The organism is Pantoea sp. AG702 (genome assembly GCF_003182295.1).
GTDB lineage: Bacteria > Pseudomonadota > Gammaproteobacteria > Enterobacterales > Enterobacteriaceae > Pantoea > Pantoea ananatis.
In genome coordinates this window covers 55,707-237,231 of the sequence record NZ_QGTU01000006.1, presented here as the reverse complement: position 1 = coordinate 237,231, position 181,525 = coordinate 55,707, and the positions used below count along the sequence as shown (strand labels likewise).

Annotated in this window: 183 protein-coding genes, 1 tRNA gene, 1 other RNA gene and 1 other annotated feature; of the genes, 83 read left to right on the top strand and 102 right to left on the bottom strand. The window is 54.6% G+C overall.

Features of this window, described 5'->3' with window-relative positions:
- Positions 1–94: 94 nt before the first annotated feature.
- The 7 genes from DFO57_RS17055 (at position 95) to DFO57_RS17025 (ending at position 3,363) form a co-directional block, all read left to right on the top strand.
- Positions 95–508 (top strand): hypothetical protein, encoded by a 414-nt coding sequence (locus DFO57_RS17055; protein WP_110015542.1) that lies wholly within the window; start codon positions 95–97, stop codon positions 506–508.
- Positions 501–722 (top strand): hypothetical protein, encoded by a 222-nt coding sequence (locus DFO57_RS17050; RefSeq protein ID WP_110015541.1) that lies wholly within the window; start codon positions 501–503, stop codon positions 720–722. The genes DFO57_RS17055 and DFO57_RS17050 overlap by 8 nt, the downstream gene beginning before the upstream one ends.
- Positions 723–772: 50 nt before the next feature.
- Entirely contained in the window at positions 773–982 is a 210-nt protein-coding gene (locus DFO57_RS17045) for a hypothetical protein (RefSeq protein ID WP_110015540.1), read from the top strand.
- On the top strand, positions 979–1,536 hold the full coding sequence (locus DFO57_RS17040; protein ID WP_110015539.1) for a hypothetical protein: 558 nt from the start codon (positions 979–981) through the stop codon (positions 1,534–1,536). Before DFO57_RS17045 ends, DFO57_RS17040 begins: the two co-directional genes overlap by 4 nt.
- Before the next feature lie 45 nt (positions 1,537–1,581).
- Positions 1,582–1,875, top strand: a complete 294-nt coding sequence (locus DFO57_RS17035; RefSeq protein WP_110015538.1) for a hypothetical protein — start codon at positions 1,582–1,584, stop codon at positions 1,873–1,875.
- Between the two features lie 100 nt (positions 1,876–1,975).
- On the top strand, positions 1,976–2,323 hold the full coding sequence (locus DFO57_RS23095) for a helix-turn-helix domain-containing protein (protein ID WP_073991372.1): 348 nt from the start codon (positions 1,976–1,978) through the stop codon (positions 2,321–2,323).
- A complete protein-coding gene (locus DFO57_RS17025) occupies positions 2,206–3,363 on the top strand; it encodes a tyrosine-type recombinase/integrase (RefSeq protein WP_369974475.1) in 1,158 nt (385 codons plus the stop codon). Before DFO57_RS23095 ends, DFO57_RS17025 begins: the two co-directional genes overlap by 118 nt.
- 15 nt (positions 3,364–3,378) lie before the next feature.
- Here the strand turns inward: DFO57_RS17025 and DFO57_RS17020 are convergent.
- A tRNA-Arg gene (locus tag DFO57_RS17020) sits at positions 3,379–3,455 on the bottom strand.
- Between the two features lie 94 nt (positions 3,456–3,549).
- The gene (locus DFO57_RS17015) at positions 3,550–4,053 is read right to left on the bottom strand and encodes a DUF1198 family protein (RefSeq protein ID WP_028714903.1); all 504 of its coding nucleotides are present in this window, start codon (positions 4,051–4,053) and stop codon (positions 3,550–3,552) included.
- A 174-nt stretch (positions 4,054–4,227) separates the two neighbouring features.
- Here DFO57_RS17015 and folD point away from each other — a divergent pair, with 174 nt between their 5' ends.
- Entirely contained in the window at positions 4,228–5,094 is an 867-nt protein-coding gene (gene folD, locus DFO57_RS17010; RefSeq protein WP_014593113.1) for a bifunctional methylenetetrahydrofolate dehydrogenase/methenyltetrahydrofolate cyclohydrolase FolD, read from the top strand.
- On the top strand, positions 5,094–5,306 hold the full coding sequence (gene ybcJ, locus DFO57_RS17005; protein WP_013024949.1) for a ribosome-associated protein YbcJ: 213 nt from the start codon (positions 5,094–5,096) through the stop codon (positions 5,304–5,306). The genes folD and ybcJ overlap by 1 nt, the downstream gene beginning before the upstream one ends.
- A gap of 28 nt (positions 5,307–5,334) precedes the next feature.
- On the opposite strand, the gene DFO57_RS17000 is transcribed toward ybcJ, so the two are convergent.
- Both DFO57_RS17000 and cysS read right to left on the bottom strand, forming a co-directional pair.
- Positions 5,335–6,441, bottom strand: a complete 1,107-nt coding sequence (locus DFO57_RS17000; protein ID WP_029568510.1) for an AAA family ATPase — start codon at positions 6,439–6,441, stop codon at positions 5,335–5,337.
- A 42-nt stretch (positions 6,442–6,483) separates the two neighbouring features.
- Entirely contained in the window at positions 6,484–7,869 is a 1,386-nt protein-coding gene (gene cysS / locus DFO57_RS16995) for a cysteine--tRNA ligase (RefSeq protein WP_029568509.1), read from the bottom strand.
- 214 nt (positions 7,870–8,083) lie between these two features.
- Here cysS and ppiB point away from each other — a divergent pair, with 214 nt between their 5' ends.
- Both ppiB and lpxH read left to right on the top strand, forming a co-directional pair.
- Positions 8,084–8,578: a peptidylprolyl isomerase B gene (ppiB, locus tag DFO57_RS16990; RefSeq protein WP_014593110.1), complete on the top strand. Its 495-nt coding sequence runs from the start codon at positions 8,084–8,086 to the stop codon at positions 8,576–8,578.
- Positions 8,578–9,294, top strand: coding sequence for a UDP-2,3-diacylglucosamine diphosphatase (gene lpxH / locus DFO57_RS16985; protein WP_029568508.1), 717 nt, complete (start codon positions 8,578–8,580; stop codon positions 9,292–9,294). The genes ppiB and lpxH overlap by 1 nt, the downstream gene beginning before the upstream one ends.
- On the opposite strand, the gene DFO57_RS16980 is transcribed toward lpxH, so the two are convergent.
- Positions 9,270–10,592, bottom strand: coding sequence for a DUF2254 domain-containing protein (locus DFO57_RS16980; protein ID WP_029568507.1), 1,323 nt, complete (start codon positions 10,590–10,592; stop codon positions 9,270–9,272). The genes lpxH and DFO57_RS16980 overlap by 25 nt on opposite strands.
- A gap of 267 nt (positions 10,593–10,859) precedes the next feature.
- Here DFO57_RS16980 and purE point away from each other — a divergent pair, with 267 nt between their 5' ends.
- Positions 10,860–11,369, top strand: a complete 510-nt coding sequence (purE, locus tag DFO57_RS16975) for a 5-(carboxyamino)imidazole ribonucleotide mutase (RefSeq protein ID WP_029568506.1) — start codon at positions 10,860–10,862, stop codon at positions 11,367–11,369.
- Positions 11,366–12,430 (top strand): 5-(carboxyamino)imidazole ribonucleotide synthase, encoded by a 1,065-nt coding sequence (gene purK, locus DFO57_RS16970; protein ID WP_014593106.1) that lies wholly within the window; start codon positions 11,366–11,368, stop codon positions 12,428–12,430. Before purE ends, purK begins: the two co-directional genes overlap by 4 nt.
- 43 nt (positions 12,431–12,473) lie before the next feature.
- Here purK and ybbP read toward each other — a convergent pair whose 3' ends face one another.
- Together ybbP and ybbA are read right to left on the bottom strand one after the other, a co-directional pair.
- Positions 12,474–14,891, bottom strand: a complete 2,418-nt coding sequence (gene ybbP / locus DFO57_RS16965) for a putative ABC transporter permease subunit YbbP (protein WP_078829185.1) — start codon at positions 14,889–14,891, stop codon at positions 12,474–12,476.
- Positions 14,888–15,574 (bottom strand): putative ABC transporter ATP-binding protein YbbA, encoded by a 687-nt coding sequence (gene ybbA / locus DFO57_RS16960; protein WP_013024940.1) that lies wholly within the window; start codon positions 15,572–15,574, stop codon positions 14,888–14,890. The genes ybbP and ybbA overlap by 4 nt, the downstream gene beginning before the upstream one ends.
- Between ybbA and tesA the strand changes: the two genes are divergently transcribed.
- From tesA to DFO57_RS16935, 5 genes are all read left to right on the top strand, one after another.
- Positions 15,542–16,165, top strand: coding sequence for a multifunctional acyl-CoA thioesterase I/protease I/lysophospholipase L1 (gene tesA / locus DFO57_RS16955; protein ID WP_022622644.1), 624 nt, complete (start codon positions 15,542–15,544; stop codon positions 16,163–16,165). The genes ybbA and tesA overlap by 33 nt on opposite strands.
- A gap of 20 nt (positions 16,166–16,185) precedes the next feature.
- Entirely contained in the window at positions 16,186–16,959 is a 774-nt protein-coding gene (locus tag DFO57_RS16950; protein ID WP_078829186.1) for an SDR family oxidoreductase, read from the top strand.
- A gap of 79 nt (positions 16,960–17,038) precedes the next feature.
- Positions 17,039–17,896 (top strand): co-chaperone YbbN, encoded by an 858-nt coding sequence (locus DFO57_RS16945; protein ID WP_078829187.1) that lies wholly within the window; start codon positions 17,039–17,041, stop codon positions 17,894–17,896.
- 58 nt (positions 17,897–17,954) lie between these two features.
- On the top strand, positions 17,955–18,869 hold the full coding sequence (locus DFO57_RS16940) for an SPFH domain-containing protein (protein WP_013024936.1): 915 nt from the start codon (positions 17,955–17,957) through the stop codon (positions 18,867–18,869).
- Complete coding sequence (locus DFO57_RS16935; RefSeq protein ID WP_024471190.1) at positions 18,869–19,327, top strand: NfeD family protein; 459 nt, start codon at positions 18,869–18,871, stop codon at positions 19,325–19,327. Before DFO57_RS16940 ends, DFO57_RS16935 begins: the two co-directional genes overlap by 1 nt.
- On the opposite strand, the gene cueR is transcribed toward DFO57_RS16935, so the two are convergent.
- Positions 19,303–19,719: a Cu(I)-responsive transcriptional regulator gene (cueR, locus tag DFO57_RS16930; RefSeq protein WP_013024934.1), complete on the bottom strand. Its 417-nt coding sequence runs from the start codon at positions 19,717–19,719 to the stop codon at positions 19,303–19,305. The genes DFO57_RS16935 and cueR overlap by 25 nt on opposite strands.
- A 422-nt stretch (positions 19,720–20,141) precedes the next feature.
- On the opposite strand from cueR, the gene DFO57_RS16925 reads away from it, so the two are divergent.
- The 4 genes from DFO57_RS16925 (at position 20,142) to ybaK (ending at position 25,027) form a co-directional block, all read left to right on the top strand.
- Positions 20,142–20,474 carry a hypothetical protein gene (locus tag DFO57_RS16925; RefSeq protein WP_078829189.1) on the top strand — a complete coding sequence of 111 codons (333 nt, stop codon included), beginning with the start codon at positions 20,142–20,144 and terminating at the stop codon, positions 20,472–20,474.
- A gap of 500 nt (positions 20,475–20,974) precedes the next feature.
- The gene (gene copA, locus DFO57_RS16920; RefSeq protein WP_110015536.1) at positions 20,975–23,485 is read left to right on the top strand and encodes a copper-exporting P-type ATPase CopA; all 2,511 of its coding nucleotides are present in this window, start codon (positions 20,975–20,977) and stop codon (positions 23,483–23,485) included.
- Between the two features lie 75 nt (positions 23,486–23,560).
- Positions 23,561–24,364, top strand: coding sequence for a TraB/GumN family protein (locus DFO57_RS16915; RefSeq protein WP_013024931.1), 804 nt, complete (start codon positions 23,561–23,563; stop codon positions 24,362–24,364).
- A 183-nt stretch (positions 24,365–24,547) separates the two neighbouring features.
- Entirely contained in the window at positions 24,548–25,027 is a 480-nt protein-coding gene (ybaK, locus tag DFO57_RS16910) for a Cys-tRNA(Pro)/Cys-tRNA(Cys) deacylase YbaK (protein ID WP_019106627.1), read from the top strand.
- On the opposite strand, the gene DFO57_RS16905 is transcribed toward ybaK, so the two are convergent.
- Positions 25,024–25,893, bottom strand: coding sequence for a LysR family transcriptional regulator (locus tag DFO57_RS16905; RefSeq protein WP_014606418.1), 870 nt, complete (start codon positions 25,891–25,893; stop codon positions 25,024–25,026). The genes ybaK and DFO57_RS16905 overlap by 4 nt on opposite strands.
- Before the next feature lie 87 nt (positions 25,894–25,980).
- Here DFO57_RS16905 and DFO57_RS16900 point away from each other — a divergent pair, with 87 nt between their 5' ends.
- On the top strand, positions 25,981–26,412 hold the full coding sequence (locus tag DFO57_RS16900) for a multidrug/biocide efflux PACE transporter (protein WP_078829191.1): 432 nt from the start codon (positions 25,981–25,983) through the stop codon (positions 26,410–26,412).
- 33 nt (positions 26,413–26,445) lie between these two features.
- Here DFO57_RS16900 and ushA read toward each other — a convergent pair whose 3' ends face one another.
- The gene (gene ushA / locus DFO57_RS16895; RefSeq protein WP_022622651.1) at positions 26,446–28,212 is read right to left on the bottom strand and encodes a bifunctional UDP-sugar hydrolase/5'-nucleotidase UshA; all 1,767 of its coding nucleotides are present in this window, start codon (positions 28,210–28,212) and stop codon (positions 26,446–26,448) included.
- A 762-nt stretch (positions 28,213–28,974) separates the two neighbouring features.
- Here ushA and ybaL point away from each other — a divergent pair.
- On the top strand, positions 28,975–30,672 hold the full coding sequence (gene ybaL / locus DFO57_RS16890) for a YbaL family putative K(+) efflux transporter (protein WP_015700820.1): 1,698 nt from the start codon (positions 28,975–28,977) through the stop codon (positions 30,670–30,672).
- Positions 30,673–30,726: 54 nt separating this feature from the next.
- Here ybaL and DFO57_RS16885 read toward each other — a convergent pair whose 3' ends face one another.
- The 8 genes from DFO57_RS16885 to DFO57_RS16850 all read right to left on the bottom strand — a co-directional run bounded on the left by DFO57_RS16885 (position 30,727) and on the right by DFO57_RS16850 (position 39,372).
- Entirely contained in the window at positions 30,727–32,028 is a 1,302-nt protein-coding gene (locus DFO57_RS16885; RefSeq protein ID WP_029568497.1) for an inosine/guanosine kinase, read from the bottom strand.
- A 235-nt stretch (positions 32,029–32,263) separates the two neighbouring features.
- Complete coding sequence (gene adk, locus DFO57_RS16880; RefSeq protein WP_014606422.1) at positions 32,264–32,908, bottom strand: adenylate kinase; 645 nt, start codon at positions 32,906–32,908, stop codon at positions 32,264–32,266.
- 278 nt (positions 32,909–33,186) lie between these two features.
- Positions 33,187–35,055, bottom strand: coding sequence for a molecular chaperone HtpG (gene htpG / locus DFO57_RS16875; RefSeq protein ID WP_170934917.1), 1,869 nt, complete (start codon positions 35,053–35,055; stop codon positions 33,187–33,189).
- A gap of 104 nt (positions 35,056–35,159) precedes the next feature.
- Positions 35,160–35,765 (bottom strand): recombination mediator RecR, encoded by a 606-nt coding sequence (recR, locus tag DFO57_RS16870; protein WP_014606423.1) that lies wholly within the window; start codon positions 35,763–35,765, stop codon positions 35,160–35,162.
- Positions 35,765–36,094, bottom strand: a complete 330-nt coding sequence (locus DFO57_RS16865) for a YbaB/EbfC family nucleoid-associated protein (RefSeq protein WP_013024920.1) — start codon at positions 36,092–36,094, stop codon at positions 35,765–35,767. The genes recR and DFO57_RS16865 overlap by 1 nt, the downstream gene beginning before the upstream one ends.
- A 56-nt stretch (positions 36,095–36,150) precedes the next feature.
- On the bottom strand, positions 36,151–38,121 hold the full coding sequence (gene dnaX / locus DFO57_RS16860) for a DNA polymerase III subunit gamma/tau (protein WP_014606424.1): 1,971 nt from the start codon (positions 38,119–38,121) through the stop codon (positions 36,151–36,153).
- Positions 36,748–36,809: a sequence feature (DnaX frameshifting element), on the bottom strand. Its footprint overlaps the gene before it by 62 nt.
- A 156-nt stretch (positions 38,122–38,277) precedes the next feature.
- On the bottom strand, positions 38,278–38,829 hold the full coding sequence (gene apt, locus DFO57_RS16855) for an adenine phosphoribosyltransferase (protein WP_014606425.1): 552 nt from the start codon (positions 38,827–38,829) through the stop codon (positions 38,278–38,280).
- 153 nt (positions 38,830–38,982) lie between these two features.
- On the bottom strand, positions 38,983–39,372 hold the full coding sequence (locus tag DFO57_RS16850; protein ID WP_013024916.1) for a DUF454 family protein: 390 nt from the start codon (positions 39,370–39,372) through the stop codon (positions 38,983–38,985).
- Positions 39,373–39,429: 57 nt separating this feature from the next.
- On the opposite strand from DFO57_RS16850, the gene priC reads away from it, so the two are divergent.
- Both priC and rsmS read left to right on the top strand, forming a co-directional pair.
- Positions 39,430–39,960, top strand: coding sequence for a primosomal replication protein PriC (priC, locus tag DFO57_RS16845; protein WP_014593092.1), 531 nt, complete (start codon positions 39,430–39,432; stop codon positions 39,958–39,960).
- Between the two features lie 75 nt (positions 39,961–40,035).
- Positions 40,036–40,191, top strand: coding sequence for a pleiotropic regulatory protein RsmS (gene rsmS / locus DFO57_RS16840; protein ID WP_013024914.1), 156 nt, complete (start codon positions 40,036–40,038; stop codon positions 40,189–40,191).
- Here the strand turns inward: rsmS and acrR are convergent.
- On the bottom strand, positions 40,188–40,826 hold the full coding sequence (acrR, locus tag DFO57_RS16835) for a multidrug efflux transporter transcriptional repressor AcrR (RefSeq protein WP_014593091.1): 639 nt from the start codon (positions 40,824–40,826) through the stop codon (positions 40,188–40,190). The two genes, rsmS and acrR, sit on opposite strands and share 4 nt — an antisense overlap.
- Before the next feature lie 142 nt (positions 40,827–40,968).
- Between acrR and DFO57_RS16830 the strand changes: the two genes are divergently transcribed.
- The 4 genes from DFO57_RS16830 to ykgO all read left to right on the top strand — a co-directional run bounded on the left by DFO57_RS16830 (position 40,969) and on the right by ykgO (position 46,036).
- A complete protein-coding gene (locus DFO57_RS16830; RefSeq protein ID WP_013024912.1) occupies positions 40,969–42,174 on the top strand; it encodes an efflux RND transporter periplasmic adaptor subunit in 1,206 nt (401 codons plus the stop codon).
- 16 nt (positions 42,175–42,190) lie between these two features.
- Positions 42,191–45,340 carry a multidrug efflux RND transporter permease subunit AcrB gene (locus DFO57_RS16825; protein ID WP_029568496.1) on the top strand — a complete coding sequence of 1,050 codons (3,150 nt, stop codon included), beginning with the start codon at positions 42,191–42,193 and terminating at the stop codon, positions 45,338–45,340.
- Positions 45,341–45,629: 289 nt separating this feature from the next.
- Positions 45,630–45,884, top strand: a complete 255-nt coding sequence (locus tag DFO57_RS16820; protein WP_014606427.1) for a type B 50S ribosomal protein L31 — start codon at positions 45,630–45,632, stop codon at positions 45,882–45,884.
- An 11-nt stretch (positions 45,885–45,895) separates the two neighbouring features.
- On the top strand, positions 45,896–46,036 hold the full coding sequence (gene ykgO, locus DFO57_RS16815; protein WP_014606428.1) for a type B 50S ribosomal protein L36: 141 nt from the start codon (positions 45,896–45,898) through the stop codon (positions 46,034–46,036).
- A gap of 59 nt (positions 46,037–46,095) precedes the next feature.
- On the opposite strand, the gene DFO57_RS16810 is transcribed toward ykgO, so the two are convergent.
- Genes DFO57_RS16810 through DFO57_RS16800 form a run of 3 tightly spaced genes read right to left on the bottom strand, consistent with a single transcriptional unit; the run spans position 46,096 to position 48,491 of the window.
- Positions 46,096–46,974, bottom strand: coding sequence for a metal ABC transporter substrate-binding protein (locus DFO57_RS16810; RefSeq protein WP_014593089.1), 879 nt, complete (start codon positions 46,972–46,974; stop codon positions 46,096–46,098).
- Positions 46,975–46,986: 12 nt separating this feature from the next.
- A complete protein-coding gene (locus tag DFO57_RS16805; protein WP_013024907.1) occupies positions 46,987–47,826 on the bottom strand; it encodes a metal ABC transporter permease in 840 nt (279 codons plus the stop codon).
- Complete coding sequence (locus DFO57_RS16800) at positions 47,823–48,491, bottom strand: metal ABC transporter ATP-binding protein (RefSeq protein ID WP_029568495.1); 669 nt, start codon at positions 48,489–48,491, stop codon at positions 47,823–47,825. The genes DFO57_RS16805 and DFO57_RS16800 overlap by 4 nt, the downstream gene beginning before the upstream one ends.
- A 352-nt stretch (positions 48,492–48,843) precedes the next feature.
- On the opposite strand from DFO57_RS16800, the gene DFO57_RS16795 reads away from it, so the two are divergent.
- From DFO57_RS16795 to DFO57_RS16785, 3 genes are all read left to right on the top strand, one after another.
- On the top strand, positions 48,844–49,197 hold the full coding sequence (locus DFO57_RS16795; RefSeq protein WP_013024905.1) for a hypothetical protein: 354 nt from the start codon (positions 48,844–48,846) through the stop codon (positions 49,195–49,197).
- A gap of 146 nt (positions 49,198–49,343) precedes the next feature.
- Positions 49,344–49,721, top strand: a complete 378-nt coding sequence (tomB, locus tag DFO57_RS16790; protein WP_015700827.1) for an Hha toxicity modulator TomB — start codon at positions 49,344–49,346, stop codon at positions 49,719–49,721.
- Positions 49,722–49,745: 24 nt separating this feature from the next.
- On the top strand, positions 49,746–49,961 hold the full coding sequence (locus DFO57_RS16785) for an HHA domain-containing protein (protein WP_013024903.1): 216 nt from the start codon (positions 49,746–49,748) through the stop codon (positions 49,959–49,961).
- Between the two features lie 138 nt (positions 49,962–50,099).
- On the opposite strand, the gene ffs is transcribed toward DFO57_RS16785, so the two are convergent.
- An RNA gene (gene ffs, locus DFO57_RS16780) (signal recognition particle sRNA small type) lies at positions 50,100–50,196 on the bottom strand.
- A 162-nt stretch (positions 50,197–50,358) separates the two neighbouring features.
- Between ffs and DFO57_RS16775 the strand changes: the two genes are divergently transcribed.
- Positions 50,359–50,670 carry an MGMT family protein gene (locus tag DFO57_RS16775; RefSeq protein ID WP_014606432.1) on the top strand — a complete coding sequence of 104 codons (312 nt, stop codon included), beginning with the start codon at positions 50,359–50,361 and terminating at the stop codon, positions 50,668–50,670.
- Positions 50,671–50,718: 48 nt separating this feature from the next.
- Here DFO57_RS16775 and DFO57_RS16770 read toward each other — a convergent pair whose 3' ends face one another.
- On the bottom strand, positions 50,719–51,276 hold the full coding sequence (locus tag DFO57_RS16770) for a YbaY family lipoprotein (protein ID WP_013024901.1): 558 nt from the start codon (positions 51,274–51,276) through the stop codon (positions 50,719–50,721).
- Between the two features lie 192 nt (positions 51,277–51,468).
- Here DFO57_RS16770 and tesB point away from each other — a divergent pair, with 192 nt between their 5' ends.
- Positions 51,469–52,332: an acyl-CoA thioesterase II gene (gene tesB, locus DFO57_RS16765; protein WP_014606434.1), complete on the top strand. Its 864-nt coding sequence runs from the start codon at positions 51,469–51,471 to the stop codon at positions 52,330–52,332.
- A 46-nt stretch (positions 52,333–52,378) separates the two neighbouring features.
- Here tesB and amtB read toward each other — a convergent pair whose 3' ends face one another.
- The 5 genes from amtB to DFO57_RS16740 all read right to left on the bottom strand — a co-directional run bounded on the left by amtB (position 52,379) and on the right by DFO57_RS16740 (position 58,322).
- Positions 52,379–53,668 (bottom strand): ammonium transporter AmtB, encoded by a 1,290-nt coding sequence (amtB, locus tag DFO57_RS16760; RefSeq protein ID WP_014606435.1) that lies wholly within the window; start codon positions 53,666–53,668, stop codon positions 52,379–52,381.
- Between the two features lie 34 nt (positions 53,669–53,702).
- Positions 53,703–54,041, bottom strand: a complete 339-nt coding sequence (gene glnK / locus DFO57_RS16755; RefSeq protein ID WP_013024898.1) for a P-II family nitrogen regulator — start codon at positions 54,039–54,041, stop codon at positions 53,703–53,705.
- 257 nt (positions 54,042–54,298) lie between these two features.
- Complete coding sequence (locus DFO57_RS16750) at positions 54,299–56,074, bottom strand: SmdB family multidrug efflux ABC transporter permease/ATP-binding protein (RefSeq protein WP_022622656.1); 1,776 nt, start codon at positions 56,072–56,074, stop codon at positions 54,299–54,301.
- A complete protein-coding gene (locus DFO57_RS16745) occupies positions 56,067–57,836 on the bottom strand; it encodes a SmdA family multidrug ABC transporter permease/ATP-binding protein (protein ID WP_029568494.1) in 1,770 nt (589 codons plus the stop codon). The genes DFO57_RS16750 and DFO57_RS16745 overlap by 8 nt, the downstream gene beginning before the upstream one ends.
- Before the next feature lie 24 nt (positions 57,837–57,860).
- Entirely contained in the window at positions 57,861–58,322 is a 462-nt protein-coding gene (locus DFO57_RS16740) for an Lrp/AsnC family transcriptional regulator (RefSeq protein ID WP_015700832.1), read from the bottom strand.
- 117 nt (positions 58,323–58,439) lie between these two features.
- Between DFO57_RS16740 and DFO57_RS16735 the strand changes: the two genes are divergently transcribed.
- On the top strand, positions 58,440–59,474 hold the full coding sequence (locus DFO57_RS16735; protein ID WP_024471201.1) for a PLP-dependent cysteine synthase family protein: 1,035 nt from the start codon (positions 58,440–58,442) through the stop codon (positions 59,472–59,474).
- Between the two features lie 126 nt (positions 59,475–59,600).
- Positions 59,601–60,296, top strand: a complete 696-nt coding sequence (queC, locus tag DFO57_RS16730) for a 7-cyano-7-deazaguanine synthase QueC (protein WP_029568493.1) — start codon at positions 59,601–59,603, stop codon at positions 60,294–60,296.
- 58 nt (positions 60,297–60,354) lie between these two features.
- Here the strand turns inward: queC and DFO57_RS16725 are convergent, their stop codons facing one another.
- From DFO57_RS16725 to bolA, 9 genes are all read right to left on the bottom strand, one after another.
- Positions 60,355–60,753, bottom strand: coding sequence for a thioesterase family protein (locus DFO57_RS16725; protein ID WP_014606439.1), 399 nt, complete (start codon positions 60,751–60,753; stop codon positions 60,355–60,357).
- A gap of 98 nt (positions 60,754–60,851) precedes the next feature.
- Complete coding sequence (locus DFO57_RS16720; RefSeq protein WP_013024891.1) at positions 60,852–61,175, bottom strand: helix-hairpin-helix domain-containing protein; 324 nt, start codon at positions 61,173–61,175, stop codon at positions 60,852–60,854.
- 139 nt (positions 61,176–61,314) lie between these two features.
- The gene (gene ppiD / locus DFO57_RS16715) at positions 61,315–63,186 is read right to left on the bottom strand and encodes a peptidylprolyl isomerase (protein WP_015700835.1); all 1,872 of its coding nucleotides are present in this window, start codon (positions 63,184–63,186) and stop codon (positions 61,315–61,317) included.
- A gap of 250 nt (positions 63,187–63,436) precedes the next feature.
- Positions 63,437–63,709 carry a nucleoid-associated protein HU-beta gene (gene hupB / locus DFO57_RS16710; protein ID WP_014606441.1) on the bottom strand — a complete coding sequence of 91 codons (273 nt, stop codon included), beginning with the start codon at positions 63,707–63,709 and terminating at the stop codon, positions 63,437–63,439.
- Between the two features lie 215 nt (positions 63,710–63,924).
- Positions 63,925–66,279: an endopeptidase La gene (lon, locus tag DFO57_RS16705; RefSeq protein WP_013024888.1), complete on the bottom strand. Its 2,355-nt coding sequence runs from the start codon at positions 66,277–66,279 to the stop codon at positions 63,925–63,927.
- Positions 66,280–66,464: 185 nt separating this feature from the next.
- Complete coding sequence (clpX, locus tag DFO57_RS16700) at positions 66,465–67,736, bottom strand: ATP-dependent protease ATP-binding subunit ClpX (protein ID WP_013024887.1); 1,272 nt, start codon at positions 67,734–67,736, stop codon at positions 66,465–66,467.
- Between the two features lie 132 nt (positions 67,737–67,868).
- Positions 67,869–68,492 (bottom strand): ATP-dependent Clp endopeptidase proteolytic subunit ClpP, encoded by a 624-nt coding sequence (gene clpP / locus DFO57_RS16695; protein WP_006117959.1) that lies wholly within the window; start codon positions 68,490–68,492, stop codon positions 67,869–67,871.
- A 334-nt stretch (positions 68,493–68,826) separates the two neighbouring features.
- Positions 68,827–70,131, bottom strand: coding sequence for a trigger factor (tig, locus tag DFO57_RS16690; RefSeq protein ID WP_014593078.1), 1,305 nt, complete (start codon positions 70,129–70,131; stop codon positions 68,827–68,829).
- A 294-nt stretch (positions 70,132–70,425) separates the two neighbouring features.
- Positions 70,426–70,740 (bottom strand): transcriptional regulator BolA, encoded by a 315-nt coding sequence (gene bolA / locus DFO57_RS16685; protein WP_013024884.1) that lies wholly within the window; start codon positions 70,738–70,740, stop codon positions 70,426–70,428.
- A 263-nt stretch (positions 70,741–71,003) separates the two neighbouring features.
- Between bolA and DFO57_RS16680 the strand changes: the two genes are divergently transcribed.
- The 8 genes from DFO57_RS16680 (at position 71,004) to DFO57_RS16645 (ending at position 79,803) form a co-directional block, all read left to right on the top strand.
- Positions 71,004–71,582 (top strand): lipoprotein, encoded by a 579-nt coding sequence (locus DFO57_RS16680; protein ID WP_014606442.1) that lies wholly within the window; start codon positions 71,004–71,006, stop codon positions 71,580–71,582.
- A 46-nt stretch (positions 71,583–71,628) separates the two neighbouring features.
- Positions 71,629–73,116, top strand: coding sequence for a muropeptide MFS transporter AmpG (gene ampG / locus DFO57_RS16675; RefSeq protein WP_013024882.1), 1,488 nt, complete (start codon positions 71,629–71,631; stop codon positions 73,114–73,116).
- Positions 73,117–73,549: 433 nt separating this feature from the next.
- The gene (gene cyoA, locus DFO57_RS16670) at positions 73,550–74,476 is read left to right on the top strand and encodes a cytochrome o ubiquinol oxidase subunit II (protein WP_014606444.1); all 927 of its coding nucleotides are present in this window, start codon (positions 73,550–73,552) and stop codon (positions 74,474–74,476) included.
- A 4-nt stretch (positions 74,477–74,480) separates the two neighbouring features.
- Entirely contained in the window at positions 74,481–76,463 is a 1,983-nt protein-coding gene (gene cyoB, locus DFO57_RS16665) for a cytochrome o ubiquinol oxidase subunit I (protein WP_013024880.1), read from the top strand.
- Positions 76,463–77,077 (top strand): cytochrome o ubiquinol oxidase subunit III, encoded by a 615-nt coding sequence (locus tag DFO57_RS16660; protein ID WP_013024879.1) that lies wholly within the window; start codon positions 76,463–76,465, stop codon positions 77,075–77,077. Before cyoB ends, DFO57_RS16660 begins: the two co-directional genes overlap by 1 nt.
- Positions 77,077–77,406 carry a cytochrome o ubiquinol oxidase subunit IV gene (locus DFO57_RS16655; RefSeq protein WP_013024878.1) on the top strand — a complete coding sequence of 110 codons (330 nt, stop codon included), beginning with the start codon at positions 77,077–77,079 and terminating at the stop codon, positions 77,404–77,406. The genes DFO57_RS16660 and DFO57_RS16655 overlap by 1 nt, the downstream gene beginning before the upstream one ends.
- A gap of 12 nt (positions 77,407–77,418) precedes the next feature.
- Positions 77,419–78,306 (top strand): heme o synthase, encoded by an 888-nt coding sequence (gene cyoE / locus DFO57_RS16650; protein WP_013024877.1) that lies wholly within the window; start codon positions 77,419–77,421, stop codon positions 78,304–78,306.
- Positions 78,307–78,438: 132 nt separating this feature from the next.
- Positions 78,439–79,803, top strand: a complete 1,365-nt coding sequence (locus DFO57_RS16645) for an MFS transporter (protein WP_013024876.1) — start codon at positions 78,439–78,441, stop codon at positions 79,801–79,803.
- 133 nt (positions 79,804–79,936) lie between these two features.
- Here DFO57_RS16645 and adhP read toward each other — a convergent pair whose 3' ends face one another.
- Both adhP and DFO57_RS16635 read right to left on the bottom strand, forming a co-directional pair.
- On the bottom strand, positions 79,937–80,977 hold the full coding sequence (adhP, locus tag DFO57_RS16640; protein ID WP_078829192.1) for an alcohol dehydrogenase AdhP: 1,041 nt from the start codon (positions 80,975–80,977) through the stop codon (positions 79,937–79,939).
- 29 nt (positions 80,978–81,006) lie between these two features.
- The gene (locus DFO57_RS16635; protein WP_013024874.1) at positions 81,007–82,527 is read right to left on the bottom strand and encodes an aldehyde dehydrogenase family protein; all 1,521 of its coding nucleotides are present in this window, start codon (positions 82,525–82,527) and stop codon (positions 81,007–81,009) included.
- A gap of 273 nt (positions 82,528–82,800) precedes the next feature.
- Between DFO57_RS16635 and DFO57_RS16630 the strand changes: the two genes are divergently transcribed.
- On the top strand, positions 82,801–84,576 hold the full coding sequence (locus DFO57_RS16630) for a sigma-54-dependent Fis family transcriptional regulator (protein ID WP_014606446.1): 1,776 nt from the start codon (positions 82,801–82,803) through the stop codon (positions 84,574–84,576).
- A gap of 2 nt (positions 84,577–84,578) precedes the next feature.
- Here DFO57_RS16630 and DFO57_RS16625 read toward each other — a convergent pair whose 3' ends face one another.
- Positions 84,579–85,070: a YajQ family cyclic di-GMP-binding protein gene (locus DFO57_RS16625; RefSeq protein ID WP_014606447.1), complete on the bottom strand. Its 492-nt coding sequence runs from the start codon at positions 85,068–85,070 to the stop codon at positions 84,579–84,581.
- 133 nt (positions 85,071–85,203) lie between these two features.
- Here DFO57_RS16625 and panE point away from each other — a divergent pair, with 133 nt between their 5' ends.
- Together panE and yajL are read left to right on the top strand one after the other, a co-directional pair.
- Positions 85,204–86,124: a 2-dehydropantoate 2-reductase gene (gene panE, locus DFO57_RS16620; protein ID WP_013024871.1), complete on the top strand. Its 921-nt coding sequence runs from the start codon at positions 85,204–85,206 to the stop codon at positions 86,122–86,124.
- Positions 86,078–86,677: a protein deglycase YajL gene (gene yajL / locus DFO57_RS16615; protein WP_110015535.1), complete on the top strand. Its 600-nt coding sequence runs from the start codon at positions 86,078–86,080 to the stop codon at positions 86,675–86,677. The genes panE and yajL overlap by 47 nt, the downstream gene beginning before the upstream one ends.
- A gap of 75 nt (positions 86,678–86,752) precedes the next feature.
- Here yajL and thiI read toward each other — a convergent pair whose 3' ends face one another.
- Complete coding sequence (thiI, locus tag DFO57_RS16610) at positions 86,753–88,201, bottom strand: tRNA uracil 4-sulfurtransferase ThiI (RefSeq protein WP_013024869.1); 1,449 nt, start codon at positions 88,199–88,201, stop codon at positions 86,753–86,755.
- 232 nt (positions 88,202–88,433) lie between these two features.
- Here thiI and xseB point away from each other — a divergent pair, with 232 nt between their 5' ends.
- The 4 genes from xseB to DFO57_RS16590 all read left to right on the top strand — a co-directional run bounded on the left by xseB (position 88,434) and on the right by DFO57_RS16590 (position 92,512).
- Entirely contained in the window at positions 88,434–88,676 is a 243-nt protein-coding gene (gene xseB / locus DFO57_RS16605; RefSeq protein WP_013024868.1) for an exodeoxyribonuclease VII small subunit, read from the top strand.
- Complete coding sequence (gene ispA / locus DFO57_RS16600; RefSeq protein WP_014593071.1) at positions 88,676–89,575, top strand: (2E,6E)-farnesyl diphosphate synthase; 900 nt, start codon at positions 88,676–88,678, stop codon at positions 89,573–89,575. Before xseB ends, ispA begins: the two co-directional genes overlap by 1 nt.
- Positions 89,576–89,594: 19 nt before the next feature.
- Positions 89,595–91,460 (top strand): 1-deoxy-D-xylulose-5-phosphate synthase, encoded by a 1,866-nt coding sequence (gene dxs, locus DFO57_RS16595; protein WP_078829194.1) that lies wholly within the window; start codon positions 89,595–89,597, stop codon positions 91,458–91,460.
- Between the two features lie 77 nt (positions 91,461–91,537).
- Entirely contained in the window at positions 91,538–92,512 is a 975-nt protein-coding gene (locus DFO57_RS16590; RefSeq protein ID WP_028714886.1) for an aldo/keto reductase, read from the top strand.
- Positions 92,513–92,662: 150 nt separating this feature from the next.
- Here the strand turns inward: DFO57_RS16590 and pgpA are convergent, their stop codons facing one another.
- The 6 genes from pgpA to nrdR all read right to left on the bottom strand — a co-directional run bounded on the left by pgpA (position 92,663) and on the right by nrdR (position 96,735).
- Positions 92,663–93,160: a phosphatidylglycerophosphatase A gene (pgpA, locus tag DFO57_RS16585; RefSeq protein ID WP_013024863.1), complete on the bottom strand. Its 498-nt coding sequence runs from the start codon at positions 93,158–93,160 to the stop codon at positions 92,663–92,665.
- Positions 93,147–94,124: a thiamine-phosphate kinase gene (gene thiL, locus DFO57_RS16580; protein WP_014606449.1), complete on the bottom strand. Its 978-nt coding sequence runs from the start codon at positions 94,122–94,124 to the stop codon at positions 93,147–93,149. The genes pgpA and thiL overlap by 14 nt, the downstream gene beginning before the upstream one ends.
- A gap of 54 nt (positions 94,125–94,178) precedes the next feature.
- On the bottom strand, positions 94,179–94,598 hold the full coding sequence (gene nusB, locus DFO57_RS16575; RefSeq protein ID WP_013024861.1) for a transcription antitermination factor NusB: 420 nt from the start codon (positions 94,596–94,598) through the stop codon (positions 94,179–94,181).
- Between the two features lie 19 nt (positions 94,599–94,617).
- On the bottom strand, positions 94,618–95,088 hold the full coding sequence (gene ribE / locus DFO57_RS16570) for a 6,7-dimethyl-8-ribityllumazine synthase (protein WP_014593064.1): 471 nt from the start codon (positions 95,086–95,088) through the stop codon (positions 94,618–94,620).
- Positions 95,089–95,178: 90 nt separating this feature from the next.
- Entirely contained in the window at positions 95,179–96,282 is a 1,104-nt protein-coding gene (gene ribD, locus DFO57_RS16565) for a bifunctional diaminohydroxyphosphoribosylaminopyrimidine deaminase/5-amino-6-(5-phosphoribosylamino)uracil reductase RibD (RefSeq protein WP_014593063.1), read from the bottom strand.
- A gap of 3 nt (positions 96,283–96,285) precedes the next feature.
- Positions 96,286–96,735, bottom strand: a complete 450-nt coding sequence (nrdR, locus tag DFO57_RS16560; protein WP_006117986.1) for a transcriptional regulator NrdR — start codon at positions 96,733–96,735, stop codon at positions 96,286–96,288.
- A gap of 528 nt (positions 96,736–97,263) precedes the next feature.
- Here nrdR and DFO57_RS16555 point away from each other — a divergent pair.
- Complete coding sequence (locus DFO57_RS16555; protein ID WP_014606450.1) at positions 97,264–97,821, top strand: DUF3251 domain-containing protein; 558 nt, start codon at positions 97,264–97,266, stop codon at positions 97,819–97,821.
- Between the two features lie 55 nt (positions 97,822–97,876).
- On the opposite strand, the gene secF is transcribed toward DFO57_RS16555, so the two are convergent.
- The 5 genes from secF to queA are packed head-to-tail and all read right to left on the bottom strand — an operon-like array spanning position 97,877 to position 103,324.
- Positions 97,877–98,845: a protein translocase subunit SecF gene (secF, locus tag DFO57_RS16550; protein WP_110015534.1), complete on the bottom strand. Its 969-nt coding sequence runs from the start codon at positions 98,843–98,845 to the stop codon at positions 97,877–97,879.
- Between the two features lie 10 nt (positions 98,846–98,855).
- Complete coding sequence (gene secD / locus DFO57_RS16545; protein ID WP_013024855.1) at positions 98,856–100,703, bottom strand: protein translocase subunit SecD; 1,848 nt, start codon at positions 100,701–100,703, stop codon at positions 98,856–98,858.
- 25 nt (positions 100,704–100,728) lie between these two features.
- Complete coding sequence (yajC, locus tag DFO57_RS16540; RefSeq protein ID WP_006117993.1) at positions 100,729–101,061, bottom strand: preprotein translocase subunit YajC; 333 nt, start codon at positions 101,059–101,061, stop codon at positions 100,729–100,731.
- Positions 101,061–102,209, bottom strand: a complete 1,149-nt coding sequence (gene tgt, locus DFO57_RS16535; RefSeq protein ID WP_013024854.1) for a tRNA guanosine(34) transglycosylase Tgt — start codon at positions 102,207–102,209, stop codon at positions 101,061–101,063. Before tgt ends, yajC begins: the two co-directional genes overlap by 1 nt.
- A 44-nt stretch (positions 102,210–102,253) precedes the next feature.
- On the bottom strand, positions 102,254–103,324 hold the full coding sequence (gene queA, locus DFO57_RS16530; protein WP_014593059.1) for a tRNA preQ1(34) S-adenosylmethionine ribosyltransferase-isomerase QueA: 1,071 nt from the start codon (positions 103,322–103,324) through the stop codon (positions 102,254–102,256).
- A 101-nt stretch (positions 103,325–103,425) separates the two neighbouring features.
- On the opposite strand from queA, the gene DFO57_RS16525 reads away from it, so the two are divergent.
- The 3 genes from DFO57_RS16525 (at position 103,426) to DFO57_RS16515 (ending at position 106,308) form a co-directional block, all read left to right on the top strand.
- The gene (locus tag DFO57_RS16525) at positions 103,426–104,007 is read left to right on the top strand and encodes an ACP phosphodiesterase (protein ID WP_042676693.1); all 582 of its coding nucleotides are present in this window, start codon (positions 103,426–103,428) and stop codon (positions 104,005–104,007) included.
- A gap of 220 nt (positions 104,008–104,227) precedes the next feature.
- A complete protein-coding gene (locus DFO57_RS16520) occupies positions 104,228–105,040 on the top strand; it encodes an inositol monophosphatase (RefSeq protein ID WP_022622665.1) in 813 nt (270 codons plus the stop codon).
- On the top strand, positions 105,040–106,308 hold the full coding sequence (locus DFO57_RS16515; RefSeq protein WP_078829196.1) for a histidine-type phosphatase: 1,269 nt from the start codon (positions 105,040–105,042) through the stop codon (positions 106,306–106,308). The genes DFO57_RS16520 and DFO57_RS16515 overlap by 1 nt, the downstream gene beginning before the upstream one ends.
- Before the next feature lie 239 nt (positions 106,309–106,547).
- On the opposite strand, the gene proY is transcribed toward DFO57_RS16515, so the two are convergent.
- From proY to phoB, 6 genes are all read right to left on the bottom strand, one after another.
- Complete coding sequence (gene proY / locus DFO57_RS16505) at positions 106,548–107,894, bottom strand: proline-specific permease ProY (protein WP_013024849.1); 1,347 nt, start codon at positions 107,892–107,894, stop codon at positions 106,548–106,550.
- Between the two features lie 70 nt (positions 107,895–107,964).
- Positions 107,965–109,284 (bottom strand): branched-chain amino acid transport system II carrier protein, encoded by a 1,320-nt coding sequence (brnQ, locus tag DFO57_RS16500; protein WP_014593055.1) that lies wholly within the window; start codon positions 109,282–109,284, stop codon positions 107,965–107,967.
- Positions 109,285–109,674: 390 nt separating this feature from the next.
- Entirely contained in the window at positions 109,675–110,778 is a 1,104-nt protein-coding gene (locus tag DFO57_RS16495) for a cobalamin-independent methionine synthase II family protein (RefSeq protein WP_013024847.1), read from the bottom strand.
- A 319-nt stretch (positions 110,779–111,097) separates the two neighbouring features.
- Complete coding sequence (locus tag DFO57_RS16490) at positions 111,098–112,018, bottom strand: PstS family phosphate ABC transporter substrate-binding protein (protein ID WP_064373309.1); 921 nt, start codon at positions 112,016–112,018, stop codon at positions 111,098–111,100.
- Between the two features lie 19 nt (positions 112,019–112,037).
- The gene (phoR, locus tag DFO57_RS16485; protein ID WP_013024845.1) at positions 112,038–113,351 is read right to left on the bottom strand and encodes a phosphate regulon sensor histidine kinase PhoR; all 1,314 of its coding nucleotides are present in this window, start codon (positions 113,349–113,351) and stop codon (positions 112,038–112,040) included.
- Positions 113,352–113,365: 14 nt separating this feature from the next.
- The gene (phoB, locus tag DFO57_RS16480) at positions 113,366–114,055 is read right to left on the bottom strand and encodes a phosphate response regulator transcription factor PhoB (protein ID WP_014606457.1); all 690 of its coding nucleotides are present in this window, start codon (positions 114,053–114,055) and stop codon (positions 113,366–113,368) included.
- A gap of 197 nt (positions 114,056–114,252) precedes the next feature.
- On the opposite strand from phoB, the gene sbcD reads away from it, so the two are divergent.
- From sbcD to DFO57_RS16465, 3 genes are read left to right on the top strand one after another with little or no spacing between them, the layout of a single operon-like run.
- Complete coding sequence (sbcD, locus tag DFO57_RS16475; RefSeq protein WP_015700853.1) at positions 114,253–115,449, top strand: exonuclease subunit SbcD; 1,197 nt, start codon at positions 114,253–114,255, stop codon at positions 115,447–115,449.
- A complete protein-coding gene (locus tag DFO57_RS16470) occupies positions 115,446–119,120 on the top strand; it encodes an AAA family ATPase (protein ID WP_110015533.1) in 3,675 nt (1,224 codons plus the stop codon). Before sbcD ends, DFO57_RS16470 begins: the two co-directional genes overlap by 4 nt.
- A gap of 10 nt (positions 119,121–119,130) precedes the next feature.
- Positions 119,131–119,502, top strand: coding sequence for a cell envelope integrity TolA C-terminal domain-containing protein (locus tag DFO57_RS16465; protein ID WP_014606460.1), 372 nt, complete (start codon positions 119,131–119,133; stop codon positions 119,500–119,502).
- A 55-nt stretch (positions 119,503–119,557) separates the two neighbouring features.
- On the opposite strand, the gene mak is transcribed toward DFO57_RS16465, so the two are convergent.
- Positions 119,558–120,463, bottom strand: coding sequence for a fructokinase (gene mak / locus DFO57_RS16460; protein WP_013024840.1), 906 nt, complete (start codon positions 120,461–120,463; stop codon positions 119,558–119,560).
- A 144-nt stretch (positions 120,464–120,607) separates the two neighbouring features.
- Between mak and rdgC the strand changes: the two genes are divergently transcribed.
- The gene (rdgC, locus tag DFO57_RS16455; RefSeq protein ID WP_078829199.1) at positions 120,608–121,519 is read left to right on the top strand and encodes a recombination-associated protein RdgC; all 912 of its coding nucleotides are present in this window, start codon (positions 120,608–120,610) and stop codon (positions 121,517–121,519) included.
- A 35-nt stretch (positions 121,520–121,554) separates the two neighbouring features.
- Here rdgC and ppnP read toward each other — a convergent pair whose 3' ends face one another.
- The 3 genes from ppnP to aroL form a co-directional block, all read right to left on the bottom strand.
- A complete protein-coding gene (gene ppnP / locus DFO57_RS16450; protein WP_013024838.1) occupies positions 121,555–121,845 on the bottom strand; it encodes a pyrimidine/purine nucleoside phosphorylase in 291 nt (96 codons plus the stop codon).
- 152 nt (positions 121,846–121,997) lie between these two features.
- Positions 121,998–122,189, bottom strand: a complete 192-nt coding sequence (locus DFO57_RS16445; protein WP_014606461.1) for a YaiA family protein — start codon at positions 122,187–122,189, stop codon at positions 121,998–122,000.
- A 111-nt stretch (positions 122,190–122,300) separates the two neighbouring features.
- Entirely contained in the window at positions 122,301–122,825 is a 525-nt protein-coding gene (aroL, locus tag DFO57_RS16440) for a shikimate kinase AroL (protein WP_014593048.1), read from the bottom strand.
- Between the two features lie 282 nt (positions 122,826–123,107).
- On the opposite strand from aroL, the gene DFO57_RS16435 reads away from it, so the two are divergent.
- A complete protein-coding gene (locus DFO57_RS16435) occupies positions 123,108–123,827 on the top strand; it encodes a DUF2076 domain-containing protein (protein ID WP_022622675.1) in 720 nt (239 codons plus the stop codon).
- Position 123,828: 1 nt separating this feature from the next.
- On the opposite strand, the gene DFO57_RS16430 is transcribed toward DFO57_RS16435, so the two are convergent.
- The gene (locus tag DFO57_RS16430; protein ID WP_014593046.1) at positions 123,829–124,278 is read right to left on the bottom strand and encodes a YaiI/YqxD family protein; all 450 of its coding nucleotides are present in this window, start codon (positions 124,276–124,278) and stop codon (positions 123,829–123,831) included.
- Between the two features lie 296 nt (positions 124,279–124,574).
- On the opposite strand from DFO57_RS16430, the gene proC reads away from it, so the two are divergent.
- On the top strand, positions 124,575–125,387 hold the full coding sequence (gene proC, locus DFO57_RS16425; RefSeq protein WP_029569700.1) for a pyrroline-5-carboxylate reductase: 813 nt from the start codon (positions 124,575–124,577) through the stop codon (positions 125,385–125,387).
- A 49-nt stretch (positions 125,388–125,436) separates the two neighbouring features.
- On the opposite strand, the gene DFO57_RS16420 is transcribed toward proC, so the two are convergent.
- The 4 genes from DFO57_RS16420 to DFO57_RS16405 all read right to left on the bottom strand — a co-directional run bounded on the left by DFO57_RS16420 (position 125,437) and on the right by DFO57_RS16405 (position 128,304).
- Positions 125,437–126,969 carry an FAD-dependent oxidoreductase gene (locus tag DFO57_RS16420; protein ID WP_110015532.1) on the bottom strand — a complete coding sequence of 511 codons (1,533 nt, stop codon included), beginning with the start codon at positions 126,967–126,969 and terminating at the stop codon, positions 125,437–125,439.
- 222 nt (positions 126,970–127,191) lie between these two features.
- The gene (locus tag DFO57_RS16415; protein WP_014606464.1) at positions 127,192–127,494 is read right to left on the bottom strand and encodes a PsiF family protein; all 303 of its coding nucleotides are present in this window, start codon (positions 127,492–127,494) and stop codon (positions 127,192–127,194) included.
- A gap of 119 nt (positions 127,495–127,613) precedes the next feature.
- Positions 127,614–127,868, bottom strand: coding sequence for an anti-adapter protein IraP (iraP, locus tag DFO57_RS16410; RefSeq protein ID WP_014593043.1), 255 nt, complete (start codon positions 127,866–127,868; stop codon positions 127,614–127,616).
- Between the two features lie 145 nt (positions 127,869–128,013).
- Positions 128,014–128,304 carry a hypothetical protein gene (locus DFO57_RS16405; RefSeq protein WP_110015531.1) on the bottom strand — a complete coding sequence of 97 codons (291 nt, stop codon included), beginning with the start codon at positions 128,302–128,304 and terminating at the stop codon, positions 128,014–128,016.
- Positions 128,305–128,699: 395 nt separating this feature from the next.
- Here DFO57_RS16405 and DFO57_RS16400 point away from each other — a divergent pair, with 395 nt between their 5' ends.
- On the top strand, positions 128,700–128,951 hold the full coding sequence (locus DFO57_RS16400; RefSeq protein WP_014606466.1) for a biofilm development regulator YmgB/AriR family protein: 252 nt from the start codon (positions 128,700–128,702) through the stop codon (positions 128,949–128,951).
- Positions 128,952–128,963: 12 nt separating this feature from the next.
- Here DFO57_RS16400 and DFO57_RS16395 read toward each other — a convergent pair whose 3' ends face one another.
- Both DFO57_RS16395 and DFO57_RS16390 read right to left on the bottom strand, forming a co-directional pair.
- Positions 128,964–129,284: a hypothetical protein gene (locus DFO57_RS16395; protein WP_015700863.1), complete on the bottom strand. Its 321-nt coding sequence runs from the start codon at positions 129,282–129,284 to the stop codon at positions 128,964–128,966.
- Between the two features lie 208 nt (positions 129,285–129,492).
- Positions 129,493–129,789 (bottom strand): I78 family peptidase inhibitor, encoded by a 297-nt coding sequence (locus tag DFO57_RS16390; protein ID WP_041456002.1) that lies wholly within the window; start codon positions 129,787–129,789, stop codon positions 129,493–129,495.
- A 520-nt stretch (positions 129,790–130,309) separates the two neighbouring features.
- Between DFO57_RS16390 and DFO57_RS16385 the strand changes: the two genes are divergently transcribed.
- Together DFO57_RS16385 and DFO57_RS16380 are read left to right on the top strand one after the other, a co-directional pair.
- Complete coding sequence (locus DFO57_RS16385; protein ID WP_014606469.1) at positions 130,310–130,957, top strand: CPBP family intramembrane glutamic endopeptidase; 648 nt, start codon at positions 130,310–130,312, stop codon at positions 130,955–130,957.
- Between the two features lie 94 nt (positions 130,958–131,051).
- Positions 131,052–132,065, top strand: coding sequence for a LacI family DNA-binding transcriptional regulator (locus tag DFO57_RS16380; protein WP_022622681.1), 1,014 nt, complete (start codon positions 131,052–131,054; stop codon positions 132,063–132,065).
- 25 nt (positions 132,066–132,090) lie between these two features.
- On the opposite strand, the gene DFO57_RS16375 is transcribed toward DFO57_RS16380, so the two are convergent.
- The 4 genes from DFO57_RS16375 to DFO57_RS16360 form a co-directional block, all read right to left on the bottom strand.
- Positions 132,091–133,521 carry a glycoside hydrolase family 1 protein gene (locus DFO57_RS16375; protein WP_042677567.1) on the bottom strand — a complete coding sequence of 477 codons (1,431 nt, stop codon included), beginning with the start codon at positions 133,519–133,521 and terminating at the stop codon, positions 132,091–132,093.
- Positions 133,522–133,534: 13 nt separating this feature from the next.
- On the bottom strand, positions 133,535–133,849 hold the full coding sequence (locus DFO57_RS16370; RefSeq protein ID WP_013024822.1) for a PTS lactose/cellobiose transporter subunit IIA: 315 nt from the start codon (positions 133,847–133,849) through the stop codon (positions 133,535–133,537).
- Between the two features lie 3 nt (positions 133,850–133,852).
- On the bottom strand, positions 133,853–135,157 hold the full coding sequence (locus DFO57_RS16365; protein WP_042677568.1) for a PTS sugar transporter subunit IIC: 1,305 nt from the start codon (positions 135,155–135,157) through the stop codon (positions 133,853–133,855).
- Positions 135,158–135,240: 83 nt separating this feature from the next.
- Positions 135,241–135,549: a PTS sugar transporter subunit IIB gene (locus DFO57_RS16360; RefSeq protein ID WP_015700865.1), complete on the bottom strand. Its 309-nt coding sequence runs from the start codon at positions 135,547–135,549 to the stop codon at positions 135,241–135,243.
- A gap of 411 nt (positions 135,550–135,960) precedes the next feature.
- On the opposite strand from DFO57_RS16360, the gene DFO57_RS16355 reads away from it, so the two are divergent.
- Together DFO57_RS16355 and DFO57_RS16350 are read left to right on the top strand one after the other, a co-directional pair.
- Positions 135,961–136,140 (top strand): hypothetical protein, encoded by a 180-nt coding sequence (locus DFO57_RS16355; protein ID WP_013024819.1) that lies wholly within the window; start codon positions 135,961–135,963, stop codon positions 136,138–136,140.
- Between the two features lie 98 nt (positions 136,141–136,238).
- Positions 136,239–136,469, top strand: a complete 231-nt coding sequence (locus DFO57_RS16350) for a hypothetical protein (protein WP_014606474.1) — start codon at positions 136,239–136,241, stop codon at positions 136,467–136,469.
- A 330-nt stretch (positions 136,470–136,799) separates the two neighbouring features.
- Here DFO57_RS16350 and DFO57_RS16345 read toward each other — a convergent pair whose 3' ends face one another.
- From DFO57_RS16345 to DFO57_RS16325, 5 genes are all read right to left on the bottom strand, one after another.
- Complete coding sequence (locus tag DFO57_RS16345; protein WP_078829202.1) at positions 136,800–137,228, bottom strand: OsmC family protein; 429 nt, start codon at positions 137,226–137,228, stop codon at positions 136,800–136,802.
- A gap of 63 nt (positions 137,229–137,291) precedes the next feature.
- The gene (lldD, locus tag DFO57_RS16340) at positions 137,292–138,464 is read right to left on the bottom strand and encodes an FMN-dependent L-lactate dehydrogenase LldD (protein WP_013024816.1); all 1,173 of its coding nucleotides are present in this window, start codon (positions 138,462–138,464) and stop codon (positions 137,292–137,294) included.
- Positions 138,464–139,249: a transcriptional regulator LldR gene (gene lldR, locus DFO57_RS16335; protein ID WP_014593039.1), complete on the bottom strand. Its 786-nt coding sequence runs from the start codon at positions 139,247–139,249 to the stop codon at positions 138,464–138,466. Before lldR ends, lldD begins: the two co-directional genes overlap by 1 nt.
- Positions 139,246–140,901 carry an L-lactate permease gene (gene lldP, locus DFO57_RS16330; protein WP_078829203.1) on the bottom strand — a complete coding sequence of 552 codons (1,656 nt, stop codon included), beginning with the start codon at positions 140,899–140,901 and terminating at the stop codon, positions 139,246–139,248. Before lldP ends, lldR begins: the two co-directional genes overlap by 4 nt.
- Positions 140,902–141,117: 216 nt before the next feature.
- Complete coding sequence (locus DFO57_RS16325; protein ID WP_014606478.1) at positions 141,118–142,281, bottom strand: cyanate transporter; 1,164 nt, start codon at positions 142,279–142,281, stop codon at positions 141,118–141,120.
- A gap of 86 nt (positions 142,282–142,367) precedes the next feature.
- Between DFO57_RS16325 and DFO57_RS16320 the strand changes: the two genes are divergently transcribed.
- Positions 142,368–143,228, top strand: coding sequence for a LysR family transcriptional regulator (locus DFO57_RS16320; RefSeq protein ID WP_078829204.1), 861 nt, complete (start codon positions 142,368–142,370; stop codon positions 143,226–143,228).
- A 91-nt stretch (positions 143,229–143,319) separates the two neighbouring features.
- Entirely contained in the window at positions 143,320–144,702 is a 1,383-nt protein-coding gene (locus DFO57_RS16315) for an amidohydrolase (RefSeq protein WP_110015530.1), read from the top strand.
- Positions 144,703–144,768: 66 nt separating this feature from the next.
- On the opposite strand, the gene DFO57_RS16310 is transcribed toward DFO57_RS16315, so the two are convergent.
- The gene (locus DFO57_RS16310; protein WP_014606481.1) at positions 144,769–144,987 is read right to left on the bottom strand and encodes a hypothetical protein; all 219 of its coding nucleotides are present in this window, start codon (positions 144,985–144,987) and stop codon (positions 144,769–144,771) included.
- A 407-nt stretch (positions 144,988–145,394) separates the two neighbouring features.
- Between DFO57_RS16310 and dbpA the strand changes: the two genes are divergently transcribed.
- Entirely contained in the window at positions 145,395–146,774 is a 1,380-nt protein-coding gene (gene dbpA, locus DFO57_RS16305) for an ATP-dependent RNA helicase DbpA (RefSeq protein WP_110015529.1), read from the top strand.
- Between the two features lie 32 nt (positions 146,775–146,806).
- Here the strand turns inward: dbpA and DFO57_RS16300 are convergent, their stop codons facing one another.
- Positions 146,807–147,199 carry a YgiW/YdeI family stress tolerance OB fold protein gene (locus tag DFO57_RS16300; protein WP_064373296.1) on the bottom strand — a complete coding sequence of 131 codons (393 nt, stop codon included), beginning with the start codon at positions 147,197–147,199 and terminating at the stop codon, positions 146,807–146,809.
- Positions 147,200–147,359: 160 nt separating this feature from the next.
- Between DFO57_RS16300 and DFO57_RS16295 the strand changes: the two genes are divergently transcribed.
- Positions 147,360–148,322 carry a chemotaxis protein gene (locus DFO57_RS16295; protein WP_013024807.1) on the top strand — a complete coding sequence of 321 codons (963 nt, stop codon included), beginning with the start codon at positions 147,360–147,362 and terminating at the stop codon, positions 148,320–148,322.
- Positions 148,323–148,385: 63 nt separating this feature from the next.
- Positions 148,386–148,514: a hypothetical protein gene (locus DFO57_RS23010; protein ID WP_022622688.1), complete on the top strand. Its 129-nt coding sequence runs from the start codon at positions 148,386–148,388 to the stop codon at positions 148,512–148,514.
- A gap of 102 nt (positions 148,515–148,616) precedes the next feature.
- On the opposite strand, the gene DFO57_RS22930 is transcribed toward DFO57_RS23010, so the two are convergent.
- The 3 genes from DFO57_RS22930 to DFO57_RS16280 all read right to left on the bottom strand — a co-directional run bounded on the left by DFO57_RS22930 (position 148,617) and on the right by DFO57_RS16280 (position 150,054).
- Positions 148,617–148,790: a cold-shock protein gene (locus DFO57_RS22930; protein ID WP_085980249.1), complete on the bottom strand. Its 174-nt coding sequence runs from the start codon at positions 148,788–148,790 to the stop codon at positions 148,617–148,619.
- A gap of 3 nt (positions 148,791–148,793) precedes the next feature.
- On the bottom strand, positions 148,794–149,006 hold the full coding sequence (gene cspA, locus DFO57_RS16285) for an RNA chaperone/antiterminator CspA (protein ID WP_009091867.1): 213 nt from the start codon (positions 149,004–149,006) through the stop codon (positions 148,794–148,796).
- Positions 149,007–149,271: 265 nt separating this feature from the next.
- Positions 149,272–150,054, bottom strand: a complete 783-nt coding sequence (locus DFO57_RS16280) for an NAD(P)H-dependent oxidoreductase (RefSeq protein ID WP_165836177.1) — start codon at positions 150,052–150,054, stop codon at positions 149,272–149,274.
- A gap of 102 nt (positions 150,055–150,156) precedes the next feature.
- Between DFO57_RS16280 and DFO57_RS16275 the strand changes: the two genes are divergently transcribed.
- Positions 150,157–151,038, top strand: coding sequence for a LysR family transcriptional regulator (locus DFO57_RS16275; RefSeq protein WP_110015527.1), 882 nt, complete (start codon positions 150,157–150,159; stop codon positions 151,036–151,038).
- Between the two features lie 64 nt (positions 151,039–151,102).
- Positions 151,103–151,648: an RNA 2'-phosphotransferase gene (locus DFO57_RS16270; protein ID WP_024471983.1), complete on the top strand. Its 546-nt coding sequence runs from the start codon at positions 151,103–151,105 to the stop codon at positions 151,646–151,648.
- Between the two features lie 5 nt (positions 151,649–151,653).
- Here DFO57_RS16270 and DFO57_RS16265 read toward each other — a convergent pair whose 3' ends face one another.
- From DFO57_RS16265 to dhaK, 6 genes are all read right to left on the bottom strand, one after another.
- Positions 151,654–152,046 (bottom strand): hypothetical protein, encoded by a 393-nt coding sequence (locus DFO57_RS16265; RefSeq protein ID WP_078829207.1) that lies wholly within the window; start codon positions 152,044–152,046, stop codon positions 151,654–151,656.
- Positions 152,047–152,382, bottom strand: a complete 336-nt coding sequence (locus tag DFO57_RS16260) for a ParB/Srx family N-terminal domain-containing protein (RefSeq protein ID WP_078829208.1) — start codon at positions 152,380–152,382, stop codon at positions 152,047–152,049.
- 83 nt (positions 152,383–152,465) lie between these two features.
- Positions 152,466–153,515, bottom strand: coding sequence for a VENN motif pre-toxin domain-containing protein (locus DFO57_RS16255; protein ID WP_304596689.1), 1,050 nt, complete (start codon positions 153,513–153,515; stop codon positions 152,466–152,468).
- Between the two features lie 314 nt (positions 153,516–153,829).
- Positions 153,830–155,251 (bottom strand): dihydroxyacetone kinase phosphoryl donor subunit DhaM, encoded by a 1,422-nt coding sequence (dhaM, locus tag DFO57_RS16250; RefSeq protein WP_029568472.1) that lies wholly within the window; start codon positions 155,249–155,251, stop codon positions 153,830–153,832.
- Between the two features lie 10 nt (positions 155,252–155,261).
- Entirely contained in the window at positions 155,262–155,894 is a 633-nt protein-coding gene (dhaL, locus tag DFO57_RS16245; protein ID WP_014606490.1) for a dihydroxyacetone kinase subunit DhaL, read from the bottom strand.
- A gap of 10 nt (positions 155,895–155,904) precedes the next feature.
- Positions 155,905–156,975: a dihydroxyacetone kinase subunit DhaK gene (dhaK, locus tag DFO57_RS16240; RefSeq protein WP_014593024.1), complete on the bottom strand. Its 1,071-nt coding sequence runs from the start codon at positions 156,973–156,975 to the stop codon at positions 155,905–155,907.
- Between the two features lie 587 nt (positions 156,976–157,562).
- Here dhaK and DFO57_RS16235 point away from each other — a divergent pair.
- Positions 157,563–158,660: a glycerol dehydrogenase gene (locus DFO57_RS16235; protein WP_088900373.1), complete on the top strand. Its 1,098-nt coding sequence runs from the start codon at positions 157,563–157,565 to the stop codon at positions 158,658–158,660.
- A gap of 99 nt (positions 158,661–158,759) precedes the next feature.
- On the top strand, positions 158,760–160,676 hold the full coding sequence (gene dhaR / locus DFO57_RS16230) for a dihydroxyacetone kinase operon transcriptional regulator DhaR (protein ID WP_041456004.1): 1,917 nt from the start codon (positions 158,760–158,762) through the stop codon (positions 160,674–160,676).
- Positions 160,677–160,743: 67 nt separating this feature from the next.
- On the opposite strand, the gene lpxO is transcribed toward dhaR, so the two are convergent.
- The 9 genes from lpxO to proB form a co-directional block, all read right to left on the bottom strand.
- Positions 160,744–161,655, bottom strand: coding sequence for a lipid A hydroxylase LpxO (lpxO, locus tag DFO57_RS16225; protein WP_014593021.1), 912 nt, complete (start codon positions 161,653–161,655; stop codon positions 160,744–160,746).
- A gap of 301 nt (positions 161,656–161,956) precedes the next feature.
- Positions 161,957–163,705: a glycosyl hydrolase family 28-related protein gene (locus DFO57_RS16220; protein ID WP_110015526.1), complete on the bottom strand. Its 1,749-nt coding sequence runs from the start codon at positions 163,703–163,705 to the stop codon at positions 161,957–161,959.
- A 199-nt stretch (positions 163,706–163,904) separates the two neighbouring features.
- The gene (locus tag DFO57_RS16215; RefSeq protein WP_013024790.1) at positions 163,905–164,195 is read right to left on the bottom strand and encodes a hypothetical protein; all 291 of its coding nucleotides are present in this window, start codon (positions 164,193–164,195) and stop codon (positions 163,905–163,907) included.
- The gene (locus DFO57_RS16210; protein WP_013024789.1) at positions 164,192–164,539 is read right to left on the bottom strand and encodes a hypothetical protein; all 348 of its coding nucleotides are present in this window, start codon (positions 164,537–164,539) and stop codon (positions 164,192–164,194) included. The genes DFO57_RS16215 and DFO57_RS16210 overlap by 4 nt, the downstream gene beginning before the upstream one ends.
- Positions 164,536–165,003 carry a hypothetical protein gene (locus DFO57_RS16205; RefSeq protein ID WP_013024788.1) on the bottom strand — a complete coding sequence of 156 codons (468 nt, stop codon included), beginning with the start codon at positions 165,001–165,003 and terminating at the stop codon, positions 164,536–164,538. The genes DFO57_RS16210 and DFO57_RS16205 overlap by 4 nt, the downstream gene beginning before the upstream one ends.
- Before the next feature lie 196 nt (positions 165,004–165,199).
- Entirely contained in the window at positions 165,200–165,478 is a 279-nt protein-coding gene (locus DFO57_RS16200; protein ID WP_013024787.1) for a hypothetical protein, read from the bottom strand.
- A 422-nt stretch (positions 165,479–165,900) separates the two neighbouring features.
- Positions 165,901–166,620, bottom strand: a complete 720-nt coding sequence (locus tag DFO57_RS16195; protein WP_029569687.1) for a LexA family transcriptional regulator — start codon at positions 166,618–166,620, stop codon at positions 165,901–165,903.
- 358 nt (positions 166,621–166,978) lie between these two features.
- Positions 166,979–168,232: a glutamate-5-semialdehyde dehydrogenase gene (proA, locus tag DFO57_RS16190; protein WP_064373280.1), complete on the bottom strand. Its 1,254-nt coding sequence runs from the start codon at positions 168,230–168,232 to the stop codon at positions 166,979–166,981.
- Positions 168,233–168,241: 9 nt separating this feature from the next.
- Positions 168,242–169,345 carry a glutamate 5-kinase gene (proB, locus tag DFO57_RS16185; protein WP_014593015.1) on the bottom strand — a complete coding sequence of 368 codons (1,104 nt, stop codon included), beginning with the start codon at positions 169,343–169,345 and terminating at the stop codon, positions 168,242–168,244.
- 351 nt (positions 169,346–169,696) lie between these two features.
- On the opposite strand from proB, the gene ompC reads away from it, so the two are divergent.
- Entirely contained in the window at positions 169,697–170,830 is a 1,134-nt protein-coding gene (gene ompC / locus DFO57_RS16180) for a porin OmpC (RefSeq protein WP_014606495.1), read from the top strand.
- Between the two features lie 218 nt (positions 170,831–171,048).
- Here the strand turns inward: ompC and crl are convergent, their stop codons facing one another.
- From crl to gpt, 3 genes are all read right to left on the bottom strand, one after another.
- Entirely contained in the window at positions 171,049–171,450 is a 402-nt protein-coding gene (gene crl / locus DFO57_RS16175; protein ID WP_015700889.1) for a sigma factor-binding protein Crl, read from the bottom strand.
- Positions 171,451–171,569: 119 nt separating this feature from the next.
- Complete coding sequence (frsA, locus tag DFO57_RS16170) at positions 171,570–172,823, bottom strand: esterase FrsA (protein WP_110015525.1); 1,254 nt, start codon at positions 172,821–172,823, stop codon at positions 171,570–171,572.
- Between the two features lie 115 nt (positions 172,824–172,938).
- Positions 172,939–173,397 carry a xanthine phosphoribosyltransferase gene (gene gpt / locus DFO57_RS16165; RefSeq protein WP_110015524.1) on the bottom strand — a complete coding sequence of 153 codons (459 nt, stop codon included), beginning with the start codon at positions 173,395–173,397 and terminating at the stop codon, positions 172,939–172,941.
- A 252-nt stretch (positions 173,398–173,649) separates the two neighbouring features.
- On the opposite strand from gpt, the gene pepD reads away from it, so the two are divergent.
- The 6 genes from pepD to DFO57_RS16135 all read left to right on the top strand — a co-directional run bounded on the left by pepD (position 173,650) and on the right by DFO57_RS16135 (position 181,286).
- Entirely contained in the window at positions 173,650–175,107 is a 1,458-nt protein-coding gene (gene pepD / locus DFO57_RS16160; protein WP_013024779.1) for a beta-Ala-His dipeptidase, read from the top strand.
- Positions 175,108–175,380: 273 nt separating this feature from the next.
- Complete coding sequence (locus DFO57_RS16155) at positions 175,381–176,373, top strand: ornithine cyclodeaminase family protein (RefSeq protein ID WP_014606500.1); 993 nt, start codon at positions 175,381–175,383, stop codon at positions 176,371–176,373.
- Between the two features lie 27 nt (positions 176,374–176,400).
- Complete coding sequence (locus DFO57_RS16150; protein WP_110015523.1) at positions 176,401–177,372, top strand: threonine/serine dehydratase; 972 nt, start codon at positions 176,401–176,403, stop codon at positions 177,370–177,372.
- A gap of 312 nt (positions 177,373–177,684) precedes the next feature.
- Positions 177,685–179,190: a sugar ABC transporter ATP-binding protein gene (locus tag DFO57_RS16145; protein ID WP_110015543.1), complete on the top strand. Its 1,506-nt coding sequence runs from the start codon at positions 177,685–177,687 to the stop codon at positions 179,188–179,190.
- Positions 179,187–180,188 (top strand): ABC transporter permease, encoded by a 1,002-nt coding sequence (locus DFO57_RS16140; protein ID WP_013024774.1) that lies wholly within the window; start codon positions 179,187–179,189, stop codon positions 180,186–180,188. The genes DFO57_RS16145 and DFO57_RS16140 overlap by 4 nt, the downstream gene beginning before the upstream one ends.
- A 30-nt stretch (positions 180,189–180,218) precedes the next feature.
- Complete coding sequence (locus tag DFO57_RS16135; protein ID WP_014593006.1) at positions 180,219–181,286, top strand: sugar ABC transporter substrate-binding protein; 1,068 nt, start codon at positions 180,219–180,221, stop codon at positions 181,284–181,286.
- Positions 181,287–181,525 lie beyond the last annotated feature (239 nt).

The following is a 181,525-nucleotide window of genomic DNA, read 5'->3' as shown; positions in this document are numbered from 1 at the left end:
TTCGTCGGAAAATCGCTTCTTCATGGGGATGTCCTCATGTGGCTTATGAAGACATTACTAACATCACGGTGTATTAATCAACGGGGAGCAGGTCATGACGGCTGAACCCGTGGCCTACACCGATGCGGAAGAATTAGAAACTCTTCGCAAGGGAACATTTGCGGATATGTTTACGCCGCATGAATCCTATAAAGCAGACCAGTTATGGATTCCACTCTACACCACCCCGCCCGCTCAGCTTTTGCGCCCGGTGGAGTTGCCTGCAAGGGCTACAGCTGAAACATTTGGCGGGCTGTCTCTTGCCAAAGCTTATGGATGGAACGCATGCCTCGCTGAAGTCCAGCGCCTTGACGCCACCGCACAGCCTGTAAGCGATGGCTTGTATCGAATCGCCAATCACATAGCAGGAGCCAAAAACTCATTGCCTCAGGAGTGGCAGGATTGGGCCGAAGAGATTGAGTCTGATTTGCGCAAGCTGGCAGCAGCGTCGGGAGGTCAGGATGATTAGTGATGAGCGATTGGATAGGATTTTAGGGCTTAACGATTGCTACTCGCCGGAAGAAATGAAGGAGATGGCAAAAGAGATTCTGGCTTATCGGCAGGCGTTTAGTGAGCCATATGCGTACGAGGTTAAGGGCATCCTTTGTCACACGCTTGAAGAAGCAGAAATATACGTCGGCAAGCCAGATCCTCTATTCACAAAGCCAACCATCCCCGAATAACCAACCTGCTCCGGCAGGTTTTTTTACGACTTCATTCAGGAGTAACCACTATGTGCGCAGATATTCTCGACGAAGCTGCCGAGCACACGCAGCACATGATTGACCTGGCATTAGCCAACCGCAATAAGCCTCAGATGCAATTCACCGGCACCTGCCATTACTGCGAAGAGAAGGTATTGACCGGATTCTTCTGCTCACCAGAGTGCTGTGAGGATTTTGAGAAGGTTGAACGCGCTAAGCAGCATAGGAGGGTGGCATGAGCTTACTTGAGCTGTTAGTGAAAGAATTGCCAAAACTTGGAGGATGGCCTGGCGACCGAACTGTAGCCTCCAATGGTATCAATGGCACTGTAGTTTTCCATTCTAAAGGCCGAGCGCCATTTCTTATGGGCGGATTGAATTTCAGCGGTATAGGATGCGTTTCATACGAGGAATACGAAGCCGCCCTTGCAGCATCAAAGCAGCCTGAATGGAATGGAGAGGGTCTGCCACTGGTTGGCACTAAGTGTGATTGGCAGGATAAGAACACAAAAGCATGGCTCCCAGTGATTATTGTTTACGCATCCGAATGGGTTACGGTGATTCGAGAGGGTGATAAAAGTGATGCGGTTGAAATAGCAATTGAAAACTACGGCGATGAAGCGCGACGCCAGTTCCGACCAACCCTCAACGAAATGGATATCAAGCGTGAAGAGGCTATTGCTGCAATGAGGAATTTCGCCACGAACTACAATAACACTGCGGTGATTCACGCGATTGAAAAAGTTTACGACTCGATAGCCGCTGGCAAAATCCCTCACATCACCCTGAAGTGACCCCACCCCAATTAACCTTTATCGCGCTCTGCGTGAGGAGTTGTTATGTCTGAATATAAGTGCTGCCGCTGCAAAGCCGAACTTGATGGCTACAGCGCATATGAGTACCGGGGATTTGTTGCCTGCGAGGAGCATTTCGATGAGGTAATCAAGTTGGTAGGTGATAAGCGGGCCGATCTGATTTATAGGGAACAATCCAGGCTGGCTCCGCTAAAAGGAATGGATATTCACCCTAACTCACCAATAGGCCAGGTAAACAGGAAAATCCTGGGAGGAGTAATTGAAACCTCATCAAAGGAAAGCTTTGTAGAGGCCGAATATCGCAAAGGCATTCTGTGAACATCAACATCACCGCCGACCCGGGCGACTTAATCTCAATCGCCCTTCTCATCGCTCTGATTTACGCATTCAAACGCAGCAAGCCACCTGAGGAGTAGATATGGAAAACGACGAGCCATTGACGCTTGCCGAGGCCGCGCTTTACCTGAAAGTTTCAGCAAGAACCGTAAGCAACCTGATTCGCCGCGGAGAGTTGCCGGCGCGCAGAACAGGTGGAGACAGCGGCAAGTACCTGGTACTTCGCTCCGCCTGTATTGATTATGTTCGCAATCCATCACAGAATCGCCCGGCGAGCATGGGTGATGGCACAAACGGAGGTCCATCATGTCAATCACCCTCAGAGGCGGGGTATGGCACTGTCATTTCTTTACCCCGAATGGCAAAAGAGTTAGGCGATCGCTTAACACAGCGGACAAAAAGCAAGCGCAGGAGCTGCACGACCGGTTGAAAGCGGAGGCATGGCGGGTTGAGGAGTTAGGCGACCTGCCTGTCAGGTCTTTCGAAGAGGCCTGCATGCGCTGGCTTGATGAGAAAGAGCACAAGCGAAGCCTGGATGATGACAAGGTAAAGATTGAGTTCTTTCTTTACCATTTCTCAGGACGGGATATTTCCTCTATTACCGGCGAGGAGGTGCAAAAGATTGTTGGCAGGATGATCAACCGCAACCATCGCCGGAAATGGGAAATTCAGCGCGACGCGGCCATAAGGGACAGCAAGCCAGTACCTGAATACAAAGATCGGCCCGTCAGCGTAGGGACCAAAAGCCATTACCTTTCTTTTATGCGCTCACTTCTTCGTGCCGCGGCTAACGAATGGGGATGGATAAAGACAGCGCCGGTTATCAAGACCAAGAAGCCCGTAAGCAAAAGGATTCGCTGGCTGACCAGAGAGGAAGCAAACAGGCTCATCGACTGCATGCCAGACAGCATCAGACCGGTTGTGGTGTTTGCGCTGTCCACCGGGTTACGCCGTTCAAACATTTTGGATCTGGAATGGACTCAGGTTGATATGCAAAGGAAGGTGGCATGGATAAATCCGGAAAACGCCAAAGCGGGCAAGGCTATTGGCGTGGCGCTGAATGATACCGCATGCCGGGTGCTGAAGGAGCAGATAGGAAAGCATTCACGATGGGTTTTTGTTCACACCAAAGAGGCGACCAGGCCAGACGGCACCAGGACGCCATCAGTCAGGAAAATGCGGTGTGATGATAACACGGCGTGGCGGATAGGACTCAAGCGGGCAGGCATTGAGGATTTCCGTTTTCATGACTTACGGCATACCTGGGCAAGCTGGCTGATTCAGGCGGGTGTTCCACTCTCTGCATTGCAGGAAATGGGAGGATGGGAAAGCATCGAAATGGTACGCAGGTATGCACACCTGGCACCTAACCACCTGACCGAACATGCGCGCAAAATTGACTCACTTTTGGGTGATAACGACACAAATACGACACAAGGAGGAAATCAGGTAGGCTTGAAGCTTGCTTAAGTCATTGAAATATATTGGCGCGCCCTACAGGATTCGAACCTGTGACCTACGGCTTAGAAGGCCGGTGCTCTATCCAGCTGAGCTAAGGGCGCGGAGAGGTTGGGTCGAATTATACGGTTGAACGCTGTTACGTCAACGTTTTTGCCGCTGAGGCGCGGCGAGTGCCCAGGTAATAACCAATTTGCGCTAATGACGGTCGCGCCAGGCGCTGAGCGAGACCAGATTGCTTGCTTCTGTCGTTTCCCCTTCCAGCTCAACGCCCTGCTGCGTGACGCGCGCGTTGTATTGCTCGCGAAGCGCATTCAGCTCCTGGCTGTCGGGCTCTAACTGGCGCAAAAAGCCCAGTGCCAGCAACAGTTGCTGTCGGGTAAGCGTGGCAGAGAAACCGGCTCGGGTTAGCACGCTGTGCCAGCGCCAGGTATTTTCATCGCTGCCATCTACAATCAGCACCTGCCAAATCAGCAAAACCGCCGCGCCGTTGTTTAAGTGCGCTTCGTTATCACCCGCGATGTAATCAGTAAACTCTTTCGCCGCCTCTTTACCCATCTGCGACAGCATCGATTCAACATGGACCGGCGGCAGTTGCAGGCGCTTGCTGAGTGCCTGTGCGGCATGGCGTGAACCGGCGGTCAGCAACTGAAATCCTACAACAAATACAACAGCCAGAGTGGCAAGCATTAACCAAATCATCACGTCATCCAGTAAGGTCCCTGTCTGGCATCATAAGCGTTAACCCACACTTTCGTCACGGCGAAATATCGTAAACCACCCTGCTGCAAGAATCTCTACCTGACAGCCGGACGTGCTTCTGACAAAATAGGCGCCATCCCCGACTTAAACTCAACACAGTGGATTTACGCTCTGATGGCAGCAAAAATTATTGACGGTAAAACGATTGCGCAGCAGGTACGGCTTGAGGTTGCAGAAAAAGTGAAGCAACGTCTGGCAGCCGGTAAACGTGCTCCGGGTCTGGCAGTCGTTCTGGTGGGTGAAAACCCTGCATCGCAGATCTACGTCGGCAGTAAGCGTCGTGCCTGTGAAGAAGTGGGCTTTATCTCCCGCTCTTACGATCTGCCCGCCACCACCAGCGAAGCCGAGTTGCTGCAGCTGATCGATAAACTTAACAGCGACAACGAGATTGACGGCATTCTGGTGCAGCTGCCGCTCCCGGCAGGCATTGATAACGTCAAAATCCTGGAGCGCATTACGCCCGATAAAGACGTAGACGGCTTCCATCCCTATAACGTCGGTCGCCTGTGCCAGCGCGCACCTAAGCTGCGCCCTTGTACACCACGCGGCATCGTCACGCTGCTGGAGCGCTACAACATTGATGCCTACGGCCTGAATGCCGTCGTGGTGGGCGCCTCGAACATTGTGGGGCGTCCAATGAGCATGGAGCTGCTGTTAGCGGGCTGCACCACGACCGTAACGCACCGCTTTACTCGCGATCTGCGCCATCACGTTGAGCACGCCGATCTGCTGATCGTCGCGGTAGGCAAGCCCAACTTTATTCCAGGTGACTGGATTAAGCCGGGCGCTATTGTTATCGACGTCGGGATTAACCGTCTGGAAAGCGGCAAAGTCGTCGGTGATGTGGATTTTGATGCCGCTGCTGAGCGTGCCGCTTATATCACGCCCGTTCCCGGCGGCGTTGGGCCGATGACGGTCGCAACCTTAATCGAAAATACCTTACAGGCATGTGAAGAGTTTCACGATGGAGAGCAGGCATAATGGCGACGTTTTCTTTAGGTAAATTCCCACACGTTGATCTCTGCGACCTGCTGAAACTGGAAGGTTGGGTGGAAAGCGGCGCGCAGGCCAAAGTCGTGATTAGTGAAGGTGAAGTGCGGGTGGATGGGGAAGTTGAAACCCGTAAGCGCTGCAAAATCGTTCAGGGGCAAACGGTGGAGTTTGCCGGACAGCGCATCACTGTCGTTGCCTGATCGTCAGGTGCCCTGTGCCCGGGGCACCTTAAATCCTTTCTTCCTCAACTATCCGCGTTTCCCCGTTAATCTGCTCCAGCTCAATGTGATTCACTTCTGCATGCTGCGCGATCAGTGCGGCCAGCTTCGGTGAGTGACTGGTGATCCACAGCTGACTAAACTGGCTGGCTTCAGCAATCAGCGCTGCCAGCGCCGGGAGCAAATCCTCATGCAGGCTGTTCTCGGGTTCGTTGAGCGCCATAAAGGCAGGCGGGCGGGGGCTGAGCAGTGCGACCACGAGGCACAGAAAGCGCAGCGTCCCGTCAGAGAACTCGGCGCTTTCCAGCGGGCGCATAATGCCCTGTCGCCGCATCAGCATCTGGAAACGGCCGTTCTGGACATCCACCTGAAATTCGGTATCAGGGAAGGCTTTCGCTGTCACCTTGTAGAGCAGCTCATGATGACCCCGCTCGACAATGGTTGCCCATGCCGCCGCGAGGTTAGCGCCATCGTGCGCCAGAATGGGCGCGCGCACGCCAATCTGCGGCGCACGAATCGGCGAACCGGGCCAGACGGCAAACTCGTGATAGAAGCGCCACTGGCGCAGACGTTCACGCATCTGAGAAAGCTCAGGATAGCGGTGCGGCTCACCGAGCTGACCAAACAGGGACTCTTCGGGATGCAATACGGCGGGATAGCTTACGCGCTCCCCTTCTACATTATGCAAAAAGGCGGTCTGGTTCGTGCGCTGCATGATGCAGGAAGAGGGACGCCGCTGCTGACCACTCAGCCAGATACGTTCTTCTTTGACCAGCGGATCGAGGTTAAACAGGCTGGTCTCAAGCTTCTGAGGAAACCCCACCGCAAGCTCAAAATCCATGTCGTCCATCAGGACCGAGAGGATGAGTCGGCTGGCATCCTGACGACGAGCGCTGCGATGCAGTTCCCCTGCCCACATGACTTTTTGGATACCGCCCTCTTCTGCCAGCGCTAACGCCAGGCGACCATTGGCGGCCTCGTGCAGCAGGCGCACGGCCTTATACAGGTTGGATTTACCACAGCCATTAGGTCCGCTTACCACGTTCAGTTGCTGAAGCGGCAGGGTCAGATCGCGTACAGAGCGGAAACCGCGAAGGTGAATCTGTTTTATCGTCATAAACAAAAAAGGGCGATGACTCGCCCTCTCCTGTGTTGCCCGTTATTTACGTCGCCAGCTGGAGCCCAGAGGGCCATCTTCGACAATCACGCCAAGCGCGTTCAGCTTGTCGCGGGCTACATCAGCCTGCGCCCAGTCTTTTGCCGCACGTGCGTCGGCACGGGCTTTCACCCAGCGTTCGATTTCTGCCACTTCTTCATCGTTGCCCTGCGCACTGCTTTGCAGAAACACTTCTGGCTCCTGCTGCAGAATGCCCAGCACGTTGGCAATTTCACGTAGCTTTGCCGCCAGCGCATTGGCTGCCGTCATGTCTTCGCCTTTGAGACGGTTCACTTCACGCGCCATGTCGAACAGCACGGAATAGGCTTCCGGAGTGTTAAAATCATCGTCCATCGCCTCGCGGAAACGGGCCTCGAAGGCTTCACCGCCGTGGGCCACCGCGTTGCGATCGGTGTGTCGCAGCGCAGTATAAAGACGTTCCAGCGCCGCACGTGCCTGGTTCAGGTTATCTTCGCCATAGTTAAGCTGGCTACGATAGTGGCCGGACATCAGGAAATAGCGCACGGTTTCGGCATCATAATGCTGCAGTACGTCGCGCACGGTGAAAAAGTTATTCAGCGACTTCGACATCTTCTCACGATCGATCATCACCATGCCTGAATGCATCCAGTAGTTCACATAGGGACCATCATGGGCGCAGGTAGACTGGGCGATTTCGTTTTCGTGATGTGGGAACATCAGGTCAGATCCGCCGCCGTGGATGTCGAAATGCGCGCCAAGCTGTTTGCAGTTCATGGCTGAACACTCAATATGCCAGCCCGGGCGCCCCTGGCCCCACGGTGAAGGCCATGAGGGTTCGTCCGCTTTAGACATCTTCCACAGCACGAAATCCATGGGATTACGCTTCACATCCGCCACTTCAACGCGGGCGCCGGCCTGAAGCTGGTCCAGATCCTGACGCGACAGTGCACCGTAATCCACATCGCTCAGCACATCAAACATGACATCGCCGTTTTCCGCCACATAGGCATGACCGCGGGCAATCAGCTTTTCCACCAGCTCGACGATTTCCGGAATATGGCGCGTCGCGCGCGGTTCCCGATCTGGCGGCAAAATGCCCAGCGCATCAAAATCGCTGTGCATCTCGGCAATCATGCGATTGGTCAGGGTTTCGATGCTCTCGCCGTTCTCGTTGGCACGCTTGATAATTTTGTCGTCGATATCGGTAATGTTGCGCACGTAATTTACGTCAAAACCGACGTAACGCAGATAGCGCGATACCACATCAAACGCCACAAACGTGCGCCCGTGCCCAATGTGACAGAGGTCATACACCGTGATGCCGCAGACATACATGCCGATTTTGCCAGCATGAATAGGGGTAAATTCCTCTTTTTGTCGACTCAGGGTGTTATAAATCTTCAGCATTGGGGTTTCCGTAGTAAGCGTGCGTAACGCACCGTTTTAAGTATCCTGATATTGTGCCGTATTTTTATCTGTCACGCGATGCAAAGCAAGCCAACTGCGCAGCCTGGCTGACGTATTATCGGAAATTATGATATAAGAACGTTCGAGAAAAAGGCGTGTGCACCCTAACCGCGCACCCTATGCTACTGACGACAACCTTTACAGGACGAAAAAAATGGTAACTTTCCAGACTAACCATGGCGATATCGTGATCAAGACCTTCGATGACAAAGCGCCCGCAACCGTAAAGAACTTCCTGGATTACTGCCGTGAAGGTTTCTACGACAACACCATTTTTCACCGTGTGATTAACGGCTTTATGATTCAGGGTGGCGGTTTTGAACCCGGCATGAAGCAGAAAGCCACCAAAGAAGAGATCCGTAACGAAGCCAACAACGGTCTGAAAAACACCAAAGGTACGCTGGCGATGGCGCGGACTTCTGCCCCGCACTCTGCGACCGCACAGTTTTTCATTAACGTGGCTGACAATGACTTCCTGAACTTTCGTGACGAAAGCCTGCAGGGCTGGGGTTACTGTGTGTTTGCAGAAGTGGTTGAAGGTATGGATGTGGTTGAGAAAATCAAAGCCGTTTCAACCGGCCGCAGCGGTATGCATCAGGACGTGCCGAAAGACGACGTTGTGATCCAGAAAGTGACCGTCAGCGAGTAATGCCGCGCACGCTGTTTATCGCAGATCTTCATCTGTGTCAGGAAGAACCGGCGATCACCGCCGGTTTTCTGCATTTTCTACAGCGCGAAGCCCCACACTGCGACGCGCTCTATATTCTCGGCGATCTGTTTGAAACCTGGATAGGCGATGACGATCCCAATCCCCTGCATCAACAGGTTGCTGATGCCCTGCGAGCCGTGCCTGTTCCGGTGTACTTTATTCATGGCAATCGCGATTTCTTAATCGGTCAACGTTTCGCCCGCGCCAGCGGCATGACGCTGTTGCCTGAAGCGCGCGTGCTGACGCTTTACGGCCATCGAGTGCTGATTATGCACGGCGATACGCTGTGTACCGACGATGTGGGTTACCTGCAGTTCCGCGCTAAAGTCCACAACCCCTGGATTCAACGTCTGTTCCTGGCGTTGCCGCTGTTTATTCGCAAACGCATCGCAGAACGTATGCGTGCCAACAGTAAACAGGCCAATCAGCATAAGTCGCTGGAGATTATGGATGTGAATCAACAGGCCGTGATCGATGCCCTGCTTCTGCATAAGGCGCCACTGCTGATTCATGGGCACACGCACCGTCCCGCGATACACGATCTGTCGCTCAATGGCGTAAACGCTCAGCGTGCCGTATTAGGGGCCTGGCACAGTCGGGGATCCATGATTCAACTCGATGCCAGCGGCATTCAGCTGATTGATTTCGACTTCTGACAGGGCGAATCGGTTAGCTTCTCATCCAGGAAGGGATGGGGATAGTCTGCGCCAAATTGTTCACGCCATGTGCGCTCAATTCGTGCTCTGTCCGTCTGGATGATCGCTTCCCGCGCCAGGTATGCCATGGCTTCATGCGCATGACGCAACGCTGCAGCCTGGTACGCATCCGGCCAGGCGACAGACAACATGCCCAGCGCCTTAAGTAACCGTAACTGCACTTCTTTTATCGCCGCGCCGTCTCGCGCGACAGGTGAGAAAAAATCATCGAATAATGCGTCTACTGACAAGGGCGCGACGTGAATGGCGGGATAGATCACCGTTGGCGCCGCACATTCGCGTGCAAAGCAGGAGAGTATTCTGACGGCTCGCCCGATCACATCGATGGCGGTGCCAGGGTCATTAGTCGCAGGCGACAGCGCACGCGAGGCGATTTCTGCCATCACACACAGGCAAAAACGTGGATCTTGGGCGAAAGTGCGAGACGCGGCTATTGTCAGGGCAGACAACATCAGTTTGCGTTGCTCCGCAGGCAGGGCGTGGGTGACATACATGACCGGGCGGGCGGGATGAACAAAAAATCCGGGTTGCGCGACCAGGTAAACATGTACAGGACTGTCTGTGATCGCCTTATGTAGCCTGTCCATATCAATATGCTGAACATAGCCAATAGCGTCCGAATAAACAGCAAACGTGCCCGCAGGTTGACGATCGCTTTCCCGCCAGGGCCTGGCGCCGAAACAAGGGGATTGAGCACGCGCGCTAAAAACATCAAGCGCCATGCGTTCCACACGTGAGGTCGTTTCATCTACGCTGCCAAGCGAGGTGAGATGGTGAATCCAGCGCAGAAGCGTCACCAGAATTAATGCAATGACCACCAGCGTGACCGCAAACAGGATCACTCGCCCCTGTTCACCATAAGCCCCCATATTCAGGGCGATGATGCCGACCAGACTAAACAGGAAAGAGCCAATAAAGGTCGCGAGAACATTTTGTGTTGTACTGTCTTCAACGACCAGTTTCGTGGCGCGCGGCGTAACATGGGTAGTTGCTGAACCAAACGCCGTTACCATCGTACTCAAGGAAAACGTGGTGACCGCCAGCATGCTGGACGCCAGAATATTCAGGATATTGTCCACTGCGTCAGCACCCACCTTTACCGAAACCGAGGGGGGAATTGCAGATTTAAAGACAATGGAGGCCAGGGCGCTGACAACCGCAGCAAGGGCAAATAAAGTTGCCCTGAACCACAGTTTTCTGCCTGCTTGTCTGAAAATAAGTTGCCAGCGTGAAATCATCCTGTTCCTCTTTCTGTCAGTTAACGTCATCCCTTACCAACCGGGTGCAGCGCGGCTTATCATGTCAGTCACCTTGCAACTCTGTTAACTAAAGTTCAGCGTTTCTTGCGCGTCAACGTCAGAGAACAGAATGTCGATAAAACCCTGCCAGCGCGACGTGTAATCCCGACGCAACCGTTTTCCTTGCGCCCTTCTCATGCTATTCTCTTTGCCCTTCAAAACCTGTCCGCCTGGTCAGGTGTGTTTTCATTCACAGGAGTTGACCGCATGTCGTCGAATGCCGCCCCGGCCCGCATCGCTGTTGTTATGGGTTCCAAAAGTGACTGGTCCACCATGCAGTTCGCTGCGGAAATCCTCTCCAGCCTGGACGTGCCCTTCCATGTGGAAGTGGTCTCAGCGCACCGTACCCCGGACAAGCTGTTTAGCTTTGCCGAAACGGCTGCAGATAACGGCTTTCAGGTCATCATTGCCGGTGCCGGTGGCGCGGCGCACCTGCCTGGCATGCTGGCGGCAAAAACCCTGCTGCCGGTGCTGGGCGTGCCGGTGCAGAGCGCAGCGCTGAGCGGCGTTGACAGCCTCTACTCTATTGTGCAAATGCCGCGCGGTATTCCGGTCGGCACGCTGGCAATCGGTAAAGCCGGTGCCGCCAATGCGGCACTGCTGGCCGCGCAGATTCTGGCGATTCACGACGGCGCGCTGTCATCTCGTCTGGCCGCCTGGCGTCAGGCACAGACCGATGAGGTGCTGGATAATCCGGATCCGCGGGAGGACGCATGAAGCCGGTTTGCGTACTGGGTAACGGTCAGCTTGGCCGCATGTTGCGCCAGGCGGGCGAGCCGATGGGCATTGCCGTTCATCCCGTGGGGCTGGATGCCGATCCCGCCGCCCTGCCTATCGCCGAAAGCGTGATTACGGCCGAAATCGAGCGTTGGCCCGAAACCGCTCTGACGCGCGAGCTGGCGAATCATCCGGCCTTTGTGAACCGCGATATTTTTCCGCGTCTGGCCGATCGCCTGACGCAAAAGCAACTGCTGGACGAGCTTAATCTGGCGACTGCGCCCTGGCAGTTGCTGGCGGATAAAAGCGAGTGGCCTGCGGTTTTCTCTCGGCTGGGTGAACTGGCGATTGTTAAACGCCGCACCGGGGGTTACGACGGTCGCGGTCAGTGGCGTTTACGGGCCAGCGAAACGGCCACGTTACCCGACGACTGCTATGGCGAGTGTATCGTCGAACAGGGCATTCACTTTTCAGGTGAAGTGTCGCTGGTCGGCGCGCGCGGCCACGACGGCAGCACCGTGTTTTATCCCCTGACACATAATCTGCACGAAGAAGGCATTCTGCGGACCAGCGTCGCTTTTCCCCAGGCAGATGTGGAACAGCAGCAGCAGGCCGAAGGAATGCTGGGCGCGATCCTTCACGCGCTTGACTACGTTGGCGTGATGGCGATGGAATGTTTTGTGACGCCACAGGGTCTGTTGATTAATGAGCTGGCGCCGCGGGTGCATAACAGTGGACACTGGACGCAGAACGGCGCCTCGATTAGCCAGTTCGAACTGCATCTGCGCGCGATTTTGGGGCTGGCGTTGCCCCAGCCGGTCGTCATTGCGCCCTCGGTCATGATCAACCTGATTGGCACCGATGTGAACCCAGACTGGCTACAGCAGCCGCTTGTCCATCTGCACTGGTATGACAAAGCGGTTCGGCAAGGTCGCAAGGTGGGCCATCTGAACCTGACCGACAGCGATCAGCCCCGACTCAAAGCTGCACTGCATGCGCTGTTGCCCCTGCTGCCGGCTGAATATGCCAGTGGTATTCGCTGGGCCACAGACAAGCTTTAAGACGGACTGACGCCGTGCGCAGCCTTGCCGCGCACGGCGTTTTTTATGCGCCGTCGAACGTCCTGAACAGCGCTTTGCCCTTGAGCAAACGCACGCCCAGCCAGCCTCCGCACAGCGACAACAACAACGCGCCACACAACGGTAACGCCAGCCACAAGGCCCAGTCGGGCTGCCACGGGAAATCGAAGATTTTACGCTGCAGCGCCCAGAGCGCCGCTTCAGCCCCCACTGCGGCCGCAACGCCGGACACCACGCCAATCAGCGCAAACTCACACCACAAGGTCGTCCGCAGCAGTCGCTTGCCTGCACCCAACGTGCGGTACACTACCAGTTCCTGACGGCGCTGACGCATGCCCACCTGAATCTGGGCCATCAGCAGCAATATGCCACAGGCAGTCACCAGCACCACCATAATCTCCAGGGCCTGGCTGACCTGGGTCAGCACCTGTCCGATCTGACGCATGATGCTGCCAATATCCAGCAGGCTCAGGGTCGGGAACTCACGGTTTAGCTGCGCCAGCAGTGTGGGGTTATTGTCCAGCCGAAAGCTGGTGAGCCAGGTCAGCGGCTGGCTGTCGAGCGCACCGGGTGGAAAGATAAAGAAGAAGTTTGGCTTCAGGCTTTCCCAGTCAACCTTGCGCAGACTGGTAATTTTGGCACTGAACTGTTGCGTATCCCCCTCAAACGTTAAGCTGTCTCCCAGCTTCACCCCCAGCCGCTCCGCCAGCTCGGCCTCCATAGACACTTCCCCCACGGCAGGCGGCCAGTTGCCCGCCACCAGCGGATTATGCGCAGGGAGGGCCGCCAGCGAAGTCAGGTTGAGCTCACGGTTAAGGGCATTATCCCGTTCAGGATCGGCGGCTTGGCCGTTCAACTCGCTCAGCCGCATCCGTGCGATGGGATAAAAGGTTTCTGGTTTAATCTGATGCGTCTGCAGGAAATCACGCACCTGCGGCACCTGATCGGCCGTCATGTTAAGCAGGAAAAAGTTCGGGCTGTCTGCGGGTAACTGCTGCTGCCAGCGATCCAGCAGATCGCCTCGCATCACCAGCAGCAGGGCCAGCAACATAAACGACAGTGAGAACGCGGCAAGCTGGCTCAGTGTCATCGCGGGCTGTCGCAGTAGCCGATTAATCGCCAGACGCAGCGCCAGATTTAGCACTGTCAGACGGCGCAGAAGCAGTAACGTGCCCCAGCCAAGCAGCGCCAGTAGCCCCGCCAGCACCACCACGCCCGCCAGCAGCGCCCACAGCATGTTACTGCCGCCCACCAGCGCCGCCAGCAGCCCCACCACCACCACGACCATCGCCGGCAGGTAGATTTTCAGCGGCCAGACGGTGGCGACGGCATCGCGCCGAAATACGCGCAAAGGCTGCGTCGCCAGCAGCAGGCGATAAGGACGCAATCCCACCAGCAGGGAAATGACAAACAGCGACCCTGTGGCCCATAGCCACGGCCACAGGCTCGCATCAGGCAGGGATGCGGGCAGAACGGGTTTAAGCATTCTCATCAACAGGGCTTCGACGCCCAGCCCGACTGCCCCGCCCGCTACGGCCGCCAGCAGCAATACCGCCAGCCACTGTCCAATAATCAGCTTTTGCAGCGCGCCGCGCGTAGCACCCAGCGTTTTCAGCACCGCCACCAGGTCGTAACGACTTCGGCAATAATGGCTCATTGCCACGGCCACGGCAGCGATCGCCAGCATCAGCGTTAACAACGCCGATAACAGCAAAAACTGCTGCGCGCGCTGCATTGAACGGCCCAGCGCATCTTCGGTGTTCTCAATACTGATCCAGCGTTGACCGGTTTTTATTTGCGGCGTTATCCAGCGGTCGTAGTTTTCCAGCTGCTGAGGGGTGCCAGCAAACTTGTAGCGCCAGGTGATGCGACTGCCGGGCTGGATCGCGCCGGTCTTATCGGCATCGGCCAGATTAATCAGTAAACGCGGCGCCATTTCGAACGGATTGAAACCGCCATCCGGCTCCTGTATCACCTCTCCGGCAATACGCAGCGTGGTATCTCCCACATCGAGTTCATCGCCCACGTGGAGGTTAAGCAGCGCCATTAAGCGCGGAGCGGCCAGCGCCGTGCCGGGCTGAGGTTTCAGGCCCGGCGGGCGGGTTTGCAGCTCGCCAAACATCGGGTAGTGGTTATCGACGGCTTTGACCGACGCCAGCTGCGGCGTCTGGCCGGCAAAGGTCATGGTCATAAAGCTCAGCTGACGGCTAACCGATAATCCCACTTGCTGCGCTTTCGCCAGCCAGTCGGGCGGTGCCGCCGTGCTGGTGCGCAGGGTACGATCGCCCGCCATAAAGTCGCGACTCTGCTGACTCAGCCCTTTTTCCATCCGGTCGCTGATTGATCCCAGCGCCAGCACGCAGGCCACCGCCAGAGTGAGTGCCAGCCAGACGATTAACAGTGAGGGCGAACGCCACTCACGCCAGAACCAGCGCCAGATCATTGCTCCTCCCACAGTTTGCCGTCACGCAGACGCAAGCGTCGGTTACAGCGCGCCGCCAGCTGCTCGTCATGGGTAACCAGAATTAACGTCGTGGCAAAATCGCGGTTGAGGGAAAACAGCAGATCGACAATACGCTCGCCGGTTTTACGATCCAGATTCCCCGTGGGCTCATCGGCGAACAGCAGGCCCGGACGACCGCTGAAGGCCCGGGCAAGCGCGACGCGTTGCTGCTCACCACCGGATAACTGCGCGGGCAGATGCAGCAAACGCTCACCCAGGCCTAACTGCGTGAGCAGCTCCCGTGCCTGGTCACGGCTCTGACGGTCGCTCTCACCGCGCAGCAGTGCAGGCAACTGAACATTTTCCAGCGCATTTAACGTTGGCACCAGCATAAAAGACTGGAACACGAATCCTACCTGCTGCGCACGTAATGCCGCCCGCTGCTCTTCATTCATCTGATGCAAAGGCTGGCCCAGCAGATGCACCTCCCCCTGGCTGCCGTCATCCAGACCGGCCAGAATCCCCAACAGCGTGGATTTACCCGATCCTGACTCGCCAATCAGGGCGATTGTTTCAGCTGGTTTGACAACTAACTCAACTCCGGTAAGGATGGTTAACTGATGCTCTCCCTGACCCACGGACTTAGTAAGATGATGAACTTCAAGAATGTTTTCCGCTGGCATTATCCTTTCCTGTTATTGTGCTGTCTGTTGGTGTCCCGTCTTGCTGCGGCCGATACGTTGCTGGTGCTGGGCGACAGCCTGAGTGCAGGCTATCAAATGTCGGCCAGTAAAGCCTGGCCCAGCCTGCTCGATAAAAACTGGCAGCAGCAGCCCAGAGTGATTAATGCCAGTATTAGCGGCGATACCGCCGCACAAGGACTGGCACGCTTACCTGCCCTATTAAAACAGCACCAACCGCAGTGGGTGTTAATCGAATTGGGCGGTAACGACGGCTTACGTGGCTTTCCGCCAAAGGATATTGAGCAAACGTTAAGCACCATCATCGAGCAGGTAAAAACCGCCAGGGCTAAACCGATCCTGATGCAGGTACGTTTACCCGCCAACTACGGCCGCCGTTATACGGATGCGTTCCGCGCGATTTATCCGCAGTTGGCGAAACAGCACGATATTCCTTTACTGCCCTTTTTCATGGAGCAGGTTTATTTAAAACCCGAATGGATGCAGCAGGATGGTATTCATCCCAATCCTGACGCCCAACCCTTTATCGCTGAACTGATGGCGAAAGAACTGGCCCCATTAGTTAAGCAGTAGTTGTGCAAAAAAGGTAACACATGCAAAAAACCATTTTGATCACGGGCTGTTCGAGCGGTATTGGCCTGGTTGCAGCCAATGACCTGCTGGCTCGCGGCTATCACGTTATTGCAACCTGCCGAAAAGCCGACGACGTGGCGCGCATGCAAAGCCTCGGCTTTACGGGGCTGATGCTGGATTTGGACGACGCAGAGAGCGTTGACCGCGCAGCCGATGAGGTGTTGGCGCTGACCGGTAACCGGCTGTTTGCCCTGTTTAATAACGCCGGCTTCGGCACCTATGGTCCGTTAAACACCATCACGCGTCAGCAATTTGAACAGCAATTTTCCAGCAATGTGTTTGGCACCCACCAACTCACTATGCGGCTGCTTCCGGCGTTGAAGGCTTTTGGCAATGCCCGGATCGTGAATACCAGTTCGGTGTTAGGCCTGATTTCCACGCCGGGTCGGGGCGTTTATGCCGCCAGTAAATATGCGCTGGAAGCCTGGAGCGATGCATTACGCATGGAGCTGCACGCAAGCGGCGTGCGCGTCAGCCTCATTGAGCCGGGTCCAATCCAGACCCGATTCACCGATAATGTAACGCAGGGTGAGCAGGATAATCCGGTGCTGAATCCCGGTCTGGCCGCGCGGTTTACGCTGCCGCCTGAGGCCATTTTACCTAAGCTGCGCCATGCGCTCGAAAGCAAACATCCGCGTTTGCGTTATCCGGTGACGCTGGTCGCACACGCGATGGGCCTGTTGAAACGCGCGCTGCCAGGCTGGATACTGGATCGCATAATTCGCAGTCAGTAAAGGTATTGCGCGAATACAGCTTGAAGCAGGGCCAGTCGGCCCCATATTCTTTAAACATTTTCTGCAAAGAGACTTAGTCATGTCACCACACGCTTCGATTATCGACATTAACGAATCCAACCTGCAACAGACCCTTGAGCAGTCAATGCAGATACCGGTGCTGTTCTACTTTTGGTCGGATCGCAGCCAACATTGCCAGGAACTGACGCCGTTGCTGGAGCGACTGGCTCAGGAATACGCAGGCCAGTTTATTCTTGCCAAACTGGATTGTGACAAAGAGCAAAGGGTGGCATCGCAATTTGGGTTACGCTCCATTCCCACCGTCTACCTGTTCCAGAACGGCCAGCCTGTTGACGGTTTCCAGGGGCCACAGCCGGAAGACGCCGTGCGCGCCCTGCTGGAAAAAGTGCTGCCGCGTGAGGAAGAGTTAAAAGCCCAGCAGGCGATGGCGCTGATGCAGGAAGGCAAACCGCTGGACGCATTACCGCTGCTGAAAGAGGCATGGCAGCTCAGTAATAAAGACAGCGAAATTGGTTTTCTGCTGGCGGACGTGCTGATTACCCTGAACCGTAGCGATGAAGCAGAAACGGTACTCAACGCCGTGCCGTTGCAGGATCAGGACACCCGTTATCAAAGCCTGATCGCCCAGATCGATTTACTGAAACAGGCGGCCGATACGCCTGAAATTCAGCAGCTGCAATCACAGCTGGAAAGCGCCCCGGATAACGCTGAACTGGCGACCAAACTGTCACTGCAGCTGCATCAGGTCGGGCGTAATGAAGAAGCGCTGGAACTGCTGTTTAACGTCATTAAACGCGATTTGAACGCCGCTGACGGCCAGGCGCGTAAAATGTTGCAGGAGATCCTGGCGGCATTGGGCACGGGCGATGCGCTTGCCGCACGCTATCGCCGCCAGCTCTATTCCCTGCTTTACTGATGTAAGCAGAAAACGGGCCGAACGATTTGGCCCGTTCATCTGACAACCTGGAGGTTATATGCTCACCGTGATTCCTGTTCTCATCCTGGTCGCCCTGGTCACCGTATGGTCCGGCGTGAAAATCGTTCCGCAAGGCTATCAGTGGACGGTCGAACGCTTTGGCCGCTACACCCGCACGCTTCAGCCCGGCCTGAGTCTGGTTGTTCCCTTTATGGATCGTATCGGTCATAAGATCAATATGATGGAACGGGTGCTGGATATTCCCTCTCAGGAGATCATCTCCAAAGATAACGCCAACGTCACGATTGATGCGGTCTGTTTTGTCCAGGCCATCGATCCGGCGCGGGCCGCCTATGAAGTCAGCAATCTGGAGCTGGCGATTCTTAACCTCACTATGACCAATATGCGCACCGTGTTGGGCAGCATGGAACTGGATGAGATGCTGTCTCAGCGAGACAGCATTAATACCCGCTTACTGCATATCGTTGATGAAGCCACCAATCCCTGGGGCGTAAAAATCACCCGTATTGAAATTCGTGACGTTCGTCCGCCACAGGAGCTGATTGGCGCCATGAACGCCCAGATGAAAGCGGAGCGTACTAAACGAGCCGATATTCTGACGGCGGAAGGTGTGCGGCAGGCGGAAATTCTGCGGGCCGAAGGGGAAAAACAGGCGCAGATTTTAAAAGCGGAAGGGGAACGAACGTCGGCTTTCCTGCAGGCTGAAGCCCGTGAACGTCAGGCGGAAGCGGAAGCCCGCGCCACGAAAATGGTGTCGGAAGCGATAGCCGCCGGCGATATTCAGGCCGTAAATTACTTTGTGGCGCAGAAATACACGGATGCGCTGCAGAAAATTGGTGAGTCCAGTAACAGTAAAGTGGTGATGATGCCGCTGGAAGCCAGCAGCCTGCTGGGTGCGATCGGCGGAATTGGTGAGCTGTTAAAAGAAACCCGCAGCGAGTCGAAACGCTGATGGTGAGTGAGATTGTTGCCCATCCGCACTGGTTCTGGCTGACGCTGGGCGGGCTGCTACTGGCGGCTGAGATGCTCGGCACAAATGGCTACCTGCTCTGGAGCGGGCTCGCAGCCATGCTGGTCGGTATCACAGAATGGGCTTTGCCGCTTAGTTGGACCGCCCAGGGCTCTTTGTTTGCCGCATTAACGCTGGCGAGCGTATTTATCTGGCATCGCGTCATGCGCTATCGCGAGCGCAACCAGCAGCCAAATTCCCTTAATCAGCGCGGCAACCAGATGATCGGCCTGCAGTTGACCCTGGACAGTGCGTTGCAAAACGGTATCGGTCACGTCCGCGTTGGCGACAGCAGCTGGCGCGTTCAGGCAGACCAGAATCTTCCTGCCGGTACGTTGGTTGAAGTGGTAGCAGTGGAAGGTATTACTCTGCGCATTCAGTCACGCTTGCCGCCAACCTGACTGCAGCAGCCTGCCAGGTTATTAATGATCGGGCAGTCCGCGCTGTCATTACCCGGACAGGCCGCCGCCAGCGCCAACAGGCGTGCGCGCATGGCGTGCAGTTCTTCAATATGCGCAGCAATTTCGTCAGCTTTCTGCAGCGTACGCGCCTTAACGTCCGCGCTGTGGCGTTCAGGGTCGTTAAACAGCCCGACCAGCTCGCGGCACTCATCAAGGGTAAAACCCACCTGCCGTGCCTGGCGTAATAAATTTAGCTCATCAAGATGGTGTGAATTGTAATGCCGGTAGCCGTTATCGCCGCGCAGCGGGGGCGTGACTACGCCCTTTTCTTCATAGAAACGAATAGCCTTACTGGTTAGCCCGGTCTTTTTCGCCACGGTACTAATATTCATAACAGTTTTCCTGATCTTCCCCTATACGGGGCGCTTCTAAAAGGCCCAGCCCGTGAGCTGCCGGGCTAAATCAGTGTTTGATTCTACGTCACTCGTGCCCGACTCTGTCGTTTTGCACCCGAGAACAGGTGGAAAACAAGGCATTTCATGTAGGAGATTATAGATCACCCTGCCAGGTAAAAGGGTTCTCGTCCCGGTATCTGAGTCAACGCGGTCGCTGCAGAGGCCTTCGGCTGACTCTTCCGGTTAACCTGAGTAATGCCAAAACGCGCCTGAGTGCAGAACAAACTGGCCAGCCGGTCAATCTGTCATCAACCTCATCAAAAATAAGATGATAGCGCTTGTCAACGCAGAAAATTCCGATAAAATCCCGCCAGTTTGTAACAAATCATTATCATCATTAAAGTATAGGGGATTGGATTATGGCTTTAGTCAGCTGTCCAGAATGTCATAAGGAAGTGAGTGATTCAGCATTACGTTGTCCATCATGTGCCAGGCAGCTCAGAAAGCCGCGTCGCTCTTTTTTTGGCAAAATGGTTAAGTGGACTTTCATTCTGTTTAACATTCTTATGGTGTACTGCTTGTTCGCAGGAATAGGTGGAAGTGGCGACGTTATCAATAACGCGGCTTCCGATGCGGAAAAAGCCGGTGCTGCGCTTGGGGCAGGTTTAGGTTTAATGGCGATCGGCACCCTTTGGGTTATTGGCGACATCATTATCGGGACGCTGGTCTTCTTTACCAGACCCAAAGGGTAATTGACTCATCCTGCGCGCCTGCAAAGGGTTTAGCATGCCTGGCGAAAACCGTTGCACAGCAGGGAACAGCGAAATGTCGATCCCGTTAACGCGGATAGCAGGTAAATCAGTCCCGCTTATCTGACGAAGCACGGAACTGTGTTTATCTTGAGCGACAGGCATGATCGAACAGGATGAAGCCTCGGCAGTAAGCGCAGGGCTGGCCGTCATTTCGTCACCCCTTTTCATCAGCGGGCTTGCACGCCTTTAAGCCGGATGAAAGTCAAAAAAAGCCCTGCTTATCTGGACTGCCGCAAAAGTTGGACAGTTCAGGTTACGCGGGGCTTTCTTCTTGTGGCGTCCTGAGTCATGTCAACGCCAGCAAGCCGGGTACACCACCGGTGAATAAACTTCCTTTATCTGGCCATTCAGGATTTGACCTTCCCCTTGAGGGAAGGTTTAACCTGAATAACAGTCACATCTGAACGATCAACCCCGCACATCTGATAAAGGAGTCAACCATGTCAAACACGATTGTTCTGGCGCTGGACGGATTGTCCTGCGGCCACTGCGTAAAACGCGTCAAAGATGCGCTCGAACAGCGCGACGATGTCGAGCAGGCTGAGGTTACTCAACAGGAAGCCAGCGTGTCAGGCCGTGCAGACGCTACCGCGCTGATCGCTACCGTTGAACAAGCGGGCTATCATGCAACATTAAAAGCTGCGGGTTCCAGCCCAAAGCCTGAGCCGTTGACAGCAGCAGAGCCGCCGCCGGAGGCGCTGACAACGGAGTCTTCTCCTCTTCCGGCAACTGAAAATCAGCCCGCTCACGTGCTGTTAATCGACGGGATGAGCTGCGCCAGCTGTGTCAGCCGGGTTGAGAAAGCCCTTGAGCAGGTAAGTGGTGTGCAACAGGCCCGCGTGAATCTGGCCGAACGCAGCGCGCTGGTGATGGGCAATGTGGCACCCCATCTGCTGGTCGCCGCCGTGGATGCGGCCGGCTATGGGGCGGAAGTGGTCGAAGACGAACAGCAACGCCGTGAAAAGCAGCAGCGCAGCGCCCGACGCGCCATGCGACGTTTTAGCTGGCAGGCGGGACTTGCACTGCTGTTTGGCGTGCCGTTAATGATCTGGGGCATGCTGGGCGACAACATGATGCTCACCGAGGACAATCATACCGCCTGGCTGGTGTTGGGCACGGTTACGCTGTTGGTGATGGTCGCCACGGGCGGTCACTTCTACCGCAGTGCCTGGCGCAGCCTGCTCAACCGCAGCGCGACAATGGATACCTTAGTCTCGCTGGGCACCGCCGCCGCCTGGATCTACTCCTTTAGTGTGGTGATTTGGCCGGCGTTCTTCCCTCTGCAGGCGCGTCATCTCTACTTCGAAGCCAGCGTAATGATTCTCGGCCTGATCAATCTGGGTCATGCGCTTGAACAACGCGCGCGTCAGCGTTCCTCGCGAGCCCTGGAACACCTGCTCGATCTGACGCCGGAACAGGCAAGAGTCGTAACGGAACAGGGTGAAACCTCAATGCCGGTTAGCGCGGTACAGCCCGGCATGATCCTGCGGCTGGTCGCGGGCGATCGCGTGCCGGTCGATGGCGAAGTCCAGGACGGTGAAGCCTGGTGTGATGAGGCCATGCTGACCGGTGAGGCGGTGCCGCAAAGCAAAACGCAGGGCGATCGTCTGTTTGCCGGCACCCTGGTGCAGGACGGGACAGTACGCTTCATTGCCCGCGCGACCGGCGGCAATACGACGCTGGCGCGCATCATTCAGTTAGTCCGTAAAGCCCAGAGCAGTAAGCCAGATGTGGGTCGCCTGGCCGATCGTATTTCTGCCGTGTTTGTGCCGGTGGTGGTGCTTATCGCCCTGATAAGCGCCGCAGTCTGGTATACCGCCGGTCCGGCGCCTCAGATTGCCTACGCGCTGGTGGTGGCCACCACAGTGCTGATTATTGCCTGCCCCTGCGCGCTGGGCCTGGCCACGCCCATGTCGATTATCGCCGGAACCGGCCGCGCCGCCGAATACGGCGTGCTGGTACGCGATGCCGATGCACTGCAGCGCGCCAGCCGTATCGATACGCTGGTGTTTGATAAAACCGGCACGCTGACAAGGGGCACACCGCAGGTGACCGAGGTGATGAGCTGGAACGGCAGCACGCGCGATTCGGTCCTGTCTTCGGCGGCGGCGCTGGAACAGACATCGGGTCACCCACTGGCGAAAGCGATCCTGGCGGAAGCGGGTACCGCAGCAACGCCCGCGATTGCGCAATTTCGTACAATACGCGGCAAAGGCGTAAGCGGCATACTCAATGGCAGACAGCTGTTACTGGGTAATGTCAGTCTGTTACACGATTACGGCGTGGATTGCCAACCGGCGCGGGCTGAAATTGACAGGCTTACCCGGCAAGGGGCAACCCCGGTGTTACTGGCACAGGATGGACAGCTTACCGGTCTGATTGGCTTGCGGGATACGCTGCGCCCCGAAGCGAAAGCAGCACTGCAGCGGCTGCATGAAGCGGGTTACCGACTGGTTATGCTGACCGGGGATCATGAAAATACGGCCCGGGCTGTTGCGCATGAAGTCGGCATTGATGAGGTGATTGCAGGTGTACTGCCCGAAGGTAAAGCCGATGCGATAAGTCAACTACAGCAGCAAGGAAGGCAGGTTGCCATGGTGGGCGATGGTATCAATGATGCTCCTGCACTGGCGCAGGCTGATGTCGGTATTGCGATGGGCGGCGGCAGCGATGTGGCGGTAGAAACCGCAGCGATTACGCTCATGCGGGCCGATCTGCATGGCGTGGTGGATGCCTTAAAGATTGCCTCCGCCACCCTGGGCAATATCCGGCAGAATCTGTTTGGCGCGTTTATTTACAACGTTATCGGTATTCCGCTGGCGGCAGGCGTGCTCTTTCCTTTTACCGGCCTGTTGCTTAGCCCGGTTTTTGCCGGTGCCGCCATGGCGCTGTCGTCAATAACCGTGGTGAGCAATGCTAACCGCCTGTTGCGCTATAAGCCGCGCGTTTAGCAATAACTGCCCTGCTCTGTCTTTCGCAACGGGATCCCGCTAGCATGGTGGCTTTCAAACAGTGAAGGACAGGGAATGACAGCGCGCCTTTTGCAACGTTTACGTAACTGGATTAATCCGCTTTTTCCAGCCAGCTATCGTTGGCCCGCCGTGGATATTCAGTCGGGCGAATGCCGGTTTCATCTGGTGGGTAGCATTCATATGGGCACCCGTGACATGCAGCCCCTGCCGGTCCGGCTGCTACAGCAGTTGCAAAAAGCCGATGCGCTGGTGGTTGAAGCGGATATTACCCAGGGAGGATCGCCATTTGAAAACACGGAAGAGCGTCCGCCACTGATCGCCAGAATGGATGATGATGCGCTGGCGAAGCTTGAAACACTGTGCAACGAAACCGGTCTGTCCCTGAGCCGGTTTGATACGTTACCGGCCTGGCAGATTGCGCTGATGCTACAGGCCCAGCAGGCCCAGCGGCTGGGGTTACGTCCTGATTTCGGTATTGATTATCAGCTGCTACAGGCCGCGCGGGCGATGGATAAACCCGTGATTGAACTGGAAGGTGCGCAGGCGCAAATCACCCTGCTGAAATCCTTGCCCGACGATGGCATGGCGCTGCTGGCGGATACGCTGACCCACTGGCACACCAACGCACGCATGTTGCAAACGATGGTGAGCTGGTGGCTGGAAAGCCCGCCACGCGATCCCCAGATTGCGTTGCCAGCGACATTCAGTCAGACCCTGAACGACACGCTGATTAGCCAGCGTAACAGCCAGTGGTGTGATCATTTACGTCGCCTGCCTTCGGGCCGATATGTCGTCGCGGTCGGCGCTCTGCATTTATATGGCGAGAATAACCTGCCGGGAATGATGCGCGTCAGATAACTCACGGCAAAAAAAAGAGAGCCGACAGTCATATCGGCTCTTCAAAGAGGAATGTGTTAATGATTTTAGTTGTCGCCAACAACAGGATTGCTGGCGCGTGGCAATTCTCGCCTAAAGCACATTATTTCGCCACATTTATTGTTCATTAATACGTAATAAGATTTTTCTGAATATGAGGCAACAATGACGCCCGCGGTAAAACTACTGGAAAAACAAAAGGTCAGCTTCACACTGCATCCTTATGAGCATGACAGTAACGAAACCAGTTTTGGCGACGAAGCGGTTCGTAAGCTCAACCTGGACGCCCGGCAGGTGTATAAAACCCTGCTGGTGGCGTTGAACGGCGAGGCGAAACACCTTGCCGTGGCCGTTACGCCCGTCGCTACTCAGCTCGACCTCAAGAAAGTGGCAAAAGCGTTCAATGTCAAAAAAGCCGAGATGGCCGATCCCATGCTGGCCCAGCGCATCACCGGTTATCTGGTGGGCGGTATCAGCCCGCTGGGCCAAAAAAAGCGCCTGCCTACGGTGATCGACAGCTCGGCAAACGCCTTTGCGACGCTGTTTATTTCCGGCGGTAAGCGCGGGCTGGATATCGAGTTAAGCCCACAGGATCTGTCACGGCTGCTGGAGGCACCCTTAGCGGATATTGCCCGACGCGACTAAGCCGGTTGCAGTGCGCAGAGTTCATCAATCATCCAGCGCCCGGCAGGGCCGGGCGGATTGCGGCGCGACCAGACGACGTCAACCGCGATGCGCTGCGGCCATCCTGGTAAGGGCAACTCCTTTAAAACACCATGTCCAAACTGTTTCACCAGCCAACGGGGTAAAATACTCCAGCCAAAGCCCTGTTCCGCCATCTCCAGCAGCACATAATAGGTTTGAGCAGACCAGGCTCTCCCCTGGAAAGTCGGAGCACGACGATCGGTCCAGGTATTGAGGCGCAGGTGACGAAGAGGTTCGAGCTGACTTTCGCTGATCGTGGTTTCCCGCGCCAGGGGATGATCACGATGCAGATAAACTCCTAATTCAGCATCAACCTGCAGGCGCGCGATCGCAATGTCAGCCGGCAGCGTTGGCTGAGCACGAATCACCCCAATATGCGCACGCCCGGTTTGCAACAGCTCAACGACATCATCATCTTCCGCCGCAATGCCTTCCAGCTCGACATCAGGATAATGCTGATCAAATTGCTTAAGCAGTCGCTGATGGTAATGCGTTTGCCAAAAATCTGAGACTGCGACGCTGAGCCGCGGCTCTGTTCCCTCGGACAAGCGCGTCGCCAGCGCATCCAGTCGCTCGCTGGCGGCGAGGATTTGCTGCACCTGAGGCAGCACGCGTCGCCCCTGCTCGGTGAGCTGTGGCTGGCGGCCGCGCCGGTCAAACAGGGCGAAACCGAGATCGGCTTCCAGATTAACCACAGCCACGCTGACGGTAGACTGGCTTTTTTTTAACGCCCGCGCGGCGGCTGAGAACGAGCCGCTGGCAACGGTCTGGACAAAGGCTTCCAGAGATTCCGGTGAGTAACGCATGAGAACCATCGCTTTTATCGATAGATGATCATTTTATCTTAGCATTTTGTCGTGGGAGAATGCGCAGCCTGAATAAAGGAGATTGAAATGCAAATCCGTTCACTCACAGAACGCATCTTCCATGCCACCCTGTTTGAAGGCCTGGCCATCGTGACGATTGCTCCGCTGGCAGCATGGTTTATGAATAAACCCCTGTTTCAGATGGGAGCGCTGGCGATCGTGCTGTCTACGGTGGCAATGCTATGGAATATGATTTACAACAGCGTGTTTGATCGGTTTTATCCGCCAGGGCAGAAACGTCGCGCCCTGCTTCGAGCGCTGCACGCATTGGGTTTTGAGGGCGGTTTTATCCTGATAGGCCTGCCGCTGGCGGCCTGGATGCTGGAGATTTCACTGTGGCAGGCATTTTTAATTGAAGTCGCGTTTTTTCTGTTCTTTCTGCCCTACACCTTCGTCTACAACCTGGTGTGGGACAAACTGCGTCCACACTGGTTCGGCCGCAAATCCTGCCGCGCCTGAAAAAAAGCAGGGAGGCGTTCTCCCTGCCTGGACTTAATGCAGCGTTGCACTCTCTCCATTCCAGTGCCGGATCCACGTCAGTACCATTTTGGGATAGCGCCGCAACGGCGTCGCGTCTTTCGCTTCATCCTTTGGTGGTGCTGCCTGCTCAGCCTGATAAATAACCGCTTCACGTGGCTGGTAATCGCTGGCGTTCACCGGAGAATGGGCGCTTAGCCAGTCCCGCAGGACCTGCGCATCCACCTTGCCGCTGTTCACATAACCCGGGTGCGTGTCGATGCGCGGATAGCCATCCCCGCCTGCGGCATTAAAACTGTTTGTCGCCATACGATAGGTTTTTTCATCTGCCAGCGGCTGTCCGTTGATCCTGACCTGGCTGACGCTGCTGCCGTTGGCGATCAGACTGACGTTGGCCAACTGGGCAAAACCGCCTGAATCAGGTTTGATGTTTGCCACAACCGCCAGATAGCGTTTGATTTCTGCGCCGGTCAGCGTGACGGAAACGACCTGATTACCGAAGGGTTGTACCTGTAACAGATCGCGCCAGGCAACCGGGCCGGATGTCAGCGAGGTACGGATCCCGCCCCCGCTCATCACGGCGAAGTCAGCCTGCGTTGCGGCCATCTGCGCACGCAGTATTAACTGCCCAATGGCGCTTTGTTTAAACCGCACGGTTTCTTTTTCGCCGGGAAAATCCCCTTTAATGCTTCCCACGTTGACCCGTAGCTTCGCGTCTGCGCGCTTTTGAAAAGGCGTCAGTAGTTTCATCATTGCGGTGTTAGCCGGGATGGCTTCCTGCCAGGTCAGTGAGGATTCACTGCCATCAAGATTTTTGATTTTGTGTTTGAGGTTGACCGGTATCAGCTGGTAGGCCTCCAGCGTCACCTCTCCATTGCGGTAGGTAAAATCGCCGCGCCCTACGTATTTACCCCATTTTTCCGCCTGCATGATCCAGACGCCGTTCTGCCGATCGGGCTCACAGGGTTGGCCTGGCTGATAGTCTTTACGGCTGACATTCTCTTTTTCCATACATACCGCATCGTGAGAATGCCCCCCGACGATCATATTGAGGGTTCCCTTTGGCAGACTGCGGGCCAGCGTCACGTCATCAACACCGTTACTGCCGTGTTGACCGTCGTCATAATGGCCAAGATGGGTTAACGCGACGATAACGTCGGGCTTCTCAGTAGCACGCAGCTCGGCGACGGCCTTTTCGGCCTCGGCAATGGGATCGCGGAATTCGATATCGCTTAACTGCGCAGGATTTGTCAGCCGGGCGGTATCGGGGGTAATCAATCCGAGCACGGCGATTTTTAACCCCATGCGCTGAAATACAGCCCAGGGCTTAAACAGGCGCTTACCACTGCTTTTTTGATAGACGTTGGCGGCCAGGAACGGAAATTTGGCCCATTTTTCCTGCTTACGCAGGACGGCGAGCGGTTTATCGAACTCGTGATTGCCCAGCGTCATGGCGTCGTAGCCAATCAGGTTCATGCCGCGAATGTCGGGTTCCGCGTCCAGCTCATCCGACTCAGGCACGCCGCTGTTAACATCGCCAGCAGACAAGATTAACGCCCCACCGCCTTTGGCCTGAATATCGTAACGCTGCGTATCCATTAGCGTTTTTTGCGCCGCCAGCCCGTATTCACCCTGATCATTAGTCCAAAAATGCCCATGTTGATCGTTGGTATGCAGAATGCTGAAACGGTAACTGCGGTCAGGCACTGCAGCATGGGTAAACAGCGACGATAACATCACGAGCAGTGCCAGACCTGCTCCTGCCCCTCGAAATATCAACACAGCCCTTCTCCTTTGATTGTTATCCGTTTCACCCGCCGGCCATCGGCGCCCTTCTGTGTCGCACAGAAACGGCCGTAACTCAAGATGAATACGGCTCCGTCTGGCCATTATGGCAGGCCAGGCGACCTGACAGGAAACGCCAACCGTCTGATTTATCCGCTCTCTTCTCTCTGACGCGCTGTTAAAAGGCTAAATGTTGACGGGATATGAAGGTGTTGTTCATTAAACCTGCAACATTGTTAACCGCTGCGACATCAACTCGACAAAGTGGGTCTTTGCGCTTTTTCCGGCATGACTGCTGTTTTCAGCTCAACCTGACAGCCAGACTTTTTTCATGAGTGCTGTCAGCTTTGCGCTGTAGCTTCGGCACAATAGTCTGTTTTCACGATGTTTTTACCCGACATCCAGCACAGCGATGGTACCGCTGCTTCAATCTGAAAAAACCGCTATTACGCTTGTGAGGCTGACTGGCCTTAGCAAATCTCACGCTGGTTCCGGTTGGTGACGGTTTATAGCGCATTCGCGCATCATTGGCGTCACGTCTGTGTCATTTAACGGGCGTAAACTTATTCCGTTCTGTTCCTGATGAAGCGTTAAACCAGCCGGTGATAGGGATAAGTGATAAAAACAGCCTTCCGATTGCATTTTTCTCGTATTTGCATAATTTTTTCTGTTAATCCCACAAATTATTCAGCGATCCTTTTCGATATGCATTAGACTCATTTGTTACAAGCGGACACATTTATACCCATGGAGACTGGCATGCATCACACCACACCGTTGATTACGACTATCGTCGGGGCTCTGGTCCTGGCTTTTCTCCTTGGAATGCTGGCAAATCGGTTACGCATTTCGCCGCTAGTGGGTTATTTAGTCGCGGGCGTACTGGCTGGCCCTTTTACGCCGGGGTTTGTGGCTGATACCAATCTGGCACCGGAACTCGCAGAGCTGGGCGTTATCCTGCTGATGTTCGGCGTCGGTCTGCACTTCTCACTCAAGGATCTGATGTCGGTAAAGCGGATAGCCATTCCCGGCGCTATCGCACAGATCGCTGTGGCGACCTTACTGGGAATGCTGATGTCGTGGGCGATGGGCTGGTCCTGGATGACGGGCTTAGTGTTCGGTTTGTGTCTTTCTACCGCCAGTACCGTGGTGTTGCTGCGCGCATTAGAAGAGCGTCAGCTTATTGAAAGCCAGCGCGGCCAGATTGCTATTGGCTGGTTGATTGTTGAAGATTTGGTCATGGTGCTTACGCTGGTCCTGCTGCCCGCGATTGCCGGCATGATGGAACAGGGTAACGCCAGCGCCAGCCTGGTGATATGGGACCTGCTCTGGACCATCGGTAAAGTCGCCGCCTTTATGGTGTTAATGATGGTCGTCGGTCGCCGTGCCGTGCCCTGGATCCTCGCGAAAAGTGCCGCAACGGGTTCACGTGAGCTGTTTACGCTGGCCGTATTAGCCCTGGCGCTGGGCATTGCGTTTGGCGCCGTCGAGTTCTTTGACGTCTCTTTTGCCCTCGGGGCCTTCTTTGCCGGTATGGTGCTGAACGAGTCCGAGTTAAGCCAGCGCGCCGCCCGCGACACGCTGCCGCTGCGTGATGCCTTTGCGGTGCTGTTCTTTGTGTCTGTCGGAATGCTGTTCGACCCGATGATCCTGGTGAAAGAACCGCTGGCGGTGCTGGGGGCGCTGGTGATCGTCGTGATAGGAAAATCTGCCGCGGCGTGGCTTCTGGTCTCGCTGCTGGGTCATTCACGCCGCACCGCGATGACCATTTCGGTCAGCCTGGCGCAAATCGGCGAGTTTGCCTTTATTCTTGCCGGGCTGGGGATCTCCCTGGGGCTGCTGGATGAAGAGGGCCGTAATCTGGTGCTGGCTGCCGCCATTCTTTCTATCATGCTCAACCCGGTGCTGTTTACCCTGCTGGGGCGCTATCTGTCTAAGAACGAAACGATGGAGCAGCAGACGCTCGAAGAGGCGCTGGAAGAAGAAGAACAACAGATTCCAGTGGATATCTGCCATCACGCGGTAATCGTTGGCTATGGTCGCGTCGGCAACCTGCTGTGTGAGCAACTGATGGCGCTCAATATTCCGGTGGTGGTGGTCGAGAGTTCGATTCCTCGCGTCAAAGCACTACGCGATCAGGGCATTCGGGCCGTGCTGGCCAACGCTGCCCGCGCAAACACGCTGGAGTTAGCCCGTGTGGACTGTGCAGCCTGGCTGCTCATCACCATTCCCAACGGATATGAGGTGGGGGAAATCGTTACCGCCGCCCGCCAGAAAAAAGCGGACATCAACATCATTGTGCATGCCCATTATGATGATGAGGTGGAGTACATTCTGGAACGTGGCGCAAACCATGTCGTGATGGGCGAACGCGAGATTGCCGCCAGCATCATTCAGAAACTGCAGGAAAACCTTGAGCAGGATCACACCAGGCTCGCCTGTGAAGGCAACAGCTAATGCCCTGCCCCTCAGCAGCGGCAGCGTTGCTGAGGGGCAGTTTGTGTTTCCGGCTTAACGATCCCAGTAGGACTCTTCCAGGCTGTCTTCCCGCTCGGGCAGGCCGCGCGTCAGTCGGGGAGAATGCTGGTTCAGCACCTGATAGCTTACCCGGTTCGCATATTTGCAAACCTGCGCCAGGGACGAATAGGTGAGATAAGCGCGCGCATGCTTACTGGAATTAGGCACGTTGCGGCGATGATAATTGTTTGCCGTAATATCGTGCAGCAATGCGGCCAGTGCGCCGTCCCCTGCCCCGTTGGTATTCATGATCTTTTCCGGACCGCCCATATAAGGGGCGATGTGAGAAAAAATGCGTAGCGGCTGCTGGCAGTCCTGTTTACGCATCGCCCGGCTAAATTCGTACAGGTTGAACTCCGCAATCGCGCCAGGCAGCAGCGGATGATTCGTTTTGCGCTTGAACGCCTCTTCCGTATAACCCGCCATATACAATCCGGTCGGCCCTGCGGTACACAACACCAGGTCAACCCATTCCAGCGCCATATCCGATGCCAGCAGAGGATCGGCTTCGCCGGTCAGCGCCAGGGCTTCTTCTTCGTTCATTGCCACAATTGAAACGTGATCGCGCAGAAAATCGCGCCAGAACTGCGGGTTGTCGCCGATGACGTGTTTGGTGCCCAGCGTCAGGACCACGGGCACGTTGTGGCGTTTGGCGTATTCAATGGCCTTTAATGTTGCCTCAGGCATGGGCTCGCCCGCCTCGCAGCGGATTAGATAGGAGGTCAGCACCAGCGCAGAGGCGCCCGCAATAACGTCTTCAGGGACGTTTTCCGCCCTGAGCTGATTCATTTGCCCCGGGCTGATAGCAAAGGTGCGGTCGCCCTGATCGCCAATCAGCGTAAAGCAGCGGCCAATCGCACCGTCAACGCCCTGCAGATAGTTCAGGTCCATTCGGCTGGAGGTATTACACAGATAGCGGTAGGCATAACCGCCAATCTGGATATTGTTGCACATCACCCCCAGCAGTACGGAACGATCGTCCGCCAGCACCGAGAAATTATGCAGCGTATTACCAATTGTGCCGCCCGCAAACTGGTGGGTCACCAGTTCGTCACGCATCAGTTCCGCATACAGCGCTTCCGCCACGGCATCGTCGATAACCAGCGAATGGCCAGCGCTCAGGCCGTAGCGAACAAGAAAGGCGTCATCGACTTTGGCTTCGATATCGACCAGCGTCTGATCGATGCCGACCACCCAACTGCCGTCTTCACTATCAAATTGGGAGGACTGTAACAGCGGATCGCGGGCGCTAACGGGGAAGTAATGTTTGGATTTACGTTTGCCGGGAAATTTCATGGTAACTGCCGTGAGAAAAAACAGGCAGAGAAGCATATCACATTCTGTGTCGTGACTTTACTGTCGCAAGTGAACCCACTGCATACTCATCTCAGTATGTTCTGCCATTGTATTTAGCACCAGGCGAACCTCGGCCTTCTGTCCAACAGCATGCAGGAAGAGGAGAGAAACAGACACAGAGGGGGAGTCAACGCGTTGAGGGCAAAAGGGGCCAGCCTGGCCAGCCCCAATCCGCTTAGCCGAGAATCTTAGCCAGCTCTGCGCTCACGTCGGACACGTTGCGCGTACCGTCGATCTTGTGATACGCGGTGTGCCCCGCTTCCGCTTCTTTGCTGTAGTAAGCAATCAGCGGCGCAGTCAGCTGATGGTATTCCACCAGACGTTTGCGCACCGTTTCTTCCTGATCGTCTTTGCGCGTGGTCAGCTCTTCACCGGTCACGTCATCCTTGCCTTCCACTTTCGGTGGATTGAATTTGACGTGGTAGACGCGGCCTGATGGCGCGTGAACACGGCGGCCTACGATACGCTCAACAATCAGCTCGTCCGGTACGGCGAACTCCAGCACGTAGTCCACTTTAATACCGGCTTCTTTCATTGCGTCAGCCTGAGGAATGGTGCGTGGGAAACCATCAAGCAGGAAACCGTTTTTGCAATCTTCCTGGGTGATGCGCTCTTTAACCAGCGCAATGACCAGCTCATCAGTAACCAACTTACCGGCATCCATAATGGCTTTCGCCTGGTTGCCAAGTTCGGTGCCAGCTTTAACCGCTGCACGCAGCATGTCGCCAGTGGAGATCTGCGGAATGCCGTATTTCTCCATGATGAATTGGGCTTGAGTCCCCTTACCTGCGCCCGGAGCTCCGAGCAGAATAATACGCATTGCGTAAATCCCCTTGCGAATCGCATTGATGAATCTGAGAAGCGGAAGAACATACCATTATGACCCGCCCACCACAAGGAAGCGGCGGGTCAGGAAAGTTTAGTGTACTGGCTTTAGCGCGTGATAGCAGTGCGTCAGGTCAGCGAAAGGGCATTTTCGGACTGGCGGCTTATGCTGAATGCATTTCATGGCGTTTGCGCAACAAAACGGCTCGCTGAAATCAGGCGATGCACTTAAGCAAAAAAAACCGGTGGACCTTGCCACCGGTTTTGATTGGCTTACGCCGTCAGTAACTGATTCATACGGCGGATAAACTGGTTAGGATCGTCCAGCGTGCCGCGCTCGGCCAGCAGCGCCTGATCCAGTAACAGCTCTATCCACTCACCGAAGCGGGTTTCATCCTGGGTATCCGCCACGCGTTTCACCAGTTGGTGATCGGGGTTGATTTCAAAGATGTATTTCACTTCCGGCACGTCCTGACCTGCCGCAGCAAACAGTTTGGCCATTTGCGTGGTCATCTCGTTCGCATCCGTGGTCACAATCGCCGGCGTATCGGTCAGGCGGTGCGTCAGACGCACTTCTTTCACGCGCTCACCCAGCAGCGTTTTCACGCGTTCAACAAACGGCTCCAGCGCTTTTTCAGCTTCTTTCTGCTCTTCCGTCTCTTCGTCGGCCAGCTTATCCAGTGCGTCATCGGCTTTGCTGACAGACTGGAAGACTTTACCGTCGAACTCGGTCAGGTAGCTCATCATCCATTCGTCGATGCGATCGGACAACAGCAGCACTTCGATGCCTTTCTTACGGAACAGCTCCAGATGCGGGCTGCTGTTGGCGGCGGCATAGCTGTCGGCCGTGATGTAGTAGATCTTCTCCTGACCTTCTACCATGCGGCTGACGTACTCTTCCAGCGAAACGGTTTGCGCCGCGCCTTCGCTTTGGGTACTGGCAAAGCGCAACAGTTTAGCAATCGCTTCTTTATTCGCGTGATCTTCCGCCGGGCCTTCTTTCAGTACCAGACCGAACTCTTTCCAGAAGGTCTGGTATTTTTCGCTGTCGTCTTTTGCCAATTTCTCCAGCATCTGCAGCACACGCTTGGTCAGCGCGCCACGCAGGCTCTGGGTTACCCGGCTGTCCTGCAGGATTTCACGCGATACGTTAAGCGGCAGATCGTTTGAGTCAATCAGACCGCGCACGAAGCGCAGGTAATTCGGCATGAACTGCTCGGCATCATCCATGATAAACACGCGCTGTACGTACAGTTTCAGGCCATGTTTATGATCGCGGTTCCACATGTCGAACGGCGCACGCGCCGGGATATAAAGCAGGCTGGTGTACTCCTGTTTACCTTCAACACGGTTGTGGCTCCAGATTGCCGGATCGCTGAAATCGTGGGCGATGTGTTTGTAAAACTCGTTGTACTCTTCATCGCTGATGTCAGCTTTGTTGCGCGTCCACAGCGCCTGGGCCTTGTTGATTTTCTCCCAGGTGGTGGTGCCGGTCTCTTCGTCTTTGCTTTCGATTTCTACCGGCAGGGCAATGTGATCGGAGTACTTACTGATAATGTTGCGTACGCGCCAGCTATCAAGGAACTCATCTTCGCCCTCGCGCAGGTGCAGGGTAATTTCGGTACCGCGTTCGGCTTTGCTGATATCCGCGATGGTGTAATCCCCTTCACCCGCGGATTCCCAGAAGACAGCTTCGTCTTCTGCCGCGCCCGCTGCACGGGTGCGCACAGAGACCTTGTCGGCCACGATAAACGCCGAATAGAAGCCTACGCCAAACTGACCGATCAGCTGGCTGTCTTTCGCCTGGTCTGAGCCCAGAGACGCCAGGAAGGATTTGGTGCCTGATTTAGCAATGGTGCCCAGGTTTTCAATCACTTCATCACGACGCATGCCGATACCGTTATCGCTCAGCGTAATGGTACGGTTGTCCTTATCCACAGAGAGACGCACGCGCAGGTCGCCATCGCCTTCATACAGGCTGGCATCAGACAGCGCGCGGAAGCGCAGTTTATCTGCCGCATCCGAAGCATTGGAAATCAGCTCACGCAGGAAAATCTCTTTGTTTGAATAGAGAGAATGGATCATCAGGTGCAGAAGTTGTTTTACCTCTGACTGAAAGCCACGAGTCTCTTGTCCTTTCATGGTCATTGCTACCTCAACAGAATCAGATTTAACGAACGTTGAGGAGGATGTGGGGATAAATGAGAGGTTTTCAAGCCGGTGTCTTTCACAACACCGGCAAGCGTTTAAAATTTAATCTTTTGACGACCGGCCAGGGAGTGGGACAGCGTGGTGCCATCGACCATTTCCAGTTCACCGCCCATCGGAACCCCATGCGCAATACGGCTCGCGTCGACGCCATACTGTCCGCACAATTCAGCGATGTAGTTCGCGGTAGCTTCACCTTCAACCGTGGGATTGGTCGCCAGAATCACTTCGTGAAGCGTTTCTTTTTCCAGCCGTTGTTCCAGTCGGTCAAGACCAATATCGGCTGGACCAATGCCGTCCAGCGGCGAAAGATGCCCCATCAACACGAAATAGCGGCCGGCAAATTGCCCGGTTTGCTCAATAGCATGGATGTCTGCCGGGCTTTCAACCACGCAGATTTGACCATTTTGCTGTCGCCGGGGATTGGCGCAAATGGTGCAAATTTCCTGCTCGGTGAAGGTGCGGCAATCGGCACAGTGGCCGATTTCCGACATCGCCCGGGTCAGAGCCTGCGCCAGCCGCATTCCGCCACTCCGATCGCGCTGTAGCAGTTGAAACGCCATACGCTGGGCCGATTTAGGCCCAACGCCCGGCAAACAGCGCAGCGACTCCATTAAAGACTCTAGCAGGGGGCTGGTTTGCATCAGAACGGCATCTTGAAGCCTGGTGGCAGCTGCATGCCTGAAGAGACAGAGGCCATTTTCTCTTTCTGCACTTCGTCAATGCGACGAGCGGCATCGTTGAATGCGGCGGCAATCAGATCTTCCAGCATGTCTTTGTCGTCCTCAAGCAGGCTCGGATCGACTTCTACCCGGCGGCAGTTGTGAGCACCGTTGATCGTGACTTTGACCATGCCAGCACCTGATTCACCCGTGACTTCCAGGGCGGCAATTTCTTCCTGAACCTGGGCCATTTTGTCTTGCATCTGCTGGGCCTGCTTCATCAGGTTGCCCAATCCGCCTTTACCAAACATAGTTTTCTCTCTCTGCTGAGGCTACAACGCGGTTTATTCAGACCGTTGCAGCGTGTTCAAACGGGTCGAATGCTTTCCTCATCCAAATCGGCATCAAAAAAGCGACGAAGGGTTTGAATGTGGGTGTCACTCAAGATTGACTGACGCGCCTGCGCCAGCTTCTCTTCATAAATGGCCTGACGCCACTCCAGTGGCGTCAATACCGAAGAATTATCGTCTTCAATAACCGACAGTTCAACCTGATGGCCTGCTGCCTGACTTAACGCGGCGCTCAGGGCCTGCTGCGCCGACGCGGAATTCAGGTGGCGCTGACTGGAACGTAAATGCAGGCAAATGCCGTTATCCGTGGTTTCTTTCCATGCATTCAGGGCCAGTTGCTGAACCAGTTTAGGCAGCGGTAAGCCCGCGACCTCTGCCGCCCATGCATCGCGCTGCTGGGCTTCTTCCGCCAGTCGCGCGGCCAGCTCAGGATTTTTCTCATGCTCCAGCGCAGAACGCAAGGCTTTTGGCGTCGCGACCGGCTCAGCGACCTCTGTCACTGGCGTCTGTGCTTTCCAGCGGTAAGCCTCTTTTTTTACCGGTGCCGCAGGCGCGCTGTCTCGGACTCGCTGCTGGCTGCGTTCGGTAACAGAGGCCAGTCGTTCCAGCGCAGAGTTGGCCGGCCGCGCACCTGGCGCTGCCGGCTCACTCTTTTTTGCTTTGTTTGCTCCCTGGCGCAGCAACTGGGTGCGCGCCTGCAGGAGCTGGCTGGTGGAGCTGGACAGTGACGGATCGGGCGAAGCCGGCGGCACGGCCTGCTGACTGACAGCCGGTTCCGGCGCGGCCATTTGCGGCTGCGCCGCGGGCGCCTTTTGAGCGGGCTGGGCAGCGACATTCTGCACCGGTGCCGGTGCCGACTGCGCCGTCAGCGTTGGCCGCGCGATCGGTTCGGCGATGGCTGCCTTGGGATGGAACGCCAGGGCGCGCAGCAATGTCATTTCAATCCCCATGCGGCGATCGGGCGCAAGCGGTAAATCTTTACGCCCCATGAGCAGGGTTTGGTAGTACAGCTGGAGATCGGCCGGTGGCACCGCGCGCGCCAGCTCACGCAGGCGTAGCGCATTGCTCTCTTCATCGTCATTGAGCGACGTGGGCAGGAGCTGCACCATGGCAATCCGGTGCAGCAGGCGCAGCATCTCAACCAACAGCGCTTCCCACTCAACGCCGCGTGAAGCCGCGTGGGCTAGCAGCGTCATCATCTGTTCGCCATTGCCCTCAACCACGGCTTCGAGCAGGCCAAGCGGCTGTTCATCATCAAGCGTTCCGAGCATCGTGCCCACGGTGGCGCTGGTCACGCTGCCCTCGCCCATTGCAATGGCCTGATCGGTAAGGCTTAACGCGTCACGCATGCTGCCATCGGCGGCTCTGGCGAGCAGTTGCAGGGCGCGTGGCTCACGCGCGATCTGCTCCTGCTCTAAAACATGATCCAACTGCTGGCGGATCTGATCGACCTCAAGCGCTTTTAGATGAAACTGCAGGCAGCGCGACAGAATCGTCACCGGCAGTTTTTGCGGATCGGTCGTGGCCAGCAAGAATTTTACATGCGAAGGCGGTTCTTCCAGCGTTTTCAGCAGGGCGTTGAAGCTGTGACGCGACAGCATGTGCACTTCATCGATCAGGTAGACTTTAAACCGGCCGCGCGCGGGCGCGTACTGCACGTTATCGAGCAGATCGCGTGTGTCTTCCACTTTGGTGCGCGAGGCCGCGTCAATCTCAATAAGATCGACAAAGCGCCCCTGCTCAATCTCACGACAGTTGTCGCACTGACCGCAGGGTGTTGCGGTAATACCGGTTTCGCAGTTAAGCCCTTTTGCCAGCAGACGGGCAATCGTGGTTTTCCCTACGCCCCGCGTGCCGGAGAAGAGATAAGCATGATGGATGCGTCCCAGAGACAATCCATTCGCCAGCGCCGTCAGAACATGTTCCTGACCGACAACATCAGCAAACGCCTGTGGACGCCATTTTCGGGCAAGTACCTGATAGCTCATGTGGTTTCGACGAATTTGGATGGAAATGTGAGCGCAGACGCACTGCAACCCCTGTATATGATTGCAGTAGTCTAACAGCTACGCTTTCACCTATCACTCGTTATCTTGAACAGGGAAAGATGTGCGGCCTGCGGAGCACGAGGCCGCAAGCGAGGGTTAGTGGCCGGGAAAATTGACCAGGCTGTAGCTGTCAACGCCCAGCGCCTTGAGACGCGCTTCACCTGCCAGATCGAACAGGTTGATAATAAATGCCGCATCCTTAACTTCGCCGCCTGCACGACGAATCAGTTTGATGGTCGCTTCGAGCGTGCCCCCCGTTGCCAGCAGGTCGTCGACCACCAGCACCACATCGCCTGGCTGAATAGCATCTTTGTGCAATTCCAGTCGGTCGGTACCGTATTCCAGCTCGTAAGCTTCGCTGAAGGTTTCACGTGGCAGTTTGCCCGGCTTGCGCACCGGAACAAAGCCCAGCCCCAGTCCGAGGGCGACAGGTGCCCCGAACAGGAAACCCCGCGCTTCCGTGCCCACCACTTTGGTGATGCCTTTATTGCGATAACGCTCTACCAGCAGCGAGATGGACGCGGCATAGGCTTTTGGGTCTTCCAACAGGCTGGTGACGTCACGGAAAAGAATACCCGGCTTCGGGTAATCAGGAATACTTTTGATACTGTTTTTAATCAGTTCAAGCTGCTGCGCAGTGTCGGTCATAATCTTAAGCCTGGTAAAAAAAAAATTCTGTTCTGTTTTGCGCAGCTTCAATAGCGCCAACACCGGGTTAAAGGCTCAGCGAAGAGGCATGAATAATGGGAAGCTACACACGAAGAGGCCCAAATCTAAGCAAATGGTCGGCTAATTGCAACTTTATCGCGGCGGTAAACGTTCATCCGCTGTTTCTGCCACCACCGGCATGCGCCCGATAAACAGCAGTAGCACAGCCAGCATAATAAGTAACATGACGCGTACCCACCACAGCGGAACCAGCCAGAGAGACACCGCAAAGGTTATTACAATCACGATCATCGCCCGGCTTTTTGCACCGGGGGGCATGCCACGGTGCTGCTGCCAGTGGCGGATATAACGGCCAAAAGGCGATCTCCAGAGCAGCCAGTAGTGGAATCGGGGAGAAGAGCGGGCAAAACACCAGGCCGCCAGTAGCATAAATGGCGTGGTGGGTAATAAAGGTAATACAATACCCAGTATGCCAAGCACAATCGCCAGCCAGCCAAGGGTCAATAATACAATGCGTTGCATAACGATCGCTCAGCGCGTTTCCAGTCACGTAACCTTAGCATACCTGAGTCTCGGGCGATGAGTTACGTCACTGCACACCAACGCCTGCTTAACTGCATGCTTGATTTACGACAGGATATTGCCAGCCATCCTGATGGATACTGCCGTTCCCCCCGCTTTGACAGCCAGCTTTTTACCACCAAAGGCACCCGGCTGGCGGATTATTTGCAGGAGATTGAACACAATTATCAGCGTTTGTGCCAGCCCAACGGTGACGTGGCCCGCAGCCAGTGGCTGGCCAGCCATCTGGTCGATCAGATTGCTGCTCTGCAACGTGAGGCCCGCACCCAACAGTTGCGTAGCCCACAGGAGCGCGCTCAGCCCTCTTCCCGGCAGCGAAAATATCAGGAATACCGCGAGTATGAACGTCGACTGCAGGCTATGATCGACCAGCGTGAACAGCGAATGGCGCTGGCGGAAACGCTGGCCGTGCAGCAGCAGTTGAAGAAAGACCTGGAGGTGCTCGAAGGTCGTATGGCACGCTGTCGACAGGCCATACGTTCGGTGGAGTGGGCAATGTCGCTGGCAAACAGCGCCTTTAACACTTAATGCGCTATCCGTGCTGGAGGGGATTCACGGATGGCACGCTTATCTGGCCCATGATACAACTGCTCAGGAGGAAAGATGTCCCTGGAAACGGCGCCTGAAGAGGTAAAACTGGCCGTCGATCTCATTCAGCTGCTTGAAGAGAATCAGATCGCGGTAGAAACCGTGCTGTCTGCACTGGCCATCGTTCAGCGCGACTTTGAAAGAAAGCGCGACACGCAGCGTAAAGATTAGGCCTTTTTAGCCAGCGTTGGGCTGAAGCGCAGCATATCAATCAGCGCATCAACCAGCACAGGCGCATCGGTAACCAGATCAAACTTATCGGGTGTAAACAGCCAGCTTTCCATCATGCCGTTCACGTAGCCGCGCATAATCAGCGCGGCCTGACGCGTCTGGAAGGTTTCCGGGAGCTGCCCGGCATCAATGCACTGGCGCAAAACGTCTTCTATTTCATTGTAACGCTCCAGCAACAGGCTTTGCTGAATGCTTTTTACCGCCGCCATTTCCCCCACAAACTCGCATTTGTGGAAGATAATTTCCATTAGCGCGCGGCGCTGAGGATCTCTAGCCGTCGCCTGAAAGATATACACCAGCATCGCTCGCAGAATGGAAAGTGGATCACCGGGGTATTTTGTCTGATACTCAAGTTTCACATCATCCAGCCCTGCATCACTGCGAAGCCATATTTCGTTTAACAAATCGGCTTTGTTTTTGAAATGCCAGTAGATTGCCCCCCGTGTTACGCTGGCTGCGGATGCGACATCCGCCAGGGAAGTGGCTGAAACCCCCTCTTTAGAAAAAAGGGCAAGTGCAGCGTCAAGAATTTGATGCCGGGTTTCAAGAGCTTGCGCTTTGGTTTTTCGTGCCATAGGGGACTTTTTTTACAATCGAGTAAGTTTACATACATTTGTGAATGTATGTACCATAGCACGACCTAAACTCTTACGCAGCAATGGGTTCCTGGCTTTGTGATCCATTGATCATTCGATATCGGACTCTAGAGGTTTATTTATGACTAAATTCAGAGGGTTAACGCCTCTGGCGGCCGTCCTGATGCTATCAGGCAGCTTCGTGTTAACAGGATGTGACGGAAATAAATCCGACCAGGCCGCCCAGCAGCAGCAGCCACCTGAGGTGGGTGTTGTTACGGTTAAAAGTGAACCCCTTAAAATTTCGACTGAATTACCCGGCCGCACTTTGGCTTTTCGTATTGCTGAAGTTCGCCCGCAGGTTTCCGGTATCATCCTGAAGCGTAACTTCATTGAAGGCGGAGAGATCAAAGCAGGGGAATCGCTGTATCAGATCGATCCGGCGACCTATCAGGCGTCCTACGACAGTGCTAAAGCCGATTTAGCGAAGGCGGAAGCTAACGCACGCATTGCGCAGCTTACCGTGAATCGCTATAAGCCGCTGCTCGGCACTAAATACATCAGTCAGCAGGATTATGATACGGCTGTGGCCACCGCCGCGCAGAACAATGCCGCGGTTCAGTCAGCCAAAGCCAATGTGGAAACCGCCCGTATTAATCTTGCCTACACCAAAGTCACCTCGCCCATCAGCGGCCGTATCGGTAAGTCTTCCGTAACGGAAGGTGCGCTGGTGCAGAGCGGGCAAACTACGGCGCTGGCAACCGTGCAGCAGCTTGATCCGATGTATGTCGATGTCACCCAGTCGAGTGAAGATTTCCTGCGTTTACGTTCAGAACTCGAATCGGGTCAGCTGAAACAGAACGATGGCAAAGCGAATGTCACCCTGCTGATGCAAAACGGCAAAGACTATGCTCAGCCGGGTACGCTGGAATTTTCCGACGTGACCGTTGACCAGACCACCGGATCCATCACCCTGCGTGCGATCTTCCCGAACCCTGACAAAGCGTTGCTGCCTGGCATGTTTGTCCGTGCTCGTCTGGAGGAAGGCACCAACCCGAACGCCCTTTTAGTGCCACAGCAGGCGGTGAGCCGTACGCCAACCGGCGATGCCTCTGTCATGGTGGTGGGCGCGGATAACAAGGTTGAAGCACGTAAGATTAAAGCGGCCCAGGCTATTGGCGACAAATGGCTGGTGACTGATGGGCTTAAAGCGGGTGAGCGCGTGATCTTTACCGGTCTGCAACGCGCAAAACCAGGTGCGCAGGTTACGCCTAAAGAAGTCACCGATGATGCCAAAGCCGCCAGCGGCGATCCGTCCAAAGCGCAGTCTGCTAAAACATCGTCATAACAGGAGCCGTTGATACATGGCTAAGTTCTTTATCGATCGCCCCATCTTTGCGTGGGTTCTTGCTATTATCGTGATGCTAGCGGGCGCGTTATCGATTCTTAAATTACCGATCGAGCAATATCCCAATGTTGCGCCGCCGGCAATTGAGATTCAGGCCAACTACCCAGGTGCTGACGCCAAAACGCTGCAAGACTCGGTGACTCAGGTCATCGAACAGAACATGAATGGTATTGATGGCCTGATGTATATGTCATCAAGCAGTGACTCATCGGGCGCACTGACGCTGACGATTTCGTTTGAGTCAGGTACCGATGCCGATATCGCCCAGGTTCAGGTGCAGAACAAACTGCAACTGGCCATGCCGTTGCTGCCTCAGGAAGTGCAACAACAGGGGATTCAGGTTAAAAAATCCTCCAGTAGCTTCCTGATGGTCGCCGGTTTTATCAGCGATGACGGCAGTATGAATCAGAACGATATTTCTGATTACGTTGCCTCAAACATCAAAGATCCGATCAGCCGTACGCCTGGCGTCGGTGATACCCAGGTATTCGGGGCACAGTATGCCATGCGTATCTGGATGGATCCCAGCAAGCTTAATAACTATCAGTTAACCCCTGTTGACGTTATCAACGCGCTGAAAACCCAGAACGCCCAGGTCGCTGCCGGTCAGTTAGGCGGCACGCCACCGGTGCCGGGACAGCAGTTGAACGCCTCTATCATTGCACAAACCCGTCTGACCTCGACCAAAGAGTTCGGCAACATTCTGCTTAAGGTGAATGCTGACGGTTCTCAGGTTCGTCTGCGCGATGTGGCTCAGATTGAACTGGGTGGGGAAAACTACGAAATCATCGCACGTTATAACGGTAAACCCGCTTCCGGTATTGGTATCAAACTGGCGACCGGCGCTAACGCCCTGAACACGGCGGAGGCGGTGAAGGCAGAGCTGGCTAAACTGCAGCCCACTTTCCCGGCGGGTATGAAGGTCGTTTACCCTTATGACACGACACCTTTCGTAAAAATCTCGATTTTCGAAGTAGTGAAGACACTGATGGAAGCCATTCTGTTGGTGTTCCTGGTGATGTATCTGTTCCTGCAAAACTTCCGTGCCACGCTGATTCCGACCATCGCCGTGCCTGTTGTTCTGCTGGGTACCTTTGCCATTATCAGCGCCTTTGGCTACTCGATAAACACCCTGACGATGTTTGGGATGGTGCTGGCCATCGGCTTGCTGGTCGATGATGCCATCGTAGTGGTCGAGAACGTCGAACGCGTAATGGCGGAAGAAGGGCTGCCGCCCAAAGAGGCCACCAAGCGATCGATGGAACAGATTCAGGGCGCGCTGGTCGGTATTGCCCTGGTGCTGTCGGCAGTATTCATTCCTATGGCCTTCTTCGGCGGATCTACCGGGGTCATTTACCGTCAGTTCTCTATCACTATTGTTTCAGCGATGGCGCTGTCGGTACTGGTTGCGTTAATTCTGACGCCGGCGCTCTGCGCCACCATGCTCAAGCCGGTGAAAAAAGGCGATCATGGCAAAACCACCGGTTTCTTTGGCTGGTTTAATCGCCTGTTCGACAAGAGCACGCATCACTATGTCGACAGCGTGGGCCATATCGTTCGCGGTACCGGTCGCTATCTGCTGCTTTACCTGCTGATTGTGCTGGGCATGGCGTTTCTGTTCCTGCGCCTCCCCTCTTCCTTCCTGCCGGAAGAAGATCAGGGCCTGTTGCTGGCTCAGGCACAGTTGCCTGCGGGTGCAACCCAGGAACGCACGCAGAAGGTGCTGGATCAGGTTTCTGACTACTTCCTTACAAAAGAGAAGGACTCGGTTAAGTCGGTCTTTACCGTTGCCGGTTTTGGTTTTGCCGGACGGGGCCAGAACACCGGTATCGCCTTCGTCAGCCTCAAACCCTGGGATGAGCGTACCAGCAGCGATATGAAAGTCCCGGCTATCCAGGGACGTGCCATGCAGGCATTAGGGCAAATCAAAGACGGTATGGTCTTTGCGTTTAACCTGCCGGCCATTATTGAATTAGGGAACGCGACAGGCTTTGACTTTGAGCTGATCGATCAGGCAAACCTGGGCCATGACAAGCTAACGCAGGCGCGTAACCAGCTGTTTGGCATGATTGCCCAGCATCCGGATACGCTGGTCGGTGTTCGCCCTAATGGCCTGGAAGATACGCCGCAGTTCAAGCTGGATATCGACCAGGAGAAAGCGCAGGCGTTGGGCGTGTCACTCAGTGACATCAACACCACGCTCGCAGCCTCGTGGGGCGGCTCTTACGTCAATGACTTTATTGACCGCGGTCGTGTGAAGAAAGTGTACGTGATGGGTAAAGCCGACGCGCGTATGCTGCCGGACGACATCAATAAGTGGTTTGTCCGTAACAGCAACGGCGAGATGGTGCCCTTCTCTGCCTTCTCTTCGGCACACTGGCAGTATGGTTCGCCGCGTCTGGAACGCTATAACGGTCTGCCTGCCATGGAGATCCTGGGTCAGGCCGGACCGGGCAAGAGTTCCGGTGAAGCCATGAATCTGATGGAAGAACTGGCCTCTAAACTGCCAACCGGCATCGGTTTTGACTGGACGGGAATGTCCTATCAGGAACGTCTGTCAGGCAACCAGGCACCGGCTCTTTATGCCATTTCACTGATTGTGGTGTTCCTGTGTCTTGCTGCCCTGTATGAAAGCTGGTCCATCCCGTTCTCTGTCATGCTGGTCGTTCCGCTCGGTGTGGTCGGTGCATTACTCTTCACCACCTTACGTGGCCTGAGTAACGACGTTTACTTTGTCGTGGGGTTACTGACAACCGTTGGCCTCTCGGCGAAGAACGCCATCCTGATCGTGGAATTTGCGAAGGATCTGATGGAGAAAGAAGGTAAAGGCCTGGTGGAAGCGACGCTTGAAGCCTGTCGTATGCGTCTGCGTCCGATCCTGATGACCTCGCTGGCCTTTATTCTTGGCGTACTGCCCCTGGCCATCAGCACCGGCGCAGGCTCAGGTGCCCAGAATGCGGTCGGTACGGGCGTAATGGGCGGTATGGTGACCGCCACCGCGCTGGCCATCTTCTTTGTACCGGTATTCTTTGTGGTGGTGCGCCGTCGCTTCGGTAAGAAAGCGGACATCGAAAAGGATCATCCTGTCGATAACCACTCGCATTAATCCGTAAACATAAAGGCCGCGTCAGCGGCCTTTTTTTTTGTCCTCATCGTGCCTTCTCATACCTGACTGCTCACATTCTCTGTCTGCCACGCCGATGGGCCCGATGCCCGCTCAACTCTGACTGCACCTCGCCCTCTCCGCTATGGATTTCTTTTCCGCCTGTCTCACGCGCATCGCCACCGGGCTGTATTGTTACTGCCCCTGTTTTTCCCTGCTTTTTGGAGGGTTGCAATCGAATCGGCTGCGGCGCATAATATTGTTATAGTATAACATTACATTAGTGAGAATCATGAAAGCGAATATTCATCCTACCTATCGTGCAGTGGTGTTCCACGACACTTCTGCTGACGTGTATTTCAAAATCGGTTCCACCATCAAAACCGATCGTACCGTTGAGTTTGAAGGCGAAACCCTGCCTTACGTTACGCTCGACGTCTCGTCGGCATCTCATGTGTTTTATACCGGTAAGCAGAAAGACTTTGCTAAAGAAGGCAGCACTGCCCGCTTCAACCAGCGCTTTGGCCGCTTTCTGGGTCGCCGATAAGAGAGGACATGATGCAGGTATTAAGTTCGCTGCGCTCGGCGAAGAATCGCCATCGGGATTGCAAGGTTGTGCGCCGTAAAGGCCGCATCTATATCATCTGTAAAACGAATCCGCGCTTTAAAGCCGTACAGGGAAGAAAGAAAAAACGTTGATGTGTGTCGTGAACCTTAGCCGGAATGTCGCTCACCCGCCATTCCGGCTTTTTTTATGCTCAGCGCATGCTGTTCAGCATCGCCTCTACGTTATGTTTAAAAGCGGCCTCGTAGGTGGGTGCAGGGCCGGAAGCCGTTGACAGCGCTTCAGGATAAAGCTCTCCCCCCGGCTTCGCGCCCGTGGCGCTGGCAATCTGCTTCACCAGACGAGGATCGGTCTGGTTTTCCATAAAGTACGTTTTAATATGCTGCTGCTTAAGCTGCGTGATCAGGCTGGCGACATCGCTGGCACTGGCTTCCGCTTCCGTTGAGAAACCGACAGGTGCCAGGAACGAGACGCCATAACGTTGCCCAAAATAGCCAAAGGCATCGTGGCTGGTCAGCACTTTGCGTTTTTGCTGCGGGATAGCCGCAAAAGACGTTTTGGCCCAGCTGTCCAGCTTCTGGAGCTGCTGAATATACTTTTCGCCGCGCTTACGGATATCATCGGCATCCTGCGGATCGGCCTTGATTAGCGCATCCATCACGTTTTTGGCATAAATCGTGCCGTTATACATGCTGTTCCACGCATGAGGATCGGTGATGGTTTTGCCATCTTCTTCCATCGTCCGCGTTTCGATGCCCGTTGACGCCACTACGGGTTGACCTTTATAGCCCGAGGCACTCACCAGACGATTCATCCAGCCTTCCAGCCCCAGCCCGCTGACGAAGACCACATCCGCTTTCGCCAGCGCTTCGCTGTCTTGTGGTGTCGGTTCAAAGGTGTGCGGATCGCCATTTGGCCCGACAAGACTCTTCACGTGGACGTGATCGCCACCAATTTGCTTCACAATATCGGCCAGGACGGTAAAACTCGCTACCGCATCGACCGTTTTTGCCATAGAGAATGGACTGATGACTAACGCACCGACTGCCAGACTAATGGGGAATATCTTCATAGCTACCTCTGATTAATGGCGGCGCAAAATCCCACCGCACGGCCCTGTTAAGATGGAGAGAAAGAACAGCATTGCGGCACTCAACACCACCGCCGGTCCTGCCGGCAGTGAAAAGTGCCAGGAAAGCACCAGCCCGGCAAACGCCGACAGCACGGCCATCAGCATGGCCGAGCCCAGCATGATGACGAGGTGACGACTCCAGAAACGGGCGCTGGCGGCGGGCAACATCATCAGCCCCACCGACATCAAGGTTCCCAGTACCTGAAAACCTGCGACCAGGTTGAGCACCACCAGCGTCAGAAAAATACCGTGCACCAGCGGCGCGCTCCATTTGCCCTGTGCGCGCAGAAAGTCGGAATCGAATGCATCAATGACCAGAGGACGGTAAATGACGGCCAGCATCAGCAGCGTAAACGCGGCGATACCACCGACCACCGCCAGCGCAGGATTATCCACTGCCAGCAGGGAGCCAAACAGAACGTGCAGCAGATCAACGCTGGATCCGCGAAGTGAGACGAGCGTGACGCCCAGCGCCAGCGAGCCCAGGTAAAAGCCAGCAAAACTGGCATCTTCTTTGAGCGGCGTGTAACGACTCACGGCACCCGACAGCAGTGCCACCGCCAGGCCGGCAATCAGCCCGCCCACGCCCATCGCAACCAGGGACAAGCCGGAGAGTAAATAGCCGATAGCGGCACCGGGCAGTACGGCATGGGATAAGGCATCCCCAATCAGACTCATGCGGCGCAAAGAGAGAAAAACGCCTAGCGGGGTGGCGCTAAATGCAAGCGCGACACAGGCCACCAGCGCCCGTCGCATAAAGCTGAACTCAATAAACGGCTGAATAATTGTCACGGCGCCACGCTCCGTAAGGGCGCGGCATCGAACACACTGCGGCGGTGAGCACCATCATCCATAGACAAGACATCGCTAAAATAACGCTCAACCAGCGGGCGATCGTGGAGCACCACCATGAGCGTGGTGCCAGCCTGCTGCTGCTGCTGCAAGATGGACATCAGTAGCGTTACCGTCTTGCTGTCAATGCCGTTAAAAGGCTCATCAAGCAACCACAGGCGACTACGTTGCAGCATCAGCCGGGCAAACAGCACACGCTGCAGCTGTCCGCCGGATAAAGTGGCAGGTTGAGCATCGGCATAGTCGCTCATCTGCACCGCCTCCAGGGCCTCGCTAATTTCTTTACGCAAGCGCCGGTTGATTCCGCCAAACCAGCCACAGCGCGGCCAGCAACCTATTGAAACCAGCTCGTACACGGTTAAAGGAAAACGTGTTTCCAGCTCGCTTCGCTGAGGCAGCCAGCCAACTTCCCGGCGCGGAAGATGCAGTTCACACTGCCCCTGCACTGGCGGCAATAAGCCAGCGATGGTTTTAATCAGTGTGGATTTTCCGCTTCCGTTCGCACCAATCAGCGCGGTCATGCTGCCCTGGGGCAACTGGGTGGTCAGAACGGGTGAGACAGATTGCCCCTGATAACCCACCTGTAGATTTCTCAACGCTATCACGGCTGCATTCCCCACCACATCGCTGTTGCCAGAACAGCGATTAACAGGAGAGCCACCACTAACCGTCCTCCGAGTGACATTAACAGTCCACTTTGATTCATCACTGCACCAAAAAATGTTATAACATAACAACTATGATATCCGATGTTGTCGCGTTATCACCACGGCAATGTGTTTCAAAAAATAAACCAGCGCACGATTTGCCATAAAAAGGGCTATAGAGAAGCAGCAACGAATCAACCACTTGCTTAAATTTGCCCTCAACGAGACCTTATTATGTGTGGAGGACTACTTGCAAACCGCCAGAAGAACATCAATGATGGGTTTATAAGTTGTTATTCATGAGCAGACTATGTCAGTAAGAATTGAATGCGATGTCGCGCAGGATGAAACGGATTGCGCAAAATTAGCCACAATTATAGAGCGGAATATTCTCAAAATAACAGATTCACTTGTTGGCGATTTACAGTGGTATTCAGCCAATGCCATCTTAGTGCCAGGCAGTTTACGCGTTATTGCTGTTGAGATGACAGAGACGAATAGATTTAAGTTACTTTACGATTTTCAGTGGAATTTATTTAATCCGTGTCTGGATTTAAATGAAATCGTTACGCAAGATGAACAAGTCAGCTTCCGTATCTGCCCTGCCGCGCTTGTATTTGAGCCGATTGAGAATCAGCGCCCCTCACCTGGCGATGAATTGTAATATTTAGTAATGGAGGTGAGCAGAACTAATGATTCTACACTATTCTTAACTCAGTCCGTTATTTACAAACCCGATAACCACTTCCTGGCCGCTTCACCTAATCGCGCCGCTTTGCGGTAACTTTGCTCGCTACGGAGGGGAAAAAGATGGACGAATACTCACCGAAACGGCATGATATTGCCCAGCTTAAATACTTGTGTGAGAATCTGTTTGACGACAGCATGGCGACATTAACTGACAGTCATCACGGCTGGGTTAATGACCCCACTGCCGAAAGCAATTTACAGCTAAACGATTTGATTGAGCACATCGCCTCTTTCACCATGAATTACAAAATTAAGCACGTTGAAGACGAAGCACTGATTACCCAAATCGATGAATATCTTGATGATACCTTTATGCTGTTTAGCAACTACAGTGTAAATACTCAGGATCTTCAGCGCTGGCAACGCTCAGCGAAACGTTTATTTAATGTGTTTACTGAAGAGTGCGCTTTTCTTCAACAGCCAAGCCATTCATTATAGTACTGACGTGAGAACGGTTTATTTATGAACAAAACCCTAACTAAAACTGATTATTTGATGCGACTGAGGCGCTGTCGTTCTATTGACACGCTAGAACGCGTAATTGAAAAAAATAAGTACGAATTACCCGATGAAGAATTAGCAGTATTTTACTCAGCAGCCGATCACCGCCTGGCTGAACTGACGATGAACAAGCTCTATGACAAAGTCCCGGTGTCAGTCTGGAAATTTGTACGCTAACCTATTTTGTATTACGTTTGATCTGATTTCACCAGCCTGTTTTTGCACAACTCGCCTGCCGGCAATGGAACGGCCCAGGCGAGATTCGCCTGTTTATCATCTGGGAAGAGGGATGTTTACGAGATGAAATGGTGGAGGCCCCGCCAGCTACATCCCGGCACACACGTCACCTGCTGCGGCTGCTTCCTTCCGGACCTGACCGAGTTCACAAGCTAGCATTGCGGGAGAACCAACAGGGCCCCCATTGACTAGCCCTCATTTCGAGAGCGCAGGCATTATCGGGGATGCCCCCGGCAATTGCAAGCCTGGTCGGGATGACCGTTGGTTTCTTGTACGATCGCCGATAATTAACCCTCAATGTGATAAAATTATCGCCTTTTCTCGGGCAGGTAAGTTTATGGACAGCTCTGACAGCTTCAAACAGCGAATCTGGCAAATCGTTGCCGCAATTCCTCCCGGCCGCGTCACGACCTATGGTGACGTCGCCCTGCTGGCGGGCTCGCCCAGAGCAGCGCGCCAGGTCGGTGGCGTCTTAAGCCGCTTACCTGAGGGCAGTACGCTTCCCTGGCACCGGGTGATTAATCGCCACGGTACTATTTCGCTGCAGGGCGATCGGTTATTTCGTCAGCGAGATGCGCTGGAGGCGGAAGGCGTTGAGGTGAGTGACGCCGGTGAGATTGATTTAGACCAATATCGCTGGCGATTTTAAGGCGTCAGGGCGGCGGCAATGCCGCCCTGATAGGGTTGCCCTGAGGCCTTACATGGTCGTCGGTGCCGGGACAGCGGCTGACGGTGTAACCTGCGTCGGTGACGTTGGCGGTACGCTCGTGGCTGCGCCTGGCTGCGTTGGCATCGCCATAGAGGGGACCGGTACTAACACCAGATCGGTTTTTGTTCCGCCCTGATTGATCACCGGTTTAACCTCTTCGGTAATGAAGGCCATCTTGCCATCAACCGTAATGGCAGCGCTTAACAGGATGCGTGCATTAGGCTGAATGTCGGCCGGGTTGAAAGGCAGCACAAAATGGAATGGCGCCTGCTTCCCTTCCGTGCGCACGACGCGCTGGGACAGCACTTTCGACGGAGCATCCGCAACCGATGCATCTGACAGCGTCACGGTCAGTGCAGCATTCGGCGGCAGCGCAATGCGCTGACGAATATAGACGGATCCACTGACGTTAGGCTGAGCAATCGTTGCTGTTTGTCCTGCAACCGCTGACCCTAAAGTCGGGGTTGGAACCGGTTTGCCTTTGTGTGCACAACCCGCGAGAGCCATCGCCATCGCTACGCCACTTAACACATGCCAGAATTTCATTGATGTCGTCTCCTTTTGATCAAAATGATTTTTAGCAGTGAATCTTCATTACAGCGTTTCACTCGCCGTATGTCTTTAATGTTGGCACAAAATCAAAAGTTTGCCTGGTCGGATGAAAGACCGAAAGTCTGATTGACGGAAACTGGTCGGATCTTTCACACTTAGGCAAATACTTATTATCAGGAAAGCGTCATGAGTCAGGCACTCGAAAATCTGCTTAATTTAATCCATCTGGAAAAAATCGAAGAAGGCCTCTTTCGCGGCCAGAGCGAAGATCTTGGCCTTCGTCAGGTCTTTGGCGGTCAGGTAGTGGGACAGGCACTTTTTGCGGCCAAACAGACCGTGCCGGAAGATCGCGTCATTCACTCATTCCACAGCTATTTTCTCCGGCCCGGCGACAGCCAGAAACCGATTATTTACGACGTGGAAAGCCTGCGTGACGGTAAAAGTTTTAGCGCCCGCCGGGTCAGCGCCATTCAAAATGGTCAGCCTATTTTTTATATGACGGCCTCTTTCCAGTCGCCGGAAAGCGGCTTTGAACATCAGAAACCCATGCCGCAGGTGAAAGGGCCTGATAATCTCCCCAACGAGCAGCAGATGGCGCAAAAAATGGCCCATATGCTGCCAGAAAAGCTGCGCGAGAAATTTATCGCCGAGCGTCCGCTGGAAATCCGCCCGGTACAGATCCACAACCCGTTACGAGGCCACGTTGATAAACCGCAGCGTCAGGTGTGGATTCGGGCTAACGGCACCCTGCCCGACGATTTACGCATCCATCAGTATCTACTGGGCTACGCTTCCGACCTTAACTTTTTGCCCGTGGCGCTGCAGCCCCATGGCAAAGGCTTTCTGGAATCCGATATGCAGGTGGCAACGATTGACCACTCTATGTGGTTTCACCGTGAGCTGAATTTTAACGACTGGCTGCTCTACAGCGTGGAGAGCACCTCTGCATCGGGCGCGCGGGGCTTTGTACGCGGTGAGTTTTACAACCAGCAAGGGGAACTGGTGGCGTCAACGGTTCAGGAAGGTGTGATGCGCCAGCGCAGCGAATAGTAAAAAGGGGCGAAATCGCCCCTTTTCTCTTATCGTTACAGATGAATTAATGGTTGTATGCGTTCTCGCCATGGCTGTTGACGTCCAGGCCTTCGCGCTCCTGCTCTTCCGGCACGCGCAACCCTACAATCATATCCGCCAGTTTAAAGCCAATGAAGGCCACCACGGCAGACCAGACGATAGTCACCCCTACGCTGAACAGCTGAACGGCAACCTGATGCCCCATAGTGACGCCTGGTGCATAGCCTACGCCGCCCAGAGAAGAGGACGCGAACACGCCCGTCAGGATACAGCCGATGATGCCACAGACGCCGTGAACGCCGAATACGTCACAAGGATCGTCAACCCGCAGCCATCTTTTCAGCGTTGTTACGCCCCAGATGCCCGCCAGACCACCGGCTAAACCGATAATTAACGCGCCACCGACGCCGACATAACCACAGGCTGGCGTAATGGCAACCAGACCCGCAATAAAACCAGAACAGGCACCTAACAGAGAAGGTTTACCGCGCAGCGCCCACTCGCCGAAGGTCCATGCCAGCACAGCAGCGGCAGTCGCCACAACGGTATTCAGGAAAGCCAGTGCGGCAATTTCGTTAGCTGCCGACGCCGAACCTGCGTTGAAGCCAAACCAGCCGACATACAGAATCGCGGTACCGGTAAAGACCATTGGCAGGTTGTGAGGTTTAAATGCCTCTTTGCCGAAGCCTGCACGTTTGCCCACCAGGTAAGCACCGACCAGTCCGGCAACCGCCGCGTTAATGTGCACAACCGTGCCGCCAGCAAAGTCCAGCGCGCCATCCTGAGCCAGTAAGCCGCCTGCCCAGACCATATGCGCGATAGGCAGATAAGCCAGCGTCAGCCATACCGCCACGAAAATCAGCACGGCTGAGAAACGAATACGTTCCGCAATGGCACCGACGATCAGCCCCACGGTAATACAGGCAAAGGACGCCTGGAAAGCCACATGGATGTATTGATAAAAGCTGCCCATTACCGCTGTCAGCGCAATGTTTTTCAGCATCACCCAGTTGAAGCTGCCAAAGAAAGCATTGCCTTCGCTAAAGGCCAGTGAGTAGCCATAAATCACCCACAGCACACATACCAGCGAAAAGGTGACCGCCACCTGAGTGAGCATAGAGAGCACGTTTTTACCGCGGATCAAGCCGCCGTAAAACAGCGCAATCCCGGGAATTGACATAAACAGCACCAGCGCAGTGCAAATCATCATAAAGGCGTTATCGGCTTTGTCTGCAACGGCAGGCGCAGCAGCCATTGCCAGCGACGGTAACAGTGCCAGGCTGGTGAGGCCCAACTTGGTCAGCATTTTATTCATTTTTTTTCCATCCCATCACATTACTGAGTCTTGTTTACAGTGCGGCTTCGTCGGTTTCGCCGGTACGTATGCGAATCACGCGCTGCAGTTCAGCAACGAAAATCTTGCCGTCGCCAATTTTTCCGGTGTAAGCCGATTTACTGATTACGTCCACCACTTCGTCCAGTTGGTCGTCTGCAATGGCGATATCAATTTTGACCTTGGGCAGAAAGTTCACGCTGTATTCCGCACCACGGTACAGTTCGGCGTGCCCTTTCTGACGTCCAAAACCTTTCACTTCGGAGACGGTCAGTCCCTGAATACCAATGGAGGATAATGCCTCTCGCACATCTTCCAGCTTGAACGGCTTAATTACGACGGTAACCAGCTTCATAGCCTCTCCTTAAGGAATTGAAATAAGTAAGTCTCATGGACACGCAGAGACTTAAGCAAAGGCTGTGCCAGATGTAAGTATTGTGCGAAATCCGTTATCAGGCCGCGACGGAATAAGGCTCAGGAAATGCTGAATATCGGTCTGGGAAAAACTGGGGGATTAATAAACGAAGCGGATGCACTCCTTTGGTGCTGTTACGCTCAAAGGTGTGCATCCTGACGGAACAATGGAGAAAAAGATGCGCAAAAAAGGTGCAATCACCCTGCGCTGACTAACGGTGCTGCCGATTCCAGTTCATCGCCAACCTGTTGCAACTGATACATTTGCCAGTAGCGCCCTTCCTCTGCCAGCAGCTGCTGATGCGTGCCCTGCTCGACAACATGACCACGGTGCAGCACCAGTATGTTGTCTGCTTCGGTAATGGTGGAAAGACGGTGGGCGATAACCACCAGCGTCGTATGCTGACGCAGGGTGCGCAGCGTGTGCTGGATGGCCTGCTCTGTACCGGAATCGATATTTGCGGTGGCTTCATCAAGGATGAGAATCTGCGGCAGTTGTACCAGTACGCGTGCCAGCGCCAGTAATTGCTTTTGCCCCACCGACAGGTTATTCCCCTGTTCGCCCAGTCGGGTATGAATACCTGCAGGCAATGCCCGGGCCAGCGGCGCCAGCTGTACCTGCTCCAGCGCCGTCCACACGGCTTCTTCGCTGATATCCCGACCCAGCCGCACGTTGGCCAGCAGCGTGTCGGCCAGTACGACCGGATCCTGCTGTACCATCGCGATGCTGCGTCGTAGCGCCTCGTGGGAATATTGCCCCAACGGACGATCGTCCAGACGGACTTCACCGCGCGTCACCGGATAGTAGCCCATTAACAGGTTTGCCAGCGTGCTCTTGCCGCTGCCGGTATGACCGACCAGAGCGACAAAGCCGCGTGAAGGCACATCCAGCGAGATGTTGCTTAGCACGTCACGATCATCGCGATAGGCAAAGCTCAGGTTATCCAGCGTAATGCGTCCGGACGCCATGGGTCGATCGCTGTCACCATAGTGCTGCTGGGGCGCATCCATCAGTTCAAAAATACGCTCGCCCGCGACAACCGCCTGCTGCAACATCGACTGCTGCGTAGTGAGTTCGATTAAGGGCTCGTTAAGCCGTCCCAGATAGGTGATAAACGCGTACAGCACCCCGACTTCGAAAACGCCGGGCATTGAGAAACTGAATAACAGCAGCAGCCCGCACAGCACCAGCGCCGAAAACAGGCTTAAAAGCGGCCGTAACAGGAAGCCATCGAGCCGCAGGGTTTCCATGCGCGCCAGATAGTGAGAGCGGCTGGCTTCCCCCATGCGTTCGCCAAAACGTGCCTGCTGGCGGAACTGCTGAATCACGCTCATCCCGCTAATCACTTCGTTAAAACCGTTGTTGATATCGGCCAGATAGCTGCGAACGCGACGCGCTATCGGTGTACTGAAGCGCTGATAAATCAGCATGACGATGAGCACCATAGGGAAAATCAACATCGCCACCAGCGCCATGCGCCAGTCCAGGCTGAACATGGCCACCATCATTGCGCCCACCAGCGCGGCGCTGCGCAGGACCGTCGCGACAACGGTCACATACAGATCCCGGACGACTTCCGTGTCGTTGGTGACCCGGGAAATCAACTGCCCCACCGGCTGGGTATCAAACGCAGCGAGTGGCTGACGCAGCGCCGCGTTCATGGCATCGGTGCGTAAACGCTGCACCACGCCAATCGCGGCCTGGTTAAACAGTAACGCCTGCCCGTAATGCAGGGCGGCGGCCAGCAGCTGCAGCAGAATAAAACTCACGACCAGTCCTGCCACGATGCCCCAGGGCATTTGATGCTTCGCCACCAGATTATCGATGAAATAACTCACGAGAACCGGGCCGGTGACTTCGGCGGCGGCGGCAATCCAGAGCATCAACACGGCCAGCGACAGCGATTTGCGCCACGGTTTACCGTAGCTCAGCAGGCGTTTAAGTGTTGGCCACATACGTTGTGACTTAGCCATGCGGCACTCCTTTTTCCGTTTCATCATCATCCAGTGCGGCTTCCAGTTGCTGATAGCGATACATATCCCGATACCAGCCCGCCGCGTTGGTCAGGGCAGCGTGGTCGCCTCGCTGCGCCACGGTGCCCTGATGCAGCACCAGAATCTCGCTGGCTTCCGTGAGTGCCGACAGGCGGTGGGCGCTGATGATCAACGTGCGCCCTTTGCCCCACAGGCGCAGATTATGCAAAATTTCGTGTTCTGTGCGTCCGTCCACGGCCGACAGCGCATCGTCCAGAACCAGGATCTCCGCATCAAGCAGCAGGGCACGGGCGATTGAAATACGCTGTTTCTGACCGCCGGACAGCATGACTCCGCGCTCCCCGACTTCGGTTTCGTAGCCTTGCGGCAGGCGTAAGATATCGTCATGGACGCAGGCCATTTTTGCCGCCTGCTCAATATCCTCCTGACTGGCATCCGGCCTGCCCAGCGCAATGTTATTGGCCACGCTGTCGGAAAACAGAAACGGCGTCTGGCTGACGACGGCGAGACGGCTGCGCCAGCTGTCCAGCCGCAGCTGTGGCAGCGGGATGGAATGGTAGCAGATATCCCCCTGCTGAATATCGAAGTGACGCTGAATCAAACTCAGCAAGGTCGTTTTACCACTGCCGGTCGGGCCGCACAGGCCCAGCATATCGCCCGGCTTGAGTTGAAATTCAACCTGGCTCAGTATCGCACCTGAACTGGCGGGATAGCTGAATTCGCGAATCGAGACCTGTAACGTTCCGGCCCTGTCAGGCAAGGTTTTATCACCGTCCTCAACGACCGGTGCCTCAGAAAGCAGCGCACGAATTCGGCTCCAGGCAGCACTGCCACGCTCAACAATGTTAAACATCCATGCCAGCGCCAGCATCGGCCAGATCATCAATCCCAGGTACATGACAAAGCTGGTGAGCTGCCCCAGCGTCATTTGATCATGCCACACCAGCCAGCTTCCGCCGCCAATCGCAAGCAGGTTGGCAAAGCCAATCGCGATATAAATGGTGGGATCAAAACGCGCATCCACTCGCGCAACGCGCAGGTTTTTCTCTCCGGTATCACGTGCAATATCGGCGAACTGCGCCGACTGATGTTGCTCCAGCCCAAATGCCTTAATCATTCGGATGCTGGTAAGGCTCTCTTGCGTCTGATCGTTCAGGCTGGAAAAGGCCGCCTGCGCCAGTTTGAAACGGTTATGCAGCTGCTCGCCATAGCGGTGAATGACCAACGCCATGAATGGCATCGGTATTAGCGATATCAGCGTCAGCTGCCAGCTGATTTGTGTACTCATGGCAATTAACACAACGCATCCCATGACCAGAGAATCCACCAGCGTCAGCACGCCTTCACCGGCAGCAAAAACCACCCGATCGACGTCGTTGGTGGCGCGGGCAATGAGATCGCCGGTTCGGTGACGCAGGTAAAACGCCGGCTGCTGACGGCTGAGCTGACGATAAAAATCCTCTCGCAGCTCAACGGCCAGTTGGTAGGATGCGCCAAACAGCAGCACGCGCCAGACATAGCGCAGCAGATAAACCACCACGGCGGTCAGCAGCATAATGCCAATCCACATCAGGATGCGCCGGGCATCCATGTTTTGGTGGGTCACGCCGTCCACAATCACCCCGACAATCCACGGCGGCAGCAACTGCAGAACGGCAATAACGATCAGTAAGGTGACGGCGCCCAGATAACGCCGCCACTCACGGATAAAATACCAACTTAACTGGCTGAATAATCGCACAAGGCTGCTCTCAATCTCAGATACTCAGGGGCCAACAGGCAGGGCTGTCGTGTATTTAATCTCTTCCATCGCGAAGCTGGAGGTCACATCGATCAGGCCTGTTACACCATTAACTAAACGCTTATAAAAGGCATCATAACTTTTCATGTCGGCAACCTGAATACGCAGTAAATAATCGTACTCACCGGCCATACGGTAAAAGCCCATCACTTCCGGCATGCTCTGCACCACCGAGACGAACTCCTGATACCAGGCTTTGCTGTGCTGGGTGGTTTTGACAAACATAAAGGCCGTGAGAGAGAGGCCAAGCTTTTCATTATCCAGCAGAGCGACCCGTCCGCGAATAATGCCGTCTTCTTCCAGCTTTTTAAGGCGCTTCCAACAGGGCGTCGTGGTGAGATTAACCGCATCTGCCAGTACCTGGAGTGAAGTGGTGCAGTCCTGCTGCAGCATAGCCAACAGTTTAAGGTCAATTTTATCTGGCATACGGCCCTCCGGTAGAAATATTTTCTCCATTACCGCCATTTTAACGCAAAACCAGTAAGCTCTTTTTCCTACACGTGCCTTAAAATAATGACTTTCATCCGACCGGAAATGAACGCCATGTCAACATGCTGGGTACGCCACGCGATTAACGAAATTAACGCTGATTTTCAACGCTCAGCGGACACACACTTAATTCGCTTCAGTTTGCCGGATTTTCCGGGCATCAGGTTCTATCTCAAAGATGAAAGCACGCATCCCAGCGGAAGTCTGAAACATCGTCTGGCGCGCTCTCTGTTTCTGTACGCGTTGGCCAACGGTTGGATTAAACAAGATACGCCGGTTATTGAGGCATCTTCGGGCAGTACGGCCGTGTCTGAAGCCTATTTTGCCCGCCTGCTGGGCTTGCCTTTTATTGCCGTCATGCCCGCCAGCACCGCGAAGCGTAAAATTGAGCAGATCACCTTTTACGGCGGTCAGTGTCACTTTGTCAGCGATCCCTGTCAGCTCTATGCAGAATCCGAGCGCCTCGCTCGGGAACTGAACGGCCATTTTATGGATCAGTTTACCTACGCGGAACGGGCCACCGACTGGCGCGGCAACAACAACATTGCTGAAAGCATCTTCCGTCAGATGGCAAACGAACCCTTTCCCGTTCCTCACACCCTGATTATGAGTGCCGGCACTGGCGGTACCTCGGCCACGCTGGGACGCTATATTCGCTATCAGGGATGCGATACGCGATTACTGGTCGTTGATCCGCAGCATTCCGTTTTTTATGACTACTGGCACAACCGTGACGCCACCCTGACCAGCAATCGTGGCAGCATGATTGAAGGCATTGGTCGTCCACGCGTCGAGCCTTCCTTTATGCCCGATGTGATTGACGAAATGCTTCGCGTACCGGATGGCGCATCAATTGCCGCCATGCTGAAGCTGGAAACGCTACTGGGACGCAAACCGGGCCCGTCTACCGGCACCAACTTCTGGGGCATGATGCAGGTGGCAAAACGCTTACGCGATAACCACGAGCAGGGCTCGCTGGTGACACTGCTGTGCGACAGCGGAGAACGTTATCCTGATACTTACTATCAACCTGAGTGGGTTGCCGAGCACATTGGCGATATTACGCCCTGGCAGCGCGAACTGGGCTAGTGCGCTATCAGACCTTGACTAACGGGGTTAAGAAGCGCCAGATCGGGCCAGTTATTGCCCCTGCAGCTGTTCAGCCGCGCGTTCAGGTATTACCATAAGCACCAATTTTTATTATTGGGACGTGCCATGAAACGCGCCGTTGTCGTATTTAGCGGTGGACAAGACTCCACCACCTGCCTGGTTCAGGCCCTACAGCATTACGATGAAGTGCACTGTGTGACCTTCGACTATGGTCAACGTCATCGTGAAGAGATTGACGTGGCCCGGGATCTTTCCTTAAGACTGGGCGCCCGAGCGCACAAGGTACTCGATGTGACCATGCTGAATGAACTGGCCGTCAGCAGCCTGACGCGCGACAGCATTCCGGTTCCCGCTTATGATCCCGAGGCTAGCGGCCTGCCGAGCACTTTTGTACCGGGCCGCAATATTCTGTTTCTGACCCTGGCCTCGGTTTACGCGTATCAGGTTGAAGCGGAAGCCGTCATCACCGGCGTTTGCGAAACCGACTTCTCCGGTTATCCCGACTGTCGCGACGAGTTCGTCAAAGCGCTTAACCACGCGATCGGCCTTGGCATGGCGCGCGATGTTCGTTTTGAAACCCCGTTGATGTGGCTTAATAAAGCCGAAACCTGGGCGCTGGCCGATTACTGGCAGCAGCTTACGTTGATCCGCGAAGAGACGCTCACCTGTTATAACGGCATCAAAGGTGACGGCTGTGGCGAATGTGCCGCCTGTCATCTGCGCTCAAACGGCCTGAATGCTTATCTGCAGGATCGCCCCGGTATTATGGCAGCCATGAAGGCAAAAACCGGTTTGCCGTAACCTCGGGCGCGGCGGCGACAGATAGCCGCCGCCCTGATGACATGAGTTATGACATCAGTTAAGACATCAGTCTTTCCAGTCGCTGCCGCAGTTCGCCTTCCAGCGGGACGGCTTTCTGGGAACGCAGGTCGATGCACACGAAGGTCAGTGCCGCATCTGCAACAACAGTCTCACCACCCGCTAAAAGAACCCGCTGAGAAATGATGCCGCTTTTTCCATTAAGCTGCGTGATGTCGCTGCTGATCTCCAGTACATCGCCCAGCACCGCCGGGCGACGATAATTGATGTTGATGTTGACCACCACAAAGGCCAGTTTCTGCTCAAGCAACCAATTAAAGGCGTCCGCTTCTTCCAGCCATTGCCAGCGCGCTTCTTCTAAAAACTCCAGATAACGAGCATTGTTAACATGCTGATAGACATCCAGATGATAGCCGCGCACTTTTATCGTGGTCTGCATTCCTGTTCTCCTGCTGCTATAGATTAACTGGTTGGACCTGTTCACTTTAGCAGAGTCCGCCCGTAACAGCAGGTTAAGCATCAGAGTTGCGCATCACTTCACAATTTCAGACGCGACAGGTTTCTCTCAACCAGGGCATTGCCAAAGCCGGGCACCTCTTTCAGTTGATCGATAGCCGTAAACGGCCCGTACTCTTCACGATAGCTGACGATAGACTGCGCCTTCTTGAGGCCCACCCCGTTCATCGCCTTTGATAGCTGCTCTGCCGTCGCGTCGTTTATGCTGACCAGCTCCTGCTGCGGCATGGAAACCTGCGCGGCCTGGGTTTCACTTGGGGTTTCTGCCGCTGAAAGAGGCATTTGATACAGCGCGCCACACAGGGCGAGGGAAAGATAAAAGGCGTGTAAGTTGGGTTTAGCCATGCTGTGTTTCTCCTTGTGTTAAACAGCAGGCTCAGGTTGTCACGACAATAACCTGCCCTCAAACGGCAAAGGTTAAAAATGGAAAAGGCCGCATAAGCGGCCTTGGGTTGTTTCAGTCATTATCTGAAATTTGCGAGGATCACTGCATCTGCTGGGCAGCGGCACCGTATTTGATTTTGGCCTCTTTACGCAGATTTTGCAGCAATGCTTCAAAGGCAAGCTGCGCGTTGTTCTGCGTGACGCCTTTGACCATTTCATTAATCTGCGCCTGTGGCATCGTACCGGTGCTGACCTTATCCACCGCCACCAGAACCACATTGCCCTGCATATCTTCGCTGACGCCCCAGGAGGGTTTGTTATCCTCAGGCTGTGGCAGGTTAAAGGCAGCCTGTGCCACCGGATCCTGCGTATTTCGATCAACCGTTTTACTGGCGCTCAGGGTCAGGCCTGCCGCTTTAAGCACATCTTGTTTTCCGGCTTTGAGGTCGGCTAACAGTTTATCGGCCTGGGCTTTAGCCTGCTGCGTCGCTTTGTCGTGTTTCAACGTGTCGATAATCTGTGCTTTAACCTTCTCCAGCGGTTCAACCGCTTCAGGTTTGTGCTCACTGATACGCAACACGAAGGCACGATCGCCATCCACACTGATGATGTCAGAGTTATTACCTGGCGCGCCATTTTGTCCAACAAGCCCGCCGTTGAAAATTGCCTGTTTCACCGCGTCAAAATCGAGATCTTTCGGCACGTCGTCACGGCTAAACCAGCCCGTTTCTGTGGCTTTCATGCCCGACGCCTGCTCCGCGCCCGCAAGAGACTCATTATCATTGCTGGCCGCTTCACTCACCTTCTGCTGCAGCTTATAGAAGGCATCCACTGCTTTTTCCTGCTTGACCTCATCCGCCACCTCACTGCGCACGTCAGCCAGCGGCTTGACCTGCTCAGGGATGATATCGTCGAGGCGCGCGATCAGGAAGCCAACGGAAGACTTGATCACGCCTGACAGCTGGCCTTTCTCTTTCAGTCCGGCATTTTTCAGCTCATCCGGCGTGGTAGAAGGTTCCAGCCAGCCCATATCGCCGCCTTTGCGGGCAGAAATCGGGTCAATGGATTTGGTTTTCGCCAGTTCGGCAAAATCAGCACCGCTTTTCAGCTGAGCCAGAATGGCGTTGGCATCGGCTTCCGTTTTGGTCTGAATGACGCTGTAGCGATCGCGCTGTGGCTGGGTGTAATCCGCTTTATGCTGATCGTACCAGGCCTGAATATCCGCATCGCTGGCGTTTTCCTGCATGCCTGCCGCATCCAGTTTGATATAGCTGACCCGGAACTGTTCAGGCGCCATAAAGCTGTTTTTATGCTGCTGATAATACTGGTTGATCTCGTCATCGTTGACGGTCTGCTTCGCCGCAAGTGCATTCACGTCCAGGGTTGCGGTCTGAATATCGCGCTTCTGCGCCACCAAATCCACCAGCTTGCTGGTTTCATTTTTCAGCATAAAGTCGGTGTTGGCGATGGCGTTGATGAGCTGCTGTGTCGCCAGCTGCTTGCGCAGCGCTTCCGCATACTGGTCGGCAGTAAAGCCCATGTTGCCGATCATCGCGTTATATTTGGCGTTATCAAACTTACCGTTCGTCTGGAAAGCAGCCTGATTGAAAATCGCCTGCTTAACCTGATCGTCACTGATGGCAATGTGCAGATCTTTGATGTAGCTGTCCAGTAAGGCCTGATCGATCAGCTGCGACAGCGCCTGCTGGCGCATCTGCTGCATGTAACCATCGTTACCTGCAAGCTGCGAGAACTGGTCGCCCAGCATCTGCTGCTGGCGGTTACGTTCGCTGTTAAATGCCTGATCTAACTGCGCCCGGCTGATCTCCTGACCGTTCACTTTGGCCGCATAATCATTGTTGCCGCCAATCAGATAGTTGCCAACGCCGGTCAGCACAAAGGAGAGAATGATCAACCCCAAAATAATCTTGAGCACGACATGGTTCGACGCCGCGCGTAAATTGTCCATCATGGTATGACAACACTCCGCTGTAGTGTGAATGTAAAGCCCTGTCGCAATAACGCCCTCTTCCCGGCGCATTACTCAGCTGCAAATCTTGCTGGCAGCAATAATCCTGTTGAGACAAGCCTTGCGACCTTTACTGCCTCTCTGGATATAAAAAAAGGCACATCTTATCGATGTGCCCGTATGTTACATGAGAACGCGTTAACCGTCCTCTAATCCACTCAAGAAAATGTGTTAATGAGTGGTGGCGTTGTCATTAGTTGACAGCGTCTTTCAGTGCTTTACCTGCACGGAAACCCGGTACTTTACCTGCCGGGATAGTGATCTCTTTACCGGTTTGTGGGTTACGGCCTGTGCGCGCTGCGCGCTCACGTACTGAGAAAGTGCCGAATCCCACCAGCGCCACTTCATCTCCGCCTTTCAGCGCATCAGAAACAGAGCCCATAAATGCATCTAACACACGTCCTGCTGCTGCTTTAGAAATATCGGCATCGGCAGCAATTTTATCGATCAGTTGTGACTTATTCACTCTATTCATCCCCTCTTTATTATTTCACATCGTACCCACGCTTCCTGTCGGGTACGAACGCGCAGCAAGTTATATCAAGCCTTATAAGCTGAAACAACGGTAATCCTCTTATAACGATGGTTCAGCAGCCACCTAAATTAGCGGCACAAAAAAAAGCTGGCAAGCACCAATTGGTGTTGCCAGCTCTGCTTTTTAACGGTTTATGCCATTAATCACTATTTTGCGGTAGCGACCTGCATGCCGTAAGGCGCGTTTTCCAGTGCAAGGTTCAATACTTCTTCGATGCGCTTAACCGGATGGATTTCCAAATCGGCAATCACGTTCTGTGGAATTTCTTCCAGATCGCGCTTGTTCTCGTCCGGAATCAGGACCACTTTAATGCCACCACGGTGCGCTGCCAGCAGCTTCTCTTTCAGTCCACCAATCGGCAGCACCTGACCACGCAGCGTGATCTCGCCGGTCATCGCCACATTTGACCGCACCGGGTTACCCGTCAGACAGGACACCAGCGCCGTACACATCGCAATACCGGCACTCGGTCCATCCTTCGGTGTTGCCCCTTCTGGTACGTGCACGTGGATATCACGTTTTTCGTAAAAGTCACCGTTGATACCCAGTTTCTCTGCACGTGCGCGCACGACGGTCAGGGCGGCCTGAATCGACTCCTGCATCACTTCACCCAGTGAACCGGTATAGGTCAGTTTCCCTTTACCCGGTACACAGGCGGTTTCGATTGTCAGCAAATCCCCGCCCACTTCTGTCCAGGCAAGACCGGTTACCTGGCCTACACGGTTTTCGCTGTCCGCACGACCATAGTCAAAACGCTGAACGCCAAGGAAATCCTTGAGGTTCTCACCATTGATGGTGATGTGCTTTTTGGTTTTATCCATCAGCAGCGTCTTCACGGCTTTACGGCACAGTTTGGACAGTTCACGTTCCAGGCTACGTACGCCGGCTTCACGCGTGTAATAACGAATGATGCCCACAATCGCGCTGTCTTCAACGCTGATCTCAGCGGCTTTCAAGGCATTGCGCTCAATCTGCTTCGGCAGCAAATGCTGTTTCGCGATGTTGAGCTTTTCGTCTTCGGTATAACCCGACAGGCGAATCACCTCCATACGATCCAGCAGCGGTGCCGGAATATTCATGGAGTTTGACGTTGCCACGAACATCACATCGGAGAGATCGTAATCCACTTCCAGATAGTGATCGTTAAACGCGATATTCTGTTCCGGATCCAGCACTTCCAGCAATGCGGATGCCGGATCGCCGCGCATATCCGAGGACATTTTGTCGATTTCATCCAACAGGAACAGCGGGTTTTTCACCCCCACTTTCGCCATTTTCTGGATCAACTTGCCCGGCATTGAGCCAATATAGGTGCGGCGGTGACCACGGATTTCCGCTTCATCGCGCACGCCGCCCAAGGCCATACGAACGTATTTACGGCCAGTCGCTTTTGCGATGGACTGCCCCAGCGAGGTTTTACCCACGCCCGGCGGTCCGACCAGGCAAAGAATCGGCCCTTTGATTTTGCTGACGCGACTTTGCACCGCAAGGTACTCAAGGATACGGTCTTTCACGCGTTCCAGACCATAGTGGTCCGTGTCCAGCGTTTCCTGGGCTTTGCGCAGGTCTTTCTTCACTTTGCTGCGCGCGTTCCACGGAACCTGCACCATCCAGTCGATGTAGCCGCGCACCACTGTTGCCTCTGCAGACATAGGCGACATCATTTTCAGCTTCTGCAGTTCGGCTTCGGCTTTTTCACGCGCTTCCTGCGGCATTTTAGCCGCATCGATTTTGCGTTTTAACGCTTCGTACTCGTCAGGCGTATCATCCATCTCGCCTAACTCTTTCTGAATGGCCTTCATCTGCTCATTCAGGTAGTACTCACGCTGGCTCTTTTCCATCTGCTTTTTCACGCGGTTGCGTATGCGTTTTTCAACCTGCAGCAGATCGATCTCAGACTCCATCATCGCCATCAGATATTCCAGACGCTCGTTAACGTCTGACATCTCCAGCACGGACTGTTTGTCCGCGAGTTTCAATGGCATATGCGCCGCAACCGTATCCGCCAGGCGCGCCGCATCATCAATATTGTTCAGGGAGGTTAAGACCTCAGGCGGGATCTTTTTATTCAGCTTGATGTAACCTTCAAACTGATTGATCGCCGTGCGCACCAGCACTTCCTGCTCACGCTCTTCGATCTCTGGTGAAACCAGATATTCAGCCTGGGCTACAAAGTGATCGCCGTTGTCGGCAAGCGTCGTGATGTTGGCACGCTGCAAGCCTTCAACCAGCACTTTCACCGTACCGTCTGGCAGTTTTAGCATCTGCAAAACGGAGGCGATGGTACCCACTGAAAAAAGATCGTTTATGCCAGGTTCATCCGTTGAAGCCTCTTTCTGTGCGACCAGCATGATCTTTTTATCATGATCCATTGCGGCTTCGAGGCACCGAATTGATTTTTCCCGGCCAACAAACAACGGAATTACCATGTGCGGATAAACTACCACGTCGCGCAAAGGCAAGACGGGGATTTCAATGCGTTCAGAACGCTCAGGATTCATAGAGCTCTCTCTTAGTTTCGTGTCCGCCAGGTGATGGGTACCGCAAAGGCAGGTATGCGGTTAAACCCACAGGTGTCTGAGTATATGGGGATGATTGTCAGACATTCAATGTCACAACGGTGAGAAATGCAAAAGGGGAAAGATTTTCCCCTTTATAGATGGCACAATGTGGACGATTTGTTTACTTATTCGCCAGAAGCCTGAGCTTCATGCTTGCCATAAATCAGCATGGGTTCGGACTGACCCTCAATGACTGACTCATCAATCACGACTTTCTCGACGTCGTCCATAGAAGGCAGATCGTACATCGTTTCCAGTAGTGCACCTTCCACGATAGAACGCAGACCGCGCGCGCCAGTTTTACGTGACATCGCCTTTTTCGCAATCGCCGTCAGGGCTTCATCACGGAATTCCAGATCAACGCCTTCCAGGTTAAACAACGCCTGGTACTGCTTGGTAAGCGCATTTTTTGGCTCGCGCAGAATCTGAATCAGCGCCTCTTCACTCAGCTCATTAAGCGTCGCGACGACAGGAAGACGGCCAATGAATTCCGGGATCAGACCAAACTTGATCAAATCTTCCGGCTCACACTGTGACAGCAGCTCGCCTTCCGTTGCTTTCTGCGATTTGCCTTTCACGGTGGCGCCAAAGCCAATGCCTGACCCGGTTTCAACGCGTTGTGAGATAACCTTATCCAGCCCGGCAAACGCACCGCCACAGATAAACAGAATTTTCGAGGTATCAACCTGCAAAAATTCCTGCTGCGGGTGCTTACGGCCGCCCTGCGGAGGAACCGCAGCCACCGTACCTTCAATCAGTTTCAACAACGCCTGCTGCACACCCTCACCTGAGACGTCACGGGTGATTGATGGGTTGTCTGACTTACGTGAAATTTTGTCAATTTCATCGATGTAGACAATACCACGCTGCGCTTTTTGCACATCGTAGTCACATTTTTGCAGCAGTTTCTGAATGATGTTTTCGACGTCTTCCCCCACATAACCGGCTTCGGTCAGGGTGGTGGCGTCCGCCATGGTGAAAGGCACATCCAGTAAACGGGCAAGGGTTTCTGCCAGCAGCGTTTTACCGCTCCCGGTAGGACCAATGAGCAGGATATTACTTTTACCCAGCTCGATACCGTTGCTGGTATCACCGTTGCGTAAACGTTTGTAGTGGTTGTACACCGCCACGGCCAGCACTTTCTTGGCCCTTTCCTGACCAATAACGTAATCGTCGAGGTGATGGCGGATCTCATGCGGCGTAGGCAGGGCGCTACGTTCGCGATGCGGGGCAACCTCTTTTATCTCTTCGCGAATAATGTCGTTACACAGATCAACGCACTCATCGCAGATATACACTGACGGCCCGGCAATCAGCTTACGCACTTCATGCTGGCTTTTGCCGCAAAAAGAGCAGTACAGCAACTTTCCTGAACCGTCTTTGCGCTTATCTGTCATCAGTTAACCTCTTCTTATTCTCAGGCCGTACCAGAAGTACAGCACTGGCCGTGGGTACACGGCCGATGTTCATTCAACCCATTATCACCTTGTCCTGTTAACTATAGACCAGAGACAAGGCGAAGTTAGGGCTTATTGGCGATGCGTCAGGATGGAATCGACCAATCCATACTCTACCGCTTCGCTGGCGGAGAGGAAACGGTCACGCTCGGTGTCACGCTCAATTTCTTCCAGTGACTTGCCGGTGTGCTCCGCCATCAGTTCGTTCATGCGCTGCTTCACCTTCAGGATTTCGCGCGCGTGGATCTCAATGTCAGTTGCCTGTCCCTGATAGCCACCCAGCGGTTGGTGAATCATCACGCGTGAGTTTGGCAGGCAGAAACGCTTGCCCTTCGTCCCGGCAGTCAACAGGAAAGCCCCCATTGAACAGGCCTGGCCCATACAAATGGTACTGACGTCCGGCTTGATAAACTTCATGGTGTCATAAATTGACATCCCGGCAGTAATCACGCCACCCGGTGAGTTGATATAAAGGTAAATATCTTTTTCCGGATTCTCTGCTTCCAGAAACAGCATCTGGGCCACAATCAGGTTAGCCATGTGATCTTCCACCTGACCGGTAAGGAAGATTACGCGTTCTTTAAGCAGACGGGAATAGATGTCGTATGAACGCTCGCCGCGCGAGGTTTGCTCGACCACCATTGGCACCAACGCATTGTGCGGTGCAGTAAACTCACGATCGCCACTGTATGACATTACCGTCTCCTGGATAAATTTCGTTGGCAACATTCTGTACCGATTTTACGTAAGACGAGCGACAAAAACTATGCTCTGCCTCTTACCGACAACTTCAGGACGGTTAATCAGTCAGCCGAACTGTTTTTGCATACTCCCTGTATCTTGGGATGCTGCTCAGTTGTTTCAAGCATAACAACCTTTTCATCAATCGCTAACCAGGAAAAAGCGATGCGTGAACAATTTGCCTAAAAATTAGCCAAATAGCGACAAACCAACTGGCAGCAAGCGTAATACAGAAAAAAGCCCGCGACTTTTCAGGCGCGGGCTTTAGCACAACCGGTTAAAAAGATGATTAGGCCTGAGCGGTCTGATTCATCAGTTCCTGGAAGTTAGTTTCTTTCTCAGAAACCTTCGCTTTCGCCAGCACGGCTTCAACAGCCTGCTCTTCCAGCGCAACGTTGCGCATGTTGTTCATCAGCTCGTTATTCTTGCTGTAGAACTCGATCACTTCCTGCGGATCCTCGTAGGCAGAAGCCATCTCTTCGATCAGCACTTTCACGCGGTCTTCGTCAGCTTTCAGCTCATGGGTGCGGATCACTTCGCCCAGCAGCAGACCGACAACAACGCGACGTTTTGCCTGCTCTTCGAACAGCTCACGTGGCAGTTCCAGCGCCTGCTTCTCGTCACCACCAAAGCGCTGTGCAGCCTGACGACGCAGAACGTCGATTTCGCTGTCGATCAGCGCAGCTGGCACGTCAATTGGGTTTGCGTCAACCAGACCGTCGATAGCCTGGGTTTTCACGCGGTTACGAATAGCGCCTTTCAGCTCACGTTCCATGTTCTTGCGCACTTCGGCACGCAGACCGTCAACTGAACCCTCTTCCACGCCGAAACGTTTAATGAATTCTTCAGTCAGTTCTGGCAGTTCACGCGTTTCAACTTTCTTCAACACGATCTCGAACTTCGCGTCTTTCCCTTTCAGGTTTTCCGCATGGTAGTCATCAGGGAATTTCACGTCGATAGTGAAGGTTTCGCCTGCTTTATGACCGACAACGCCCTCTTCAAAACCTGGGATCATGCGGCCCTGGCCCATCGCCAGAACGAAATCAGAGGCTTTGCCGCCTTCGAATTCTTCACCGTCAACAGAACCGGTGAAATCGATAGTCGCGCGGTCTTCTGCGCCGGCTGCTGCATCGGTTTCAATCCAGTTAGCCTGCTGCTTACGCAGGGTTTCCAGCATGGTATCCACATCCGCGTCAGTCACCTGAACCTGTGGCTTCTCGACTTCGATGTTTTCCAGGCCTTTCAGCTCAACTTCTGGATACACTTCGAATTCTACCGCATAGGTAAAGTCCTGACCTTCGGTGTATTCGCCTGGCACGTAGTTCGGTGCGCCAGCCGGATTAATTTTCTCTTTAATGATGGCGTCAACAAAGTTACGCGTCATCAGATCGCCCAGCACGTCCTGGCGCACAGAAGCACCATAGCGCTGTGCCACGATGTTCATTGGCACTTTGCCTTTACGGAAACCATCGATACGGACTTTCTTCGCCACATCCACCAGTTCTTTTTTAACGGCGCTCTCGATGCTGTCAGAAGCGACAGTAATCGTAATGCGACGGCCCAGGCCCTGAGTGGTTTCTACAGAAACTTGCATCTTGTTACCTCAAAAAATCACGTGCTCGGTCAACTTCAGACACCACACATTGGTTAATGCGCCGTATCCAACAACCGGGACGGCTTCCGTGAAGAGAACCTGATCCCTGTTACCAGAAGCGTCCCGAAGACATTCCGGAAAAATAGACGCAGCATTATAGCGGCATCGCTGAGATGAGTCGAGGATGCTAAGTCACCACTTTTCAGGGAGTTTGCTGTTTTTTTGAGCCACAGATCGCGTTTAGCCACCCTTAAACGCAAAAAACGGCCCGAAGGCCGTTTAAAACGCGGGCAATCAGGCTAGCGTTCCGGCGCCCCGGCAGTGAGGTGAAGCCAGTACCGTATCCTGCAATCCTTCCCACTCTTTCAAGGTGTAAGTGTGCAACGCAAGGGCATGGACGCTTCCCGCCAGCTCCGCGCTGAGTTCGCTGTAAATTGCGCGATGGCGCGCCAGGAAACGCTGGCCGGTAAAACGGTCACTGACGATCACGACTTTAAAGTGACTTTCCGAACCGGCAGGCACGTTGTGTCGGTAGCTTTCATCGTGGACCTCCAGATGAGCCGGCTCAAAAGCCAGGCGCAGCTTCTCTTCTATCTGTTCTCGAATCATGGTTTTACCCTCAATGGCGAGCGCTGTGCCCCATCTGTTTAAATATTAGTTGGTTTTCAGCCACTCTACGCGGTGACGGGCGGAATATTATCATTCCGCTGGGCGTATCGCGCGCCTTATCAGCCTGCTGTTTATGCCAGAAAGCGGGGGCGAAAAGCCGCAGCGCTCACTTTACCTCTTGCAGGGGGCTTTAATCACTGCACCGCTTTGCTATGATGGCCGCAGTTTTTGCACACCAACCCATGACACTAACGAGAAAGCGTATGTTGAAAAAACTGTTATTCCCACTGCTGGCTGCCTTTATTCTGGCCGGCTGTGCTTCCAGCAACAACACACTGACAATCCAACCCAAGATTCAGCTGCCGCAGCGCGATCCCAGCCTGATGGGCATCACCGTCAGCATTAACGGCGCAGACCAGCGCCGCGATCAGGCGCTGGCAAAAGTGAACCGTGATGGCCAACTGGTCAGTCTGACCCCTTCACGCGACCTGCGTTTCTTACTGCAGGAAGTGCTGGAAAAACAGATGACCGCACGCGGCTATATGGTAGGGCCTAATGGCGCAGTGGATCTGCAAATCATTGTTAATAATCTGTATGCCGACGTCACCCAGGGCGACGTGCGTTACAGCATTACGACCAAGGCGGACATTTCTATTATTGCTACCGCGAAAAACGGCAATAAGCAGATCAAAAACTACCGTCAGACCTACAGCGTAGAAGGTGCATTCAGCGCAAGTAACCAGAAAATCACCAATGCGGTTAACTCAACGCTGAGTGACGTGATTGCGGATATGGCGCAGGACACCAGCGTCAACGAATTTATCAAGCAGAACGCCCGCTAATTTTGTCCCCTGCCCGGCATGACGCCGGGCCCTTCTCAAGGTCAGTATGAATCACTACTTCCGCGTCTTCCGTCAAAAAAATGCCGCTGTTTTACTCCTGCTGGGATTTGCATCCGGATTGCCACTGGCATTAACGGGTGGAACGTTACAGGCGTGGATGACTGTGGATAATATCGATCTGAAAACCATTGGTTTCTTTTCGCTGGTTGGCCAGGCCTACGTATTTAAGTTTCTCTGGTCACCCATGATGGATCGCTACACGCCACCTTTTCTTGGTCGCCGCAAAGGATGGTTGCTGATCACCCAACTGGCGCTAGTGGCCAGCATCATCACGATGGGGTTCATGCAGCCCAGCCGGGATTTGACCCTGATGGCGGCGCTGGCGGTGTTAATCGCGTTCTGTTCTGCGTCACAGGATATTGTATTTGATGCGTGGAAGACGGACGTGTTGCCGCCGGAAGAGCGCGGAAGCGGCGCGGCCATTACGGTTCTCGGTTATCGGCTGGCCATGCTGATATCGGGAGGTCTGGCGTTATGGCTGGCCGATCGCTACCTCGGCTGGCGAGCCACTTACTGGCTGATGGCGCTGTTACTGGTGCCCTGCATCGTAGCAACGTTTATGGCTGACGAGCCGGATGACCGCCAGTCCGCGCCCCGCTCATTACGTCAGGCCGTGGTTGATCCGCTGCGGGACTTTTTTAACCGCAACAACGCCTGGCTGCTGATTACCCTGATCATTCTTTACAAGCTGGGCGATGCGTTTGCCGCCTCGCTCACCACCACGTTTTTAATCCGTGGCGTGGGCTTCAATCCGGGCGATGTTGGCCTGGTGAATAAGACGCTTGGCCTGCTGGCCACCATTATCGGGGCGCTCTATGGTGGCGTGCTGATGCAGCGCCTGAGCCTGTTTCGCGCCCTGATGATTTTTGGCCTGTTGCAGGCGGTGTCCAATTTTGGCTACTGGCTGCTGGCCGTCACCGACAAACATCTGTGGAGCATGGCGAGCGCGGTGTTTATCGAAAACCTGTGTGGCGGGATGGGCACGGCGGCTTTCGTCGCGCTACTGATGACGCTGTGTAATAAATCCTTTTCCGCCACGCAGTTCGCGCTGCTGTCCGCGTTGTCAGCGGTCGGCCGCGTTTACGTCGGCCCTGTGGCGGGTTTTTTAGTGGAATGGTGGGGCTGGCCAACCTTTTATGCCTTTACCGTACTGGCTGGCCTACCCGGCCTGGCGCTGTTAGCATTTTGTCGCAGCACGCTGGATTTCACACAAAAAACCGGGCAGTTTTTGCCGCGTACCCGCTTTGCATCGGGCTACCGCTGGACAAACCGCCTGTTTGCCGGCGGCTGTGGATTGCTGGCTTTATGGCTGCTGGCGCTGGCGCTGGACGCCGCGGGCCTGACTCGCCTGTCGGCCGTGCTGATTCCCTTGTTTGAGGCCGGTATGACGCTGGCGCTTTGTGGTGTACTATTCGGTGTGGTGCTGGATTATCGTGCGCTGCAGAAAGCAGAGGACTCCGCCGTTATCCGATAACGGCTCGTGATTTCGCCGCAATTTCGTACAGTCGATTAAGCGCGCCTAATTTGTCTTTGCGTGTCAATTTACAAAAAATTATTTCACTCACCGGGGGGATTACCCCCTGATATTTAAAACCGGTGCGCAATTAATTTGGTTAAAAATAATCGAATAAATGATGCAACATTGTTAAATAATTGGGTGATTAAAGTCAGGGTTATTCCTTTACCACTTTTGTTTAACCCTGTATCCATCTCTTTTTGTTATATTGCCGCCAACTGCTTGTCCACGTTAATAATTTGTCACCGAGAACAACATCTGTGACACCCTTAGCAAAAGGTGTCAACATGGTTCTGACACATCCTTAAGCTGGTTTACACTGCATAAACCTTCCCGTAAAATGCGCGCACACTTAAACGACAATAGAGCCCTTTGTCATTGAGGTCGTTAAATGAGACTCAGTAAATACAATAAAAGTTTGGGGATTTTGTCATTAATCGCAGGCACTTTATTAATGAGTGGCTGCGATAATGCATTGTTAAATCCCAAAGGACAGATTGCGCTGGAGCAACGTTCGCTGATCCTGACCGCTTTTGGTCTGATGATGATCGTCGTGATACCTGCAGTCTTGATGGCCATCGTGTTTGCCTGGAAATATCGGGCTTCAAACACGAATGCCAAATACAGCCCTAACTGGTCACACTCTAACAAAGTGGAAGCCGTGGTCTGGACCATTCCGATCCTGATCATTGTTTTCCTTGGTGTGCTGACCTGGAAATCAACCCACGCCCTGGAGCCGAGCAAACCGCTGGTGTCAGACGTGAAACCGGTTGAAATTGATGTGATTGCCCTGGACTGGAAATGGCTGTTTATTTATCCAGAACAAGGTATTGCGACCGTTAACCAGATCGCTTTCCCGGCGAATACACCGGTTAACTTCAAAATCACCTCTAATTCCGTTATGAACTCCTTCTTTATTCCTACGCTCGGTAGCCAGATCTACGCGATGGCAGGCATGCAGACTAAACTGCATCTGATTGCCAACGAGCCAGGAACTTTCGACGGTATTTCCGCCAACTTCAGTGGTCGCGGTTTCTCTGGTATGAAGTTTAAAGCCATTGCCACCAAAGACGACGCGGAGTTCCAGCAGTGGGTTGCCAAAGTTAAAGCGGCACCTAACACGCTGACAACGATGGATGATTTCGAAAAAGTAGCGGTACCAAGCGAAAATCACCCGGTGGAATATTTCTCTTCTGCTAATCCTGAACTGTTCTTGCAGGTCATCAACAAGTTCATGCATAGCCACGGGAAGATGGACATGCCTGAGCATAAAGGCATGGACATGAGTCACACCGCTACCGCGGGAGCCGAGGAATAATACGATGTTCGGAAAATTAACACTGGATGCTATACCGTTCCATGAGCCGATTGTCATGGTCACGGTCGCCGGTATCATCATCGCAGGTCTGGCGCTTGTCGCCGCCATCACTTATTTCGGTAAGTGGAAATATCTGTGGTCAGAATGGTTCACCTCCATCGACCACAAAAAACTGGGTATCATGTATATCATCATGGCCTTCGTCATGCTGCTGCGCGGCTTTGCCGATGCGGTAATGATGCGTACCCAGCAGGTTCTGGCTTCGGCCGGGGAAGCAGGCATACTGCCGCCGCATCACTACGACCAGATCTTCACCGCGCACGGCGTGATCATGATCTTCTTCGTGGCGATGCCGTTCGTTGTGGGCCTGATGAACATCGCAGTACCTTTGCAAATTGGTGCACGTGACGTTGCCTTCCCGTTCCTGAACAACCTGAGCTTCTGGTTTACCGCGATTGGTGTAATCCTGGTTAACCTGTCTCTGGGTGTCGGTGAATTCGCACAAACAGGCTGGCTGGCCTATCCACCGCTGTCGGGGGCAGAGTACAGTCCTGGCGTGGGGGTTGATTACTGGATCTGGAGTCTTCAGCTTTCCGGTATTGGTACCACGCTGACCGGTATTAACTTCTTCGTTACCATTCTGAAGATGCGTGCACCGGGCATGGACCTGTTCAAAATGCCAGTATTTACCTGGGCATCACTGTGCACCAACGTCCTGATCATCGCTGCGTTCCCGGTTCTGACCGTTACGCTGGCACTGTTGACACTTGATCGTTACCTCGGCTTCCATTTCTTTACCAATGATATGGGCGGTAACATGATGATGTACGTCAACCTGATCTGGGTTTGGGGTCATCCAGAGGTGTACATTCTTGTTCTGCCGGTCTTTGGTGTCTTCTCTGAAGTCACTGCGACCTTCTCGAAAAAGCGTCTGTTCGGTTACACCTCGCTGGTATGGGCAACCATCGCCATCACCGTGTTGTCGTTCATCGTTTGGCTGCACCACTTCTTCACCATGGGTGCGGGCGCGAACGTCAACGCCTTCTTCGGTATCATGACGATGATTATCGCCATTCCTACCGGGGTTAAAATCTTTAACTGGCTGTTTACCATGTACCAGGGCCGCATTCAGATGCACTCTGCGATGCTGTGGACCGTAGGCTTCCTGGTCACCTTCTCTGTCGGTGGTATGACCGGTGTTCTGCTGGCGGTGCCAGGTGCGGACTTCGTCCTGCACAACAGTCTGTTCCTGATTGCTCACTTCCATAACGTGATTATCGGTGGTGTGGTATTCGGTTGTATGGCCGGTGTGACTTACTGGTTCCCGAAAGCGTTCGGCTTTACGCTGAACGAAACCTGGGGCAAGCGCGCCTTCTGGTTCTGGATTATCGGTTTCTTCGTTGCCTTTATGCCGCTGTACGTACTGGGCTTTATGGGCATGACCCGTCGTCTGAGCCAGGACATCGACCCGCAGTTCCACTCGCTGTTAGTGGTAGCGGCAGGCGGTGCGGCACTGATTGCCTGCGGTATCCTTTGCCAGATCATTATGTTCTACGTTTCTGTGCGTGACCGCGACCAGAACCGCGATCTGACCGGTGACCCATGGGGCGCGCGTACGCTGGAGTGGGCAACCTCTTCACCACCGCCGTTCTATAACTTTGCTGTTATCCCGCATGTGCATGAGCGTGACGCTTTCTGGGAAATGAAAGAGAAAGGCGAAGCGTACAAGCAACCGGCTAAATATGAAGAAATTCATATGCCGAAAAACAGCGGTGCTGCGATTGTTATTGCCGCGTTTGCGACCATCTTCGGTTTTGCGATGATCTGGCATATCTGGTGGCTGGCTGGTCTTTCTTTCCTCGGCATGATCGTAAGCTGGATCGTGAAGAGCTTCGACGAAGACGTGGATTACTACGTTCCGGTTGCCGAAGTAGAGAAGATTGAAAAGCAGCACTTTGACGAAATCAGCAAAGCAGGTCTGAAATAATGTCAACTGAAACCGTAAAACACCACCACGACGCCCATGCGGAGCATGGGCATCACGATGCAGGAGCCAATAAAGTCTTTGGCTTCTGGATCTACCTGATGAGTGACTGCATTATCTTCGCAACCCTGTTTGCGACCTATGCAGTTATGGTTAACAGCACCGCCGGTGGTCCGGCAGGCAAAGATATCTTTGAACTGCCGTTCGTGCTGGTTGAAACCGCGCTGCTGTTATTGAGCTCTATCACCTACGGCATGGCCGTTATCGCCATGAACAAGGAAAACAAAGGCGCCGTTATCGGCTGGCTGGCGTTGACCTTCCTGTTTGGTGCTGGATTCATCGGGATGGAAATCTATGAATTCCATCATCTGATTGTTGAGGGCTTCGGTCCTGACCGCAGCGGCTTCCTGTCTGGCTTCTTCACGCTGGTCGGTACTCACGGTCTGCACGTTACCTCTGGTTTAATCTGGATGGCCGTGCTGATGTTCCAGATCGCTAAACGCGGTCTGAACGCCACCAACCGTACGCGTATCATGTGTCTGAGCCTGTTCTGGCACTTCCTGGATGTGGTCTGGATTTGCGTGTTCACCGTAGTTTATCTGATGGGAGCCATGTAATGAGTCATTCTGTTAACGAACATGGTGCATCACACGGTAGCGTGAAGTCTTACATGATCGGCTTCATCCTTTCTATCATCCTGACGGGAATCCCGTTCTGGATGGTAATGGATGGTAGCGCTTCTCATGGAACCATCCTCGGCGTTGTGCTGGTCTGTGCAGTGGTTCAGGTGCTGGTTCACCTGGTTTACTTCCTGCACCTGGACAGCAAGTCTGAAGGTGGCTGGAACATGGTGGCCATTGTCTTCTCAGCAATCATTATCCTGATTGTTGTCGTTGGCTCACTGTGGATCATGTGGAACCTCAACTACAACATGATGCCCCACTAAAGAGTCTGTGTAATGTTTAAGCAATACCTGCAAGTTACAAAGCCAGGAATTATTTTCGGGAATTTAATTTCTGTGATTGGCGGATTTTTGCTGGCCTCTAAGGGCAGCATTGATTACGCCCTGTTTCTCACCTCGCTGGTTGGTGTGTCACTGGTGGTTGCCTCAGGTTGTGTTTTCAACAACGTGATCGACCGCGACATCGATATCAAGATGGAGAGAACCAGGAATCGGGTGCTGGTTAAAGGCCTTATCTCCGCGAAAGTTAGCCTGGTTTACGCCACTGTGCTGGGTATTGCTGGCTTTGCACTGCTGTATTTTGGTGCTAATCCGCTGGCCATGTGGCTGGCGGTGATGGGCTTCGTGGTATACGTTGGCGTTTACAGCCTGTATATGAAGCGTCACTCTGTCTACGGTACGCTGATTGGCAGCCTGTCCGGTGCTGCGCCGCCGGTCATTGGCTACTGCGCCGTGACCAACGAGTTTGATGCCGGTGCCTTAATCCTGCTGGCTATCTTTAGCCTGTGGCAGATGCCGCACTCCTATGCGATTGCCATCTTCCGCTTTAAAGATTACCAGGCAGCCAACATCCCGGTGTTACCGGTGGTGAAAGGTATCTCGGTGGCGAAGAATCATATTACGCTCTATATCCTGGCGTTTATGATTGCCACGCTGATGCTGACGCTGGGTGGCTACGCAGGCTACAAATATCTGGTCGTTGCGTCTGCCGTTAGCGTGTGGTGGCTGGGAATGGCGCTGTCAGGCTACAAAACCTCAAACGATCGGGTTTGGGCGCGTAAGCTGTTCGTTTTCTCGATTGTGGCTATCACGGCCCTGAGCGTCATGATGTCGGTTGACTTTATGACGCCAGCATCGAAAGACCTGCTGACCTACGTGCGCTAATGTGTACTGCAACAGCATGAAACGGGCGCGATTTTCGCGCCCTTTCTTTTTGTTACGACTGCTTAAGAACTATTGTTTTACCCGCCCGCTCTCCCTACCTAAAATAAATGCAGCACATCAACAGAGGTTGGAATGAACGATAACAAAATGACTCCGGTGGAGCTGCGCGCCACATGGGGCCTTGGCACGGTCTTTTCCCTGCGCATGCTGGGAATGTTTATGGTCCTGCCGGTGTTGACCACCTATGGCATGGCACTTCAGGGAGCGAGTGAAACCTTAATCGGCGTGGCAATCGGCATCTACGGTCTGGCTCAGGCCATTTTCCAGATCCCCTTTGGCCTGCTGTCCGATCGCATCGGACGCAAGCCGCTGATCGTCGGCGGCCTGCTGGTCTTCGTCCTTGGCAGCGTTATTGCGGCCAGCACCGATTCAATCTGGGGCATTATTCTGGGGCGTGCGCTGCAGGGCTCCGGTGCAATTGCTGCCGCGGTCATGGCGCTGCTGTCCGATTTAACCCGTGAACAAAACCGCACTAAAGCGATGGCGTTTATCGGTATCAGCTTTGGCGTGACCTTTGCTATCGCAATGGTCTTAGGCCCGATCGTCACCCACAAGCTGGGCCTGAACGCGCTGTTCTGGATGATCGCGATGCTTGCTTCACTGGGCATAGCGATTACGTTATGGGTTGTCCCCTCCTCTTCTCATCACGTGCTAAATCGTGAATCAGGGATGGTACGCGGCAGCTTCAGTAAAGTGCTGGCCAATCCCCGATTGATCAAACTGAACCTGGGCATCTTCTTTTTACATATCTTGCTGATGTCGAGCTTTATCGCCCTGCCCGACCAGTTTGAACAGGCTGGCCTGCCGCCGTCAGAACACTGGAAGGTCTATCTGATCACCATGCTGATTGCGTTTGCCGGTGTGGTGCCCTTTATCATCTACGCCGAAGTGAAGCGAAAGATGAAGCGGGTCTTTGTCGGCTGCGTAGGCATGATGGTCATCGCCGAAATCGTCTTATGGGGCGCCCAGGGGCATTTCTGGACGCTGGTTGTTGGCGTACAGCTGTTCTTCCTCGCCTTTAACCTGATGGAAGCGATTCTGCCATCGCTGGTAAGTAAGGAGTCACCCGCTGGCTATAAAGGCACCGCTATGGGACTTTATTCCACCAGTCAGTTTCTGGGCGTCGCCATTGGGGGGAGCCTGGGCGGCTGGCTGTTTGGTCATTTCGATGCACAAACCGTGTTTATGGTCGGGGCGATTGTGGCCGCAGCCTGGCTGTTTGTCAGCATGACCATGCAGGAACCGCCTTATGTAAGCAGCCTGCGTCTGGTGCTGAGCGATGCCGCGCTGGCCGTGCCCACTCTGGAAAAACGCCTGAAAGCACAGCCCGGCGTTTCATCGGTGCTGATTGTGCCGGAAGAGAAAAGCGCCTACATCAAGATAGACAGTAAGGTCACCAGCCGACCTGAGCTGGAAGCGCTGATCGGCAGCTGCTAGTCGCGAGCGGCGCTTAACTGCGCGCGATCGTGGCGAAAGGTTAAGTCAGTTCGTGTCAGACATGTCGCCACAAACCACGTGAAAAAGGTGCCCTGCTTCAGGCACCTTTTTTCATCCGGCGATTGAGGATGGTTTACAACGACATATCCACCACAATACGGCCTTCAATCTTGCCTGCATGCATCCGGGCAAAGATATCGTTAATATTGCTGAGCGGTTCCACCGCCACGGTGGCTTTCACTTTATGACGGCTGGCAAAATCCAGCGCCTCCTGTAAATCCTTACGCGTTCCGACGATAGAACCCCGCACCGTAATGCCGTCCAGCACCATATCGAAAATAGAAAGATCGAATTTGCCAGGCGGCAAGCCGTTTAGCACCATGGTGCCCCCACGACGTAACGTGCCGATCGCCTGCTCAAAGGCTTTAGGCGACACCGCCGTGACCAGCACGCCGTGCGCGCCGCCAAAGTGCTCATGAAACACCCTGGCCGGATCGACGTTTCTGGCATTCGCCACCACGCTGGCGCCCAGGCGCTGGGCAAAGGCCAGCTTATCGTCATCGATATCGACAGCCGCCACGTTCAGCCCCATCGCGACGGCATACTGTATAGCCATGTGCCCTAACCCACCGATGCCGGAAATCACCACCCAGTCACCGGGTTTGGTATCGGTCATTTTTAACCCTTTATAGACCGTCACGCCCGCACAGAGCACCGGTGCCACCTCGTTGAACGCCAGGTTTTCGGGGATGATGCCGACATAGTTGGCGTCCGCCACGCAGTATTCGGCAAAACTGCCGTTAACCGAATAGCCGGTATTTTGCTGGCTGTGGCACAGCGTTTCCCAGTTATCGAGACAGTGCTCGCAGTGACCGCAGGCGGAGTAGAGCCAGGGCACGCCGACCCGATCGCCCACCTTCAGGTGATGTACGTTATCCCCCACCGCGACCACCTGCCCGACGCCCTCATGTCCCGGGATAAAAGGCGGAACCGGCTTCACCGGCCAGTCGCCCTCTGCCGCATGCAGATCGGTGTGACACACGCCGGTTGCCGCGATTTTTACCAGAATCTGCCCCGACCCAGGCTGGGGTACGGGCACCTGCTCAATCACCAAGGGTTCGCCGAACGCTTTAACAACTGCTGCCTTCATCATCGTGTTGATTGTCATCGTCATGATTTACGCTCCAGGGATAGGTTACGGACTTAAAACAGCCCCAGCGGTGCCGTGTCATAGCTGACTAACAGGTTTTTGGTCTGCTGGTACTGGTTGAGTGCCATTTTGTGTGTTTCGCGACCCACGCCGGACTGTTTGTAACCCCCAAAGGCAGCATGGGCCGGGTAGATGTGGTAACAGTTGGTCCAGACGCGCCCGGCTTTGATGGCCCGCCCCATGCGATAGGCTAAATTGCTGTCCCGCGTCCAGACGCCCGCCCCCAATCCAAACTGGGTTTCATTGGCAATACGCAAGGCTTCAGCCTCATCTTTGAAGGTGGTGATGCCGATAACCGGGCCAAAGATTTCCTCCTGAAAGCAGCGCATGCTGTTGCTGCCTTTAATCAGCGTGGGCTGAATATAGAAACCGTTATCCAGTTCGGACGATATCAAGGCCCGCTCACCCCCGGTCAGGATCTCGCCCCCTTCGTTGCGGGCAATCTCAATATACGACAAAATTTTATCGAACTGCTGACGCGAAGCCTGGGCGCCAATCATCGTGTCGGTATCGAGCGGATCGCCGCGACGAATGGTGGCGACTTTGGCCATCACCCGCTCCATGAAAGGCGCGTAAACGGACTCATGGATTAGCGCACGTGACGGACAGGTACACACCTCGCCCTGATTAAAGAAGCCCAGCACCAGCCCTTCCACCGCCTTGTCAATAAAGTCCGGCTCGCCATTCATGATGTCGGCGAAGTAGATGTTCGGCGATTTCCCGCCCAGCTCCACGGTACAGGGAATAATATTTTCTGCGGCACAGGCCATGATATGACGTCCCACCGGCGTAGAACCGGTGAAGGCGATTTTGGCAATGCGTTTACTGGTTGCCAACGCTTCGCCCGCCTCGCGGCCGAAACCCTGTACCACGTTTAGCACGCCTGCAGGAAACAGGTCGCCGATCATCTCCATCAGCAGCGTAATGCCCAGCGGAGTTTGCTCCGCAGGCTTAAGCACCACGCAGTTACCGGCAGCCAGGGCCGGCGCCAGCTTCCATGCGGCCATCAGCAACGGAAAATTCCAGGGAATAATTTGCCCCACCACGCCCAGCGGCTCATGAAAATGGTAGGCCACGGTTTTTTCATCGATCTCGCCCGTGCTGCCCTCCTGCGCGCGCAGGCATCCTGCGAAGTAACGAAAATGGTCGGCCGCCAGCGGCAGATCGGCATTGAGCGTTTCCCGAATCGGTTTGCCGTTGTCCCAGCTTTCCGCCACGGCCAGGGTTTCGAGATTGGCATCAATGCGATCAGCCACCTGGAGCAGCAGATTAGATCGGGTTTGTACGGAGGTTTTTCCCCAGGCTTCTGCAGCCCGGTGCGCGGCATCCAGCGCTAAATCAATATCGCGCGCATCGGAACGAGGAAACCGGGCAATGTCACTGCCGTTGACGGGTGAGGTATTCATGAAGTACTCACCACTCAGCGGCTCGATAAATTTGCCATCAATGTAGTTGCCGTAGGCAGATTTAAACGTCACTAACGCACCAGGTGTGCCGGGATGGGCATAACGCATCGCAAACTCCTTCTGTAGGGTAGACAGGCAGCGGCATGTTGATTTTTAACGGATAGCGCGCTGTCACCTGATGTTTGCAGGGCCTGTGCCAACTTCCCTTACGCGCTGAAAATCCAGATAAAAATAATAAAAATCAATCACCTGAATAGTAATCTCACAGGCATGCGTTGAGGACTAACCGGCTTTGATCCCGCTTTGTGTTGCAAATCGCAACACCGCTAAAACCAAAACGCTACAATCCCGCTACACTTTTCCGAGCCCACGAGGTCATTCATGCAGCACAAGGTTTCCGATGCTCTATTGCCCGCTATCGATAACAACCCCCTGCTGAGTGATTCCTGGCTACGCAGCCAGCTCTACGGACTGGATCGTTCGGCCGATGATTTTCCTCGCGTACGTCAGGCCGAGCTGACAGAGCTGGTGGCCAGTAATACTGACCTCCAGCAGTTTGCTCAGCCCATCATGCACAAGCTGGCCCAGAAGGTGACGCAGATGCAGTCGGTGGTCATTCTGTCTGACGCGGCAGGCCGGGTGCTGCACACCTTTGGCGAGATGCAGGCGATGCAAAAAGCACAGCGTTTCGCCCTTGCCCCCGGCAACATCTGGAGCGAATGTGGCCGTGGCACCAACGCCATTGGTACGGCGCTGGCGATAGACGACGGTTGTGAAATCGAGGGTAATCAACACTTCCTGACCCGCAACCAGGGGCTTTACTGTGCCGCCATGCCGCTGCAAATGCCTAACGGGCAGATTGCGGGGGTACTGGATGTCTCCGGCCCTGCGCATTTTTCCCATGCCCATACGTTTGCCTGGGTCAAACAGGCGGCACGGCACATTGAGTATCTGTGGGTTAAGCAGAGCCTGCATCCCCAACAATGGCTGATGAGCCTGCACAGCAACGCACACCGGCTAGACAGCCCGGATGAGCTGCTGCTGGTGTTTTCAGACAACGTGCTGACTGCCGCAAATCGGCTGGCCCTGCGTGGGCTTGGCCTGCACGCCGAACAGCTTGGCGTCATCACATTTCAGCAGCTGTTTCCTCACGGCGATCTGCGGGCCACCGCACTGCCAACGCCGGTGATGATCGGACCCCAGCCTTATTATTTTCGTCTGCGTGCGCCCACCCGAACCCGCTTCAGCGTAGCAGCAGGCCCTGCGCGTCCGCTGCCTTTCTCACTGCAACATGAGGGAGATAAAATGGTGCGGCTGCTGAATGCCGGCGTTTCATTGTGCATTCGCGGGGAAACCGGCAGCGGAAAAGAGTACGTCAGCCGCGCGTTACATCAGCAAAGCCGCTGGCGGGAAGGAAAGTTTGTGGCGATTAACTGCGCCGCGATTCCGGAATCCTTGATCGAATCTGAACTCTTTGGCTACCAGCCGGGGGCATTTACCGGTGCCAGCAAAAATGGCTACATCGGTAAAATCCGTGAGGCCGATGGCGGCGTCCTGTTTCTGGATGAGATCGGCGATATGCCACTGGCGCTGCAAACCCGGCTCTTACGCGTGCTACAGGAAAAAGAGGTCGCGCCGCTGGGATCCAGTCAGAGCTGGCCGGTTAACCTGGCCGTGATCAGCGCGACACATCGGGATCTGGCGCAACGCGTCTCACAGGGCGACTTCCGCGAGGATCTCCTGTACCGGCTGCAGGAATTTTCATTCACGATCCCGCCGCTGCGTGACTGGTCTTCTCTTCCGGCGTTTATCACGCAACTCTGGGACGCGCTGGGCGGCGGCGCGCGTCAGATCGGCTTGTCTTCCGAAGTGCTGGCGACATTAACGCGCTATTCCTGGCCGGGCAACGTGCGCCAGCTACGCAGCCTGATGAAAGTCTTGCTGGCGCTGGCGGAAGATGGCGATAGCGTGGAGATCACGCATTTACCTGAGGAGTACCGCAGCGGCAACGCCGCGGCATCACCCGCGCGCCAGCAGCATGACGATCGTCTGATAAAAGCGACGTTGCAGCAGTTTAACGGCAACATCAGCAAAACGGCGCAGGCGCTCGGCGTTGCGCGCAGCACGCTGTATCGCCGCGCTGCACGCGAGAAGTGAGCTTAATCGCGGAAGTTTTTAAACTGGAATGGCTGGCCCAGATTTCCCCCGCGCACCAGCGCCATCGCCCCCTGCAGATCGTCACGTGACTTACCAGTGACGCGCAGGGATTCACCCTGAATCTGGGTCTGCACTTTCAGCTTGCTGTCTTTGATCAACTTCACCAGCTTCTTCGCCACATCGGCTTCAATGCCTTTTTTCATTTTGGCATCCAGGCTCCAGCTCTTGCCGCTGTGCTCAATTTCTTCCGGCACGTCCAGGGCCGCGCCTTCAATGCCGCGCTTAAGCATTTTTTCACGCAGAATATCGACCAGTTGCTTTACCTGAAAGTCAGATTCACTGATGACTTTAATGGTTTCATTTTTTTCATTGAGTTCGTAACTGGCGGTGACGTTACGAAAATCGAAACGGGTGGACAGTTCGCGGTTAGCGTTATCTACCGCATTGCGAACTTCCTGCATGTCGACTTCTGAAACGATATCGAAAGATGGCATCTCTTCTTCTCCTGAGGCTAAACTGGCATGCATAATACGCGTCTTAGGCCACTAAATAAAATCACGCTGTGCAGCGCTATACTTAACCCATTGTCACAGCGCATAAATAATACGCCCGCGAGCGGGAGGCAGCATGAAAATAACCGTATTAGGATGCGGCGCGCTAGGCCAGGTCTGGCTTACCGCCCTTGCCCATTCTGGACATGATGTACAGGGATGGCTGCGTGTTCCCCAGCCCTACTGTTCAGCCAACGTGATTGATCCTCTGGGTCGCGTGTCGAACCGGACCTTTATTGCCAACGATCCGCTGTTTCTGGCCCAGAGTCAGCTGCTGCTGGTCACGCTGAAAGCCCCCCAGGTTTCGACAGCCGTTAAAAATCTGGAGAGCGTGATGGCGGAAAACTGTCCCGTGCTGCTGCTGCATAACGGAATGGGGACGCTGGGGGAATTAAAGGGCCTGCGACAGCCGCTGTTGCGCGGCATTACCACGCACGCCGCCATGCGGGACGGAACGGTGATTAAACATGTCGCCAGCGGCGTCACGCATATTGGCCCCGGCAACCGTAAAAGCGAAGGCTGGAGCGCGATTGCCGACGTTCTACATGATGCACTGCCCGACGTCGCCTGGCATGACAATATCCGGGCCGCCTGCTGGCGCAAACTGGCGGTTAACTGCGTAATAAACCCGCTGAGCGTGGAGCACGATTGTCAAAACGGCGCGCTCCGCCAGTACAGCCGTGAAATACAAACCCTGTGCGATGAAATCAGTTGGGTGATGGAACGAGAAGGCCAGTCCGTTGACAGCCAGAGTCTGCAGGATCAGGTATTCGATGTGATAGAAACGACGGCGGCGAATACGTCGTCAATGCTGCAGGATATTCGCGCACAGCGGCTGACGGAGATTGAATACATCACCGGTTTCCTGCTGCGCCGGGCACGCACCCACGGCTTCGTGTTGACAGAAAACACGCGCCTGTATGACATGATTAAACGCAAGGAGTCTTTTTATGGGCGCGAACGCCTCAGTACTGGTCTGTCTGGCTCATGGCAGTGAAGAAATCGAAGCGGTCACCACGCTGGATCTGCTGGTACGTGGCGGGATAAAAACGGTTACCGCCAGCGTGGAAAGCGACGGCAGCCGTGAAATCCTCTGCTCGCGCAGGGTCCGCCTGCTGGCCGATATCCCGCTGGTCGAGGTCGCGGATAACGCCTACGATGCCATTGTACTGCCCGGCGGATTGAAAGGCGCCGAGACGTTTCGCGACAGTCCACTGCTGGTGGAAACCGTGCGGCAGTTTCATCTGACCGGGCGTATTGTTGCCGCCATCTGCGCCGCGCCTGGCACGGTGCTGGTGCCGCATAACCTGTTTCCCGTGGGAAACATGACGGGTTTCCCCGGTTTGAAATCCACCATACCGGATGATAAATGGATGGAGCGGCGCGTGGTGTGGGATCCGCGCGTCAATCTGTTAACCAGCCAGGGGCCGGGCACCGCGATGGATTTTGCGCTGAAGTTAATCGATCTGTTAGTCGGCAGTGATAAAGCGCGGGAGGTTGCCGCTCAACTGGTGATGGCACCCGGCATTTACGATTACCAGGCCAGTTAAGATTCGGCGTCTGAAAAGCGGTACAGGTAGCACTGTGCCCGCTTCCCGGCCGGGTGCGCGGGCACAGCGTACGTTTTAAGGGCGGTAAACTTTGACGTTTTTAAAGCCCTGCTCATGCAGATACAGCGCCTGAAGTTTACTCATCACGCCGCGATCGCAGTACAACAGCCAGGTTTTATTCTGATCGAGGTCGCCAAACTGGGTGCTGAGTTTGTAGAAAGGCATCGACTTCACCTCTGTTCCCACCAACTCAAGCGGTTTGTCTTCCTGCTCATCCACCGAACGGATATCCAGTACGCTGTCGTTTTCGTTCAGCAAGCCGACCGTTTCAACCTCGACCACTTCGTCCTGCGTTTGCTCAGCAATTTCGCGGATATCCACGTTGGTCGCTTCGGCCACCATGCGTTCCAGAATCGAGAAGTCAAAATGGCTTTCTTCAGCGTCGATTTTGCCCTTCACCGCTTTGACGGTTGGGCTTTTGGAAATCACACCGCAATATTCCGGCATGGTACTGGCAAAATCTTCGGTGCCGATCTCACGCGCGACCTTGATGATGTGCTCTTTATCATGGGAGATCAGCGGGCGCAGAATCAGCGTATCCGATGCATTGTCGATCAAACGCAGGTTGGTCAGGGTCTGACTGGAAACCTGTCCCAGCGCTTCACCGGTCACCAGCGCCTGAACGCCATAGCGTTCAGCGACCATTGACGCGGCGCGAACCATCATGCGCTTCAGTACCACGCCCATCTGGCCATCGTCGACTTTTTCTAAAATTTCGCCCACGACCGGTTCGAAGTTTATCGCGACAAAACGGACCCGATGCGAACGACCGAAACGGTTCCAGATATAATGCGCCACCTGACGCACGCCGATTTCGTGTGCGGCACCGCCAAGATTAAAGAAGCAGTAATGCACCCGGCAGCCGCGACGCATCAGCATGTAGCTCGACACGCCAGAGTCAAAGCCGCCCGAGATTAGCGACAGCACATCTTCCTGCGTGCCAATCGGGAAACCGCCCAGCCCCTCATAGCGTGCGGTCACCAGCGTTAAGCGGTTCTCTTCCACTTCGAGATTGACCGTCACCTCTGGCTTTTTAAGCTGCACCGTGGCGCTCTCGATGTGCTGATTCAGGCCACCGCCGACGTAGCGTTCCACATCCTGCGAACTAAAGCTGTGTTTGCCCCGGCGCTTAACACGCACGCAAAACGTTTTGTTTTCAAGAGCATCGCGGTACTGCGCCAGCGTCTGCTCAAAAATATGATGAATATCGGTATATTCACGCTCTTCCACCGCAAGGACATGGTGGATACCGGGAATGCGCATGAGCTCATCAGGAATAACCGTGCGCATGGCTTCATCTTTGCAGCGCACTTCAATATGATCCCAGTAACGGACGACCGCGATCTCGTCGCTGACGGTTTTAAGCACGTTGCGAATATTGCTGGCAAGAATCTTAATAAAGCGCAGGCGCACCGACTGACTCTTGATGGTGATTTCGGGAAATAACTTGACGATAAACTTCATGGCGATACAGCTTCGTTGGGCAAATAAGTGCTAAAACAGGCTGCACTTAGCTGGTAAGATCATAAAATTGCGGGCTGCCAGGCGCATCCGCATCCGAGGCGAGGAAGTATATCACCTTTACCTGGTGACTGCTTCTGCAACAGCATGCACATTGATTATTTTGCTAATCATTCTCTCTCAGCTACCATGACCGATTGCATGATAACGTTCCAACCGTGAGTCGATCCTAACTATGCCGAAAAAAGCCGAACAGCCAGCCAGCTTTGAAACGTCATTGCAGCAGCTGGAACAGATTGTCAGTCGTCTGGAAAGTGGTGAACTGCCGTTGGAAGAGGCCCTCAATGAATTTGAGCGCGGCGTGCAGCTGGCACGCAATGGCCAACAGACGCTGCAACAGGCCGAGCAGCGCGTTCGTATTTTACTCAGCGATGATAAAGACGCCGACCTCTCCTCTTTTACGCCGGAAAACAACTAATGGATTTTCCTGAACTGCTCGACGCTTATCACAGGCAAGTGAATCGTGCGTTGACGGGCTTATTAGACGCCCTGCCTTTTCAGAGTTCTCCTCTGGTGAATGCCATGCAGTATGGGGCATTATTAGGCGGCAAACGCCTGCGCCCGTTTCTGGTCTACGCCACCGGCGAGATGCTTCACGCCGACAAAGCGAGTCTGGATGCGCCCGCTGCAGCAGTTGAGTGTATTCATGCCTATTCACTGATTCATGACGATCTTCCTGCCATGGACGATGACGCTCTGCGTCGTGGGCAACCGACCTGCCATATTAAATATGGTGAAGATACCGCCATCCTTGCAGGCGATGCGCTGCAAACGCTGGCATTTTCTATCCTTGCCGACCAGCCCATGCCGGGCGTGAGCGCGGAATATCGGCTGGCCATGTTGTCAGAACTGGCAAAAGCCAGCGGCGTCGCGGGGATGTGCGGCGGTCAGGCACTGGATCTGGCGGCGGAGGGTCAGTCGGTGGGGCTTGCTCAACTTGAACAAATTCATCGTCATAAAACCGGTGCGTTGATCCGCGCGGCCGTTCGGCTTGGCGCGTTTGCCGCTGGCGAAAAAGGCCGCGAGGCGCTTCCGTATCTTGATCGCTATGCAGACGCTATCGGTCTGGCTTTTCAGGTGCAGGATGACATCCTGGATGTGACGGGTGACACAGCTGTCATCGGAAAACGCCAGGGTGCCGATCAAGATCTTGGAAAAAGCACCTATCCTTCACTGATGGGTCTGGATGATGCCCGCACTAAGGCACTGGATTTATATCAGGAAGCCGTCGATGCTTTGCACATGCTCTCTGCCAAATCCTATAACACCACAGCCTTGAAGGCGCTGGCGAGCTTCGTAATTGAACGCGATAAATAACTTCCATGATGAGTCACTGATGAGTTTTGATATTACAAAATACCCGACACTGGCGCAGGCAGAAACGGTTCAGGCGCTGCGAGCCCTGCCAAAAGAGAAATTGCCTGCGCTCTGCAGCGAGCTGCGCCAGTATTTATTAGACAGCGTGAGCCGCTCAAGCGGCCATTTTGCGTCGGGCCTGGGCGTGGTCGAGCTGACCGTGGCGCTGCATTACGTCTATAACACGCCGTTCGATCACCTGGTGTGGGACGTCGGTCATCAGGCTTATCCGCACAAAATTTTAACGGGACGCCGCGATCGCATTGGCTCTATTCGCCAAAAGAACGGTGTGCATCCGTTTCCCTGGCGCGGCGAGAGTGAATACGATGTGCTGAGCGTGGGCCACTCTTCGACCTCCATCAGTGCCGGACTGGGCATGGCTGCGGCGGCCGAACGTGAAGGCAAAGGCCGCCGCACGGCCTGCGTTATCGGTGATGGTGCCATTACTGCGGGCATGGCGTTTGAAGCCATGAACCATGCAGGCGATATCAAATCGGATATGCTCGTGATTCTGAATGACAATGAAATGTCGATTTCAGAGAACGTCGGGGCGCTGAACAACCGGCTGGCGCAGATCCTCTCGGGCAAAACCTATGCGCGTCTGCGTGAAGGCGGCAAGCGTGTTCTGACCGGCCTGCCGCCGATTAAAGAATTAGTGAAGCGTACCGAAGAGCATCTGAAAGGCATGGTTGTGCCCGGAACTCTGTTTGAAGAGCTGGGTTTTAACTATATCGGCCCGGTGGACGGCCATGATGTGCTGACGCTGGTAAATACGCTGAGTAATATGCGCAGCCTGAAAGGGCCACAGTTCCTGCATATTATGACCAAAAAGGGCAAAGGCTACGCGCCGGCAGAACAGGATCCTATTACCTGGCATGCTGTGCCGAAATTTGACGTCGCCAGCGGTGAGCTGCCAAAAAGCGCCGAAGGTTTGCCGAGCTACTCCAAAATTTTCGGCAACTGGCTGTGTGAGATGGCCGCTCACGATACGAAGCTGATGGCAATTACGCCTGCCATGCGTGAAGGTTCAGGCATGGTCGGTTTCTCTCGCAAATACCCCAACCAGTATTTTGACGTTGCCATTGCCGAACAGCACGCGGTGACCTTCGCCGCTGGCCTGGCGATTGGGGGCTACAAACCGGTGGTGGCCATCTACTCCACCTTCCTGCAGCGCGCCTACGATCAGGTCATCCACGACGTGGCAATTCAGAAACTGCCGGTGTTGTTTGCCATCGATCGCGGCGGCATCGTCGGCGCTGACGGGCAGACGCACCAGGGCGCGTTCGATCTCGCCTATCTGCGCTGCGTGCCGGACATGGTGATTATGACGCCAAGCGACGAGAATGAATGTCGCCAGATGCTGTATACCGGTTATCACTATCAGGATGGCCCGGCCGCGGTACGTTATCCGCGCGGTACCGGTACCGGTGCTGCGCTGACACCGCTGCAAAGCCAGCCGCTGGGTAAAGGCGTGGTAAAACGTCAGGGCGAAAAACTGGCCATCCTCAACTTCGGTACGCTGTTGCCGGAAGCGAGCAAGGTGGCGGAAGCGCTGAACGCAACGCTTGTGGACATGCGCTTCGTGAAACCGCTGGATACGTCACTGATCGCCGAACTGGCGGCCAGTCATGAGTCCCTGATTACGCTGGAAGAAGGCGCGATTAAAGGCGGCGCAGGCAGCGGCGTGAATGAGTTTGTCATGGCTAAACGCCTGGGCGTGCCCGTGCTGAATATCGGCCTGCCTGATGAGTTTATTCCGCCTGGTACTCAGGAAGAAATGCGCCACGACTACCAACTGGACATTGACGGTATTCAACAGCAGATCAGCCGCTGGCTGGCGCAGTAGGTCCCCTGCCCGCGCACTGTGGAGCGCGTCATTCCTGCTATGCTTAATCCCCTGGGTTAGACATAGCAGGAGTCTTCATGAAAACCATTCAATTAGCGAACACTGACTTAACGGTTTCCCGGCTTTGCCTGGGTTGTATGACCTTTGGGGAACCCGATCGCGGCAAGCACGCCTGGACACTTCCGGAAGAGAGCAGCCGTCCGCTCATCCAGCAGGCGCTGGAAGCAGGGATCAATTTTTTTGATACCGCGAACAGCTATTCTGACGGCAGTAGCGAGGAGATTGTGGGCCGGGCGCTCAAAGATTTTGCCCGACGTGATGAGGTGGTCGTTGCCACCAAAGTTTTCTTTCCCATGAGCAATCTCTCGCAGGGCTTATCTCGCCAGAACATTCTGCAATCTATCGACGACAGCCTGCAACGGCTGGATATGGAGTATGTCGATCTTCTGCAAATTCATCGCTGGGACTATGACACCCCGCTGGAAGAGACGCTGGAAGCCCTTGACGCAGTGGTGAAGTCTGGTAAAGCGCGCTACATCGGCGCCTCCTCAATGCATAGCCACCAGTTTGCTCAGGCCTTAGCCCTGCAGGACCAACAGGGCTGGGCACGCTTTGTCAGCATGCAGGATCAGTACAACCTGATTCAACGTGAAGAAGAGCGGGAGATGCACCCTTTGTGTCTGCGGGAAAACATTGCGGTATTGCCCTGGAGCCCCCTGGCACGCGGCAAACTGACCCGCCCCTGGGGAGAAACCACCGCACGATCCGTATCGGATGACGTCATTCCCTCGCTCTATGCCACAACCGAGGAGAACGACGCGATGATAGCCGAGCGCCTGGCACAGGTTGCGGCGGACAAAGGCGTGACGCGTGCGCAGGTGGCGCTGGCATGGTTACTCAGCAAACCCGCCGTCACCGCCCCAATCATCGGTGCTTCGCGCGCCGGGCAGTTCGCCGAGCTGGCTAACGCCGTCAACGTGGAACTGACCGGGGACGAGATCGCCCATCTGGAAGAGGCCTATCAACCGCACCCGGCAACGGGTTATCAGTAAGCGGGTTGTGAAGCGTTTTGCATGCGGCGCTATGCGCTGTCCGACAGGCAAAGCGGCAGACCGTTCCCGCAGGGGAACGGCCATCATGCTGAACGACGAAAGAGGGAGAACAGGCGGGGTTTTTCGCTGTAGAGGCCCGGTGTGGCAAGCTTAAGCGGCCAAAAAGACGCCCGTCGCGTACAGCATCGCCGCCGCGATAATACCGGCGATAATATCATCTACCATGATGCCCATACCGCCATGCACGTTACGATCGAACCAGCGAATCGGCCAGGGTTTCCAGATATCCAGCACGCGGAACAGAACAAAACCACTCACCACCCATTGCCAGCTGTTGACCGGAATCGCCATCAGGGTAATCCACATCCCGATAAACTCATCCCAGACAATGCTGCCGTGGTCATGCACGCCCATGTCCTTGGCGGTGCGATGGCAAAGGTAAACGCCCACACTAATGCCCAGCAAGACCACCAGCGAGTAGAGATCATGGGGGAGCAAGGTCATGAGCCACCAAAACGGAATGGCGGCCAGCGATCCTACCGTTCCGGGCATAAACGGGCTCAGGCCGCTGCCGAAGCCGGTCGCCAGCAAATGCCAGGGATTGCGCAGGCGCAGGCGGCTTTTCGCGAGGGTTTTATCTGAGGTCAAAATGGTCGAATCCTTTATGGCGGAATTCCGTGGGTTTACCGTTTTCCAGCAGTGACAGCCCTTCTGACTCCGGTGCCATCTGGCCAATGCAGGTATAAGGCACGCCAAGATGCCCCAGCGCCACATCCAGCGCGCCACGATTGACTTCCGGCACGCTAAAGCACAGCTCGTAATCTTCTCCGCCGCTGAGCGCCCAGCGCAGCACCTGTTCGGCATCAAAGTTTTCACGCAGTGCAGAAGAGAGCGGCAGCGCATCCAGATTCAACCGTGCACCACAGCCGCTGGCTTTCAGTACATGGCCAAGATCGGAGATGAGTCCATCCGATAAATCAATGGCGGACGACGCCAGGGAACGCAGCGACTGTCCCTGTAAAATGCGCGGCATTGGGCGCAGGTGGCGCTTGATCAGGGCTTCGTGTATCGCCGGATCGTCAATGCGGCAGTGATGCTGTAATAACGCCAGCCCGGCAGCGCTGTCGCCCAGCGTACCGGTCACGTAGATCCAGTCACCCGGCCTGGCGCCCGAGCGTTTCAGCGCCTTGCCGTGGGGAATCAAGCCATGAATCCCCAACGTGAGGCTGAGGGGGCCACGCGTGGTATCGCCGCCCACCAGCTGCATGTCGTAGTATTCCAGCAGGTCAAACAGGCTTTCGCTAAAGCTGCTGAGCCAGGTTTCATTCACGTCAGGCAAGGTCATGGCCAGCGTCAGCCAGGCAGGATCGGCTCCCATCGCGGCCAAATCGCTCAGGTTTACCGCCAGAGATTTATACGCTAAATCCGCAGGATGGATGGAAGACAGGAAATGGACGCCGGAAACCAGCGTATCGGTGCTGACCGCCAGCGTCTGTTTTTCGGGCACGCTAAGCAACGCGCAATCGTCGCCAATGCCGAGTTCGACATCACGGCGGCTACGCGTTCTGCGATTGAAGTAGCGTGCGATGAGTTCAAATTCACCACATGACATAATTGCGTTCCGCTTAACCATTAATGAAAAAGGCCGGCAAGCCGGCCTTATTGATTATTTGCGTTGGGGTCTGATTTGTGGACCGGCTTTATCCAGTACGCCGTTGACAAATTTATGGCTGTCTTCGGCACCAAACACTTTCGCCAGCTCAATACCTTCGTTGATGGCCACTTTATAGGGCACATCAGAACGCTTGCTCAATTCATACAGCGAAACACGCAGAATGGCTTTTTCAACCTGTCCCAGCTCTTCGAGCTGACGCGACAGATACGGCTTCATCAGGCCATCCAGGTACGCGCTGTTGGTCGCCACACCGGACAGCAGTTCGCGGAAATAGGTAATGTCGACGTCTTTGACGTCTTGTTCCGCCAGAAACTGGTATTCCACATCGGCAATGTCGTTGTTGGACAACTGCCAGGAGTAAAGCGCCTGGACAGCGCACTCACGGGCGCGACGACGAGCAGCAGGTTTCACAAAATTCCCCTTACAAAAATCAGGCTTTAATGGCTTTCAATACGTTGATCATTTCAAGCGCGGTCAGGGCCGCTTCGGCACCTTTATTACCCGCTTTCGTTCCAGCACGCTCAATGGCCTGCTCGATATTTTCAGTCGTCAGTACGCCGAATGCCACCGGAATATCACTGTCCATGGCAACGCTGGCAATACCGGAGCTGGCTTCACCTGCGACATATTCGAAGTGAGCAGTGCCACCACGAATTACGGTACCCAGCGCGATCACGGCGTCGTACTTGCCGGTTTTGGTCAGCGCACGGGCTGCCAGCGGCAGTTCATAAGCGCCTGGAACCCAGACAACGGTGATATTGTCATCGCTGACCTGGCCAATGCGCTTCAGGGCATCAACCGCGCCGTCTAACAGGCTGTCATTGATAAAGTTGTTAAAACGCGCGATAACGATGGCAATGTTTGCCTCAGGCGTTGCAACGGCAGCTTCGATAACTTTCATACATATCCTTTCAGGGGTTTGTTTGGCCCCGCGCAGGGGGGCGGATTCTAACATACTCTTTGGCGGCGTGCTCTCGCTTTTCCGCCTCCGTTATTGCGGTGTCAGCGTCAGGCGCACATCATCGCCGACCTGACGGATATCGCGAAAGGCAAAGACCGGTGCATCGGCCAACTGCGTTAACCCCGCAAGCTGGCACAGGCCACGCGCGTCATTGCCCAGTAATTTCGGCGCAACATACACAATCAGCTCATCCACCAGCCCGGCCTGAATGAGCGCGCCCGCTAGCGTCGCACCGGCTTCCACCCAGACGCTGTTAATCTGCCGCTGGCCCAGCACCATCATCAGCGCCACTAAATCCAGCTGGCTGTCGCGCAGTGGAACAGGAATCTGCGTCACCGTTTCCGGCCAGTGCCGATCGTCGACCTGCTGGCGCATCAGCCAGGTTTCGCCTAATTGTTCAATAAGTTTGTGGTCCGGCGTTACGCGATTCTGGCTATCGACGATCACTCTTACCGGCTGACGTAGCTCGGCTTCATCCACCAGGCGCTGACTTTCGCTGTCCAGTTCTGACCAGCGCACCGTTAACGAGGGATTATCCGCCAGTACGGTTGCACTGCTGCTGAGGATGGCGGAACTCTGGGCGCGCAGCCGCTGCACGTCGCGCCGGGCCGCCGGCGAGGTGATCCACTGGCTTTCCCCACTGGCCATGGCGGTGCGGCCGTCCAGCGAGGCACCCAGTTTTAACTGTATCCAGGGAAAGCCGGTACGCATGCGTTTCAGAAAACCACGGTTCAGGGCTTCCGCTTCCTGCATCATCAGCCCGTGGCTGACCTCAATGCCCGCCTGATGCAGGCGGTGTAATCCCCGTCCGGCTACCTGCGGATTGGGATCCTGCATGGCCGCCACCACGCGGGTTACACCTGCGGCAATTAATGCATCACAACAGGGCGGCGTGCGCCCGTGGTGACTGCAGGGTTCCAGCGTCACATAGGCGGTTGCGCCACGTGCGCGATCCCCCGCCATACGTAACGCGTGCACTTCCGCATGCGGTTCCCCGGCGCGCTGATGCCAGCCTTCCCCAACAATCTGACCGTCACGCACAATGACGCAGCCTACATTGGGATTGGGTGTGGTGGTAAAACGGCCGCGGCGCGCCAACTCCAGCGCGCGCGCCATATAGCGTTCATCGGTCATGATTTAATCCTGTAATCTGGCAATCTCTTCGCCAAAATCACGCACGTCCTCAAAGCTGCGGTAAACAGAAGCAAAGCGGATATAGGCTACCTTATCGAGCTTCTTCAGCTCGTCCATCACCAGGTTGCCAATCAGCTTGCTGGGGATTTCACGTTCTCCTGTCGCCCGCAGTTGGGTTTTAATATGGCTTACCGCACTCTCAACGGCATCCGCACTGACCGGACGCTTCTCCAGCGCTTTCATCATGCCGCTGGCCAGCTTGTCTTCATTGAAAGGCTCACGCACGTCGTTGCTTTTCACCACGCGCGGCATCACCAGTTCAGCCACTTCAAACGTAGTGAAACGCTCATGGCACACCAGACATTGACGACGGCGCCGCACTGACGAACCCTCACTAACCAGACGAGAATCAATCACTTTAGTGTCTACAGCGGAGCAGAATGGGCAATGCATGACGTTTCCTGACACGAGATAAATGGGTTATACAGTGTAGCGCGAACTGCAGGTCAACAAAATCGATTCCCGTGCTTTCCCCTGCCTGCCTCACAGCCTGAGCGGGCAACAGGCCAGCGACGTTAAACAGTACGACACTTACAGAGCCGCAGGCGGGATGTGGTGAGCAGACCGCCAGCCTCCCTCACCGGAGACACCGGCACACACGCAGGAACGCGTGAACGGGCCGTAACAGCTTCAGCGCATTACGGCAGCAGCCTTTGCCTGAGCGGGACAACGGGAGAAGGCTGACTCGGCTCCCCTGCCGTTCAGACAATTCCGTTAACGAACAAACCGCCGTCTGGCCGCTCAGGACAGGCTTGACGACATCGCTAACCTGGAAGATAACGTGCTGTTGGCCCTTTCAGGTTACCCAGGCGAAACCGGACAGAGCCATGCCATGAATATTAATGAAACACAGAAGCCACACCGGATAACCTTCACCCGGACAGTTTCTGGCCATTTCTTTATAACGGATAAGGATAAATAATGATCAGGATGGTTTGGGCCCCCGCCGCCCTCTCACTGATGCTGTTGAGCGGTTGCAGCACAACGGCCGGGCAGCCACAGGTTAAACAACTTCATCAGGAAGTTAGTCAGTTGAACCAGCAGATGCAGCGGCTTACCAGCCAGGCAAGCGCGGTGGAGATTCAGGGGCAGCTTAACGGACATTCGCAGCAGGGTGCCTGGTTATTACCTCAGGCCAATACGCCCGTTGAATTACAAACCCAGGCCGGCACGCTTCGCTTGTCTTTATCGCGTGTTGAGGCAGAAGCCAACGGCTCACGCGCTAACCTGACCCTACAGACGCGGGATAATACGCCGCTGCCGGGGCTGGAGGCTACCGTAGTCTGGGGCCAGCTCGATCCCGCGACCGGTAAACCGCTTGAGGCCGACAGTCTGACGCAAACCATCCGGGTTCCCGCCTTGCTGACGCCACGCAGTTCGGTCATTGTGCCGTTGCGCCTGGGCGGTATTACGCCGGACCAGCTTGGCTATGTGCGGATTCATCAGGTACTGGCCAAAACGGCTGTACCCACACCATAAAGACAAAAAAAAGCCGCCAGTTGTCTGAACTGGCGGCTTTTTTATCATGCAACGATTACGGCAGGATTGAAGGCTGATCTGCGCCCTCTTTCTCCACTTTTTGTACCAGCATGTGTTCGCGTTTCATGCCCAGCTTCAACGCCAGCGCTGAAGAGACGTAGATCGACGAAATCGTACCAATGGTGACACCGATCAGCATGGTCAGCGAGAAGCCTTTCAGCAGCGCACCACCAAAGATGAACAGGATCAGGATCATCGCCAGCGTCGTCAGCGAGGTGATCAAGGTACGGCTCAACGTCTGGGTCAGGGACACGTTGGTAATGTCGTAAGAAGAGCCGCGACGAATTTTACGGAAGTTCTCACGAATACGGTCCGAAACCACGATTTTATCGTTAAGCGAGTAACCGATAACCGACATCAGCGAGGCCACGATGGTGAGGTCGACTTCAACCCGGAACAGCGACAGCAGTCCACAGGTGATGATCACGTCGTGCGCCAGCGCCAGCACCGTACCCAGCGCCAGGCGCCACTCAAAGCGAATACCGATGTAGATCAGGATCGCAATCAGTGCCGACAGCAGAGCCAACGCTCCGGCCTGCGCCAGATCGCTACCCACGCTCGGTCCAACAAACTCGATACGTTTTATCGTGGCGTTTTGCTGGGTGGTCTGGTTAATCACCGTGACTACTTTGTTGCCTAACTCTGTGCCTGCAGGCCCCGTGACAGGCGGCATACGCACCATCACGTCGCGGCTGCTACCAAAGTTCTGGATCAGCGGCTCCTGAAAGCCCGCCTTGACCAGCTCGGCACGGATCGTGTCAAGGTCAGCGGGTTTTTCCAGGTTGATCTCAATCACCGTACCGCCGGTGAAATCGAGACCCCAGTTAAAACCACGTACGCCAACAATGGCAATCGAGATGATGATTAACAGTCCCGAAATGATAAATGCCAGCGTATCCCAGCGCATAAAGTCGACGACTTTACGGCCATGGTTTAACTGCTCAATGTTATATTCCTGTGCCACAACGCACTCCTCAGATAGACAGCTTTTTGATGCGCTTGCCACCGTACATCAGGTTAATGATGGCGCGGGTACCGACAATCGATGTGAACATTGAGGTCGCAATACCAATAGCCGTTGTAATCGCAAAGCCCTTAATGGAACCCGTACCGATCGCATACAGAATCACCACTTTGATCAGGGTGGTGACGTTAGCATCGACAATACTGGAGAAGGCGCCTTTGTAGCCCTCATGAATTGCCTGCTGCACGCTACGCCCGTTACGCAGTTCTTCTTTAATACGCTCGTTGATCAGTACGTTGGCATCGACCGCCACCGCCAGCGTCAGCACGATACCGGCAATGCCAGGCATCGTCAGCGTGGCGCCCGGCAGCAGTGACATGATACCGACAATCAGTACCAGGTTTGCCAGCAGTGCGCTGGTGGCAATCAGGCCAACTTTCTTGTAGTACAGCACCATAAACAGGATAGAGGCGACCAGGCCCCACAGGCAGGCTTCCAGACCCTGAGTAATGTTCTGCTGCCCCATCGTTGGACCAATAGTCCGCTCTTCCACAATCTGGATAGGCGCAATCAGCGCACCGGCACGCAGCAGCAGCGACAGCTGACGTGCTTCGTTCGGGTTACTGATACCGGTGATGCGGAAGCTGTTACCCAGGCGAGACTGAATATTGGCGACGTTGATCACCTCTTCCTGTTTCACCAGAATGGCACGACCGTTAGCATCTTTCTTGCCGCTGTCTTTGTACTCCACAAACAGGGTCGCCATCGGCTTACCGATGTTGTCCTTGGTGAAGTTAGACATGATATTACCGCCCGCGCCGTCCAGTGAAATGTTCACCTGAGGCTGGTTGTACTCATCCATGCTGGATGTGGAATCGGTAATGTGGTCACCGGTCAGGATCACGCGTTTATAGAGCACCACAGGGCGTCCATCACGCATGTCTTTCACTTCAGAATCACCCGGTACACGGCCGCTGGCAGCGGCGGTAGGATCCACGCTGGTGTTAACCAGACGGAATTCCAGCGTCGCCGTCGCACCTAAAATTTCTTTGGCGCGCGCGGTGTCCTGAATACCTGGCAGTTCAACCACGATGCGGTCAGAACCCTGACGCTGTACCAGCGGTTCTGCAACACCCAGTTGGTTTACACGGTTACGCAGGATAGTAATGTTCTGCTGAACTGCATATTCACGTGCTTCGCTGAGGCGGGCATCGGTCATGGTGGCGCGCAGGGCATCATCGCCACTGCTGTTAATGACGAGATCCTGATGACGCGAGGATAGCCACTTAACCGCAGCATCGCGGCTGGCTGCGTCACGGAAACGAATTTCCACGCCGTAGTTAGCAATCTTGTTGACGTTGGTATAAGGGATATTCTTTTCGCGCAGGTCGCTGCGCAGGCTGTCAGCATTCTGCTCTTGCAGTTTGCTCAGGGCAGTGTCCATATCCACTTCCATCAGGAAGTGCACACCACCACGCAGATCGAGGCCAAGCTTCATGGGCTGTGCCGCCAGCAGCGTCAGCCAGCGCGGCGTGGCCGGTGCAAGGTTAAGCGCGACCACATAGTTTTCGCCCAGCGCTTTCATGATCGCTTCGCGGGCACGCAGTTGCACATCCGTATTGGCAAAACGCGCGGTAATCGCGCCATTTTCCAGCGCAACAGACTTACTTTGAATATTGTCTTGTTTTAATACGTTCTGAATTTGATCCAACGTTTGCTCACTGGCGGCGCTTCCGCGCGCGCCAGTGATCTGAACAGCCGGATCCTCACCATAAAGGTTGGGAAGTGCATACACCAGGCCAATGACAAGCACCACGACCAGCATTATGTACTTCCACAAAGGATAACGATTTAACACGGCAGTTCCCTTAGGGAAGTAAAAATTACAGCGCCTTCATAGAACCTTTCGGCAGGACGGCAGCCACGAAATCACGTTTAATAACCACTTCAGTAGTGTCGTTCAGCGCAATCGCAATGTAGCCGGTTTCTGCCACTTTGGTTACGCGACCCACCAGGCCACCATTCGTCAGGACTTCATCACCTTTGGAGATAGAATCCATCAGCTTCTTATGCTCTTTTGCACGCTTCTGCTGCGGGCGCAGGATCATGAAGTAAAAGATCAGGCCGAAGACGACCAGCATGATCACCAGAGAATACGGACTTCCCTGAGACGGTGCGCCTGCTGCAGCCACAGCGTCAGAAATGAAAAAGCTCATTAAATTTCCCTCATTGATGAATTATCAGACGTTAAAGGCGGAACCGCTTTGCCCGTCCGTTGGTAGAACTCGCTAACAAAGCGCTCTAATTTACCCTCTTCGATAGCCTGGCGTAAACCCGCCATCAGACGCTGGTAGTAGCGCAGGTTATGAATCGTGTTGAGACGCGCGCCCAGTATTTCGTTACAGCGATCAAGATGATGCAAGTACGCGCGGCTGTAATTGCGACAGGTGTAACAATCGCACTCTGCATCCAGCGGCGAAACATCATCTTTATGCTTGGCATTGCGAATTTTTACCACGCCATCGGTCACAAATAAGTGGCCATTGCGCGCATTGCGCGTTGGCATGACGCAGTCAAACATATCCACGCCGCGACGTACGCCCTCAACCAGATCCTCAGGTTTACCCACGCCCATCAGGTAACGCGGTTTATCCGCTGGGATCTGCGGGCAAACATGCTCAAGGATACGGTGCATATCCTCTTTCGGTTCACCGACCGCCAGGCCGCCCACAGCGTACCCATCAAAGCCGATCTCTACCAGACCTTTCACAGAGACATCACGTAAATCTTCGTAAACCGAACCCTGAATAATGCCAAACAGCGCATTTTTGTTACCCAGGCTGTCAAAACGGTCGCGACTGCGTTGTGCCCAGCGCAGAGACATCTCCATGGAGCGCTTGGCATAATCCCAGTCCGCCGGGTACGGCGTGCACTCATCAAAGATCATCACGATGTCCGATCCCAGGTCGTACTGGATCTCCATCGATTTTTCCGGATCGAGGAAGATAGAATCGCCGTTGATCGGGTTGCGGAAATGGACGCCGGCTTCGGTGATCTTACGAATATCGCCCAGGCTGAAGACCTGGAAGCCGCCGGAATCGGTCAGAATAGGGCCTTTCCACTGCATAAAATCATGCAAATCGCCGTGCAGCTTCATGATTTCCTGGCCGGGACGCAGCCAGAGGTGGAAGGTGTTGCCCAAAATAATTTGCGCGCCGGTTTCCTGCACTTCTTCCGGCGTCATGCCCTTCACGGTGCCATAGGTGCCCACGGGCATAAAGGCCGGGGTTTCCACCACGCCACGATCGAAAATCAGACGACCGCGACGCGCGCGACCGTCTGTGGTATCAAGCTCAAATTTCACAAGACCTCCATCGGAGAAACAGTCCGATGTTCAAAGTAAACAGATCAGGCGCCCACTTTTTCCAGCGGCGCCTGGGGGTTTTTGCTGATAAACATCGCGTCGCCGTAGCTGAAGAAACGGTATTCTTCCGCCACCGCCGCACGATAAGCAGCCATCGTGTGCTGATAACCGGCAAAGGCCGAGACCAGCATGATCAACGTCGATTCGGGCAAGTGGAAATTGGTGATCAGCGCATCAATTACCTGATACTCATAGCCCGGATAGATAAAGATTTGGGTGTCATCAAAGAATGGCGCAATCAGCGCATCCTGACTGGCTTTGGCTGCGCTTTCCAGCGAGCGTACCGAGGTGGTGCCTACCGCCACCACCTTGTTGCCGCGCGCTTTGCAGGCCAGCACCGCATCCACCACCTCCTGCGGCACTTCCGCATATTCGGCGTGCATATGGTGCTCTTCAATCGTCTCTACGCGTACCGGCTGGAACGTCCCTGCCCCAACGTGCAAGGTGACAAAAGCCATCTCAACGCCTTTGTCTTTTAGCGCCTGAATTAAGGGTTCGTCAAAGTGCAGGCCGGCGGTCGGTGCCGCCACGGCGCCAGGGCGCGCGCTGTAGACCGTCTGGTAAAGCTCGCGATCCGCTTCTTCATCCGGGCGGTCAATGTACGGCGGCAGCGGCATATGGCCTACGCTGTTGAGAATGTCCAGCACGGCACGATCGTCTTCGAATGCAATCTCGAACAGCGCATCGTGACGCGCGACCATCGTGGCTTTCACGCTCTCATCGTCGCCCAGCAGCAATTCTGCGCCAGGCTTCGGCGCTTTGGACGCCCGAACGTGTGCCAGCACGCGCTTGTCATCAAGCATGCGCTCGACCAGCATTTCAATTTTGCCGCCGCTTGCTTTACGCCCGAACACCCGGGCCGGGATCACGCGCGTGTTGTTAAACACCAGCAGATCGCCAGGCTGAAGCTTGTCCAGTACATCGGTAAAAACGCCATGGGCCAGCGCCCCGCTCGGGCCGTCCAGCGACAGCAAGCGACAACCGCTACGCTGCGCCTGAGGGTAATGGGCGATAAGGGATTCGGGCAATTCAAAAGCAAAATCGGCGACACGCATGAAAGACTTCTTACTCAGAAAAACAGGCGGCACAGTTTAGCGGAAAATCGAACAATTCTGAACAACTGGCTGCGCAAAGCGAGTTGCGCTTATAATAGCGCATGAATTTTCTTGCTCATCTTCACTTAGCCCATCTTGCAGACAGCTCACTCCTCGGCAATCTGATGGCGGATTTTGTTCGCGGTGCGCCGCATCAACACTGGCCCAAACCGGTGGCCGACGGCATTCTGATGCATCGCCGGCTTGATGTCATGACCGATGCCCTGCCGGAAGTGCGTGAGGCACGCCAGCTTTTTCGGGCAGAAACCTACCGCGTTGCGCCCATTACGCTGGATGTCGTTTGGGACCATTTTCTGGCGCGTCACTGGGATCGCTTCCATCAGGCGCACTCGCTACAACAATTTTCGGCCAACGCCGAAAGCGAAATTGTTCCGCAGCTGGCTGCCACACCCGACGAATTTAAAGCGCTCAATGCCGTAATGTGGCGTGAACGCTGGTTCGAACATTACGCCGACCCGGAACGTCTCGAACGGGTACTGAATGGCATGGCGAGCCGTCGCCCCAGGCTGGCCGCCCTGCGCGACTCTTATCACGATTTTACGGCGCATTACTCCGCGTTTGAGGCCTGCTTTTTTCAGTTTTATCCGCGTCTGATGCAGCTGGCAGCCAATCAACAGTTGTAACCTTCCCCTGACGGCGTCAGGTTTGTGAGCGCATTTCATCGCACCACAAACCTGTAACGCTGAAAAAGCGCGCAGTCAGTAGCACGGCCGTATTGCCATTGGTTCCGGTCTGCGGCTTAATAAGTCTTGCTTAACTATGATTCACGATGCTCTCACTGTCAGACCGCCTGTTCAGGCGCTTCCTTTATCCGATATGTTTTAAAAATCATAAGAGGGAAACATGTCATCCGCTTCGCATTCTGAGATTGACGCGCGCTATCATTACGCCTGCGAAATCGCCCGTGCGGCCGCAAGCCGCGCCTGGTCATGGTATCAACAGCGTCAAAAACTGGTGGTGGAACATAAGAGGGACCTTCAGGATGTGGTCAGTGACGCTGACCGCAACGTTGAAGAATTAATTAAGTCACTGATTTCGGAGCGCTATCCTGATGATGCCGTTCTGGGAGAAGAGAGCGGCGGTGACACTCAGGGTGCCCGTATTGTATGGGTGATCGATCCCATCGATGGCACCGCCTGTTTTGTGAACGGGTTGCATAACTGGTGCGTATCGCTGGCAATTGTTTGCGACGGTGAGCCCGTCGTGGGCGTGATTTGCGATCCCAATCATCACGAACTGTTTCATGCCCGCAAAGGCAGTGGTGCCTGGCTCAACGATACCCGACTTGAGGTGCATAAAGCCCAACAGCTTAATGAGGGCCTGCTGGGAATCAGTAATTCCAGTCGGATTCCCGGGGAGCACGTGACGCAGCTCATCGATGCCCTGCTCAGGCAAGGCGGGATGTTTATTCGCATCGGCTCCGGCGCGTTAACCAGTGCCTGGGCCGCTGCAGGTCGCTTGATTGGCTATTATGAAGCGCATATGCATCCGTGGGACGGCCTGCCGGGCATCGTATTGATGCGCGAGGCCGGTGGGGTGACTAACGATTATATGCGCAACGACGGACTGAAAAAGGGCAATCCTGTTTTGCTGGCGAATGCGGTAATCTATCCGCAAATTAAAGCGCTGCTCGCCACGCACGAAATTGAGGATTGATGATGTCTGCCTACCTGCCCCGACATTGGTTTATGCTCTGCACTTTTTGGCTCCTGGCGGGGCCGCTGTACGCCGCCCCCGAGTACCAACTTGAGAAAGTCGTGGAGCTGAGCCGACACGGGGTACGTCCGCCGACGCCGGGTAACCGCACAGAGATTGAAGCGGCAAGCCAGCAGCCGTGGTACGTCTGGAGCACGGCGGACGGCGAACTGACGGGCCATGGCTACAGCGCGGTCGTCAATAAGGCCCGCTGGGAAGGGGAGCACTATCGCCAGTTGGGTTTACTTAATGCAGGTTGCCCTGACGCGAAGGCGATCTATGTCCGCGCCAGCCCGCTGCAGCGCACGCGGGCGACTGCCGAGGCGTTGGTGGATGGCGCGTTTCCCGGCTGTGGCGTGGCGATTCATACCGTCGCCGGCGACATCGATCCTCTCTTTCAAACCGAGAAACTGCCCTTTGCCCATACCGATCCCCAACGTGAACGAGAGGCAAAACGTGACGCGGCCGGGGATTTAGCGCAGCGTCAGCAGCAGCTTCAGCCCGCGATCACGCTGCTTAAACAGTCGGTATGCCCGCCCGGCAGCGATTGCCCCTTTTTCGATCGTCCGTGGGCGTTGAAACAGACGAAAAGCGGAAGCGTCTATGTTGAGGGCCTTAGCGCCATGGCCGCCATGGTCGAGACGTTGCGTTTGGGCTACAGCGAGAACCTCCCTTTCGCGAAACTGGCATGGGGACACATCACCTCTGCCCGGCAGATCACCGCTCTGCTTCCTCTGCTCACCACTAATTATGATCTCAGCAATGACGTGCTCTATATGGCACAACGTCACGGTTCCCTGCTGCTGTCCCAGATGCTTGAGGCCATTAAAGGTAACGACCCTGACGTGCGCTGGCTGCTTCTGGTGGCACATGACACCAACATTGCGATGGTGCGCCGCTTAATGGGATTTGAATGGCAACTGCCTGGTTATACGCGGGGCAATATCCCCCCTGGCAGCAGTCTGGTACTGGAACGCTGGCGCGACAGTAAGACGCATCAGCGCTTCCTGCGCCTCTATTTTCAGGCACAAAGTCTGGACGGCCTGCGTCAGTTACAACCCGTGAACGACAGCCATCCGCTTTTACGTCAGGAGTGGCGGCAGCCCGGATGTCAAATCACCGCAGTTGGGACGCTGTGCCCGTTGCAGGCTGCCCTGACGCAGTTGGGTAAACACCTGGATAACGACGCGATGGCTCCGGTCAGCATGATCTTGCCGCCTTCGGGCTAATGAACCCAGACAGGCCGGGGGTTTACGCTGATGCGCGCGCTGGCATTTGTCTTATTTTACGGCAACTTATTTAACGGGGATGCATTTTGCATTAGCATGATTTTGTCAATCATCCCTCTGTTTGTTTCACTTGCCCTGTCCCGTTTCGGCGAGTCATTTCGCCGATTTTATTTTGTGTTGCCGGTCATTATTGGCTGTCCCAACCCCGCACATATCGGGACCGGGACAGCAAGCGTGGGTTATTTGCGCACCAGCTTATAGCCCAGCAACAGCACCACGATCCATACCATCCCGACATACAGCGAAACGCGGGTATCCGGGAAATAGCCAATCAGCCCAATGATGAAACATAAAAACGCCACGCCTGCGCCTGCCGTCCAGCTTCCACCGGGCAAGGCAAAGGTTAACGTCCGGGCGGCCGCTTTGCCGATCTTGCGTCGAAACGCCATCTGCGACAGCAGAATCATGATCCAGACCCAAACGGTGGCAAAGGTCGCCAGCGAGGCGATGACCAGAAAGACTTTTTCTGGCATCAGGTAGTTGAGATATACCGCAATCAACATGGCGAACATCATCACCACCACCGTCACCCAGGGAATACCGCGTTTGGAGACCTTCATAAACATTTTGGGTGCATGGCCCTGCTGAGCCATGCCGTGCAACATACGCCCCACGCCGAAGACATCGCTGTTTATCGCCGACAGCGAGGCGGTCAGCACAACAAAATTCAGGATAGACGCGGCGGCGGCAATGCCCAGATGCTGGAACGTCAGAACAAACGGGCTGCCGTTAGTGCCGACCTGATTCCACGGGTAAATGGACATGATGACAAACAGCGTGCCCACGTAAAACACCAGGATACGCATCGGAACCGAGTTGATAGCGCGTGGGATAGAGGTTGCCGGATCTTTGGCCTCACCCGCCGTAATACCGATGATTTCAATGCCGCCGTAGGCAAACATCACCATCTGCAGCGACAGCAACATCCCAACGATACCGTGGGCAAAAAAGCCGCCATTGGTCCACAGGTTATGGATACCGGTCGGTTGGCCGCCGTTGCCAATCCCCCAGACGATCATGCCAAACCCGGCCAGAATCATCACAATAATGGTCGCGACCTTAAAGAAAGAGAACCAGAACTCCACCTCACCAAACACCTTCACGCTCATCAGATTGACCGCGCCGATGATCAGCACCACGCTCAGCACCCAGATCCAGTGCGGCACCTCCGGAAACCAGACGCCCATATAGATCCCGAACGCGGTGACATCGGCAATGGCCACGATCAGAATTTCAAAGCAGTAGGTCCAGCCGGTGATGTAACCCGCCATTGGCCCGAGATAATCCTGCGCATAGCGGGAAAAAGAGCTGGCCTGAGGGTTATTGACCGACATCTCCCCCAGCGCGCGCATGATGATGTACGCCACCGCACCGCCAATAATATAGGCCAGCAGCACGCTGGGGCCCGCCATTTTGATGGCGTCCGCCGAGCCGTAGAACAGCCCGGTGCCGATCGCCGATCCCAGCGCCATAAAACGGATGTGGCGCGTGCTCAGTCCGCGTTTGAGCTTGTTGGTTTCTTGCATAACAACCTGTACCTGTGAAATGAAAAAACCACGGGCAAGCCCGTGGTTAAAGAAGAATCAATCTTAGCCGTTACGAGTGAACCGACACCTGTTCAGCCCCTTTTAACCGATCGACCAGCGCCACAATCAGCAACATCACCAGTGATGGCGGCAACCAGGCAAGGCCCTGGTCGGCTAACGGCAGATGCTGACTCAATGCGGGTAACGCTGCTGTAAACCCGGTGGTTTTGATGGCGTCAAGGATACCAAAGAGCAGGCTGACCAGCATAGTCGGCGCGATAATACGGCTGCTTTTATTCCACCAGTTCAGCGTAAAACTCAGCACGACCAGCACGATACAAGGCGGATAAATAGCCGTCAGCACCGGAATCGAAATCTGAATCAGATGGCTCAGCCCCAGGTTCGATACCACCATCGAGAACAGGCCCAGTACAAAGACCAGCGTTTTGTAAGACAAGGGCAAATACTGCGCGAAAAACTCTGCGCAGGCACAGGTCAGGCCGACCGCGGTCACCATACAGGCAATAAAAATCAGGGCGGCAAGGAAGAAGCTGCCCATATCACCAAAGGTCTGCTGAACGTAAGCATGGAGAATTGCCGCACCGTTGGCATTCTGATCCACTAATGCACCACTGCCTGCGCCCAGTTTAAACAGACTAAGGTAAACCAGGGTCAAACCAATGCCGGCGATAACCCCGGCTAAAACCGTGTAACGGGTTAACAGCGCCGCATTATCAATCCCGCGCGAACGTGCTGCGTTAACGATGACAATGCCGAAGACCATTGCGCCCAGCGTATCCATGGTGAGATAGCCGTTAACAAAACCACTGGAAAATGCGGCGCGCTGATAGTCCGCCGTCGCAGGAATCGTTCCTCCCGCCGGCCACAGCAGAGCCGCGACGCCCAGCAGCGTCAGGGCTGCAATTTTTAGCGGTGCCAGAAAATGGCCGACCGTATCCAGCAATTTCCCCGGATAGAGGGAAATCACCATCACCAGCACAAAGTAAATCAGGCTGTAGATAAACAGCGGCAGCTCGCCATCGCCGGTAAGTGGAGCAATGCCCACCTCAAATGAGACCGTGGCGGTACGCGGCGTGGCAAAAAGCGGCCCTACCGCCAGGTAGCAGACCGTGGCCAGAACCACACCCGCAACTTTGCCGATGGGCGTGCTCAGGGCATCAATCCCGCCGCCGACGCGCGCAAGCGCGATCACGGTGATAACGGGCAGACCGACTGCGGTAAGCAGAAAACCAATAGCGGCCACCCAGACATGTTCGCCTGACTGAATACCCACCATGGGAGGAAAGATGATGTTACCCGCACCAACAAACAGGGCAAACGTCATGAAGCCCAGCGCGAGAATGTCTTTAACGGTTAAACGATGTGTCATACGGCCTGTCACTGATGTTGCGATGAAAGATAAGTTTGCGTTGCCCCCTCGCTGCGTTAATACAACGACCGACCAGATGATGACAGCGCATTATGCGCAGCGTCTGGTTTAGCGCAGGTGATTTAAGCTGCTTTTTTTCTGTTCACAGAGGGATAAATCGACAACGGCGGTAAGTAAAACGTTTATAGCGAAGAAAGGCAATACGGGATCGGAAAACCAGAGGGTTATTTCGCAATTTGAATCAATATTAGAGGATCACATCAATATTCTCTGCAACGGCATCAGATGATGTGCTTTAAAAATAAACAAGCGATGGTAAATATCAGCATAAAGGCGGGTTTGTATGCACAAGTGGCGCATTTATTGCGCCACGCTGCACACATTCCGCTATCACCAGACCTGATTCGCGACGTTCACGACCAGTCGAATCTTCTGCCACTGCTCTGCTTCGCTCAGGCTGTTGCCCTCTTCCGTCGAGGCAAAACCACACTGCGGACTGAGGCAAATCTGATCGAGGCTGATGTACTGGGTCGCTTCCTGCAGGCGCGCTTTCACCTGTTCGGCATCTTCCAGTTCACCCACCTTCGTGGTAATTAAGCCAAGCACCGCCTGCTGATGGCCGGGCTTGATGAACCGCAGTGGTTCGAATCCGCCAGAGCGATGATTGTCGTATTCAAGGAAAAACGCATCCACATTCACGGAGCCGAACAGGATCTCGGCCACCGGCTCGTAGCCACCTTCAGAAATCCAGGTGGAGCGGAAATTGCCACGGCACACATGCAGGCCCACGGTCAGGTCGGCCGGTTTCCCTTCTAACGCCTTATTCAGGACGCGCGCGTAGGTGCGGGCCAGCTGGTCTGGATCGTCGCCACGTTCGCGGATCTCCCGCTTTTGATCGTCTGAACAAAGGTAGGCCCAGACGGTATCGTCCAGCTGTAAGTAGCGACAGCCCGCGTCGTAAAAGGCTTTGATCGCCTCTTTGTAGGTCTGTGCCAGATCGTCAAAGTACACATCGAGATCGGGGTAAACGTCAGCGTCGATGACTTTTCGGCCGCCGCGAAAATGCAGCACGCTCGGGCTGGGAATCGTCATTTTGGCTACCGCATCGCCTGCTACGCTTTGCAGGAAACGAAAATGATCCAGCATCGGATGCCCGTCAAAACCCAGTTTGCCGGTGATTTTTACGCCGTGCGCTTTCGTCTGCACGCCGTTGAACTGAATGCCCTGCTCGGCTTCAAAATGCTCAACACCTTTCAGACCGTAGAAAAAGTCAAAATGCCACCAGCCGCGGCGAAATTCGCCATCGGTCACGACCTTAAGGCCATTTTCACGCTGCTTCGCGACCACGTCCCGAATCGCGTCGTTTTCAATATCGCGCAGTTCATCAGCGCCGATCTCACCCGCATGAAATTTTTCTCGGGCATGCTTAATAGCGGCGGGACGAAGAAAGCTGCCAACGGTGTCGGCGCGAAACGGGGCGGTTTGTCTTTGCATGATCACTCCTGGTCACCGGCCAGATAATTTCGGGCGGGAATAGTTACATAATGTTATTTTAGCCTTCCAGATGGCTAAACGTCTGGATGTAGATTCCCACGCGATGTGCTCACGTGCAAACGAATAATATTCACTTGAGATGAAATAATTTCATGTTGCGAGGCCGGATTCTGACTGTGCTCCCCTTGAGGTTTGCACCGAGGCAATCGGCGGGGATTTATGCCCCTGATGCGGCACAGGTCCCTGCCAGACGTGCGGCAGGAACGGGAAAACATAGGCGAAGGCGGTAACCCCTTTGGCTGTGGGCGAGCGGGGAAACTTACCGGAGGGAGGCGCGCGCCAGGTTCATTTGCGTTTCAGACAGCGGCAGATAGCCGGCCTCGATGACGCGCTGCTGCCCTGCACTAGACAGAACCTGTTCCAGAAAGGCGGCTAACAACGGCGGCAAGGGCTTACCTGGCACTTTATTAACGTACAGATAGAGCGGACGTGCCCAGGGATAGCGACCGCTGCGGATAGATTCAGGATCGGGCGCAACGGCTTCCCCCCTTTTTGTGATAACCGGCAGCAGTTTTACCCCACTCAGGTGAAAACCGAAGCTGGCATAACCGATGCTGCGCGGATCCCCGGCGACCGCCTGTACCACCGCCGCCGAGCCGGGAAACTCCGCCACGTCGTTGCGGAAATCGCCCTGACACAGCGCCTGCTGCTTGAAGAATCCCCATGTGCCGGAGGCCGAATTGCGGCCATAGCGCTGGATAGATCGCTGCTGCCACTCAGCCTGATGCAGACCCAAATCGCCCCAGCGTTCGGGCACCTGGTTTGCGCCACACAGACGCGTGACGGAGAACAACGCATCAAGCTGGCGGGGATCGATGGACGTCAGCGGATTGCGCTGGTTGACCACCACCACCAACGCGTCCATCGCCACCGGCACGGCCAACGGAGGATAACCGTATCGCGCCTCAAACGCCTGGCGCTCATCCGCCTGCATGGGACGGCTCATTGCCCCTAACTGGACGGATCCGGCTGTCAGCGCGGTTGGCGCCGTTGAGGAGCCCGATGCCTGAACCTGCACATTTACCCCGGGTGACTGACGGCTAAAGTCATCGCCCCACAGGGTCATCAGATAGCCGAGCGTGTCCGAGCCTGCGCTGCTGAGATTGCCTGAAAGCATCACAGGCTGCGCCTGCACCAAGGCAGGCAAGAGAGAAAAGAACAGCAAAAAAAGAAGGCGCATCGTTCCGGTCCGTCAGCAGTTAATGAACCGCATTCTCCTGCATCCCGTTAGTCACAATCAACCGTGGTGCCAGGGTAAAGGTAAAACAGGTTTCCTGGTGCGGGATGCTGGTGATCTCCAGCCGCGCATTGTGATGGCTGAGCGCATGCTTCACGATGGCCAGCCCAAGACCGCTGCCGCCGGTCGCACGTGAACGCGCTTTATCCACCCGATAAAACCGCTCTGTCAGGCGCGGGATGTGCTCAGGTGGAATGCCGGGGCCGTTATCACAGACTGTAAATACCGCGCCCTGCTTGCTGCGCAGCCAGCTGATATCAATGCGCGTCCCCTCGGGCGTGTGGTTCACCGCGTTGTAGACCAGGTTGGAGATAGCACTGCGTAATTGTTCATCATTGCCAAACACTTTCAGGTGAGGATCGGTATGAAAATGGATGGCGTGACGTCCGCCGCTCAGGGTTTCAGCTTCATGCTGCAGGAGTTTGAGCATAACCGGTACATCAACCTTTTCTTTCAGATTAATGGCCGGAGCCGCCTCAATGCGCGACAGCGTCAGGAGCTGTTTGACCAGGCTATCCATTCGCCGGGTTTGCTCCGACATCGTGTGCAACGCTTTGTCCCGTGAGCGCTGATTCATGACGGAGTCATTCATCATTTCCAGATAGCCCTGAAGCACCGTTAAAGGCGTGCGCAGTTCATGGCTGACGTTGGCAAAGAAGTTTCGCCGTGCCCCTTCAAGCTGATGCATCTGGGTCACGTCGCGAGCCACCATCAGCCACTGGCCTTCGCTGTAGGGCATCACACGGAATTCCATGTGGTGCTGGTTATTCAGCACCAGCGTAAGCGGCTTATCGAAATCACGTTGCCGCAGATAGCGAGAAAATTCAGGATAACGCAGCAGATTAAGGATATTTTGCCCGTTATCTTCTGGCCAGCGCAGCCCCAGGTGCTGCTGGGCCAGGCCATTGCACCAGAAAATAGTGCCCTCTTCGGTCGTGAGTATCACGGCGTCCGGCAGCGACTCCGCGCCGCTGCGAAACCGCTTAATCAGATTACCTAATTCGCGCCGCCGCCGCCGGTTGCGCAGTTGCATTTGATACAACCCGTAAAACAGCGGTTCCCAACTGGCCTGTCCGGACGGTGGCGTCATCGTGCGATCCAGCCACAGCCAGTGAGACAGGCGCATCAGGTTGTAAAAATGCCACAGTAAAATACCGACTACGCTCAGTAACAGCAGCCACGGCAAATAGCCGAACAGCAGGCCGAGCACCAGCGCAGGCAGACACGCCAGCACCAGTTCGGACAGTAATCTCTTCCAGGAGAGGCGTTCCAGCACGGTTAAAGCTCCGTTTAAAAGCGGGCAGAGAAACGATAACCTGTTCCGCGTACGGTTTGTACCATGCGATCGTGGCCGGTCAGTTCCAGCGCCTTACGTAAACGACGAATATGAACGTCAACCGTACGATCTTCAACATAGACGTTAGTGCCCCAGACATGATTGAGTAACTGCTCACGGCTGTAAACACGTTCAGGATGGGTCATAAAGAAATGCAGCAGCTTGTATTCTGTCGGCCCCATTTCCAGCGGTGTGGTTTCTGACATCACGCGATGCGAAGAGGGATCCAGGCTCAGGCCCTGCATTTCGATCACATCTTCTACCGCCATCGGCGAAATACGACGCATAACGGCTTTAATTCGCGCCATCAGCTCTTTCGGGGAAAACGGTTTGGTGATGTAGTCATCGGCACCGACTTCCAGTCCGCGTACCCGATCTTCTTCCTCGCCGCGCGCGGTGAGCATCATGACCGGTATATCACGCGTCATGGCTTCACGCTTAAGATGTTTAATAAATTGTATGCCGCTGCCGCCGGGTAACATCCAGTCCAGCAGGATCAGGTCAGGCCAGGGTTCAATCAGCTTGCTGACGGCGCTGTCATAATCTTCTGCCTCAATCGGCTGATAATCGTTTTGTTCCAGTACGAAACATAACATTTCACGGATTGGAGCTTCATCTTCCACAACTAAAATGCGCTTAGCCATTATTACTCCTGCAGGTAGGACGGCTTTCACTGATATTTGCGGCGCCATTATGCGTCAGTTTTGTGACACTTTTATGAAAAAGTTAGCCATAAAAACCGGCCTGCAACAACCATTTATGACAACATGACGACATGTTTTGTGGCTTTAGTGACTGAGCCAGTATAATTGCCGGGCAAATCGATTTGGCAGGGAGTTTTATGCGCATTATCCACACCGCGGACTGGCACCTGGGGCAGTTCTTCTATAACAAGAGCCGCGCCGCCGAGCACCAGGCCTTTCTTGACTGGCTGTTAATACAGATCGAACAGCATCAGGTCGATGCGCTGATTGTAGCGGGCGACCTGTTTGATACCGGTACGCCGCCCAGCTATGCGCGTGAAATGTTTAACCGCTTCGTGGTGGCGTTACAGCCCAGCGGCTGTCAACTGGTGGTGCTGGCGGGCAATCATGACTCGGTGGCAACGCTGAATGAATCGCGCGAACTGCTGGCCTGTCTGAACACCCGGGTCGTTGCCACGCCGCAGGAGAGTGACGACGTCATGATCCTGACAACCCGTCAGGGTGAACCCGGCGCGCTGCTGTGCGCGATTCCCTATCTGCGCCCGCGCGACATTATGCGCAGCCAGGCCGGTCAGTCTGGACGGGATAAACAGCTCAGCCTGCTGGAGGCCATCAGCGCCCATTATCAGCGCAGCTTCGCGGCGGCACAGGCGCTGAACATGTCCCTGCCGATCGTGGCGACCGGCCACCTTACCGCCCTTGGCGTCAGCAAAAGTGACTCCGTGCGCGATATCTACATCGGCACGCTGGATGCGTTTCCTGCCTCGGCGTTTCCGCCGGCCGATTACATCGCCCTTGGACATATTCATCGCGCTCAGCGCGTCGCGAACAGCGACCATATTCGCTACAGCGGCTCCCCTATTCCGCTGAGCTTTGACGAGCTGGGCAGCGAAAAAAGTGTCTGTCTGCTGACTTTCAGCCCGCACGGCCTGGAAACCCTGACCCTGCCGGTTCCCACCTTCCAGCCGATGCAGATGCTTAAAGGCTCCCTGGCGCAAATCAGTGAGCAGCTCGCTCACCTTTCCCCTCCCAGCGGAGAGAAGCCGGTCTGGCTCGATATAGAAGTCACCACCCAGGAGTACTTAAGCGATCTGCAGCGCCAGGTTGAAGCGCTGACGGCAGATTTACCGGTGGAAGTGCTGCTGTTACGCCGCAGTCGTGAACAGCGCCAGCACAGCCTGGCGCAAACGGATAACGAAACCCTTAGCGAACTTAAGGTCGAAGAGGTTTTTGCCCGACGCCTGGCGCTTAATGAGGAGCTTGATGACAAGCAGATCGCCCAGGTCACGACCCTGTTTAAGCAGACGCTGGCCGACCTGGAGGCGAACCCATGAAGATCCTCACGCTGCGATTCAAAAACCTGAATGCGCTGAAAGGAGAATGGTTTATCGATTTTCGCACCGAACCTTTCGCCAGTAATGGTCTGTTTGCCATTACCGGCGCGACAGGTGCCGGTAAAACCACCTTACTGGACGCTATCTGCCTGGCGCTGTATCACCAGACGCCGCGCCTGGGTGCGATTTCTCAGGGCCACAACCCGCTGATGACGCGCGACTGCGCCGAATGCCTGGCCGAAGTCGAGTTTGAAATCAAAGGCGAGGCCTGGCGGGCATTCTGGAGCCAGAACCGCGCACGAGGCACGGCCGACGGCAAACTGCAGGCTCCCCGCGTCGAGCTGGCTCGCTGCGCAGATAATCAGATCGTTGCAGACAAAGTGGGCGACAAGCTCAAGCTTACCGAAACGCTTAGCGGCCTGGATTTTGAACGTTTTACCCGTTCAATGATGCTGTCACAGGGCCAGTTCGCCGCATTTCTTAACGCCAAAGCGAATGAGCGCGCAGAGCTGCTGGAAGAGCTGACCGGAACGGAAATTTACGGGCTGGTTTCCATGGCCGCGTTTGAGCGCCATAAAGAAGCCAAAAATGCGCTGGAACTGATGCGCAGTCGGGCAGGCGGCATGGCACTGCTTGATGAGGCGACCCGCGCCGGGCTGCAGCAACAGCAGTCAGCCCTGACTGAGGCCGAGCAGCAACTCAGCCGTCAGTTTGACACCGCTCAGCGGCAGCAGCAGTGGCTGCAGCTGGCACAGCAGCTGAGCGCGGATGCTGAACAGGTGAACGCCGCCCGTCAGGCCGCCGACGCGGCGAGTCAGGCGGCAGAGGCCGATCGCCAGCGTCTGGCACGAAGTGAACCGGCAGAAAAACTGCGCGGTGCGCTGCAACAGCGCGACAACCTGCAGACTGAACGCGCGGAGCTGCAACAGCGTCAGCAGCAGTTAAACCAGCAGATGCAGGCGACCGCCCACGAACAGCAGCAGTTGCAGCAGCGTTATCAGGAAACCGAAGCGGCGCGCGAACAGGTGCGTTTGCAACAGCACCAGCAGGAAACGCTACTGAGCGGACAGGTTATTCCACTCGATCAGGCGCTCTCGGCCCTGCAGCAGCAAATTCAACAGCTGCAGCATGAAACCGCACAGCAGCAGGCGAGCTGTACGCAGCGTGAACAGGCGATGCAAACCGAGCACCATAAGGCCAGCGATCTCCAGCAGGCGCTGGCACAGCAGCAGGCGCGTCGGCAACAGCTGGCGGATATGCCGGTTTGGGGCGAAAATCTTCCGCTGTGGCAGGACCGCTTTGCTCAACTGGCCCGCCATGAAACCGATCAGGCGGCGTCGGCGCAGCAGATTCAGCAACAGGCGTTGCAGCGCCATCAGCGCCAGCAGCAGGTCGAACAGCTGCAACAACAGCTTGCGCCATTGAAGCAGGCCGGGCAGCTCACGCAGCAGGCCTTGTCTGACGCTGAGCAAGCACTAACATCGCTCCATAAGGCGCATCCTCCCGAAGCCTTGCGTCAGGCCTTAAAGCAGTTAACTCAACAGCGTGACGCACGTCAGACGCTGACGTTACTTGCAGCCCAGTGGCAGCCGCTACATCAGCAGCGCGGTCAGTATGAAAAACGGTTACAGGATCTGGAAAAAGCCTGCCAGCAGGCTGAGGCTGAATTACTGACGCTGCGGGAAACATGGAAGCGGGAGAAACAGCAACTCACCGACGTGGAGAAGATTTGCCAGCTTGAAAGCCATATTGCCGATCTGGAAGAACACCGGGCGCGGCTGGAGGCCGGGCAACCCTGCCCTTTGTGCGGTTCCTGCGAACACCCCGCGGTTGAAACCTACCGCACGCTCGAAGTCAGCGCCAACCAACAGCGCAAAGCCGTGCTGCAAAAACAGGTGGAAGCACTGAGCGAAACCGGTACGGCCAAAAATGAGCAGATAAAACACCTGAAGGGCCAGCAGCAGTCTCTGCGCGACGAGCTCGCCAGTGTAGTGCAGCAGCTGGATGCATTGACCCAGCGCTGGCAGGCACTGAGCGGTGAGCTTGCGCTTACCTTCACTCTGAACGACACCGACGCGCTGGACCACTGGCTGCAGGCGCAAAGCCGTCAGGAACAGGCATTAACTTCGCAGACAGAGACGCTGGAACACGCCGAGCGAACGTATCAGGCGGCAAAAGAACAGCATCTGCAACAGCAGCAGACACAGCAGCAACACCAGCAAACGCTGCAGTTGACGCAACAGCAGCTGGAGAACGAACACCAGGCGTTACTGACTTTACAGCGCCATCACCAACAGGCTCAGGCGAATGCTCAGCCGCTCCAGGAGGGGCTGGCGCAACAATTCGCAGGCTTCGGCCTGACGCTGCCTGACAGCGCACAGCGCGACAGCTGGCTGGCTGAACAGCAACAGCGCTGGCAGCAGTGGCAGGAAAGTGAGCGGTTGCTTGCTAACTTGCAGCCTCAGTTGGCGCGCGCGGAAAGCCAGGCTGACGCCCTGCGCCAACAGCTGCAGCTTGAGCAGCAGCGCCTGAATCAGCAGCAACAGCAGCTCGCCGCACTGGACCAGCAATACCGCGAAAAACGTCAGCAGCGTGAGGCGTTGTTTGGCGATCGGGATGTCATTCAGGCCCGTCGGCAGATGCAGGAGAGCGTCGAGCATCATGAGGCGCAGCTGACGCAGCAGCGTGAACGGCTGCAGCAGTCTCAGGCTGAAGCCAGCCGCCTCCACGGCCAACTGACGTTGCTGGAGAGCCAGCTACACAGGTTGGGCACTCGCCTGACGGACGCTGAGCAGCACTTCAACGCCGCGCTGGCTGCGGCGGAATTCCCGGACGAGGCGAGCCTGCGGGCCGCGTTGCTTGACGAGCATGAAGCGCAACAGCTTCGCCAGCGACTGCAGCAGATCGATCAGCATCTGCTCCATCAACAATCCCGCCTGGCAGAGCTGCAGCAACGGCTGGCAACCCATGAGCAGGCTAAACCCGATAAGATGCCTGAGTCCGCCGATGCACTGACCACACTGCTGGAAGCGTTGCGGCATTCTCTGAGGGAGAACGCCAGTCAGCAGGGACAACTGCAGCAGCAGTTGCAAAGCGACGCCAGCCTGCGGACCCAGCAGCAAACGTTGCTGGCTCAGATTGCGCAGGAGGAAACCACGCTGGCGCAGTGGGCGTTGCTTAACGATCTGATCGGCTCGGCGACCGGGGATAAATTCCGGCGCTTTGCCCAGGGACTCACACTCGATCACCTGGTGGCGCTAGCTAACCGCCAGCTGGATCGTCTGCATGGTCGCTACCTTTTACAGCGCCGCGCCATCGATGCGCTGGAACTGGACGTGGTGGATACCTGGCAGGCGGACAGCGCACGCGATACCCGCACGCTGTCAGGTGGAGAAAGCTTTTTGGTGAGCCTTGCGCTGGCGCTGGCGCTGTCCGATTTGGTCAGCCATAAAACGCGCATCGAGTCGTTATTTCTTGATGAGGGTTTCGGCACGCTGGACGCAGAGACGCTGGATACCGCCCTGGATGCGCTGGATGCGCTCAATGCCAGTGGAAAAACCATTGGCGTGATCAGTCACGTCGAGGCGATGAAAGAGCGCATTCCGGTGCAAATTAAGGTCCGCAAAATGAATGGCCTGGGATACAGCAAACTTGAATTGCCAGGTACGTAAGAGGTTAATTATGTTGAGATGTACAGGAATTATGGCGGCCACGATGCTGCTGCTGGCAGGATGCAGTCATCATCCTGAGGCTTCCGAAGCGCAATGCGCGTCAGGCCTGCCCCAGGCGCAGTGCCAGGACGTGAACCGCTATATTCGCGAGGTCAATGCGTCCGTCATGCGCAATTTTCACAATGCGAAAAACTATGTGGGCCAGCGTTGCCTGGTGACGGCACAGCGTCGCCCGGATGGGCGCTATAACGTGATGCGAACGGAAGGAAATGAGTCGCTGTGCCTGAAGGCCTGGCAGAGCGTCAGCAGCGCGCGGGATATGCCTTTGCCTCCACCGCACGCCCCACAGCAGCTCGTCTTTGCCTTCGCGCCGGTTCGCTGAGCCAGCCCTGTGCATCCTCCAGTATGTTGCACAGGGCCGCAGGCCACGGCGGCGTTTATTCCGGCCACAGCCAGGCCGCGCCGCGCACACCACTTGAATCCCCGTGCATCGCTTTCAGCACCGGCGTTTCACACTCGCCGCCAAAAACCCATTTCTTCATCAGCGTGGGCACCGTCTGGTACAGGCGGTCCACGTTGCTCATGCCGCCGCCCAGCACAATCACGTCGGGATCGATCAGGTTGACAACCTGAGCCAGGGATTTTGCCAGACGGATTTCATAGCGGCTCATTGCCAGGGCAGCCACGGGATCCTGCTGCTCCAGCAGTTTGACAATCTCAGCGCCTTTGCGCGCCACACCGCTTAACCGCTGATAGTCGATAGCAAAGCCGGTACCGGAAACAAAGGTTTCAATGCAGCCCTGCTGGCCACAATAACAGGGGACTTCCGCGCGGTAACGCAACTCGTCTTCATCCATCCACGGCAAAGGATTATGACCCCATTCGCCCGCATTGCCGTTGCCGCCAATGCGTGACGCGCCGTTTATCGCTACGCCTGCGCCCGAACCGGTGCCGATGATTACCCCAAACACCAGTGCCTGCCCCGCGCCTGCGCCATCGACCGCTTCGGACACGGCCAGACAATTCGCGTCATTGGCTATGCGGATGTCACGATTCAGCGCCTGCGCCAAATCTTTATCCAGCGGCTGACCGTTTAGCCAGGTGGAGTTCGCGTTTTTCACCCGCTGCGTATAGGGCGAAATCGTGCCCGGAATACCTAAGCCTACCGTCCCGGTTTGGCCGGTTTTTTCTTCGGCGAGGCGGACTAAATCAACGATGGCCTGCACGGTCGCCCGGTAGTCGTCACGGGGCGTGGAAATCCGATGGCGAAACAGCTCTTTTCCCTCGCCGGACAGCGCAATCACTTCTGTTTTGGTGCCGCCCAAATCAATGCCTATGCGCACGGTTTATTCCTCATTATTCGTTAGGGTGTTTTCTACACTAAAAGGCGAATGCCTGAAAGGCAATGAAACCGCTCCGATGTTTCGCTATCATGCGCACACTTAGTGAGATTTGTGCGCCCGATCGCGCCACGGTAAGGAATCCCGATGTTGTGGTTTAAAAATATGATGGTTTATCGTCTGAATCGTGACATTCCGTTGTCCGCAGACGACATGGAAAAACAGCTGGAGGCTTTCACCTTCTCGCCCTGCGGCAGTCAGGACATGAGCAAGACCGGGTGGGTGGCACCGATGGGCAATCGCAGCAATGCCCTGACCCACGTCAACAACGGTCAGATTGTCATTTGCGCGCGCAAAGAAGAAAAAATCCTGCCCTCTCCGGTCGTGAAGCAGGCGCTGGAGGCAAAAATCGACAAGCTTGAGGCAGAGCAGAGCCGCAAGCTAAAAAAGACGGAAAAAGATTCGCTGAAAGATGAAGTGCTGCACAGCCTTTTACCGCGTGCGTTCAGCCGTTTCAGTCAGACCTATATGTGGATCGACACCGTGAACAACCTGATCATGGTGGACTGCGCCAGCGCTAAAAAAGCCGAAGACACGCTGGCTCTGCTGCGTAAAAGCCTGGGTTCGCTGCCGGTTGTGCCCCTGACGCTGGAAAGTCCGATTGAACTTACCCTGACCGAATGGGTGCGTTCCGGGGATGTTCCGGCCGGTTTTGCCCTCATGGACGAAGCCGAGCTCAAGGCCATTCTGGAAGATGGCGGCGTGATTCGCTGCAAGAAACAGGATCTGGTGTGCGATGAAATTGCCAACCATATCGAAGCCGGTAAGCTGGTGACCAAGCTGGCGCTGGACTGGCAGGAGCGTATTCAGTTCGTATTATCCGACGACGGCTCGGTGAAACGCCTGAAGTTCAGCGATACGCTGCGTGACCAGAATGATGATATCGATCGAGAAGATTTTGCGCAGCGTTTTGATGCAGACTTTATTCTGATGACCAGCGAACTGGCAGCCCTGACCAGCAATCTGGTTGAAGCGTTAGGTGGCGAAGCTCAGCGTTAATGCATTTGGCCGCAGATTGCCTGCGGCCGTTCTTCTTAGTCTTTCAGATAGCGGCAAAGATATGCGCTCGGCTCGCCTACCTGCAGATGAAACTCGCTGTGGCCCGGTACGTTAAACACCGATCCCGCCTCAAACCATTTCCACTCTGTCTCACCCGGCAGCAACACTTTCATTGAGCCGCTTACCACGGTCATCTCTTCCGGTTGGGCGGTGCCAAACGTGTATTCACCTTCTGCCATAACACCGACGCTGGCACGGCCGGTGCTCGCACTGTCAAAACCGATGGATTTAACTTTTCCGTCAAAATACTCACTTACATTGAGCATAAACCTTCCTCACAGCACATTAGGGTGACTGGCAGTGTAGAAGGGAACTTGCTGATCTGTCACGCGAAATAGTGAGTGATTGTGATCGCCGCGCGGCAATGGCTGCCGCGGGAACCAGGGGAAATCAATGGCTTCCTTGCCAGAGCAGAGGCTTACTCTTTTTCTACATCTTCATAGCGATCTTTTGCATCATGCGCTTCCTGCTCTGATTCGTGCTCGCTGATTAACGAATCTGGCTTGGGATGGTCGGCCCGCAGTTGCCATGACGTCACTTTTTTGCCTTCGGGGCCTTTTTCCACAGTGACAACGCGCGCTTCTCGGGGGTAAGGAGGTCTTGTCGGCATAATGTGTCCCTCTTCGCTAAATGACATTCCACACGACAGGCGATTGCCTGCCATGGGATAAGTATAGTCAATACGGCGGAAAGGACGGCGAAAGCGGGATAAATCTGAGGGTTAACTGGCACGCGCCAGAGATAACGACTGCAGGATCTGTTCAACGACGCGTTCAGGTGCCAGCATGGCGTTCACCTCGTGATGCGCGGCAGAACGGTACAGGTGCGCACGGGCGCGCAGCACTTCACCCATTTCTTCCGCGATGGGGCGTCCGGTTAACGTGGGGCGCTGAGCATTTTCCGGCTGGCTTTCCAGACGACGGGCCAGGATATCAGGCGGTGCACTTAACCAGATCACCTGACCGTGCTCACGCATATAACGGCGATTACCTTCCGCCAGCACCATTCCGCCACCGGTGGCGATAATGGTTGACGGGGCGGTTACGGCTTTGAGCGAGTCGGTTTCACGCGCACGAAAGCTCTCCCATCCTTCCGCAGCCACAATTTCCGCTACGGTACGCTGCGTCGTGAATTGCAGGTGATGATCGGTATCGCGAAACGCATAACCCAACGCATGAGACAGGGCTTCACCGATAGTGGTTTTTCCGCATCCGCGCGCACCGATCAAAAAAATGGACAAGGACATCAGGGCAGTTCCTCCGCCGCGCAGCCCATCACAGCTGCAGGTTAGGCTCAATAATAGGACGCATCATAGCGGGAATTTATTTCGTCCTCTACCCATTGAGCGTATTTTACGCATGATTGCACCCACTCTTGCAAAAAAACAAAGAAATACAGAAGGTTAACGATGCACATTTTGTGCATTGGGTAAAAAAGTTTACGTCAGCAACATTTGCTTACCGCCACGAATTTACATTGCTGCACGTCGCCCCCATATACTGTTAACAGTCGCAACGGGAGAGTCATCATGCAACGCGAAGAACAAGAACTGATTGAAAATCTGTTTAGCCGTTTGAAACAAGCTGAAAGCCAGACTGCGGCACGCGATGCTGCTGCCGAACAACTGATCAAACAACACCTGCAGGCGCAACCAGGCGCGCCCTACTATATGGCTCAGGCCATTTTGATTCAGGAAGCGGCACTTAAAAAACTGAATGAGCGGGTTCAGGAGCTGGAAAATCATCTGGCTCAGCAACAGGCTCAGCAACAGCAGCAGCCAAAAAGCAGTGGCGGGTTTTTATCCAGCCTGTTTGGCGGCGGCAGTCAGCAGGCCCAACCGGCTCAGCCATCGCCCCAGTGGAACAGCGCACCGCAACAGCCGCCGCAGCAGCCCTATGCCAGCGCACCTGCGCCCCGTGGCAGCGGATTTCTGGGCGGCGCACTGCAAACCGCCGTGGGCGTAGCAGGCGGTGTGGTCATGGCCGATATGCTGACCAGCATGTTCCACCACTCGCAGCCGGAAGAGATCGTTAACATCATTAACGAACCCCAGTCGCTGCCTCAGGTCGATGACAGCCTGAATACCTTTAATGGCGGGAACGATCAGTCGTTTCTCGATCAGGGAACAGGTGCCGACAATCAGTCCTTCCTGGATCAAAGCAACGGCTGGAGTGACACCTATGCCGACAATGGCGATCTGAATGACTTCGGCGGCAATGATTACGATGACGACGACAGTTTTGTTTGATTTAACGTTGTCGCTGTCTGAGCCAGCTGTCTAGTTCATTGGCAAACTGCTGGCGGTCCCGCGGGCTCATGGCGGCGGGACCGCCTGTCTGTACGCCGCTGGCGCGCATCGTGTCCATAAAATCACGCATCGTCAACCGCTCGCGTATGGTGGCAGGTGAATACCGTTCCCCGCGCGGATTCAGCGCCGACGCCCCTTTTTCAATCACCTCTGCGGCCAAGGGAATATCTGCCGTAATCACCAAATCGCCAGCCTGCACACGCTTCACGATTTCATTATCGGCAACATCAAACCCAGCCGGCACCTGTAGCGTGCGCAACCAGGGCGATGGCGGTACGCGTAAAAATTGATTCGCAACAAAGGTGACCATGGTTTGCGTTCTGTCCGCCGCCCGGTACAGCACGTCTTTTATGACGTTTGGGCAGGCGTCCGCATCGACCCAGATAGACATTGGTGTTCCTTATTCTGGAAAATAGCGACGATGTTAACCTGTTTTGCAAAACGGGGTTAAGTAAAATTCCCCGGCTTCCGCTATGGCCAGATCTCGCGTTCAGAACGCACGTCAGCCCCCCGAATATCGTCAACGATGAAGGGAGTGCTCAACGCGCGTTCACCACAAAAACGTGCCGCCATCACTCTCTTTTGCCCTTTGGCACCGGCCGCCGTGCGTTACCGCTAACTTGTTATTAATCCTGTCTGCAGTAAGCTACAGCGTTGATAACGGTGAAAACAGGAAAGGAGACGGTGATGCTGGAAAAGAAAATCGGATTTATTGGCGGTGGCAACATGGCAAAAGCCATCATTGGCGGGCTGATAAACAGCGGGCAAATGACACCGTCAGCTATCTGGATTTACGACCGCAAACCGAGCACCAATCAGCAAATGGCCGAACAGTACGGTATTAACGCCGCGGAGAGTGCGGAAGCGCTGGCCCAGCACGTGGATATTCTGTTTGGTGCGGTCAAACCCAATGTGATCCTCAAAGTGCTGAAAGAACTGGCTAACAGCCTGAAAAAAGAAGCAGTAGTCGTTTCAATTGCCGCGGGCGTGACGCTGGATAACCTGGCTTCCGTGCTGGGGCACGATCGTAAGATCATTCGCGCAATGCCAAACACCCCTTCCCTGGTCGGTGAAGGCATGACCTCCGTTACGCCCAACGTGCTGGTTGAACAGAGCGAGACCGATGAAGTGGTCGCGATATTTGAGAGCTTTGGTCAGGCGGCGGTCGTCGATGAATACCTGATCCACTCGGTGGTTGGCGTCAGTGGTTCAGCTCCGGCTTACGTGTTTATGTTTATTGAAGCCATGGCCGATGCCGCCGTGGCGGGCGGCATGCCGCGCGCGCAGGCTTACCGGTTTGCGGCCCAGGCCGTGAAAGGCTCCGCACAGATGGTGCTGCAAACGGGTAAACATCCCGGTGAGTTGAAAGATATGGTCTGCTCGCCCGGCGGCACCACCATTGAAGCGGTGAAAGTGCTGGAAGAAAAAGGCTTCCGTTCAGCCGTGATCGAAGCCATGCAGCAGTGCATGGCGAAGTCGGACAAGCTGAGCCGCAGTTAACCGATATATCTGGCAAACATGCCGTTTGCCAGACGGTTTTGCGGGCCCATTATTGTGCAGAATGGTGGGCCTGATACCATGCCAGTGCCTGTTCCATCGTCATGGGCTCCTGCATCTTTTCGACCAGCTCGGCGGTCAGCGTGTAGAGTCCACACGAGAAAACCGCAGCCAGCCGCCCTTCCTTGCCGTAAAAGGCCATAAACGTTTTCTCTTCCAGCGATCCCACCTGCTGGTAGTCGTCCCAGTCTGTGGCATGACCAATATATTCATAGCGGGTACCATAATGCGCGGTCCAGAAAAACGGCACGCGGTCATAGTGATGAATATTTCCCAGCATATTCATTGCTGCGGTCTGGCCCTGCTGCTCTGCCACGCGAAAATGCTCGATGCGCAGCGGCCCCTGGGCGGAAGGATAGGTTGCAATATCGCCGGCTACCCAGACGTTTTCTGCCACGCGTAGCTGCTCATCAGTTTGCAGGCTGCCATCTTCAACCCGCGGCAGGTCGTGAATAAACGAGGTGGCCGGTTTAACGCCGGTGGCGAACAGCACCACATCGGCAGCGATCTGCTGACCGGTTTTTAACCGCACGCCCGTCACGTGGTTTTCGCCCTGAAGCGACGCAATCTCACCTTCCACAAATGTTACGCCGTTGGCCTGATGCAGTTGATGGAAATAACGGCCTATAGCCTCACCAAACTGCGCCGCAAACGGCAGCACGTGACGTGCAATGACGGTCACCTCAACGTCACGGTTACGCAGCGACGAGGCCAGCTCCATGCCAATAAAGCTGTTACCGATAATCACAATCTGCTGGCTTCGATCGACGGCCGCTAGCAGGGACGCGGTATGCTGCTTGTTGCGCAGAATATGTACGCCCGCTAAATCAGCGCCAGCAAGCGACGGCTTGACAGGTTCTGCGCCCGTTGCAATTAATAATTTATCGAACTGCAACGTGCTATCGTCGGCAAACACCAGACGGTGCGCCTCATTATCAACTCGCTCAACGCGCTTTTGGATGCGCTCGACGTGATCGAGTATGTCACTGCCAAGCAGCGACGGCACATCATCGATATCCATTTTGCCTGAGGGAACAAATTTCGTCAGCGCCGTGCGGTCGTAAGGGGCTTCCGGTTCACTCTCTACCAGCACCAGGCGGCCCTTAAAGCCGTCGTGGCGTAATCGCCACAGTGCCGCACTCCCGGCCGCGCCCCCGCCCAGTACCACAAAGACCGGGGCGCTGGCACCGCTGCCCACTGGCGAAGCAGGCGACATCGCTTTAGGGTTAACCAGAATCTGGCCATTTTCGATGCGAACGGGATACTGTTTCAGGTCGGCCAGCGCCAGCGGCTCGCACATTTTACCGCTGCTCAGTTCAAACGCCGCTTTATGCCAGGGACAGATGAGCCTGTCGCCGCAGATAGCGCCCTGCTCAAGCGGCGCGCCTGCATGAGGGCATTTTGCCTGGAAAGCCTGGACGCTGTCAGCCTCACGGATGAGTAAAAACTCTGTTTCACCCAGCTTTTTTTTAACCGGCTGACGTTGCGGTAAATCCTTGAGAGCAATAACAAATTGATAGTTCACGACATGGCTCCTTTTCCAACCGTCACGGGTAAAAGCACCGCGCCCGCACGCGCGCGGCGCAATCCCTTATAAACAGTAAGTGTGGCAAAGGATTGGAAAAGTTTGCGCCTCAATGGCGATTTTTTTCGCTAATCATCTGTTTCTTCAGTAATTAAAAGCGTGCTGCAGCGCACTGATGGCAGGCGAAGAGAGGAGGCGGCCACCGAAATGGCCGGCTGAGTCTTAGCTTTTTTTGAGGCACTGACTCATAAAGGTTTTACGTGCATCACCGGTCAGCTTTTTATCTCCGGCCTGGAGATTACAGGTTTTCATTTTTATTTGTTGCGGCGACATGTCCGCGACTTTGCTGTCTTTCTTCAGGCAATCGCTCATAAATTGCTTACGCACATCGCCTTTTAACGATTGGCTGCTGGCATGTTCATTACACATCGCCATTTTTTGCTGCTGCGGCGTTTTATCTGCCGCGCTGGCGTGGCTGCTCATCATTATTCCTGCCAGGACTATCATCAGGATATTGCCTTTCATTGTTTTCACTCCGTTGTGATAAAGACAGTATTTATTCTGGCATGCCAGAAAAGAATCAGACGACTTTTGCTTTGGAATAATACAGAGATCGCAATTTTATTCTGGTGATCAGCGTGATTTTAGCTGTGGGGCCGGTGAAGTAATCGGGTGACAGCGTTTTTTAATAACGCGGCATTGTGATCGTTGTGATCCACTCCGGCATGAATCATGGCCGTATCAATGCTGTTGACGAGGGACTGATGCTGCTCAGGCGGCATCATGCGCAGCATTGCGGTGATCACAAGTTCCAGCGCTTCGATCTGCACGACCTGCTCTTTAGACGCTTCTTCTTTTTCTGCCAGCGTAATTAATAGCTCAGCAATCAGATTTTTCATGCCGGTGCCTCTTCAGCAGGGTGAAGAAAAAAATATCACCCGCCAGAATAAAAAAAAAGGAATTTTTTATTCTGTTTATCAGTACATTAAAATAACAGCGCGGGGGCGGTGTTATCTTATTCTATTTATTGTGAGCGAAACGTTTTTATTCTACTGACAAGCGAGGCGTAACCATTTTGTCATCATGGTAAGCGTCGATAAATGCCTTGTTTTTGTTGCCAGCACGTTCTGCACTTAACTGGCAAAGCGTATCTGACGCTTCTCTGGCCACGGATTTGTCATCATGGTAAGCGTCGATAAATGCCTTATTTTTGCTGCCAGCACGTTCTGCTCTTAACTGGCAAAGCGTATCTGACACTTCTCTGGCCACGGAAAGACAGGGCAGGAAATCTTTCAGCGTCACCGCCTTTCGAAAGGTAAGATCCCGCAGTCCCATGCCACGAACCCTGCAGATTTCCTCTTCACACTACGCGTGTGTCGGGCGACGTTTCCCGAGATAAGCACGATTTTTTTGCCTCTGCCCCAGGTTTTATCTGCGGTAATAATAAACTTATTAATCAGTTAACTACGTGCTAAAAGCCGTCGTAACCTGGCGGCATTATTTGAAAATCACTCATCACATTTGAAAAATATTTCAGGTTGTTACTGACAAGACGTAACGGCAGACCTATGTTTAAAAAACCGCCAGATTCGTGCGGGACGTGGGTCGTTCTGATCGACGTAATGCGCCCGATTAAACCTTGTCGTGCATATCGGGGGCCACTAACTCACCTGACTCTGCCTACTGCGCAATCGCGTACCGGGCGGGCTGTCTGTTTGCGGAGATGGAGAATGAGAGTGCAATCTAACAGCGCCAGCCGTGCTATCACCGATTATTTCAACAGCCCGGACTGGAATGTCCCGCCAGAGTCGGATTTGCTGGCCGTTATTATGCGGGAACTGATGGAAGCCGGACAGCCCACGACCAATAAAGCCGTTATCGCACGCGTGATCAATAAGCTGGAATTTGAAGGGGATGAGCAACGCCTGCAACGCTATCGTGCCCTGTTAGCCCGGCTGATGGAGGCGCGGCCCCACGAGTGAGCCGCTGTTAACTTACTTCGCCAGCCGGTACTGGTTGGCCTCGCTTACGCTGGCCCGACCGCTGCTGCGCTGAAACAGGCAAAGCTCTCGTCCCCGGCGGTTTTTCATGTGCTTCTGCGGATAGAGCCCTTCAAGCAGTAACGCGCTGTAGCCTACGCTGTCATCGTACTCGACAACCTGACCCAGTACTTTTACCTTGCTTAAGGTGCTGGCGTTGATGCACGCCTGCCGCATCACCTGCTGGCTTTTCTGCCATGCCTCCGGGCTTGAAGCCAGAGCAACCGGGCTGACCAGCAGCAAAAATAAGACTGAAATCCTCTGGAAATATTCCATGCGTTGCTCCTTCTTCGGGCTTAACCAGAAAAAAATTCCCGCCTGAGCGGGAATAAACAAGACGAGCATTGCATATTGATGTAACGAGGAAATCCTTACCCTGTTGATTGAACCGATCGATAACGGTTATCGCCTACCCACAGGGTACAGGCGTTATCTTCGCCTGACGCCATGACAACTCTATGACAATGCGCTGTTTATTTGCCACTTAACCGCAATAGACACGGCTGATATTACCGCTTTTGTCGGCCATAAAGTTCAGACGGGTGAAATTAAAGTCCATCGTTACCGCTGAATTCCACGGGATGGCACGCACTTTTTGCGTGAAACGCTGATTATCGATGGCAGACAACGGCTTGCCCACAAAGTGTTGATACTGAGATGCGCCACAGCTGTCCGCCTGCGCATCCAGCGGCACGGCGGCCTTGTCGGATTGTGTGGCCGACTGGCAGCCCGCCAGCAGTAAAAAACCGGCGGCCGCCAGCGCTTTTCCATAATGATTCACGTGTTTTCTCCTCATGGACGTGTAAAACCTGACTCCGAAGAGTAACAAGCCTGTCAGCAGGTATGAACCGCTAAAATCAAACTTACCGCACAATACCAGGGATTAAATGCTAGGGAATGCGGTTATTGACAGATGAATCGCACTTGCTGGCTAAAATTACCGCGAGAAGCCTCTGATAGTATTTGCGGACTCCCCCATGACACGATGAGTTATTGAGGAAGCGCGAGTGGAACTGATCCTTTTTATTAGCTTTGCCCTCTTGTTGACCCTGATCGCGGTAAGCATCCGCTAGCCAGTCATCATGCCCTTGTTGCTGCACGTCTTGTTCTCAGGCTGCGGCGCAGGCGTCTGACAGCCTGTTGCAACCCTCTCTGACAGTGGGTTTGCCCCCTGAATCCATGCACATCAAACCGGCATAACGCCCTGAAGGCGTTGAACAAAAAATATTGTGTCGTACGCTCTCTCGACAGCGATCCGACGCGTTGCTACTATGCGTTTATCATCGCTGGCTGGGTCGCCTATGAACACCAATTCCGACAGAGTGACGCTGACACTGTTTTATGTCGGCAGCTTTGTTGTCTATTACCTCGTTACCATGCTGATTACCCTGTTTCCGAATTACGGTATTCTGCGTAATGACGGTTTGCTGGTGCCTGTACTCTGCCTGTTCGAGTTTGCGGTCATCTATCCGCTGTATCGGTTCTACTGCCAGCGTCGTACGGATATTCCATTGGGCTTTTTACGCTCAGGTCAGACGTTACTTTTTATTGGCGCCCTGTTTATTTTAATGGCGGCGCAAACCCAGTACTTACAGCCTGAAGGCTGGCTGGTCGCGCAAACGCAGCAGGGACGCAGCTCGATGCTTATCCTGTTGCTCACCGCCGTCTTGCTGGCCCCGGTATTTGAAGAAGTGCTGTTTCGCGGCTTTTTGTTGCAGGGCTTTCTGCTCTGGGCACCCAACAGCCGTTTTGCCTGCATGCTACTGACCTCCCTGCTCTTTGCGCTGATGCATACGCAGTATGTTCACTGGGAAACCGTGGTAGCGCTGACGCTCTTCTCTCTGCTGCTTTGCTATGCCCGCTTGCGCAGCAATTCGCTGGCCTTGCCGGTCTTTCTGCATACGCTGAACAACCTGATTGCTATCCTGCCCGCCTGGTATTTCGCCTGACAGGCATCATTTTTTTATTGCCCCTCCGTCAATAACCTGCGAAAAATCAGCTAGTATCCTTTTTTAACCGCAGGGATGGATGGTCTGTAAGCCAATGATTACCATGCTGGATGTGGCCCGCAAGGCCGGAGTTTCTAAAGCCACCGTCTCGCGTGTGCTGGCGGGAAATCGTTACGTCAGTAAAAGTACGCAGCAAAAGGTCTATCAGGCCATTGCCGAAACCGGTTATCGCCCCAATCTGCTGGCGCGCAGCCTGGCCACGCAAAAGTCCCAAAATATTGGCTTAATTGTTACCCACTCGCTTTTTAACGGCCCCTACTTCAGCGAGCTGCTGTTTCAGGCTGCCACCCTGACCAATAACTACGGTCGCCAGTTAATTCTGGCTGATGGCAAAACCTGCGCGGACGACGAGCGCGCCGCAATTGAGTTTCTGCTCGACCTGCGCTGTGACGCGATCATTATCTATCCCCGCTTTCTGGACACCGAGGCACTGGATGCCATTATCGAGCAGCACGATATCCCAATTATGGTGGTGAATCGCCAGCTGCCGCGTCATCCGGCCCACTGTGTCTGGGCTACACATCAGCACAATACCTTTCAGGCGACGCGTTATCTGATCGCGCGCGGGCATCACGACATTGCCTTTATTCGTGGTATGACGGGTTCCCCTACCGCTGCCGCTCGCCTGGCAGGTTATGAGCAGGCCCTGGCTGAGCAGGGGCTTGCGGACAGGGCCTGCATCGTGCAGGGCGCGTGGACGCCGGCCAGTGGGATGGCGGCGGCAAAGCAGCTGCTGGACGCGGGCGTGACATTCAGCGCCCTGATGGCGAGTAACGATGACATGGCAATCGGGGCCGCGCTGGCGCTTCATGCCGCGGGAAAACGGCTGCCACAGGATGTTTCTCTGCTGGGATTTGATGATATCCGTATGGCCGAGTTTTTCCTGCCGCCGCTGACCACCGTGCATGTGCCGGTCGCAGAAATGATTCAGCACACGCTGGCGCAGCTGGTCGCCATGCTGGAAGGTCAGGAGGTGGAAGCCTTGCCGCCCTTTAGCGGCCATCTGATTGAGCGCGCCTCGGTCGCGGACGGGCCTCATAAGCGGTAAGTCGCGGCATCCCTGCCGCGCGGTCTTAGTAGTCCACCGACGCGTTCAGCGTTGCGCCGTTACTGCGAATCAGCTTCTGATACCAAAAGAAGCTTTTTTTGCGGTAGCGTGCCAGGTCCTTTAACGCTTTTTCATCGCGGTTCACATAAATAAATCCGTAACGTTTGCTGATGCCCTGATGGGTACTCACCAGATCAATAGCAGACCACGGGCAATAACCGAACAGCTCGACGCCATCGGCAATGGCCAGCTGCAGCTGAGCGATATGCTCACGCAGATAGTCGATACGGTAATCATCATGCACCTTGTTGTCGGCCGCCAGGGTATCAAACGCCCCTAAGCCATTTTCGGTAACGATGAGCGGCAAGGCATAACGTGCATAAATCTGGCGCGCGGTGATGCGAAAGCCCACCGGATCGATATACCAGCCAAACTGATTTTGCTGCAGATGCGGATTATTACAGCCCACGTAGACGGAGCGGTCGATGCCGGCCATTTGCTGATCGGCATGGGGCCGACTGTCGGGGTCATGATGTTCGCCCTCTGCCCCGACGGTGGCCGAAGCATAATAGTTAAAGGCGATAAAATCGGGCTGACCGGCGGCGATGATGGCCATATCCTCATCCTCGATCGTCGGAAGCCAGCCGCGCTGTTTTAAGAAAGCCCATACCACAGGGTTGTAGCGCCCGTGAACGGCTAAATCCAGATAAAGCCAGTTACGGATTGCAGAGAAATTGTCCGCCGCCAGCACATCCTCTGGCCGCGAGCTTGCCGCATAGACGCAGGAGATATTCGGTGCCGGGCCAATTTTAGCGTCTGGCAAGCGTTCGTGGCAGGCAATCATCGCCTTTGCCTGCGCCAGCATCATGTGGTGATTTTGCTGATACAGGGTTTTCTGTGGATCGGCGGTGCCAGCCGGTAACGTCCCGATCACGTCGCCTTTCAGGATCATCATGTTCTGTTCGTTGATGGTCAGCCAGTATTTGACCTGGCTGCCATACTGCTCAAAACAGGTAATGGCAAAACGTTCAAATGCCGCTACCGTGCGGCGAGAAGACCAGCCTCCGTCCTGCTGCAGGGCCCAGGGCAGATCGAAGTGATAAAGCGTGACCAGCGGTGTAATGTCGTGCCGGCAAATCTCATCAATTAACTGCTGGTAAAAGGCCACGCCCGCCTCGTTTAACGCGCCGTCGCCTTCCGGGTAAAGACGGCTCCAGGCGATGGAGAAGCGGTAGGTTTTTAGTCCCATTTCCGCCAGCAGGGCGATATCCTCTTTAAAGCGGTGGTAGTGGTCACTGCAAACGGTAAAATCCGTAATTGCCTGGCTGAACGTGGCTTTGTCGATAACCGACGGCCCTTTACCATCTGCATCCCATCCGCCCTCCACCTGATATGCCGAGGTCGAGGCGCCCCAGAGAAAACCGTCCGGAAATGCGGTCAGTGTCGAATGTTGCATAAAATCTCCTTTTTTAACGTGCGGCAAGCTCCCGACGCAGTTGAATAATTTCTTCTGCCAGCTCGCGGCAAAGCATCGCGTTCATCAGGTGATCCTGGGCGTGAACCATAATCAGGTTGACCGGGATTTTTCCGCTGCCCTCATCAGCACCGATGAGCCGGGTCTGTATCTGATGCGCCGCCTTTGCCGCCGCCGTCGCGGCGGTCAGCATGCTGTCTGCTCGTTCCCAGTTTTGCTGGCGGGCCGCACGCAACGCTTCCATCGAGCAGGAGCGCGCTTCGCCCGCCTGGATAATCAGTTCGATTACCGTGCTTTCATCGATTTCCATGCATTACTCCTTTACCGGTTGTGCTGCGCTCAGTTCCTGCTGCAGCAGTTGACGCTCGTACATTTTAAAAAACGGGTAGTAAATCAACGTGGCAATCGTCACCAGCACGGCAATCAGCACGATAACGCGCCAGTCCCAGCCGGTTGACCAGGCCGCACCAATTGGGGCGGGCGTGGTCCACGGTGCCAGCGAGATGACGTGGTTAATCAGATTGGTTTTAGTGGCGATCCAGGCAATGACGGCATTGACCAAGGGAGCAAGAACGAAGGGAATAAACAGAATGGGGTTCATCACGACAGGCGAGCCAAAAATAACCGGCTCGTTGATGTTGAACATACTGGGCACGATGCTGAGTTTGCCAATGGAGCGCAGATGGGCAGACTGGCTTCGCAAATAAAGTAATACCAGCCCCATGGTGGAACCGGAACCGCCAATCACGATAAAAAACTGCCAAAAGGGTTCGATAAACACATGGCTGACAGGCTCACCCGCATTCAGTGCCTGCTGGTTCAGGCCGAGATTGGTCAGCCAGAAGGCCTGCAAAATCCCGCCGACAATCACGGCACCGTGAATGCCTGCGAACCACAACAGGTGGCACAGCAGGACGGCGACCAGCACGGCGGGCAGTGAATCCGAGGCGGAGATGATCGGAGAGAAGATCGCCATGATGGCCTGCGGCAGCAGCATGCCAAACTGTGCCTGTACCCACAGGCTAAGCGGAAATAAGGTAATAAAAATGGTAATGATGGGAATGAGCAGGTCAAAGGACTGACGAATTTTCGGCGGCACCTGTTCGGGTAATTTAAAGCCGATGTTGTGTTTCTGCAAAAAGTGCATCAGCTCCGTGGCAAAAAGCGCGACCAGAATGGCGGTAAAAATCCCCTCCCCGCCCAGCGATCCTACCGGCAGCATTTTGCCCGTTTGCGGTGCGGCCACGACCAGAAACGCCATCAGCGACAGGCTGGCAGCCATAAAGCCGTTCATCTTATAGCTGTTTGCCAGGTTGTAGGCGATAGCACTGGCGATATAGAGCGCCATAATGCCCATCGTCATGTTGTACGGCATCATGATTTTTTCTTCATGTGCCTTGACCATGCCGAGCCACCAATGTGCGAAGGCCCAACTGCTGTCTGCCGAAAAAGGAGGATGCGCAAACAGCAGCATGAAGGAACCCACAATCAGAAACGGCATTGAGGCAATAAATCCATCGCGGATGGCGATGACGTGGCGCTGGCTGGAGAGGCGCCCCGCCAGCGGACTGATGCGGTTTTCGATAACGCCGAATAACGATTCGCTTAAGCGGCTCATCCCTTAACTCCTGCTCAGGAAAACGAGAATAACGCTGCACAGGCAAATACAGGCCTGCGATATATTTTTCAGTTTCTTACTCATCAGGGATGAATAAGCTTAAGTGCATCACTTAATATCTTTTCACCCTTCATCATTCCGTAATCCATGCTGTTAATCACTGCGATGGGTTTACTGTGTTGTTGGGCGACAGGCTCAAAATCCGCCAGCTTATATTTAATTTGCGGCCCCAGCAGGCAGCAGTCATAGTCGGCAATAAGATCAGTAAACTCTTCAATTCCCACAGCTTTTATCTCTACCGCTATGCCTTGTTCTTTAGCGGCTTTTTCCATTTTCTGTACCACCATACTGGTGGACATTCCGGCGGCGCAGCACAGCAAAATCTTTGGCATTGTTAATTCCTCCGTGTGATGAATGATTAACGAATACACAGGGTAAAGATTTTCTGCAACCGGTTTCAGATTTGCATGTCAGAAGTGTGAGAAATATCAAAACGTACCGGCATCGCTGTTGAGCAATAAAACCTACAACAGGCGCGATCATTTTCTGACCCTGAACATCGTCACGGCAGAGATAAAAATCGATGGGGTTGCGGCGTCAGAAATTAACGCGACGGCGTGGCGGCGCGTGCTGTTAACAGTAAGATTTCACTGCTGTTCAGGCGCGCAAGCCTTATAATGCGTCAGAGCAATCCGATACCGTCCAGCGTGATGAGTGCCCCGACGGCAATTAGCTATACTGGTTTTATAAAAAAGGAACACTCATCCATTTCGTGATGTGCGAACCGGGAGAAGGAGTCGGTTATGTTGATTGGTTTTGTATTGTTGGTGAGCGCCTGTGGACATGATGCCTGTGAAGCGTTGCCGGTGTCGGAGCGCATCTATCCAACGAAAGCCGCCTGTGAAGTCATGGCAAACCGCATTCATAAAGTCCGCCCAAACGTGGTGCTGCTTTGTGGTGAAGTGCATCGTTCAGATAACTGAACAGGTGCAAGGACACAAAAACAGGCAGACAACATTGCAAGGATGCCGTTTAGCGTTCAAAATATAAGCTGTTTTACACCAACACAGTCGTGAATCCCATGAAAAGTAGTCGTCCCCGCCGTCCAACTGGGCGTTGGGTTTATTACATTTTGTATGAAGGCATTCTGTGGCCCTGTCCGGTACGCTGGGAATGGGAAAGCGCCTATGGCGGCTGGCTTCCGTTCTACTATTCGCCAACATTTGAATTTGTGGCGGGCGATCCCGGTAAGGCTTACCGTATTGCGCGCAGCGACGTGCGGACTAAGCGTGGAGAAGAGATGTATGCCTGACGTGTCAGGTGGCGTTCCAGGGAAACCAGGATGCGGTAAGCAGAAAGTAGAGTAACTCCAGCAGCAGTACCACCATTAGCAGCACACCAAGCTTGTGGCGAGAAAGCCACGATTTCATGCGCATATTATCGCTGTCCCCTCATTCGACAACAGTACGTCACGCGTTACTGGCAAGACGAACCGCCTTTTTCTCGTGCTTTGCAGAACCGCCTGCCCCTGCGACGATTGGATGCCGCACACGAAGATGCGCCCGCAGGCGCATCTGGATTCGGTACTATCACCGATGACATCACGACCGATTGCATCACGAAAAGTGACGCAGGATCGTCGTCAGTTGTTCAGGGTGTAGTCGAGCGTGATTTCTGCATTCAGCACCTGAGAAACCGGACAGCCTGCTTTGGCTTTATTGATGATTTCATCAAAGGTGTCGTTATCAATGCCAGGCAGAGAAACGGTGCTGGTTAAGGCGATTTTGGTGATCGCGAAGCCTTCACCTTTTTTATCCAGCGAGACGTCTGCAGTGGTATCGATGCTTTCAGGCTTATGGCCTGCGTTACCCAACATCAGCGACAGCGCCATAGAGAAACAGGCCGCATGTGCCGCACCAATCAGCTCTTCTGGGTTAGTGCCTTTTTGTCCTTCAAAGCGGGTGTTGAAGCCGTAGGGCTGTTGGTCCAGTACGCCGCTCTCGGTGCTGACTGTGCCTTTGCCTTTAATATCGCCTTCCCAATGCGCCGAGCCTTTCTTATGAATGGTCATGTCATTCCTCCTGTTGGTAAAGAAGGTAAGTATAGACAACGCATCTGATTTCGCAGCGGGCGACTATGCCGGACGCAGATTGGCTTCCTGCAGGAGCGCATTTGCCTGCACCAGCGAAGCCTGGGTGATATCGGCAATGCGCTTCGCGCCGGTTAAGGTCATCGCGACTTTCATCTCTTTTTCAATCAGCGTCAGTAAATGCTCAACGCCGCGCTGTCCCTGTGTCGCCAGCGCATAGATAAAGGCGCGCCCCAGCAGGACGCTGTCTGCGCCCAACGCAATCATACGCACCACATCCAGTCCATTACGAATGCCGCTGTCGGCAAGGATCGTGATATCGCCTTTGACCGCATCCGCAATCGCAGGTAAGGCACGGGCCGAGGACAGCACGCCGTCCAGCTGGCGACCACCATGGTTAGAAACCACGATACCGTCAGCCCCAAAGCGCACCGCGTCACGGGCATCCTCAGGGTCCAGAATGCCTTTGATCACCATCGGGCCATCCCAGAAATCACGAATCCACTCCAGATCCTGCCAGGAAATGGAAGGATCAAAGTTCTTCGCCAGCCAGCCAATATAGTCCTCCAGGCCGGTAGGCTTGCCGAGATAGGTGGAGATATTCCCCAGATCGTGCGGCCTGCCCTGCAATCCTACATCCAGTGCCCACTTTGGATGGGTGATGGCCTGCCAGTATCGCCGCAGTGCGGCATTTTCACCGCTCATGCCCGAATGCGCATCGCGATAACGCGCGCCCGGCGTCGGCATGTCCACGGTAAACACCAGCGTAGAGCAGCCCGCCGCTTTGGCCCGCTCCAGCGCGTTGCGCATGAAGCCTCTGTCCCGCAGCACATAGAGCTGGAACCACATGGGGCGATTGATCTGCGGTGCCACCTCTTCAATAGGGCACACAGAAACGGTGGACAGCGTGAAAGGAATGCCTTTGCCTGCGGCGGCGCGGGCGGCCTGCACTTCGCCCCGTCGGGCGTACATGCCGCACAGCCCGACCGGTGCCAGCGCCACGGGCATGGACAGCGTTTCATTAAACAGGGTGGTTTCGAGACTGAGTTCGGACATGTTGCGCAGGATGCGCTGGCGCAGCGCCACCTCCGAGAGATCGGCGACGTTGCGCTGGAGTGTGTGCTCCGCATAAGCCCCACCATCCAGATAGTGAAACAGGAAAGGCGGCAAAATACGTTGTGCAGCGGCGCGGTAGTCACTGGCGGCAGAAATGATCATCAGCGTGTCTCCTTGTGGTTGTCCAGGTGATGGCCTGGTAAACGCGTAATACGCGCCTGTCTGGCTTCGTCTTCATCAAGCGTTTTCATCGTGGTATGAACAAAACCAAGATGATCCATCGCCGCTAAGCGGGCGGCCTCGGCATCACCCAGTAAAATGGCGTCAAGCATTGCCCTGTGCTGAACGGTGAGGCGGTCGAAAATCGCCGGGCTGGTGTACATCAACCTGCGGCTGTGCAACATCGAGGACTGCAGCAAATCAAAAAATCCGCGCATGGTTTGTAGCAGCACCACGTTATGCGAGGCTTCCGCGATAGCGAGGTGAAAGCGCAGATCGGCCTGACCGGCCAGATGGGGATCGTCGCTCTCCTTCAACGCCAGCGTGGCGTCAAAAGCGTACTGCAGTCGTTCCTTATCTGACTCTGTTGCCCGAAGTGCCGCATGCCATGCGGTGCTGGCTTCAATCGCGTGGCGCGCTTCCAGAATGTCATAGCGGTAATCCGGATCGTTGGCCAACAGCTGACGAATCGGCTCAACAATGCGCTGTTCAGACCAGGGCTCCTGGGGCTGACGCAGCCAGGTGCCGTCGCCGCGTCGGCTCGTCAATATTCCGCTGCTGATAAGCTGCTGAATAGCTTCGCGCAGCGACGAGCGTGAGACGCCAAGCGCCGCAGCCAACTGGCGCTCGGCAGGCAAACGCATGCCGGGCTCAAGCTGATGGTCGCGAATATACTGTTGGAGCCGAACCCGCAGCGGATCGGCGGACGGCAGTAAGTTTGGTGTCATGGGATCATCCAGGGAAAAACGTAAGCCTGAAGCGTGGTAATGATGCCCACCAGGCAGGTAAATATCAGGCTGTGCTTGACGGTAAAACGGAACAGATCCGACTCCTTGCCTACCAGCCCGACGGCGGCACAGGCAATGGCTATCGACTGCGGCGAGATCATCTTACCGGTCACGCCCCCGGTGGTATTTGCCGCCACCAGCAGGATATCGGAAACGCCGATCTGCTGCGCGGTCGTCGCCTGCAGGGCGGCAAACAGGGCATTCGATGACGTATCCGAGCCGGTCAGAAACACGCCGAGCCAGCCCAGGAAAGGCGAGAAGAAGGTAAACGCATGGCCGGTGTGGGCCAATGCCAGCGCCAGCGTGGCAGAGAGGCCGGAGTAGTTAGAGATAAAAGCAAACGCCAACACCATCCCGATGGAGTAGATGGGCAACATGAGCTCTTTCAGGGTTTCAGCAAAGGTCACTACCGCAGTCCGGGGCTTCATCTTCAGGAAGATGATAGCCACGAGGGCGGCAACCAGAATAGCCGTACCGGTTGCCGAGAGCAGGTCGAGTTTAAAAATGGCCGGCCAGCTACTGGGCTGCGCGACCACCGGCGGCATTCTGGTTACCCAGCCATCAAGGCCGGGCACAGGGAGGCTGAGCACCGATTCCGCTAAGGCCCCGCCTTTTGCGAACAGCGCTTTAAAAGGTGGAATGCTCCACACCGTGACGGTTGCCGTCAGAAACAGGAACGGCATCCAGGCGCGCACCACCTGACCTGTCGTGTATTTTTGCCGGTTCACAGGCTGGCCCGCGTGCGGGCTTTCTGTTTCGCTGAAGCGAAAGATGCGCACCGGCTGCCAGACGCGCAAAAACAGCGTCAGCGAAATGAGTGAGGCGAGCGAGGAGATAATATCGGGCAGCTCCGGCCCCAGAAAGTTGGAGCTGAGGAACTGGGCTATCGCGAACGATCCCCCCGCCACGATCACGGCGGGCCAGGTTTCTTTGACACCGCGCCAGCCATCCATAATCGCCATGATCCAGAACAGCACGACGATCGTCAGTAACGGAAGCTGACGGCCTGCCATCTGACCGATGGCAAAGCTGTCCAGCCCGGTCACCTGGCCCGCCACAATTATCGGGATCCCCATCGCGCCAAACGCCACGGGCGCAGTATTGACGATCAGGCACAAGCCTGCGGCATAGAGCGGATTAAAACCGAGCCCCACGAGCAGCGCGGCCGTGATGGCGACCGGCGCGCCGAAACCTGCCGCACCTTCTAAAAAGGCGCCAAAAGAGAACCCCACAATCAACATCTGTAAGCGCTGATCGGGCGTGATCGATAAGATGGAAGCGCGGATGATGTCGAACTGACCTGTCTTAACCGAGATCTTATAAACAAAAACCGCCGCCACGATGATCCAGGCGATGGGCCACAGGCCATACATAAAACCGTAAACCGCTGACGCCAGCGCCTGCTGTAGCGGCATCCGATACAGCAACAGCGCGACCAGCAGCGCAAGGACGACCGTGAGCGTGGCGGCCTGATAGCCTTTCATCTTTAACCTGATTAACGCAAAGAAGAAAAACAGAACAGGAAGCAAAGCAATCAGGCTGGAGAGCCAGATATTGTTGAGCGGATCGTAATTTTGCTGCCAGATCTGCATGCCATGATCTCCATAAGAGGATGAAAGCGATGCGCGATCGGCAAACCAGGTGGCGCATCTGTCACTTCAGCCGCGCCGATTGGTCCTACCAATCTGGCAATCAGCGCTTGCTTGCTACAGATACTTAACCCGCTGTTAACTCTAGGCAACAGTTACTGCACTATTTTTAACGTTATGTGAGCCGCTGAAAACGTTTTGCTGGTTTGGTAGGACCAATTACCGTTCAGGAAAGGCCTGTTTGTAGCTTTCAGGATGAAAACGCAGGTTCAGGCCGATCAGCATGACCGTTACGCTCCCCTGCAACAGCCAGATAGAGGAAAAGTGGCCTGTAAGTTCATGCAATTGCCCGGCAAGAAACGGCATACTGCCCGCGATAATAAAGCCGACGCCCTGCATGAATGCCACCAGACGCGCCCCGGCCTGAGGATGCGCCAGATGGTCCAGCGCCAGCACCAGGGCAAGGGGAAATGCGCCGCCCAGGCCAACGCCCGCTATCCCTGCCCACAGCCAGGCTGGGTAGAGCGGTGCCACCAGCAGGCCTGTTAATCCGCAGAGCTGAAGTGCCAGCGTCAGCAGAAGCAGCGGTCGCCTGTCCGCCCCCCGCACCAGCAGGGGAAACACCAGGGCACCGGCAACCTGACAGGCAATCATCACGCCCAGCAGGCCGCCGCCCGCCTGCGCGCTCCAGCCCTGTTGATGATAAAAATCCGGCAGCCAGGCCACACAGATGGCGTAGCCGCCGTTTACTAACCCAAAGCTCAGCGCCAGCGTCCATGCGCGCGTATTGCGCCAGACCGAGGGCATAACGGCTGATGTCTGCCGGGACGGGGACGCCGCAGGGATCCTCCACCACAGCATGACGGCCAGCAGCGCAGGCACACTCCAGCTGCTGAGCGCGCCCTGCCAGCCCAGGTGCGCACTGATCCACGGCGTCATCGCCGCGCCCAGCCCACCGCCGCCCATTAACGCCGCCGCCCATAGCCCGGTGATCATGGCGCTGCGCTGCGTAAAGCGCTGACGGATCAACCCCGGCATGGCCATTTGTACAATCCCGATGCCGATACCGCCAGGAACCGTGCTCCACACCAGCCAGGCGCCTTGCGCGATAAAAAACCGGCTGGCCAGCGCCAGTACTAACAGCGCCAGCCCGCTACACAGCAGCCTACGCAGCGGGATACGTTGCAGCAGCGGCGCGCTCACTAAGGCTATTGCCCCCATCATCATCATGGGAATCGCGGGCAGAAGTGAGGCCGCCAGCGAAGATAATCCAATACTTTCCCGCAGCTGCTCCAGCAGCGGACTAACGGATGTCATCAGTGGCCGCATGTTCAGTCCGGCCAGTATCAGGGCGGCAATCATCAAAAAAGGGTCTTTTTTCATAGGGGATCCTGGAATTAAACGTTGTCAGCCTGACAGCAGCGATTACTATTTGGAAATGAAATAACAGGATGACAGGCAGTGGAAAAATGAATCGCCAGCCCATGTTTACGCCCCAACAGCTGTTGAGCTTTGTTGCCGTATGCGAAACCACCAGCTTTACCCGCGCCGCCGACCGGGTGCACCTGTCGCAATCGACGGTCAGCCAACAGGTGCGGCGGCTGGAAGAGATGGTTGGTAAAACGCTGCTGGCACGCTCGTCCCACCAGGTGCAGATCACCGAAGAAGGCGAAAAACTGCTGGGCTATGCCCGCCGGATCATTGCCCTGAACGGTGAAGCCCACGATGTGCTGAGCGATAAGTGGCGCGATGGCATCCTGCGCCTTGGCGTTCCGGAAGACTTCGCCGCCCCCACCGCGGGACTGCTGGCACGGTTTAGCCGCGAACATCCGCACCTGCGGCTGGATGTCATGAGCGGAATGCAGGTGGAACTGCGACGCGCCTGGCAACGGGAAGAGCTGGATATCATGCTGATCAAGCAGCCTTACGGTGAGCGCCCACTGGCTTCGCGACCGGAGCCGCTGCTGTGGCTGGACAGCGCCGCGCATCCCTGCTTCGAGCAGTCGCCGGTTCCGCTGGTGTTGTTTCCGCAACTGGGGCTGTACCGGGAGGAGATCTGCCAGACGCTGGATTTACTCGGTCGCAGCTGGCGAATTGGGTACAGCAGTGCCAGCCTGGTGGCACTCTCCGCCGCCAGCGCCCAGGGCTTAGGGATAACGCTGCTGCCGGCCAGCTGTCGCTTACCTTCGCATCGGGTTCTGGATAGCCAACAGGGGTTACCGGTGATTGATACGTTTGAGCTGGCACTGTTTTGTCGTCAGCCTGAGGATGGGCTGCAGCGCCAGTTGGCCGATGCCCTGGCCGACTTCGCCGGTCTGAACTGGCAGTGATTTTTTAAATAGCAGGCAGTGGAAAACAACCCAGCAGAGAAAGCCGCAGTTTGTCAGATTAAAGACTCACTCACTTTCGCAGGAGTCGCTGATGCAGACCGCTTTGCCCACCAGCCGCCGCCGCTTTCTCCGCCAGGGGGTTCGCCTGACCGCCGCCAGCAGTATGATCATGGCCGGAATGACCGCCCCGGGTATGGCCGCCAACCGCAGCGCACCGCCCGCATCCTCTGGCAAAGCTTTGCCGCAAACCGATCACTACGTTTTACGTAATGTAGTGCTTGAAGAGGGCTTCGGACGTGTCGGTGACGAGATTGTTGAGACGAAAACGGCGCGCTACGACATCACACTTCGCGATGGTCGATTTCATCAGATCAGTCCGGCCGGACAAGGTGACCGTTCACTGCCGTTTTGGGATGCGCAAGGTGCGCTGCTGCTGCCGTCTACGCAGGATATGCACATCCATCTCGACAAAACCTTTTACGGCGGCCCCTGGCAGGCACCGCGGCCGCGTAAAGGCAAAACGATCATGGACATGATTGCCCGCGAACAGGTGCTGATTCCACAGCTGCTGCCCACCTCTCAGGCCCGAGCCGAAGGGCTTATCGCCCTGCTGAACGCCATGGGCACGACCCGGGCGCGCAGCCATTGTAATATCGATCCGGTCAGCGGCCTGCAAAGCCTGGAACATCTGCAGGCCGCGCTGGCAAACCATCCCGATTTCCCCTGTGAGATTGTCGCCTTCCCCCAGCATGGATTGCTGCATTCTCAGGTTGATGGGCTGATGCGCGAGGCCATGCAATCTGGCGTGCAGTATGTTGGCGGACTCGATCCCACCCATGTAGATGGCGCGATGGAAAAATCCCTGGATGCCATGTTTCAAATTGCACTCGACTACCAGCGCGGTGTCGATATCCATCTGCATGAAACCTCTGCTGCTGGCGTGCAGGCGATTCGCTACATGATTAAGACCGTGCAGAATAATCCCTCGTTACGCGGTAAGGTCACCCTCAGTCATGGTTTTGCGCTGGCAACCCTGCAGGGCGCAGAGCTGGACAAGATGATTGCCGATCTGGCCGAGCAGCAGTTCAGCATTGCCTCTACGCTGCCCATCGGCAAGCTGACCATGCCCGTGCCGCAGTTGCAGGCGGCAGGGGTAAACGTCATGACGGGCACCGACAGCGTGATCGATCACTGGTCGCCATTTGGCACCGGCAGCATGCTGGAAAAGGCCAATTTATATGCCCAGCTGTACGGGGGATCGGATGAATTCTCTTTAAGCCGCGCGCTGGCGATTGCGACTGATGGCGTGCTTCCGCTTTCTGCCAGCGGCGAACGCCAGTGGCCGCGCATCGGCGACAGCGCCAACATGATGCTGGTTGAGGCCAGTTGTTCGGCGGAAGCGGTGGCACGGATTTCGCCCGTGATAGCGAGTTTCTCGCGGGGTAAACCGCAGTTTGTGCGACAGCAGGTTTAACGCAGATGCGCCTCACTTTACGCAACGGCGCTAAAGTGAGGCGCGGACATCTCAGGCACAGCGATGTTAAGCCCGGCCAGCCTCCCTCTTTTTCGACATTAACTCCATCGCCAGCGCATAGAGCGGCGCGCCGTCAGGGGCAACAGGATCGTCTTCTGCATAACATCCGATCATAGAGGCAACTTTATCTGCCGATAAGGTTTCGCCATAAAGATGGAGCGTCAGGACAGCACGACCAACGATTTTTAGTACGTCTTCATGCAAGATCTGCGGGATATTATTCAATGAAAAAACCCTCTGCCAGTGTTATATCGATCTATGTCGCTCAATATAAAGGAGTTACTCAATAATTTTTACAGGGGCTGAAGCCAATACTTTTACATTACTAATGCTATTTACCCTGTAAAAAAAACGGGCTTCACCGGTTAACTCAATATTCGCTCTTATAAACAAAAGATTATGAATTTATTAACGTTGTCAGACGGTTATCGGACCCGATCCTGGCGAATGTATTCCGCTGTCATTCATTAAAATAATCCACATAACGCACATCATCTTCAGTTTATTCTTAAAAAAACTCGCGTGAAATGGATATTATTTATTCATAAGGTTAACGTTGCCGTTGCGCACGCTTTCTGACAGACTTGCGCACGCAATGATGCCCCCCACTTTTAGCCGCAGAGGCCGCACCCGTGACCGCTTTTTCCTCGCTTAATTCTCTTCCCGACAGCCAGCTCGATAACCTGCGCGAAATGGGCTATACCAGCATGACGCCGGTTCAGGCCGCCACGCTGCCCGCGATTTTAGACGGACGCGACGTGCGTGCGCAGGCCAAAACCGGCAGCGGTAAAACCGCCGCATTTGGTATTGGGTTGCTGCAGCATATCGACAGCACTCACTTTCAGACGCAGGCGCTGATTTTATGCCCGACCCGGGAACTGGCCGATCAGGTCAGTAACGTCCTGCGGCAGTTAGCCCGCTTCACGCGCAACATTAAGATCTTAACCTTATGTGGCGGCCAGCCTATGAGCGCCCAGCGCGATTCGCTGGTGCATGCGCCTCATATCGTGGTCGGCACACCGGGCCGTATTCTGGATCACATTAAGCGTGAGACGCTGAAGCTGGAGAGCCTGCGTACGCTTGTACTGGACGAAGCCGATCGCATGCTGGAAATGGGCTTCCGCGACGATATGGAAACGATTATCGCTGCCACGCCAGCATCACGTCAGACGCTGCTGTTCTCCGCGACCTGGCCGGAAGGCATTGCCGCCCTGAGCCAGCGCTTTCAGCGTGAGGCGCTGAGCGTGGTCACGGAAGAAGTGAGTGAACTCCCTGCTATCGAGCAGCAGTTTATTGAAGCCAGCCACGGTGAAAAGCTGTCTCTGCTGATCAGTCTGCTCAGCGAACGCCAGCCCTCTTCCTGCGTGGTGTTCTGTAATACCAAGCGGGAGTGCGATGATATTGCGGCTGCGCTCAATGCACGCGATATCAGCGCCCTGCCCCTGCATGGCGATCTGGAACAACGCGATCGCGAACGGGTGCTGATCCGTTTTGCCAACGGCAGCGGCCGCGTATTAGTCGCAACCGATGTTGCGGCCCGTGGGCTGGACATCAAGTTACTGTCGCTGGTGGTAAACTATCAGCTGGCCTGGGATCCGGAAGTGCACCTGCATCGCATTGGCCGCACCGCGCGCGCTGGCGAACAGGGCGCAGCGGTGAGCTTTGTCGCTGCAGACGAAATGGCACGCGCTCATGCTCTTGAAGACTTCCTGCAACAGAAGCTGCCCTGGGTTGCGGCCAGTTCGTTAAAGAAAAGCAGTAAAGCGTTACCGGCCGCCATGATGACGCTCTGCATTGATGGCGGGCGTAAAGCCAAAATCCGCCCCGGCGATATCCTGGGGGCACTGACGGGCGAGGCGGGTTACCGGGCTGACCAAATCGGTAAAATCGATCTCACCGCGACTCATGCATATGTGGCGATAGAAGCGGCCCAGGCTAAGCACGCACTGGTCAAGCTCAAGCAGGGCAAAATTAAAGGCAAGACCTGCCGGGCAGTCCTGTTAAAAGATTAAAAAAAGGGCGAGACTCACTCTCGCCCACGCTTCTATGGCTCATCTATCCGCGTCACGTGCAGCGTTGTTTTATCGCCTTTCCCCTGCACCTTGCCACTCACCCGCACTTTGTCATTAGCGGTATAGGTTTTACCACCAAACGTTTTTTCCGGCGCGATAAGGGTCACATGGCCGGTATCGTCACGAAACTGATAATTATCGCCCTTTAATTTTTTAACGATATAGCCTTCCAGCGTGACGTAACCGCCCTGGCGGAAGTCACGGATCTGATCGATGTGGGTTTGCCCGGTATCTTCAGATCCTTTATAGCCCGCATCCTGTTTGCTCTGCGGCGGCGGCGTATCGCCTGTCTTAAAACCACCTTGCTCTGCATATGCACCAGACGTTGCCATGACTAACAAAGCGGCCAGTAATACTTTTTTCATCTCGTACTCCTTTAAGGGAAGGTGTCCATGTTGAATAGTCACTGTTAAGCCTGGCACAAGAATATGCTGCCGTTAGATTTTCCCCTCTCACCTTTTTGCACTTGCTGCCGATAACTTCATCACAACCCTTTTCACCTGCTGCGCTGATGCTGAGGCAACAATGGATAATTTTCAGAAAGAGATCGACGAGAGAGCAAATCTCGCGTTATCGAACAAATTTGAGCTGCTGCTGTTTCGCCTGGGCTCTGACCAGTTAAAAGGTAAATCAGAGCTGTTTGGTATCAACGTATTTAAACTGCGTGAAATTGTACCGATGCCGCCGATTACCAAAGCCGCAGGCATGCGTTCGCCGTTGCTCGGCATGGCCAGTATCCGCGGACAGTTTATTCCGGTGATTGATTTACCAGCTGTAGCAGGCTGTGTTCCAGAAACGGGACTTAACCTGCTGCTGGTGACCGAGTACGCGCGAAACACCCAGGCGTTTGCCGTCGAGTCTGTCGAAAACATCGTGCGCCTTAACTGGAGCCAGGTGCATACCGCTGAAGCCGGTATCGGTGGCCGTAATATCACCAGTATCGCCTGCCTTGATGACGATGAACAAAAAAGCAATCTGGCCATGGTGCTGGACGTTGAGCAAATTTTGTATGACATCATCCCGTCTGTGCGCGGCGTTGAGCCGGAAGCCCCGAAAGAGCGTCAGTTCAAAATGAAGCCGGGTTCAGTGGCGATTGTGGCGGAAGATTCTAAAGTTGCCCGTCAACTGCTGGAGCAAGGCCTGAAGAGCATGGGTATTCCCGCCATCATGTGCAACACCGGCCTGGAAGCATGGGAAAAAATCAAAGAGATGCATCAGCAGGCTCAGGCCCAGGGTGAATCCATTCACGACAAGATTGCGCTGGTGTTAACCGATCTGGAAATGCCAGAAATGGACGGCTTTACGCTGACACGCAATATCAAGCGTGATACGACGCTGCGCCATATTCCTGTGGTGATCCACTCCTCGCTTTCTGGCAGCGCAAACGAAGATCACGTGCGCAAAGTCGGTGCCGATGGCTATGTGGCGAAGTTCGAACTGAACGAACTGTCTGACGTGATTTTTAAAGCAATGGAAGCCGCGAGCTAAGACGTAACGGGCAGCTTATCCCTGCCCAGTAAGGCTTGATATCCACCACTCGAGAATATAAGAATGCATAGTGAAACGCTTCCCGTCATCCGTAAGTCACTGTTTCGTGGTCGTGGCCGTCAGCTGAGCTGGATTGCAGCGATCGCTTTCTGCCTGCTGTTCTGGGGCGGCGTGCTTGCCCTGATGGTTTAGTCAATAGCAGCGGAACGTTGTCGGAAGGGAAACAAAAAAGGCTGCCAGTGGCAGCCTTTTATTACGGTAAATGCAACAACGCTATAGAACTCTTTAGCCTTTTCAGAGCGCCTGAGGCTGGCTCTGAGCTGCAATCCTTGTCGCGTTAATTTGAACAACGACCGTTTTGCAAAAAATGCATTTCGCTCCATGCGGGTTGGCTCTTGTCACATCGAAATGTGATGTACGGTACTGCGAGCCACTACAGTGAGGACATTTAAAACGCGTAATTTTCAGTCCTTAGAGACCAACAACGTTCGCAGCAGCTGGGCCTTTAGCACCATTTTCTACTGTAAACTCAACTTGTTGACCTTCATCTAATGAACGGAAATCTGTGCCCTGAATTGCAGAGAAATGTACGAATACATCTTTGCTGCCGTCCTGAGGAGAGATGAAACCGAAGCCTTTCTCAGCGTTGAACCATTTAACGGTACCGCGGATTTTGTTAGACATGTTTAATTCCTTAATAATAGAGCCTTCCGGCGTAATGGCCTGAGAACAGATTTTAATCAGAACGTAAGAGAAGACTCAAAAAGAAGGAATGTCTCGCGACAGGCTTAGAGATGAGAACTGCTTTGGTTACTTACTTTGATAGTGTCTGTTAATCAAACCGACGATTCATTAGGTCATATCCTGCTGATGCATGCAAGGGTTATTTTAAAATAGTTGCGAGTGGGCCAGATGAACGTCATGCGCAGAAATCTGGCCCGTTCATCTGTTACGGTTTGCGAATATGCACGTGGTGCCCCTGCTCGCCTGCCGCCAGATCGTCGCGCAAAGTAAGATCCGGTATCCTGTAATCGCCGTCGTTTTGCCGATAATAGGCGACAGGTTCGGTCACAAACAGATTATCCAGACGCTCGCCCAGCTCTGCACACAGTGCTGCAAAGCGCGCGCTGTCGGTGCGGCCGGTGCGATAAAGCGTGAAAGGCGGCAGCACGTCAAAACCGGGATAAAACAAGATGCCATGCTGAATGGGGAACAGAATGTCATCGATATGGCCATTGATGCCGCGTGGGCTGTAGTGGGATTCCCATCCGCCCATCGTGACAACCAGCATCGCACGCTTCCCTGCCAGCGTTCCTTCGCCATAGCGGTCGCCCCAGTGCGTATCTGAGTGCTCCCCCACGCCATAGGCAAAGCCGCAGGCGTAAACACGATCGATCCAGCCTTTCATGATTGCCGGCATGGAAAACCACCAGAGCGGAAACTGTAGAATTACCGCATCGGCCCACAACAGTTTTTCCTGTTCCTGGACAATATCTTCACTCTGGAAGCCGCCTTCAAAAGCCTGGGTGGATTCAAAAGAGGGATCAAAGCGTTCGGCATTCTGGCGATGCTGCGTATCAGCGGGCGATACGCGCGCCTCCCAGTTCATGGCATAGAGATCGGAAACGCGCACCTGATGACCCAACTGCTCCAGGTGGCTGACGGAGAAACGCGCCAGCGCGCCGTTAAGGGAATGGGGTTCAGGATGGGCAACAACGATTAACACATTCATAAAATCACCTGCTTTGATGGGAATCTGAGATGTAGCCTGCATCCGAATGTGCTATCAGTAAAAGTAAATGAATGGATATTCACTATAGGCAAGACTGATACCATGAAACCCGATCTCAACCTGTTAATGACTCTGAATGTGCTGTTACAGGAAAACAGCGTGAGCCGGACCGCGCAGCGGCTAAATCTTTCTCAACCTTCTGTCAGTGCCCGGCTTGAGCGCCTGCGTGAGTGGTTTAACGATCCCCTGCTGATCCCGGTATCTCATGGCATGCGCCCCACCGCGCGCGCCGAGGCGTTACGTCTTTCGCTTGAGCAACTGAGCGGCATGATCGATGAGGTGATTGCTGTGCCAGGCCCGTTTATCCCTGCCGACGCCGTTCAAGAGTGGCGCGTGGCCGCCACGGATTACGGCGCACAGACGGCACTGGTTCCATTAATGGCAGCATTACGTCAGGAAGCACCGGGCACCCGGCTCGCCATTCTGGATATGAAACCCGCGCTGATCGCGCAGCAGCTGGAAAAAGGCACGGTCGATCTGGTGCTTCATTTGCGTGACGGCGTGCCAGACGGGCTGCATATCCGCCCGCTATTTCAGGAGCGTTATGTGGTGGCAGGACGTCAGGGTCATCCCGCCCTGCATTCTGATATCACCGCCGAAGCACTCTGCGCGCTGGAGCATGTAGTGGTATCGCCCGACGGCGGCGGCTTTCGCGGGGTGACGGATTCGGTACTGGAAACAGCGGGATTGCGTCGTCGTGTCGTACTGTCCGTGCCCCATTTTTTGTTAATGGGCAGCGTACTAAGCACGACCGATCTGGTGGCACTGATGCCGGAGAGAGTGGCGGCGATGATGCCAGGATTAATGACCGTGAAGCCCACGATGGCGATTCCGGGCTTTGAACTGGTGATGCTGTGGCATGAGCGATCGCACCGGGATTTGGGGCATCGGTGGTTGAGGGAAAGGGTGGTGGGGATGTTTTAATGGAAACGGTATGGTGAGGTTCTGAGATACTATTAAAGTAATTGATATCATAAAGGTGAGTGATATGGATAAAGAGTTACACGCCGAAGCGAGTAAGTTCTTAAGCTACATTTTACGGCATAAACCTGAAACGATTGGTTTAACTCTAGATGCGGAGGGGTGGGCAGATATGGATGCATTGATCCGCCTTTCAAAAGTGAAAGGCCATCAATTTGATAAGGACCTCATTCGCACTATTGTTGAAGACAGCGCGAAGAAACGTTTTACCCTCTCTCCTGATGGCTTACATATTCGAGCCGCACAAGGACATTCATCTCAGCAGGTAGATATCCGTTATGAAGAAAAAACACCTCCTGCTCTTTTATATCATGGGACTGCTACACGCTTTCTGGCATATATATTAGGGGAAGGTCTTAAACCCCAAAGTCGTCAATATGTCCACTTATCTGGCGATGAAAATACAGCCGTTCAGGTTGGACTGCGTCACGGTAGGCCTGTCGTTTTGAAGATTCAGGCTCTGGCTATGCATGAACAGGGTTTTACTTTTTTTCAGGCTGATAATGGCGTCTGGTTAACCAAAAATGTCCCATTCAGTTATATTCAACAATAAGTAAGCTATTGTTCTGCCTGTTCAGCTTTGTAACGGGCAGACTCACATTTAGCAATTATTAACCACTCAGTAAAGCTGTCTACATGCCCTCTTCCTTCCCAGCCTGCTGAAGCAAATGCATGAATATAGTAGATTTTTGGCTCTTCTGTTGTATCTTCGCCATCAAAACAGACAATATCATCCAAATAGCGCAAGTTTGCGAAAGGTATCAACTTACGGTCAGGATAAAGCTCTTTGATTTTTTTACACCAAAAATCAACATAATTTTGTGCACAATAAAAAAACCACCATGGTTCTATATCTTCTTTTTGCTCAACTGCAACATAATTGATGAAGCTTTCTGGTAAGGAAAAATTTGGATACAAATAATTTCCATACATTGCTAATACATCGATCATTTATTTATCCTTCCCCGTTACTCTTGGAAATTCAGCCGAACCATTAGGATTGTTTTTACTAAATCCACCTGACTGATTATTAATTCTTCCAGTAATAGCCTCACCCCAGGTTTTAGCTAAACCAAAACGCCCTGAATCCACCATATCTTTTGGTAATGCTTCGTCAAAATCCCTAAGATTAGCTTGAACTTTTATTCCTGCCTCTCTTGCAGCTCTAATCCGCGTGTTATCCATACTGGTCACTTTTCCATCTGGCATTTTGATGGCATCCACTGGTTCTCCTTTCCAGCCATCTTTTTTCATACTAGAAACAAGATCATCGTAAGTATATTTCATACCATTACTTTGTTCTGTTTTGTTATATGAAACGGTATTTTGAGAGAATCGAATATCATTAGCATCAAAGGAGGAGACAATTCCTACTGGTTTAATTGGACCAGATACAGAATAGAGTTTCCCCCCCCTTTGAACGAATCACTGTCTTCTTGGAAAAGATCTGGTTTCGATGGGTTTAAAGGTATAATTTTGACGGGGACATTGCCATGTTGATGTTCTTTTTCTAATTCATCATCGTCAAGCGCGTTATTCTCAGCCGCATTTTCCCCCGCCTGAGCGCCCGCTATTGCTCCTGACGCACTGCCGTCTGCCAGACCGCCAGCAAGCCCCGCTGCCAGCGTTCCGAGTGCGCTGATATTTTGCTTCTGCTCTTCATTCAAATCCGTCCGCGCGATACCCGGATACATCTCCTGAGCGATAAATTCGCCCAGCGCTGCCCCACTGGCACCGGACAGCGCGCTATTGCCCTGCGCCTGTGCAATGACGGCGCCCACAACCGCATGCGCCATCAGATTGGCTGCGGTATTCACCACTTCCTTGCCGTCAGGGCCTGTTGTGGTGGTATTTTTGTGGATCAGTTCGGCGAGGTAAGGGGCGGATGCGCCAGCCAGTGCCGCTTTAAAATCTCCGCCTGCCAGTCCCTGCACTGCTGCGGTGGCCGCCTGAATCCCCCGCTGTAATGAACTTCCGGTACCGGAGTCAGCGATTGCTATTTTGTACTCAGTTGTGGCTTTAAGGCTCTCAATGTAGGCATTACGTACTTTTTCTAACGCTCCTTCAGGTGCGGGGCCTTTTACCTTCTGGGCTTCCTTCAGCGCACCAATCTCGCCCTGCGCACGAGCAATATCCGCCACCTGACTGCCAATCTCGCCAATCATCTGCGCGGTCTGCAGCCGTTGCTGTTCTTTCTCTTTGTTAAAGATCGGGCTGATGCTGTCGTTGGCATGCGCCGTGTCACGACTCAGCGTGGCGGTATCCTGCTTTTGGTTAGCCTGATCGCGCACCACTATCGTACCGTTAGCCACAGCTGACTGGGTAGTGCCTTCAGCATGCCCTTTTCCACCTGCGCCTGCCAGCATGGTGTTAGCCATATTCCCGGTAAACTGACCGCCCAGACTGGCACACGAAATCATGCCAATGCACGCCTTAACCCAAATATGATTTTAAAAATATTCCCTTAACTAAAATGCACTCCCTTGAGCCTTTCCCGAATAAAAATAAACATGAAATCCCAAGGTAGTCCCTGGCGGAAGCCCATTTGTGGGACGCGATTTATTTATGTTTTCTGATTGAAATATCGGGTAATTATTGGATAAAAATGCGTCAAAATGAGAGGAGGTTTGTCGAAAGGTTAAGGGAACAAAAAGAGATTTAACTGAAATTTTGTGTCAGGGCCAAATAAATTAAAGCCCCTGAAAAAGATACCAGAGGCTAATGAACACCAGCGTTATGCGCAACTCACGCGCTGTGCAGCGGAATCAATCAATAGCCTGTCCTCTGGCTGAATGATATCCAGCACTGCGCCCTGCTGACAGATAAAGGCAATACCGGCCTGCTGAGCAATGATTGCGGCATGTGACAGCGTGCTGCCCTCCCGCAGGCAAATGCCTTTTACCAGTTGCGCATCCAGATTAACGACCGCTGACGGAAAGATATCGTCTGCCACGATAATGGCGGGCACGTCTGGTGTCGGCAGCCTGATGTCGCGCCCTTTCAGATGACACAGAGTACGGTACAGTATGTCTTCGATATCAATAAACCGCGCCTGCAAATACGCATCATCCAGGTGCTGATATTGCTGGCTTAATTCCATTAGCACCTGATACCAGGCTGATTCAGCGCAACACGAGTCATTACGGATGACCTTACAGGCAGCGTCAAACAGGTCGGGATCGTCCAGCAACGTGTGATGGCCTGAGAAAATAGCCGCCACCGAAGCACCATATTTCTTCTCTGCCAGGGCAGCCAGCGCATTCAGGTCATTGAGCGTATCTACTATCGCCTGCTGCAGCCGCCGCTCTTCCTGCCCGACATCGCTGCAAGGGTGCCTGGCAGGCTGCGCCAGCGGCAGGGGATAAAACACCGCTTTACCCTGTACCTTCTCGACGGTGGACGCCGATGTTTTTAACGCCATCGACTCGGGATGTTCGCCAAAATCTTCCGCCGCAAGGGATTCAAATGCCGCCAAGGCACGCTCAGCATCGGGCCCACTCGCCGACAAGGTAACGGCGTCATGACAGCGAACCTGAAGCAGAGCAATCTGGTTGAGGCTGTCTGGCTTCACGCACTGCCCCTGTTTCTCTAACACCAGATCAGCGTTCATTCCCGCCAGTGCAGCGACCAGCCGCGAAGCAGGACGAACGTGCAGACCGTGGTGGTTCCTGATGGTGACTGTAACCGAACGCGCGTCAGAATCGGGCGCTTGCGCGGGCAGCGAAGCGGCGTGCGCGGGAGGCGTTATCCCTAACTGGGCCTGTTTCGCCGCCAGCGCATTCATGGCAACGTCAATGACTGTGTCGATGTCCGCCCCCGCCGCCGCGCTAACGGTGGCCGCCAGCGTGCCTTCCACCAACGGTGCTGCACACAGGCGCACTTTTTCAGCAATGACCGGATCGAGCAGATCAAGTGCCGTCTCAGCACTGAGCAGGGCACTTCCCATATCCATCATGACCAGCACATGATCGGTATCCGCGACAGCCTCAATCGCCTCCATCACTTTTATCGGATCCGTGCCGATGGGATGATCAGGATCGTCAATGCCGGCGGCGACCGCGATCCTGCAGTTATCGCCGGTTAACATTTGCCGGGCCAGCATTTCCACGCCCTCGCCTAACATTGCACTGTGTGACACGATCACCAGGTTTACCATTCCTCTCTCCTTACTCCCAGGCGGCGGCGGCCAGCATTTGCATCATGAACATGACCGAGGTTGCACCGGGATCCTGATGACCGATACTGCGCTCACCCAGATAGCTGGCGCGCCCTTTGCGGGCCTGCATGGTGATGGTTGACTGGGCGGCTGACTCCGCCTGTTGGCAGGCGGCATCAAGAGCGGCGATGAGTGAGACATTCTGCTCACTGGACTGACGCAGTGACGCTACGACCGCGAGCCAGACGTCGCACATGGTTTTATCGCCAGGCTCGGCTTTACCGCGGTTAATGACCCCTTCCGCCCCTTCGCGAATCATCTGATACAGCTCTTCCAGCGTCAGGCTCTGGTGCGCCTGGGTAACCTGAGCCGCACGAATAAAGAACGTACCAAACAGCGGCCCGCTGGCTCCGCCTACGTTTGAGAGCAGCGTCATACCGGTATTTTTAAGAATAAAGCCGATATCTTTATCTTCGACAGAAGGCAGCTTCTCGACAACTTTACTGAATCCCCGATGCATATTTAACCCGTGATCGGCATCGCCGATTTCACGATCCAGTCCGGTCAAAAAATCACTTTCACGGGTAAAAACTTCACCACAGCGGTAAAGCCAGCTCACAATTTGGGCGCGGGTCAGTGACATATCGATCTCCTTATTGGCCCCAGTTCAGGGCTGGTGTATGGACCGGCGCATCCCACAGCGCCAGGGAATCATCGTCCACGCTCAGCAACGTGATGGAAAAGCCCACCATATCCAGTGAAGTGCAGTAACTGCCTACCAGACTGCGCTCAAGGGTGATCCCCTGCTCTTCACAACGCTGCGCCAGGCGGTTGTACACGCCATATAATTCTGATAGCGGCGTCGCGCCCAGGTTATTGACCAGCGCAATGACTCTGTCGCCGCGTGTTAAAGCCTGCTTGGTGTGCTGCACTTCTTGCCAGCTACCGGTCTCGACATCCCAGTGACGCAGCGGGCGGCTGTAGGTGCCATTCTCCAGCAGGGTTTCAAACATCTCATCGACCGTGTTATCCAGTGAAGTAAAGGTGCGGCGATCGATACCCGGCTCGCCATGAATCCCGACACCAAACTCCATTTCATTGTCCTGAAGTTCAAACGAGCGCTTTCCTGCAGCGGGAACGGTACAGGCGCCCAGCGCGATGCCAATAGAGTGACCACAGTTATTCAGCTTACGTCCCAGCGCAGCGCAGGCTTCAAGAGAATCGCCCCGCTCTGCGGCAGCGCCAACCAGTTTTTCAATCAGCACGGTATTTGCCACGCCACGACGTCCAGCCGTATACAGGCTGTCTTTTACGGCGACATCATCATCCACGACTATCGTCGTGACCTTCACGCCGCTTTCGTGCAGCAGTTCGGTTGCCGTTTCAAAGTTGAGGATATCGCCGGTGTAGTTTTTAATGATCATCAGTACGCCCTCACCGCCGTCAATTTTCATGGCGCACTCAAACATTTTGTCTGGCGTGGGTGAGGTAAAGATTTCGCCGGGGCAGGCGCCAGACAGCATGCCATGACCAATAAAACCGCAGTGCATCGGCTCATGGCCGCTGCCGCCGCCCGAAAGTAGTGCAACCTTTCCCACTACAGGCGCATCGGCTCGCGTCATGCAGACGGGATCCTGATGAAGCGTCAGTTCAGGATGGGCTTTTGCCAATCCTGCCAGTTGTTCACTCAATACATCTTCCACACGGTTAATCAGCTTTTTCATTCTTTATGCTCCGTTGGATGCGGTTAGCTGTCACTCTGCCTGAGGCAAAGACAACCCGATTACGGGGGGAACGGTAACGGCGGCAGACCGCTCGTCGACGCACTGATTCTCATGGAGTCGACGAGAAAAAAAATGTCAGGATGAAGAGTTTCATAACGGAACATCGTGAGGTTTTTTATGTTCCATAATGAAACATATCACGCGTCTGTTGGGTAAAAATGAGAGGCAAAGCAAGTCATGACAGCGGAAGCGATAAATAAAGGCCGTTGAGCAGGCAGGTTTTTTAGCGGCAGACAGCATCGCGCGTCATGTAGTCAGGAAAATCGTCGCCACATTTTGCCGTTTTACACTGCTGGAGACGATCGCGATCGCAACATAGCTTTCAAACCTGGTTTATTGTTCCAGTATGAAACGTGCGGAGCGGTAAGGTGTTCCATATCAGAACGTTGGCCGCAAAACTTTTTCACCTCCATGTCGCGCGTAAAGTGAAACGCGACGTCGGCCATCATTCGGCTTTCACTGCAAGTCGAGCCAGAGAGATGCCAGCGTTCACTATGCGAACATGTTCTTACTTGAGGGTGAAAGGAATGCCAAAAATTATCCAGTCTCCAGCGAAATATATTCAGGGCCCCAATGCCGCCATGTCCTTCGGCCAGTACGCAAAGAACCTGGCCGATCGTTTTTTTGTGATTGCCGATGACTTTGTAATGAACATGGCGGGCGATAAGGTGTTGAGCGGCCTTGCTGAACATGACGTCACCTGTCATGCAGAACGTTTCAGCGGGGAATGTTGCCGGACTGAAATCAACCGGCTGATGACGTTAACAGAACAAAACGGCTGCCGCGGCGTCATCGGATTAGGGGGCGGTAAAACGCTGGATACGGCCAAGGCGATTGCGTGGTATCTCAAACTGCCAGTGGTGGTTATCCCCACCATCGCCTCCACCGACGCGCCCACCAGCGCATTGTCGGTTATTTACACCGAAACCGGTGAGTTTGCAGAGTATCTGATCTATCCCAAAAACCCCGATATGGTCGTGATGGATACTACGATCATTGCCAAAGCACCGGTACGTTTACTGGTCGCGGGAATGGGCGATGCCCTGTCCACCTGGTTTGAAGCCAAAGCCTGTTACGATTCTGGCGCAACCAGCATGGCAGGCGGCAAGTCGACGGCCGCAGCGTTAAGCCTGGCGCGGCTGTGCTATGAAACACTCCTGGCGGAAGGCGAAAAGGCTCGCTTTGCGGCTCAGGCAGGCGTGGTAACAGATGCGCTGGAACGTATCGTTGAGGCCAACACTTACCTCAGCGGGATTGGCTTTGAAAGCAGTGGTCTTGCCGCCGCGCATGCCATTCATAATGCGTTTACCGTACTGGAAGAGTGCCATCACCTTTATCACGGTGAAAAGGTCGCGTTTGGTACGTTATCCCAGTTAATTTTGCAGAACAGCCCGACAGAAGAGATCGAAACCGTGCTGGCGTTCTGCCAGAAAGTAGGATTGCCTGTCACCCTGGGGCAAATGGGCGTGAAACAGGATATCGAGAAAAAAATTCAGGCGGTTGCCGAGGCGGCCTGTGTGGAAGGCGAAACCATCCACAATATGCCGTTCCCGGTCACACCAGACAGCGTTTATGCGGCGATTATCACTGCCGATCTGCTAGGACAGCAGTGGCTGTCGCGTTAATCTGTCACAGGTAAACCGCTGGCCCGAGTCTCCGGGCAACGACTTCCCCCTGGCTGCGCGGCTGGGGGGATTCTTTATGGTCTTTCAGCGGAAATGGATATGACAGTGTTCGCGCCCGAGAGCGATAAACACGTTTCAGCGGTGATAGCTCAGTCATGGCACCGCTGCAGTAAATACATGCAGCGGGATAACTGGCAAGCACCGCATCAGGCACAGGGATTAACTTACGCGTCGATTTGCCGCCGCAAAACCGCCCTGCTCACCATAGGCCAGGCCACGCTTGAGGATGCGTGGGAATATATGGCGAACCGCCCTTGTGCGCTGTTTATTCTTGATGAATCCGCCTGTATCTTAAACCGTTGTGGCGATGCACAGACGCTGCTGGATCTTGAGAAATTAGGCCTGCAGGAGGGAAGTTACTGTGCGGAAAGTATCATCGGTACCTGCGCCCTGTCGCTGGCCGCGCTTGAAGGCCAGCCATTAAAAACCAGCCGGGAACAGCATTTCAAACGGGCTCTTCATCCCTGGTCTTTCTGCTCTACACCCATATTCGATAATCACGGTCGTTTATTTGGCTCCATCGCGTTGGCCTGTCTTTATCAGGATCAGGCGCCCTCCGATCTCTCGCTTACGCTTTCTGTTGCCCGGGAAATAGGCAATTCACTGTTAACAGACAATTTGTTAGCCGATTCCAACCGCCATCTGAACCAGCTTTATGGCCTGCTGGAGAGCATGGACGACGGCGTCATGGCGTGGAATGAGCAAGGCGTCCTGCAGTTCCTGAATGCTCAGGCAGCCCGACAGTTGCACCTTGATGCCTTAACCAGTCAGGGAAAGAATATCGCTGACCTGATCACGCTGCCGGCTCTGCTGCGCCGGGCGATTAAGCAGGTACAGGGATTAAAACATGTGGAAGTCACCTTCGAGAGCCAGCATCAGTTTGTTGATGCGGTGATTACCCTGAAACCCATTGTTGAAGTTCAGGGCAACAGCTTTATTTTACTGCTCCATCCGGTTGAGCAGGTCCGTCAACTCATGACCAGCCAACTGGGTAAAGTCAGTCACACCTTTGAACAAATGCCAGAAGAGGATGCCGACACGCGTCGTTTAATACATTTTGGTCGTCAGGCAGCCAAAGGCAGCTTTCCTGTCTTACTGTGCGGGGAAGAAGGGGTAGGTAAAGAGTTGCTTAGTCAGGCAATTCATAATGAAAGTGACCGGGCAAGCGGCCCTTACATTGCGGTTAACTGTCAGCTTTATGCCGACAATACACAGGGAGAGGATTTTACAGGCAGTGCACCCGGCGAGGATAGAGATGGCCGTTTAAGCCGTCTGGAACTGGCCAGCGGCGGCACGTTGTTTCTGGAAAAGATTGAATATCTGACACCCGGACAGCAATCTGTCCTGCTTCAGGTCATCAAGCAAGGCGTGCTGACTCGCCTTGATGCGCGGCGGCTGATCCCCGTTGATATTAAAGTGATTGCCACGACTACCGTTAATCTGGCCCATCTTGTGGAACAGAATCGTTTTAGCCGTCAGCTTTATTACGCATTACATTCCTTTGAGATTGCCATTCCGCCCTTGCGCGCGCGGCGTAACAGCATTCCCTATTTAATTAATCACCGCCTACGCAGGCTGGAAAAACGTTTTTCCTCGCGCTTTAAAGTTGATGACGAGGTGATGACGCAATTAATGGGTTATGGCTGGCCCGGTAATGACTTTGAATTAAACAGCGTGATTGAAAATATTGCTATCAGTAGTGAACATGGCCATATCCGATGGAATAACCTACCAGAATCGCTTTTATCTGAGCAACCTGACAATGCCGCAAACGCCTCTCTGCTGCCGGATAATCTGTCATTTAGCGCGATTGAAAAAGAAGCGATCCTCCAGGCTGCCCGCATGACTCAGGGCAAAGTTCAGGCGATGTCTGATCTGCTACACATCGGCCGCACCACGTTGTGGCGAAAAATAAAACGATACGCGATTGATGTAAGGCAGTTTAAACCCAAATAACGGTGTTCACTGCCTGTATTATGGGTTCAGCCAGACGCTGAGTGCTGTTCTGGCTGTCATTCCCTTTCTACATCACGATACTCGGCACGATGATCGCAAGGAATATCAGTACAATCGAGGAGTGCTTAACCCAGTAATAGACTGTCCTGTTCCGTTTTTTTAAATTCTGTCCGGCATCGCGAATCGCATTGACGTATTTAAAAATGCGGTTGATGAAACCCGTTTTGTCATTTTCGTCATTGGGTGAGGCTGCTGCCGACATCAGGGTACTGCCTACCCAGTGATTAATGGCCTGTGCCCAGCGCCACTTCATAGGACGCTCAATATCGCAGAATAAAATGATACGCGTTTGCTCACTTTCATTCTGTGCCCAGTGCACGTAGGTTTCGTCAAAAATAACCGCCTGCCCGTCGCGCCAGCTGTGACGTTGTCGATCCACCTCAATAAAGCAGCGGTCATCGTTGGGCGTCACAAGGCCGAGGTGATAGCGAACCGATCCTGCATAGGGATCGCGGTGTTTACCTAAATGACTGCCCGCCGGCAGCTCTGCAAACATCGCCGCTTTCACTGAGGGGATTTTACTGACCAGAGCCGTGGTAACCGGACAGAGCTGCTGGGCAGACGGATGTGCGTCGCTATACCATTTAAGGTAAAACCGTTTCCAGCCACGCTTAAAAAAGGTATTAAACCCTGCATCATTATGGCTTTTGGCCGCTTTGATATGATCCTGAAGACGTATCGCCTCTTCGCGAATGACCTGCCAGTTATCGGTCAACTCGCGAAGCTCTGGAAATTCCTCTGCCGGAAAATAGGGCTGTTTCGCTGGCAATCTTGAAAAGCCTGTCATGAACATATTAACAGGTGCCATAAATGTCGAGTGATCAAACAACTGACGCGAGAACTTTTGTTTTTCTACACCGCGCGAGTGTGCATAGATTACGCTAATAATAAAAATACCAATAATGATGGCAGCCACCATACAACGTGTTCCTTATGTTGCAAGAATGGATGGTTTCTTGCGGAGATTTAATGGAAGAATAATTTGTAGTATTAAATTGCAAAATTTTTTGTCAAGTAGTGCGCTTTCAGGTGTTACTCCCGCAACCTGATTTGACGTCGTTTAACAATCGTTTAAATAACAAAGACTGGCATCAATGCGTTGCACGAATATATCCGGCAGGCATTCAGATCCCGATAAAACCAAAGAGCGGCGGAAGAGACAGGTACTGCGCTTAAAGCAAAAAAAAGCGAGGCCGAAGCCTCGCGTAGGATTGCCAACGTTAATCGTAATAAGGGACTTTACGATCGGTACCGTTAATATTGATGAGCACAAAACCCGTCGGCGTTGTTTTATTGGTCGGCGACCCCGCCGCCGTGGCGAGGGTTACCACGCCTTTTTCATTGGCGCCCACGCCCGCGACGCCATTATGTAACCCAAAGCGTGCGGCAGGCTTAAGCGTGCCCACTTTCGATACGTCATCCACCAGGGACAGGTCACTCTGAAACAGGGAACAGGAACCCGTATCAAAGCGCGTCGGACCGGTGGTTTTCAGGTTAAACATGGTTTCACCACTGTTGGCTCGCAGCTTAACCCAGATACCGGCATAGGTGGTTCCCACACGGTTATAGCGAATGTCCATCACCGCAGGCTGCCCCATATGGCAGGCATCTGCCCAGACCGTATCCAGCCGCTGCAGGTTGATCCAGGTCTTGCCCGTGCCGGGCATATTGACGGGCGAGCCTGCCGTACCTGAAGGCGTGGTGTTATCCGCTTTACCGATCAACTCAATGACCCACTGTTGATTGGGCGCCGGGAAAAATACCTGCCCAAGACGATACCAGTTATCCGTCTCCGTATTGTTCACCAACTTATAGCCACTAAAGTACCCGGCCCGCAGCGAACCGCTCATGAAAGTGCCGAAGTTCTCGTCACGTCGATAGCCATACTCGAAGGTAGAAAGCCACTTGCCTGCCACAAGGTCCTGGCTGAGCTTTGAACCTGACTGCAGGTTAATATGACGCATTACCACGCGGGCGTTGTTCAGTATTAATGGCGTACTGCAGTTCTCGACGTTGAGCGTATCGATGGTCCAGCCGCCATCAGACAGATCGCCGGGATTGCGCGTATGTTCAATCCAGACGTTACGCATAATCGCCTGCGTCATACGCGGCATATACAGCGTGGCATCACCATAGCCCGTCTGGAAATTCGCATTGCATAACTCAACGGCCGTAGAGTGATCCCAGACGCCTTTGGGGGAACCTGACCAGCCGATATCGAAAACGCGCGAGTAGGTGGTATTGGTATAGATTTGCTCAAACTTACTGTCGAGCGTGTCCTGCAGCTTAAAGATGGTTCCACCGCTGCGCTGCCCGCGAAAGCAGCTGATATTAACGATTTGCCCTGCCATACAACTGTTTTCAAAAAACGGCTGAACATTGCTGCACATTTCAGGGGTAATGGTGGCCGTGTTGGTGACGGTATCCGCCGTGGCCTGTCCGTCCCAGGTAATCCCTCGAATGGTGGTGCGCCGTGCCTGAACTTTGAACAGGGTATTGGCACTTTTATCTGACACGATGGTGGTGCCGGGCAGAGAACCCAGCGCCAGATCGTCCCCGGCCAGGCCAAAGAACGGGATTTCTGCATTGCTCAGATCCATGGGCATAATCAGAAAACGCCCGCCCGGGAAACGTACCGGCAATCCCTTCATATTCTGGCTGTAAGTTTGTGACCAGCCGAGAATACGTTTAAACGCATCGGTGTCATCCGTGACGCCATCGCCCTTGGCCCCAAAATGCAGGATGTTCACTTCTCGCGGATCGTTGATTGAACGCTTCCAGTAGAAGCCGTTTCCTATGGCTACCGTACCGCCATCATCTTTTAAAATCGTGGTGCCGGTAAACCCCACAAAATCGCCGCCGCCACGAAAGCTGGAATCTTTATCGTAGTAGCGTTTCAGTACGGCAATTTCACCTGGTTTTGACGGCATGGTCGTACGAAGCTCAGCAAATGAGTTAACTTCAATCATGATATCCTCCTCAGGATAATAGGCTGTAAATCAGAAGGTTAAAGAATCTTCGGCAGCGGAATGACCACACAGGACATCCCATAAATCGTTATGGCTGTTAATGGCGCGCACGGTGCGAATGTCGGCCTTATTGGCGTCATCGCCATGGGTATAAATCGGGGAAAAGAGGATGCAGGCTGAATCGCGATAAATGATGGGCTCAGGGTTGGTGATATTTGGACTGCTGCAGCTTGTCGCGAGCAGCAGCGTCATCAAGATTAAGGTTATCAGTCGCCACACGCTTCGCCTCCTCACTATTGCGTTGCTGTTGATGAGTAACATTCGCCATGCGATTTGCCTCTTGCCTGGCGCTGTCGGCTTCCGACCGGGCTTGCTGTTGCACCTTGCCGATTTTCTTACCTCCGACGTAGCTGGCAACGACGGCGATGATCAGTGCACCCATCGCCGCCAGCCCGTGCCAGCCGCTGGTAAACAGAGAAAAAAACGTCATGATGCCTCCTCTTTGCTCTGGCGCTTTTCATTCAGCAGGTTTTTCTGGCGAACAAATTGCGCAATGACGCCCATCGCCACCATAAAGGCGCCAATGAGACCAAGGTAATTGTGGGGAAGGATGCTCTTCACATCGTCAGGCAGCGTTTGCCACGCACTGAGAGCAGACGATGGAAATGACTGAACCCAGGCGCTGAGCATTGACCCCAGCGAAGCCAGCCATACAGACCAGGTTTTAAATAACAATTTGGCGTGAGAAACGAACTGCAACGTGGTGAAACGCTGCATCAGCAGCAAAATAATGATGACGGTCAGCACGGCAATGATGAAAAATAACCATCTCATAGCAGCCCCCGGTAGATGTCATAGTTACCGCTACGCATGACTTCAGCATGACGCCTGACGCGCCCGGGGGTTTGCCGGGCCCAGAGACTGTTGAGCATGGCATCGCCCGCCTCCGTAAAATGCTCGCGCGTGATGGCACTGAGCATATTTTTAAACTGCAAAACTCCGTCAACGCCCAGTTGGTATGCCATGCTCATCAACACATCGGTTCGTGCGTCATTGCACTTTGCCAGCGCCTGCTTCAGGGGAGCGCGACTTTGCATATCCGTGATTTTGTTTTCCAGAATGCACTGTTTCCACACATCGCCCACCCGACGCGGCACCCGCAGCACATAGTTACTTAATGACGCCCCTTTTGGTCCGATACGAATCCCTCCGGCAACCGTAGGAAACCCCAGTGAATCGAGATAGGGCATTTCGGCGTAACCTTCTTCGAAATTCAGTATTGCAATAATCTGGCTCATAGAAACTCCTCAGTGATGATGCAGGCAGCCCATCCACCATGAAAAAACATAAAGCAAACTGATTAGTGCCAGCGATAAACGCAGCGGCAGAACGGTTAAAAATGCAGCAGCACTAACGTTTTGCCTAAAAATCAGGCACAGGAAGGGAGGATGGCGCGGCCTGCTACAGGCAGTGGATCGGTGACGGTCGTCGCGTTCAGCGAACCGCGTAAAGGTGAACATGGGGCAGACAGCAGTTATCAAAACCTGAAATCTCTTTGCTTCTCCGCTGTGGCGCGCTTACCGCGCGGTCAACCACAGAAGTAACCTGCCGCTGACAAATTTGTTCAGCGCGTCGCAAAGGTCGGGGTTCGGGTGGGTAGTTAAGCGCATCGTCGATGCTTTGTTTGAGACGGTTGAGAGGTTGACGCCGCTGATGACGGCGGGTACGTGCGTTGCCGATGAAAACGCTTTTGCCATAGTGAATTATCGCCATAACTCCTCCTGTGAATGAGTCTTTGGCGATAGGGTGGCTGGCGAGTGTTTTGGGTCTGAAGAACAGGCTCGAATGTCGCTGAATGCTGTTCGCAGGCGCACCTCCCGGCTGATTAATCAGTCAGGTGGAAGGGTCAGCAAAAGGGAACAGGCGGCATCTGACGACGCTGCATTAGGCGCATCCACCCCATCCCAAAGCTCATTAGCTTTTGGGGGGGGTGATTCGCGCTTGTGCAGCGCCTCAATTGTTTAAGAGCGTTTCATCCATGAGGTAACACGTTGTTTCATCCATGTTCAAATTATTAACAGGTTCTTATGCTTTATCAAATACCACCAGTTAATTTATTTTTAACTGTAAGTTAACTTTTTGAATTTAGGCCGATTATTTTTTTGCAGAGTATGCGGGCGGGCCTGCTGGATGGCCTATCCCAGAATATGATACTGCCGGGCCTGACTCATAATGACTTTAGCCAGTACGTTTAAACTCTCGACATCGTCTCTGTCGAGATACCAGGTTTCGTAACGTTTGTTGTCCGATATGACGGCAATTCTTTTGTGTTGCAGCTGCAGACGCTTGAGATACAGCTGCTCATCCAACGTAAAAATGTAGATACCGTCTCCGTCAAAATTCTGAACGCTTATGTCAACAAACAGCTGATCGCGCGGGCCAAAGGTATCGGACATGGCATCGCTGTTTATGGCAATGAGCCGGATATGGTCGGCAGGACGGCCGCTGAACAGAACCCGGGCCTCATCCTGATCGTATTCAATGGCCTGAATGATTTCGACAAAATCATCGCCTACCGCTGACTTTTGTCCTAAATCAAAACTGTTCACGCGAAAGGTGTTTTTTGGGCCGGGAAATGCGTGAAGGGGATAGGATTCCGGAGGCTGATCCATACCGTGTTGCAGCCACTCAACCCTGACGCCCAGTAACTGGCTGAGCGCGAGTAAATTGCCATTATCGGGTACGGACTGCGCGTTGAACCATTTCCACACGCCCGGTGCTGAAATCTTGCAACCCTGGCGTTGTAACGCACAGGCGACCTGTTTATTGCGTCCGTGTCCAGTAATGCCCGCACTTTCGCAGGCTGCAATCAGCCTGGCGGTGAAAGCTTGTCTGGTACTTTCTTTTTTAACCATTAGTTAATAATTGACCGTGAAAGAGGCGCTGAATGTTCTTTTCATTTTTGCTACCAGTTCATTTTATATTACCGTCAGTTTACTACCTAACAGCATGACTTAGCATTTCTGATTATTTGTCACCCTATCACCGCACAGCGAACCACAAAATGCGTCGGCAAGCCGCGTGCAGTCTCACTTTTCAGTCATTCTTTGTAAAAAAAGCCAGGCTACTGAATCGTCCTGGTCGATCAATATCATTCTGACGGCTTAAAAACGCATCAAAAAACGCAAGACTCTACCATTGAGTGGCGCGGAAAAAGCAGCATAAAAAAAACGGGAGCCTGAACAGGCCCCCGTTTTATTTTAAAAAATGCAGTTATGCACGCAGGGTGTCATCACCCCAGGCAATCCATTTATAGGTGGTCAGCGCTTCAAGCCCCATAGGGCCGCGGGCGTGCAGTTTTTGCGTACTGACGGCAACTTCTGCGCCCAGACCGAACTGTGCGCCGTCGGTAAAACGTGTACTGGCGTTGACGTACACCGCAGAAGAGTCCACCTGCTTCACAAAGCGGGCCGCATTCTTGGTGCTACGCGTCAGGATAGCGTCGGAATGTTGAGTGCCATGCATGCGGATATGCGCAATCGCCTCATCCATATCAGCGACCAGTTTGACGTTCAGATCGAGCGACAGCCACTCATCGTCATAGTCGCCCGCTTTCACGGCCGTTACGCTGGCAGGCCCCTGTTGCAGCCGCGTCAGAACATTGGCATCAGCATGTAAGGGGATATTTTCTTCGGCCATGCGCGCAGTAAAAGCCGGTAGAAAACGATCGGCAATCGCGGCGTCAATCAACAGCGTTTCCAGCGAATTACAGGCGCTCGGACGCTGTTTTTTGGCATTGACGATGATGTCCAGTGCAGGGGCAACGTCCATGGTGTCATCGATATAAATATGGCAAACCCCGATTCCACCGGTGATCACCGGGATAGTAGAATTTTCCCGGCAGAGCTTATGCAGGCCCGCCCCACCACGCGGGATCAGCATATCCACATACCGATCCAGTTTGAGTAGCTGATTGACTAACTCACGATCCGGATTTTCGATAGCCTGAATCGCCGCCGCCGGTAAACCGTGCTGCTGAAGGGCAGTCTGAATCACCCGCACCGTCGCTGCATTGGTGCGCCACGTTTCTTTCCCGCCGCGCAGAATCGCGGCGTTGCCGGTTTTCAGGCACAGGCTGGCGACGTCCACGGTAACGTTTGGACGCGCTTCATAAATAACCCCCACCACGCCAAGCGGTACGCGACGGCGCTCAATGCGCAGCCCACTGTCCAGCTGGCCGCCATCGATCACCTGCCCGACCGGATCGGCTAACTGGCAGACCTGGCGGACATCGTTGGCAATCGCGCTGAGGCGCGCCGGCGTTAAGGTCAGACGATCGAGCAAAGCGGCGCTCATACCGTTCTGTCGCGCCTCGGCCAGATCCTGCTCATTCGCCGTTAAAATAATCTCACTTTCTGCTTCAAGTCGGTCAGCAATCGTGAGCAAAACCTGATTTTTTTCGACTGCGGACAGGTCCGCCATCGCCCAGGCTGCGGCACGCGCCGCCTTTCCCATTTCTTCAAGCATATCTGTTCCTTAGCTGACGATCATATCGTCACGATGTACCGCAACCGGCCCGTACTCATAGCCCAGAATTTCGCTTATCTGTTGACTATGATGCCCTGCGATCATGCGCATCGCGTCGCTGTTATAGCGCGAAACACCGTGGGCGATATCGCGCCCCTGCAGGCTGCGGATACGGATGACTTCTCCACGGGAGAAATTGCCCTGAATCTCACGGATACCTTTTGGCAGCAGTGAGCTGCCGCGCTCGATAATGGCGGCAAGCGCGCCGTCGTCCACGGTAATTTCGCCTGCTGGCGGGGCACCAAAAATCCAGCGTTTGCGGTTTTCAAGCGGCGTTTGCTGCGCATGAAACAGGGTGCCCACCGGCTTGCCCGCAATGACATCGCTAATGACGCCGCTGCGGCTGCCTGCAGCAATAATCACATCGATACCGGCGCGGCAGGCAACGTCTGCGGCCTGCAGTTTGGTCGACATTCCGCCCGTTCCCAGTCCGGACACGCTGCCGCCCGCTAAGGCGCGCAACGCATCATCGATAATATGCACATCGCTGATTAATTCCGCCTCTGGATTATTACGTGGATCGGCAGTAAACAGCCCCGGCTGGTCGGTCAGTAAGAGCAGCTTGTCTGCCCCACCCAGCATGGCTGCCAGCGCAGACAGGTTGTCATTGTCACCCACTTTGATTTCAGCGGTGGCAACCGCGTCATTTTCATTGATGACGGGCACGATGTGGTTATCCAGCAAGGCACGCAAAGTATCGCGCGCATTAAGAAAGCGTTCACGATCCTCCATATCGGCGCGAGTCAGTAACATCTGACCAATATGAATGCCGTAGATGGAAAACAGCTGTTCCCACAGTTGAATAAGACGACTTTGCCCCACCGCAGCTAACAGCTGCTTTGAGGCGATGGTAGGCGGCAGTTCGGGGTACCCCAGATGCTCACGACCGGCCGCCATCGCGCCGGAGGTCACAATCACAATACGATGGCCGGCGGCGTGCTGTTGCGCGCACTGACGCACTAATTCCACCATGTGCGCTCTGTTTAACCGACGCGATCCGCCGGTAAGAACGCTGGTACCCAATTTGACCACAAGGGTCTGACTGCCACTCATGTTGTCCTGCCGTAAAAAATTTCTGTGAACCGACTTTTTAACAGGTGCAGTGAGGGAAGCCAACAGCCAGTAAGGGAAAAACTGCAAATTTCGCAGAGCGTCAATTAGACCAAAAGTTCCCTGTTAACAACAAAACATCAAAATTGTCATAAAAAGTTCATCGTTGATCGGTAAAAAGTCCGTGTTTTACAAACTTTTTCATTGATGCCTCAAAAGTTTTCTTGTTGTAACAAGGCGGCAACTGAATGCCCCCCGGCCTGTTCACTGAGCAGCCGGAGAATAAAGGCAGCCATGCCTGTAACAGGAAGACGTTGAGGACAAAAAATTTTTACTCATTGGGATTGATAGCAAATGAAGAAAAGTACACTGGCAATCGTGGTATCTGCTCTGGCCCTGACCTCTGCTGCGCAGGCCGCTGAAGTTTATAACAAAGATGGTAACAAGCTGGATTTCTACGGCAAGGTTAAAGCCGAGCATTACTTCAGCGACAATGCCGGTGCTAACGGCGATAAATCTTATGTGCGTATTGGTTTTAAAGGCCAGACGCAGATTAACGATATGATGACCGGCTACGGCCAGTGGGAATATCAGTACAACGCCAACAACTCAGAAGGCTCCGATGCCAACAACGGCAACAAAACCCGTCTGGGCTTTGCCGGTCTGAAATTCTCTCAGTACGGTTCATTTGACTACGGCCGCAACTACGGCGTGCTGTATGACGTTGAGTCTCTGACTGACGTCTTCCCGGAATTTGGTGGTGACGGCACGGCACGTACCGACAACTTTATGGCACAGCGCGCCACTGGCGTAGCCACCTACCGCAACACCAACTTCTTTGGTCTGGTGGACGGTCTGAAGTTTGCTCTTCAGTATCAGGGTAAAAATGATGACAAGAGCGCGAACACACGTGGCTTAGGAACGAATAATGCCATCGATACAAGTCGTCAGAATGGCGACGGCTATGGCGCATCACTGGGTTATACCATTGCTGATTCAGGCGTGAGCGTGCTCGGTGCGATTACCTCTTCTGACCGTACCAATGCCCAACAGGCAGGCGCATATGGTCACGGCGATAAAGCCACCTCGTGGGGCACCGGTCTGAAATATGACGCCAACAGTGTTTACCTGGCAGCGATTTACACCGAAACGCGCAATATGACGCCAATCAGTGGAACCAACCGCGTCGCGGGCGGCTCCGTTTCAGGCTCTGCCAACAAAGCAGAAAACCTGGAACTGGTTGCGCAGTATCAGTTTGACTTCGGCCTGCGTCCATCCATTGGCTACGTGCAGACCAAAGGCAAAGATATCGAAAACGGTATCGGCAACGAAGACCTGGTTAAATATATCGACGTGGGCGCGACCTACTACTTCAACAAAAACATGTCGACCTTTGTTGATTACAAAATTAACCAACTGGATAAAGACAACAAGCTGGCGCTTAACAACGATGACGTTGTTGCTGTCGGCCTGACCTACCAGTTCTGATGAATCTGAGTCTTGCCTGGCGAGAGGGACTGTCGAGGGAATGACGGCCCGCGCTATGGAGAGGCTTAGTGCTTTACCCTCAATGTGAATGTGTCTGCTAAAAGGGCGAGTTGCAAAACTCGCCCTTTCCTTTTCCTGTCGCCCCATGACTCTGTCTGCCTGCAGATACTCTGGCTGCCTGAGGCGGGTACAAAAAAGGCCCTCGCAGGGGCCTGATGTCAGGCGCTGAGTTTTACCGGTTTTTCATCAAAATCACTGGCAGGCACCAGATCCAGTTCAAACTCTTTCAGCATCTCTTTTAGACGGCCGTGGAAATTACGTAACGTTTCTTCCACGCGGGCGTTGTTATCTTTGCCCTTGATCGTAGCGACAGACCAGTCGCCTTCTTTGTCAAACAGACCAATGTGATAAACGTAGGTAAAGTGATCGGCGTGCGCTTCCAACTCCATCCACCAGCCCCAGAACTCACGCAGTTCGGGCGCAGGTTTTACATTCACGCAGGCAGCCAGGCAGTCGAAGAAAAAACGGTTTTCACTACACTTTCCATCACGGATGTAAGGTCCCAGTTCCGTGAAGCGTTTAAGCAGGCGACTGCGGGGATGGCCACTCGGTAACGTCATGCTAATTCTCCATAAGGACAGGCTTTATATTCCGAACCGTAGCAGCCATGCTGCTCTGTCTTTCGACGATCCGAATGATTCCAGCTAGTAGTTGTAGCAAACACGGCAAATTTTGCCAGCTATCTTTGCAAACGTTGTGCCAGCCAGTCGCTGATTTCATTAAGTGCCTTATCAAAACTGGCGATCACCGGTTTTACCGGAATTAACAAGGCCTTACCCTGCGACGAGGAGTTAGCGATTAATTTGCTCTCCTCTTCCGGGCTGAAGAGATCGTTTGTCCAGTAGGCGGACAACATTGGCGTTGAGGTTCTGCGCCCCAGCAAGCCCTGATTTTTCAGGGAATAGCTAAGCAGTTCCGCCCGCAATGCGCTGTCCGTGGTGCCCGTCATGCCGAGTCGGCTGGCAAGCATATCCATATACATATCCGGCACTTTGTTCTGCAGAGGAGCCTGCGTCAGCATACTGTGTACGATCGGTCCCAGACAGGCCACGGCTTTAAGCCGCTGTGATTCGAGATAGGCCAGACGGACCGCCACATTGGCACCAAAGCGAAAGCCCAACGCGGCAACGCGTGTGTGATCGATCCAGGGGACAGAGGTCAGGTCACGCAGGACCTGCTGATGCAGAAAGCTGGTATCCTGGCTGAGCTTCCACTTCATCGAATTGCCCACGGAAGGCATATCCAGCGTGAGCATGGCAATGCCACGCGGTGCCAGATAGTCATGGAACAGACGATAATGATCGGTTTGTAGCGAATCCAGCGCGCCGCAAAACATGACGGTGGGATAAGGCGCGTCCACACCGGACGGCATATGCAAAAAGCCGCTTACCGGGCTGCCGCCCTGAATCGGAAAGGTGAGCGTTTTAAGCTCTCCGGGTAGCCGTTGGGTTGCCTCTTCATAAGCGCGGCTGGCCAGCGTCTGCGCCTGATCGGCCAGCTCATCGCCTTTTATATAAGGATACGCCGCCACGCTGTAGAGATGCGACGCATGTAACCAGTCGTGACCAGCCCGATCGTGTTCGTCGGTGTTCGCGTCAAGTGCCCGCTGCTGCCAGATGCCCGCCTGCCTGCTCCACTCGTAGTTCCAGTTACCGTTACGGTAACCGATGACCGTATCCAGCAGCGCCGAATTGGTGTGCTCAACATCGCTGATGGCGATTCGCGCCAGCACCTCACTAATCTCCTGGGAGGGCAAACCACGCCAGGCCCACATCAGCTTATTAAGCATCCGGTACCAGCCACGCTGGCTGTCCCCATCCAGCGCAGAATGCACCTCATGTGTGGCGTGACGACGCAGTCGCACCAGGGTCGAGGTTTCAGGGTGTTTAAAACGAGGCTTGAACAGCTCAACGCTCAGGTTTTTGCCAGGCATATTACCTCTCTGACAGCATTAACAGCGGTAAGTAAGTGTACTGTACCGCAAAACAACTCGCGAGGCGCAGAAAGCACAACGCCCGGAAAACCGGGCGTTGTTTGTGTTACATCAATCAGCTTTTTACAATCGGCGGAATATAGACCACGCCCATGTCCCATGGCTGCTCAATCCAGGTGTTCTGAGGGATATCAACGATATAATCGTCAACCAGCTCACGACCCGCAGGCTTAGCAAAAATGGTGCAGAAACGGGCTTTTGGGTACATTTCGCGAATGGCCTGTGCGGTGCCGCCGGTATCAACCAGGTCGTCAATCACGATAAAGCCTTCGCCATCGCCTTCTGCGCGCTTTAACACTTTCATTTCGCGCTGGTGATCGTGATCGTAGCTGGAAATACAAACGGTATCGACATAGCGAATACCCAGTTCACGTGCCAGCAGCGAAGCCGGTACCAGACCGCCGCGGCTGACTGCAATGATGCCTTTCCACTGTTCAACAGGAAGCAGGCGTTGAGCCAGTTTACGGGCATGAATCTGCAGCATGTCCCAGGTAACGACGAATTTTTCGCTCATAAATAGGTATCCCAGCCAGTCAGTGTGGCTTAAAAAATGTGCAACGGGGAAAAGGTTGCGCGAGATTATAAGGACATGACGCGCTAAAAACCAGCACCTGGCTTCTGGTTGCGGCTTTTTAACGCGTTGAATATCACACCGGGTGAGAAACAGTGATATTCTCGCCCTATCTCGTCGGTATACTGACGGCGATCTTTCACTGGAACTTCGCAATGTCCGGCCTGGCCGGCGCACTGACACAGGAGACTTGTCGTGTCTGAATTGTCTCAACTCTCTCCACAGCCACTGTGGGATTTTTTCGCTAAGATCTGCTCTATTCCGCATCCTTCTTTTCATGAAGAAGCACTGGCAAGCTATATCGTTGGCTGGGCTAAAGAACAAGGTTTCTGGTGTGAGCGCGATCAGGTAGGCAATATTCTGATCCGTAAACCAGCCACCCCGGGGATGGAAAAGCGCACCCCGGTGGTGCTGCAGGCTCACCTTGATATGGTGCCGCAGAAAAACAACGATACCGTTCACGACTTCACCAAAGATCCTATCCAGCCTTATGTTGATGGCGAATGGGTGAAAGCGCGCGGCACGACGCTGGGTGCCGATAACGGCATTGGCATGGCGTCTGCGCTGGCCGTCCTGGCGGACAGCAGCCTGACTCACGGCCCGCTGGAAGTCTTGTTGACCATGACCGAAGAAACCGGCATGGATGGCGCGTTTGGCTTACAGCCAGGCTGGTTGCAGGCCGATATTCTGATCAACACCGATTCGGAAGAAGAAGGTGAGATCTACATGGGTTGCGCGGGCGGTATCGACTTTATCACTACGCTCCCCCTGACTCGTGAAGCCGTTCCGGCTGGTAGCGAAACCCTGAAGCTTACGCTGAAAGGTTTGCGTGGCGGCCACTCCGGCGCAGATATTCATATGGGCCTGGGGAATGCCAACAAGTTACTGGCTCGTTTCCTTGCCGCCCATGCCGCAGAGCTGGATTTACGTCTGGTGACGTTCACCGGGGGAACGCTGCGTAACGCGATTCCACGTGAAGCCTTTGCGACCGTGTCTGTTGACAGCAGCAAAGTGGACAACCTGAAATCGGCAGCCGCCAGCTTCCTGGCCGCGTTGCAAAATGAACACGGCGTGAAAGAGAAAAACATCGCCTTTGTCAGCGAGCCGGTTGCCCATCAGGGTGATGCGCTGACGACAGAGAGCCGCGATCGCTTCCTGAATTTGCTGAACAGCACGCCAAACGGCGTGATCCGTAACTCTGACGTTGCCAAAGGCGTGGTTGAAACCTCACTGAACGTCGGCGTGGTCACGATGGAGGCCGATAAAGCAGAAATTAACTGCCTGATTCGTTCGCTGATCGATACCGGCCGCGATTACGTTGTGCAGATGTTAACCTCACTGGGCCAGCTGGCAGGCGCGCAAACGAAGCCGAAAGGCGGCTACCCTGGCTGGCAGCCAGATGCAGATTCGCCCATTATGGCACTGACCCGTGAAACCTACATGGCACTGTTCAACAAGACGCCTAACATTCAGGTTATTCACGCAGGCCTGGAATGTGGTCTGTTCAAAAAGCCTTATCCTGACATGGATATGGTTTCAATTGGCCCAACGATCACCGGTCCCCACTCACCCGATGAGCAGGTGCACATCGAGAGCGTCGGTCTTTACTGGAAACTGCTGACGACGCTGCTGAACGTGGTGCCCGAAAAGTAATTCCAGCGCGATAACGTCTCTGAGGGTTTATGTTCATCATAAACCCTTTTTTATTGCCCCTTTTGGCCCCCTCTCTCGCTACCCGGCTCTGACTTAGCATGCGCTTTCGCTATCGCTCGCTAAAACAGCTAAATGCGTTTATTCCACCCGCAAATTGACATTTTCTGTTGTACCGCCGATGCAATAATGCGCATTAGCCAAACTGCCTCCGGCCACGGCATCATGCCTTTTGTGTGACGGAGAGGCCTTCTTCACTGCACAATGCGAGGGTGCATGAATACGTTATTGCTTACCAAACAGGAAGTCCGTCAGCTCATCAGCACCGACGACGTCATTGAGGCCGTAGAAGAAGCCTATAAAGCGTTCAACAGCAACCTGGTGGAACAGCCGGATTATATTGGCCTGCATCTCCCCGAAGCGGGAGGGGAAATCGACTTCAAAACCAGTTATTACAAAACCAGTGAACTGATTTCGATGAAGGCTTCCTCCGGTCCTTTTCCCCAGAATCCGGTGGAATATGGCCTGCCGGGCGGCATGGGAACGGTAATTTTATTTGATGCCCGTAGCTGTGCGCTGTGCTGCGTCATGGACGGCAGCCTGATTACCGGCCTGCGAACCGGCGCCTCGGGTGCCGTTTCTGTGAAGGCGCTGGCGCGCGCCGGGGCAAAAAAAATTGCGATGATAGGCACCGGCAATCAGGCCAGGATGCAGATCAGCGCCATTGTCAGGGTAATGCAAATTGAGGAGATTCATGCGTGGAGCCGAACGCCAGCAACCCGTATTGCCTTTAAAAAGGATATTGAAAGCGCGTTTGGCATTCCGGTGATTGTGGCTGAGAGCTGTCAGGCCGCGGTGGAGCAAGCCGATATTGTCATTACCACCACCCGAGGCAAAGGGCCGCTGGTCGAAGCCAGTTGGATCAAGCCCGGCACCCATATCATCGCCATCGGCACCGACCAGCGCGGCAAGCAGGAGTTCGATCCGCAGATTTTCAGCCGGGCAAAAATCGTTGTCGATTCCCTGACCCAGTGCACGCAGAAAGGGGAAACCTGGCACGCGCTGGACAGAAACATCATCAGTGAAAACGCGATTCATGCTGAGATAGGTGAAATCTTGCTGGGCAATAAACCAGGCAGAGAGAACGAGGCGGAAATTACCTTTTTTGACTCCACCGGACTGTCCATCCAGGACAACACGACCGCCGGTAAAATTTACCGCAAAGCGATTGAAAAAGGCGTCGGAACCCGTTTTGCGTTTTTTGAATAATTTTTCGTCCAGACGAAGGTAACCGCTATGACGCGTCAGTATCCTACCCTGCAAGATATTCACGAAGCGCAACAGCGCATTGCCGCCCATATTCGCCACACACCCTTGCTGCGCGCTGAGAAAATTGAAAAACAGGTGGGCTGCCAGCTCTATCTCAAACCGGAAACGCTGCAAATTACCGGCGCGTTTAAAATTCGCGGTGCGTTAAATAAAGTGCTTTCCCTGCCCGTTGAAGCCTTTGCCCACGGCATTATTTCAAGTTCATCAGGCAATCATGCGCAGGGCCTGTCGTATGCGGCCAGCATGCTGGGCGTGAAAGTGGTTCTGGTGCTGCCGGTAACGACGCCGAAAATCAAAATCGAGAACACCCGGGCCCTGGGTGCGGAGATTATTCTCTTCGATGGCGACAACGCCTCGCGCTGGAAAAAAGTCTATGAGATTGCCGAGCTAAACAACTATGCGGTGGTGCATGGCTTTGAAGATCCGATGGTTATGGCCGGTCAGGGCACGATCGGCTGCGAAATACTGAATGATTTACCGGATGTGGATACCGTGATCGTGCCGCTGGGCGGTGGCGGGCTTCTTTCCGGTGTCGCCACGGCCATCAAAGAATCTCGCCCCGCTGTCAGGGTCATTGGGGCTGAGCCTGCCCTGACGCCGAAATATTATCAAAGCCGGATCAACCAGCAGCCCACCTCCCTTCCGCTGCTCAACACCATCGCTGACGGCTTAAGAATTAGCGTACCGGGACGTAATCCCTACCCCATTATTGAGAGGTACGTCGACGAGATTATTTTGGTGGATGAAGAACATATTATTCAGGGCATGCGCGTGCTTGCGAGGGATGCAAAATTGATTGCGGAACCGGCCGCTGCAATCGGTCTCGGTGCGCTACTGGCGGGATCGGTTAGCCTGCAACCCGACGAAAAAGTGTGTGTGCTGCTCACTGGGGGAAACTGGGATCTGGCCGACTTAGCCGAGGTTTACGCATTCAAATAACCTGCCCTGCCCCCGTATTAAAGATTAACCGGGTCACGTTGGCCTTCAGCATCCCAGCGCGCGTGCATTCTTTCCTGATGAGTGAAAGCGCGTCACAGCGTCTTGGTGCCTGCGCAGCATAATCCGCTGGAGTAAGCCCACTTCCTGCCGCTAAATCACCAACTTACTGCGCTTCCCCAGCTTTAGCCGCCATTATGTCCAGATGTCTGGATGGCTAATAAGTTTCTGTGCTAACTTATGCGCTTTCGGCTGTTGCCGTGCCTGATGCTTCAGGAAAAAATGTGGTCAGTGACTTTAATGGAGATCCCTGCAATGCGTGCTTTAAATCGCCTTGAGATGCGTAACATCTCCATCGATTTTGGCGGATTTGCCGCGTTAACGTCGGTGGATTTTCAGAGTGAAGGCCACTCGGTTCATGCTCTGACCGGGGCCAATGGTGCCGGTAAGTCTACGCTGATGGCGGTGCTCTCGGGCGCCCACAGTCACTACAGCGGCGAGATTCTGCTGGACGGTAAACCGGTGTCGATTCGCAGCCCGCGAGACGCAAAGCAGTTGGGCATTCACCTCGTACAGCAGGAGGTGGATGTGGCGCTGGTGCCGCAATTAAGCGTCGCTGAAAATATTCTGCTGGATCAGCTGGCCGAGCCCGGCCACGGCTTTCGCTGGGGCGATATTCGTCGCCAGGCGCGCCAACTGCTGGCCCAACTGGATGCCAGCATAGATGTTAAACGCCCGGTAGAGCGCTGCTCGCTGGCGGAGAAGCAGCAAATTCTGCTGGCGAGAGCCCTGTCGCATCACTGCCGCTTTCTGATCCTCGATGAACCTACTGCGCCGCTAGACCAGCACGAGAGCGAACGCCTGTTCGCCGTGGTCCGTCGCCTGCAGACCAGTGGTATTGGCGTGGTGTTTATTTCTCACCGCATCCACGAGCTGAAAGCCATTTGCGATCGCCTGACGGTGCTGCGCGATGGACGGCTGATCGAAAGCGCCCCGATGGCTTCGCTGAGCGGTGAGCAGATTGTTGAAAAAATGCTGGGGCATCCGTTAACCGATATTTATCCCCCGCGTCGCCACTTTCAGCCGCAGTCCGTGCTCATGGCGGTGGAGGGCTTGCATGATGAACACCTGCTACAGGATATCTCGCTGCGCCTGCACAAAGGCGAGATTCTGGGCATTGCCGGTCTGGCCGGTGCAGGGAAAACCGAACTCTGCAAGGCGCTGTTCGGTGCCAGTAAGAGCCGTGTTTCAGGCGGTGAACTGCACGGTAAACGCTGGAAACCGCGATCGCCACACGACTCGGTGCAACAGCGCATGGCCCTGGTGCCCGAAGAGCGTCGCAAAGAAGGCATTTTCATTGATGAATCGGTGGCGATGAACCTGAGTATCAGCGCAGACGACAGTTTTTCCCGCTGGAGCCTGTTTGGTCATCGTCAGGCCTGGCGCTGGGCAGAGGAGGTTATCCGTCGTCTCAGCGTACGTACGACAGGCCCGGCGCAGCAGTTGCGTCGTCTCTCAGGCGGTAATCAGCAAAAAGTGGCGATAGGCAAGTGGTTACGCAACAACGCCGACGTACTGATTTTTGATGAACCCACGAAAGGCGTGGACGTTAAAGCCAAAACGGAGCTGTTCACGCTGATCAGCAACCTTGCCCAAGAAGGCAAAGGGATAATTTACGCCTCTGGCGAATTTTCTGAACTGGTCGGCTTATGCGACCGTATTTGTGTGCTCTGGGATGGACGTATTGTGGCGGAGTTAGAGGGACGGCAAGCCACAGAAGAGACACTTTTGCTCTATTCCACCGGAGGAACCCCTGCGTGAGCAGTAAAGACTTATCCCTGAATGCAGCGTCTTCCTCGCTGCGCCATCAACTGTTCGATTTCCTGTACAAGTGGGGCATGCTGCTGACGGTAGTGATATTGATCGCAGCCTTTGGTCTGGCATCCGACAGTTTTCTGGAGCCGAACAATATCATTAATATCCTGCGATCCATCGCCATCGTGACCGTTATCGCGGTGGGCGTTTCCGTGTCGCTGACCGTGGGCGGCTTCGATCTTTCCGTTGGTTCGACCGCCTCACTGGCAAACGCCCTGGTGATTTCGTTATTCGTCTGGTACGGCTTTGATACGACGGCGGCTATCGCGATTACGCTGGCCCTTTGTACGCTGGTCGGCCTGTTCAACGCCTTCCTGATCGTGGTGCTGCGTATTCCCGACATGCTGGCAACACTCGCCACCCTGTTTGTGATTCAGGGCGTGGCAATGACCTACAGCTTTGGTGGCTCGATTACGGAAAATATGGTGTTGCCCAGCGGCGACATGGCTGAGGGCACAATTCCGGCAACCTTTAACCTGCTGGGCCAGGTGCCCACCATCGTCATTATCATGTTGGTTGTCACGGTCGTTGCACAGCTGGCGCTATCCCTGACAAAGCACGGTCGCCGCATGTACGCGTTGGGCGGTAATCCCGAAGCCGCCAGACTTTCGGGTATTCGTACCACGCGTTATCGCGTACTGGCCTATGTTATCGCCTCATTGTTAGCGGGGCTGGGCGGTATTCTGCTGGCCTCACGCATTGGATCGTCGCAGGTGAATGCGGGTGGCGGTTATCTGATGGATGCCGTCGCTGCGGCCTGGATCGGCTTATCCCTTGCCGGTTCAGGTAAACCGAATGCGCTGGGTACGCTACTTGGTGCCGTTATTCTTGGCGTGCTGCAAAACGGTCTGGTGATGTTATCCGTGCCCTATTACGCCATGGACATTATTAAAGGGCTGGTGCTGGCTTTAGCACTGGCTATCACGTACGTTCAGCGCCGCTGAGGCGCGTTCCCCTTACTGGAGTTAAGAATAATGAAAAAGATAACACTCTCGCTGCTGGCATTAAGCCTGCTAAACGCCAGCGCAGCGTTTGCCGACACCGTTACGCCCGTTCCTGCCGCTATCGCTAACCATGAAGGGCCGATCCGTATTGCGGTTATCCGTAACCTTGGCTCAGACGACAACACCACGCAGTTTGTTGCGGGGGCGATTCAACAAGGCCGCCAGTTGGGCTTTAAAGTCAGTACGTTTCTCAGCAACGGCGACGATGCGCGCTTTCAGGATTTCGTGAATCAGGCCATCAGCCAGAAATACGACGGTATTGTTCTGTCACATGGCAAAGCGCCATACGCCAGCGCGCTGGTAAAACGCATTGCGGACGCTGGTATTAAAGTCTCGGTATTTGATACACCGGTGGATACCCCGATTCCGGGTGTTACGGTGACAGCTCAGGATGATGCTTCTCTGGCTCAACTGTCTCTGGGACAGTTAATCAAAGATTTCAACGGTAAAGCCAACATCGTTAAATTATGGGTAGCGGGTTTCCCACCGATGGAACGTCGTCAGGTGGTTTATGAAAAATTGCTGAAAGAGAACCCGGGCATTCATCAACTTGAGTCGATTGGCGCGGTATCAACGGATGTTCAGGGCGACACCGCCAATAAAGTGGGCGCTATTCTGGCGAAATACCCCAAAGGCAAGATCGATGCCATCTGGGGCGCGTGGGATGCGTTCAGCCAGGGCGCTTATAAAGCGCTGCAGGAGAATGGCCGTACAGAGATCAAACTGTACAGCATTGATGTCTCCAATCAGGATTTGCAGCTGATGCGTCAGAAAGGCAGCCCGTGGGTACAGACCGTCGCCGTCGACCCTAAAACCATCGGGGCCGTAAATATGCGCCTGGTAGCGAACAAGATTGCCGGTGAAACCACCCCAGCGACGTATGAATTCAAAGCCGCATCGATTTCTCAGCAGGCGCTCAACAGCCATCCAGGTGCGGTGAACGTGGCATCGCTGAACAAGATTATTCCAGGCTGGGGCAGTAATGAGGATTTCGTCCAGCCGTGGTTTGCGACGCTGGAAGCGAAATATAAGAAGTAGGTGTTCGTCGCCGAACAGGGGTGGTTAAGGGGGGGTGCCTGAGCGGGGATGTTCATTGCATGAACGTGGCTTTGGTTTTGTTGGCGACCTTAGCAACGGCTTGTCATGAAACTCTGAGAAGGTTTCGCTCGCCAGGCGGCAGGCAGTTTCAGTACGCCCCGGGCTCCCGGCTTTCCAGCCTGAGCGGCGTCCAGTCACAAAGCTCCGGGAAGGTTTCGCTCGCCAGGCGGCAGGCAGTT

Excerpts from the sequence above, each read along its gene's own strand:
- DFO57_RS17055 (WP_110015542.1), top strand. The coding sequence starts at position 95 with ATGACGGCTGAACCCGTGGCCTACACCGATGCGGAAGAATTAGAAACT.
- DFO57_RS17050 (WP_110015541.1), top strand. The coding sequence starts at position 501 with ATGATTAGTGATGAGCGATTGGATAGGATTTTAGGGCTTAACGATTGC.
- DFO57_RS17045 (WP_110015540.1), top strand. The coding sequence starts at position 773 with ATGTGCGCAGATATTCTCGACGAAGCTGCCGAGCACACGCAGCACATG.
- DFO57_RS17040 (WP_110015539.1), top strand. The coding sequence starts at position 979 with ATGAGCTTACTTGAGCTGTTAGTGAAAGAATTGCCAAAACTTGGAGGA.
- DFO57_RS17035 (WP_110015538.1), top strand. The coding sequence starts at position 1,582 with ATGTCTGAATATAAGTGCTGCCGCTGCAAAGCCGAACTTGATGGCTAC.
- DFO57_RS23095 (WP_073991372.1), top strand. The coding sequence starts at position 1,976 with ATGGAAAACGACGAGCCATTGACGCTTGCCGAGGCCGCGCTTTACCTG.
- DFO57_RS17015 (WP_028714903.1), bottom strand. The coding sequence starts at position 4,053 with ATGATTTGGTTAATGCTTGCCACTCTGGCTGTTGTATTTGTTGTAGGA.
- folD (WP_014593113.1), top strand. The coding sequence starts at position 4,228 with ATGGCAGCAAAAATTATTGACGGTAAAACGATTGCGCAGCAGGTACGG.
- ybcJ (WP_013024949.1), top strand. The coding sequence starts at position 5,094 with ATGGCGACGTTTTCTTTAGGTAAATTCCCACACGTTGATCTCTGCGAC.
- DFO57_RS17000 (WP_029568510.1), bottom strand. The coding sequence starts at position 6,441 with ATGACGATAAAACAGATTCACCTTCGCGGTTTCCGCTCTGTACGCGAT.
- cysS (WP_029568509.1), bottom strand. The coding sequence starts at position 7,869 with ATGCTGAAGATTTATAACACCCTGAGTCGACAAAAAGAGGAATTTACC.
- ppiB (WP_014593110.1), top strand. The coding sequence starts at position 8,084 with ATGGTAACTTTCCAGACTAACCATGGCGATATCGTGATCAAGACCTTC.
- lpxH (WP_029568508.1), top strand. The coding sequence starts at position 8,578 with ATGCCGCGCACGCTGTTTATCGCAGATCTTCATCTGTGTCAGGAAGAA.
- DFO57_RS16980 (WP_029568507.1), bottom strand. The coding sequence starts at position 10,592 with ATGATTTCACGCTGGCAACTTATTTTCAGACAAGCAGGCAGAAAACTG.
- purE (WP_029568506.1), top strand. The coding sequence starts at position 10,860 with ATGTCGTCGAATGCCGCCCCGGCCCGCATCGCTGTTGTTATGGGTTCC.
- purK (WP_014593106.1), top strand. The coding sequence starts at position 11,366 with ATGAAGCCGGTTTGCGTACTGGGTAACGGTCAGCTTGGCCGCATGTTG.
- ybbP (WP_078829185.1), bottom strand. The coding sequence starts at position 14,891 with ATGATCTGGCGCTGGTTCTGGCGTGAGTGGCGTTCGCCCTCACTGTTA.
- tesA (WP_022622644.1), top strand. The coding sequence starts at position 15,542 with ATGATGAACTTCAAGAATGTTTTCCGCTGGCATTATCCTTTCCTGTTA.
- ybbA (WP_013024940.1), bottom strand. The coding sequence starts at position 15,574 with ATGCCAGCGGAAAACATTCTTGAAGTTCATCATCTTACTAAGTCCGTG.
- DFO57_RS16950 (WP_078829186.1), top strand. The coding sequence starts at position 16,186 with ATGCAAAAAACCATTTTGATCACGGGCTGTTCGAGCGGTATTGGCCTG.
- DFO57_RS16945 (WP_078829187.1), top strand. The coding sequence starts at position 17,039 with ATGTCACCACACGCTTCGATTATCGACATTAACGAATCCAACCTGCAA.
- DFO57_RS16940 (WP_013024936.1), top strand. The coding sequence starts at position 17,955 with ATGCTCACCGTGATTCCTGTTCTCATCCTGGTCGCCCTGGTCACCGTA.
- DFO57_RS16935 (WP_024471190.1), top strand. The coding sequence starts at position 18,869 with ATGGTGAGTGAGATTGTTGCCCATCCGCACTGGTTCTGGCTGACGCTG.
- cueR (WP_013024934.1), bottom strand. The coding sequence starts at position 19,719 with ATGAATATTAGTACCGTGGCGAAAAAGACCGGGCTAACCAGTAAGGCT.
- DFO57_RS16925 (WP_078829189.1), top strand. The coding sequence starts at position 20,142 with ATGGCTTTAGTCAGCTGTCCAGAATGTCATAAGGAAGTGAGTGATTCA.
- copA (WP_110015536.1), top strand. The coding sequence starts at position 20,975 with ATGTCAAACACGATTGTTCTGGCGCTGGACGGATTGTCCTGCGGCCAC.
- DFO57_RS16915 (WP_013024931.1), top strand. The coding sequence starts at position 23,561 with ATGACAGCGCGCCTTTTGCAACGTTTACGTAACTGGATTAATCCGCTT.
- ybaK (WP_019106627.1), top strand. The coding sequence starts at position 24,548 with ATGACGCCCGCGGTAAAACTACTGGAAAAACAAAAGGTCAGCTTCACA.
- DFO57_RS16905 (WP_014606418.1), bottom strand. The coding sequence starts at position 25,893 with ATGCGTTACTCACCGGAATCTCTGGAAGCCTTTGTCCAGACCGTTGCC.
- DFO57_RS16900 (WP_078829191.1), top strand. The coding sequence starts at position 25,981 with ATGCAAATCCGTTCACTCACAGAACGCATCTTCCATGCCACCCTGTTT.
- ybaL (WP_015700820.1), top strand. The coding sequence starts at position 28,975 with ATGCATCACACCACACCGTTGATTACGACTATCGTCGGGGCTCTGGTC.
- DFO57_RS16885 (WP_029568497.1), bottom strand. The coding sequence starts at position 32,028 with ATGAAATTTCCCGGCAAACGTAAATCCAAACATTACTTCCCCGTTAGC.
- adk (WP_014606422.1), bottom strand. The coding sequence starts at position 32,908 with ATGCGTATTATTCTGCTCGGAGCTCCGGGCGCAGGTAAGGGGACTCAA.
- htpG (WP_170934917.1), bottom strand. The coding sequence starts at position 35,055 with ATGAAAGGACAAGAGACTCGTGGCTTTCAGTCAGAGGTAAAACAACTT.
- recR (WP_014606423.1), bottom strand. The coding sequence starts at position 35,765 with ATGCAAACCAGCCCCCTGCTAGAGTCTTTAATGGAGTCGCTGCGCTGT.
- DFO57_RS16865 (WP_013024920.1), bottom strand. The coding sequence starts at position 36,094 with ATGTTTGGTAAAGGCGGATTGGGCAACCTGATGAAGCAGGCCCAGCAG.
- dnaX (WP_014606424.1), bottom strand. The coding sequence starts at position 38,121 with ATGAGCTATCAGGTACTTGCCCGAAAATGGCGTCCACAGGCGTTTGCT.
- apt (WP_014606425.1), bottom strand. The coding sequence starts at position 38,829 with ATGACCGACACTGCGCAGCAGCTTGAACTGATTAAAAACAGTATCAAA.
- DFO57_RS16850 (WP_013024916.1), bottom strand. The coding sequence starts at position 39,372 with ATGCAACGCATTGTATTATTGACCCTTGGCTGGCTGGCGATTGTGCTT.
- priC (WP_014593092.1), top strand. The coding sequence starts at position 39,430 with ATGAGTTACGTCACTGCACACCAACGCCTGCTTAACTGCATGCTTGAT.
- rsmS (WP_013024914.1), top strand. The coding sequence starts at position 40,036 with ATGTCCCTGGAAACGGCGCCTGAAGAGGTAAAACTGGCCGTCGATCTC.
- acrR (WP_014593091.1), bottom strand. The coding sequence starts at position 40,826 with ATGGCACGAAAAACCAAAGCGCAAGCTCTTGAAACCCGGCATCAAATT.
- DFO57_RS16830 (WP_013024912.1), top strand. The coding sequence starts at position 40,969 with ATGACTAAATTCAGAGGGTTAACGCCTCTGGCGGCCGTCCTGATGCTA.
- DFO57_RS16825 (WP_029568496.1), top strand. The coding sequence starts at position 42,191 with ATGGCTAAGTTCTTTATCGATCGCCCCATCTTTGCGTGGGTTCTTGCT.
- DFO57_RS16820 (WP_014606427.1), top strand. The coding sequence starts at position 45,630 with ATGAAAGCGAATATTCATCCTACCTATCGTGCAGTGGTGTTCCACGAC.
- ykgO (WP_014606428.1), top strand. The coding sequence starts at position 45,896 with ATGCAGGTATTAAGTTCGCTGCGCTCGGCGAAGAATCGCCATCGGGAT.
- DFO57_RS16810 (WP_014593089.1), bottom strand. The coding sequence starts at position 46,974 with ATGAAGATATTCCCCATTAGTCTGGCAGTCGGTGCGTTAGTCATCAGT.
- DFO57_RS16795 (WP_013024905.1), top strand. The coding sequence starts at position 48,844 with ATGTCAGTAAGAATTGAATGCGATGTCGCGCAGGATGAAACGGATTGC.
- tomB (WP_015700827.1), top strand. The coding sequence starts at position 49,344 with ATGGACGAATACTCACCGAAACGGCATGATATTGCCCAGCTTAAATAC.
- DFO57_RS16785 (WP_013024903.1), top strand. The coding sequence starts at position 49,746 with ATGAACAAAACCCTAACTAAAACTGATTATTTGATGCGACTGAGGCGC.
- DFO57_RS16775 (WP_014606432.1), top strand. The coding sequence starts at position 50,359 with ATGGACAGCTCTGACAGCTTCAAACAGCGAATCTGGCAAATCGTTGCC.
- DFO57_RS16770 (WP_013024901.1), bottom strand. The coding sequence starts at position 51,276 with ATGAAATTCTGGCATGTGTTAAGTGGCGTAGCGATGGCGATGGCTCTC.
- tesB (WP_014606434.1), top strand. The coding sequence starts at position 51,469 with ATGAGTCAGGCACTCGAAAATCTGCTTAATTTAATCCATCTGGAAAAA.
- amtB (WP_014606435.1), bottom strand. The coding sequence starts at position 53,668 with ATGAATAAAATGCTGACCAAGTTGGGCCTCACCAGCCTGGCACTGTTA.
- glnK (WP_013024898.1), bottom strand. The coding sequence starts at position 54,041 with ATGAAGCTGGTTACCGTCGTAATTAAGCCGTTCAAGCTGGAAGATGTG.
- DFO57_RS16750 (WP_022622656.1), bottom strand. The coding sequence starts at position 56,074 with ATGGCTAAGTCACAACGTATGTGGCCAACACTTAAACGCCTGCTGAGC.
- DFO57_RS16740 (WP_015700832.1), bottom strand. The coding sequence starts at position 58,322 with ATGCCAGATAAAATTGACCTTAAACTGTTGGCTATGCTGCAGCAGGAC.
- DFO57_RS16735 (WP_024471201.1), top strand. The coding sequence starts at position 58,440 with ATGTCAACATGCTGGGTACGCCACGCGATTAACGAAATTAACGCTGAT.
- queC (WP_029568493.1), top strand. The coding sequence starts at position 59,601 with ATGAAACGCGCCGTTGTCGTATTTAGCGGTGGACAAGACTCCACCACC.
- DFO57_RS16725 (WP_014606439.1), bottom strand. The coding sequence starts at position 60,753 with ATGCAGACCACGATAAAAGTGCGCGGCTATCATCTGGATGTCTATCAG.
- DFO57_RS16720 (WP_013024891.1), bottom strand. The coding sequence starts at position 61,175 with ATGGCTAAACCCAACTTACACGCCTTTTATCTTTCCCTCGCCCTGTGT.
- ppiD (WP_015700835.1), bottom strand. The coding sequence starts at position 63,186 with ATGATGGACAATTTACGCGCGGCGTCGAACCATGTCGTGCTCAAGATT.
- lon (WP_013024888.1), bottom strand. The coding sequence starts at position 66,279 with ATGAATCCTGAGCGTTCTGAACGCATTGAAATCCCCGTCTTGCCTTTG.
- clpX (WP_013024887.1), bottom strand. The coding sequence starts at position 67,736 with ATGACAGATAAGCGCAAAGACGGTTCAGGAAAGTTGCTGTACTGCTCT.
- clpP (WP_006117959.1), bottom strand. The coding sequence starts at position 68,492 with ATGTCATACAGTGGCGATCGTGAGTTTACTGCACCGCACAATGCGTTG.
- tig (WP_014593078.1), bottom strand. The coding sequence starts at position 70,131 with ATGCAAGTTTCTGTAGAAACCACTCAGGGCCTGGGCCGTCGCATTACG.
- bolA (WP_013024884.1), bottom strand. The coding sequence starts at position 70,740 with ATGATTCGAGAACAGATAGAAGAGAAGCTGCGCCTGGCTTTTGAGCCG.
- DFO57_RS16680 (WP_014606442.1), top strand. The coding sequence starts at position 71,004 with ATGTTGAAAAAACTGTTATTCCCACTGCTGGCTGCCTTTATTCTGGCC.
- ampG (WP_013024882.1), top strand. The coding sequence starts at position 71,629 with ATGAATCACTACTTCCGCGTCTTCCGTCAAAAAAATGCCGCTGTTTTA.
- cyoA (WP_014606444.1), top strand. The coding sequence starts at position 73,550 with ATGAGACTCAGTAAATACAATAAAAGTTTGGGGATTTTGTCATTAATC.
- cyoB (WP_013024880.1), top strand. The coding sequence starts at position 74,481 with ATGTTCGGAAAATTAACACTGGATGCTATACCGTTCCATGAGCCGATT.
- DFO57_RS16660 (WP_013024879.1), top strand. The coding sequence starts at position 76,463 with ATGTCAACTGAAACCGTAAAACACCACCACGACGCCCATGCGGAGCAT.
- DFO57_RS16655 (WP_013024878.1), top strand. The coding sequence starts at position 77,077 with ATGAGTCATTCTGTTAACGAACATGGTGCATCACACGGTAGCGTGAAG.
- cyoE (WP_013024877.1), top strand. The coding sequence starts at position 77,419 with ATGTTTAAGCAATACCTGCAAGTTACAAAGCCAGGAATTATTTTCGGG.
- DFO57_RS16645 (WP_013024876.1), top strand. The coding sequence starts at position 78,439 with ATGAACGATAACAAAATGACTCCGGTGGAGCTGCGCGCCACATGGGGC.
- adhP (WP_078829192.1), bottom strand. The coding sequence starts at position 80,977 with ATGACGATGACAATCAACACGATGATGAAGGCAGCAGTTGTTAAAGCG.
- DFO57_RS16635 (WP_013024874.1), bottom strand. The coding sequence starts at position 82,527 with ATGCGTTATGCCCATCCCGGCACACCTGGTGCGTTAGTGACGTTTAAA.
- DFO57_RS16630 (WP_014606446.1), top strand. The coding sequence starts at position 82,801 with ATGCAGCACAAGGTTTCCGATGCTCTATTGCCCGCTATCGATAACAAC.
- DFO57_RS16625 (WP_014606447.1), bottom strand. The coding sequence starts at position 85,070 with ATGCCATCTTTCGATATCGTTTCAGAAGTCGACATGCAGGAAGTTCGC.
- panE (WP_013024871.1), top strand. The coding sequence starts at position 85,204 with ATGAAAATAACCGTATTAGGATGCGGCGCGCTAGGCCAGGTCTGGCTT.
- yajL (WP_110015535.1), top strand. The coding sequence starts at position 86,078 with ATGGGCGCGAACGCCTCAGTACTGGTCTGTCTGGCTCATGGCAGTGAA.
- thiI (WP_013024869.1), bottom strand. The coding sequence starts at position 88,201 with ATGAAGTTTATCGTCAAGTTATTTCCCGAAATCACCATCAAGAGTCAG.
- xseB (WP_013024868.1), top strand. The coding sequence starts at position 88,434 with ATGCCGAAAAAAGCCGAACAGCCAGCCAGCTTTGAAACGTCATTGCAG.
- ispA (WP_014593071.1), top strand. The coding sequence starts at position 88,676 with ATGGATTTTCCTGAACTGCTCGACGCTTATCACAGGCAAGTGAATCGT.
- dxs (WP_078829194.1), top strand. The coding sequence starts at position 89,595 with ATGAGTTTTGATATTACAAAATACCCGACACTGGCGCAGGCAGAAACG.
- DFO57_RS16590 (WP_028714886.1), top strand. The coding sequence starts at position 91,538 with ATGAAAACCATTCAATTAGCGAACACTGACTTAACGGTTTCCCGGCTT.
- thiL (WP_014606449.1), bottom strand. The coding sequence starts at position 94,124 with ATGTCATGTGGTGAATTTGAACTCATCGCACGCTACTTCAATCGCAGA.
- ribE (WP_014593064.1), bottom strand. The coding sequence starts at position 95,088 with ATGAAAGTTATCGAAGCTGCCGTTGCAACGCCTGAGGCAAACATTGCC.
- ribD (WP_014593063.1), bottom strand. The coding sequence starts at position 96,282 with ATGACCGATGAACGCTATATGGCGCGCGCGCTGGAGTTGGCGCGCCGC.
- nrdR (WP_006117986.1), bottom strand. The coding sequence starts at position 96,735 with ATGCATTGCCCATTCTGCTCCGCTGTAGACACTAAAGTGATTGATTCT.
- DFO57_RS16555 (WP_014606450.1), top strand. The coding sequence starts at position 97,264 with ATGATCAGGATGGTTTGGGCCCCCGCCGCCCTCTCACTGATGCTGTTG.
- yajC (WP_006117993.1), bottom strand. The coding sequence starts at position 101,061 with ATGAGCTTTTTCATTTCTGACGCTGTGGCTGCAGCAGGCGCACCGTCT.
- queA (WP_014593059.1), bottom strand. The coding sequence starts at position 103,324 with ATGCGTGTCGCCGATTTTGCTTTTGAATTGCCCGAATCCCTTATCGCC.
- DFO57_RS16525 (WP_042676693.1), top strand. The coding sequence starts at position 103,426 with ATGAATTTTCTTGCTCATCTTCACTTAGCCCATCTTGCAGACAGCTCA.
- DFO57_RS16520 (WP_022622665.1), top strand. The coding sequence starts at position 104,228 with ATGTCATCCGCTTCGCATTCTGAGATTGACGCGCGCTATCATTACGCC.
- DFO57_RS16515 (WP_078829196.1), top strand. The coding sequence starts at position 105,040 with ATGATGTCTGCCTACCTGCCCCGACATTGGTTTATGCTCTGCACTTTT.
- proY (WP_013024849.1), bottom strand. The coding sequence starts at position 107,894 with ATGCAAGAAACCAACAAGCTCAAACGCGGACTGAGCACGCGCCACATC.
- brnQ (WP_014593055.1), bottom strand. The coding sequence starts at position 109,284 with ATGACACATCGTTTAACCGTTAAAGACATTCTCGCGCTGGGCTTCATG.
- DFO57_RS16495 (WP_013024847.1), bottom strand. The coding sequence starts at position 110,778 with ATGCAAAGACAAACCGCCCCGTTTCGCGCCGACACCGTTGGCAGCTTT.
- DFO57_RS16490 (WP_064373309.1), bottom strand. The coding sequence starts at position 112,018 with ATGCGCCTTCTTTTTTTGCTGTTCTTTTCTCTCTTGCCTGCCTTGGTG.
- phoB (WP_014606457.1), bottom strand. The coding sequence starts at position 114,055 with ATGGCTAAGCGCATTTTAGTTGTGGAAGATGAAGCTCCAATCCGTGAA.
- sbcD (WP_015700853.1), top strand. The coding sequence starts at position 114,253 with ATGCGCATTATCCACACCGCGGACTGGCACCTGGGGCAGTTCTTCTAT.
- DFO57_RS16470 (WP_110015533.1), top strand. The coding sequence starts at position 115,446 with ATGAAGATCCTCACGCTGCGATTCAAAAACCTGAATGCGCTGAAAGGA.
- DFO57_RS16465 (WP_014606460.1), top strand. The coding sequence starts at position 119,131 with ATGTTGAGATGTACAGGAATTATGGCGGCCACGATGCTGCTGCTGGCA.
- rdgC (WP_078829199.1), top strand. The coding sequence starts at position 120,608 with ATGTTGTGGTTTAAAAATATGATGGTTTATCGTCTGAATCGTGACATT.
- ppnP (WP_013024838.1), bottom strand. The coding sequence starts at position 121,845 with ATGCTCAATGTAAGTGAGTATTTTGACGGAAAAGTTAAATCCATCGGT.
- DFO57_RS16445 (WP_014606461.1), bottom strand. The coding sequence starts at position 122,189 with ATGCCGACAAGACCTCCTTACCCCCGAGAAGCGCGCGTTGTCACTGTG.
- aroL (WP_014593048.1), bottom strand. The coding sequence starts at position 122,825 with ATGTCCTTGTCCATTTTTTTGATCGGTGCGCGCGGATGCGGAAAAACC.
- DFO57_RS16435 (WP_022622675.1), top strand. The coding sequence starts at position 123,108 with ATGCAACGCGAAGAACAAGAACTGATTGAAAATCTGTTTAGCCGTTTG.
- DFO57_RS16430 (WP_014593046.1), bottom strand. The coding sequence starts at position 124,278 with ATGTCTATCTGGGTCGATGCGGACGCCTGCCCAAACGTCATAAAAGAC.
- proC (WP_029569700.1), top strand. The coding sequence starts at position 124,575 with ATGCTGGAAAAGAAAATCGGATTTATTGGCGGTGGCAACATGGCAAAA.
- DFO57_RS16415 (WP_014606464.1), bottom strand. The coding sequence starts at position 127,494 with ATGAAAGGCAATATCCTGATGATAGTCCTGGCAGGAATAATGATGAGC.
- iraP (WP_014593043.1), bottom strand. The coding sequence starts at position 127,868 with ATGAAAAATCTGATTGCTGAGCTATTAATTACGCTGGCAGAAAAAGAA.
- DFO57_RS16405 (WP_110015531.1), bottom strand. The coding sequence starts at position 128,304 with ATGGGACTGCGGGATCTTACCTTTCGAAAGGCGGTGACGCTGAAAGAT.
- DFO57_RS16400 (WP_014606466.1), top strand. The coding sequence starts at position 128,700 with ATGAGAGTGCAATCTAACAGCGCCAGCCGTGCTATCACCGATTATTTC.
- DFO57_RS16395 (WP_015700863.1), bottom strand. The coding sequence starts at position 129,284 with ATGGAATATTTCCAGAGGATTTCAGTCTTATTTTTGCTGCTGGTCAGC.
- DFO57_RS16385 (WP_014606469.1), top strand. The coding sequence starts at position 130,310 with ATGAACACCAATTCCGACAGAGTGACGCTGACACTGTTTTATGTCGGC.
- DFO57_RS16380 (WP_022622681.1), top strand. The coding sequence starts at position 131,052 with ATGATTACCATGCTGGATGTGGCCCGCAAGGCCGGAGTTTCTAAAGCC.
- DFO57_RS16375 (WP_042677567.1), bottom strand. The coding sequence starts at position 133,521 with ATGCAACATTCGACACTGACCGCATTTCCGGACGGTTTTCTCTGGGGC.
- DFO57_RS16370 (WP_013024822.1), bottom strand. The coding sequence starts at position 133,849 with ATGGAAATCGATGAAAGCACGGTAATCGAACTGATTATCCAGGCGGGC.
- DFO57_RS16365 (WP_042677568.1), bottom strand. The coding sequence starts at position 135,157 with ATGAGCCGCTTAAGCGAATCGTTATTCGGCGTTATCGAAAACCGCATC.
- DFO57_RS16360 (WP_015700865.1), bottom strand. The coding sequence starts at position 135,549 with ATGCCAAAGATTTTGCTGTGCTGCGCCGCCGGAATGTCCACCAGTATG.
- DFO57_RS16355 (WP_013024819.1), top strand. The coding sequence starts at position 135,961 with ATGTTGATTGGTTTTGTATTGTTGGTGAGCGCCTGTGGACATGATGCC.
- DFO57_RS16350 (WP_014606474.1), top strand. The coding sequence starts at position 136,239 with ATGAAAAGTAGTCGTCCCCGCCGTCCAACTGGGCGTTGGGTTTATTAC.
- DFO57_RS16345 (WP_078829202.1), bottom strand. The coding sequence starts at position 137,228 with ATGACCATTCATAAGAAAGGCTCGGCGCATTGGGAAGGCGATATTAAA.
- lldD (WP_013024816.1), bottom strand. The coding sequence starts at position 138,464 with ATGATCATTTCTGCCGCCAGTGACTACCGCGCCGCTGCACAACGTATT.
- lldR (WP_014593039.1), bottom strand. The coding sequence starts at position 139,249 with ATGACACCAAACTTACTGCCGTCCGCCGATCCGCTGCGGGTTCGGCTC.
- lldP (WP_078829203.1), bottom strand. The coding sequence starts at position 140,901 with ATGCAGATCTGGCAGCAAAATTACGATCCGCTCAACAATATCTGGCTC.
- DFO57_RS16325 (WP_014606478.1), bottom strand. The coding sequence starts at position 142,281 with ATGAAAAAAGACCCTTTTTTGATGATTGCCGCCCTGATACTGGCCGGA.
- DFO57_RS16320 (WP_078829204.1), top strand. The coding sequence starts at position 142,368 with ATGAATCGCCAGCCCATGTTTACGCCCCAACAGCTGTTGAGCTTTGTT.
- DFO57_RS16315 (WP_110015530.1), top strand. The coding sequence starts at position 143,320 with ATGCAGACCGCTTTGCCCACCAGCCGCCGCCGCTTTCTCCGCCAGGGG.
- DFO57_RS16300 (WP_064373296.1), bottom strand. The coding sequence starts at position 147,199 with ATGAAAAAAGTATTACTGGCCGCTTTGTTAGTCATGGCAACGTCTGGT.
- DFO57_RS16295 (WP_013024807.1), top strand. The coding sequence starts at position 147,360 with ATGGATAATTTTCAGAAAGAGATCGACGAGAGAGCAAATCTCGCGTTA.
- DFO57_RS23010 (WP_022622688.1), top strand. The coding sequence starts at position 148,386 with ATGCATAGTGAAACGCTTCCCGTCATCCGTAAGTCACTGTTTCGTGGT.
- cspA (WP_009091867.1), bottom strand. The coding sequence starts at position 149,006 with ATGTCTAACAAAATCCGCGGTACCGTTAAATGGTTCAACGCTGAGAAA.
- DFO57_RS16280 (WP_165836177.1), bottom strand. The coding sequence starts at position 150,054 with ATGAATGTGTTAATCGTTGTTGCCCATCCTGAACCCCATTCCCTTAAC.
- DFO57_RS16275 (WP_110015527.1), top strand. The coding sequence starts at position 150,157 with ATGAAACCCGATCTCAACCTGTTAATGACTCTGAATGTGCTGTTACAG.
- DFO57_RS16270 (WP_024471983.1), top strand. The coding sequence starts at position 151,103 with ATGGATAAAGAGTTACACGCCGAAGCGAGTAAGTTCTTAAGCTACATT.
- DFO57_RS16265 (WP_078829207.1), bottom strand. The coding sequence starts at position 152,046 with ATGATCGATGTATTAGCAATGTATGGAAATTATTTGTATCCAAATTTT.
- DFO57_RS16260 (WP_078829208.1), bottom strand. The coding sequence starts at position 152,382 with ATGAAATATACTTACGATGATCTTGTTTCTAGTATGAAAAAAGATGGC.
- DFO57_RS16255 (WP_304596689.1), bottom strand. The coding sequence starts at position 153,515 with ATGATTTCGTGTGCCAGTCTGGGCGGTCAGTTTACCGGGAATATGGCT.
- dhaM (WP_029568472.1), bottom strand. The coding sequence starts at position 155,251 with ATGGTAAACCTGGTGATCGTGTCACACAGTGCAATGTTAGGCGAGGGC.
- dhaL (WP_014606490.1), bottom strand. The coding sequence starts at position 155,894 with ATGTCACTGACCCGCGCCCAAATTGTGAGCTGGCTTTACCGCTGTGGT.
- dhaK (WP_014593024.1), bottom strand. The coding sequence starts at position 156,975 with ATGAAAAAGCTGATTAACCGTGTGGAAGATGTATTGAGTGAACAACTG.
- DFO57_RS16235 (WP_088900373.1), top strand. The coding sequence starts at position 157,563 with ATGCCAAAAATTATCCAGTCTCCAGCGAAATATATTCAGGGCCCCAAT.
- dhaR (WP_041456004.1), top strand. The coding sequence starts at position 158,760 with ATGACAGTGTTCGCGCCCGAGAGCGATAAACACGTTTCAGCGGTGATA.
- lpxO (WP_014593021.1), bottom strand. The coding sequence starts at position 161,655 with ATGGTGGCTGCCATCATTATTGGTATTTTTATTATTAGCGTAATCTAT.
- DFO57_RS16220 (WP_110015526.1), bottom strand. The coding sequence starts at position 163,705 with ATGATTGAAGTTAACTCATTTGCTGAGCTTCGTACGACCATGCCGTCA.
- DFO57_RS16215 (WP_013024790.1), bottom strand. The coding sequence starts at position 164,195 with ATGACGTTTTTTTCTCTGTTTACCAGCGGCTGGCACGGGCTGGCGGCG.
- DFO57_RS16210 (WP_013024789.1), bottom strand. The coding sequence starts at position 164,539 with ATGAGATGGTTATTTTTCATCATTGCCGTGCTGACCGTCATCATTATT.
- DFO57_RS16205 (WP_013024788.1), bottom strand. The coding sequence starts at position 165,003 with ATGAGCCAGATTATTGCAATACTGAATTTCGAAGAAGGTTACGCCGAA.
- DFO57_RS16200 (WP_013024787.1), bottom strand. The coding sequence starts at position 165,478 with ATGGCGATAATTCACTATGGCAAAAGCGTTTTCATCGGCAACGCACGT.
- DFO57_RS16195 (WP_029569687.1), bottom strand. The coding sequence starts at position 166,620 with ATGGTTAAAAAAGAAAGTACCAGACAAGCTTTCACCGCCAGGCTGATT.
- proA (WP_064373280.1), bottom strand. The coding sequence starts at position 168,232 with ATGCTTGAAGAAATGGGAAAGGCGGCGCGTGCCGCAGCCTGGGCGATG.
- proB (WP_014593015.1), bottom strand. The coding sequence starts at position 169,345 with ATGAGTGGCAGTCAGACCCTTGTGGTCAAATTGGGTACCAGCGTTCTT.
- ompC (WP_014606495.1), top strand. The coding sequence starts at position 169,697 with ATGAAGAAAAGTACACTGGCAATCGTGGTATCTGCTCTGGCCCTGACC.
- crl (WP_015700889.1), bottom strand. The coding sequence starts at position 171,450 with ATGACGTTACCGAGTGGCCATCCCCGCAGTCGCCTGCTTAAACGCTTC.
- frsA (WP_110015525.1), bottom strand. The coding sequence starts at position 172,823 with ATGCCTGGCAAAAACCTGAGCGTTGAGCTGTTCAAGCCTCGTTTTAAA.
- gpt (WP_110015524.1), bottom strand. The coding sequence starts at position 173,397 with ATGAGCGAAAAATTCGTCGTTACCTGGGACATGCTGCAGATTCATGCC.
- DFO57_RS16155 (WP_014606500.1), top strand. The coding sequence starts at position 175,381 with ATGAATACGTTATTGCTTACCAAACAGGAAGTCCGTCAGCTCATCAGC.
- DFO57_RS16150 (WP_110015523.1), top strand. The coding sequence starts at position 176,401 with ATGACGCGTCAGTATCCTACCCTGCAAGATATTCACGAAGCGCAACAG.
- DFO57_RS16145 (WP_110015543.1), top strand. The coding sequence starts at position 177,685 with ATGCGTGCTTTAAATCGCCTTGAGATGCGTAACATCTCCATCGATTTT.
- DFO57_RS16135 (WP_014593006.1), top strand. The coding sequence starts at position 180,219 with ATGAAAAAGATAACACTCTCGCTGCTGGCATTAAGCCTGCTAAACGCC.